This window comes from Sporosarcina sp. FSL K6-1508 (assembly GCF_038007465.1).
GTDB lineage: Bacteria > Bacillota > Bacilli > Bacillales_A > Planococcaceae > Sporosarcina > Sporosarcina psychrophila_B.
In genome coordinates this window covers 2,629,386-2,860,071 of record NZ_JBBOXF010000001.1, presented here as the reverse complement: position 1 = coordinate 2,860,071, position 230,686 = coordinate 2,629,386, and the positions used below count along the sequence as shown (strand labels likewise).

Sequence of the window (230,686 nt, the reverse complement as noted above, 5' to 3'; positions counted from 1 at the left end):
TCGAAGAATAGGAGCACACCAAGTGCAATCATAAAGTATCCCCCGACCTTCGTAATTGTCCGGTTGTGTTTTTGAATCCAAGAAACCCGTGTTATGAAAAGGGACAGAAGGAAAAATGGGATTGCGAATCCAAGAACGTATGCACCCATATACCATACGCCCGAACCTGGATTTTGGGAGGCAATCATAAATACAGCCCCGGTAATTGGTCCGGTGCATGGGGTCCAGCCTGCAGCGAAAGCGAGTCCTATGAGGAACGTGCCAAAATAGCCGGCTGGACGATTCTTAAATTGCAATTTTTTCTCTTCCATAAGAAACTTTGGCGCAAAGAAACCCAGAATCATCAAACCAAAAACTACAATGAAAATTGCACCGACTTGACGAAGGAGATCTTGGTACTGGAAAAAGAACGTTCCAACAAACGATGAACTGTATCCAAGAAAAATGAAGATAACTGAAAAACCCATCAGGAATAAAATTGTATGGACAATCCCACTTTTGTTGAACTTCCTTTTATCGGATTTCAGTTCATCAAGCGACATCCCCGTAATGTAAGAAATAAAAGCAGGATATAGCGGCAGTGTACAAGGCGATATGAAATTAAGAAAGCCGGCACCAAATGCAATAAATAAATTTAAATCTGTAAACATCTATGTAATCTCCTTTTTTGAACAATTCATCAGAACAAAATCGTCTTTAACACCACTTATTGGCGTAACAACCATGATGCTTCAAATCCCCCAAAAAGTGATTGTATCTAAAACGCCAATTACCACGAGTACAAAGCCGGCAAAACGTTGTATAACTCTTCCGACTTTCATGCTTCGCTTCATAATTAGACGCTTTGCATCGAAAACCCAAATTAAAAAGAACAGTAATAGGAGAGGAAGTGAAGTCGCGATACCAAAAACAGCTGGCAGAACTAAACCATACGATGTTGACACAACGACGGGCATAAGCCAAAAGAAAAAAATGACGAACATGGTCGGACAGAAGGCAAGGGAAAAACTGGCTCCCAACAAAAAAGAGCCAAGCTTTCCTTCCCGCAACTTCATAGGAATACGCATTGTTATGCGTTGAAGAAATCCTAGTTTGAGAACACCCAGCAAAACAAGTCCCGTTATTATTATGAGCGGACCAATCGCTTTACGGAACAGAGGAAAATACTCCGTCATTGTTGTTTCAAACGATTGGCCAAATAGCCATGCCAGAAAACCAAGGGAACTAAATACAGAAATTTTCCCGGCAATAAAAGAAAGAATTTCTACCCAGTCGGTCTTCACTTGAACCGTACGATTCCCATAAAAAGTGATTGCGCTCATATTTCCGGTCAATTGACAAGGAGCAACAGCACCTATTAAGCCCAATAAAAGCGCATAGATAAGCGGATCATCTGCAAATGAATGTACAAGAATCGTAAGCGGTTCACTAATTGTTTGACTGATTTTCGACATCATTCCATACATAGATGATGCACCTCCAAACTCCTTATTTTGCTAATTCACCACTTACTGCGAGCGTATTCCAATTGAGTCCTTCATCTTTTGTTAAATAAATATCATTATTGTGAGTAGCGATAACAATCTCTTTTTGGTTATCAGGATTCACCGCGATAAAGGCGATAGGTTCAATCTGTTGTTTTTTTGGTAACTGAATTTCTATTTCTTGATCACTACCAAATGCAAATGATGTAAGTTTTACTGTTTCATTTTCGAGGTTTGCATATAATCCACCGGCTTCAGTCAATGTCACGTATGTGACCATTTCCGCTTCATTGAACAAGCTGAACTTTTCACCATAATCTTCCGAGAGGAATAACCCATCTTTACTGCCAATAGCAATCATTTCCTTACGTGTGGGATGAGCGGCCAAGTTCGAAATAAATTCGGAATTGAATTCTTTCATGGATGATTCTTTCCAAGTGGTACCCTCATCCGCGGAATAATGAAGTCCCGTGGGCATCTCTTTAGTTGGTGTTTCATTCAATACATAAATCGCGTTTGAATCATAACCAGCAGCAAGGTAATGGAAATCGATTTCTCCGTAGAATGCTAATTGATCAAAACTGGCACCCCTGTCCGTGCTTTTGACAAGTCCGAGAGGATTTTTATAGTTAGAGCCAGGTTCCGGATGACCGCTTGAAAAGAATCCTTCACGTATTGCCTGGAAACCCATATAATCATGTTTTTCACTATTTGCTTCTTTCCATCCGTCTTTGCCATACTCATAGAGCCCGTCATGTGTGGAAATCACTATTCCGGGTCCGCCATTTATATATCCCATTCCATGTAAATGATTGATTTTACTATTTTTAACTTCTTCAAATGAATATGATTTATTACCAGTAGTGCTACAAGCTGATAATATAGCAATTAGTAGTAACAGCCCTGCATACATTTTGATTTTCTTCATCTTAATATCTCCTTTAGTTCCACTTATATCCGATTCCCCATACAGTCTGTAAAAATTCATCACTAGGGAATCCAGCGGTTTTTAATTTTTCTCTTAAATTACGTATGTGTGAGTCCACTGTTCGAATATCTGTGTATGTGTTATATTCCCATGCCGAAAACAATAACTGTTCCCGTGTGAAAGTCTTATTTGGTCGTGAAATCAATGCTTCAACAATATAAAATTCTTTCAATGTGAGTTGTACTTTTAAATCATTAAATTGTAGGGAATATGTTTCTTTATCTAGTTTGAAATCACCGTAAATAATCATTTCTGCATCTGATTCATCTGCTGGGATACGGCGCAATAGCGCTTTTACTCTTGCAACCAACTCTCCCTCGTCAAAAGGTTTCGTAATATAATCGTCCGCGCCTGTGTCTAGCCCTTTAACCAAATCAAGTTTGTCGGATCTCGCTGTCAACATAATGACGGGGACGTCCGAGAATTCGCGTATTTTCCTACATACTTCCCATCCATCGATTTCCGGCATCATGATATCCAATAGGACAAGGTTAATCTTCTCATGTTTAAGTGTCTCAATCGCTGCCTGTCCGTTTGTCTCTTTAATGCATCTAAATCCATGTGGAATTAGAAACAATTCAATTAAATCTAACATCCTCTTCTCATCATCAATTAGTAAGATCGTCCGCATGTCATCTTCAGGCCTCCCATTAAATTATAACGGTGAACATACTTCCTTTTCCAAGGCTACTTTCCACTTGAATACTGCCACCGTGGGCTTCGACAAGTTCCTTGACGATTGCCAGACCAATACCTGATCCCCCAGAAGTACGTGAGCGTGATTTTTCGACCCGGTATAGTTTCTCGAAGATAAATTCAATGTCTTCGGGTGGAATTCCGATTCCGACATCAGTAACTGAAATGACTGATTTCCCCTCATTTTTATACACTTCCAACGTAACAGTTGTATCTTCTTCTGAGTACTTATAGGCATTGTCCAGTAAATTCAGGACAATCTGTTCCAATCGCAAGGGGTCAGCGTGGATTTGGAAATCCTCGTTACATAGTAAGTCAAGCCTTAGTTTTTTAAGTTTATAAGAAGGTCCAACTAGCCTATGGAGATCCTCAATGAACGGACGTATCCAAAAAAATTCCTTTGAAACAGTGAAAGTTGTCTCATCCATTTTCGCTAAATCCAATAAGTTTTTAACGAGATCCTTCATTCGGTCCGACTCTTCCGCAATAATTGTAAGATAATGCTGACGTTCATCAGTATTCAGCCCTTGTCTCATTGCCACTTTCGAATAGCCAATCAAGTATGTTAATGGCGTACTTAGCTCGTGGGATATAGATGCCAGGAATTCATTACGTTCAGTTTTTAACCGTTCCAAATCACTCGCCAGTTTTCGGATTGCGCCCGATAACTCACCTAGCTCATCGTTACCGACAAAAGGAAGACTTACATCGAATTCTCCTTGGCTCAATTTCTCAGTCGCTTCCTTCATACGGATGAGAGGGCGTGTTAGGAATTTAGAGAGGATTGCATAGATGATGAACAGTGCGATTCCGCTTGCCCCTCCCGCTAATCCGAAGTGTAAGTTTAGCTTACTGATTAACTGCTCAATTGAACGAGTACTTTGAAACATAACAACGTATCCCGAATGACTTGAATCCACTTTATAAGGATGAGCGCTAATAATATACGCTGACTCTTTCCAGTCGGAAACCAAAATCCTGTCTTCATCCAAATCAAGATCCATTAATAGGGAAGAGTATTGTTGTATTATCGAATTGTTTTCATCAGAGCTACTGGCTATGATTCCTTGGTTGTCTGTGATAACAACTTCCCGCTCACCCTCAATCTCCATCAATGCTATATGTTTTAACGTCATATCAGAATAATTATCTTCCAACACATCTCGGTGATTTGAGCCGTTCGCCAATAATCGAGAGTATTCTTCATCAATCCTTGCGTGGATGATATTCTGATGGAGATAAAAGATTAATGATGTTTCCATTATAAGCACAGAAATAAAAAAGTAAGCGGTCAGCTTTATAGAGATTCTGTTCATCTGAACTCTCTCTCCTCTCAAAATTAGTATAGAGAATATATATGAAGAAATTATGCAGAGAAAACTAAACATGACGAAAGGTAACGATTTCATTGAACGAACATGACAGCTTTGTGTCTGCATAATTTTTTGATATATCTTTAGTATAGTACTTATCATAACAAAGACATTTCAAGCATACCGATAGTGGCTTGTAGAGACTCGAAAGGGGCAACCGAAAGATGAGTAACAAAAAGAGTAATCGTTTTATCACTCGCTTAATTATTTTAGCAGTGTTGGCTGGTGCCGTTGTCTTTTCAATATACAGCAGCTTCACAAAAGAAAAAATTGATATATTGAAGGTCGGGGACGTTGCACCGGATTTCGCATTAGTCGACTTAGACGGTGAGAGTCATCAACTGTCGGATTATAAAGGTCAAGGTGTGTTCTTAAACTTTTGGGGAACTTGGTGTGCACCATGTAAAAAGGAAATGCCCGCGATGGGTCGGCAATACCAAGTTTATAAAGATCAAGGAATTCAAGTATTAGCGGTTAACATCGCAGAATCGGACTTGAAGGTTCGAACATTTGCCGAGCAATATGGGATGACTTTCCCGACACTAATTGATAAAAATAAAAGTGTTATGCAAGCGTATAGCATTCGACCATTACCCACCACCTTACTTATCAATCCAGAAGGTAAAATCGTGAAAATTATAACGGGAGAAATGAGCGAAAAAAGTATTCAAGGATATATGGAACAAATTAAGCCCTAAACAATAGTCAATGAACACTAACGAACAACGATGTTTCCCCGAGTTGAATACCTTCTTCGAAAAACACAATACAGAATCCCCAAAATAATGAAGAGGCAGCACCCAAGGTTTTCACTTGGGGCTGCCTCTTCTGAAATTCATTATGCTTAACCTGAACCATCATCCGTTGAAGACTTCATGACAAAGCCGTTAATCTTTTATCAATGATTTATTTCCTTATGGTGGATTAACTTACATATGCGCTACTATCTAACCATGCTTCTTCATTCCTACCTCAACTGGTTGGAATTTCAGGAATGACCAGGCGCTTTATTTATTCTTTAAATTGATTCTCTTACTGGAGAACATTTGAAACAGCTTTTGCAAGAACAGCTGATGTTCTGTTCAGTTCTGCTTCATTATTACCGATCCCACCCATTTCAATAAGTATGAGACGCGGATCAAGATCTTGGTTGTACTTTCCGTCTACACCGTGTCCTGCTTTGAAAACAAGAGGCCTAGTTATACCCGGAACAATTTTTTCTAATTCAGCTGTCAATCTATCGACTAATTCCTTATTTAATTTGAAATTACTATGCTCACCGCCAATAACAAAAACGATTTTTGCATACTTTTCCCCTTCATACGTGAGTGTCGTTCTGTCTGCTTTAAGGTAATCGCGGTGTATGTCGACTATGATGTCATAATCGACTTCTTTTAACGCCTTTTGTACATACGGCCTAATCACATCGTACGATTTGTGATAAGGTATCCCCTTCTTAATCATTACCGAGGAAGTATCGACATCAAGAATTCCAGTTGATATTCCATTGAATTCCAACTGGGATTTTATCGTTTCATTAAGCTTCATAATATTCGCTTCCGGATGAGAAACCGCAATTTTTCCATCGTATTGTTGAGTGATTGGTTCAAATGCTTCATGTGAATGTGTAGCAAATAAAAGCGCGCGCATTCCTGTTTGGATTTGTGGTTCTGGTTCTGGTTCTGATTCTGGTTCGATGAGATTAGTCGCATAAACTAATTGCCGGTTATTCATTGGAGCGACGACTGCTACTTCTTCTGGGGTTTCACTCGGGATCTGTTCTAAGATAATTGGAAATATGAAAAGAAAGAAGATAAGTGCAACCCAAACTTTCAACGACTTCTTCATAGACATTCCTCCGTCAGCTACTATATGTAGCACAATGTCGGTTATAGAAGTCTTTTTAATAATTAAAATTTGTTCCATTACAAGGATTGTAATGAACGTATCCTTAAAGTCTTTGTTTTTATAAATCATTAAAAGCAAGAAAAACTCCTCTATTACTGTTAATCGCTTTTTGTAACGAAGACGCTCATAACGAATTTTACTTGGGCAATTTTATTGGATCAAGTTAAGGAGGTTTATATGACCAGGAATTCACATAATGGTAATGATCTATTTTTCTTTTACTTTAGTTTTAAATAAATGAATGTTTTCTAAAGCTGCTCCTATTCCGATAGCTACACAATCGAGTGGATCATTAGCTACTAGAGTATGTATTTGAGTTTCCTCACTAATAACTTTATCCAAATTACCCAACAATGCTCCGCCACCCGTTAATCTAATTCCATTGTCCATAATGTCAGCAGCCAGTTCTGGAGGTGTATTTTCTAATGTACTTTTCACTGAATCGATAATGGAATAAATCGTATCGCTTAATGCATTCCGAACATCCTCTGCCTGAATCTCAATGATTTTTGGTAGTCCGGTTAGTTGATCCCGACCGCTAATTTCCATATTCACAATTCCTTCTATATCTCCAACCATACCGATTTCCATTTTAATACTCTCCGCTGTACGTTCCCCAATAATCAAATTATACTTTTTTCTAATATAACTAATGATTGATTGATCCATCTCATTACCAGCGACACGTATGGATTGGCTAATCACAATTCCACCCAAAGAAATGACTGCGACTTCCGTTGTGCCGGCGCCTATATCAACAACCATGCTCCCAGTTGGTTCCCACACTGGTAAACCAGATCCAATTGCTGCGGCAAACACCTCTTCAATCAAAAAGGCATCCCGCGCTCCTGCTTGTTTAGCTGCATTGATGACAGCACGCCTTTCTATCGTTGTTACCCCAGATGGTACACAAAGCATTACATAGTGCTTATTACGAAGAATACTTTGTTTTTGTGATTTTTTCATAAAATGATTCAACATCATTGTTGTAGTTTCATAATCCGCAATAACACCATCTTTCATCGGACACACGGTAACAATGTTTCCCGGAGTACGTCCAATCATATTCTTCGCTTCATTTCCAATCGCAATAATTTGATTTGTCTTAGTTTCCATTGCAACAACGGAAGGCTCCCGAACGACGATGCCTTTCCCTTTAACAAAAACAAGAGTGTTTGCTGTTCCTAAATCAATTCCAAGATTTCCTGCACCCATACCAAACATAGTTTTTTCTCCTTATCCTTCATCTAATTGTTGAAAAACCGAAAATGTTTAGCTCGTTTTCTGCCTTATTTATAGTTTTTCAAAAATAAAGGTTCAGCATTTACTGTACTTTAAAAGTTTGCAGGAATTATGGAGATTGAGAATCAATATTATTTCTTCCTTCTTTTGTAATGCAATTAAATTTCATTGATAATCCGATTTAAGCAATTATTAAAAAAAAAATGTGAATCTGAATCAATACATGAAATTATAATGTTGCAAAGGTAGATTGTAAGTGGAATTCCACGACATAGTATTTCGTCAAAAACGAAGTGACGACAACAAAAAAGAGTCCACTTTATTTAGAGGCACTCTTTATTATTAATATACTAATAATGATTAAAGATGAAATTCCTAAGATCACTTTTCCCTGCCCACTCCAATTGAGCATTTGCTGTGTAGAGTATGCTTCTATAACAAGAGCAGGTATTTTCCCAAGTGTACTGGCTATAGAAAAATTCAGCATTCCAACGTTGCTACCCGCACTTGCCAAAGTAACTAAACCTGATGGTACAAACGGGAAAACCCTGAGTGCTAAAATTAGTAAAAAAGCTTCCATTCCTTTGCTTTGTTGTAACCTATTTAAATATTTATTGTTAATTATGAACTTAGTTTTTATTTTGTTTATACCTTTTCGATATAGGTAAAAGCTTATCATTGCTCCCAAAGCCTCTCCTAGAATAGAAAGAATTAAACCTTTCCCAAACCCAAAGAAACTAATATTTGCTGCCGTTATAAATACGCTTGGTATAAAGCCCAAGACACTAATACTAATATTTAAAATGATACTTATCCAAACAGCAAGTAAACCACTATTTTCGAACCATTGCAGAATCTCTTCTACCATACACACCACCGGGTTTCATAAATTGTGATAACCGTTTATTTTCTGCATTCAAGTTGTTTGTAGAAGGTGGATTTCATCCTTGTTAAGAGAATCCGCTCGGTGTCGTAAATATTATTAAACTCCCAAGGGCGACCAATTGGAAATGAAACAGAATCTATGGTGGACCGCCGGTAATAATACCCTCGTCATCAAAGCTATATTAATGTTATTGAGCATTGCAATTTTCGCCATTAATACAACCTATTGCGATTAGAAGGAACAGTGCCTATAAAAATAAAACTACACGATTAGTTACCATGTCTTTTCGCCACCACTATGAAATTCTTAACCAAAATACTTCTTATGCCAAATTAGGAACGAATAGATTGTCCATACTTTTCGTCCATTATTAGCTTTACCATTATAATGTTCATTTAACAAGTCCATAATTGACTGCTGATTAAAAAATTGAGCCGCCTCTACACTTTCAAAATAAGACTTGATTTTCAAATAGTATTTTTCCTCACGAATCCAATGGCGAATCGGAACTGGGAAGCCGATTTTTTTACGGTTCGCATATTCTTCTGGCAACGTCCGTTTTGCAGCGATTCGAAATGCATATTTCGTATCTATATTATTTACGCGGTATTTTGTAGGTACTTTTGAGGCGATTTTCATTACTTCACGGTCTAAAAATGGCATCCGTACATCAATAGAATGTGCCATACTCATCTTATCTGCTTTCAATAAAATATCATCCACTAACCAAAGGTTTAAGTCTAAATACTGCATTTTTGTAACATCGTCTTCGCCCTTCACTTGGTCATAATATGGTTTAACGATTTCTTTTACGGTAGGTGTGTTGTTATACGAGCTTGTTAAAATTTTACTCACTGCTTTTTCTTCAAATATTCTTGCTTGTCCAATAAACCACTCTTCTGGTGAAAGACCACCTTTTATCAAGAATTTCTTTCCTCTTACTTCTGGTAAATGTTTTGATAGTATGCCCAAAGGTTTGCGAACTGAATGTGGAAGTTTTTTATACTTCTTCATTAAGACTGTCGAATCGTACTCATCGTATCCGCCAAATAATTCATCAGCACCTTCTCCGGAAAATATGACCTTTACATCACGGCTTGCAAGCTCCGCCAAAAAATACAACGGCACGATTGATGGATCTGAATGTGGTTCATCCATCATATATTGAATGTCCTCCAACTTCTCAAAGCAGAGGTCGGGATCTAAAATTGCATTGCTATTTTCAATTCCTAATTCGTTAGATAGTTTCTTTGCATTATCGATTTCGGAGAAACTTTGGTTACCAAAACCCACCGTAAATGTCTTTTCTGGCTTCAACACAGATGCAACATAACTTGAATCAACGCCGCTTGATAAAAAGGAACCAACCTGTACATCACTAATTTGATGTACATGTATAGATTCTCTTACCACTTTATCAAGTTCATCTACAATCTCTTCCAAAGGTTGATCTGTTGGGTTGAATTTTGGAGCCCAGTAACGCTGGATATTAATTTGTCCGTCCTCATACGTCATATAATGCGCTGCTGGTAATTTAAAAACACCTTTAAAAAATGTTTCGTTTAATACCGAAAACTGAAACGTTAAATAAGGCTTCAAGGCATTTTCGTTTAATTCTTTATTGAAATGAATATGTGGCAGAAAGCTTTTAATCTCAGAGCCAAAAAATAATGTACCATTCATATGTGCATAATAAAATGGTTTAATGCCAAACATATCACGTGCGCCAAATAGTTTTTTTCTTTTCCGATCCCAAATAACAAATGCGAACATCCCCCGTAATTTACCAGTCAGACTTTCCCCGTACTCTTGGTATCCACGGATCAATACTTCGCTATCTGTATGGGTTTTGAATACATAACCATTAGAAATAAGTTCCTCCCTTAACTCTTGGGAGTTATAAATTTGCCCATTGAAAACCAAAACAAGTAATTCTTCCTCTTTGTAATACGGCTGGCTCCCATACTCTAAATCAATATTACTTAAACGACGAAATCCGAGTGCTGCTTCGTTTTCTATAAACATACCCGACGAGTCAGGACCGCGATGGATGATATTGTCCATCATGCGCTCTAAAACAACTGAAGCATTTTTTGTTTCTCCAATAAACCCAGTAAATCCACTCATGCGTTGTAACCCCATTCGTTTTGTTTAAACTAAGCACCATTTTTGGGGTGCTAAAAAAGTATACCTTTTTAATGTGCAAAAAATTTGCAGAAGAAGCACCCAATTTTGTGGTTATATCTTAAGATTTTCTTAAGACTTTCTTAAGATTTTTCAGTAACGAAAGTGTATGTAAACTTTTTTCGGGACCCAATGATCATAAACGATCGTGATTTAATACAAATTCGTGCCTTTTACGTATTGAAAAAACAAAAAACTGCAAAGACTGGACTTGTCATTGCAGTTTTACACAAATATAGTATTTTATTAAACACTAAATATAGATAACACTTTACATCCAATTCTATTTCTGAGTAAGTTCTTGGCTAAGTGATTCAATATTTTTTTTCATTAAACTTAGATAATCTTCGTTAGATTCAATACTTTCTTTAGAAATCGATTCAAGATTATTTAAAGTCAAAGTTTCTAATCCTGTTTCTTTTTTTACAGTATTAGCTATTTTATTCTTAACATTAGGCTCATAATAAATGTATTGTAAGTTGTTTTCTTTCACAGATTTTATTATTTCTACTATTTTAGATTGAGAAGGCTCATCAAATGGAGATAAACCACTGATAGCAATTTGATTTAAGCCATATGCATCTTCCCAATAACCATATGCAGAATGAGAGACAATAAAAGTTTTACCTTTTGAATTATTAATCATATCAGTGAATTCTTTATTTAATTGCTCTAAATCCTTCTTTAAAGAATTGAAATTTTCTTCAAATACCAGCTTGTTTTCCGGATTTAATTCAATTAATGCATTTTTGATATTTTCAGCAATTATTGTTGAACGAATAGGATCTAACCATGCATGTGGATCGACAGCTAACTCATCACCATGTTCGACATGAACATCTTCATTTTCTTCTTCACTATGCTCATCCGAATTTTCTTCTTCCTCATTATGAACATCAACTTGTCCATTAATTAATTTAACATTCTCTGTGGCATTGATAATTTTCACATTTTCATTTTCCATCGCATTAATTACAGCTTTAGCAAAGCTCTCTAACCCTGTTCCTGAATGTATGAATGCATCACTATCTGCTAATTTCTTCATTTCCTTCATCGTGATGTCTATTGAATGAGCATCGGCCCCAGGAGGTACAATACTTTTGGTTGAAACAGCTTTTCCCCCAATTCGCTCTGTAAAATATTGAAATGGATAGATGGTTGTATATATTTCCAGCTTACTTTCATCACTTTCTTCGGAAGTTGGTAATCCCCCATTACTACAAGCAGTTAAAATCAATATCCCAATAATAAATGATATCGCGCCAAAAAATTTATTATTCACTGTCTATTCTCCCCTTTATTCTAATTAAGTGCTTTTTCACCTTAAACGTAATCATTACTATTTGCAAGTGGATAAAAATAGGCTCTGAGTCAAATGTTGTGGAGAAGGTATGTTTAGATTAAACTTTATATCCACTTTCTAAACCTACAATGACATAAGTATATGAAAAAAAGTCCACACACGGACCATGTGTTATCCAGGTATGGACTTATAAAATTTATTGAAAATTTTCCATTCTTCGTAGGGGTTAAGTGTCGGACAGTCACTTTCTCTTGCTTCTTTAAAATAATTGTAAATCATGTGACATTTTATTATTTCTTTCTTAGCTCAATGATTACAGCCAATGAAATGTACCACCCGCGACATCCTTTTTACCATGTAATGACAATAAATGTTCCAGAAAACGACAGGCGTTTACCACTTCATACCTTTATATTAATAGATTCCTGCGTGCGAGAGACATGGATATACAACGACTGGGGAGAGGCTGCCGATTCTTCCGCTTACAACTTTACACTGAGAGGCGGGCATGATAGCCTTATGCAAAGTAAGTAATTATGCTAAGTAACAGTCAAAAAGCCTATTACTAAAGGATATCGTCCCTATTTACTTTGCATAATATATTTGATTTCTTACTCAAATAATCCCGAAAATGTACTCGAATTGCTTATATAAGTTCTGATTATTGTGCTTTTCTTGTTTTAAGAGGCTAGACTCCAGCTCTTTTCGGAAATCATTATGCAAAGTAAATCAAATTGAAATACCGTACTTACAAGGTTTTCTTAGGTTACTTTGCATAATCATCTACTTTGCATAAGGGGGATTATGCGAAGCTTTGCATAAACCTCCTTGGCGGGGCAAGCCAGCACGCGCTGCTGGTTTCCTGGCTTGGGACTCATGCCCGTAGAGGCTCGGTGTCAAGTTGTTATCCAGCGCATGCCGCTTTACGGTCGTACTGTTAAAAACCACTTTTTCCCCAGCTGGTATGCGTCTCCATGTGTTGGTACACACGGTGGCATTGCGTGGTAATTTTCTTGGCGTTCAATGGTAAAAAAGATGTCATGAGTGGTAAAATCGAGTGGCCGTAATCACTAATGTAACCGTCAAGTAGAAATGGTTACATATATCTTTTCACCAAGTTTGCGTAATAACCTATGTCGGAGACATAAGGGGAACTGTTGAATCTAGTTTAACGTTTACATCTAACTAAATAAAAATAACCCTACAATCACTCTCACGGAGATGGCAGGGTCATAATCTTAGAAGTAAAATATCTAGCATTTTAAATTATTGTAAGTAAGTGCTTAATCCCAAACTATAATTAATTTCTCCGATCTGAGAATATACTTGAGTATAACCCCCACCAGAGCCCTTATTAATACCTAAATATTGAAAGCTATTATACATAGTTCCCCCACTATCGCCACCAGTAGAAGTTAGGTTAGTACCTCTCAATCCCGAAAAGGCAGCCCCAGAGATTGTATAACCTACATTTTTACTTTTAAGTGTTCCGCATTGGGATTTTCCAGTTGCGTATCCAAGTTTACATACGGCTTGTCCGACGGTATCACCATCTCTAGCCTGTGAAGAGGTCATTTTTCTTACTGCTCCATTAATATTAATATTACTATTTGCATTACTTGAACTTACGGAAATAGTAAGTGCATCTATTTTTCCACCGAATCTAATTGAGTTTACATTTCCTAAAGAGGTGGTTTCATATTTATAGGTGTCAGAAGTGTGATTTGTTACTACACCGGTGCTAGCGTTATAACTTCTACTACAGTGACCTGCAGTGATTAAATAATGATTACTTCCACTTTTCGCATAATAACCAGAAGAACAAGCACCACCTCTACTATTTACAATTTTTTCACCACCATAAGAACCCCTATGATTATTTGGAGGATCTACTTGAATTACTTCTAAAGGGAAATCTTCAAATGCTAACCTTAGCTGTCTTTCTTTTTCTAATGTATAATCTATAATCCCTACTATTACCTTTTGATTAATCACATCTACGGAGGTCGAATCAAAGTCTAAGTTCTGCTGGTCTTTCTTTCCCCATATTTGTTCAGAAATTTTATCCAAATCCGATTCACTATAGTTTCCATCTTCAACTCTGTAGCTAAACATTGGGCCTACACTTTTTAATTCATTTACCATAGAATCTTTTTGTACAGTTGCTTTTTTATGTTCACTAGCCTGCTTTAATTTTATTACTATCTCGCCTTTGTTTTCCTGGTTAATATACAAAGTGAAATCTTCATTTTTGTATTTTTCATCCAGAAATTTTCTTATTTTAGGAATATATTCATTCTGTACTTTGAATCTTTCTTCCAATTCTTCCTCTTCAACTTTCGTCAAAGGAATTTCAAAATTACTTTCTTCATGTAACTTTATGTTTTGATTAAGTGATTTAATTTTGTCTATATTTGTTTCTAATCCGAACTCTTTTCTAAATTCAATTTGTTCCGAGAGATCAGGTGTTATTTCTGTAGCATTTGATGTTAAACTACCTAAAAATAAAGTAGTAACTATTATTGTCAAAGTAGATAAAACTTTAAAGGATTTAATCTTTTTCAATGTTTAACCCCCTCATATACTCAATTTAAAATTTCTACTTTACTACTAATTCCGTAAGCAGGATTCGAAGTGTCTAAGCTTTCAATCCAAACCTTGACCTTGTTACCAACTTTCAGATTCTTTACTTCCTGTTTTAATTCAAAATAAGCCGCACTTTGCGCTTTCTTTATCACTTCTTCTTCTGCTAACGCTTTAATTTCCTCATTTGTCACTCCCTTCACTACTAATATCTGATTATCCTTTACTTTTGCTATAATTCCTTCCATAGTTGTTTTGTCTTCATTGTTAGTTGTATCTTTTGAACAACCAACAATGAAGGATGCAAGACCTGTAATTAAAATCACAGAAATAACTAACTTTTTTTTTATTTGCAGTCGAGTTTTCAAAAATAAATCAAGCTCCTTTCAATTTTATTATAAGAATACATGACTAGCAGAAAGACTATTAAACTAATATTCTATATTATGTTCAGAAGTCCTTCTTTCTTCGATATAGAAGCAAGCATAAATAAATCTTCTCCAAAAGGTGGGCAGATTCTACGTGATGATTTGAAGGTTCTGAAATGTCACTTTAAGAGGTAATTTGCGCTTATTTTAAGCGTTATTTTGCATAACCAAATTTAAAATTCAGCTCACAGCTTGGATAAGTGCTTTTATTGTTTAGAAAAGGCTTACTTTGAAGTACAAATTACCGATTAAAGTGGCGTCCTTTTTTCTGGGAATATGTTTTCGGATATATCCGAAAAAGTGTCGATAAAAAACCTTCCTTAGTAACTAAAGGAAGTCTGATGTACTCTTTGCGGGTTTTTACTGCTACAGCTACTACAGGGCAGTTTTTCTTATTGAGTAATGGGTTAACTACTTCCGTGAATGCACTATAAGTAAATAAGTAAATAGAAAAAAGCCCAATTTCTCAGTATTAAAATTGAGAAATTGGGCTTTTTGCGTTACTTCGTAAAAGCGCCCGGTTGTGGAAGTTCAAGAAATTTCACCAGATTGCTGAAAAAGAAGGATTCTGTAAATTAACACATGGTTTCGATTAAAATTTTTTTAAAAACGACGCATCTTTATTTCACATCCACAACACTATTGAATATCTAATGCTACTACATAAATAGCTTTACCATTATCCCAAGTAGCTACTATTCCATAAACCGTTTTACCTTTTTCTTTTACATCCTTAAAATCATTATAAGTTGCAAACACACTATTATTTTCGTCATAAGCTACAATTTCATATTTAATTGGTTCGTTTTCAAAATTAAGTTTTATTGTCTCTTTTAGATTGATACTAACAGCATTTTCAACGTTAATAATTTCGGTAGGTGGTAAAGATTCTGCTTCGACGCCAACCGTTTGTCCTGTTTTTGCGTCAAAATAATTCCAATTATATCCTCCTTGTTGTGTTTTAATTATTTCTTCGCCAACCGTAATTGTTAATGAAGGTGGTTTTTTATTATGAGTTAAACTAACTTCATGATTTTTTTCATTACTACTTGAACCATCATTTTGTTCAGTCTTACTCTCGTTTGAATTACTACAACCGATTAACCCACATATCATAACAAATGACATACATATTAGAACAGTTTTTCTCACGAATTACACCCCCTTATATAATTCGACGTATTGTACACAGTATTCGTTACAAATATAGTATAGGAAAACGGAAACCACATTAAATGTAAATAGACTGTAGGCAATAAATAATACAAAAAGCGTTAATCCAGTGGATTAACGCTTTTTGTATTATTTCACTGCCTCTTTAGCACCTGTTATATCATAAGTTGTTGGTGAATAAACAGTTCTATCAGAGACTCCATACATTATTTTATTTTTATTAGTACTATTATATAGACGGTATTAAATGTCGAAAGTAAACATAATTGGAAAAGTTTTATTTATATGTCACCAATAAAGTAGTTTTATAGAATGGCGAGTTCATCAAAGTACGCAAAATTATCCATAATTCAACAAGAACATCAATATTTGTTCAGTATCCTTCTCAAGGCTCAGTCTTTTTTCAAAAAAACTTTTTCTGAGCTTTTTTTGTTATACATTTTTATAGATTTTGAGCGTTTTTTAATTTTCATGGGAGTTTAAGTGTCATCCTTCACAATCTCAATTACATTATCTAAATGCTTGTTTATTTCCCTCAATAATATAACCCCGTTGCGGAACAAAGTTAAAATGCACTCTTTATCAAAAAAGTAACCTTCGAATAATTTTAAAACCCAATATCTGTTCCAAAACTCGTCCTTTTCTGAACACACACAGATCCCCGTTGAAATGAATGCTTTTTATGGCTATAGACGTTACAAAACCCTGTTCATTATTCTACGTTCAATAACCTAATAAAATCCATCTTATGTTGCAATGAAGAAACCCAGATAATCTTCTCATGTGAAGTTAGTCAGTTTTTTAAAGTTATATGTGCAAAATAACACTTGAAATAAGCGCAAATTATCGGTCAAAGTGCGGGCTGCCCCCCTGTGTTACACTAGTTGTCGCATAAAACCTCTTCAATTATAGATTCATTTTTAAAGGAGATTCATTTTCTCCAGCATTTCTTTTTTGGTAGGGTTCGTATATAACATCGTCGTATGGATATTTGAATGTCCCGCTTGATTCGCCACTTCATGAATACTCATACCTTTCTCAATCGCATTTGAACAAAAGAAATGACGAAGATCATGCGGAGTTATATCTTTTCCAATCTTGGCCGAATACGTATTAAACAACCTATTTACGACAGTACGATCCAACCTTTTGTTTCGGTTGCTCGGGAAAAGAAATTCGCAATCTATTTCTTTTTCCTTCCTCTCCCGCAGCCAAGACTGCAAGGCAATCTTTACTTTCTCCCCCATAAAAACTGTTCTAGATTTATCCCCCTTCCCGTCTACAATAAGTATTTCACGGGAAACCAAGTTAATATCAGTCACTTTTAAATTGAGTGTTTCTGAGATGCGTAATCCCCCATAGGCTAGCACAGTCACGATTGCATAATTTCTCGCCTTTCCACTATCCAGTACTAACTGACGAAACATTTCTGCATCCTGAAATTCAACTTTTGCGAGAGACGCATACTGCTGCTGAACTTTAACGAAATCACTTCTTTCGATAACCAGATCCAATTGTTTTTTGTCATGAATTAAAAACTCGTTGAATTTTACTAAACCGCTCAATTTCGTATTAATCGTTTTAGGTCCTACCGCTTCAATTGTTTTAAGATAGGATAGATATTCGCGAATATTTTCCCGGTGCAGCTTTGTAAATGAAACACCTTTTGATTCATCAAACCATTTTAGATATCCATTAACGGATTGAGTGTACCCTTTGATGGTATTTTCACTTAGGTCGCTTGAATTTAAATATTCCCGGAAAGTTTCCATCATACTATCATCTCCTGTAAATTATGTTGCATTTACTTTTTATTATAATTAATAAACTATGTTGCATTATACCCTTTATTATATATCAATAAAACAGAAAAATACAACATAATTTATATTATGTTGTAAAACGAAAACGCTCACTAAGGTTACGCATAACCCTCTCACTGTTCAGCTATAAAGCATAGAGGGTGATTATTTGGGGCGCGTTGTTATTGGATTCACTAAGGAGATTAGGCAGATGTTAAAATCACTGACTCCCCCCTTTTCCTGTCAACTTCTGATTATTCAGCTGTCCATCACTAGACAGGTTACCAAGAGTACTTGGCGTATCAATCAGACCTCCCCAGGTAAGAATGTAGTCTTTCCCTCCATCTATCTGCTTCATTTACTCTGTACAACCTTCGGAAGAAAGGACTTTGTTTCGTTTGGATAACTTATCCAATTACACCTAGCCTTATATGAAGTTCGTGTTCCTCAGACCGGGGGTTTGCCGTTCGCTTCCTTCAAATTCCACGTTGCCACGGACACCCTTGCGTTAAGCTAACTGTTACTTCTGCCTTCAAGCTCGGGACTTGCACCCTATAGACTACGCCCATGCTGGGCGCACTAAAAAAAGCCATCATATTTTGCTTCCAAAAACTTCGACTTGCCCTCCCACTCTTGTGTCACATAGGGAAGCATATCCCACATATTTTGAATGCTTTTTTCGTACTTATTCCGCGTGTCTAGCTTCGCGACATTGACGACTGTATTTAGTTTAGGTTTACTCATGATAAAGTCCTCCCCGTAAAAAAGCACCTCAAATGAGATGCTCTAGAACAACAATTAATAACCTGGGATCCATTCCTTAATGGCTTTGGCGAATCGCAATGCCTTTGCAGATAATGTATTGTCCTTCAGGGTTTCAATGCCAAACATCGTTATACACGGATCAATCGCCTTATATGAATCGTAAGTTTGACCAGGAATTGGAACTGCCGTTAAGCCAGTAAGATACCCTTCTTCAATCATGATACTAAGAATCCTGTTGTATCTCGGTTCGCTAATTCCTAAAGCCTCAGCATTCACTTTACTGAAATCAATTCGTTCATCATCCATGGAGTCTTCTAAATACTTTAGTATTGCAAGTATGACATCAAAAGTATCATTAGTTATAAGTATTCGCCCCTTCCTCTGCAAATATTTTCACCGCATCCAGCGGATTCACTACCGCTTCAAAATCATGATTATACATGTGATTTTTAAGGTTCATAACAAACCATCTGCTTCACTGAATATGGGGTCAGCTTTATTGAATACTGAATCTATCAGCCAGCTTCTCAGCTCTATCTAGGATATATCCTAATTTTTCCAACTCTGATAGATTTTCATATTCATCAAGAAGTAATTTAAGTGATTCTTCCACTCCTGGCCTTTCCCTTAGTAACAGGAGAACTCTTTTGACACTTTCGGACAACGCGTCTGCAGCTATCTCAGCATCCAATTGCCTTGGGTGGTTATCCTCTAAGACTTGTACCGGGTTCAATCCTTGATAGTTCAAATACCGCTCGGCCAGCTCAAAGAACTTTTCTTGTTGTACTTCCGTCAGATTGCCTTCCGGCTTATATGCATTAAAATCAAAGCATTCTGCAATTAAATAAGTAAGATCTTGCAATCTGAATTTGTCTACTGCCTTTTTTGGAAACACTGGTATTTCGAACTCTTTTCTGACTCCGCTTTTGACGGTGGCAACACGGAACCCAGAAATTACACCTTCATGGGATATTAGAATTTGATCGCCCCCTCTTTTTATTAACCAATAGGAAGATGGATCTCCTTCAAAACTTATTCCCTTATCGCTAAACATTATCTTATTCACTTCGAAACTAGCATCTACTTCTTTTAATAGCTCCGCATGTTTTAACGCCATTTCATGAACCATTGCTATCACTCCCCCTTTTCAATCATACTTCGACATAAAGGGAGCCAATACCTTCTTAGTAGTCAGTTGTAATGACAATGCTATGCATTTACTAACTCTCTCTACTTGACAATGGTAACATCACCTGGAATGCGTCCGTGATATAACGACTTCGTATAGTCATCGAAAACCTTGGCAATATTTGAATTTCAAGTCTGTTACAGAGAATTTTCTATTTTCACTTTGTCGGTGTTTTTCAAAAAACTCAATTTCAATTCCTGTGACTCTTCAACGCACCTTCTTTTACATCATGCTTTTCAGCAAGTCCTTTAAACGTTATTTTCATTGTTTCCCATTCTCCCTGAATCTCTTCCCAATTAGGCACATCACATCACCACCACCTCCGTAATTTTTAGGCATGAAATAGAACCCAACTTAATGAATGCTTTAATTAATCGTTTATTCTTTATACTTACTCGGCAAATGACAGCGTATATAGTCATCGACATCATACAAAAAGCTGTAAACATTTCTTTGAGTCAACTGCCCAACTGTAGATACATAGGCATCAGCTACTCCTGGTTTATAATAACTAAAAAATAAATCATGATTTTTGTATACTTTTTGTATTCTCTGCAAATCATTGTTTTTGTATTCTTCTTTCAATTCGTTCCTGAGTTCTCGAGCTAAATCCACTATTGCTTTTTTGTCATGTTCGTATACTTTCATAAGTTCATTAGCTCTTTCAATAAAATACTTCATCTTCTGGATTACTACTTCGTTCGACACTTCTGTCCTTCCGTCAAATAAAGGCTCACTCATTAAACTCCCCCTCAATAGACTGTTTCCAGACAACATATCGTTCAATTATATCTACAAGTTTCCCTAGACGTTCCCTGTACTCCGTCCTAGAAAGCATAGGCTTTTCAGTGAGATAGTTTTCATCTTGCATTATCTCTTGGATTAACGACCAAGCTTTATCTACCGATTCGATTTCTGTCGATAATTCCAGGATTTCAGCTTTATAAAGGTTGAATAGGTCATTGAGCACTTCCGCATCATCAGAATTTACTCGGATAGAATCATTCATCATCCTCATGCTTAACCTTTTAATATCACTAAGTTTTGTGTTTTCGATAGTTTTTTGGATTTCTGTATTTTTAATACCATCATTGCTTACTGGCTGCTCGTTCCTTTTTGCCGCTTTCGCTTTTTCATTCAGATGACCGTGTTGATAGTGATTATACATCGATTTCGCCTCCCACTAACAATATTATCAGAATAGGATGAAATCTCCTAAACAATCACTCGTGTGTATGGGGCTGTGGGAGAGGTTAAGCTGCCCGAACACATCCCCTCTTTTATTTTCCCCTTCATATATGCAGACTTCGTATATCAAGCGTATATCATAGAATCTTTTTCGACCCTTTGTTTAATCTTCTTTTTGGCTCTGCGTATGGATTGCTGGACCATACTCTTACTAACCCCCAATTCGTTTGCGATATCGCTCATACTTCTCCTTGGTGCAACGTGCATTATATAATACTGTCGTTCTCTTAGTGAAAAAGAAACGAAGATATCCGCTAATATAATCTTCTCTTCCTTAGTCATATACAACTGCTTTTCTTCTTCGTTTTCCAATTGCTCTGCAATATCCGGAATCTAGTCGATATTCTCATACGACCTACGCTGATAAACAGCCTTTTCATCGACCCCTCGATAAGTACCTGGTTGCTTTCCCCCTCTATATATTCCGGTATTAATTTATCCATCCAACTTAGCAAAAAAATCCACTCCTATCGTTGTCTAAAACCCCGCTCCTTTTGAAATACAAAAAGAGGACAACAAATGACACAGCGCAATGCTGTAATCAATTGTTGTCCACTAGATGATGGCCGGAACTTACATGCTAGTAAATTCAGATAGTTCCGTGAATATACTTTGAATCTTAATGTTCTCGTACTCTTTTATTCTACGGTAATTCTTTTCCTTTATTTCGTACATCACGGGCAGTACAAATAATTTAAAGTCGCTCATCAATCCTAAATACTTGTCCAATTGATCTAAATTTAAATTATCTGTTTTGACTTCACGAAACTTTCTATACTCATCAACAAAGTTTTGTCCAGATATTCTTCTTGCTTCGAGAAGTGGTTTAGTTAATCTATTATACTCATCTAACTCGTCGTCCGGAGTATATTGAGGTCCGAATTCTCCTTCACTAACTTCAACCATCGGGACATCTTGCATAGGATCTCTAAGTTCATTATAACTATTATCTATAAATAGAATTGATTCTAACTCCTCAAAAAGATTTTTTGAATAATGATTTAAAATCCTCAACACTTTATTCGATTGTTCCACCTCTATGTCTCGTAGTCTTCGAGACTCTTTTTGGTTTATACGAAGGGCTAATAGACCTGTTAACCCCGCGCCAGATAGTGCGCCTAAAAAGGTTGAAGCGGGACCCCAAAACGTACTTTCAAAACCGATAAAAAAAGTAAAACCGAAAATCGAATTGATCATTCCTGAAATTAAAATGTATAGCACTAATATTAATGCCAAGATGATAGAATATAATACATTCCTTTCAATCTTGTTATCACTCAAAATATTTCCCCCTCATCCCAATTAACACGGGTCACTATCCCTTTATATGTTCACAGCACGAGACCTTCTATAATGTCTTTATGACCCTATCATACGACACCTTAAGAATCTTAATTCTATCAGCTTCGCTTTTTGGTGTCAGAACTTAAAAGTTCTGACACCAAAAATAGATAAAAAAGTCTCCCTTTTGAAATAAAAGAGAGACTTTTTACAATTCTAACATATTTCTATTGTGTTAGATTGGGAAGGGGGTTTTTTGGATATATTTTAATTCATCCCTACTATCCCGTTTGATTAAAGGGATACTGTTTATAGGATATAAAGTTAAGTGCGAGAAGTGATTTCAATGATCAATCAGGCTTAATTTGCTCCATATATCCTTGAATATCCTTTTCAGACATTTCTCCTGTGATGATTTTTACAATCTTACCTTCTGGGTTGATAAGAATAGTGGTTGGTAACGGTCGAATGTTATACGCTTCCATTACATCTTTTGTTTTATCAATTAAAGTAGGGAAAATCATTCCGTATTGGTCAGCGAATGTTTGAACTTTCAAGTTCGACTCTGCGATATTGACTGCCAAAACCTGAACCCCTTGATCTTTATAAACCTGGTATTGTCTACCCATAGCAGGCATTTCTTTTTTACATGGAGTACACCAAGTTCCCCAAAAGTTTAAAAAGACCCCTTGACCTTTATACGCTGATAATTGATGTTTTTCCCCATTTAAATCAACAAGTGTAAAGTCCGGTGCATAATCCCCGACTCTTAAAACATCATACTTCTCTTTTGCAAAGCTCGTGTATATTGCAAAGATAATGGCAGCTGCCAATACTGCCAATATTATTACTCTCAAAATTAAACGATTTTTCTTTTTTTTCTCCATTTTATGTATTCTCCTTACTAAGGTTTGTTGGATTTAACTGAATTAAAACCCCGTGAATCCTCCAAATATATTGGTCAAAAAAGCAATAATTATTGTCATCATATCGAAGTACAATAGAATACCCATTAAAATCATCAGTGCACCGCCAATAGACATGAACATCGAGCTTCTTTTCTTTAGAAAATTCATTTTATCTATAAACAAGGACATTAGAATAAATGGAATTGAAAATCCTATGACATAGAAAATCATATAAAGCATACCTTTTGAAGGATCTGACACTCCTAATGCAATAACTCCTGCGAGTATTGGACCGCTACAAGGTGTCCAACCTGCTGCAAAGCCAAGTCCAATTAAAACAGAACCTATGTAACCAGATGGTCTTTTCTTAAATCGGATTTTCTTTTCCGACATCATAAAATCAAACTTCAGAATACCAGTAATCATTAAACCGAAAAATACCATTACAATGGCGCCCATTTGTCTAAGTAAATCTTGATGTCTAATAAAAAGGGTGCCTATTAAAGTAGTGGAGAGTCCTAACGCTAAAAAAATAATTGAAAAACCAAGTAAGAATAGCAAGGTATGGATAAAAGCTTTCCTTCTGAATACACCCTTTTCCTGTTTTAGATCATTTAATGATACCCCGGTAAGGTAAGATAGAAAAGCAGGGTATAAAGGGAGGGCGCAAGGGGATAAAAAAGATAAAAATCCAGCGCCAAATGCTAAGAATAGGTTAAAGTGTTCCAAAGTATTACCACCTAACATACGAGTTGAATTTCAAGACCTAAGCAAAAACCATCATTAAGTAGACCTGAGGTTATAATGTGCTTACTATTGCATAAAAAAAGAGTCATATGACTCTCTCTTCCACTCTTTTACTTAGTGAAGAGAAACAGGGAAATCAATATGACTCTGTTTGATGGTGCTGCAAAGTGTAAATAATTCACAAACACGATTAGTTACCTTTAATACTTGAATCTTATTAGTCTAAGGGAATTCAATACAACAATCACAGTAGCGCCCATATCCGCGAAAATTGCCATCCATAACGTTAACCAACCCGGAATGACCAAGAGAAGGGCGATTAATTTAATGCCTAATGCGAATGAAACATTCTGCAAAATAATGTTTAGTGTTTTCCGGCTTAGACCGATTGTATATGGTAACTTTTCTAAGTCGTCAGCCATTAATGCAATGTCTGCGGTCTCTAGAGCTGTGTCAGTACCCGCTCCACCCATCGCAATCCCTACGGTCGCACTAGCCAAGGCAGGGGCATCATTGACACCATCACCAACCATTGCCACCTTTCCAAATTGTTCCCGGAGAGATTTGATTGTATCCAATTTGTCTTGGGGCATTAATTCTGCTTTCACTTCAGAGAGGCCAAGTTGGTTGCCTATGGCATTCGCTGTAGCTATATTATCTCCCGTAAGCATAATCGTTTTTTTAATTCCTAATTGATATAACTTTTTAATAATCGTCAAACTGCTTTCTCTAACCTGATCGGCAACTGCGATCAAGCCTTTCACCTCATTTTTGATACCTACCAACATCACTGTTTTTCCTTCTCTTTGAAGAGTTTCAATTTGTTCCTCGTATTCCTCAGGAAGTGTTTGTAATTCCTTGAATAAGTTGGGGCTCCCTATATGGACGAGTTCATTCTTAATAGTCGCTTTGGCACCTTTTCCTGTAATCGACTGAAAATCATCAACAGGCATTAATTCTAAATCTTGTTTATCAGCTTCTCTGATGATGGCAGAAGCTAATGGATGTTGTGAGAATTTCTCAACAGACGCTGAAATCCGTAGTATTTCTTCAGTGCTCATATCCCTAAAAGAAACAATATCAGTTACCTCAGGCGTACCTCTCGTAAGTGTTCCTGTTTTATCAAACGCCACAACTTTCAGACGTCCGGTTTCTTCCAAGTGGATTCCACCTTTTATGAGCACACCATTCCTCGCTGCATTTCCAATCGCCGTCACAATTGCAACAGGAGTTGAAATTACCAACGCGCATGGACATCCTACAACAAGTACGACGAGTCCTCTATAAAACCACTCACTCCATACTCCCCCTAAAAATAGAGGTGGGATAACAATAATAAGAAGGGAAATGATCATTATTGCCGGCGTATAGTATTTAGCGAATCTGTCTACAAACTGCTGGGAAGGAGCCTTTTCGGCTTGGGCCTCCTCTACTAAGTGGATAATCTTGGAGATTGTAGTATCTTCCACTCGTTTTGTCACACGTACTTCTAATGAACCTTCCTCGTTTATTGTTCCCGCAAACACCTCGTCACCGGAAATTTTATGGACAGGAACGGATTCTCCGGTTATGGCTGCCTGACTGATGTAAGAGTTTCCTTTTACAACTTCTCCGTCCATTGCTAGCTTCTGACCGGGTTTGATAATCATAATATCGTCAATTTGAATATCTTCAACATCAACTTCAAGCTCATTATTCCCACGTCTGATGATTGCTGTATTTGGTGCAATGTCCATTAGAGAACGGATTGAATTCCGAGCCTTATCCATCGAATAACTTTCAAGGGCTTCGCTTACTGCAAAAAGAAAGACGACAAGTGCTCCTTCTTTCCATTCCCCGATTATGGCCGCACCAATCACTGCAATTGTCATCAGGGTACTCATATCGAATTCCAATTTAGTCAGATTAACAAGCCCAACTTTAAACAGACTATATCCTCCGACAAGAATGGCTGTAGCAAAGAGAAGGATGGATGATATGCTACCTTCTCCCGTAAGTGAAGATGTAACAATGCCAAGAATCAACAGAAACAGTGATGCAATGGTTGTTTGATTTTCTCGTTTTTTCCAGAATGGCACTTTGACTTCAACAATTCGTTGCTTTTCAGGATAGACTTTGATTCCATCGAATGCTCCGGCTCTTTCTAATTGTTCTATAGATGCACCTCCCAATACAGTTATTTTTGATGCGCCGAAGTTCAATTGGACATCATCAACTGTCTCAATCTTACGAATATTTTTTTCGAATTTAGCCGCACAATTTGTACAAGATAGTCCTTGCAGTCTATACACGTTTTTGTCGGAACTCATTTAGACCACCTTCTTTCGAATGCTCTAGAGCAATATTCACTAATTGATGCACGTGTTCATCAACCAAAGAGTAAAAGACAAGTTTTCCTTCTTTTCTATATTTGGCCAGCCCCATATCACGTAAATAACGCAGGTGGTGTGAGGCGTTCGCACTGGATGTCTTTAAAACATTGGCTACATCGCATACACACATTTCCTCTTCAAGCGTAAGTGCATAGGCGACCTTCAAGCGATTGGCATCAGATAGTGCTTTAAACAACAATTCGACCCCACTAATTTCGTCGATTCGTTGACTGACACGGTTAACGACTGTTTCGTGATAACAATACGTTTCACATGTATCCGTTGTGGCAGATACAACTTGCTCCTTAATTTTCCCCGTCATCTTTCCACCTCATTCAAATTAGTACTTGATTGTATATATCATATTCATCCGTTGAAAAATTGTCAATAATAACACTCAAATGGTTGTTTTAATGTATGGCTGTTCTGTTACAATGAATTCAAATTAACGTTATTACTACTGTTATTGAAAGGAAGAGAAAAAATGAAAATGAAGAGGGTTATTAGTGCAACACTGATTTTGTTGTTCGCATTTACATCTGCTGTCTCTGCACATACCGGTTTAACTAGCTCTTCACCGGCTGATGGGGAAATCGTCGCTGAAGACGTTCATGAAATTGTATTAGAATTTAATTCGAAAATTGAATCGACGAGCACTGTAAAAGTCTTTAACGAAAATGAGGAGGAAATCATCGTAAGTAATACCCAAACGAGTGACAAGAAAATGACGGGAGCCTTCATGTCACCGTTGGAGAATGGTACATATACAGTGAACTGGAAAATAATTGGTTCGGATGGGCACCCGATAGAAGGAACCTATTCATTTGTAGTTAATCAGGAAGAATCGTCGACTCCTGTAGATTCCGAAGAGACTCCAAAGACTCCAAAGACTTCAGAGGTACCAGCTGTCCCTGTTGAAAATACTAATGAGCAGCCTATTGAGGAAGCGTCCAGGATTGCTTCGAATGATGTCCTTGTTGTAATTCTTATTGTTTTATTTACTATAGCTGGCGGATTTTTTGGCTGGATCATAGGAAGAAGGAAAAAGTAAATGGTCTGGATTTATATTTCTGAAAGTCTTTTATATCTCTGTTTTTCGCTATTAATGGGAGCATTTATCATTCAATTGATTCCTGAACGATTAAAACCGGAAATAAGCATCCCTAAACGCTTAATCCAACTTTCGGTGTTAGGTATTATTTTCTTTTCTGCTGCGCCTGTAATTCGCATCATCTTGTTTCTTTATGAAGATATTGGATTAGCGTTAACGATGCAAAACGTACTCGGTGGTTTTGAAGTAGGGAAGGCTTGGAATGTCACTGTAATACTTGCAATTTTCTTTTACCTGTTTGTTTCGTTGTTCCCGGTATCGAAAAGCAGAGTACTGTCCTGTATTGCACTTGCATTCACTTTCATCCTTTTATTAGCATTGGGATGGGCAAGTCATGCAGCGTCCTTGACTGATTGGAGCGGATTCTTTGTTCATTCGTTGCATTTTTTAGCCGTTACAGTTTGGGTTGGCATACTCCTCATCGTCGGCTGGTGTTCAAGAAATCAAGAGAATTGGCTTTCGTATTTAAGATGGTTTACACCTTTGGCGATTGGCTGTTTTCTCACGATTATGGGAACTGGATTCTTTCTTATGACATTGGTGATTGATATAAATGAGTATGGAGACGCATGGATGTTGCCTTACGGACAGGCTTTATTAGTGAAACATCTGTCTATCATCCCTGTTTTATTTTTTGCTTTTATAAATGGATTTTGGATTAGACGTAAATTGAAGCGACAAGAGAAAATTAACCCAATAACGTGGTTAAAATTTGAAAGCATTCTACTGTTCATTACTTTTGTTTCGACAGCAGTATTAGGACAGCAGGAACCTCTTCATAGTATCGAGACAACTCTTGGTGGTAGCGGTCCTTCGGCAATCTTCGATTATTTTTATTCAGGGACCATTGATCCTTCAATGCATGTGCAATTCGGGTTAAATACAATAAATGCATTGTTTTTCATGGTGGCGTTCATTTTCATGTGGCTTATCGTATACAGCTTTAGGAAAAATACGCCCGCAGTTATCTCTTTTTTCATGGGGATGTTCTGTATCCTTTCGCTATACTTCGGATTCATGGCAAGCATTCAATAATTGGAAAAAAATAATAGAGAAGAGGTATATGATGAAACGAAATAAGAATTCAAACATGAAGTTTGTAGTTGTGTTAACACTTTTGGTGGTAGGTATTTTGGCTGCAGTCGTTGTATTCAGCAATAAACAGGAGTCATTACCAATAGAAATAAAGCAAATCGATGTAACCGGGCAGCCCTCAATTGGGGAGAAAGATGCTCCTGTGACGGTTGTTGAATTTGGCGATTTTAAATGTCCGTCATGTAAAGCATGGGGTGAAATGATTTATCCGAAATTAGTAGATGATTATATCGAAACTGGACAAGTTAAATTTTCCTTCGTAAACGTATTGTTCCACGGAAAAGAATCGACTTTAGCATCAATTGCCGCTGAATCCGTATTTGAGCGGAGCCCGGGTTTGTATTGGAACTTCCATCAAGCAATGTTTGATGCACAGCCAGTTGAAAACCATGATGGGCCATGGATAACTCCGGAAAAAATTCTTGAAATTGCAAGCGCTTTTCCCGAGATTGATCAAACACTGTTAAAAGAAGACATGGAACAGGAAGCGACTATGGAAAACGTTAAAATCGATGATGATTTAGTTAAGAAGGCAGGTGTATCAATGACTCCTGCCATTGTAATAAACGGGGAAATGATGGAGGATCCCTTTGATTACGAAGCTATTAAGACGGCAATAGAACAAGGGTATAAGGATACAAACTGATGGGGAATAAAAAATCTAAATCCAAACTGCAGGGATCCTTATTATATGTTGCATGGGTTGTTTCATTAGTTGCAATGTTCGGGAGCTTGTACTTCAGTGAAATTAAAGGGTATATCCCGTGTGAGTTATGTTGGTATCAGCGCATCTTCATGTACCCCCTTACTTTGATATTAGGGATTGGAACTTTCCAGAATGACAGTTCCGTTAAAAAGTTCGTAATTCCGCTAGCACTTATTGGAGGAAGCATATCCTTCATGCATTATTTAGAGCAGAAGATACCCGGCTTTGGTGGAATCAAGCCGTGTGTGAGTGGTGTGCCTTGCAGTTCCCAATATATAAATTGGTTTGGGTTTATTACAATACCATTTTTAGCGTTAGTAGCATTTGTTATTATTACTTTCTGTATGTTTTTAATAAAATCAAAGAAATCAATTGAGTAAAGAACATTTCTAAAGAAGCCAAAGAAGCCACTGTTGTCGCGACTATGGCTTCTTTGCGTTTAAAAATCATTTCTTAAAGGGAGAGAACCTTATGCGGTATGAGACTATTGTTATTGGTGCAGGGCAAGCTGGACTTACGATGGGATATAATTTGAAACAAAGCAAAAAAGATTTTTTAATTATTGATAAAGGGCTGGCTTTGGGTGAAGAATGGAAAAATAGATACGATTCTTTAAAGTTGTTTACACCTAGAATGTATAGCTCGTTACCCGGGATGCCATTAGATGGAAAACAACAAGGGTTTCCAACAAAGGATGAAATTGCAGATTATTTAAAGGGATATTCAGAAACATTTGCAATACCAGTTCAACTGGATACCGAAGTTCTCAGTGTAACAAAAACTGAAGATGGTTTTTGTGTAGAAACAACTAAAGGTAAGGTTAATACGACAAACATCGTGGTTGCAACAGGACCATTTCAAAAGAAGCGAATACCTGCATTTTCGAGTTTTCTAAGCGAAAATATCCTACAGTTACATTCATCAGAGTATATAAACCCTAGTCAGCTTCAACCAGGGAATGTTCTTGTTGTCGGAGGTGGAAATAGCGGTGCTCAAATCGCAGTAGAATTGTCTGAAGGAAAAGATACATATTTGGCAATAAGTGAAAAACTACATTATTTCCCATTAACGATAGGTGGGAAGAGTGTGTTTTGGTGGTTTGATAAATTGGGGATATTAAAAGTAACGAGCAGGTCATTTATCGGGAATCAGTTACAAAAAAAGGGAGACCCTATCTTTGGGAGTGAATTAAAAAACGCCATAAAAGACCGGGCAATTACGTTAAAAGGGAGAGTTGTAAATGGTATGTACAATCAGATTACCTTTGAGGATTCAACTACCCTTGAAGTAAAAAATATTATTTGGGCAACTGGATTCCAACATGAGTATGAATGGTTAAAAGTTGACGGTGTAATTGATAACCAAAAGAAAATTATTCATCAAAGGGGTATAAGTCCAATAATAGGTTTATACTTTTTAGGTTTACCATGGCAATCACATAGAGGTTCCTCTCTGCTTCAAGGAGTAGGTTATGATGCCGAGTATATAATTGAACATATGAAGAAAACAACTACGTAAAGGGGACGCATGAATGGGAAATCATCAACACAATCACTTTGCGGAAAAACGAGCAGGGAATAAACACGGTCTCATCATTGCCTTGTCGATTACAACGTTCATTATGTTTTTGGAGTTTTTCGGTGGACTTTTCACAAATAGTTTAGCCCTACTTTCAGATAGTGGACATATGCTTTCGGATGCAAGCTCAATGGCTTTAAGCCTTGTGGCAATTTGGTTTGCAAGTAGGCCACCTTCCTCGAATAAAACGTACGGTTATTATCGATTTGAAATTCTTGCTGCCTTATTTAACGGAGTTACGTTATTTGTGATTGCTGGGTTTATTGTCAAAGAAGCAATTCAACGTTTTAACGACCCACCAACTGTCGCAAGCGGAACGATGATTATTCTTGCATTAATCGGTTTATTGGCTAATATTCTAAGTGCATTTTTTCTTCTAAAAAAAGCCGATGTCAAAGAGAATATTAACTTAAAAAGCGCTTACATACACATAATCGGCGATGCTTTAGGTTCTGTTGGTGCAATTTTAGCTGGACTGTTGATGCTCCTGTTCGACTGGTACATTGCAGATCCAATCATTTCAGTCATAGTCGCTTTATTAATCTTGAAAAGCGCTTGGGGAGTGCTCAAACAAAGTATTCATATCTTAATGGAAGGCTCTCCGGTGACGGTCGATAAAGAGGAAGTTTTAGCTATGTTGAAAAATATTGAAGGAGTAAAAAATGTACATGATCTTCATATTTGGACGATTACCTCTGGTCTAGATACTTTGAGCTGTCACATTCTAATTGAAGAAGGGAAAGATGAACAAGTTGTTCTTCAACAGGCAATTAATCTGATACGTGATAACTACAAAATTGAACATACTACGATTCAAATTGAAAAATCAAATCTGCAGCATCGGGAATTGAGTATATAATCATGAAATATTTTGTAGGGAAAAGGGAGTTTTGTGAATAAGAAACAAAGTTGGTCCTGTATAAATAAGCATTTAGCATAATATTAAATCAATATCCATATAAACATAGAGACACAAAACTGAAGGATGGTTTTTTGACTCATGTATGGTTTATTGGTTTTTTATCAACTTTTGCTGGAATTGGCGTAGGTGGAGTTATTGCATGCTTTATTACTGGTTTTAAAAGAAGTATTGGTACTATTTACGCGATATGCACAGGGCTAATTTTAGGTTTAATTAGTTTTGAAATCGTTCCGGAAGCTTTACAATTGGGTAATTGGATTGTTTTAGCGATAGGTTTCTTGGCTGGAGTTATTTTATTCGAGCTCATCCATATGGGATTTCATAAGAACTCTGTAATTACAACAGGATCACGTAAACTTCATAATATAAGGACAGGTTTATTCCTAGCTTTAATTATTTCTATTCATAATCTTCCTATGGGAGTAGTTCTTGGAACCAGTGAACATTCTCAATTCAGTATAGCCTTATTACAAGCACTAATATTGCACAATATTCCCGAAGGTATGATACTATTTACTCCATTATTTATGGCTGGAATTAGATTTTATTTGTTGTTCCTTCTCTCTATTATCGTCGCTGTTCCCGTTGCGCTCGGGGCTTTCATTGGCGAAATGATTGGTATGCATAATAATCTTTTGTGGGCATTTTTAATAAGTTTGACAGTTGGAACTATTTATATGGTTACGATTAAGGAAATCCTAACTGAATCAATTAGGCAATCATCCAATATTTATAGCTTACTGGTTGCATTAATTGCTTTTTGTCTGATGGGTGCATATCTGGTTTATTAATAAGGATGATGCAGTCAATGGTTCATCCCTTAAATCTAACATATTTCTATTGTGTTAGATTCGGATGTTTTTTTGAGTACACTTTAATCTTCAACCTTTTTCTTACTTTCCTTCGAAACTTAAAGCCGAAGCTATTGGTATGCACCTCGTTTTTTGTCTATAGTTTATATGCGTCAAGCAGAGTTAAAATTCTAAATACATAAAGTCGTTCCTATGGCTTTGAATTAATCAAAGGCGAAGCGAAATTCGTGGATGAGGTAGATTATTTAACAAGTCGGCATGGAATTGGGTCAACTCTTCCATAACCTATTTTCATAAAGTTCCTGAGCGGAAAATTGGCATGAATTCCTTAATATGCGCCCAATTTTCACTTGCTGGAGAAAGAATGCCTAATACAATCGACACACGGTAAAAACAGCAGGATGATAATGAGTACTGCACCGATCGTCCACCCGTTCACATTAGCTAAATGCTTGTTCATGACAATACCCATCCTTTACCTTTTCCGCAACAAACCCCCTACCAAATTTTCGGTAGGGGGCTCGACTTTTATTTCCAGCCGACTTCGTTAAAAATCATAATCGCTTTCGCGTTGTTTTCTCCGAGATCGATAATGGAATATCTTGTTCTTTAAAGTCCCCCCAAGATTTGAGGAGTTCTGAAGGTTCTACATTTTTATTCACCGGGAATTCATAATTTGCAGAGTCGAACTCGAATTTGAACCTTTCGAAAACCCATTTTTCCCTTTTGAATTCGAATTTGAACCTTTTGAAAACCGATTTTCTCCCGGTTTTGGAAACCAAATGTTTCCCCTTTTTTCTAGATAAATAGGAATAGGAGGATCCCGTGACGGTTCACGCCGTTCAAGGAATCCTTTTTTGAATTCACAAAAAAACCGAAGGCGACAACGCCATCGGTTTCATAAGGAGCTTTAACCTGCACAACACGAAAGTTTAGATACATCTTTATCAAACGTCAGGGCAGCCAGCTTCAATCCTTCTGCCATTGTCAAATATGGTGTAAGTGTTTCGCGAAGATCCTCTACGGTCAAACCGAATTTGACAGCCAGTGTTGCCGCATAAATTACTTCTCCTGCATTTTCGGCTACCACATGAGTTCCTAATATCTTCATTGTTTTAGCGTCTGCCACTAATTTAAAAACACCTGTTGTTTCTCGATTAACCAAGGCTCTCGGAACGGCATCTAAAGGCAAGACGGATGTTTTCACTTCATAGCCTTTTTCTTTTGCCTGTTGCTCCGTTAAACCAACGGTTGCAATCGCTGGGGCTGTAAACGTAACCCCTGGAACCACTTCTAAATTCAGCTTTTTATTTAGTCCTCCGATGGCATTTCCTGCTGCAATTCCACCTTGATAAGCTGCCACATATACAAATTGAGGACCAAGCGTCACGTCTCCTGCTGCATAGATGCGTGAATTCGTTGTTTTTGAATACTCATCGATCATAATTTCACCACGGGAGCCTACTTCAACACCTGCTACCTCTAAATTCAAAGTCGTCGTATTTGGTGTTCTTCCAGTGGCAACTAGTAATTGATCTGCTTCAATGATTCGCTTCTTGCCATTGACTTCAACATGAACCTTTTTAACGTCTCCGTCTTGTTCGATTCGTTCAAAGGATGCTCCTGTTACTAAATTAATCCCTTGTTCTGTTAATGCTTGTGTGATCGCTTCTGAAACTTCAGGATCGTATTCCTTTAACAGTCGTGGACTTCTTTGCATCAACGTTACTTCTGAACCCAAATGATGGAATAGTTGTCCCAATTCCATACCGATATATCCAGAACCGATGACTGTAAGACGCTTTGGAACCGGTTTTAATTCAAGTAATGTTGTACTTGTTAAATAATTTACCTCTTCTAATCCAGGAATCTTTGGTACAGCTGGTGAAGCACCTGTCGCGATTAAAAATCGTTTGGCTGATAACTGCATGCCATTCACTTCGACGGTTTTTTCATCCACGAATTTCGCTTCACCTTTTATTAATTCAAAGCCGTAGTCATCAATTAAATCAACATATTTCGAGTTTCGAAGATCCGTCACCAAATCGTTTTTCTGCTTAATCAATGGTGCCAAATCCACATTGCCTGCTGACGTGTGCAATCCCACAAATGGATTGTTTTTTGCTATACGATTGATTTCGCCAGCTCTTAACAGTGTCTTTGAAGGAACACAGCCGATGTTCACGCATGTTCCACCCACTGTGCCACGTTCGATGATTGCGACTTTCGCTCCGTATTTCGCGGCTTCAATGGCAGATGAAAAGGATGCCCCACCAGAACCAATGATGATGTAGTCATAATCGCCTTCATCGCCAAGTTGCACCGTTTCTTGCTGTTGTACTTCTTCTGTTTCTCCTGGCTGGTATTTGGCTTCAGAAATCGCCTTTTTCGCTCTTTCCACCTCCACGTCATTCGGAAGCTCAAATACAGCTTCTTCGCGACGAAAATCCACTTCAATCCCTTTTGCACCCATGTTTTCAAGAGCAACAGTTACATGCTCTTCACACCCCGTACAAGTCATTCCTTGAACGTTTAATCGATATTTTTTCATGGTAATTCCCTCCTTTTACTCGACTCCAAGCCCAAAATCCGTTTTTTTATCATCTTTATTTATTCATCAATGTTTCAATAATGGGGCATTCGTAAATGTCTTTGTTTTCGGGACATCTTTCTTTAAGGTCTGTCAACATTTTTTCAATTCTTTTGAGATCTTCAATTTTACGTTGGATGTCCTCTATCTTGAGAACAGTGAAATCATACATATCACGGCACTTTGTTTCATCGCGATCGACGACTCCTAGTAATTTGTCAATTTCATTTAATGTAAAGCCTAGTTCCTGCATCCTTTTTATGAAATTCAATCGATCGATAATTTGTTGTGAATACATGCGGTATCCTGATTCCGTACGATCAGGTTCTGGAATTAAGCCTATACGTTCATAATATCGAATAGTCTCTTTATTAACGCTGCACTTCTCAGCCAGTTCTCCAATACGAAATTGCATTTATCTCACCTCAGATAAAGTATAAACCCTGTACCATAGTACAGGGTCAAGGGAAGTATTAGTTACTATATATTGTCGATTTACTTTTTGTAACTAAACTGCCCATTCCCTCTCGGAACGTGATTGTATAGTCTATACACATCAGGTTAACATAACACCAATTTACGGAAGTATTTAATAATAAAAAGCTGCCATGTAAAGGCAGCTTTTTATTGAATATCTTGCGAACTTGTATTGTGTTAGATTCGGAAGTTTTTTAAGCACACTAAGCATGAGTAGTTCATAAAAGTACACTTCTCCTTTAACAGCTGCCGGTTGTGGCGTTGCAGCTAGACTCATCTTTTTTTTTCGATGCAAGGTTTACGCTGCACACCCCGGTTTCCGGCAAGTCCAGTTCCACGTTCTTCGCAGATTCGAAATCACCTGTCAAATAGGCCACAACTGAGCGCACTTGTTCATACCCCGTCGCCATTAGGAAGGTAGGAGCGCGTCCATAGCTCTTCATACCAACGATGTAAAAGTTTTTCTCCGGTTGTCTCAACTCCTCTTCGCCATGCGGACGGACAGTACCGCAGCTGTGAAGGTTCGGATCAATTAGTGGTGCAAGTGCAGCAACACTCTCTGTTGCTGCATCAATATTTAGTCTTACTTCACTTAAGTAAGAAAATTCTGGCCGGTTACCCGTGTTGACGATCAGCTCATCCAGTCCTTCAATCGAAAAGCTTTCCCCTTCTAATTCTCCATTCAGCTTTAATGACCCCTCATTTTTCTCTACATTGTATATTCTATAAGGCGTGTACACCTGAACCTGGCCTGAATTCACCAATTGATGAATCCTTGTTCCAAGTTCACCACGTGCCTGCAGTGCATCTTTCTCTTCGCCACCGTATGCTTCTTCCACATTTTTTTTACGAAGAATCCACGTGATTTTTAGATCTGAACGTTTTTCATTCAGCTCGGAAAGTTCCAGAATCGTATTGATTGCTGAATGACCACCACCGATGACGGCTACTCGTTTTCCGATGAATCTTTCACGCTCTTTGCCGTTCATGTTTGGAATACCATAAAATATCTGGTTTTCAAGGGCTTTTTCTTCTTCTGTCCAGACACCAGCAGAATTCATGGAATTCGGTTGCCCCCATGTTCCCGTTGCATCAATGACCGCTTTCGCTTCAATCTGCTCTGTTATCCCTTGATTATCAACATATAATACAAAAGGAACGTTCTCCCTATTGGCTGATTTCATCTTATCAAGCCCTTTTTTACCTACGGAAATCACCTTTGTATTTAGCTGGATTGAAGGTTTTATTTGTGGTAATTCAGCTACTTTTAGTAGGTAATTCTCCACCAACTCTTTGCCAGTTGGTAGCTCATCATTGAAGGGTGCATCCCACCCTTGCTTTTCAAGGAGCTCTCTGGCTGCCTTATCAATATTATATTGCCAAGGCGAAAACAAATGAACGTGGCCCCACTGTAGGACATGATGCCCTACGCTCGGCCCAGCTTCTAAAACTATGAATTTCTCTCCAGCCTTGGCTAGGCGCGCAGCGGCTGCTAATCCGATTGGTCCAGCTCCAATGACAGCAACCGGTAGTGAAGGGAACTCTTTTTTCTTACTTTTTATTTGAACAGGGAAGTTATCAGTTGAGCAACATGCAGTTTGATTTTTCATGTTAATTCCTCCTTTAGGTTAAAAACGAGTCGATAATATTTCGACTTTGCACTAAAATGAATTGCTATAGTCTTAAAAATGATTACAAATTCCGATCTATTTTCTATAGTAGCTACCCTGTGCACCGAGTATGATAAGATTTGATCAATCGACTTATACATCAATTTTTTTTGATGTGAAGCTCAAAAAAACTTATTCAGGATAGAATAGACAACAAAGATCCGGAGATACAATTTTCTTTATTTCATTGGGGTTAGCTGAATAATAATTCCACTTCCCTTCTTTCTCAACAGAAATAAAGTTAACATCTAATAGAATTTTTAAATGATAAGATAATTTAGATTGTGTCAATTCGAGTAGTTCACTCAAGTCGCAAACGCACGTTTTTCCTTCTTTTGATAAGATGCGCATTATATAGAGTCTGTTGTGATCAGACAGAGCTTTAAATTTCTTCTCATAGTCAAGTAAAGTTGTATCGCAAACATCCAGTGGTTTTATCATAATGACTCTCCTTCGCATCAACTTTTCTTGATATGACTTATATTAAATTGAAACAAGGGTAACGTCAACTAATTAGCTCTAACATTCTGACCAAACTGAGTTTTGCTTCCCTAGTACATCTTATGTTTGTTCAAAAATATTGTTGATCCATTTGAGTTGCTAGTAAGAGAATAGTGAAAGGTGCCAGGCTAGGACAGGACTCCGAATTGTTTCCAAACCTAGCACCTTTCACTTAATAGAAAAACTCTAGTTGGCCTTTTTTTGTTTTAACAATTATTCGGCGCACCAACCATGAAGAGTCCGGATTGCTCACCCTCAGTTTCATAGTCCAACGTCAAACTGTTTACGAATTCTTCAGCTTTTGTAGCCACTGCAACTTGGATATCATTAATGACAGAAATCGTATCTGACTCCTCTGGCATATCAAGAGATAAACCTATTTGCGGTCCACAACAACCACCTTCAATAGCATAGACCCGGAGTCCTTTAGCTTGCTGTTCTTTCAAAAGTGATTGAATATACTGCTTGGCTTCATTTGTAATGTTCATTATTTTCTCTCCTTAGTTTTTATGCGTTAGCTGTACATTTCGTTTCAGACCGCACATTAAATTTGTGGCATTTTTAAGCATTAATAAATTCCTTCAAGCTTTCGTAACCAATCTTCTCTTTATGCAACCATGGGATTACAGCACATTGCGGTGCTAATTCTTCTTTCACTTTTTTTATCCACTCTAATTCAGAGAGTGCACGCCCTTGTAAGATAGAATCAGTTGTATCCGTTGCGTACAGGCTTTGATTAATGACCCACCACTTCGGGTCAATCTGTGCACGTATGAGGTCTTCCTGCAATCGTGCGGCTTCTAAAACCGGTGTTGCTTCCGCCAATGTCACAATGACCACACCGGTTTCTTCCGAATTTCGCAATCGCGGAAGAAGCTTCTTCACACTTTCTGGTATATCACCAGTCGAACGGCTCATTTCCTTATGATATGCTTCCGTTGAATCAAGCAATAACAAAGTGTGTCCGGTCGGTGCTGTATCAATAACAACGATTTCATTTTCCGACCTCTCAACTATATCCGCAAATGCTCTGAACAAAGCAATTTCTTCTGTACATGGCGATTCTAGATCTTCTTTCAAATACGCAAGCCCTTCTTCGTCCAACCCTTCTCCTGCAATCGAAAGCACTTCCTGTTGGTACTTTTTGACTTCAATTTCCGGATTAATGCTACTAATTGTCAAATTATCTCTCAAAACACTACCTTCAAAAGTATACGCAATATGGGCTGCTGGGTCTGTTGTAGTCAAATGAACGCGATGACCTTTCTCAGAGAGGCCGACCGCAATTGCAGATGCAATCGATGTTTTGCCAACCCCACCTTTACCCATTGTGAAGATAACACGTATGTTTTTCGATGAAAAATCATCGATTACTTTGTTTAAGCCCGGAAGGTGAAGTGTTTCTTTGCTTAGATTGTCTTCTTCAAACACGGTAATAGTGTAAGAGCTAAATAAGTGCCGGAGGTTATCAACTCCGGTTAGTGAATAAGAAACGAATGGAAGGGAGAACGTCACAACCTGTTTTAATCCTTCGGGCGTTTCTTTCAGTGCACGGCGCTGTCGCTCATAAAACGCGGTTGACACATCGTCTTCGGGATGATGTGCCTGAAGAAGCCCATTAATGATTAGTATCTGATTTTTAATGCCGATATCTTTAAGCTCCGAAGAAGCCCGATTCGCTTCAAGTAAAGAAGATACATCCGGTCGCGAAACCAAAATCAGAGTCGTTTTTTCTGGATTAGAAAGAGACTCAACAGCCTTCGCATACAACTCTTTTTTCTCTCCAAGGCCTGATAGCGGACCCAGGCAGGAAGCACCGTGTGTACTTTCTTCTAAAAACCCGGTCCACGCAGTTGGTAATTGTAACAGACGCAGTGTGTGCCCGGTGGGAGCAGTGTCAAATAATATGTGATCATATTGATTTAACACATCTTCATCGGATAACAGATGAGAAAATTCATCAAATGCAGCAATTTCAACTGTGCAAGCACCAGACAGCTGTTCTTCCATCGTTGAGAGAACAGAATCTGGCAACTTACCTCGATAAGGACCGACAACTTTTTCTCGATATGTTTTCGCAGATGCTTCTGGGTCTATATTGCAAGCAAATAAATTGTTTACACTCGGAATAGCTACTGGGTCATTCGTCAATTCTACATCGAGGACATCCTGTAAATTTGAAGCAGGATCGGTACTTACTAAAAGTACTTTCTTCCCCTGGTCGGCGAGTGTCACTGCTGTCGCACACGCTGTAGATGTTTTACCGACACCACCTTTTCCGGTAAAAAACAAAAATGGAGTTAGGACGGTTTTGTCAGGATTGAATAATGGATACATGGTTATTCCTCCTTATTTATCAAACTTGACTGAAACACGTACACGTGGTTTATCCTGAAGTTCAGCTGTCTTTATATCAAGCCATTCTGCTAACTCTTCATTTGTCGGATAGGCACCCACTTTAACAATTTCATTATTAACAAGTATCAGAGGAAGAGCATCTGGTCCTTTTTCAAGAAGCACCTTATTTACTACTACATTGTCTACAAATGCACCCGGATCATTCCCAAGATTATAGCGTGTAATATCAAACTTCTTTTTTTCAAGTGAATATACAGCGGATGCGACACGCGTTAATTCTGGATCAACACCTGGTCCGCAGACCCCTGTTGAACAACACATTGCAGGATCGAAAATTTCAACCTTTGTCATTATCAAACATCCCCTTCATCACTATATAATGATATCCTTATTCATTTTATTAAAGGAAAGCCGGGATATGAACCCACGGCCTCTTTGATTTATTCACCTGTTTTAGAGAAATGTGCAATCCTTGCACCAATTTCATCGCGTACACGCTGGAAGAATATCCATTTTTCTTCATCTGTTCCTTCTGCTTTTGCAGGATCATCAAATCCCCAATGAGCTCGTTTGATATGGGGTGGTGTCATCGGACACTTGTCAGCAGCATCCCCACAAAGAGTGACGACAAAATCTGCATTATTTAAGATTTGTGGATCAATAATATCCGAAGTTTGATCCGAAATGTCGATGCCGGCCTCATTCATGGCTTTTACAGCATTTGGATTAACTCCATGAGCCTCAATTCCAGCACTGAGAACTTGCCATTCTTCACCAAGATACTTTTTGCCCCATCCTTCAGCCATTTGGCTACGGCATGAGTTACCTGTACATAAGAAATAAAGTGTTTTTTTCGACATAATGAAAATCCCCTTTTTTTTGATTTATTGTATGATTGACAGCCATAGATACAGTCCGATTAGTGTAATCAGGAGTGTAGGGACTGTTAAGATAATACCAATTTTAAAATAGCTACCCCAAGAGATTTTTACACCTTTTTGAGACAGTACATGCAACCACAATAAAGTGGCCAAAGAACCGATTGGCGTGATTTTAGGACCCAGATCCGACCCGATGATATTTGCATAAATCAAAGCCTCGCGAATAGAACCTGTCGTAGTCGTTTCTGATATAGCTAACGCATTAATCATGACCGTAGGCATATTATTCATAAGTGATGACAATATCGCAGCAATAAAGCCCATCGAAATCGTTGCTACAAAGAGTCCTTGATCGGCTGCCAATTGAATGACATCACCCAATACGCCTGTTAGACCGACATTACGCAATCCGTAGACGACAACGTACATCCCAACAGAGAAGAATACGATGGACCAAGGTGCACCTTTAAGTACTTGCTTCGTGTGAACAGCTGGACTTCTTTGTGCCATGGCCATAAAGAATATCGCCGTAAGTCCAGCAATAATAGATACAGGCAATCCTGTAAAACCACTAGAGAAATACCCTACAAGTAATACGCTTAATATCACCCAAGCTAGTCGAAACAACTTTATATCTTTGATAGCATCCTTCGGTTCTTTTAAATCTGAGACTTTATAGTCTTTAGGAATACTTTTACGGAAGAATAACAACAACACTAAAATACTCGCAACTAATGCAAATAAATTTGGGACAATCATTCTAGATGCATATTCAACAAATCCGATATCGAAAAAGTCTGCTGAAACAATATTAACTAAGTTACTCACGACCAGTGGTAATGAAGTGGTGTCTGCAATAAACCCACTGGCAATAATAAATGGGAAAATCATTTTTTCATTGAAATTCAAATTTCGTACCATTGCAAGCACAATTGGCGTTAGTATAAGGGCAGCCCCATCGTTTGCGAACAAGGCAGCAACTATCGCTCCAAGAATGCTGACATAAACAAACATGCGAATACCGCTACCTTTAGCTAATCTCGCCATATGTAACGCAGACCACTCGAAGAATCCGATTTCGTCTAAAATTAATGAGATAATAATGATGGCAACGAAAGCAAGCGTAGCATTCCAGACAATCCCTGTAACATCGATAACGTCCTGAAAATTAACTACCCCGACTAACAAAGCGACAACTGCACCAATACATGCAGACCAACCAATTGATAAATTTCTAGGCTGCCAAATAACAAAAATAAGTGTGATTATGAATATCAATGATGCTGTTATAACTGAAATCAACGTACTTTCTCCTCCTTATTCACAACAAACTCGAAGCCCTTGTGCTTCCAGTTCAGCGATTGATTCATTCTGATCCGGAAGATGTTCAAGAATGCTTTGAATAAACGGGTAATCTTCATGATTTTCATTAATCGAAAAGAAAATCCATTGGCCTCTGCGTTCTTCTTTAACCAACTCAATATCTCTAAGTTTACGCAAGTGCTGGCTAATCGCCGGCTGACTCATTTTAAAAATCGCAACAAATTCACACACACAGCATTCATGTGACTTGAGTAACTTCATCATCGTCAAACGTGTTGGGTCCCCTAGCAATTTTAATAGTCGCGACGCTCGTTGCAGATCAATCGTAACAGTTTTATTCATAGTCCATCCCTCCATTTCTCCACCATTGTATAACCATATGCTTATATACGCAAGTGTGATAATCGTTTTTTTTTTAATAACCAACAAAAAAACACTTATGGAATCAATAATGATTTCACAAATGTTTTTATAAGAGTGTTTTTAGGCGTTTAGCAGCATTTTTGTAAACTTCATTTTCTCCACGTTTCCCATCCCCCCTATTTTCGTTAGGTGGGTATTATTTGCTGTTTATATCGTAATTCGTGTTCATGCCGGGTATACCCAGGACGAACATAAATAAATGATTAAGATCATACTTAGATTTGTTCAAGCAGGGTTGTTCATGGATACTCATATAATTTTTGGCCATGCCAGTGTTTGTACTTAGGTTCTGCATTTATCTTCATTTATCTTCATTTACTATATCGAAACCATATTCAAAAAGCGCAAAAATTTATAGATAATATTTTACGCTTACATAGAGTTAATATTTATTCCGTTCATAAAAGTACACTTTCGCGAACGGGTTAAAAGGAATAACAAAAAACCAAAAGGAGCGTTCGTCAAGCTATATAAATAGTTTACGATCGTTCTTGTAAAAGCATACTTTTACGAACAAATAAGGTACGCAACAACAAATAAATACTTAACAAGAGTTTCCAGAAGTTGACTCTTTGTTAAGTGTTCGACTGTTTTCATTTTTTCTTATATACTCTTTTGTTCCTTCTATCGCAACACTTTCAATTTTCATTTACAGGGGGCTTCAGTCGCGTTTATGGGTTTATCTACGGATTTATTCTATCATCAATATATTGTAGAAATACTCTCGATAAATTAATTACTAACTTAGATTCTGCTTCATCAATAATTTCTTCATTTGGATGTGTGTAAGCTCCATCATTTCTAATTTCATTAATGTTCTCTATAACTTTGGCAATAGCATTTACAATTTGATTTACTGGAGATAGAAAGTTTGAAGGATTAGCTTTGAATTTACTATGTTCTGTCCTTAATTTACTCCAGTATTCTTGTAGCTTAGGTTTGCTTTGCTGAAAGGTCAGTCCTTCTTCTTCACATAATTCTTTTATAAATGCATGTAACGCCGTGTGTGCTCTATCTACTCCACTACTATATTTATGATTGGAAATTAAAGTCTCACATTGATTTAAAACCTCTTTAACAAATTTTGAATCATGTTTAATATTTTCTATAAGAATTAAACCATCCCCTTGTAATAAGGTTGTCCATATTGAAATCTTTTCAAAAAGATTTTGCTTAGATTTAAACTGTTTTTCGTTAATTATATCTTCATGAAATAGTTCTTCAACATTCGATAAAGGATACTTTTCCAAAACGCCTTCTAAAATCTTATATTGCTCAATTCTTGTAGCATTAGTCAAAATAGTAATGAATCTATTTCTAGTAGTACCTTCATATTTATAAGGATCAATATCTAATCCGCAATACTCAGGATAGAAACTTGCATGCGTCGCATACGAAAAATTGCCTAAATAACCACCTTCTCCGCCAATATAAGCCACCACACTAATTATCTCTTTATTACCCAGTTTCTCCATATCAGTACATCCCAACCTATCTATTTATTAAAATTAATTATCGATATTAAAGTAGATTCATCTTCTCCTTACAGTCATCTGGGTGACAGATGAGCCTTTGCAATAGTAATTACAGAGATCTCGCAAAAAGATCATATCTCACTCATCAATCTAATTCTTTCATTAACCTACCTAAAATATATTCCTGCCCCTTTTTAGTCGCCACCATAACAAACGTTGTATGCTCTCGACCATACACATCAGAGCCTTTTGACGACGGAACCATATCAAGGTATCCAGATCTCCGTGCTTCGGTTGTCGGGAGTTTTTTTCTATCTCCACTTACCCAAATTAAATCCCAGTTGTGCAACCTATCAAATAGCTCTTTTCCACTAATCTTGTGACCCTTTTCCGTTATTACATTTGCGAATTCTTTGATTGTCAACAGACTTTGATTATTCATATACAAATCTCTCCTTTTTTCGGGTGAGTATATTAGTTTTCAATACTTCAAGTAATGTTAAATGGAGGCTACTATTCACATTATTCCACCTTCGTAGCCTACTTCAAGGATACTATATATTCCGAAATTAATATCCGTGATTTTTCAAGTAATTAGTACTTGAGAATGAAATATTAATCAACTCTTAATTGCGTTCTTTCCCTTTGTGTATCGATGACATTATTTATGGTTTTAATCAAATCAGAATATATCCCACAACATTCCTCTAATACAGCCTGAACCTCATAATCATCATATATATAATACATTCTTGACTCTTCTATTTTCTTATCGAGTAAAGTTAATATTTCCGCAACCTTCTTGTCCAGCTTGGAGTATTCCTCAAAGAGGGCAAATCGAATTTCTTTACTGTAAAGGCTTATTTCGAATTCGAATAGCCCATTTTCTACTGGTTTAATAATAGTAATTTCACCATTTTTCCGTAATACATAATTGTAGACTTCTAGAAGTTTTTGCTTTTCTTGATATCGACGTTCTTCATCTATTCTTTGAAATTCAATTTTAAGTGCTCTATTTTGTGATTTTGTGTTATAGTGGCCAACCAAAAAAGAAGAACCTAAACTTCCAAATAATGTGGCTACTGCAACGATTATTAAGTTGAAATCCATCCATCATCAACTCCTTATCAGAACAATTAATTTAGATGCCTGGTTCTAATACAATTCAAAAATGTATTAGAACCAAGCAACCATTCCTCATCCAGAAGCACCTGTTATGCAACGACTGATTTAAATTCCTACCCCGAATACCTCAAATTTAATCTTTCGTATCCTTTTGTCTAGCCTCAAATATCAATGTTGAAGTTGACGGAATACCTTTTTCAATCATTGTTAATAGCTCTTCAAATTCCCGACTAATGTTACTTGCTATCTTAGCATACGAACCATCCATTTTGGCTCCTGTAATTTCATATATACGACCATTCTCCAAATCCCTTAGGTAGTTTTGAATACGATTAATTTCCATCGAATATTCTTGCTTAATTCCTTTTGACACATTATCATCTCCATATAATTTATTTAGATATATTTCAAATGAACATCTGTTGCATAAATCCAGTTTTCTGTTCTTGAAGACAGCGAAGTTTTTCTTCTTCATTTTCTACTTTTATATCCAAAGCAGAGAGGAAATTCGCTATTTTTTCCTGTTCTTCTTTTAATGGTAATGAGATTGTGATTTCCTTAATAATCTGTGCAGATAAATTACCTTGGCCTCCCTGGAGGTATGTCGAAAGTATCGACTCCTTCATTAGCGTAAGATAATGTAACATAAAGTGTTTAGACTCTTCTGTTCTAATGCATAATATTGCTTGATTAATTGCCCCATCCATTTTTGAAATAGCAACTTCCCCGCTGGTAGCCCCATATAGTGCATATAATAAATCACCTTTTCGAACTAACTTGGCTGACGAACTTTCTAGACCTTCACTGTTAATAAATAACTCAGTAGTAGATTGAGATATTTCTCCAGAACGAATAAAAGGAATATCGCCAGTATAGAAAGATCTTTGTTTTGAACTTGGTGTCCCACCGGAAAATGTTGATACAATCTTTTTAAGTTGAGTTACTTCCCACTCCGGAAACTCCTGCCCATCCCCATCCTTAAACCGCAATTCTCGGCTAAAAATCTTTTGCATCATCCCCTTTTTATATTCACGCCAAGCTTCAACCTTTTCTTGTTGCTGTTCGATGCGATGATCTAGCAGGGCGAAGAAATCGGCGATTTTTTGCTGTTCTGATATTGAAGGCATTGATAATCCAACTGAACTCAATATTGATTGGCTGATATTATACCGTGTACTTCCTCCCGCTCTAGATGAAATCTGGTTTCGTGCAGATGATGTATCTAATAATAGTTTAAGAAAAAAAGGATAGTAGTCACCATTTTTTTTTCCTCGGATTACAAATCCACCGAATAATGCATATTCGTCTTTATCCAAGTAAACCGTACATTTACCTACATCTTCGCGTGTCTCAGAGCTTCGTAGAAAAAGAATATCCCCATACTCTACTTTATTGGCTTCTTCTTGTTTATCATTAACACTTACGGAGCCTATGATGTCGTCGTATAGAACATAATTATTATTTAAAATATCAAGCACGTTAATAAATTTCCTACCATGCCCATAACTTTCTTTCGATGCATTTATTCCGTTATTAAATATCATCAATTCACTAAGGATGGTATTTTTCCACCTATCCTGAAAAGCATTAAAACGCAATTTAGGATGCATTATTTCACCCCCAAAGTTTCAAAATACTTTGCGAGTTCTCCGTCAATTTCCACAATCTTTTCATCAATTTCTTTCATCCGTTGTGAAACAACTTCTAAGTCAACGGATTCTTCTTCTTCAAACGTATCTACATACCTTGGAATATTGAGATTAAAATCATTCTCTTCAATTTCACTTAATAACGCTGCGTAAGAATATTTATCAATGGTTTCACGCGATTTATACGTTTCTACAATTTTCTCTACGTTTTCATCCGTTAAGATGTTTTGGTTCTTCCCTTTTTCAAATTCACTGGACGCATCAATAAATATCACTTTATCGTCTGCTTCACGACATTTTTTGAAGACCATGATACACGTCGGAATCGTTGTACCGAAAAAGATATTTGCTGGTAATCCGATGACTGCATCTAAGTAGTTTTTATCGTCAATTAAGTACTTACGGATAATGCCTTCCGCAGCCCCTCTAAATAACACGCCATGCGGTAATACGACAGCCATTGTTCCGCTGTCATCCAGCTGGTGAATCATATGTTGCACGAAGGCATAGTCGGCTTTTGACTTCGGTGCTAAGCGACTATAGGCACTGAAACGCTCGTCATCTAAGAATGCTGCGTCCGAACTCCATTTCGCACTATATGGAGGATTCGCAACAACTGCTTCAAATTTCATTTCGATATGTTGAGGTTCTTCTATTGTATCCGCATTTTGAATGTCAAAGTTTTGGTAAGAAACATCATGCAGTAACATATTCATTCGAGCTAAGTTATACGTTGTAGACGTGAGTTCTTGACCGTAGAACTTACGGACGTTGGCTTCTTTAGCAACACGTAGAAGAAGTGAACCTGATCCACAAGCTGGGTCATAAACGCTCTTTAAGTCGGTTTTACCGATTGTTACAATCTTCGCTAAAATCTTTGATACTTGCTGGGGGGTATAGAATTCTCCAGCTGACTTACCTGCACTAGCCGCGAATTTTGAAATCATATATTCATAAGCATCGCCTAGTACGTCAATATCCACATCATCATGCAAGAATGGAATGTCATTGACACTCGCAATAATTTTCGCGATTAATTTGGAACGAGATGTAACTTCACGCCCTAATTTAGATGAAGATAAGTCCATATCATCGAATAAATGCTCAAAGTCGGCTTGACTATCTGTACCGATCGTTGATTCCGTTACGGCATTGATTGCTTCTTGGAGTAATTCCGTATCAAATTTGCCATTGTCCCCTTTTCCAATTTCAATCATCATGTTTGAAAAAAGGTATTCTGGTTCAATGACATAGCCAATTTGTTGAAGAAGTTCCTCAGCCAGTGCCTCACGGTATTCCTCATCAGCCCATGCTTTTGCATAAGAAACCGCATCCTCTTCAAGCAATTTATCTACACGAACTTCCGTCTTTTCGGATAAGTAGCGATAGAAAATTAATCCTAGAATATAATTTTTGAATTCACTCGCTTCCATTTGTCCACGTAAATCATTTGCCATATCCCAAAGTCTTTTGTGTAGTTCTGCTTGTTGCAATCGTTGTTTTTCAGATGTTGTCATTTATATTCCTCCATTTTTACTGAAAGCAATTCATGAATATATTGATCTTCCAGTTCCATTCTTTCTTCCATAAGCCTTTTTTTCTGCTGGACTGCTTGTACAATTTTCCCTATCCTTGTTTGTAGCTGAATGGGTGGCAATGAGACTTCCATTTCACGCAGCATACTGATGGATAAGGACGAGACACTGGACCCCTGAGTCGCGAGTTTGAATTGCCTTCGTACTTCCGCATGTTCGTTGAAATACCATTCAACAAACTTGGCATCCACTGGTTCCTTAAAATTAATACTCACGAAGTTCGATGGAATCAGAAGCCCTTTATAGTTCGAAGGGATCGATGCCACACGTTGCGACAATAAATGAATGATAATCCCATTTTCTTCAGTAAAGCGAAGTCTTTCCAATTTTTTCTGTTCAATCCAAATACTAGCCTTCTTATCCTGTGCCAACCGGTACGGTAAGCCCATCGATTCATTGAACTCTTTCAATGTTAAGACCTTTACGCGTTGAGCCCCTATTGATTCTTCAGTTGTTTCCAAACGAGTAAAATTTACTCCCTGCACAATGGATGCAATTTTTTGTAATTGAATAGCCCCCACCTCCTTTAGCTCAATCTACAGCTTTATCATATACGTAATTTTATAAAATAACAACATTAATTAAAGTAATTATATAAAATAACATAAAAAAGAGGGTTTTATGCCCCCTCACGTGTACTTCTCTGTATGCTCCATAATAAATTCTGAAATCTGTTGGGCCAGTTTTCTTTTCTTAATGAGCCCCACTTTTAACGAATCACTGATTACGGATTGTTGGATGATGTTGCTGTATTCATATTCTTCAAGATGTTGTTTCAAGTTTTCTTTAGCTATACCGATTTTCTCAGAAAACGAATAAATCTCTTCTTCTCTCATTTCTTCCTCGTAACGGTTGTATGCGTCGTCTACCGAATCTGCATTCGTTAAATCAGGAACGACACGTTTCAAGAAGCCTTTAATGAGATCTACTTTCAAACGTAATTCAGGATTATCGGCTCGCTCCACCTCTTCCTCAATATAGCGAAGTTGCTTCTCAAGATCTTCTTTATTGCCAAAATCAAGGTCACGCATTAAATTCATGATGTAACTGACGTTAATACGGTCTGTGTGCATGAGTTCCAATTCAAAGTCAATATCCTCTAGAATGGATGACTTTTCAACATCCTTTTTCACTTGCTCGGCAATTTTCAAGTACTTGCTTTTATAATCCTCATACGTTTGACTATCAATTTCAAGCGCCTCTGGATCAAACTCAAATTCCGTAAATGTTTTTAGTCGTACTAAGAGCTTTGTCATATCTTTAAACGCATCGACAAAAGCCTTTTGGTCCTCTTCTCGTTCCAATCCATCAACTGCTTCGGGTGTTGCTGCGATTTCACGCACTTTTTTAAGAGAAGCCAAAAACATGGCCAAGTATTCGACATAACTTTTCATGAGGATATCATCGACAGAATCTGTCTTTGAAAACAGTTTAAGCGATTCATCTGTATTTTTTTTTAAGTTACGATAACACACGATATTTCCATATGGTTTTGTTGCTTTCTCTACCCGATTGGTACGACTAAACGCTTGCAGCAAGTCATGATATTTCAAATTTTTATCTACATATAATGTGTTCAGCGTTCGGCTATCAAAACCTGTTAAAAACATATTGACGACGAGCAGGATATCAATTTGTGCGGTTTTGACCCTTTTGGAAATATCCGAAAAGTAGCTAGGATACGTGTCCGTAGAGTAATTAGTATCAAAGATTCCGTTATAGTCCGTGATAATACGTTCCAAACTATCTCTGGAATGCTCGTCTTTCCCTTCACTCTCTTCATTTGCACCGTACGAAAAGATACCCGCTATTTTAAAGGGATGCTCCGTTTGTTTAAGCAACTCATAATATTTAATGAGCATAGGAATCGATTGCACTGTAAAAATGGCGGTGTAGCCCTTACTACGTGATTTCCGTTCATGATTTTCTAAGATGTTTTTTACTACCCAATGCATCCGATTATCGTCCATCCACACTTCATCTGTGTTAATTGCTTCTACCCGTGTTCTATCGTTTTCATTTACTTTTGCTTTGATTAGTTCATGGTGTTCAACTGAAAACCCAAGTACGTTGCCATCTCGAATGGCTTCTTTAATTAAATAGGTATGCAAGCACTTTTCAAAAAGATCGGCAGTAGTTCGACCGTCCTGACTTTTATTTTCTTTAAGACGGGGTGTGCCTGTAAATCCAAAGTACTGTGCATTTTTGAAGTGTCTTGAGATATTCGTATGCATCTCTCCGAATTGACTCCGATGACATTCATCAATAATGAAAATTACTCGGTCATCTCTGTAAAGATCCATAATCTTAGCGAAGCGAGGGGTTTTCACCGCATTCGCCATTTTTTGAATGGTCGTTACAATAAACGGCTTCATGACATCTTCAATTTGTTTGACAAGCAGGTCTGTCTTTTCTGTCCGATCAACCGACCCTTTTTCAAACTTATTAAATTCTGCGATGGTTTGACTATCTAAATCCTTGCGATCCACTAAGAAAAATACTTTCTTAATGCTGGGTTCATTCGCAAGGATTTGGCTTGCTTTGAACGAAGTAAGTGTTTTTCCTGAACCCGTCGTATGCCAGATAAAGCCACTATTTTTCGTTTCAAGAGCTCGTTGTACAAGGGCTTCCGTTGCATAAACCTGATAAGGACGCATGACCATCAGCAGTTTCTCCGTATCATTTAAAACCATATACCGAGCAATCATCTTGGCAATATGACACTTCTCAAGAAACGAGGATGTGAATTCATTCAAATTTGTAATGATGTTGTTTTCTGCGTCGGACCAGAAAAAAGTGTACCCAAATAAAATATCGCTATCCGAATTGGAAAAGTACTTCGTATCAACACCGTTTGTGACCACAAAAATTTGGAGAAAACGATATAGTCCTTTGTAAGAATGCTTGCGATAGCGCTGAATCTGGTTGAATGCTTCTTTAAAATCTAACCCTCTTCTTTTCAATTCAACCTGAACAACAGGAAGCCCATTGATTAAGATCGTTACATCATACCGATTCGTGTACGTTCCGGTCACAGTTGTTTGCGTTGTCACCTGGAATAAGTTTTTGCACCACTCACGGGTGTTAAATAATTCTATGTAAAGCTCCGATCCGTCTTCTCGTTCAATGATTTGTTTATCTCGTAAAATTTTAGCCGAATCAAAGATGCTCTTCCCATCAACTAAATTCAGTAACCTGTTAAATTCTGTGTCTGTCAGTGGCTTGCCTTCGAGTTTATTTTGATTAAACCGATTGACTTGTGACCGAAAATTAAGAAGAAGTGCTTCGTAGTCAGGAAGCTGCACTTGTTCATAGCCTTGACGAACAAGTTGGCTAATCATTTTTTTTTCAAGTTGTGCTTCAGATTGATAGCCCATTTATGTAATACCACCTTCTGCTTAAAGTATCTATATAAGTCTATTCTACCACCAAATGAAAGGTATTTCGTTTAGCGTATTCATTAGTTAAGACAAATCCCGTAATGTCACAACCTATTTGGTTTTCCAACCTTTCTATATAAAACAACGGTTGTATCAGCTACTTATTTGAATTTTAAAGATATGATATAGTTTAAGGAATGATTTAACCGAAATGGGAGGTATATCGTGGCTGAAACAATTAATAAAATAAGAATTGCTTTTATAGATGGTCAACAAATTTATCGTGAAGGATTAAAAGGGTTATTTGCTTCAGACGGATTGCTCGAAGTTGTTTACGAGGCAGAAACCACAGAAGAGATAATAGCTCATTATAGCAATAATTTTTCTGAAGAAGTAGATATATTGCTGATGGAATTAGGTGAAACACCATTAGAAAGTATTAGATGTATCGAACAACTTTCAAATGAGCATCCAAAAGTAAAAGTTGCAGTCTTAACCGACAATATCGATAAATCATATGTACTCCTAGCAGTCCAAGCTGGTGCCAGCGGATATATGCTAAAGGAAATGGATTTGCATCTAATTATAGAAGCCATCAGACACATTTCAGCTGGCACCTCTTATATCCATCCGAAAGTTACACACCACTTAATAAACGCATATCTAATGTTAAATGAACGAAAGCACAAAGGTGTTTTTAAGCAAGAAGAAATTCGCATGCCATTACACTTACTTACCAAGCGTGAATGCGAAGTTTTGCAACTACTGGCAGACGGAAGAGGTAATATTGAAATTTCACACTTACTATTTATTTCAGATAAGACAGTAAAAAATCACGTGTCAAGTATCTTAAGTAAAATGAATGTAGTACATCGAACAGCTGCGGCTGTCATAGCTATTAAAAATGGTTGGGTGAAAATCTAGTAGTTTTTTAAATAACTAAAATATCAAGACAACAAAAAAGAAGGAACTTCTTATGTGTCCCTTCTTTTGTGTATTTCCGGATAATTTTTATGTCTATAGTGCTTAATTGTTGAACCTATCTACTGTGAAAATTAGTTTGCTATTATCACAGTACAATATCCAGCCAATCACTTACTCGTAAAATATTCAATACTCTTCAGGTAACATTGCAACGCATACTAACTCATCGCTGTAGTCGTCAGTCACCAACCAAATATTTTCGGGTATGTTCAATTCCGTTAGATCCAATTCGCCAAAGATGTTTTCATTACCATCTGTTATGATCACTTTTTTGCCCTCTTTGTTGAACGCGATAAAATAACTTTGTTCGTAAAACTCTCTGGCAATCCGAAACATAACAGCAAGAGTATTAGTGTATTTTTCGTCTTCATCAATCAGTCCATTTATCCCTCTCGTTAGCAGAGTCCTGAATACTTTCCCCATATCTTTTCCTCCTATTTTTAACCACAGGTATTTTTCATCTGTTAAAACTGTTTGCTCACTTCATTAGGATCGTCCATGCCTTCATGTCATAGTCGTCCAGGTCTTCCGCTGTCAATTCGCGTTCGTACGCAACGATACCGTGTCTTCCTTCATCCTCCATCACTTCAACGAAACCCTTGGGCTGACATCCAATCGAAACAGGACGTAGCAGCATTTCATACCAATACTTCATATAAATCATCCCTTCAATCGTTTAATTAAAAAAATAAAGAGCGTAAATTAATACGCCCTTCATCGAAATTTTTATAAATAGCCTTTTTCTTTAAGCGATATGAATTGATGGTCTCCGATAATTACATGATCCAGTAACTCCACCCCCATCACACTGCCAGCTTCAGCCAGTCTTTTTGTAATTTCAATGTCCTCTTGAGAAGGCGTAGGGTTATATCAATAGTAAAGTGGGAGAAATATTATGAAAGCAATCTCTTGGCTTTGACTACATGTCTTCAGAGTTAGCATAACTAAATTATAAAATTACCTTTTTTATGAAAGAATTAGTCAAAAAAGATAAGAAAAACTGTTTAACTTTATGGGGGCACTTCAAATGAGTGGTCGCCTTTTTATTTCGTTTACCCCTGTAAATTTAGTTTTCGGTGGGGATCATGTCGTTTTGCCTTTATTAGAACAGGAACTTGTACCAACTGGATGGATAAACGAAGTCTGGTCGTTCGCTGTAAAGATACTTCGCACTAGGAATTGTTGATTAACTAATTAATTTAGGTATTAACGATAGAAAACTACATTTCTGTATTTTTAACTTAAAATGATTTGTAAATCAAAAGAACTGGAGGTATAATTCGATTATACATATTCAAACATTTGAATATGTATAATCGAATTTGTCAAAGGAGGAAAATTGATTGTGGACAGATATACAACAATTTAAAGCTGATTTTTTTAAAGCCTTGGCACATCCACTAAGAATACGGATTCTTGAATTACTGTCAGAAGGAGAAAAGAGCGTTACAGAAATTCAAAGCACTCTTAATAGTGAAGGTTCCGCAGTTTCCCAACAACTAAGTGTATTACGCTCTAAAAATATTGTAGTTGGTATCAAAAATGGTAAACGAGTTGTTTATTCACTTCGCGACCCATCCATTATAAAACTTTTAATAGTTACACGAGAAATCTTCAATAATCATTTAATTGATACCCTTTCTATGTTAGAAGAATTAGATGAAGAAGATACACTTTCTAAATCATAGAATCGGAGTAATCAATGGAAATTTAAATAGATATAACTCCCTAAACAATCAATAATATACAATCAATTTACTATTTTAATCATTCATAGAAAAAGAAGGGGTATAATGAAAAGCTTTTTTACAGGAAGATTTGATGACTATTCAATACGGCATTTCCAAAAAGATCTTCTTTCAGGCGTTATTGTAGGGGTAATTGCTATACCATTAGCTATGGCATTTGCTATTGCATCAGGTGTGAAACCAGAATACGGGATTTACACAGCATGTATTGCTGGTATCTTAATTTCTTTATTTGGTGGATCGAAATATCAAATTGGAGGACCTACTGGTGCTTTCGTACCTATTCTTTTTGGGATTGTCATAGCTTATGGATATACAGATTTATTACTTGCTGGTTTTTTAGCCGGTATTATCTTGTGTTTAATGGCGATTTTTAAAATAGGTTCTTTGATTAAATTCATCCCTCGTCCTGTCACAATTGGTTTTACTTCAGGGATTGCCATTATTATTTTCACAGGGCAAATTGAAAATTTCTTTGGACTGACAGGGCTTGAAAAACATGAGAAGTTCATTGACAACATGAAGGAAATTATCTTTCATATTGATACAATGAATTTTTATAGTATAGGAATTGCCATATTGTGTCTTTTCGTCATTTTACTCACACCGAAATTATTGCCGAAAGTTCCTGGATCACTAATTGGTTTAATCGTAACAACAATAATAGCAACAGTATTCTTTTCAGGCAATATTTCAACTATAGGCTCCACCTTTGGAGAAATTCCAAGCCAACTCCCTCATTTTCGCTTTCCCGATATAACATGGGAAAGAATACAGCGTTTAATAGTACCTGCATTTGTAATTGCTATATTGGGAGGAATTGAATCTCTCTTATCCGCTGTAGTAGCAGATGGGATGACGAATAGTAAACACAATAGTAATCGTGAATTAATGGGCCAAGGAATTGCAAATATCATTACTCCTTTATTTGGAGGAATTCCAGCTACAGGTGCAATTGCACGAACAGCGACAAATATTAAATCTGGTGCTACTTCTCCTATGTCAGGGATTATTCATGGGATTTTTGTTTTATTAACCCTCTTAATATTAGCACCCTATGCTTCACTTATTCCGTTAGCTAGTATGGCGCCTGTTTTAATGATAGTGGCTTGGAATATGAGTGAAAGAAAACAGTTTCTTCATGTGTTGAAAATGAAAAGTGGCGATTCTCTTATTTTATTGGTTACATTTCTTTTAACTGTCTTCACCAGTATTACGATAGCAGTTATGGTTGGTCTCATCTTAGCTGTCGTTTTATTCGCAAAACGCATGAGTAATATGTTGGTTGTTTCCAAAGTGTTACCAGACCACACTCATAAGAATGAAATTGTTCAATCCCATGTAGTTAACGAAGCTCATAACTGCCCACAAATTAGCATTTATACAATTGAAGGGCCACTTTTTTTTGGTGCTGCACAAGTGTTTGAACAACGCATAATGGATACAATTCATTATGAACCTACTGTCTTGATTTTACGTATGGGGAAAGTACCGTTCATCGATTCGACAGGTGAAGCGAATTTGAAGAATATTGTCAATTATTATAAAAAACAAGGTGGAATTCTTGTGCTTTCAGGTATAGTTGATGATTTGAAAAAGTCATTGAAAAAGTCTGGTCTTTATGATGAAATTGGTGAAAAGTATATATTTAGTCGTACAGGCGAAGCCATTGACTATTCCATCTCAGAAATTAACCATAATAAATGTTTAGGATGTAAGCATTTCGCTTTTCATGAATGCAATCAACTTTCACATACAGGAAATCTCGATAAAAAGGAGTCTAAATTACTAGAAATATAAAAAATAAAAGATAACTAAAAAGGATGGATATAAAATGGGACTAAACAACGCACTCAAATTACATTTTAATATAACACCTAGTCAACTAATAAAAATCGCTATCAAGCGTAAAGAGGTTCAACTTTCTTCTGGTGGCGCGATAGTAGCGAAAACAGGTAAATATACAGGCCGTTCACCTAAAGATAAATTTATTGTTAAAGAACTTGCCTCTGAACTTGCAATTGATTGGAAAACAAATCAACAAATGACGTCAGCAAATTTTGATCTTCTTTTAAAGGATGTTTCTAATTATCTAGAAGAAAAAGAACTATTTGTATTTGATGGGTTCGCTGGAGCCGATCAAGCATATCGTCTACCTATTCGAATCATTAACGAGTATGCTTGGCATAATTTATTTGCTCATCAATTATTTATTCGTCCAACAAAAGAAGAGTTAGCTGTACACAAAGAAGATTTCACTGTAATCTGCGTTCCTAATTTTGAAGCTACACCTTCCATTCATGGAACAAATTCCGAAACTTTTATTGTGATTAATTTCGATAAAAAAATCGTATTGATTGGAGGAACACAGTACGCAGGAGAGATTAAAAAATCGATTTTTACTATAATGAATTATCTTTTACCAATTAATGATGTTCTTTCTATGCATTGTTCTGCAAATAAAGGATTAAATGAAGATGTTGCTTTATTTTTTGGTTTATCAGGTACGGGAAAGACCACTCTCTCAGCAGATGCTAATCGTATGTTAATTGGTGATGATGAACATGGTTGGTCAGACAAAGGTGTATTTAATATTGAAGGTGGTTGTTACGCAAAATGCATCAACTTATCAGAGGAAAAAGAACCAGAAATATTTCGCGCGATTACTTATGGATCTGTTTTAGAAAATGTCATAATCGATCCTCATACACATTTGGCAGATTATAATGATTGTAGTTTAACAGAAAACACACGAGCAGCTTATCCGATCCATAACATTCCGCATGCTCTTAATCCGAGTACGGCAGGACATCCAAATGTTATTTTCTTTTTAACAGCAGATGCGTTCGGTGTTTTACCACCCATTTCTAAATTATCAAAAGAACATGCCATGTATTATTTTCTTTCAGGTTATACCAGTAAATTAGCTGGAACTGAAAGGGGCATAACAGAACCAGAAGCAACATTTTCAACCTGTTTTGGTGCACCATTCTTGCCATTATCACCTAGAGTTTATGCTGAAATGCTTCGAGAGAAAATTCGGAAACATGACGTGGATGTTTATTTAATTAATACAGGTTGGTCAGGAGGCCCTTATGGAATAGGCGAACGTATTTCCCTTTCCCATACTCGAGCGATGGTTACAGCAGCTATTGAAGGTCAATTAGCACATACAGAATTTGAAATGGAACGGAGTTTTGGTCTTAACATACCTAAAAGTTGTCCTAATGTACCATCTGAAATTCTTAACCCCCGCAATACATGGAAAGATAAAGAGGCTTATGATATCCAAGCAACAAAATTAACAAATCTATTTCGGGAAAATTTCGAGAAGTTTTTATAAAAATCATAAAATAAAGGGTAAGTGGAGAAAAACGAGTCGTTTTTCTCCACTTACTTTTGTATATTTTGATTTTTCCCCAAGGGAATGTTATCTATCCAGTAACATTAGCTGTAGTCTAACCATAGAAGATCTTCGGGAATGCCTTGCTCCATATTTAACAGAGTGCTTTTCTTGTTTTAATTTGCAATGTACTATTTTATCTTATTCAACAAGACCTCTAAAACAACTTGCCATGTAATTTTTGAACTTGATCCCTTAATTGTTTGTTTTCTTCTTCTAGTGCCTTTATTCGGATTTTTAATGTCTTAATTAAACTATCTTCTGAACGAAGGTTTTTACTCTGTTTACGGGGAACTAATTCACTTATTTGCATCCCTCTTAATGTCTCTATTCTAGTTCTAATGTCTTTTTGTTTGTACAGCCATGACTTTGAAACACTTGCTTTTTGTGCAACGGAATTAAAATTAATCTTCTCTTTTTTCAGTGCCATCTCTGAAATTGTCTTTTCAACCCTAATTCTTGTCTTCTCCGACTTTTCTTTGGATAGTTGAATTATGGCAGTTGTGTTACTCTTTCTAGTCATCTTAATTCGTCTCCTTTAACGAATGAATAATTTGCTCTAATCTATTTTTAACACGTTCGTTAGTTTCAACCTGACGCTGCCATTGGTTCTGTTTAGCCCTATTTAATATTTCTTTAGTTCGGTCTAAGTGCTCTTCATGTTCATTTAGAAATTGTTTACTTGTACAGAAGTTCGTACAATCTAAACAAGCATTTGCGTGAGGACACGGTCCCGCAATTACTGGTAAACGACAATAGCCATTAGGAAGTGCTTGTGCATTGATATTTTTTTTAAACCATTGAAGATCTGTATTGTCAGCTTCAGTATTTTCTTCGGTTAAATCCAGAATGCTACCGCTATTCGTCACCAAAGTTTCCTTAAACTTTATGAACTCTTTCTTTAGAGTTTCATCAAAAATATGGGCATATCTTGCAGTCATTTCTGGTGATTCATGCCCTAAGAATTTTTGAACAATATGCTGTGGCACTCCGTTGTTTATCATTCTAGTGCCAACTGTATGCCGAAAGGCATGAGCATGAAATCGGAAAATCTCTCCTTTATTATCCGTTATCTTTTCTTCATAAGCTAATTTATTTAATTTAACTCTAAAGGTATCTTGCTTCAATGGAGAACCATCTTTCCGTGGAAATACATATACACATCCATCGTCAAGTTCATAAGCCACTCTTTGCTCTTGAACCAATATCAATGCAGCAATTTCTTTAGAAATAGGAATGGTATGTTCTTTCTTCATTTTCCACTGATAATACTTTAAAAAGCAATCCCCTTCTTTATCTGTTATGACACTCCCTTTTTTCAATGTACAAAGTTCACCGATACGCATTCCGCATTCTTGAAGTACCATAACCATTGCAGCCATATAAGGTTCCAATTTATCCAATTTAACATTTAATTGTTCAAGGACATGTTCATCTATATAACGTGGTTGTGCCTTCGGCACTTTAGGATAATCTTCTCGAAAGATAAGGATTTGGGAAGGCGAATCCTTCCAATCAAACCTTTGAAGTGTAGAGAAAAAAACTTCTAAAGTAGATATTCGTCCAGTCGCAGTACTAGGTTTTAAACCTTTTAAATTAATTTCATTTAAATATTGCTCAACTTCATTCCTAGTTAATTGATGAATCCTTCGTATGCCTTCACAATTTGTATTTATAAAATTAAAAAACTCTCTTAATTTTGACGCCATATCAACTACATGGGAAAAGCTACGTGTATTTAACATTAACTTACAATATCGCTTGACGATTTCTTTAAAATAATCATTTTCAAAACCCTTGAAATTGATTGTATATTCGTAGGACGTTGGATTTATCTTATCTTCCGGCAATGAAAGTTTTCTTAGATCCCAAACATCTTTATCCCATTCTTCACCATCAAAATAGAAATCCTCATAGAACTCCATAAACTGTTTTAAATTAGTAACGTAGTAGGAGTTCGCTTGCACAGAAATTTTATTTTGATTTATATCAAGCTTGTAATTTTTAGTCGTAGATTTTATTCCTTGTTCTACTAAGTAAGTTCGGTATTCCGTCAAAGCTTTTACTATAGGTACTTCAGTTATAGAGGTAATATCGGGATATTTTAAATTTAAAAACCCCAACATTCGACTTATCACTGTTCCTTTTCTAATCCAAACAGTTTTTGCACTCCAAGTTCCATTATTTAAGAGAACATAATAAAAGTATTTTAATTCTGTTTTTAACCAGATGTTTTCTACTTTATCAAAATTTACCCAACGATTTCTTAACGAAGGATTCTTACTTAACTCTATCGCACTAGGATGTGGGCAAATTCTTATATCCCATCTATCTGCTGCCCAAAACCCTTGTAAGACACTAGTCATATCCGCTATTTTTTTATTAATCTCTGTGTTAGTGACGAGCTTTCGATTTGTTGCAACGCTTGGAAATTTCATTTTTTATGTTTCTCTCCCTTGGAGATACGCTTTATATTCATTTTTCATATCTTGATCAGAAAGATGAACGTATGTATCAAGTGTTGTTTGTACATGTGCATGACCTAACCTTTTTTGTACGTAAGCAGCATCCCATCCACTTCTAATGAGTTCTGTGGCATGCGTATGACGCAACATATGGGCAGTGAAGGTAATCCCTGTCCGTTTCACCAATCGCCTTATAAGATCTAATACACTTTGATATTTTAGAGGTTTCCCAAAATAAGATTCTTTGAGATTTATAAATATATAATCATGCTCCAAATCTTCCCCATATTCATGAACTAAATAATCGGTGTATAAAGCCATTAATTCCTTGCTAACATCGATTGTTCGTTCTTTTCTAAGCTTAATATAAGCCCCATTTTCGTTGTGATCTCTTGGCATGATATTAATCTGATTATCCCAAGTAGAAATATCTTCGATACGAAGGGATAATACCTCTCCTACCCGAAGTCCTCCTTCATACATAAGCATAATAAGTAACTTATCCCTTTTTGTATGACACGCATCGATTATTGCTTTAACTTGTTCGTGTTCTAATACTTGTACAAGTTTCTTTTTGACCCTAAGCTTTAAAATATTTTTTTGATAAGATTTACCTTTAGAAATATGGTGAAGAAACCCCTTGAAATTTCTTCCCCTCGCTTCTTTAGTCATATCTATAGCTTTAAAATCTCCTGTACGATTTAAATACTCTAAGAAACTAGTTACAGCATTAAGTATGGCATTAACAGATGTTTCTTCTCTTTTAGCCTTCTTTGGTTGTAAATCTATTACCTTTACCTCCCCCGTTGGATTTCTTAACCATCCCACAAAGTTTGACATTTCCTCGAATTTCAAATCTTCTAATCTAATTCCTCTTTGGCTCATAAATTCATAAAACAGCTTGAGATGATAACAATATGTTTTAATCGTATTTGGCGCTTTCCCCGTATTATCCAAGTACTTTATATATCTCTTAACCGGTTCTACCACTTCAAAATTTTTGTCTAATAGTATGTATAATGGATATGATTTTTCCTCAACAACTACTTTTTGAACTTTCATTTCTCCACCACCTTTAAATACCTTAACTCCTATAAATAATACCTATATTTATTCATTAGTTAAAGTATTGAATTAAAAAAATCCTAAACTTTAAGTACTTAGAGTACTCTAGTTTAGGATACTATGTTTATGGGCTGCCCGCTGGGATGATTATGGAAACAAATTATGGAGGCAGCACTCTGTTTAACTGCTTCCTTAAACACTTCTCTCGGATGCACTATCGAAGAGTTTAACGAGCCGATGAATAAGGTCTTCTTATGAAGTACTTCATTCTTCACATTCAAATAGATGACCACGAAATGCTCTTGCGTCAATACACTCATTTCAGACATCAAATATGCTGCTGCATCTTCTGGTGAACGGATAACATAACGTGTATCAGCCTTACCAGCAGAACGCATCTTCCGTGCTATCAGCATGCCCGAATGAATCTTCAAGGCCTCGTTATGTGTCATACCTTCCTCTTTCAGTTCGGTAATAGTCATATCGACTAAAGTTTTAATTCCGCGAGCTGCTAAACGACCAGTGCATTCTGGTTTTGCAGATGGTCCAATCAAAACAGCCAGAATATCCTGTAATTCGATTACACTTTCTGAGCCAACCTCATTATAAGAAGAAACTGCCTCACGGGCAGCTGTAATGTATTTTTTCGTTGTCATTTTGTTGTCCTTTCTCACACAAAGCTAGTACCAAGTGGCACTAGCGTTCATGTGCCACTCTTCCTTGCCCAGTGGAAGGCTTTTTATGGTATAATCAATCTACAAGGTTTTAAAGAATCACTTTTTACGAGATGCGAACCGTCGCGTCTCCTTTTTTTCGCCCATTTTTGCGATTACTGCATCGTCCCAGCCCATCTTTTTCAGATTGGAAGCTGTGATGTTCAACATTTTCCATGGATTCACACCTTCAAGCACCATGTTCTGCGCTACTTCCTTTATTCCCTTTTCATCAAATTGCCACGATGCAGATACAGTGTAATCCCAAATAACATCACCTGTATCAACTGGACCATTAACATCAACGAAGGATTTCAAATCAGCTTTCATTGCTTTCAGAGCCGATTCAACGCGCTCTATCTCTTTTCCTAACTTAATCGCCTGATCTAGCTTTTCAATGACTTCTGCCTTTGCAAGTACCATTTAAAATGCCCCCTTTAGATTCCAATATTTCCGCAACCAATTACCTTCACATCACCGTTTTCAATAGACAAGAAAATATCTTGAATATCGGTAAGCGAATCCATCTTTTTAGCTTCTCCTTTACCATCCAGTTGGTAGATACCGCCAAACTTAAAGACAAGGAATTTCCGCTCCCTCTTTTCATCCTCATAGCAGATGAATGATTTGTTCGCACTTCCCTTCTTGTTGTTAGAAACTAGACGTTCTAATTGTTTACCAACCATTTGAATCGCTCCTCTTCTTTTTATTTTTAAAAACAGAAAAAGCCGACCGCATCCCGAAGGATTCAATCGACTTTTAATATATATCACGCAAAAATGCGTAAATACCCTGTGTGATTATGCCCGAAAGCAATTTTGTGACGTCCAATTACATCTGCCTGTCTTTTCTTGAAAAGAGAATTCAAAGGCTACAACATTTGTGTCGAATCTCCTTTTAGAAAATGAAAAGGTATAACGACTTTCATCAGATTACGATGACAGGAAAACTAATAGAATATAGATTAAGTTTATCAAATCGTAGTAGCAGTCGCAACAATTTGGAATACGTGTATCTTCTAAACCCCATAGACAGTGGATTTTAGCATCAAAAAAGCACCCAATTTCTCGGATGCTTTAGTTTAAGTTAATATTGATTCTACAGTCTAACATAACTTATTATGTAACCACTTTCATTTTTTTGTATTTGCCTAAAGTCATTATTCTTATAAAATTCAATTAATTTGTCGTTTTCCTTATATTCAACGCACGCAATTTTTATTGCCGATAATTCGTTAACCATACTACATCTCTCTAGAGCAAATTCAAGTATTTCACTACCACTCACTTTGCCTTTGTATAAGTCAGAGCGTCCCAGTTGCGCTATAAGTATTGTTACAAATGTTGTTGCTCTTTTATCTCCTGTTAACTTTTTTCTGTTCGTTCCTGATACATCTGTAAAGTCAAAGTTCTTTACCGTTAGCGTGAAATATCCAGCAATATCATTATTTTGTTTTTCATCAATCACTAAAGTTGTTCTAGTAAATCCTCTTTTTTCACTATCAATAGCTTTTTCACGCAAAAAAATCTCTACATCATGGTTTATTTCGCAATTAAAAGAAGAGAGATAAGAATGAACTTCTCTCCCTTCAGATTCATCAGCTTCTAGTAGTGAGCTTAAACTAATAATCTCCATTTATTTACGTGAATCAAGGATACTAGAGGCGTGTTTTATTTTATTAGCGCTTGATTGCTTGATATCATTAAAGATATCAGACTCTTTAATCGTCCTTCTTGGAGCTCTGAGTATTTCCATAGCCTCTGACTGATTTAGAGTAAAATTAGTTTCTAATGCTTTGGTAGCCATATCCTTCTCCTCCTCTTTATTTTCACACATATACATCACATCCTTTAAGATACGTATATGTGCAAGTTTATCTATTAAGTACCCTAATTATACCATAGATACTCCGGTCAATTAAAATCAATTGATTATTTCCGGACAAAACAACTAATTTCTTGGATACCTTCTCATCGAATATCACTTAGTAGGAGTTCGACATTTTCATTGTTCTATCTGTCATAATATCGACCGAAATCCATCTTTCATGAGAACTATCATATCTATATCGGTATTAATAACTACTGAACTTTCTATAGCATTCAATAGCAAATGGGCAATGCCTACAATGACTAGAAGGCGTTGACAAAAATAAACTCTCCGCTTCTCCCGGTAGTATGTCTAAAATCTCCCGTTTGGAATTGATTTCATCCGCTACACCCAAAGCCCACTGTCTGGACCTTTCCATATCAGCCCGATTGAAAACGTGTTTGCTCGCTCTTCTAAATCGAAGAAAAAACAAGTTACCTTCAACCGTCGCTCTGTTCTTCAATTGACCAATGGCCCACGCATACAACCCTACCTGATGATTGTCTCGAACATCGTATCTAACCCTGTTCGTCTTCCAGTCGACTATTTTACTTCCATCTGGTGACACAAGATCAATATAGCCTTGTAACATCGGGGCTGAATCTGCATCAGAAAGTGAAAGTTGAAAATGAATCTCCGTTTCACCCATGTTCTCTTTAATCGATGCATGACTAACCAACTCTGACATTTCATCCATAGTCACTTCTGGATGAAACTCAGCTTCAATCATCCCGTTTAAAACGGCTTCTGAATGTGACACCCCATTAATTTTATCCTCGACCGCTTTATGAACCCCCTTACCCAAAGCTAGAGGGTATGTTACGGGTTCTTCGTATCCTTCTATATATTTCTTGAAGAAGCGATAAGGACAGGTTGTGTAGAGGCTTAATCTTGAAAAAGAAAAGATCATAGTGAATTCTCCTCTCCATTTGTGATATCAAAAAAAGCCGACTACCCCAATTATGGGCAAATCGACTTTTAAAAAAATACATCGCCTATTTTACTTTGACTAACCTAATTTTCTTTTGATTACTCATTTTCTGTTTTACGTGCACTTTAACTTCATCAGAAAGTGTCGCGTTCAGATGAAGACGATTAACAACTACTCGTAGCATTTTAGCTACATCTTCTTTTCGATGAAGATTGAGTTCAGGTAATAATTGAGTAACTAGTTCCCTGGCATCATCATTGTCATAAAACGGATTAACATTACCAACTTTACGAGCAACTTCTAGTGCCAATTCTGCTGTCCGTTGACGGTAACTAGTTCCACCTTCCAACAGATAATCATACTGTTGCTGTAGTTTTTCAACAAAGGCTGAAAAAAGAACAACATATTTCTTATCAGTCATCGATTTCACACTGAACGACTCCTTTCTTTCAATATATAGTGCACTCTTTCCTACATTATATGCCTTTTTCTTCGAAGGTACGAATTAAATAATGTACATTTTAATTAGGATCATGACCGGTTAGTAAACAGAAAGAGACTGGTCCATTCCCAATCTCTTTCTATCTAACTTTTCCTATTAGAACGGAAGGTCATCATCGCTTACCACAACAGGACCTCCACTCGTTTCGAATTGATTACCGTTTTGATTTTGAGTGTTACTGTTACTAGCGTAAGGATTAGGCTTTTTCTGGGAGTTCTCCTGTCCTTGCTGCTGTTGGTTGCCTTGGCCTTGAGGTTTCGGGTCGAGGAACTGTACAAAGTCAGCGACAACCTCTGTGACGTATACACGGTCCCCCTTGTCGTTTTCATAATGCCGTGTACTAATACGACCATTCACCGCAGCTTGACTGCCTTTTTTTAGGAAGTTAGCTGCATTTTCGGCAGGTTTCCTCCAAACTTGAACCATGATGAAGTCAGCTTCGTTTTCACCATTGGCATTTTTAAATGGACGATTCACTGCCAGCGTAAAGTTGCAAACTGCTACACCGTTTTGCGTATATTTTAGTTCTGGCTCTTTCGTCAGGCGACCTACCAAACTAACGTTATTCATAATTTCCTCCTTTTCTCGCAACTAATTTTCAGCTACGTCCCTATTTCTCCTCCGTGAAGGGTAACGGATATTTTAATTAGCCAAAGAAACTTTATTCTTTGTTTTTAAACTTTCTTTGTTTGTTTCGACCTTTCGCTTTTTAGCCATTTTCCACATGTGATATAAAAAGGCCACGTTTACCACAACTTCATTCATTTCAAAATCACAGGTAGACAGTGACGCCCTCCAGGCAGCTCTACCTATTTCAGCACCTTCTATCGCCCAGTCAGCACGATGCATGTCATATTTCACATATTCAGCCAGCACACGATTGAACATCAGATAAATTTGAGTTTCCTGACACGACTGCATGACGTAACGAAGAAGTTCATTTTGCCGTTCGGCTTGGTTTTCGATGTGAGCGATCACAATGAACATGGCGAAGTGCTTCACCAGTTCTTCGTGTTCATATCTGTTCCAATCCCGTAAGACAGCTTCTCTGTTCTTTTTGAATGCAGCCCGGTTCTTTCGCTTGTATTCAGCCCAGCCAATCGTTCGAAGTTGACGTGCGTTCAAGCGTTCTGCCGGGTGAAGAGGCTTCTCCCTAACACCGAAATATTTGATACGTATATCAGCGTAAGGAATTCCAGATAACTTGGTTTCAAAGTCCAGCACACCACCGGAAACACCGCAGAACCAACATTTAAAGAGTTGGTCATGCGTGTTTAGCGACAAATAAAATTTATGTCCTTTACCCGCCTTGGAGTCCTCAGCGCAAAAACAGCATTTGCAAAGAGTCTCTTTTTTTCCGTGAGAGCGAGGATTGAACGTGAGCCCATATTCCTCTGCAACTTTTAATATTTCAGGAAGCATAATTATGCTACCCCCTTATCTGCATCTCCCAATTTCTCGAAAAACGTAAATCCATTTTCTGTACGGGTCTGCATCGTAAACTTATCTCCTTCAATAAGGTGTTGTGTTTTTTGAACCGCAACTTCCCCTTGTGCAAACACCATTGTTTGAGCATTACTAGCCACACTCATTACATACATTTTTGCGAAAGACACGCCACCGGGAGTTATACCCTGTTCATACTTTTCCATGATGAACGCATCAAGTGGTTCAGAAGACGTTTGATTTCCCTGTTGAACAGGCTCTTGAACGGATTCTTTTTGATCTGATTGTGATTGAGTTTCAGATTGAACATTCGCTTGAACAATAGAGAATTCTTCAAGGAAATTAAAGCCACTTTCTTTTTTAATGACCATAGCCAACTCTTGGCCCTTTTGTATTTGACTTAGAGAATCAACTAGTTCTTGTTTCTCCTTCACCAGAACAAGACTTACTTCATTGCTCGACTTATCCATAACATTTAATTTTGCGAATGGAACTTTTTGTGGGCTTACCCCTTTTTCAAACCTTTGCAGGATGAATACCCCTTCAACAATGTTGTCGCTTGATTGCTGAACGGGTGTCTCAGCAGTTTGTTGATTTCCTGTAACCCCGTTTTGTTTTTTGGGGGCTGGATTAGACTGTTTCGCAGCATCCACATTTCCACTGTTGCTATTAAAGTCTTCATCAATCGACATTTCCTCACGGGTGTATAAGCCACCTAGAGGGAACTGACGACGAAGTACGAAGACTTCCGCTATTTTTTGAATCATGGCAGAAGGCATTTTATCCCAAGTGTTTTTATTGCCATACTTCGAGTTAAGTTCACCTGAATTTGCTTGAAAGTATTCTTGAAAATCCACGAAGACGGCAACCGGTCTAAAACGTTTATGATGCATGACTGCATAAGCACCAAGTATTGGACCACGCTTCTGACCGAACTCATGCCGAACACTTCCCTCTGATGGGATGAACTCGAATGTGTCTCCTTCTCTAACTACATTAGCGTTGGGAGGTCCTACATAGCCTTCTTGCGTAGTAGCAACACGGAGCAACCCATCGCGAGTAGTAATGAAAGATGTATTCGGGCCGTTCTTCGTTTCGTAACGTTGAAAAACGATATCACCAAGTAATGGATTCAATCCGAAGGTCTCACAGACTTCAATAAAATGGTCCGCCTCTTCTTGAGTCCCTTTTGCTGGCTGAACAAACCGATTCCAAATCAACGACTTCTGTTCGTTTGTAAACGTAAGTACTTTTTCCACTTAAACCATCTCCTTTTGTATTTTTAATAAATAAAAAAGCCGACTTCACCCATAAGGGATCAATCGACTTTTATGTAACCCACCGAAACAGAAAACGAAAGTTGTTTTGTTTTCATGTCATATCATTACAGCACACCTTTCAGATTTTTAAAGCAAAAAAAGCCGATGTCACCCAAAATGGGATCGATCGGCTTTTAAAATATATATCACTCAAATAATGCGTAAGTATCTAGTGTGCATACAGCAATTTTGTGACGTAATACATCTGCCTAACTTTTCTCAAAGAGAATGAAAATACAAAGGCTAAACATTTGTGTCGAATCTCCTTTAGTAATAAATAAAAGGTTTAACGACTTTCACCAGTGAAAAATGGTGACGTGAAAACTAATGAAATATGTATATATTATATCCAATTCAAAAATAGATAGCAAATCGAATGAAAATCAGTAATCACATTATTTGGCAGAAAAGTAGCATCCCAACTACATATGTTTTTCTTTCAACTTCCCATATGCGCTCCATAAATCAAACCTATTAACACCTTAATCTCTTTTATATTTTAAAAACCTTGTTATCTTTTGATAATATTAATATTTTATCCTTTTCATTGATAAAGGAGTAATCTTTGATCTTTTCATTTAATATTGCAAAAACAAATTGACTTCCATTTTCATTAATAAACTTAGTAACTTCACTTAGGTTATGTTCATCCATTGTTTCTAAAACATCATGCACAAAGAATCTCGGGTAATTTAATTTTAGCTCATTAATAAATGAAACATAAGCAATATCCAAAAGCAAAGTTATAGTTTTCCGATACCCCGTACCTAAGCCCTCATCAACATTTGACAACTTTAAAGGGAAAGTGTTCTCACGGGTTAGGTATAAACGTTGCCCGAAAATCTCATTACTAAATTTGGTGAGATATTCATTAAACTTTGATAAATTATCGAGTGACCCTGAATTTCCATTCATATTTTCATAGGTACCATTTCTCTCGTTTAATTTTTCGTTAAGATCATTGTAAATTTCTTGTACATTGTAAAGCGACCCAAGTTGCTCGCTTTGTTTTATTAACTCTTTATGAATAATTTCAAATTCCTTAAAATTATCTTCATTTATCAAACTAATTATATTCTTATTTTCGTTAATAATTCGTACTCGTGATTTTAGCATTTCACTCAAATCAAAATTAACTTTTTCCAATCTATTACGATAATAATTAATTTTGTTCTGTTTTACACGATTATTGAACACAACAAGTTCATTGAATTCCTTTTTAATATTACCCAATGATGCTTCTACATCTTTATAGAATTCCAATAAGATATTTTCATCAATACTTTCGTTTTTCACTTCTTCCTTCGACAAAATACTTTCTATTTTAGTTCTTTTAAATAACATTGTCTCAATTGAATCATTAATTGTATTAATGTAGTTTTTAATGGTTGAAACTTCTTCTTGTTTTTTTTCGTATTCCTTAACATTAATCATTGCATTTACTTTTTTCTCTAGTTCCAGCACTGTACTTTTAATTATTCTAATTCTTTCTTTAAGATCATCGATATTAGAAAACTTGTGTAATCTAATAATTTGGTCTATATCTTTCTTTATCTGTTCTATTTCTTTATAAAGATTTAACTTTTTTTCACTTTCTTCAAGCGAGGATAGTTTAAACAAGAAATCATATATATTTTTATACTCTGCATTTGTCGTATTTTGATGCAAGTATTTTAAAAAAGTATTTGTATCCTCTTTTTGATTTATCCTTACAAATTTCCCTATTAACTGTCTAAAGGAAGGGGGTTTTTCAATGTTAAAAATAATTTCATTCAATTTATCCACATATTTAGGCAGGGTGTAATGTTCGCTATTAATAAATCTTTTTCCTTTGTCAAAAAGTTCAACTTTTAATATATATATAATATTTACTGTTTCAATCTCTAACTCCACATAGACTTTCTTTTCATTTATGTAGTTTTTTAAAGAAGTTGTTTCACTTCCGGTATCATTATCAGTCCAAATATATTTTTTATCTTTAGCACCTAAACATAAATCAATTAATTTTAAGAAGGTTGTTTTACCAACATTATTACCTTGATTTTTATTATCTGCACCATTTAGAGTATCATCCACAATAATGTTTAATCCTAGTTTAAACTCAACGTTCCTAATTTCCTTGTACTCTCCGATTCCTTCAACTATCTTCATTCTTATTAGGTACATATACTAAGTCACCCCCTTCAATTTTTACTTTATCAATTAAATATAAAAAGTTTAAAGAAAGGTTATATTTAAAATAAGGTTGTTTTTCGTCGATGTCTCGGTATAAATCTTCAATGAAAGCCAATTTAATCCTACTACAGCTTTTAATTTTCAAAAGTAACTGGGCTGATAAATAGAGAATTGTGTCTTCAGGTTTGGAATCTTTATCAATTAGCATAATAGTCACCTAACTCTTTTTGGGTATTGGATCTAACAATTTACACTTAGTGAATGAGTAATACATAAGAGCTTGAATAGCTAATTCTGCATCTTCAAGAAATATATCGCCAGAACTTTGATCATTTTCTATTGTTTCATATAAATAATTGTAAACCCATTCACACAATTCATCTTTGTCATTCCATTTCTCAAACTTTTTAAACCGTTTGTATTTATTGTTTATTTTAGAAAGTATTCTTTGTCTTCTCGGTATTTCTTCCAGTATTGCTTCAACATCATCGATATAATGGTCACATTCAAAAAAAATTTCTTTATAAAGATCAATTTCATTGTAGTCCATCTTTTCTTCGATATCTGAAGCAATCTCTGTATCATAGCTTTCAGCAGTATCTTCTACCTCAGAAAACTTTACACAAAAGCCATATAAGTATGTTTTATTTAATATCTGTTGGGGGTTAGCATAATGATTGATTTCGAATTGGGCTCTCTCACCTGTATTGTTTATAGTATTATTACCAGTACTATCAATATTCCCTTTGTTAGCAAACATATTTACACTTCCTAGCGTTTAAAGTTACTATTATTGCCAGTGTTATTAATAACGTTATCCCCTAAAGATTGAATGTTTTTATTTCCTTCAATCTTTTGCTTATGTAAAGTTAATTCTTTTTTTAATTTGAAATTTAGTAAAAGTGATATTATTGTTCCAATTGACGCAACTATACTTAAAACTAACGTGACCTTCTCCATTTTTTCACCTTCTCTATAAGTATATTAGATTAAATATTCTTTGGTTTTCATGATAATTATTGGCGCGAATTCTCTATTCATATCATGTAACTGAAAAACATAAAAAGACTTCCAACGATTGCCAATCCAAGACCCTTAAAACATCATTTAGGACAATCCTGATATACTTAGCTGGGTCATTTAAGTAGACCCTTTCCACTTACAGCATTTCAAGTTTTATATTTAGCACAAAATCATTAATTTAGTTACCTTTACCATTGATTGTTTTGCGACCCTGTTAATTCATATCCAACAATAGATGAAAACTTCGGAATCACCCACTCTTTATCTAATTCACACTGCCCTGGATCGAATAGATGTAACCCCTATGGAAGTCTTTTCGAAAAGTGAATTTTACCTCCAGCGGGGGTTACTTATGACAAATCGCTTATTCTATTCTTATTTTGTTCTTGTTTTGTTTTTGTTTTGTTCTTGTTTTGTTCTTTGCTTCTTTTTTTTATCTGACGTGACCCAAAACTTTCCTATAACAAGTGTTTAGAATATTATATCACAAGGTTAACCCCTATTCCTTCGTCTTTTCTACTTCGCTAACAAACTCACCGGATTCATCCAAGAAATAAAAGAGCTTTTGAATATCATTAATGTCATCCCGTAAATCCACGTCCACTGCAACCCTTACTTTTATTGTTTCGGCAGTTACCTTTAGCGGATGCAAGTGTCTAATTGACTCCGTAATAATGATAAGACGCTCGTTGAAGTGTTTACCGATCCACTTTAAATGCATGAGTAAATCATTTACATCACCGCGTACCACATATACATAGATTGGCTTGCCTTGAAACTGGATTGCACCACTAAATGGTCCTTGCGTCGGAAAAACTTTTGATTCAGGAAAATATTGAAACAGTTGAAAGAACAGAAGACGTTTCAAAACATCCTCTATTTTGTATTCAACCCAATAATTACTTTCATAACAGTCATTCAGCCCCGCAACGGCAGCTCCATTTACTCCAAGTGTAAAAATCGGGATGACCTGTTTATTCATTTTGATTTCATGGCGTACTATTTTCTTTTCCACCGCCATTCGCTTGAGCCGCTTCTTATCCAAAGAAAATAATCGGGAGAGTTGTGCTCCCCCGATTAATCCTACTGCCGCAAGTGCCTCTAACGCTTTTCGTTCTTTCGGTGATTCCCCGTTGACATAGTCTGAGCGCTTTATGTTCGATGGGATACGTGTCCAGTGTAGCGACCAATCATGTGATAAAGAATACGGACTAAGTGTCATGACTATCTCCTCCTCTGATTAGGATTCAGAAGGGGCCGCGTCAATTTACGCAACCCCTCTGCATTTCTTATAGGACACGAGTAATACGTGTACGAATCTGTTCTTTCTTCGCATCTGTTTCCAATACACGGACAAGCACACGATCACCCCTTTTAACGTTTTGGAACTTCAAATGACGGGCCAATGAATCCACACCGGCTTCCAAATTGACGAATACACCGTATTCACGTACACCGGAAACTGTGCCGACATATTCATTACCAGACGAGTATCGACCAATCGAACGCAACCACGGGTTCTCTTGTGTGGCTTTTGCACTCACCGTTACTTTCTTCTCCTCTTTATCAATCTCCAAGACTTTAACTTTCAGGTGATCGCCTTGCTTAACTTCTTCCGTTAAATCGTCAATCCAACCATATTTGATTTCTTCGAGAGGAATCTTTACTTCAATTCCACCGATATCAGCACGAACAAGCGAAGGGCTGACACTACGAACAACGGCAATGATCTCATCATCCACGTCAATTTTCTTTAACGTAATGGATGCCATTTGTTCCAATGCAGCAATACGTGATCCAGTGAACACTTCTGCTTCACGGTCATAGTTCAAAACCTTGAATGCAACAGACTGTCCCGTCATTGCTCGGAGCTGGCGTAAGTTGTCAGCACCCGTAAATTCCAACGGGATAAACCCACGGACGTTACCTAGCGTTACAACAGCACAAGGCTTATCGAGCAGCGTTTCAATTCCAGTCATCGAAGCCTGCAATATCGTATTATTTTGGTAAGCACCATAAACCTTTTTCCAGTCGTTATTAAATTCGCTGTCCACTTGTACTTTCGATGGATCAAAACCTTCAATTAGAACCTGCATGTTGTTTTCTGTCATTTTATATTCTCTCCATTTCAATAGTTTATTTTTTTTTGAAATTAAAACCTGTTTCATTTTACTTTCTGATTGAATTATCCTTTGCGAATAAAATTGACAATAAAAATAACACCACTCGTTAATCGTCTGTTAACGACTAGCGAACTGTGTCACCAATTTATATGACTAAAAAACTAATCCCAAAATCCATCATTAGACTTGACTACATTGCTCGTTTCCTTCTTTTTAGGATTCGAAGTCGGTTGAACAATGCCCTTCTCTTCCTTGGGTGGCACAGTAACTACTGTTGGCACTTGGTGTACCTTAATTTGTTTAGAACCATGTTTTACTCCCCCTTTTTCATCAATGGGAATAGATGTAGGTGTTTGCTTTGTTTCTAAAGATTCCTTTTCTACTTTTAGAGAATCATCTGGACTTTCGGCAGTAGTTAACTCTAACGAATAAAGCGTTTCAAGTTCGGGCTGGATATTGGGTTCGATTGGGATATCTGATATTTGTTCTGTTTCTTCATCCCCCTTTTCATTCCTCTTTTTCATCCTCTCTTGAAAACGAACAAGCAGACTATTCTTCATGAATTTCTTAGGAATTTTACTCTTCGTCTTTTTAAAAGTTGTTTTTTCTTCCCACTCCCTAAGTTCCTTCCAGTTACGCGGAACAAATTGACCTTTTGCTAATGCAGGTTTCTGTGGTGTTCCGTCTTCTAAAAGTTTATGGACAAAGTTGAATTTGGGTATGCCGTCCATTAAATCTGTTGGATCAAAACGGTATTCCTCATCCTCTGTGTCCCGATAGGAATCTGGAAAGAGCCGTGGCAACAGTATTCTGTTCTTATATGTGCTTTGCCGCATGATGACTTTATCTTTACCGAATTCATCCGCAAAATCCTGTGCGTCTTGTGCGGATATGCCACCAAAACAGATTTTGTTTCGGCAAGACGTAAGAATGGCCTGTTTCATTGCCTTAGGACCAAGATTCCCAGACTCTATTTCAAGTTGGCCAAGTGATTGTGTCGCAAAAATACCAGCTACCCTATATTCAGCAGCGAGTGACAGGAAGATTTCTACATCTGGATTAATGTAACGACTATACTCATCGACGATCAAAAAATGGGGAATACGTGTATTCTCTGTGCCAGGTCTCCTGAACGTTCCGTTTTGTAAATGCATGATCATAAATTGTCCGAATGCATCCCCAGCTTTTCGTAACTTGCCAAGTGCTGTATTAACCGCAAGGACGCCGCCTGTTTCCAAATGCTCATCAATGTTCACATCACTCTTACCGGTCATGATTGTTCGTAACGCTTCGTTACTGACGATATTTTCCAGTTGAGCTCTTAATCCAATTACGAATTGCTGATATTTCTCACGCATGCTTCCGAGTAATTCTGATTCAAAAAAATGGACCAAGTCCGTCATGCCGTCCCGATGCTTCAGTTCCGATACCTTTTGCTGCAAGACATTTTGATCACGTAGCGTGTTCATTACATCAACGATATCCATGTTGTTGCCATGCAGTTCTTTAAGCAGTTTCGTAACGTTACGCGCAGATAGTTCCTGAACGGTTGCGAAGAAAGCATCCTGTTTTCCAAACAATCCTTTTAATACAACGACCGTTGCTTCCGCCACTGTATCCGTGTCACCTTCCATTGGATTAAAGCTTGCAGAATTGGGTTTGTCAGGGTCAACGTGAATACATGGGATATCCATTTCTAAACACATTTCATTTACCATTGCCGCCACATCCCCTTTAGGCTCGACAACGGATATACCTAACGGAACACCTCGTTTCTTCTGTAGCAACAATTGATAGATCATCGGTTTTAATATCGTTGCTGTCTTGCCACAACGAGTAGGACCAACTGCAAGCATATGAGTGAAGCAATCACTCCCCTGCCATACGATGGGCATACTCATCTGCGTCACCTCCTCTCAATGTCTTTTCTTTATCCAATCCCACTTGCTGAAATACTCATGTATCTGATCCAATTTGAAAGGAACACGACTATCTTCTTCAAAACTGAACAACGTTTGAATGGTTCTCGATATTTTATATCTGAGTAATTCCAGGTGCTCTTTGTTCTGTTTTCTTATCAACAATTGATTTGATTGTTCACCTTCCTCCCACAATAATTCGGGAAGCGAGTGGGCATTGTGCGATATACGTTTCATCCAAAACCGCATATCCTTTTTATAGTTTCGGGTATCCATCATCCTCAACAATAGGAGGGATGTTTCAAGGACGAGAAACCCCAACTCGATTAGTTCAGCTGGATTTTGTTTTGCTACATGGGCTTCCACTTCAGGATAGATGTACAGCTTATTACTACAGATTTTAGTTTTGAAAAACATTTCGTGAATACCTCCTTGGTAAAAAGGTAATAAAAATAACACGTTCAACATTCAATAACTGAATGGAACGTGTCTGGTGTAATTTGACAACAATATTATTTAATTAAGCATCTAAAAAGGCAATAAGATTATTTAAAAATCTTACCCTTGTTCAACTAACTGCCAGTTAGCTCAAGAAGAATTTACAATTTAATCCCCTGATGCTTGGACTGGATAATGTACCCGCCTTCAGATTCTGACTTATAATATGCCACATTATTTTCCTCTAGGTTTATTAAATCTTTGAACGAGGTCGGGATAGTGCAATTCCAGTTCAAATTTTCTACTTTAAGAGGGAAATTATCTTCATTTGGATTAGGAGTATGAATAAAAACTGCGTCTGTACCAGCATCTTCATCATCTAAGTGAATCCAGGTTTGGTATGGTTTTTCGAAAGGTTCGAGCTTTTTTAATAAATTTTTATATAAAGCTAAATGTGCCTTTATATGCTCTCTTCTTATCTTCAAACTATCATTCCCAATCCCAGAAAAATCAAGATGAGTGTGCCATAAGTCAAACCACCCCTCGTTATCAAATTGCAAATTATAGTTATCCAATGATACTTCTCTCGATAAATTTCGGAAATAACGTCTTTTCCCACGAAACTTTTTCATTCTATTCCTCCAAGCTTCTCAAAAAAAATACCCTTACCTTATTCCTTGTTCAACTAACCTGCTGCGTTACTTGAAGAAGAAAAGGGCATTACCATTGTTCCAGTAATGCATCCGTTTGTTCAAAACTAAATAATACTAAAACTCCTTTATCGAGTAAAAAGAAAAACCCCGAAAATAATTAAAGATATACCGAGTAAAATCAAAAACACTTTCATTAACCAGTATGGAATAAACTTCAATAAAAAGGATAGTAAAAATAATATAATTGATGCCATTATTCCTGAATTATTTACAGTAGTACTGTCTATATATTCCTCTTTTCTATGCTTATCTTTAGTGAGGTTAATCCCTGAAATGATTAATGAAGTACCCATCAAAATAATAATTATTATACCCACATACATCCAAATCACTTTTTCACCTAGTTCCACTAATTATATTGAATAATTATTACATCATCCTTATTGAACTAAACTTCTTCGTTAGTTGAAGTACAATCCTTCACAAAATTTATAATAAGAAAGAAAGCTCCCAAAACATCTCTCAACAGGCTAGTGAATCTTCTGCTCACTTACTATTTTTTATACCATTTATCTGTTTTAAATTCCTCTGGAATCGATTGCTCAACAGGGTCATCAAATCCTAATTGTTCAAGGTTTTCAAACCATAAATCTCTTTTAGATTCAGGTAATTTCGTGCCACACCAGGGACAGTAGGTTATCTCTATACTTGAGCTGCCTCCATCGTGAATTATTAACCCATATTCATCAAACTTTTTATTATAAGTAATCAAAATGTCTGGACAACCAAATGGATTAGCGTGAATTTTGCACTTAATATTAGCTTGGTCTTTCATAGTTACGCAGCAGTGATTATTCATAAAAATCTCCTTGGATTAAAACCTTTATTAGTTTCTACGTACATTGTTTATTGAAATTTTATAATGGTTTCTTATTGAACTAACCTGCCGGTTAGTGAAAAAACGTTCCCTCTTATCATAGAAACGCACCCGTTACTTAAACAAGGTTTGTGCCATATTTAGTCGTCAAAATTACTTTTATAAGGGTTGGTATACAAATCAATATCAAATTCGGCTTTTATGCTATTTGCAAATTCAATCTGTTCGTTATCCAGATGTAAACTAGGTGTATATCCGTTTTCCATTATTATAACAATTGAGAAATGGCATTCCAGTTCATACTCCGTTTTCAACTGATTTATTTTAGTTGATTTATTTTTAAACTGTCCAAAGATTTGGTCCATTTGCTCCTTCACATCAAAGGACTCTTGATAGCCCGTACTTAATTCCCAAGCTGTTTCTAATCGATAATGGGTTTTCGTTGAAGTAACTTTTCGATTAAAGGGTCTTACGATGGTATCACCCTTTTTATAGGTTTCTGTAGGTTCAATTTCCAACGTTTCGGTCACATAATCAATTGGAAACTCATCTCCATACAAACTGAAGTAAACCATTACTTGAGTTTTGTCCAAATTAAACTTTCTCCTCCGATAGTTCTCATTTTCCATCTTTATATAAAATTATTATATCATCCTTATTGAACTAAACTGCCAGGTAGTAAAAATGCACCTCTACTTGTTGTAGAAATGCCTCCTTTAGCTGAACAGCCGATTATTTTTAATTGGTATTTTCTAATATATTTCGTATTTTGTCCGTATAAATTTCATCTAAATGATCGGTACTGTATTTAAAATTTTCCATACTTGACACTTTAGGAATATCCATGTTTATAAATTGAATGTCAAGTTCTTCAATGATAAAATACTCATGCTCATCATTTTTCACTCCCCCCACTTCAGCTAAATCGATTTTTGAACCATCATCTAATTCTAAAATGTAAAAGAAATCACCCTTTGCGTGCGTAAACGGTAAATATAGGTTCTTGCCATACACTCCTGCGTCAATATTTACAACATCGTTGTAGCTATATTCCCTACCCTGTGGAGAAAGAAATGAATAATCTATTATCTTATTATTTGTTATTACAGTAACAGCAGAAATTATGATGTATATCAGAACTATATTGAACGTTATGAAAGTGGAGAGGATTAGTTTTCTATGCTTTTTAAAAAGGCTATTTTTTGAACTAGGAGCCCTTGTTCCCAACGCTTTCCTAAAACCCCTATTAAAAATGTAGAATAATCCCCAAAAAAGGAACGATTCATAAATAAACACTAACCTAGAATTGGGATATTTAAAAATCCACATTATATACTCTTGAGGTACAAATAACTTTTCTTGAATTGCTACTAACAATATAAATATCCCTATTGTTAATATAACTGTTAATATAACTATGGAAATTAATGAGAAAATATAAAAAATAATTGATTTTAACTTTTTCAAATTAACTACTCCTATACTGCTTAATTTACTCGAACAATGGAGTTAATCGCTCCCTCACTACTACTCGATTACCTTACTTTACGTTAAGTGCTTTAAACGCATTAAAAATATTCGACGATTTGAAGATGTCCTTGTGAGTGTATTGCCCTCTCTTCAAGTGTTGTTGGAAAGTATAAGATTCAATTAGAAAAGCATAAATCGCTTTTTCGATAGTGAACAAAAGAATCTGTTGTTCAATAATATTGTTTGGAGAAATATCAAAGTAAGTAATTTCATTTGTTCCACTTCTTAAAAGCTGTGACACTCGCGTATTCCCATCAATCAGTAAGTACATTTTGTTACCTGTAGGAAGTGTTGCAAGATAAACTGGATCATTTATTTCATGTGTTGATTCACTTTCTTCTTCAGTCCACATCACTTTATTTAAAAAGTCCGTTACGGACTTTTTTTTAGGTGCTGCTTTACTGTTCTTTATATAATTCTTTGCTCCTTCAACAATGAAATTGAAGTTAAAATTAGCCTTTCCGAAGCTAATCTCTTTTACGAATACTTCAAATAGCGGAATGCCATTTTTCTCTAAGTTTTGAATTTGAGTTAAGGTATCAATTTCAGCGTTTAAAAACACATTCATCCAGCCATTTACCCACTCGTCAAAGTACTTGAAATCAAATTGATTCTGTAAAACGTAATTTCGTAGTTCCTTTAAATTTAAGTCGTATTTGGTTAGTGTTGAAAAATCGTAAGCCATAATTTCTTTTTCCCCATTTTTATGAATTATTTTTTGTTAATCTCATTTTATCTACAAAGATTTTTTATAACAATACTTTGAGTGCCCAATCTTGTTTGACTCCCATAGATCCAGTTTGCTTAATAAGAACAAATTTAATTAAGTGATGTGTCTTTTATTATAACGCCCAACCCTCATACTTTGCCTTGTACTTTTTTGCAACCAATGCCATCAAACTTGTTTGTATAGACACTTGGTGTTGATATAACTGACATGGTTTTGTACAGGTGATGGAATAATCCTCCGAGTTTGATTTTGGGGCTTGAACTAGCGTTGCATATCCCATTCTTTGTAAATGGACTGCTATCAACTCAACAATCTCTTTTCCGTTTTTTATCGTAAATTTGTGTTCAGGCTTACGTGGTAATTCAAACGGAATATTCGAACTTTCAAGCTCTGATAGTTTTTCTTCATCTGCGCTTTCCCTTATTTTCCGCTCTTTGGCCGTTTCTTTTATACCGTATAATCCAGATTCAAAACTCTCATCAATAGCTTTTCGATCATAATCCAATACCCAGTTACTATAGCTATTATATATATCCTTTATGGACTCTTTAGATTCACCAAGTAGATCTAACCCCCTGTCATCATACATATGGTAAATTGTGTGTTTTGTAGTGTTGATAAAAAAACATTGATCTGAAATATAAGGATGAATTAAAAAATCAGTGTGAGCAATCGCCTTTAGTAATTGACGATAATTAAGTTCAGAAGACTTGCATTTTAGTAAATATGAATATGTCACTTGTTCTTCATCATAATCACTATCACACCAATTAGTTTTCAGAACATGCAGTTTGTTACGAAGTTTTTTTTCCTTTATATAACGGTCGAATACTTTTACCTTTTTATACCGATTCTTCTTATAGCTACTTCCATATTTCAATACTAATAAGAAAATGTCATCCTCAGGATCATGTGATTTTTCAAAGACAGTAATAGCCTTTTGGTAAACAGTGTTCAGATATTCAGCTTGACTAATTCTCCATTGACCAGGAATTCCTAATTCAAACCTTATCCATGGTATCTTACCTTCAAGGTGAAACGGAAACTTATTTATTTGTGGAAAATAAGAGTCCATATAATTTTCATATTGTTCTCGAACATTCAAGATATTTTTGCTCCTATCTAATCAACAATGGCTGAAGATGTTGTTATTACTTTATTGTAAATTAAATTCCTTTACTTGTAACCCACCATCTTATTGTCAATTCATTCTTCGCTCAATTATCATCGTTATCAGTGGACGCTCCTAGCACGATTCTGACGTCCCCTCGCTGTATCCTCTCCTTTTCCTCTTTCCGTTTTTCAAAATAGCTTTTGTTAGGTTGTTCCTCGATTCGTTGGTTGCCGCGCTTTTTCTTGTACGATATTTCTGCTCGGATGAAGACAACGTTCAAATAAACAGAAACTATCACGAGCAACACCAAAGTCATTTTCATCATCGTTAACCGAGAAAGGAACTTTTCCATATCCCACGCTGAATGAACAAGGCTTGAAAGAAACAGGGAAGCGAACAGGGACATTGTGAACGACATCAACCTGTCCAGCTTCTTATATTTCCGCTGTTGAAGTCGCTTGACTAGGAAATAGATGGCAATAGTCGTCAGCCCGGAAATCAGTATTAACTTTGCAGATGGGATATAGACAGCATTGTACATGGACGTGACACCCAATGCTGCCAATAGAAAGCTAATCACCACTATGAATACTTGCAATGGAATCACCCCTTTCTACTGCGGGCACTCGACACTTCCAAATTCAACACGAAGACGAGTTCGTCGGCCAGCAGCTCACGCATGGTCCGATACATTCTCATTTGCTCAGCTTCACCCAAATGTATGGCTATTTCGTTATTGAGACCCTTTTCATGTGCGGTTAGTTTTGTCATCTCCAGTAGTTCAGGAATGACTTGATTATTAGTTTGCATGTTAATTTCCCCTTTCATATTTTAGATAATGTGGTTTCAAAATGTCTTTTGAAGGGCAGTTCCTTCTATTAAATAGTTTTTCAGATTGTGGTTAGGTAATCGATAAGATCACCGGTATCAATTTCAAGATAATCGACATGATAAATTTCTTCTAATAGCTGTTCGTGCATTTTTCGAGTGTTTGAAGTTGTTACGATGAGCACTTTCCGTCCATCTAATTCGTACATTTCTTTGCGGTATTGCTTGATGTTATAAACTTTGACCAAATCCGTGTCGAGCAGATTTACAAGGTACTTTTCTTCGCCATTGTGCCGGACGACTCTCTCTAAACCATCGTACGTTTTCCTTCGGGTATCTTTAAAATCCGTTTTAAAGGACAAGTCATATATTTCGTAGTCTTCCAGAAACTTCATGACGTTATTTTCATCTTCGAACAAGCGTAAGTAGTATTTTGCAAAGACATACGGGAATATTTTCAAACTTTGACATTGGACAATTAGATTTTCATCTATAGAAAGGACATTGACGATTGTGCTGAAACTTTTTTGGCTTTTTGCAAATAACATATAGTTGCGATACTTGGATTCTTTTATCTCTTTAGCAGTCTTGTTTAGATTCATTTTGCTGATACCGTGCATGAACATGTAAAATAAGTAACCTACTCCTTTGGGACTCGTTAACATCCCCTGTACGTTGGCCCCGCGGTTTAATTCATATTCTACTTTGACCTGGCGACTGTCTTTCATTACCCATTTATATTTTTCTAAGTCAATCATTATATCGTTACTGGATAGTAGGAATGGGAGGTGCCTGATGTTTACACGTAATTGGTCTGCACTCCGTTCAACAGCCACCCCCTGCTTTCGTAAGCAGGTGATGCCCGTTTCACTAATTCTATGGTAATTCCCTTGTCGCTTCTGATTGGCGAGATATCCGCGTATCGGGAGTGTGCTGATTAACTTGCTGTTTCGTAGCAATGCTAATTTCTTATACGTGTACCACTTCGACATTTCGTAGCGTCGCATGATCTGCTCCGTACTCAACGCTCGATGTTCGTAGAGTCCTTTTAGTATCTCAATATCACGAGCTTGCAAAACCTTCACCACCTGTTTATTGCCCGTCCTCGACATGCTGTCTCCTCCTTGTTGACTGTTCGCCCCGGCTGTTTATTTTCGGTCACTTCTGCACTGCGCTACGAATTGATTCAACTAAACTACTTGGGTTTTCCGTCAATTTTCTTAATTCGCTAGTAATGAACGAGTACGCTGTACCTGCAAATGTTTGTCTAGCATAAACGGGGTACAATATCAGCTAATTTCTTGCATCCAATATTAGGGGGTTCAGAATTCTTTAATATTGGATATGAATCTCAGCATCTATATCAAGGTGCAATATAATACTTTCTAGAAAAGTATTACCCCCAAAATTCAGCTGCAGGAATTCCGTTCTTTTCTTTACTCTCTGTGTCTACATTTTCTGTCTTTTTGATTTCCTCTAGTTTATATTCTTCAATAATGGTCTCTTTTCTTGACGCTTCTACAACCTTTAACAACTCCCAATGTTCTTCCAGCAAGTAAGACATAAAATTTGAGAAGTTGTCCTGTGACACTACATAAACTTGAACATGATTTCCTTTTGGATCAAGAAATCCTACATCAACATTCCATACTCTTGACCAGCTATCATCCCCAATTAACCCCGTTTGACGAATAGCATCTTGAATGAGTTTCCTGTTTCTGTTGTCTAAATCGCGTATCTGCATATTGTTAAAGTAATGGGCTGTGATAATGACAGACTGACTAAACTTGAAATCTATCTTGGTAAAGTCATACGAATCAAATGTTGCACGGTAATAGTAATGACGAATCAACGCTAAATAATCCCTGTCATCTTCTTTATAAGCTGGTAATGCACCATCAAATGAAAACTGAAAAACTGGATAATCGTTGATAAGCATGGATTTTACCTTAGCCATTGGATAAACCGATGTTCTCTTAATCGCAGTATAATTTCCTCCTAACTTGTTTATTTGTGACATTATATAAACCTTCAATTCCTCAATACTTTTCAGTTGCTCAAACAGCATCTTTTTTTCAGATTCCATAAAGTTCATTCCTTTCTTGTTTGGGGTCGTAATCTTACTGTTAAAACCCTTGATACATCAACATTCTTAACACTCAACGTCGGACGTTAATATGCTTTTTAAATTGCAAATAACCCAACGTCCGACGTTAGGAAACATAAACCTTATAACACCAACGATTAATGGCTAGTTTTACGTCGGACGTTCATTTTATGCAACGTCCGACGTTAACAAATAGAAATGCTGTCATCCCAACGTTTTCACTGCACTTTAACGTCGGACAAATAGTTATTGACAATTATTTATCTACAACAGGCTTGTATTCCACTAGATAAGGCATGGGGTCCTCTTTCATTCCAGCACGAATAATTTCAAAATGAAGATGATTGCCGGTAGAAGTTCCCGTTGAACCACATGTACCGATTACATCTCCTTGGGCTATTTCACCATTTATACTTACTTTCACTGAATTCATATGAGCATAAAGCGTAGTAACTTCACCATGATTGATCATTACATGGAGCCCATATCCATTTGACCAACCGTTGCCTGATGCAAATATGACATTTCCGCTCTGAGCTGCAAGGATGGGGTCTCCATTTTTACATGAAAGGTCCACACCCGTATGCAGTCTTTCATCCCCATATACAGGGTGTATACGATAACCGAATGGACTAGTAATTTTTATTCCCGTCATCAGGGGAATCTTCCAGTCACCAACAACATGAACTTCACAATTCATCGTCAAACCACCGAATTGAGCAACAAAATTTGTTACTGCCGGCACCCAATGATTATTCAATCCAGTTGGATCATTGTCGGCTCCAATAGGGGCGTAGGCGCTCCCTAAATCAGAAATCGTAATCAGGCCATCTTTTATAATTCGATTGTGCAAGGTCTTCCCCATTGCCTCTATTCCTTCTTCAATTGTTGCAAAGGTATATAAGAAACGGCTGCCGGTTGCAGGGTCCATCAACCCGCCTGGATTATTTTTCAATATTACGGCAGCCGATGTCCCTGAACCCGTTTCATGAAAGGCGACAGCAGCCATCAATACGGGGTCTATCCCATAGTTCTCAGCAACATCAATAAACGTTTGCCCTTTGTCCGTAAATTCACCTGCATTGTTGAATTGAGAGAAAAAGATCTCTTCACTGATTTCACCATCAGGACGGCATACCGCCCCTCCGGCAAAGTTCAACTTTTCATCATCCTCTTCGGTGAACACCACGAATACGGCAAAGAAGAGGAATAGAGCAAGAATAGAAAACAGAAGAAGCAAACCCGGGCTAGCTATAATCGGCAGAATCCATAGCAACTTTTTCATAATAGCTCAACGAACGTTTCGCTCTTAAACGAGGTTTTGTTCGCCCTTCCCCCCTATCTTTTTTGATCATAGTTCAAGTAATAATCGGTGATTTGGAAATGGCTTTGACCATCCTTTTCAAACATCATGCTGTAAATATCCGAGTCTTTTCTAATCTCCCCTTTGCCATCTACTACCTCACTTATAACAACGGCATCCCATGAGATGGCTATCAACGTAGGAGCTACAGGATCTTTGATTTCTACTGATAGAACTTTTCGTGAAACGATGCCTTTAACGTCTTTTAACCCTTCAATTTTTTCCTCTTTGCTATCTTTCAGAAAGTTGATATGTCCTTGTACCAACAATCCCTCGACAGAATCCAAATGACTAGTTGGATTTTTCTTATCAAATGCATGTATCTTCTGGGCAAACTCTTTAGCGATAGCTTTTGTTTGTTCCAAATCTTTTTCCGGAAACATGTCGCTTTGAGTAGGGTTTTTCGAAACTTCATCAGGCACTTTCAAATAACTTTCTTCAGGGTTTTCATCGTAATCTGCATTGGTCTCTACTTTATATACCTTTTCACCTTTAGCTTTTTCCGTTTCTTTTTCTGATTCACCTTTAGGGGTATACTGCCAAATGCCATTATTTTCATTACCCATTGGCTTTTCAATCGTTTGGTCTAACGCCTTCTTCTTTTTCTCTTTATCAACAAAGCCAACAATAAAACCCAATAATAAAAGCGTGATAGAAAGCCCCATCACGCAGATCATCATTATTTTTTTTGATCGTTCATTCACCGCATTAGTCAGCTCCTCTTTATAACAATCCTAATTACGCTTTTTAACGAGAAAGTGTCAGTCGGGTGTCTCATCAAAAGATCTTAGATTTTCTCCTTCAATAGGGGCACTCCTTTCTTGTTCTAATTCAGTCGTTCTTCTCTCATTTTGAATGTTGCTGGTAAACGTATCAGCAAAACTATTCTTCCATTCTGCTTGACCTGCTCTATCAACGACCAAATCAATATGCCTGTGCATTTCACTTTGACTAATATTGTTGATACCTTGGGTTTTCAAAGTGTCCATTGTCTGATTTATCATTTCAGGAGGTAAGCCCCTATTCGCAAGTTCGTTTGTAATCATCGATTTATTCAGATGTAGTTCATATTCCACGTCACCATGGACGTCTTGCTTTTCCCTCTGCAAGTGATGGGACTTGCCTGCATCGGAAGTAGCTTTTGCGAATGTATCGCCGTTTCCTTCAGATAGATTGCTTTGATCCATCAATTTATGATACTGAGTTTGCAATTCCCTATTGCTCACATCATGCAGGCCCTGCTTATCCAAAGCGTGCATCGGTGAATCTACCATTTTCGTTGGCATTCCTGTGTCAGACAGAACAGCTTTTGTCTGTTCTTGTTTCTTTTCTCTACCAGGGAATAATACGTCTTTTTCCATTTCAATGGCATTATTTTTTCTTTTATCTGAAATACCATTTACAAATGCGTCTGAGAAATTACCGTCTAAGTCCCCTTGGCTACTAATTTTATTGAATTGCTCTGACAGTTCATCGTCCGATAGATTGTTGATTCCAGCCTTTTCAAACGCCTCCATGGTATCCTTTTTCATTTCAGGGGTCAGATTTTTCTTATCAAAGAAATTACCTAGTTTGCTCTTATCTGAACCAGTTAGTTTCGTTGCGTCTTGGGACTGTGTCATTTTATTCAAATGAGCTAAATGTTGGGCTTTCATTGCAGAGCCGGCAACATCGCTTACGCCACCTTCTCCAGTAACCACCTTACCGACAGAACCACCAATTGCAGCACCTGTCATTGCACCCGCCGGACCACCTGCGACTGCACCAGCAACAGCACCACCGACGGTAGCAACATTCTGTACACCTTTTTTGAATGGTGCGGCGAACGTACCTGAGCTTTCTCGAAGCTCTCGAATTGTATTCGAACCAGAAGAGAAAATATTCTTGATTCTGTTTCGTAAGATAAATATTGTTCCGAACAACAATAAATTGAAAGTTCCTGCTCCTACATAACTATAAAAAGGATTGGAAGCTCCGGTTATCGATTTAAAATCTCCAGCGTAAATAATATCTGATATCACAAATACTATTAACGCTATGAATGATAAAAATATCTTTAATGCCAACGGGATACCCAACTCAATGAAATATCGTTTTAAGACATTAAATTGTCCTGGGATTGCACCGATAAGCAATGCGAATGGCGCAAGTGCTGCAATAACCATAAACCAGAACTGAAAGAGTATTAAACAAAGCGATAATAGATAAATAGGAAGAGATACGAGCCCATTGATCATCATGTAGAAATACGAGAATGCTAAACGACTATTTACTGCTGAGTATTTCATCATGTTATTGCCATAACCATCTTTTGAAGCTTCTTGTTGCACCACTTTAGTTTGCCTTTCTTCACCAACTGGTTCTTTTAATATATTTTTCACCCGTGTAAGTCCAGCATCTCTATTTCCTTCACCAAGTACTTCAACATCATGTGTGCCGTATTGCATATACAGGTAGGGTCTATCAACAAACATTCCCCATATGCTGTCCTTCATTTTCGTTCTTGGATCAACCATATTCGATTCTAAATCCCCTGCATGACTAGGTAAGCTGACAACAAAGCCGCTTAAATCTGTCGTTATTTTATTCGCCCCAGTTAGTAATGTCGTATAGTTCGCAAACATCAGGACTGCGATCGTTAGAGCAATAATTGTTTGAAAGATTGAAGAAAATGATTCAAAAAAAGCGCGTTTAATAATGAACACATACAACGCATACATACCAGTCAATATTGCAATAAGCTTTACAAGATTTCCAAATAGACCATTCCCGATACTGAAAGTTCCACCGGAAATACCGGTCATATTCGACATTAATGATTCCAATTCCACAATGATTTTCTCGGTAAAATCAGCTGTATAGGCTAAGTCATACATGACTAACATCGTATAGGTCAAAAACATATTTATATCAAAGACAATATTGTTGACCAGGTTGACCATTTCACTTAACTTATTTCCTACGTTTTCTTTGACATCAGCCCAACCGAAAAGTTTATCATAAGTATCAGCCCAGAATTTACTCCCTTCCTCAAACGATTCCACATCTTTATCGGAGACTGCATCGAGATGATAATAAGACTTTCCATCATCTTTGAATTCACCATATTGATCTGTGATAATATCCATAATGTCAGTTTTTTCATTCGCTATTTCCCCATCATCTGCGAATCCTGAATGGGTTACACCCGTACCAAAGAACAGAAAAACCATCATTAATAAAAATAATATTCTATTATAGTTAGGTCGCATATAATTTAAGCCATAAAAAATAACCCTATGCATTTAGCAAGGGTTATCAATAGCCTGTTACCTCCTTTCGTATTCAGTTTAATCATTTTCTGGAAATTCATGAAGCACGGTGCCAGTTTCAGCGTTATTGTCATCTATCATCTCTGGTCTGGAATCAAAATACGACCGAACTTTCCACACTTTATCTTCATCCTTTATCAATACAATCCAGCTGTTAACTAATGAACCTTTATTATCAGGAGTGCGATATCTGTAATAAACCTCTCCACTTTCTTCTTCATAAAAATTATCGTACCTTCTTAACTCATACATTCCATCGAGTTTTTCGAATTCTTCTGGTAATCTATGTTTCTTTAATAAATACTCTCTGTCCTCCTTCAATTCGTCAATTCCGTTTAATGACAAATAGTTCAATATCTCAGGATAGTTCTGTTCTATCTTCACAACCATAAAATCATGAGCAATCGAATCTGTCTCTTCGAATACCTTAGCATATTTCTTCGCATTATCATCAGATTTCTCATTTGTTTCTTCATTGGATTCAGAGGTACATGCTGCCATTAAAACAGTCATGGCTAACAGCATAAAGAATCCCCAAATACTTTTTTCAAACAATTCACCACTCCCTTTCAATGGTTTTCATGTTATCACACTACTCTTACTTTTTCACGCTCTCGTTCCGCCTCAGATGAGGTAGAGGAGTCGAACGCATCCAATAATTCTACGAACACTGGATTGATTTTAACGACTGCAGAGCGACCATAGATATCTTGGAACAAGGCTTCTCCACGATCCAATGACTTCAGAATTTCAATATTTGCGCCCGTCTTAGGAAGGTTCAAATAATCTAACATTTCTTCGGCTTCACTTGTTTTGCGCAATCCGAAACTGAATTTCATTCCCATATTCGCAACATCATTTCCATGGTCTGAGGCATTTTGCGACCCCTTCATGAGTGTCGTGTTATAGAAACGCCCCATACGGACAATGAAATCCATCAGTTCAGAACCGATTGCACTTCGCTCAATGGCACTCGCTTCATCTTGCAGGATGAATTTGTGAGTTCCCCTATCTCCTTTGAACATGTATTGCTTTGTCCATGCGGTGATTGAAATCATAATCGCCTCAGAAATCTTATGGATCGTTCGAGCATTCTTCTTTTCGCTGGATGAAGGCAAATTCAAGTTTTGAATCATCAAGACCTGAATTGGTTTATCGTGCTCCAACACTTTGAAATTCTGACCGACCTCACCAAATAGCAACATGGATAACTGGTTACGTTTCAACGTTTCCAGCGTACCTCTTAACCGTTCCAATGATTCATAGCGGTTATTCGACATACTCCCGGGACGATTCTCGTACAAGTCATGGAGAAAGGTCAGGACGCGTCCAATGCAAGGGTCTTCCTTATTCGCTACTTCCTCCACCGCTTCACTCAAGATATTGTAGGCATCCTCATTCAGGCTAATGTTGGCCAGATACGATAGAATATCCATCGTAATGTCTTTGGCTTCCTCAATGCTCGTACTTGTTCTAAATGGATCCAGTGAACCCGCATCGTCAGGGTCAGAGCCAAGTGTCCATACTTCAATAAACTCCTTCGGAATGAACGGTAGCCCCTTATCCCACCCTGTTCGGTCACCTTTCGGATCGATGATCAATCCCTTTGAACCGGTAAGTGTCGCTAGATAAATGAACAAATTCATGAAGAAGGATTTTCCCCGTCCAGTCATTCCGGCTACAAGTACCGATATGGAATCCACGACGTTACCCAATCCATCAAATGCCTTAGCAGCTAGATCGGGCTGGATAAAGACCGGTTTTGAAAATTGAGAAGTATGACCGATATAAAACCCTCGATTATCTCCAATGTTCGTTGTAGCTCCGAACATCATACCCGCTAATACGCCCGGTGCAACTTCCATTTTATAATCATCATGATACTTTTTTGAACCAGGAATCGATTCCAATAAAAAATGGAGTTGTTCGCCATAAGGTGCAACAATCTTCAAACCAAACTTTGATAATTCATTCCGCAATAAGCCGACTCGGGTCTTTAATTGCTCTTCTGATTCAGCCGTCACCTTGAAAACAAACGAACAAGCAAATCCAGGGAATCCTGTTTGTTTGAAATAGTTTTCCATCTGGATTGTTCCGCTTTGTGAAGCATCGACACTCATATCGACATCTTGACCGCCCTTCTCGGCCTCTTTCCGTTGGTCCCTGAATTCCAATTTGGCGTTGGACAATTTCTTTTTTATGATTTCATTCGGCTGATTTTCTGCACGTATAGAAACAGTTAATGGGAACGGCATACGCAGTTGAATCCGATAGAGCCATTCACTTCCTGGATGATATTGAACGTCATCCATATATTCGATGGTCAAATATTGGCAGTACAGATTTTCTATTTCATTAGCATTGGTGATACGACTTAACAGTAATGTCTTCGGTCCTACTTCTTTGATGTTCGTATTCTGCAAATCGAAGAATTCTTTTTTACTATTACGTACCGCCTTATGTTTATTACCCTGCTTATCAATTCCTTCAACATTGGTCCCAATTTCATAGGAAGTGCGGGGCTGAACATCCGTATTGTTGTTTCGCGTACTGAAACTCTTTTCGATGATAAATACTAACTCTTCAGTTGTCACTTTATGAATACGCGAACCAAAAGAATTTGCTATTGTAGATTCGATGGAAACAGCTTGGCTTTGGAAAGCTTTAATCTGACTTTCCAGTATGTCGTCAGGGTACAATCCTACCGCTTGGTAAAGTGGCGAACTGAAACCTTCAAAGAACTTTTTTACAGATGTTAAAGCATTGATGCCAGCGTTACCCGATAGATACCTATTCTTCTCAGGGTCTAATTGAATGCCGATATAATGATGATATTCACTAGATTCATTCAATTCCCTTTCATTTTCCAATGCCTTTTTGACTTGCTCGATAAATTTAACCCCATTTTCTTTCAGGGGATATTCTTTCAAATTCATTTCTTCGATTGTTGAATTCAAAATACCTTTTATATTCGTGGGGTTAGGAATGACTAAATAATGCAGATCAAGACCCACGTTCGTTAAGAAAGACATCTGTTGTTGAAAGGGCATTATTTTTTCATCATCTTCTAAGAAATCATAATTGAATCCGTCTATTTTATAATAGGCCCATACCGTTCCATCATGTGAAAAAACTAAGTTGTTTTCAATATGCTTGACCGGAAATTCGATTTTCACGTTTACCACTACCTTTATCATTTTATAAGGAGAAAAGAAGCCGTTATTTTACACAGCTTCCTACTCTGGTTAAATTATTGATTTTCATCTTCAACGGTAATAGAATCCACTGGATTAGTAATCTCGTCAGGTTCTGTTTGTCCTAGCGGCATTTCGGGTTCTTCAGGTTCCTCCGGTGTCGTAGGTTCTGGTGGAACTACTAGTTCTGTCGGTTCCGTTGGGTTTGTCCAAACAGTTGGATTCTCTGGTTCGACGGGTTCGATTGGCTCTACGGGTTCTGTCGGAATTACCGGATCAGTAGGTTCAACCGGCTCAGATGGTTCTGTTGGATCATCCGGATTCTCAGGATCAATTGATTCTTCAGGATTTGCCGGGTCAATTGGGTTCTCGGGATCAGTTGGTTCATCTGGTGTTGTCGGATTTTCAGGGTCTGTAGGGTCTACAGGTTCCGATGGATCGGTCTGCTCCTCTGGTATGGTAGGTTCTTCAGGCTCGGAAGGCTTTTCAGGATTAATAGGTTCTTCGGGTTCCACCGGATTTTCTGGAATAGCCGGGTCGTCTGGTTCCGCTTGTTCTGGAGAGACAGGTTCAGCAGGAACAGTAGGCTCTTTAGGAATTACGGGCTCTACAGGTTCAACTGGTTCTGTCGGAATTGTTGGCTCCGGCTCAATCGGTTCTGGAATAACTGGTTTTGATGGTTGCTCTGGTTGAGATGGTTTACTTGGTAACACAGGTTCACTTGGCATTACATTTTCCACTGTTTTTTCAGGAAGTACGGGTTCAGTCGGTTCATCAAAATGTTCATGCTCATCTCCAGGCCCGTCTTTTTCGACATGTTCAACAAGGACTGGTTCTAATATTGCCACGTCATTCTCCGTTCCCTCTTTTCCTTCTTCAACAGCGACTGCAACAAGAGAGTCATTCAGGTCTTGAAACTCATCTTCATCATCTTCAAAAAATGCCAGGTCTTTCACATGATGTTTATCAGCATTTGCGATTGAGTTGTCTAAATCCGAATAGTCATCTTGGTCATCAAATAGGGACAAACCTGGTTCTTCATTCTTGATGGCCGTTGCGACAATATCATCAATGTCATCCTCTTCTTTCATCGTAATTACTTCAAGTTTATTGGAGATGACTTTGTCGTTTTCATCTTTTTGTTTTACAACTTCCTTACCGTTTTCTGCATCATTGTTTTTATCATTCAATAAATTGTAGCTAGTGTATCCCACACCACTTGCTAAAACGGCAGACAGGGCAATTGCTCCGACCACCGTAACTTTCTTTTTCATGTCTTTGTCTTTATTTTCGTTAGACAAGTGAATTCCTCCCCTTTTATGTTTTTAGAACTATCCGATGGATTTACCATTTACTTTCTCCTTCTTTTTATTTTCCAAATCTTTCACTTCCGCTTTCTTCTGGATATAGGAACGTAAAGCTGCATCATCAATTCGTTTGGCAAAATCATAGGCTTCATCAATTTGACCCAAAGCTAAATAAGCATCAGCAACTATATGTGTTCGCCTTTCATCCATCTCCATTCTTGGTGCACTTTGATATTCAATAATTTTTTCATGGTCTGCATCTAATGAGGCAACTTCAAAGGCAATTAGTTTGGAATCCGTTTGTAACTCTTTCAATTGGTTGATTTCCTTCTTCGCAATAAAAAAATTGACGATTGATTTATCGAATTCAGGAACATGGTCCAACGCTTTTTGTGCATTACTCGACATTAAATATGTGAATAACACGGCATTCCGGTCATCCTTTTCTAGTTTTTTAAAATCCAGTTTGTCGAAATGTTCAACAGCGACGGAATACTTTTGAATGGAGGCAGACCGCAACCCAGCAATAAGATTTTCTTCAAGGGAGACAACAGTAAGTTCGGTTTGACCTGTTTTTACTTCCTGGGAAGAACCAGCGTCATTTGTATTGGCATTTGCTTTGCCAAAATCAAAGTCCGTGACGATATGAAGAAATCCCAAAACCAGAATGATACTAAGAACACTGGTAAAGAGAACAATCAATCCAATTGCGGCGACCGGTTTTTGCTTCAATCGTTCTTCGGACTTTTTCATTGAACGTTTTTGCAAAGATGTTTCTTTATTCTCAGTTTCTGTCTCAGGAACATTTTCATCATCCATTTCTATGAGCACCTCACTTTCATTTCTTATATAGTCGTACAATCTTTCACTAGCCATCTTTTCTTCACCTGAAATCCTAGCCAGAAAATCCAAAACTTTGTCACGCTCTTCATTTAATTCTGCTGCCACAAGGGACTCATCATCTTCTTGTTGCAACGTTTTTTTGTAGGTGTAGTAATTATGAAACTGATAGTCTTTTTCTTTGTCCACCTCACGTCCTCTGTAAAACGTGCTAGCTTTCATCTTCTTTGCTTGATACAAGATAAAAGAACGGAAGAAGTGAACAGGCGACCTCCCTTCCGTCCCGACATCCGCAAGCAACCAAGCAAGCCCGATTGGGATAAGAATCAATATTCCAACGGGTATCCAATTGATTAGCCTTCCGATTCCAGGAGTGAAATATATGGTGGCCTCTACAATTGCAATCACAAAGAAATACATGACTGCTTTCAATCGCAAGGGTCTACCCAATTCCAAACCGAAAACCTGATATAGCTTCCGTTCAAAACGAATGAAACTATTAAGCACGTACAGCGGTATCCTATTTATAATTTTCACCTCCAAGCCCTATATTTCATAGGAATGGCAAGGAGAAGAATGTATCCCCCCTTGCTTGTAATAAAATCCGTATCATTAATTACCTAGATTCAATTTCTCAGCAAAGAACTCAGAAATGTTAATCAAGACCTCCGGATTTACGATGAAAATCCCAATGAAAGCAAGCCCGATTAAGACACCTATCAACGCAATCCATGCTCTTTTAAAAGCTGTTACAATCAAAGCTACAAACAGAACGATGAATAATGCCCATTTTATTTCCTCTGAAATCCATGTAAATAATCCTTCCAAACTCATTCGATTCACCCCCTTTCGCAATAAAAAAACACAGACATAATTGTCTGCATCTAACTCCTTGTCTTATTCATTTGTTTCATCAGTTTCAACGTTCTCTTCCATTTGGGGCTGGACTTCATTTGCTTCAAATTTCCCATGTGATTCATCATCTACTTTCTTTTTCTGTTTCAAGTCGTCAATGTACTTTTTGTCGTTGACTAATAAAACGGTATAACGCATCTCCTTCTCTTCCACTACCAAAAGATAAGTGGAATTGAATTCAATTCCCGTTTCTGGTTCAGCCAATACTACTTCCGTTCTGATGACTTTCTCGTTAGCTCTCTTCCCTTCAAAGATTTCTGTGTTTTTCAGTCTGACAAAGTCCATCGTCTGGTTCAGTCCATTCTGATGTTGTGGGTCCTCGACGATATAGGTCAGTTTGTCTTTTGAATCGTTCGCATACGCTTCAAAGAATGTTTCTAGAAAAGCCTTGATATTTTGGGTACTCCCATCTACCACGGACTTTAGCCCATCTGTTTCAGGATCAAGACTCTTATCTATATTCTTCTCATCCACGTATGAAAAACTAGGTAATTCATAAACGATGAAACGGTTTTCGTCTTCATCATAGAAAACTGGTACGGAGATATACTTCATCGTCCTGACCTTTTCAGGTCCAGCAGCTGGTTTTTCTGCCGACTTATCATCTTTCTTCTTTTCTTGAATGGACGGTTTTTCAAATACTACTTTCACTTGAAAAGTAATACTTGCTTTGGAATCCCCGATATCTTCTACTTCCTTCAGAACGATGTTTTCGCGGGCAATCGCTGAGTTCCATTTCTTATCACTAGCAATGGCTTGTTCACTTAACTTTTCAGGTAAATAATAGCCAAGTCGTTCTATCCGCTCACTTCGTTTCTCATTTACAACATCCCATGTGAAATAGGCCGAGACGAAACTTTTCGAGAACTCGATACCTTCTGCAGAAGTAGCTTTATTCAAAAATGCCTCGTCGGAATCATTCGCTGCATTCGATTTCTCACCCGTTGAAAACACATTCACGAATACAATAAGCAACATAAATAAAAAAAGCATCCAGAAAGTGATTGCGCCAAGCCTTTTAGCCCGGTACCCTTTCGGTTTGCTTTTCTTTTCATGTTTTCGTATTTCTTTTTTCCGTTTTTCATTTTCGGAGGTTTTCTTTAAAACATCCATTGACCTTTTGAACAGACTTTCTTTCGAATCTGTCGGCTTATTCAATCGTCTTTTCAAAATCCGATCCCTCCTTTTTCCGTATTCCACATCTAGTCACGTTTTTCAAAATTTCTTTGAACTACCCACCATAATGAAAATGGCGACAATCAAAACGAGTGTTGTAATCGTCCCATATTTAACGAGTGACGATTCATAAAGACTTACGACATGCATTTTTAGCTCCTCCCACAACGGGACCAATGTTGGAAACTGTTCTAGCAATAGACTCCCGATGACCACGATTAAGAAGACCATCAAAATTGTCCCGATTACGAGTTTAAACATCCTTTCACCTCCTCTCGCAGGTTGCTTTCCTTTACCATCTACGAGGACTTGGCCTGTTTAGGCTTTTGGCCACCATGGACGCAAAGAGTACCATGCTAATAAAACGACCAAAACCGCTCAACTTAGTTGAGATTGCTGATAACTTCGAAATGCTTTTTTTCCTACTAGCAGTACTGTGCTGACTGCATATACGGCTTTCCTTTTCATAGATGTGGATTGCTTCTTCATCGATTTTTGCTCTTCCCTGTTTTTTATACGCAATCATTTTTTCCAAAACCTCTTTTGATCGATACATTGGAAGCAATGAAGAATTATTGTTCAGTGCGCTATCAACCGATTCAATATTCTTTTGAAGTGCCTCTTTGTACTGTTCATAAAAAACTATTCCTTCACTAATTTCCTTCCTAGATTTATTGAATTTCTTCACGATTGCATTGTAAACGTAAATGAAAGAGACAATTACCGCAGTGTAAATCGCTGTATAGAACAAAAATACAGGTGTGTAGATGAAGATAAAAAGATCAATCCCATTGCGAACGTAATTCACAAGAATCATGAAAATGGGAAACGAGATGAATAATCTTTTCACCGTCTTACGAATTGCGTCTTTGCTGATTACTTTTCTGCTGAACATCCTTTCATGAATAGTTTCGAGTTCATTTAATTCGTCTTCTAGCATCCCCTTCAAAACCACGGCTTTATAGGTATCCTCCAGACTCATACGCATTACAATTCACTCCTTTCTTAGTATTTAATAACATCAAGGCAGCGCCCTGTATCGAGCCTTCAGCCCCTCTAGCTTTATATACGGCATTGCTACACAATAATAATCATCTCCTCGATGTTCAATTCGAGATTGGACATAATAGCCACCTTCCTTCATTTCCGGGTCATCTCTCCAAACATCCACGGAGGAGCCGCTGGTCAGTTCTCGGCCGCATAATTCATACCGATCCCATTCGTTCTTTTGTAAATATCCTTCCAGTTGGACCTCCTTGCTTAAATCGACAATAGAATTATGTGCCTCTTCGAGTCCTTGTATCGCTTGATATAGCGTGTGATATTGTTGGGCGTCTTCAGAATTCAATCTGTACACATTGACGTTATCCATCAATTCTTTCGATTCGGTTAAAAGACGTTGAATATTGTGTTCTGCAGAAAGATAAGAGTTTATTGCATCCGCAAGTAATTTCATCATTAATTCCCCTTTCATTGTTGGGCAATCATCGATATGAATTCCCTGAATTCGATGACTGAATGCATTCCTATGGCTTCTCTAATTTTCTTTTTTGAAACGCCTTTTTCAAGCAGCGTCACAATTTCATGCGTAGTGATTTCTTGTCTCCTTTCGAGTATTGCTTCAATATTCGTATCTATTTTCCATAACAGGTCACCGACATTTCGCATTGATTTGTAATTAGGACAGGCACCGCAGATTAATTCAACAGTTTCTTTGTCGTTCGATCGATCCCCCATCATTACCAATTCTTTAAATACACAGGAATCACATACCCTCAGCGTTTCACATACTTTCTTGAACTTCTGCTTCTTGCTATTACGTAGCTCTTCCTTCGTTCTAACCATTTCTTCACCTCCTAAGTTAATTAAAGTTCAACACCAAAAGACGAAAGCATCGCACTTGCGCTATCGTCTATCGCTTGTTCAGTTATCGTGTTATCAACATATTCTTTTACCTCTTCAACTCTAATCGCAACACCATTTCCGATTTTATTTAGCAGCTCCTGATGCTGCACTTCTTGACTGTCTTTTAAGGACTTTATTTCAGCCATCAAGCGTTGATTATCCTGATGAGTTTTTTGACCATCTAAAATTGTTCGATATGCAAACCTCAACATCTGCCGAATAGTTTCACTCCGCTTATTGTCCGGCACTTTCGCGAGCAGGTTATAGATTTCTTCATCTTCCTCTTGCAGTCGAAAACTAAATCGTTTTTCCCAATTCACATTCATATCACATCACAGTTTTCCGTCGCTCTAATTGATCAAATACAGATTTACCTAATCTCAAATAGCCGATGGTATTTGCAAACTGGCTTTCTATAATCTTCACTAAACGGTTATCAAAGTGGGGCTGGATAAATGGCTCAAATAGTTCACCCCCACCACCGGCTAAGAAAATCGCATCAAATAAATCGGATTCTTCAGCCCATACGTTTTTTAATCGATCAACAATATTTGTAGCAATGGACTTTTTACTTGATTGGATAATCTGGCTAAAATCAATCTTGTTGCCTTTATAGGTCAATTGTTCATCCTTTAAAATTCGTGAGATATAATGTTCACTTAAATCCGCTCCACCTGTTTGTGTTTTATAAGCTTGACGAATATCCCTGTAAAGATTGTTCACACCGTCATCCACAGTACCGGATAGCTTTGCCTTCGGAATGAACGAACCGTTCTCTTGGATTTCAACTACAACAAAATCGGTCGTCCTGAATCCGATATCAACTAGGCCAACTAGTGACCCCTGATGCATTAAGTCAGGATACGTATATTTCCCTTCGTGATTAATCAATGCAGAGAAGATGGCTGAAGCACCTTGTGGAAACACTAGAGCTCGTTCAATGTTCACCTGTTTTGTACCTTCAACTAAAGGTCCTGACATCCATTCAATATGTGATTGAATACCTGTAACAGATGTTTGGAAATCCTTTGCTTGCGCCTGATAAAAATCTAATGGAAGACCCGTCGAAAGATTGATAGAACCTCCTCTCCCGTCCGTGACAAGCTGAATGGCTGTATTGAGTAGAATGTGTGTGTACATATGATTGAACCGCTCACGTTCAAATATGCGGGATAATGAGCGGGATTCATTTGCCAGCTCTCCGACAAAATAATCTTCACCACTAATTGTTACATGCATATTCGCTAAATCGTTCGGTGTATCTCCGAGGATATTTGTGATTCCCCTGTTATACCCTTTCCCGACTAGCGATGGGAATATGACACGCTTTCCTGATGATGATATTGCTTTGACAAATCCATAGCCTAAATCGACTGCAACGTTTTCCAAAAGTATGACCTCCTATAAATCCAAATTTATTTTTGTAATTAGAACCCAACCGATAAAAATGATGAGTAACAGTCTTGTGATTCTATCTATCAATGTAAAACTGAATAACGATATTGCAATCCCAACAGATTTAGCTGACGGATAGAAGAACTTCACTTTTCCAGTCAGCATGTCCCCTGCTATATGCGCAAGTATTCCTGCACCTACTGATAAACCCACCCACCAATCTGTAAACGGGTATATAAAAACCCCTGCTAATAATGAAAATAACAAGGAATGCGTAAAAGTCCGATGACCAAATACAGAATTAAGTGGTATTGAGATAAAAAAGAACAACTTTCCGAACTTCGACTTTGGTTCATCGAGATCCGGTACGATACCAGCTATTCCTCCAATGACAGCTCCTCGCCAATCACCTCCTGTAACTGCGTATCCGGCAACCATTCCTGATAAAGCATGTGTGGACCATTCCACTAGTCAACAGTCGATTCTAAATCATCGTTTACTTCCTTGATTTCTTGATACCTCAATTTATATCTCCTTCTTTCCATTCCATTATTTTGTCCCTCTAAAAAACAACCAAAAGAATTTCGATTGCTTTTGACAAGTACAAAGAGTGGATACGGTTATTTGAACAAATGACTACGCTTAATTTTGCTCTTCGTGTTGAACAAGTTAAAACATGGGCTGAATAATTGAAGAGCTGAAAGAGCAGACATCGCCATACTCCCCTTTTTTCCAGCCCAGGTTTTAATTCGTTTCGTTTTCTATTTCAAAATCTATTACGAAAATAATTCGAATTTCACTCTCACGAAAACTTAACGAAGTATCATCCACTTTAGAATTCAACTACTTTTCATGGTGATTTCTCATTTAAGATACAGGTGAAAAATCCAGTATGGCAGTCGTATATAAGAGAGTGAGAGAGGGCGACATTCTGAAAACCCCTAAAAACCCTTTCACAACAACGTTTATACATGTTTTAGGGTGTAGAGATTTATCTACACATGTGTCGATATTTTTCGACACTCCCTTTTCATACTTACCCCTTCAATACACTAATTTAGGGTGTAGAAATATTTCGACACCCTCTAAAAGAAGTGCTGGAAACCTATATAAATCAACAATAAAGAGTGTGGTATTTTCTCCACACCCTGCTAATTCATTTCAGTTTTTTGAATTCCAAATAACTTTTTCTGCTGTACAATCTCCCGAACTCTTCGCCATTTTTTATCCATAACTTCCAAGAAAGCAACACCTTTTTTCTTTCCAGTTTGTCAAATTCGATAACTAACTTTGATAATGTAGCATTTATTCTGTTTCGATTTCCGGCATAAATGATTTCAGGATTCATAAATAATGGTCTACGAGTAACACTTCTTTTATGTTCTTTAATCTCTTGTGAATCCACCAGTTCAAATAATATCCCTTTTTCAAGCAAACTTTGGATTGTTGCACTGATTCCAGTACGATCACGATTTAGATACTTCGCAATTTCTGATACTGTCATAAATTGTCCGCTTCCTCTATCGGTAATTCCATTTGAATGCAGCTGAATCAACGGCATCAAAGAAAAAAGAAAACCTAACTCTGCATTCGTCAGGAACTCTTTCCTGATAAGCACATCGAGGTTTTCTTGAATTGCTTGAACAAACAATGCTTTGTTTTTATCCTTCAGCTTGTATAGGGCGTAACCTTGCTCATTTGCCTTCTGTTCTTCTATTGCAACAGCAGCTACATCCACTAGCTTTTCACCATCGCGAAGTCTGGCGTGCTTTTCTGCCGTCTCTAACGCGTCATGCATATCCATTTTTATATCACCCACTCCCACCGCTTGCATCGTCCCTACCGAATCGGTTGTTATATTCGGTATATGAGGTGATACGACTTGATAAGCCACTGTTTCTGTCAGTTAGTTTATTATTTCCAATAGCAATCTCCATCGCTTTTTGTGTACCGATTAACACGATCTTTTCTTTTGCCCTAGTCATGCCTGTGTACATTAAATTACGAGCCAACATAACATAATGGTTTGTGGTAGCAGGGATAATAACTATTGGTGCTTCACCACCTTGTGATTTGTGAATAGTGATTGCATAGCCTAGTTCCAATTCGTTGGTTTCACTTTTTTCGTATGATACTTTTATTCCCATAAAATCGCATGTCATTTTTTCAACGGTCTCATTATTTTCATTTACTTCTTTTGAAATTTTGGTAATCACACCGATATCGCCATTAAAAACTCCTTTAGATTGATTATTTTTAATCTGAATGACTTTATCACCAAGTCGGAATAGCCTTTTCCCTATCTCCCATTCCTTTTTGGTCGAATCAGATGGGTTTAAGGCATCTCTTAACTGGTCATTCAATGCAAGTGTTCCAGCAGGTCCTTTTTTCATCGGACTTAATATCAAAATGTCCGATAATGAATAACCTAACTCTTGAAAACGTAAAGCACTTCTAATAATCAAAGCTGCGATTCGTTTTGGGTCTTCTTGATTAATAAAATAAAAATCACCTTTATCGCTGTCGATAAGAAGTGATTTACCTTGATTAACTCTATGGGCATTACTAATGATTTGGCTTTCCAGTGCTTGTCTAAATACTTCTGTAAGTGCTACTGTTGGTAATCCTGACCGAATCATTTCACTTAGAACGTTCCCAGGACTTACCGATGGTAATTGATCCCTGTCACCCACAAAGAGAATTTTCGTATTCTTTTCGAGTGCATCCATCAGTAAACTAGCTAACTGAACATCCACCATCGACATTTCATCAACGACTAACAAATCGCAAGGAAGTTTATCTTGCCAATTGTAGACAGGAATTTCTCCTTGTTGGTACCCAATCAGCCTATGGATTGTAGATGCGTCATGTCCAGCCACCTCAGACAATTGTCTACTCGCCTTTCCAGTTGGGGCAGCTAAGCATATTATGTTTTCTGGATGTATTCCTTTGTACATGTTGAGCATCGCCCGTATAACGGTTGTCTTTCCTGTTCCTGGACCACCAGTGAGTATTAACATCTGTTCTTCAAATAACCGCCTAATCGCATCACGTTGCTTCTCGGCAAGGATAATTCCCTGCTTTTTTTGATACTTTATTATCTGTTTATCTAACGAAGGCAATGCTACGCCATCCCGGGAACCCTTCATTTCTGAAAGTTTCCGAGCTAACCTATCTTCATATGTGAATAAAAACTTTGGGTAAACGCAATTATCTTCAATAACGATATGTTTCTCTTCCAAACGGTAAATACTTTGCGCTAATTCATCCATCGATACTTTATCAGCCTCGACCGTGTTATGATTCAATGCTTGCTCTGCATCCCTTAGCAGTTCGTCCTCCAAGACATAGCAATGGCCGGAATTAAAACACGTTTTTTTCAAGAGATAGTTCACACAAGCGTCAATCCGAAATCCAGACAAAGGGGAAATCCCCATCTTCCGAGCGACTTCATCCGCTTTCAAAAATCCGATTAGATTTAACTCTGTTAGCTTGTATGGGTTTTCTAATAAAATGGCCACAGTATTAGACTGGTACTCTTTATACAGCCGCATGGCCATACTTGCGGTTATACCAAAAACAAGCAATTCCGCAATAATCCTCTGTACCTCGAACGTAGAGCGAACACTTTCCACGATGTTACTGGCCCGCTTCTGTCCTATTCCTTTAATGTTTCTCAAGCCTTGTTCACCCTGCTGTGAAATGATGCTTAGAGCATCCTCCCCCAACTGTTCAGCGATAATGACTGCTTGCTTTGCTCCGCAGCCTTTTACAAGTGAAGAGGCAAGGAAAGCGATAATCTGATCTTTTGTTTGCGGTATCGGTCTTTCCCAAAACGTTACCGCAAGTTGTTTACCGAATTTCGGATGCGTTTCCCAATCACCCTGCACTTGAATTTCTTCACCTTTATCGACGCCGAAAATGCTGCCCTTTATGACTAGCTCTTCTACTTCTGTCTGCATTTTAGCGATAAGGAAGTCCCCGTTCCGGTACAAAACTTTTGCGACCTTCCCAATATAAGAGTTCATTCGATCCTTCCCCCGCTTTGTTGGTACGCAAATTTTTTAAAACGATGAATGAAGTCAAAAGTGCTCGGGGTCAGGAAAAGGCTTTGCATCTCAATTTCATTGTAAAGATTCAAAAACAATGTACTTGGCATCACAATTTTTTGGCGTTTTCGGTGGATAAATGCTTTACATCGGTCTACCACTTTCTTCATGGGATTAGTAGGTACAATTGCTACTTTTATATCTTCAATGTAATCGAGTAGATTAGTATCCAGGGAATCAATTTCTTCAAGGAAATCAATTTCCTCAAGCGTACCCACAACCGTGTTCGCTTCATGCAGAAGTTCATTTCTAACAACAATGATTTCATCGTCGGATAGAAGTTCTTCAAACTCCATTTCCACTTCCGGTGTAACATCAATCTGATGAAAGAATGCATCTACTTCTTCTTGTGGAATATTGTATTTACTAGGAATTCCAGTTACATTCGGTATCGATTTCACTAAATGCCACAGGTTATCCGGAAAATAATAAAAATCTACATTCAGCTCAACTAAGATGTACCCAGTTAACACGCTACTGATTTTCTTTGTCCCTTTTCGAGCATCTCTCAATTCCTTCGAAAGTTCGCGGATGTTGTCCCTATAGCTATCGAGCAAGGCTAGAGATTTGGCGTCTTTGTATACTTTCAGATTGTCGCAAGCCGTGCGTAGGTTGTTCAAACCGGCCTGAATTCTTTTTACGTACAAGTGATCTGTAATGTCTTCCGTGTCCAAAGGAGACAAATCGACATAAGTATTATCCTCACGAATGATTTCCGCATAAGTTTCCATTGCATAGATTGCTTTGACCATAGAATCACCAGATCTAAGCAAAACGGTTTTCAAAATTTCTTTCACTTCAATTTCCGCACCTGTACGAACCTGAATCACAAAGTAAGCCATTCCCCTTCATCCCCTCTCTATTTATTCACTAAGCAAACGATTTTCTTCTAATCAGGCGATTATCGGATTCAGCATTCACGCAGTTTTCATGCATCCACTTGAATACTTCGTCTCGAGGATAACGAGCTGTAACAAATTTAGTTTTCGGAAACCCTTCCCTTGCGACAATCTTATTAACTGTCGATTCTTCAACCTGAAAGATACTGCACAAATCCTTCTTATTTAGCAAATGCGAAAAAGCGTATTGCTTTTGGCAGTCTTTCACACCTTGCTGGTACGCCTGGATAAATAAATCTTTTAGATTCTCTTCGAGTAGTTTCGCTTTAAGATCTTCAAGGACAATATTCATATTTACCTCTCCTTCCATTTTTAGTTTGCAACCATAATATCAACGGAAAGCTTATAAAAGTAATTAGCTAATTTAGATAACCGCGTTTTTTTAAGTTAATTCCCCCTGATTCAACATTACGTTGAATCAGTTCTCAAAAAAATTTGAAACCGGAACTTTTAATTGTGCTGCTATCACTTCTAACTCGCAGGAATAAAGTGGTCGCTTTCCTCTTTCTTTCATACTGTAAGCTTGTACACTAATGTTTAGCATGTTCGCAATTACCGATTGACTGATTTTCTTCTCTTTCCTTAAAATCCCAATCCTCTCATTTACAGTTGTCATTGATTCACCCCCACAAATTTAATTCAACGTATAGTTGATTTATAACCACAGTTTATTAAACATAAAGTCGAATGTCAAGTCATAATTCAACTTTTAGTTGAAAAGCATTAACTTTACGTTGAATTGGGGTATAATTGTCTATAAGCAATATATATGGAAATGGTGATCATATGAATTTAGGCGGTAGGTTGAAAAAGGAAAGAGAAAAAAGAAACTGGTCCCAGATTTATGTTGCTCAAAAAGTTAATATTACGAATGCAGTATTATCGAACTACGAGAGAGGCATTCGAGATCCCGATACTGAAACCCTAAAAAAGTTAGCAGATCTTTATGAGGTTTCTGTCGACTTGCTATTAGATCGCACGGATTACCTTTCAGTAACGGAAAAAAACGAGAAAGAATTTCAATCTGTTATTAAAGATCCTGGGTTGAAACGCTGGTATTCAGAACTACCTAAATCAGATGAGGAAGATTTACGTAAGTTACGTAAAATGTGGGACATTATTAAAAACGAGGACAAATGAAACATCTTTTGAAATATGAGTAAATAACCCTATCTATTCTATCTAGATAGGGTATTATTGTAAATATCAAACGAACATATATTCCCAATTCGTAGAAAAGGTGTCGAATTTATGTTAAAAACATCTAATTTGTCCTTACTAGAAGAGAAAGTTTATTCGATTTATCTTTCGGTCAATATTTCAGAACCTTCTCAAATTTCTCATGATGATTTGATCGAAAACATTGCCGACCTACTTGGTATAAAAACTTATTACTTTGACGAATCGAGTGAAGCTAATAATTTGGGAGGTGTCTACCGCATTTTTCTAAATGAAAATCAAACGAAACAAGAGGTTTGGCAAGACTTCGGACATGAATTGGCTCACATTTTAGGACATGAGGGTTATCAATTGTCCATGCATGAGCCATTCCGGGCGTATCAGGAATGGCAAGCAGAGCATTTCGCATATCATTTTTGTGTCCCAACATTTTTGTTGAATCAAATGAGCCTACCACAACTCCGCTGTGAAGCTGTAGGAGTGATTATAAACACGTTTAATGTAGAGCCTGATTTCGCTACCGAGAGGTTGGAGAAGTGGCTGCAGTCGAAGGTTGGCAACTTGTATTGGAATGTTTCTGCGAATTGAACTGGAAGGAGAGGTTAATTACAATGGCTAGATACGAAAAGTATGAAACAAAGAAAGGTATTCGGTGGAAGTACATTGTTGAAACTGGTGTTAATCCACAAACGGGTAAAAGGAAAAGAATCGTAAAACGAGGTTTTGCGAAAGAAAGGGACGCAAAAAAAGAGGCATTGGAGGTTGAATATCAATTCAATAGTGGAAATCTTATCACTAAAGAAGATGTATCCTTTATTCAATTCTCACAACAATGGTATTCAACATATTCGACTTCTATTGAACGACCTGTGAAAGAAAGTACGTTAAAAACGAGGAGATACGCCCTATTGGTTCTGAATGATTACTTTAATAACGTAGAAATTACAGACATAGATCATAATATGTATCAAAAGTTTTTGTTTACTCTAAAAAAGGCAGGCAACTTGGAGAATACAATGAAAATAATTAATTCCACAGCTAACATGATATTTAATAAAGCAAGGAAAGATAGGATTATTATTCAAAATCCTACCGAGTTTACTTCAATACCGAGAGAAATATTAACAGTCGATCAAATTGAAAACCAAACAATAGAAGAAAAGTATTTTGAAAAAGACGAATTACATAAGTTCTTGAATACCGCTAAGAAAATTAGTGATGAAGACTATGTAATATTTCTTGTCTTGGCTTGGACGGGTCTACGAATAGGAGAGCTTTGTGCCTTAAAATGGTCAGATGTTAATTTTGAAGAAAGATTAATACGTGTAACGAAAACATACTATAGCGAGTACTATAAAATTGAAGATTTTAAAATCACACCACCTAAAACCAAAAAGTCAATACGTGAAATTGAAGTCGAAGATGATGTAATTGAAGTTCTTTCAAAACATAAAGGTATGCAAGATGAGTTAAAGGCGAAGATGAAAGGACTATACCACGATCATGACTTTATATACGCACGAAGCAAACGATCTTTTTGCGGCTATCCCATTGGTACCCAATCAATGAGATATCGTATGAAGATTATTATAAATCAAAGTGGAATAAAAAAACGATTGTCACCACACAGCCTACGACACACGCATACTTCCCTACTTGCGGAGGCTGGTGTGGGTTTACCTGAAATCATGGCAAGACTCGGTCACAAGAGCGATAAGACAACGACAGATATATATTTGCACGTTACTAAAGAACGAAGACGTGAAGCATCCTCGAAATTTGGTTCTCTTATGAGGACGCAAAAAACCAATCAGGATACAGATAACTGATTGGTTACATATGCTTGTATTCACATCCAAATTATATCACGGCATCAAAATGGCACCAAAATAAAAAAAAATGCCTCAAAACCATTGATACCATAAGGTTTCATTTAAATTTCACTTCTATATGAATTATAGCAGTGAACAGCGCATACTTCAATATTCGACACGGTTAGAATTTTCTATGACTGTTGCAGCTGCCTTCGCTATAACGGCAATTGTGCGATTTAACTCATCTTCCGTGTTTCCGATTCCTCCAAGCTCCACGACTAAAAGTGACGGATCAAGGTCCTGATTGTACTTTCCATCAACGCCAGCTCCATGCTTCATAACCAAGTTTCGTGTGATTCCTGGGACAAGTAGTTCCATTTCATTTTTCAACAGCACTGCATTTGCGCGATTTTTCTCGAAATTAGGATGTTCCATTCCTATGACGAATGCCACTTTCGCATATTTTTCTTGATTGAAGGCAATTGTCGTTTTATCCGGACCGAGGGCATCCCTATGAAGATCGATTATTAAATCATACTTCTTTTTCTGCAGCTGCTTTTCAACATGGGGCCGAATCTTTTTATAGGCACCCGTATGAGGCACTTCAACAGATACAATATCCGTTTCAATTCCATTGAAGACAAGTTGCGTTTTTAGTTTTTCACCAAATTTTGTAATGTTTTCGGTTTGGTGAGAAACAGCAATTTTACCATCCTTCGATTGCGTTACCGGCTCGAATGCTTCAGTCCAATGAGTGAAATAGAGTAGCGCTTTTCCGTCTGTCGATTGTACTGGTACTGTTTCTGTTTCTGGTTCCTCTTCCTCTTCCATAATATTGGCGGCATATACCATGTAAGAAGACTCTTTCACAAGCTTGGAAGATTTCGCCGGCTGTCCCTCTGGAAGTGTTGTAATAACAACAGGAAACAGGAAGAGAAATAAGATAAGTGTGCCCCATATTTGCAGTGTCTTTTTCAAATGGCATCCCTCCGTGTTCCAACTATATGCGCTGGAACATGGGTCAATGACTATTTTTTCATGTTGGAAATCCAGGTCGTTAATGAATCTGCAAGTGATTCTGCATAAAGAGATACCCACGAATCAATCTCTTTTGGCGAAACGAACGTCCGAAGTTCATGATTCGTTAATACTTCTTCGAACAGTTGGATGCGATCCTCATGCGGCCATGTTGCCCAATCACCGAAAATTGGAAGTAGATTGGAACGGTCGGCATCTTCGCTCTCGCTATGCAACCACGGAGTGACGGAAAGACGTGAGGAAGGACTGTCTTTTTCATTTATTTTGGAAGCGATATAACCGAACATTGTATTGATAGCATCCGCAATTAAAACAGGGCCATCAACGACTGTAGGAATTCCAATTGCAATTACCGGCATACCAAGCATATCCTGCGAAATTTCTTTTCGGCTATTGCCAACCCCGGAGCCTGGATGGATGCCCGTATCCGTCAATTGAATCGTCCGGCAAAGTCTAGAGCTATCCCTTGCGGCAAGTGCGTCTACGACAATCAGCAAATCTGGTTTTATTTCATTGGCTAAAGCTTTAACATAATCGGCCGTTTCCAGACCTGTTTGAATTGTCACACCTGGTGCATAGACGAAAACTTCACTGCCTTCTTCGGAATAATAGTTGGGTACAATATCCCGCAGACGGTCCATCGTCAGCGGTCCGACTGCATCGGGTGTAATATCCCGATTGCCCAGGCCAATTAAAAGAATCTTTCCTGTTTTGAGAGTCGTGATATTTGCAAGCATCTCATCGAGTTTTTCGATTAACACCCTCGACATATCGGCAAGCCCCTCTAAATCGTCTGATGTAAGCGCAGGGACTGTCAGTGTAATATACGTCCCTTTTTTCTTTCCGATCTTTTGTTCACCTTGTTCATCGACCGTCACTGACGTTACTATGACACGTCCCAATCTCGATTCTCCAAATAAAACACCATTCGATTCTTTCAGCCTGTTTTTTTCAGTTGCTGACCGGTGGCGTACCATTTCTTCACTTTCGTCAACAAGATCTGTTCGATAAAAATCATGCTTCTCCATACAATCACCTCACATTTAAGTTTGTGCGATGTGTCAAGGAAATATTCTTTCTCTTTTTATTATTTGTCTTGACTCCAGTTACTAGTGTATTTTTAGTTGTTCAATATTCATAAAATACTTTGGCAGCGGATAACCAGCGTTACGAACTGTTCCACGTTCAGCTCCTGCCCCTAGAGACAATTGCGCTTTTGTTCTTGCAATCTGGCTCTTGGTTTGATAAAATAACTCTTGTTGTGAAAGAGATATCCGAAACTTCGTGGAAACACTCTTGCCTTACCTGAAACTGGAGGTGAATGAAATGCCAAACATTAAATCTGCAATCAAACGCGTAAAACAAAGCAATGCTGCAAACGAGCAAAACTCGACTACAAAACACGCAATGCGTACTGCTGTACGTAAAGCTGAAGTTGCTCTTGACGCTAAAGACGAAAACGCTACTGGCCTTCTAAAAGATGCAATCAAAAAAATGGATACAGCTGCACGTAAAGGCCTTATCCATAAAAATACTGCATCACGTCAAAAAGCACGTCTTACTAAAAAAGCACTTTAATTTTTCATATGAAAAAGACCATCCGATTTTCGGATGGCCTTTTTTTATTTTCTTAAAGGTTCCATAAAGAATAACTCCAAAATCCGTTCTCTTTTACCACTCGATGATTTCAATTTGTAGTCAATGGCTGCAAGATTATTTAAAACTAGCAGTAATCGCTCTGAACTTGGCAGATTTCTATTTTCCATCATTAACTTTACGCGGTACGGATGAACGCTTAATGTTTTTGCAATTTGATGTTGCTGGTATCCTTTTTTCTGCAGCAAGCCCACGTGTACCATGAGCCTTACATGACTCGCAATAAGTGATGTCAGCATGATTGGCTCTTCCCCATTACGTAAGAGATCATGATAGATCGCAACAGTGTCAGACACTTTTCCAGACACATACGCATCCGTTAGCCTAAAGACATCCATTTCCGGTGTCCGGGGTACAAGCGACTCAATTACTTCTGTTGTTATAGCCCCATCACCATTTAAATACGTAGCCATCTTACTAATTTCTGATGACAATGAAAGAAGGTCATCCCCTGCCATTTTCACTAACAATTCTGCGTTACTTGGACTAATCTGACTGCTGTTCGCACTCGCTTCCTGTTGAATCCATGTGAAAAGATCTTTCCCCTGCAAACGTTTTGATTCAATAACAGTCGTCTGTTCTTTCATTATTTTGGTGATCCGTTTTCGTGCATCCAGTTTTTCATAAGGCGCTATAAATACAACGGTTGCGGTCGGTGAAGGATTTGCCAGCCATGCTTCCAATAGCTCCAAATTATGTGTCACTTTTTCTCGGGTTTTATCTGACGCTTTTAAAAATGATGCGTTTCCAGCTATGATCAATTTACGGTCTTCGAGGAATGGTAATGTGTCTGCCTCTTCAATGACCACCTCTACAGGTGTCTCGTCCAAGTCAAACCGAATGACTGATCCAGCATCAATGTCAGGTAATGCTTTTTTTAGCCGAGTAATTGTGGAGTCGAATAGATGTTGTTCGAGACCAGTCAATAAGTAGACCGGATCGATTTCCCCTGCGGCTATTTTTTTCCATATTGCATTCGCCACATTGTTCACCTCTTCCAATTCGATTACGCCTCAGCGTACTTGCGTCCAAATTTTGAATTGCAAATGTGCAATTTAAAAACTGCGACATCCGACTGAGGATTAACTTGAATCAGCAGAAAGTTTGCACCCCACTGATGTATATGCATTTTAGCACTCATCCTATCACTTATAGAAGGGGAGCTTCTGCAGAATTCAAGGCACATACATACCAATTATACAGTAAAGCAAAAAGACTGTATGGACAAATTGTGTCAGTTATAGACAGACATGTTTAAAAAGTTGATTGCTATGGATTTTTCCTAAGGAATCATCTATACTATAATGGAATCAGGAGGTGTAGCAATGAATGAGTTTGAACATGATGTACAGTCCAAACGCAATGATCTTATCGATTCAGGAATCGGCTTTATAGTCGCTTTCGTAGCATTTTCAGCAATTTTTGTTGTTGCTACAATAATCGACGTCGTCGCTGGCTAATAGGTTTGCAGAAAACGGATATAGCGTTCCCATTGGGAATGTTATATCCGTTTTTTTATTGTCTCTATTCCAACCCACAGAGGCACGTAGGATGATCGTTAAGCAGTCATTGAAAGCATCCGAGCATTAGGGTGGCTTAAAGACACCCGTCGCCGGCTTAGAGAATATAGATGCCACGGGACGCGACAGCATTAGACAACCTCACTCTTAACAGGCAAATCACCCTTAGTTATTGTGCCATATCAGAAATATGATATAGATCTTTTTTGACAGTGACTGTAATCGATCCGAATTCGGCGGTTGACATTGTTTTCAAACCATATTTTCTAAACGTCTCAACAACTTCAGGATGCGGGTGACCGTACCGACTGTTCCTCCCGGCTGAAAAAATCGTCAACTCTGGGCGAAGTGCCTGTACAAATTCGTCAGTACTCGAAGTCCTGCTGCCGTGATGGCCCGCCTTCAAAATAATTGAACCAAAATCGGATTTTCCATACTTGCGAAGAAACTGAACTTCTCCCTCTTTCTCCATATCACCGGTAAATAAGAATGAAGGCCCCGCTGTTTTCATGAATAGGACAAGAGAACTTGCATTTCCATCATACTTCTCATCCGCTGGAGCTACATAATTAAAGCTTGATTCTCCTTTCTTCCATGAAATACCTTCTTTCATTGGTAAGACCGGAATAATTTTGCTCTCAGTAATCGTTAACACATCCTTCATGGCTGGTTCAAACTCACTGCCGGGTGAAATATGGATTTCGTCTACCTTAAGTTCGTCTAATAGTTCATCTGCTCCTTCCATATGATCAGCGTCAGCATGGGAGATAATCAGTTTATCGATTTTCGTGATACCGCTCCCCTTTAAATAAGGGACAACGATTTTCCTGCCGACTTCAAATTGCTTCGTTGGGGTTTTCCAGTTTGGCTCGCCGAATGTAATGGTTCCACCCGTATCAATCACATAAACCGCTTTTCGATAAGGCAATTCGATGACGATACTGTCTCCTTGTCCGACATCTAGATAGGTCACTTTCAGGGAGCTGTCCATATACGGGATGAAATGAATGACAAGGGCGGGCGCAATTACGATTGGCAGCGATCGGATAAGCTTGGTCCCCTCCTCACAGCGAACGAAAAACAGCATAACGCTCGCTGCCGCTATGAATGCCCAGAACGCATCGGGTTTTCCTGGTGTCCATAATTGGTACGGTAATGCGGAAATCCAGCTTGTTATTATACTAATGCTCGCCCGGAACGGTTCATACACCATGAATAAGACCTCTGCCACTTTCGGCAAGACAGATGTCATGATAAGTAAGAAAATGTTTGCAGGCAAGATGATTATAGAATATAGCGGGACGTACGCCAAATTGACTATAAATGACGAAATGGATAACTCATGAAAATGGAACAGCAAGACGGGATATAACGACAACTGACTGATCGAAGTAACTAGAAATGAAATCACAATAGGCGCTTTTGATTTTGATAAAATACCAGTTGAATAGACGAGTGAGCAGGCCGCCATGTAAGATAGCTGAAATCCGGGCTGAAATACTACAAATGATTGATAAAGGATAAAACAAATTGCACTTATCGCAAGTGCATCATCAAGCCTTACTCTTACTCTACCCGATGAAGCCAGAAGCACGAGAATAGTCACTGACACCGCTCGCCAGACAGAAGGTGCCCCGCCCGCCAAAACTGCATAAAAAGGCAACAGCGCCATGAGGAGGGTATCTACAGTCTCTTTCCTCAGTGTTATTCTTAGCAGGAATTCCCGTAGCATGAAGGTTAGCAATCCCACATGCAGTCCTGAAATCGCAAATAGATGCGTAATACCGAGAGTTCGGTAATTCGCTGCCAACTCCTCATCCATTCCGCTTCGATCGCCAATGAGCAAAGCTTCCGCTTCCACAATGAGTGACTCAGGGAAGGAAGTTTCGATATGGTTCTTCACCTTCCACCTTTGGTCAGATAAACGGCTCTGGATATCAGAATTCTTGACAGTCTGAATAATCGTCTCCGATTCAAATATCGCTGTTGCTCCGTACATTCTCATATATGTACTCATATTAAATGAATAGTCATGAGAGGGGATGTCAGGTTTGCGAAACGAGCCGGACATCGTAAATGTCACTGAAGGGATATTCGTCCGAAGTAACCTATTCTTTTCTTGTTCACTGCCAATCGTATAGATGGCGTAAATGGTATTTCCTGAGGAGGTCTTCGCAAAACCTTTCATCTTGCCGCCATCAATTTTCACATTATCAGTCCAAGTGAGAGTGAGTGTGGCATCACCGTTTTCAATAGTGGCTGGAATCGTTGCTGAAATATAAAAAAATGAGAAGGTAGCGGCCGCAACCGCGAGGATAGGTGTGAGGAAATCTTCTTTTCTGCTCAAGAAGATGGGGAGAAGAAGTAGATTACAGAGTAACAGATAAGCCGGACCGTATGCAGCAAAAGCTGATACGGCGACCGGAATTGCGAGATACATGAATCGTACACGGGATATCATTTCTCGAATAAGTCATTCACCCTTTGTTTGTAGGGGGCAAGGTCTTCATTTCCGACTCCGAGTGCCTGCATTTTCTGAAGTAATTCATTGAAAAGTTCCAATTTACTTTCGTTGGAAAAGTCGACTTTCTTTTCATCATACGGGATATGCTGAACGGAAACTCCTGATTGCGCAAACAACTTTAAGGCATATTCATCGTTTTTATAGTCTGTTGCGTAGATAACATGCCGAATCCCTGCTTGAATAATCGCCTTGGAACACTGCAAACATGGGAAATGCGTGACATAAAGCGTTGAGCCTGCCACGGGAATACCATACTTCGAACATTGCAACAACGCATTCATCTCCGCATGTATTGTCCTTACGCAGTGACTGCCGACGACGTAACAACCATGATCGATGCAATGATCCCCTCCCGAGATAGAACCATTGTAGCCGCCAGCAATAATTCGGTTATCCCTGACAATTGACGCCCCGACAGATAATCTCGTACATGTACTTCGTACTGCTAATAGATGGCACTGGGCCATGAAAAACTGGTCCCAAGTTATTCGCTCCATTTGAATGCCTCCAATATTTATTTCGGTATATATGTTGAAATAAAGAACTCCATTAAATTCGCTACGGAGCTCAGTTAATATAGGTTTTCATTTATTCAACATATTACAAGTACATTCTAAGTCTAAATTGTACTCCTATCAATTCACTGTAATCTGAGATTCTAGTTTCTCGAATGTTTTCTGACCAATTCCGGATACTTCCATTAACGATTCAGGCGATTTGAAAGAGCCTTTATCCATCCGGTATTGGATAATTGCTGCAGCCTTTGACGGACCTACCCCAGGGATAGTCATCAGTTCTTTTTCATCTGCAGTATTAATATTAACTTTTCCGTCATCTTTTGGCGCGCTCGTCCCACTTATCGTGGTGGACAAAATATCTAGCATTTCTTCACCTTCGACCGGTGCGTAGATAACAAATTCATCAGTAAGCTTCATAGCATGATTCAGCATCCGAGAATCAGCCTGCGGTAAATAGCCGCCTGCTGCATTGATAGCATCTATCAGGCGGTCTCCATCTTGCATTGAATAGACACCGGGATGCCTAACAGCCCCTTTCACATCGACAACGATGAGAGCCGGAGCAAGTTGAATACTATCTTCCACTTCTTCAACACTATCTTCTTCAATCAATTCAGGGAATGGGTTTTGTTCGCTCATGACAAACGTATTGTTGTCGGTCTGTCCTTTGGGGAAGAACAGAAAAGCGGAGAGCACAGCGATTGCTGCAATGGGGGTCAGAATCTTACGCCATTTAGCAGATACAAACGAACGAAACAGTACGTTCACCCTTTCTTCGGCGGCATCCACATGGAGTTCTCTCAACTATAAATGAATGCCAGCCAAAAATCAAATATACCTTGGCCAATTGGCGCTTAGATTTTATCGTACTTGCTTGATAAAATCATCTGAAAATCCATGGCAACCGCCGAAGGCTTAACTTCATTCATGGGTGGTTGAGCTCCCAATGAATGAAGTTAAAGGGTTATTTTCGTACTTGAAAAAAGATTCGTTCACTTTCTTCGTGAGGCGCCTCATCTTCCCAGTCTGCAAAAATCCGTTCTATCGAAAAACCTGCGTCCATCAGCATATCCGCATAGTCGCTTACTGGAAACGTTCGTTGCGTGTGAACCTCGTCAAAACGTCTGAACAATTCGCTCTCACCCTTTACAAAAAAGGCAAGTTCGGAATAGACGGAGTGATGTTCTTCCCCTTCTTCCGTTATCCATATGTACGCAATTCGTCCATTATCGAACGTAAAAGGACCTTCCATGAATATCACATCCGTTTTAAAGATCGAATGGACATCAAAAATAAGTTTTCCCCCTACCGCAAGAGCAGAATGGATTTGACGGAATGTCGCAAGCACATCTTCACGACTCGGTAAATAGTTTAATGAGTCAATTGCGATGACTGCTAGATCATAGTCCGTAAAACCCTCCAATTGTTGCATGGGTTGTTCATAAAATTGCACAGGCAAAGAAAGCGCCTGTGCTCGATCTTCTGCGACTGCTAGCATGTCTGAAGAAAGATCGATCCCGGCGACTTGAGCCCCTTGCTTTGCAAGTTTCATGGATAATAGGCCTGTTCCACATCCGATATCCAGCACACGTTTACCAGCGATTCCCCCTGCCGCCAAATTAATGATATCAATATAGGCGTCATAGGGAATGTCAGTCATTAGTTCATCGTAGACAGAAGCGAATTCGGAATAAGCCCGAGTCATTTTTCTTCGGCCATATCTAGCATTGGTGCATCTCCCCAAAGCTTTTCAAGGTTATAGTAGCCGCGTTCGTCTTTGTGGAATACATGGACGACAACATCGCCAAGATCTACAAGTACCCATTTTGCCATATCCATTCCTTCAATTCTTCTTGTAGTAAATCCAGCCTCTGCGGCTTTGTCAGCTACTTCTTTAGCGATTGCTTGAACTTGGCGTGCAGAATTGGCGTGGCAGATAATGAATTGGTCCGCGATGAGCGATACCCCTTCCATATTCAGTACTACGATATCTTCCCCTTTTTTATCGTCGATTGCTTTATAAGCTGTTTCTAATAATGTAGTAGTCATAATTTCACTGTTCCCTTCTTGTGTTTAGTCTCTGATTTAAAGTAGGCCGGCTTACGATAGTGCCTACAGGATGGAATTCATGTAATGGGGAGGGGTTGAACTTCTTCCCTCCTTACTGCGAAATGACGTCGCGTAATTAGATCATATTCTACTTTAAGTGTTCATTGTAACAGTCTATTGAGTCCGGATAAACCGGTACTCTTTTATTTACAAGAAACTGCACTGACTGATAAATGCAAGCCTCCATTACAGTATCCAGGTTTTCCGCAGCATCTTTTCTTAAACTTTCCACTCCTGGAAAGTTTCGTCCAGGTTCAATCATATCTGAAACGTAGATAAGTTTTTCGAGCGGCGACATATTTGCACGCCCAGTTGTATGATACCGAATTGCATTCAGGATATCCATGTCGGTGATCCCGAATTCATCATGTGCGATAATTGCACCAACCGGAGCGTGCCACAACTCATGATGAAATGAAAAAAGCCGGGAATCTTCATTGGCTTTCTCAAGGAAGAGATGTTGATCAGACTTTCCAATAAATTTGGCAATATCGTGGAACAACGCTGCCAGCTCGGCTTTTACTATCGGGATCTGATAGGTCGCAGCGAGATTCTTTGCTGTTTCGGTGACCCGTAAAACGTGTTCATATCGTTCTTTCGGCATACGTTGTGCAAGTTCTTTTTTTAACTGATCAACATCCATATAAACCCTCCTTGCGAATAAAATTTTCCACAGTAGGCGGGATAAGTAATTGAACAGTTCCATTCTCGGAAAAGCGTCTCCTTATTAACGTTGACGATAATTCAATTTGAGGAATATCCACCATAATTATCGGAAAGTCAGTCGTTCCTATAGTTCCCGGACGGCCAACCCCCACAAAATTGACAAGTGCGACCAGTTCTTCAATCCGATGCCAGCTTGGCAGCATATCAATCATATCGCCACCAATGATAAAGTAAAAATCAACATCTGATTCAATCTCAGTCACCTGTTTCATCGTATCATAAGTATAAGAAACACCGCCTTGTTTCACTTCGAACCCAGAAACGGTCAATCCCGTAAAGCCTGATACGACAAGCTCCGCCATAAACAGTCGTTGTTCAGCTGTTGCATCAAATGGTGCATTTTTATGAGGCGGAACAGCATTCGGCATGAACCGAATTTCATCAAGACCAAGTGCATGCTTTACTTCATTTGCAACAATCAGGTGGCCGATGTGAGGCGGGTTGAATGTGCCGCCAAGTATGCCGACTTTTTTCATCGGGTGTCTCACTCCTTATGGAAGTTCGATCCGTTTCTTCTCAACAGATTCTTTATACAAGACGATGATCTTACCGATAACTTGAACGACTTCAATACCCACTTGTTCTTCAAGCTTCGCTGCAATTTCATTTTTGTCTTGGTCACAGTTTTGTAGAATCGTTACTTTGATTAATTCTTTTGCTTCAAGTGCTTCTTCAATCTGCGTGATGACCGATTCTGTTAATCCACTTTTACCAATATGGACAAGTGGTTGTAGACGATTCGATTCGCCGCGAAGAAAGCTTTTTTGCTTATTAGTTAACATAGTTATTTATCCTCCAAGAGTTGTCGTTATTTTTTCATTCATAAATTCTGTATCGGGATGAACTTCTGTCCATGTCTCAAACGCAAGCGCTCCTTGATGGACAAACATACCGACCCCGTTCAGAGTGTGCGCTCCCCTTTTGCGGGCTTCTGCAAGAAATTCCGTTTCAAGGGGGTTGTAGATAATATCAGCAACAATAGTTCCTTCCAAGACGTTATCCAGGTTTAAAGGTAGTCCTTTTTGTGAAAAGTTCATGCCCACGGATGTTGTCTGGACAATCAAACCGAATTCGGAAAGGGATAGTTCCGCCTCCGCTACCGACAGGACAGTCGAATCCGAAAGATTTGCTGCTAATTGTTCAGCTTTTTCAAGCGTACGATTTGCGAAAAAGATTGGCCCGTACCCTGCGGAGTGTAGCGCAAAAGCGATACCTCGTGCAGCGCCGCCAGCTCCGATAACGAGAACCTTCTTATCCTTGCTTCGCTCACCATAAGCTTCTTCCAATGAACGAACGAATCCGTTACCATCCGTATTGTAGCCTATGAGTGTGCCATCCTCAAGCACACGGACTGTATTCACTGCGTTCATCTGCTCAGCTGATGGATCCAACTGATGCAAAAACGGAATAATAGCACTTTTATGTGGAACTGTTACATTCCAGCCTGAACACCCCAAATTTTTCAAGCCCTCTACTGCTTCCCGCAGTCTGTCAGCTGGAACATGGATTGGGATATACGCTGCATCTATGCTATTTTCTTTAAACCAAGATTCGTGCATAGACGGAGACATCGACTGTTTGATTGGATCTCCGATAACCGCATACCATTTTTTCAAAACTAATCCCTCCTTAAATTAATGAAGGGCGCAGTACGACGTCTACCCCACGTGGTGCATGAACTGCGACAACTACGTCAGGATGCTGAATTGTAATCCAACCTAACCCAGAGATAACAATATCCGTTTTTGCTTTTTTAATTGAAAATTCATGACGGACAAATGGCGGTAGTGTTTCTAGGGATTCTCCGGATGGCGGGGCCAGCATTCCACCAAGATGCTCTTTATATAAATTATCCGCGTTAGAGAGCTTCGTACGGTGAATCGATAATTCATTTGAAACATGAATTGTAAACGACGAGCGGGCACCAGAAATAAAGTCAAACCGTGCAAGACCACCGATGTACAGTGTCTGTTCGGCGTTCAGTTGGAATACCTTCGGCTTCAATTCTTTTTTAGGTGTGATTGCTTTCAAATCATTCGCATCCAAATGATGTGCAATTTGATGGTGATTAATAATACCTGGTGTGTCGTAGATGGCTTTCCCATCTTCAAATGGAATTTCTACGAGATCTAAAGTTGTTCCTGGGAAATGAGAAGTCGTAATTACTTCTCCAATGCCAGTCGCCCCTTTAATGATGCGATTGATAAACGTTGATTTTCCTACGTTCGTGCAACCGACAACATAAACGTCTTTGCCGCGGCGGTATTTATCAATTGCTGTGAGTGCTTCTTCCATTCCTTGTCCTTTATGTGCTGAAACAAGCAGAACGTCAACAGGTTTTAAACCGAGTTTAGACGCTTCAGCCTTCATCCAATTGATAAGACGGTTCGGGTTTACTGATTTCGGTAAAATATCCGCTTTATTACCAATCAATAAAATATCTTTATTTCCAACAAAGCGGTGCAATCCATTAATCCAGCTACCGTTGAAGTCGAAAATATCTACGATTTTAACAACCAATCCTTCTTTTTGGCCAATGCCATTTAAGATTGCAAGAAAATCATCGCCCGATAAGGATACGGGTTGTAATTCGTTATAATTTCGCAACCGGAAACACCGCTTGCAAATAACGTCCTCTTTTTCTAAAGAAGCTGGCGGCGTATAGCCTTCCAATTTCGGATCTTCAGTCTGGATTGTTATCCCACAACCGATACATTTAATTTCTTCCAAGCTTATTCCTCCCACTGAATCAAGCCACGGCGTTTCAATCCCGCCATGATTCTTCGTTCAATCTTTCTGTTGAATTTCGTGATAGCAGCGTCTGACGTCGCAACTGGCACTACGAGAATCGTATGCAGCCCTTTTCTGTTCCCGCCGAGTATATCGGTCAGTAACTGGTCACCGATGACAACCACTTCTTCTCTCTTGACGTTCATTGAAGAAAGAGCCTTTTGAAAGGATTTCCGCATCGGCTTGCGCGCATCATTTATAAACGGAATGCCAAGAGGATCACAAAAGGCTTTGACACGCATTTCATTGTTGTTTGAAACGATGGTCACTTGTATGCCTGCATCTTGCATGGATTTCATCCAGTCGATGATTTCAGGTGTTGCATCCGGCCGGTCCCACGCAACGAGCGTATTATCCAAATCCGTGATAACCCCTTTGATTCCTTTACTCTTTAGTGCTTCAGGTTGAATGTGAAAAATGTCTTTCACGTATTCATCCGGCAAAAAATACTTGTACACGATATCCACTCCGATTTAGTACTTAATCTGAAACGATTATAACATAACAACACGGCTTTCATGCATTGATACGAATGACGAAAGACCAGCCGCAGTCTAAGTAAGCCGTGTCTTGCAACAAATATTGCCTATCGGCTGCCCGCTGCCCTCAGCAACAAGAGGGATGAAGTTTAATCCCACCTCACTGCCTGACTCATATCAAGTTTGCCAGAATAGGACATCCTTTATCGCCTGTCCGACTAAAAAAACGGTGATATGGCAAGACCCGACCGCATATGCTGTCATACAACGACACAGGAGGTGGCCCGATGAGCGGGTTTGTCATGGCGATTGTCCAGCTATGGCTCGAAATTCCTGCAGTGCTTGGCTATATACGGGGGCAGGCTTTCCAGCGTCCCTTATCGAAAGAGGAAGAAGCAGCTTGCCTGCAACGTCTTGCAGAAGGTGACGAGGATGCAAGGGATGAATTGATTGAACGTAATATGCGGCTCGTCGCCCACATCGTAAAAAAGTTCCATCCAAAGCACGAGTTACTTGACGATTATATCTCCATTGGAACAATCGGGCTTATGAAAGCGGTGAACAGTTTTACGCCAGATCGAAAAACAAAACTGGCCACATACGCCGCCCGCTGTATTGAAAACGAAATACTCATGTATTTACGAACACAGAAAAAGGTGCAAAAAGACGTTTCTCTCTTTGATCCGATCGGAATGGATAAAGATGGCCAATCATTGCAAATTGCAGATTTACTGATGACGGATGAAGAATCTCCGGTCGATGCAGTCGAACAGAAAGAGAGAAAAGAAAGGCTGTATAGACATCTTGGAAAGCTTGATGGACGGGAACTCGAAATCATTCAAAGACGATACGGCCTGCTCGATGACCTGCCAATGACGCAAAAAGAAATTGCTGAGCAACTCGATATTTCAAGAAGTTATGTCTCACGTATTGAGAAACGTGCAATCGTCAAACTGTATCAGTTATTCAAACATGAATACAATGAATAGCAATATGAAAAGAGTATGGAGCCGTACATCCCCTACAGACATAAGTGATAAAAGAAGACAGTCTAGTCTACACAAGGAGGCAGGTGTTTTCTCCCCCTATAGCTTAACGGCAACAGACCGATGAACTCACCAGACTGAATATGCCCCTAGTGAAAGCATCCGGAGCCTAGACAGTATTCATGGTTGAAATCTATACTGATCTTTTAACAAAATGTAACTTAGACAAAGAAGAGGCGTTTCCATGCGGGAGTGATCCCAGCATTGGAAACGCCTCTTCTTTTACAGCTCAGTCCGCGCTAACCTCACGGGAGATGACAACTGCAATAATTGTTGTTACTAGAAACACGCCTGCCATTAAAAATAACATAGTTAAATCCCTCCTCGAAAAAGAATACCTGCAAGATCTATTCATATACCTATCTTACCACGAAACCCTTAAAGTTTCGAGATGACTTTTAAAACAATATCTGTTGAATGACGCGCTGCGACAGGAAGGAACTCATCAAAACTGATGGATGATTCTTTTCCTGCAATATCCGATAGCGCACGGATGACGACAAATGGTGTACCAAACTGATGGCACACTTGCGCAACAGCCGATGCTTCCATCTCCGCTGCAATCATCAGAGGGAATTTCTCTTTTACTCTTCGAACGTTTTCAGCATCACTCATAAATATATCACCCGAAGCGATAAGTCCTGTCGCATGCGCATGTGTCCCTATTTCTTCAACAGCAGCACGGGCTACATCCACAAGCCGTAAATCTGCACGATACGCTGCCGGTTGTCCTGGAACCTGACCATGCTCGTAGCCAAAAGCAGTAACATCGACATCATGATGGCGCACTTCGTTTGATATGACGACGGTGCCGACTTCAAGCGATTCGTGAAATCCACCCGCCGAACCGGTATTCAGAACAATATCCGGATTGAAATTATTTAACAGAAGTGTTGTCGCAACCGCAGCATTCACTTTACCAATACCACTTTTCACAAGCACAACATCATGATCACCGACTTTTCCTTCGATAAATTCACATCCGCCAATTGTTGTCGCGAGACCTGAACTGATTTCTTCGCGTAAAAGAATTACCTCTTCTTCCATGGCACCGATCACTGCTATTTTCATACTATTCCCTCCACAAAACTGCTTTTAATATTCAAAGTCCAATGTTGTTAATTTGTCCATTTTCACAGGTTTCCAGCCTTCACCATCAACCCATTCGAGGTAGACACGGTACTTTAGTGTACTATCCCTTGAAGATACAATTCCGATGGACTTCTGCGGTCCTCCGCCGTTTTTAATCTTCAAGAAAATCATTGATTCTTGCGGTAGTCCGGTTGCATATGCAAGCGCTTGTTTTTTCTCATTCCAATCATCTGACACACCATCATATAGCGATACATGCTCACCCGTTTGTGTCGTGCCTATAGGTTTCCATGCCGAATCGACAACCGTCTCGGCAATGATGTTATCCTCTGATGGAATGCGCGTGATTGAGTCGGACTCCTCAGTGCTATCTGTGTTTCTTTCATTTTCATGGTTGCTATTTGAATCAGATTTGTTTTCATCTGTTGCTGTGTTATCACCTTCTACTGAATCTTCCTCTTCGCTGTCTTGACCACCATCTTCAATGTCTTCTGACTCCTCGTCATTGACGATTGTATCGTTTGTTGTTTCTTCGGTATTGTCCGGCTTTTTATCATCCTTATTTCCAGAGAATATTGCCACGGTGGCAATAATGATAAGTAATACGACAACCGCAATCATAATGTTCAATAACTTATTTCGATTCCGACCTTTTTTTCTTTCAACTCTCGACAAATCAGGTTCTCGTTCGTTCATACGTAAATCAACTCCCGTTAAGATTTTGACGATTGCTGGTATGTATTAGACGAGTAACAGGAAAACTTGTTTCATAAAGCTTTTGTTACTAATAAAGTACGATAGCCACCCTCTTATAGAAGGCGGCTATCAGTAAATCATTTTATTTCAAGAATTGTAACTGACATTTCTCCGCCTGGCGTGACAATTTTCACTTGATCACCTTTAGAACGGCCGATAAGTCCTTTTGCGATTGGTGAATCATTTGAAATTAGACCTTCGATTGGATTTGCTTCCGCAGAACCAACAATCGTATACGTCTCTTCATCTCCGTCTGGCAGTTCTTTAAATGTGACGGTTTTTCCGAGGCGTACTTCGTCAGTATTCAGTTCGTCTTCCGTGATGATCACTGAATTGCGAATCATGGACTCGATAGACGAAATCTTACCTTCTAGGAAACCTTGGTCTTCTTTCGCTGAATCGTATTCCGAGTTTTCCGAGAGGTCGCCGTAACTTCTTGCGATTTTGATACGCTCGACAATTTCTTTTCGTTTAACCGATTTTAGAAATTCTAGTTCTTCTTCTAGCTTCTGTTTACCTGATGCTGTCATTGGAAATTTCTTTTCTGTAATCATTACACACACCACTCCCTATATTCCTGTTCATAAAAAATACTATGCCACTCCTATTAGAGATATGTGACATAGTGCCAACTTATATAGAATTCTGTCATCATCATATTACAATTCTGTTCCAGATTCAAGAATTGTTTTTATTTTCGTAACCATTAAGTCAATTGCAACCTCATTATGACCGCCTTCTGGAATAATAATATCGGCATATCGCTTCGTTGGTTCGATAAATTGATTATGCATCGGGCGTACCACAGACAGGTATTGCTCAATAACTGATTCAATCGTCCGGCCCCGCTCGTTGATATCCCGCATAATTCGACGGATAATGCGTAGATCCCCGTCTGTATCAACAAATAGTTTGATATCCATCAATTCACGTAACCTAGCGTCCTCAAGGACCAAAATCCCTTCTAGGATAATAACATCTTTAGGTTCAATGATAATTGTTTCTTCAGACCTTGTGTGTAATGAATAATCATACACGGGTTTTTCCACGAATTTTCGATCAAGAAGCGTTTCAACATGGTGAATCAATAGATCTGTATCGAATGCCAGCGGATGGTCATAATTCGTTTCCAGCCGTTCCTCAAAGTTTAGGTGAGACTGATCTTTATAATAATAATCCTGCTCTATGACGACAACAGAATGCTCTTTAAACACATCATAGATTGAATTGGTAACGCTCGTTTTGCCTGATCCTGAGCCACCTGCAATGCCGATGACGAGAGGTTTTCTGGATTTCATCTCAAACTCCCTTTACGCATCAGAATATCCTCTTATTTAAGGATATCCACAATTATTTTCTTTTATTTTTTTACAGCAATCAAAAGCCCATCTCCCACAGGAAGTAAGGAAGTTTCATACCCAGGATTAGTCATAACCCATTCAGTAAATTCTTTCAAATTGCGTATCATCGTACGATTGCGCCTTGGGATATCCTTATCTCCGTGCAGCACTATACCATGCATGAACATATTGTCGCAATAAATAACGCCTCCAGTATTAACAATCGGCGCATATTTTTCGAAGAATCGCTTGTATTGCCCTTTCGCAGCATCGATGAAAAGTGCATCATATGTCTTACTAAAAACCTTATCACTGTCTGTTAATAGGGCGTCCGCTTCAACAATAGAAAGGCGGTCTGTATAACCGCCCTTATTTATAAATTCAACCGCCTTCAAATACCTTCCAGTGTCTTTTTCAATTGTCACAATAGATGCTTTAGGCAGTGCTCCAGCTATCCGGATTGCCGAATAGCCAATTGCACTTCCGATTTCAAGGATACGTTCGGGATTTTGAATTCGTAAAAGACTAATAAATAAATCAATGCCGTCACTATCCATGATTGGGACATGATGTTCTTTGGCAAACTGTTCCATTTCCACAATCAACGGATCTTTGTCCTTCGCGAAACTTGCAACATATGTCTTATAGTTATCCATTGCGATCATCTCCAGTTCAAGACCGTCAGTCCTCTGATAAATAAAGTGTCCGGTTTTTCAAATGTTGATCATATGAATCCGTAAAATGATTAACACCCTTCTTATCAGCTAAGAAAAACAGATAATTCGTTTTAGAAGGGTCAATGACCGCTTCGATAGAAGACTTTCCTGCTCCAGCAATCGGACCGGGCGGTAATCCTTTGTTTACATAGGTATTATAAGGATCTTCTATTTCAAGATCTGAATAGAGCACTCTGTCCTTATGCTCGCCGAGTGCATAAAGAACTGTCGGGTCCGTTTGCAATGGCATGTCTATTTTTATTCGATTGTAAAATACGCTGGCGATCGTTTGCCTGTCTGATTGAGCAGTCGCCTCTTCTTCAAGAAGTGAAGCGAATGTTAACAACCAATGAACAGATTTTTCATTGGTTTCAAGATAGTCAAGATAAGGGGTCACATTTATCGCGGTCCCTTGGAGCATCGAATTGACAATCGCTTCAACTGATGGCTTTTCTTCAAAGAATGGATATGTTGCTGGGAATAAATAACCTTCCAACGGATATTTAATGTTTTCAGCTTTAATATCTTCGGTTAAGATTTGTGGATATTTCCCCATCAGCCTATCAATCGTCGCTTCGTCATTCACATATGCCAAGAATTTTTTTTCTGGAATACCCGAACTTTTTTCAACGATTTTAGCAATCTGCTTCAATGTCAATCCTTCTGGAATAGTCATTGTGAAGACAGGTTCTCTATATACTTTCCCTGTTTTTAAGCTCTCAATGATTTCGTCAAGTGTCATCGATTTCGTTAAGCCATACGTACCTGCTTGAAACTGGGAATTATTATTGAACTTCACATAATACTTGAACAAGCGTGCATCTTTAACAATCCCTTTTGCCTCCAATTTCGACGCAATAGAATCCACACCAGATCCAATTGGGATTTCTACTTCAATTACTTCCTCGGAATCTGGGTCGACAGGTTGAAGGGCACCTGTTATGTATTTATAGACGTAACGGCCGCCAATTAAACCGATAAGAACTAGAACCAGTACTATGACTAGCACAATTCGTCGTACGACTTTTACTTCTTTCTTCTTTTCACGCATTCGTTCGAACATGACTTCCTTTTTCGAACCATTATCCATGCGTAGTCCACCTCTTTCGTTCGGAGCATAATGCCATATCCCATTGAATTCGCTACGGCGCTTAAGGATGCCTCCCGTCCTAAGCGAGGGCGCTGAAAAAGTACGGTTTCCTTCAATCCCGTTGATTTCCGTTCCGAGAGGACACTTTCCGCGGGCACGGCTTCAGCTAAGGAAGAGTGATCTTTCACTTCCTATCTTTGCCTTCTGTTCCCACTGAAGTCGCCGCTCTCCACTCCAATCAACTAGTTCTTACTATAAAAAAGAACTTTTTCAGTGGCTTCCCCTAAGCCAGGTAGCTTCACCAACAGTCTTAGGACTTCGGCTACCCTGTGTCCAGTTACTGACACATTTCACGTCCTTCAAATTGTGACAGCAACTAGCATCGAATGGCGCCTTCGCCAACTGTATATAGGTATTTATTTGATTACGATATCTATGTCAAATAGTTCAAAATGAAAAAACGGAACGGCCTGTACCGCACCGTCCCGTCCGTGCACATATGATTTACTCTTCGTCTTCTTCGTCCTCTTCAGCAAGGAATGTATTCAACATTTCTTCAATCATTTCCCACTCTGCGTCATCTTCAATTGGCATCAATTCGCCGTCTTCATTGTCTTCAGAAGGTACAAAAGCAGATGCATGGATTTCAACTTCTTCGTCATCATCCGTATCATCTTCACCAAGTACATGATAGAGAACGTAAGATTTTCCAAATTCCTCTGAGTCAAATGTGAAAATTACTTCACATACGTGTTCTTCGCCGTTTTCATCTACAATCGTCATTGTTTCTTGTCCGTGTTCCATTACGATCACCTCATCTATTTTTTGAATCAAGATACCCTTGAAGTATCATGATTGCTGCCATCTTATCGATAACAGTCTTTCTTTTCTTGCGACTGACATCGGCATCGATCAGTACACGCTCCGCTGCCATTGTCGTCAATCGCTCGTCCCATAACGTAACAGGAAAGCCGAATGTTTCTTTCAGAAGTTCAGCATAATTTTGGGATGCTTCCCCTCTCGGTCCGACTGTATTATTCATGTTCTTAGGGAATCCTACCACAAATCCGCTCACTTCGTATTCTTTCACGAGTGCCTTGATTCTTTCCATACCAAACTGGCCGGCACCCTCATCGACCTTTACTGTTTCAATGCCTTGGGCTGTCCACCCAAGCGCATCACTGATCGCGATGCCAACCGTTTTGGATCCAACATCTAATCCCATAGTCCTCAATCCGTTTTCCCTCCGTTTTCACGAACGTAAAACTTCACAAGTTCTTCAAGGATCTCATCCCGTTCCAACTTTCGGATCAAATTACGTGCATCCTCATGACGTGGTATATAAGCTGGATCGCCCGAAAGAAGATAACCTACAATCTGATTGATTGGATTGTAGCCCTTTTCATCAAGTGCCTTGTGCACATGGAGCATGACCTGCTTCACTTCTTGCTCCATCGACTCTTCTGGAAAGTTGAATTTCATCGTCTTATCGTATGATTCCATTATCGACACCCCGCTTTCAGATCATCCGTTTTACGAATCGGATATCATTCCGTATCTAATTATACCCGATTTGTTTCACCAGTTAAACAGATTTGACATAATCATACACGGATTGAAGGGCATCATCAAGTTTAGACACATCTTTCGCTCCTGCCATTGCCATATCCGGGCGACCGCCGCCTTTTCCATCGCACTGTGTAGCTACATGATTGACGATTTTCCCAGCATGATAGTTCCCTGATTTCAAATCTTCTGTCACGCCTGAAACCAGCATCACCTTGCCATCCGCTGCAGCACCCAAAACAATAACTCCTTTTGATAGCTTTTGCTTCATTTCGTCCATCATCTGACGAAGTCCATTGTTATCTTTCACATCAACACGTGCGGAAATGACTGTAATGTCGTCGATTTGCTGCGCTGAGGCCATGATATCAGCCAATTGACTGTTTCCAAGTTTAGCAGATAGTGATTCATTTTCACGTTGAAGTTCTTTCATATCTGATAACACTGATCCAATTTTCGTAACCAGGTCTTTCGGATTCGATTTTAAAAGGCTTGCAGCGTTGACGAGTACTTCCTCTTCATCTTTGAATGAACGGTATGCCTGCTGACCAGTAAGTGCTTCAATGCGTCGTGTACCTGCGCCAATTCCACTTTCAGAAACAAGTTTAAATAAACCAATGACAGACGTTGAATCGACGTGACACCCTCCACAAAGCTCCAAAGAGTAATCTCCTACTGAAACGACACGAACTACTTTGCCATATTTTTCGCCAAAGAGCGCCATCGCACCAAGTTTTTTGGCTTCGTCGATGGGTCTTTCAGCAATAACGACAGGAATGTCTTCCCAGATCTTTTGATTGACAATCTGCTCGATTTTCTCAAGTTCTTCTTTCGTCACTTGGCCAAAATGCGAGAAGTCGAAACGCAGACGATCGGGACCAACGTATGAACCCGCCTGGTTGACGTGTACTCCGAGTACTTCTTTCAATGCTTTGTGAAGCAGATGCGTTGCTGTATGATTTCGAATGGTTAATTTCCTTGCCGCCTGATCCACTTCAGCCCGCACTGCTATGCCTTTGTTCATCTCACCCGAACGAATGATTGCCGTATGCAAGTTTTGACCATTTGGCGCTTTCTGTACGTCTTTGATATCTGCTACGAATGTTTCGCCGCTAATTGTCCCTTTGTCCGCTACTTGTCCGCCGCTTTCTGCATAGAACGGTGTGCAATCCAAGACGAACTGAATTTCGTCCCCTTCCGATGCAGTATCAACTAATGCGCCTTCTTGTAATAATGCCACTACTGTTGCATCACATTGCAACTGATCGTATCCGATAAATTTGCTAGGGTTATGAATTTCTCCAAGAATACCCGACTGAACGTGCATGGAGTCAACATCTTGACGAGCTGCGCGTGCACGCTTGCGCTGGCTGTCCATTTCCAAATCGAAGCCAGCCCGGTCAACCGTAACGCCTGCTTCTTCAGCAAATTCTTCTGTCAACTCAAATGGAAAGCCATAAGTATCATAGAGACGGAAGGCAATATTTCCTGGAACAACAGAAGTTCCAGTTGATTTTGCGTTGTCAATTACACCAGAAAGAATTGTCATTCCATCCGTTAATGTTTCATGGAAACGTTCTTCTTCATTTTTGATAACTTTCATAATGAACTCTTTCTTAGCAGTCACTTCAGGGTAGAAGTCTTGCATAATTTCTCCTACAACAGGCACGAGTTCGAACATGAACGGTTTGTTAATGCCGAGCTGTTTCGCAAAACGAACCGCTCTGCGCAACAATCTTCTAAGTACATAGCCACGTCCTTCATTGGATGGAAGTGCGCCATCACCGATTGCAAAAGCCACTGTACGGATATGGTCTGCAATCACTTTGAATGCAGTATCTTTTTGTTCGTCTGTACCGTATCTCTCTTCGGTAAAGTTTTCAATAGCATGCATGATAGGCATGAAGAGATCCGTATCAAAGTTTGTCGGAACGTTTTGGATAACGGATGCCATCCGTTCGAGTCCCATTCCTGTATCGATATTCTTTTTCGGAAGTGGGGTATATGTATTATCGGGATTATGGTTAAATTCCGAGAATACAAGGTTCCAAATTTCTAGGTAACGTTCATTTTCCCCACCTGGATATAATTCAGGATCAGAGAAATCATCGCCGTATGTTGGTCCTCGATCGTAGAAGATTTCCGAGTTCGGACCACTCGGACCTTCCCCGATGTCCCAGAAGTTCCCTTCAAGACGGATAATACGATCTTCTGCAATCCCTACTTTGTCACGCCAGATTGCATATGCTTCTTCATCTTCTGGATGGATTGTGATGGAGAGTAGCTCTGGATCAAAACCGATCCATTTTTCATCCGTTAAAAATTCCCATGCTTGAACAATTGCTCCTTCCTTGAAATAATCACCTATTGAGAAATTACCAAGCATTTCAAAAAATGTATGATGGCGAGCTGTTTTCCCGACATTTTCAATATCATTTGTACGGATTGACTTTTGTGCATTGACAATACGCGGATTAGTTGGAACAACACGACCATCGAAATACTTTTTCATTGTTGCAACGCCGCTGTTAATCCAAAGAAGTGATGCATCGTCGATTGGAACAAGTGGTGCAGATGGTTCAACACTGTGCCCCTGTTCCTTGAAGTAGTCCAAAAACATGTTACGTATTTGTGACGTTGTTAGTTTTTTCATTAATGAATCCTCCTTTTTAATTGAAAACGTGTAATTATGGGGGGGTGACTATATATGTTGAAATAAAGAATCCCGTTGAAGGTGCTGCGGCGCTCGGGGATGCCTCCCGCCATAAGCGAGGGTACTGAAAAAGTACCATTTCCTTCAATCCCGTTGATTTCCGTTCCGAGCGGACGCTTTCCGCGGGCACGGCTTCAGCTAATCGAACAGCGAAGGGTTCGATTTGCCGTATTTCTGTGTTCTTTGCAGAAATTAAGGCATTCTTGCCCTGTGCCCCAACGCTAGCGCTTTTGCTCGCAAAAGCCGTTCTTCGTAACGGCTCTTCCTGCGGGGTCTTCAGCTAAGGAAGAGTGAACTTTCTCTTCCTATCTTTGTTTTCTGTTCCCGCTGGAGTCGCCGCTCTCCACTACAATCAACTAGTTCTTACTAAAAAAAGAACTTTTTCAGTGGCCTCCCATAAGCCAGACAGCTTCGCCCGTCAGTCTTATGGCTTCGGCTACCCCTTTTAAGGCGCCTACGCTCAGTTTGTATGGGTATTCTTTTGTTCAATATATATAGTTGCAACTTCGTGGTTCTTATTGCAAACCACTGAAGGAAGGCAGCCTAAGGTCGCAACTTCCTGTCGCAATAAGGAGGGATGCAGTTCAATCCCTCTCCGGTGCACGCTCACATTCTGTGAGCGCAAAAAAATCCCCGCCCCTAATGCAAGGGACGAAGATGTTAGTCTCGCGGTACCACCCTAATTACCGGAAAAGTTGTATCCGGCATCTCTGGTTGCCTTAACGCGGCGGACGGCAGGGATGAGCTGCACTCTGGAGTAGCTTTTCAACATTTTACACGAGTGCCTTTTCAGCCAAGAAGCACCTTTCTGAACGAGTAAACATGCCTACTTTCTCCGTCAACGTATTTATATATGGTCACAATGATTTCTTAATTGGATTATAGAAAAGTTCCGCCTTCTTGTCAATCGGAAGCTTCAAGAAATTCATAGGGTGTTACCCCTTTCATTCCAATCAGTGGATCGATTGTCAGGAATGTTCCCATCGTCAGTTCAAAAACTACGGGTTCAGAATCACCCGAACTTTGGTTCGCCTCTTCAGTAACGCCTGTATTTTCACGCTCCGGTACCTCCGTCGCTACGGGTTCAACGACGTCACCATTTAGCCGCTCTTTTAGAGTCGTTTGTCGCTCTAATTCGTCGGTCCGCGCAATACCAGCCCTAAACTCTTCAGGCTCACCGCACAGGATGAGGAAGTTCTTCGCACGAGTGATGCCAGTGTACAACAAATTGCGTCGCAACATTTTACGGTGGCCGCGAACGATAGGCATAATTACAATTGGAAATTCGCTGCCCTGGGATTTATGAATCGAACAACAATACGCAAGAGTGAGCTGATTGAGGTCACTTCGTTCATAGGTAACTTCTATGCCATCATACGAAACAACAAGCAACTCTTTTTTATCTATTGTTTCTTTTGCCTTAATAATCGCAATGACTTCACCCATATCTCCGTTGAAAACATTACTTTCAGGTTGATTGACAAGCTGGAGCACCTTATCTCCAATCCGGTAAATCGCTTCACCAAAAACGACTTCTTTCCGTTTTGGTCCGGGCGGATTGACCATTTCTTGAATCATTTTGTTCAAACCATCAATACCGGCAGGCCCTCTATACATCGGCGCAAGTACTTGGATGTCCTTTATAAGATGACCTTTAGTGATTGCATTTTTGACGACTTGCTCAACGACTTCAAGGATTCGGTCACTGCCCGCTTTTATAAATGAACGATCTGAGGTCTTCTTCGTAATATCCTCTGTCCATTCAGACCGTTTGATCATATGTGCCATTTCGATAATGGATGAGCCTTCACTTTGCCGGAAAACTTCAGTCAGCTCAATGACTGGAACTTTGCCTGAATCCAGCATATCTCGCAACACTTGACCTGGTCCGACCGGCGGTAACTGATCTTGATCTCCGACGAATAGCAATTGAACATCATTAGACAGCGCCTTTAATAGCTGATGAGCAAGCCATGTGTCAACCATCGACATTTCATCAATGATGATAAGGCGCCCTTCCACTTCCCGTTCGGTCTCTTCTTCCTTTTCCTGCCCGTTAAACCCAAGCAGGCGATGGATTGTCATTGCTGGTAATCCGGTAGATTCCGACATACGCTTTGCAGCGCGCCCAGTCGGTGCCGCTAATACAATCGGGAACGGTTCTTTCTTTTTGGCATACTCTTTTGGATCAAGCGACAATCCATGCAATTCAGCATATACTTCAACGAATCCTCGTATAACAGTTGTTTTTCCTGTACCTGGACCGCCTGTTAAAATCATTAAAGGAGAATGAAGTGCAGTTTCAATCGCCGCCACTTGTGTTTCTGCATAATTGACATTAAGCCGCTCTTCAACTTCTCCAACCGCTTTTCTAATTTCAGACACCGGAAACTGATCGGCTGTATCATTTTCCATAATCCGTTCGAGCTTAGTTGCGATGCCGATTTCAGAAAAGTAAAGGGACGGTATGTATAATCGTCGTTCTTCAGCAGATAGTTTTCCTTCACCTACAAGCTCAATAATTGCCTGGGAAATATCTGAAAATTGAATATCTATTCGTTGGCTCATTTCAAGCAATCTTTTCACTTCCGGCAAAACCGCTTCTGCTTCAACAAATACATGTCCGGCTGATTGCACGGCCTGATTCATCGAGTGGAGGATGGCTGCTTTGATTCTTGAGGGATGATTTCCCGTAATACCAAGATTCTTTCCGAGTTCGTCGGCACGCTGGAAACCGATTCCTTCAATCTCTTCAATAAGCTGATATGGATTTTCAGTTAGCTGTGAAATCGCTTCTTCTCGATACTTTTGATAAATTCGCATGGCAATTTGCGGGCCGAATCCCCACTCATTCAACTGGATAATCGTCCGCTCTAGCCCCATATTCTGTTCAAGTACAGAAACCAATGTCTCTTTCTTGTCATCGGTTAGTTTAGGTATGGTACTGAGCACTGCGGGGTTGTCTAGTATCTTTTTAATAGCATCCTTGCCAAGTTTTTTGACGATTGTTTGAGCTGTCTTCATCCCGATGCCCGGAAACAAATCTCCCGATAAATAATGCACAAGGCCCGTTTCCGTTGCAGGCATCTCTTTTGCAAACGTATGCACATCGAACTGTGCTCCGTATGTTGGATGATTGACAAGCTTACCCGTAAATTTGTAGTCATCTTCTGGATTCAACTGTGGAAAACTGCCTTTAACGATGATTTCTTTATCTTCGTTCCCGCTATTGGTTTCACGAACTTTTAGTTTCGCAATTGTAAAAAGGCTGTCAGGGTTATGGAAGATCGTTACGACCGGTCGGCCAATTAAAAAGATTTCATCCGTATTCCCCACTCCGTTGTTCCCTTCCATCACCGCCACCCCTTCTTATTTTCCTTCTTCACCCAGTTGAATCATGTCATATATATAGCGTGCCTGGACGTGTTCCGGATCGATCGTAAACGCTTTTTCAAGATGATAAAGTGCATCTTGTTTCTGTTCTGTCGATACTGCATACAAAAAACCAAGATTGTATTGAGCGTCAGCATTTTCTTCGTCTTGTTCGATGATAAAACGGAATTCATTCCCTGCTTCTTTGAATAGTTCTAAATTTGCAAGGACAATTCCATAGGACAAACGGATTTCAAGATCGTCCGGAGCCAATTCAGCTGCACGCTGTAAATAGGGCAATGCTAACTTTTCATTATTAGATCGTTCAAGACTTTTGCCGAGCATGAAATAAACGTCAGCCTCTTCAACACCTTGACGGATTGCCTTTTCATATAGTTTTGCTGCTTCTTCAAAACGTTCTTTATTGTAATAAAGATTGGCAAGACCATAAAACGCTGTGCCCGCTTCAGGATCAAGTGTGATCGCCTTTTGGAAAAATGGTTCCGCTCTTTCAGCATCTCCAAGTGAAGCGAAAACATTCCCTAAGTTGATATAGCCGACTGCATTTTCGGGATCCTTTTCGACCCCTTGCATAAATGATTCGACTGCTTTTTCATATTCACCGTTTTGCAGCGCGGCGATTCCAATTTCATTGAATTCCATAGTCAACTTCCCCTTATCCAACATAATCAAGTTGTTTACCATTTTTTATAACTGTATCGATTGTTCCTCCGCCAAGGCACTCGTCCCCGTCATAGAAAACAACAGCCTGCCCAGGTGTGATTGCCCGGACAGGTTCTGCAAAGCGTACAATTGCATTCCCTAAGCCATCAAGCTCAACCGTTACATGTGTATCTGGTTGACGGTAGCGGAACTTTGCCGTGCAGCTAAATGTTTTCGGCAGTTCTCTAGCAGTAGAGAAACTGACATCAATTGCTGTTAGACTGTCAGAATAAAGCGCATCATTATCAAAGTTTTGGCCAACGAGAAGCACATTTTCTTTCAAGTCTTTCCCGATTACAAACCAAGGTTCTCCAGCTCCGCCAATACCAAGACCGTGACGTTGACCAATCGTATAGTACATGAGTCCGTCATGACGGCCTACAGTTTCGCCTTCCATCGTCGTCATATCTCCTGGTTGAGCAGGAAGATATTGACCAAGGAATTCCTTGAAATTCCGCTCTCCGATGAAACAAATACCCGTGGAATCCTTTTTCGCCGCTGTCGAAAGCCCTGCTTCAACCGCTTTTTCACGAACGGCACTTTTTTCCATATTGCCAATTGGGAACATCACTTTTTGCAACTGTTCCTGTGTTAGCTGATTCAAGAAATACGTCTGGTCTTTATTTGCATCTTTTCCGCGCAACATTGAAACGCCGCCATCTACTTCTACGACTTGTGCATAATGACCCGTTGCCAAATAATCCGCTCCAAGACTCATTGCATGTTCAAGGAAGGCCTTGAACTTGATTTCTTTATTACACATGACATCGGGATTCGGAGTACGTCCCGCTTTATATTCTTCTAGGAAATACGTAAATACTTTATCCCAATATTGTTTTTCGAAATTGACTGCATAATAAGGTATTCCGATATCATTGCAGACACTGATAACATCTTCATAATCTTCCGTAGCTGTACAGACACCGAATTCGTCAGTGTCGTCCCAATTTTTCATGAATATGCCAATGACTTCATAGCCTTGTTCTTTTAGCAACAGTGCTGCCACCGACGAATCTACGCCGCCCGACATACCCACAACAACACGTGTTTCTGCTGGTGATTTAATTGTTTGCATTCTATTTTTCATCCTTTATCGTTTCATTTGACAGACCGTTTAACGATTTCAGCAATTATTTCAGCTGCTTCCTTAATCGTTTCCTCAGTAAGCCCAAGGCCAAAACTGAAACGGACTGAATTTCGTAATTTTGGAGAACCTTCACCGAACATAGCAGTCAAGACATGCGACGGGTCGAGTGAACCTGCGGTACATGCAGACCCACTGGAGACAGCAATACCCGCCATATCAAGATTAACAAGCAGTGATTCAATATCTGTTCCTGGAAAGCTGATATTCACAATATGCGGCAGTTTTTCCGCACTTTTCACGGAAACGTCATAAGCGACAGCTTGTTCATCAAATACAGCAGTCATTAGTGACGCAAAGTTGTTATATTTAACTGTGTTTTGTTCCATCGCCTGTTGCGCAATCGTCACTGCTTCTGAAAAAGCAACAATTGCTGGAAGGTTTTCCGTGCCTGCACGCCGTTTTCGTTCTTGCTCCCCGCCGAAAAGAAGCGGTGTTGTATCAAATCCTTTGCGCTGGTATAGGAAGCCTATTCCTTTGGGACCGTTTAATTTATGAGCCGACACCGATAACAGATCGACACCGAGTTCATCCACATGAATCGGAACGAGTCCATAAGCTTGTACAGCATCCGTATGGAAAACGGTTTGGTGCCCTTTCAGCAATGCCCCAATTTCACGGATCGGTTGAATGGTACCCACTTCGTTATTCCCATACATGATCGTTACAAGAATCGTTTTGTCAGTCAGTGCATTTTTCACTTGTTCCTCAGTTATTTGTCCATATTCATTCACTTCCAAGTAGGTTACATCAAAGCCTAGCAGTTCTAGTTGTTTACATGGAATTAATACGGCATGGTGTTCAATATTTGTTGTGATAATATGGTTTCCTTTGGCTTTCATCGCCATAGCAGTTCCGAAAATTGCAGCATTGTCTGCTTCCGTGCCGCCCGAGGTGAAAATAATTTCCGCCGGTTCTGCATGAATTGATTGTGCAAATGTTTTTCTTGCTTCATCAAGCCATTTTCGGGAATCCCTGCCATAACTGTGAATACTGGAAGGGTTACCAAAAACTGATTCAAGAATTTTTATATAAGCCGCACTTACTGCCGGATGTACTGGCGTTGTTGCAGCATGATCTAAATAAATTTTCCTCATAATAAGACCCCTTTAAATGTAAAACATATAACTATCACGGTCATCTGCTTCAGCGGATTTCATTAAATCTTCAATCGTTGTAGTATCAAGTACACTACGGACTGCTTCGCCGATTCGCTTCCATAGCTCTTGCTGAGGAATATCGGATCCTTCCAGCCCCTCTACAAGTTGAATAGGACCTTCAAGAATGCGAATAACATCTCCAGCCGTAATTTCTACCGGAGGCTTGGCCAACATATATCCACCATAAGCGCCGCGGACACTTTTCACAATGCCACTATTACGAAGCGGCGGAATAAGCTGTTCAAGATATGCTTCAGACAACTTCTGTTCTTCAGCGATTTTGCGGAGCGGTACAGGACCTTCTCCGTATTTGGCACCGAGTTCGACCACGATTGTCAACCCATATCGGCCTTTTGTAGAAATCTTCATTTATATCCCGTCCTTTTTACGATTGCTTCAAAATATTATAGCATAACTGACCTCCAGGCTTCCTTAAAATGATTTACGTTTGTCTAATGTGTATAATAGAGGAACGGATGTACTGCGAGGAGTGATCATTTTGCATAACGAACCATTGGCGTTTCGCATGCGCCCAAGAAATATAGATGAAATTGCGGGACAGAAAGATATTATCGGTGAGAAGACCGCACTGTACCGGATGATAAAAAATGGGCACGTTCCTTCGATGCTGCTTTATGGGGAACCGGGTATCGGTAAAACCTCACTTGCCCACGCAATCGCGGGTACTAGCAATCTGCCATTCATCGCCATGAATGCGACAGTTTCAGGGAAGAAAGATGTCGAAGAAGTGGTAGCAGAAGCACGAATTACAGGAAAAGTATTATTGTTCCTCGATGAAATTCATCGTTTCAACAAATTACAGCAAGATACATTACTGCCCCATGTTGAAAGTGGCTCGATTGTCCTAATAGGAGCAACAACTGAAAATCCATACCATGATGTCAATCCCGCGATACGTTCCAGGTGCGGTGAAATTCGCCAATTATCCAGGTTAGAATCGGAAGATTTGTTGGAAGTACTTCACAGGGCTCTAGCAGATGAAGAACGCGGCCTTGGAAAAATGGCAATTGAGATAACAGTAGAACAGCTTACTTTGATTTCAGAAGGTGTGAATGGTGATGCCCGAAAAGCGTTAACTGTTCTGGAGTCAGCTGTATCGGCAAGTGATGAAGAAGATGGAAAAATAGTTATTGAAGACTGGCTACTTGAAAACTTGCTTGGAAGAATTGGTTTATTCGGAGATAAAAAAGGTTCACATTTTTACAACTTATTGTCTGCCCTTCAAAAGTCGGTCCGCGGCAGCGACGCCAATGCAGCAATTTATTATCTCGCAAACCTTCTTGAAACCGGCGATCTAATTGCTGTAAATAGACGCTTGCTCGTCATGGCTTATGAAGATATCGGATTAGCTTCACCAGAGGTGGGCCCGCACGTTCTTGCTGCAACAGAAGCTGCAGTGAGACTCGGCATGCCGGAAGCACGCATTCCCCTTGCGAATGCCGTCATCGAAATGTGTCTGGCATCCAAATCAAATTCGGCCTATAAGGCATTCGACGCTGCTGTAAAGGCGATCAACGAAGGTAAAACTGGAGACATTCCGTTGCATTTACGGGACGCTCACTATGCTGGTGCGGCGAAGCTCGGACATGTCGGTTACAAATACCCGCATGACACACCACTTGGTTCATTCGGCGGCTGGACTGATCAGCAATATCTACCCGATAAATTAAAGAATACAGAGTTTTATAAGCCAGTGATTGCAGGCGAAGAGAAAAAGATGGCTGCGATTTACGATCGATTAAAAGAGTTCCGCAAGAAGAAGTGAATAGAATATGCAAAACCCTCCTGAAAAGTTTAACTTTCGGGAGGGTTTTGCATATTGCTTTTTATTTAGCCGCCGCTTCCAATACTTCTGCGGGAACTATTGCTTCATCCACATTATCAAAGTGGCTATAAACTGCATTTAGTGTCTGTTTAACACGATGAGAATTACCATCAACTTGTGTCATTGAGTACGTTGTCGTATCGAGCATCATTTTGAAATCAGTTATATAGAATGTTTTGCTATCGATTCCAATAACAATGTCAAACTTATTGATGAACGGAAACTCGCTGTTTAACACATCCATGTCGGTTTCGCTTCCATCGTTCGAAAGAAATAGTATTTTTTTAAATTCTTTATATTGTTCTCTCGACAAAGACAGTTTTAAATTATAACCATAGTCAATTGGTTCCAAAACAAAATCATTTGCAAACTCGTTAAAAAAGTCCAAGTTTAATGTGGGGTGTACATTTGCAACCATCGAACCAAATAGCTCAGAAATCGAACCCGATTGTAATTCTTCCCAAACCTTTTTTTGGTTATCTTTGATGAACACACGATTACCCACTTTAATTACTTCTGCATCCCATGCGTTTCCATCTATCGGTCGCACTTTCACAGTCTGTTTAAATGTTTGCGTTTCTAACGTTGCATCCGAAGTCATTTCATACTTCACACTGTGCTTCTCTTCGGGCGCAGTCGTTTTCCAATAATCATCATAAGAGATATTTGTGCGCACACTCTCCAGCTTAGTAGATGCTTCTTTCGCTTTTGCGAAAACGTCTTGTGCCGACATGCCCTTTTTCGCTTCCACAGTACTGCACGCCGTCAATAATAGAGCAACTAACCCAAAGACAAGTATTTTAAAAACTTTATTCACACAGAAACATCCTTTCTTCACTTCCAAGTTCTTTTCCTAAGTAACGACCATATTATAACCCTAGTAATATTTTAGTTACAACTAAGAAAAGCACAAGCACCTTGGTAGACCCGTGGAAAAAAACTTATGCTTATCTTTAAAAAAGGAACCGCATGAAAAAGCTCATCCACACGCCCCTTTTAATTATGCTTTATCTTTTACCCGTTGTATAGGAATATCCGCAACGATATCATTCATAACCCAGCTTGCACAGACGAGTCCGGCAACCGAAGGAACAAATGCATTCGATGCTGGCGGCATTTTCGCTTTTCGGATATAAGCATCTGGCTTCCCTACTGTGTCAACTACGTCTTCCCTGACTACAATCGGACTTTCATCGGAAAAGACCACTTGAACACCTTTGGAAACACCTTGTTTACGGAGCCTTAGACGAATCACTTTCGCAATTGGATCTGTATGTGTTTTTGAAATATCCGCAATTTGGAACCGTGTAGGATCCGTCTTGTTCGCAGCACCCATACTAGAAATGATCTTCACTTTTCGAGCGATGCATTCTTTTATTAAATGAATCTTAAAACTGATTGTATCCGACGCATCAATGACATAATCAGGCTTGTAGCTGAAAAACTCTTCAGCCGTTTCCTCCGTATAAAACATATGAAGTGAAATAACTTCACAATCTTTGTTTATATCAGCAATGCGTTCTTTCATCACTTCGGCTTTTGAACGGCCGACTGTCGACAAATAAGCGACAAGTTGCCGATTAATATTCGTGATATCGATATCGTCCTTATCAACAAGAATAATACGACCGATCCCGCTTCTTGCACATGCTTCCGCTGCAAACGAACCGACTCCCCCGACACCAAGTATCGCGACTGTCATGTCACGCATGCGTTTTACACCCTCTGTACCTATAGCTAATTCATTCCGTGAAAATTGATGTAACAAGAAAAACTCCGCCTTTCATATACTATATATGTTGAAAGAAAAACATTGAATTCGCTCAGCTTAGGGGATTCCTCCGCTAAGTAAATATAGGTATTCATTTTTTTAACATATATAAAATCTTAATTTTCTCCAATAAAAAACCCCTCCGCACGTAAGTCAGAGGGGTGTATGATCATGTAAGAACAAATCCCGAATGTGCCGTCTTTGTAGTATCGCTTTGAACCCGCACTCAGCAGGTGGGTGCCCTATCCGCTTCTTTTGACGTCCCGATTAAAGGCATGTCATCCAAATCGAAATACGGACTCCCGACGAAAAAATGTTCGGTCAAAACTGATTGGCAAATAACGTACACTTCAGGATTCGTATTACTTGTATAATAACATACTTCTAAAATCGGTTCAATGATTTTACAGAAAAAGTTTTTGCTTTTTTCCGATATGACTGATTACTTCTTGCTCGCCGGTCTGATTTGTATACCTAGTTCAGCAAGCTGTCCATCGTCAACGCGGTCTGGCGCAGAAGTTAGCAGGCAACTAGCGCTCGCTGTTTTTGGAAACGCGATTGTATCACGCAAGTTCGTTGAACCTGAGAGTAGCATAACGATCCGATCAAGTCCGAAGGCGATACCGCCATGAGGAGGCGTTCCATAATCAAACGCATCCAGAAGAAATCCAAATTGTTCCTGTGCGCGCTCTTCAGTGAATCCAAGTGCTTCAAACATTTTTTCCTGAACATCACGTTGGTAGATGCGAAGTGATCCTCCTCCAAGTTCGTAACCATTCAATACAAGGTCATACGCTTGTGCTTTGACTGTTTCAGGACTCGTTACGAGCTCTTCCACATCAGCAGGCATCGTGAACGGATGGTGTGCTGCGTAATAACGGCCGTCTTCTTCGTTATATTCGAACAGCGGCCACTCAGTTACCCATAGGAAATTGAATTTCGATTCGTCTATTAAGCCGCGGTCTTTTGCAAGCTTAGATCGAAGAGCGCCTAATGCTTCTGCCACAACTTTCTTTTTGTCTGCTACGAACAATAATAGGTCTCCTGCTTCAGCGTCCGCTGCCAGTTTTAGACGATCAGCTGCTTCCCCTTCGAAAAACTTCGCGATCGGGCCTTTCAGACCTTCTTCATCGACTTTCAGCCATGCAAGACCTTTTGCACCATAGACTGCCGCAAACTCTCCCAACGCGTCAATGTCTTTTCTAGAGTAATCATCGGATGCCCCTTTTACATTGATGAGCTTCACTTGTCCACCCGATTCAATTGCGCCGGCAAACACTTTAAATGAGGAATCTTTCACAGTGTCTGACACATCTGTCAGTTCCATCGCAAATCGTGTATCCGGTTTATCGGAACCGAATCGCGCCATTGCTTCGTCGTATGGGATGCGCTTAAATGGAATTTGGACATCAATACCTTTTACGTTTTTCATTACCTTCTGCATCAAACGCTCATTCAACTCAATAATATCTTCAATTGACATGAAACTCATTTCCATATCAATTTGAGTGAACTCAGGCTGACGGTCGGCACGAAGGTCTTCATCACGGAAACAGCGGGCAATTTGGTAATAGCGGTCAAATCCGGATACCATAAGCATCTGTTTGAACAGTTGCGGCGATTGCGGCAATGCATAAAACTCTCCTTCATGCACACGGCTCGGTACAAGATAATCCCGTGCGCCTTCTGGTGTCGACTTCGTCAAAATCGGTGTTTCCACTTCAAGGAAGCCTTCATCGTCAAGGAAGTTACGAACCGTTTTAGTGATATCCGAACGCATTTTAAACGTCTTTGCGAGTTGTGGACGACGGAGATCGAGGTACCTGTATTTCAATCTGAGTTCCTCACTTACATCCGTTTCATCCTCAATCATGAAGGGAGGATTCTTCGCCTCGTTTACAATCTTCAATTCTTCAACTTGAACTTCAATCGATCCCGTTTTCATGTTAGGGTTTTTAGTTTTTTCTTGCCGTTCGATAACCTTTCCTGTAAGTTCTACTACGAACTCATTGCGCAGTTTGTCTGCAGTTTCGATTGCTTCTTTTGAAAAATCAGGATTGAATACTGCTTGCACAATTCCCGTACGATCCCGTACATCGACGAATATAAGCCCGCCCAGGTCCCTTCTCTTTTGAACCCATCCTTGTAACGTAACCGTTTGTCCGATTACCTCTTCTGTCAATTCACCGCTGTAATGTGTCCGTTGCATTGCCTTCATCCGCCTCTCTTTATCCGATCAATGTTTCTTTTAGTTTTTGAACCAGTTCAGCAACAGGTACTTTTTCTTGCGCCCCGTCAGCCATGTTTTTCAATATAGCAACGCCTTCCGTTACCTCATCTTCACCAAACAATACAACTGTTCGCGCATCCAACCGATCCGCCGATTTCATTTGCGCCTTCATTTTCCGGTCCATATAATCCATATCCGACCGAATGCCAGCTTCTCTCAGTGCACCTAGAAGCTTGAAGCCCGGGCGGCGTGCGGTTTCACCAAGTGTCACAATATAAACGTCAAGTCTCGGCTCAGCCTCAAACGATTTCCCTTCAGCAGCCATAGCAAGTAGCAATCGTTCAATACTCATCGCAAAACCGATACCTGGTGCAGAAGGTCCCCCGATTTCCTCAGCGAGACCGTTGTATCTTCCGCCACCGCACAGGGTCGTGATTGCTCCGAATCCTTCCGATGTGCTCATAATTTCAAAAGCAGTGTGATTATAATAATCAAGACCGCGCACAAGATTTGCATCGACTACATAAGCAATTCCTGCATCGTCAAGATAGCCTTTTACATCTGCAAAGTATTGAGATGATGTTTCATTCAAATAGTCAGCTAAAGAAGGCGCAGAAGTAATTAACGGATTGCCACTATCGACTTTACAATCCAAAATGCGCAATGGATTCTTCTCCAACCTAGACTGACAATCAGAACAGAAATCTCCGATATGCGGTTTGAAATGGGCAATGAGCGCTTCGCGGTGTGAAATTCTGCACTCTGTATCACCCAGCGAGTTAATGACCAGTTTCAATTTTGTCAGTCCAACGCGTTTATAAACATCGAGTGCCAACGCAATCAATTCTGCATCAATTGCTGGATCTGCACTACCGATGGCTTCTGCTCCAAATTGAACAAACTGACGATAACGTCCTGCTTGCTGACGCTCATAACGAAACATCGGGCCTGTATAGAAAAGTTTTACGGGCTGATCAGGATAACCGAACATTTTATTTTCCACGAAGGATCGGACAACCGATGCAGTCCCTTCCGGTCGTAGCGTCATTGAACGATCGCCTTTATCCGTAAACGTATACATCTCTTTTTGAACGACATCGGTCGTCTCACCTACGAGACGCTGGAATAATTCTGTTTGCTCGAAAATCGGCGTTCGAATCTCTTTATAACGGTAAACATCACATGCTTCGTTGATAATTTTTTCCGCTTGCTGCCATTTCCATGTTTCAGATGGCAAAATGTCCTGCGTTCCTCTTGGCACTTTAAATTTCATGTGAATTCCCCTTCCTTATAACTTAACAATGGTGCTCTAACCGCTAAATCCAGGGTACAAAAAAAGACCCCCATCCCTTGCATATGCAAGGGACGAGAGCCTTTATAGCTTCCGCGGTTCCACCCAAATTGACGCAACACTTCACGCCCACTCTTAAACCGGATAACGGCCGGTTCCGTCTGCACCTACTGAATTGAAATCGTTCAGCACAGAGCCTCGATGGTGTTATTCAATGTAAACGTCTGTAGGGTGGATTTCAGCCACGTCCGCCCCTCTCTTGTCAGTCCGCTATACAATTACTTTCCACGTCGTCAGCATTAATATACTACTACTTTTATTGTGATTTAAATTGTTAATTAAACATCATCTTAATGATTCTGCGTCATAGTGTCAACCTTTTTCGATTTAATTGTAGTTTTTTATAGTGAAAACTTCTACAATGGACTATAAGGGGGTATGTTAATTTGTCAAAAATATACAAATGGATAATTGCATTCATACTTTTATTCAGCGTTTTCAACAACATTCCGATGGCTTATGCTAATTCAGAATCAGTCGTTGTAGACGCGTCATCCGTGCATATCCGGTCCGGACCCGGGCTTACCTATGCTGTCACGGGTTCACTGAATAGAGGTGATCAGGTAGATGTAATTTCTACTTCCGGAGACTGGTACCAAATTCAAAACGGCAACAGTTCAGGGTGGATTGCCTCTTGGCTAACTGCTTCCGCAGATGAACCTGCTGAGACAAGTACTGCAGTCGTATCACGCGTTAATGAGTTAAATGTAAGGTCAAGCCCTTCCATTAATTCGGCAGTTCTCGGTCGAATGGCTGCCGGGGATGAAGCAGCTATGACAGGCCGTGATGGTGAATGGATCTCCATTACTTTCAATGGCACAAGCGGTTGGGTACATACAGACTACATTACACAATTATCCGAGCAAACGGCACCCATAATAACAGATCAAACCGCATCACCCGAAACGTTTACTGTTTCCGTAGATGCACTCAATGTAAGAAAAAACGCAGATTTGTCCTCCAAACGAGTAGGGCTCATCCGCCAAGGTGAAGAATATGCCGTTAAAGAAATCAACGGCAATTGGATTAAAATTTCATTAGACGATCACAAATCAGGTTGGGTCTACTCCTTTCACGGCGCTCTGTCATCGAATGTGAAACCGAGCACTGATAACTCGGAAATCGGTACAGTTACCATTCTGTCAAATGGGACAAACATACGTGAAGCGGCGACAACTTCTTCCCAGATCGCCACACGGGCGGATGCAGGAGAAAAGTTTTCAATCATCAAAGAAGATGGAGATTGGTATGAAATTTCTTTGCCTTCGGGAGAATCTGCATTTATTGCCAAATGGGTTGTGTCAACAGGCGACGAGTCATTCACAACAGAACCGGTGATGAAAGAATCAGTGCCACGCGTTGCCGGCACCTTGAAGGGACTCACTATCGTTATCGACCCTGGGCATGGCGGAAATGACCGCGGCACTACGGGCACTCGCGGAACAGACGAGAAAGATATCACAATTCTAACTTCCGAACTGCTGGCAGCTAAATTGAAAGCAGCCGGAGCGAATGTAATTACCACACGTGATTCCGATACCTATGTATCGTTAAGAAAACGGGTTGCTATCAGTACTCAGCATGCTGCGGATGCGTTCATCAGTCTTCATTATGATGCCAATCCCGATTCTAGTGTAGCGGGTTTTACGACGTATTATACTCATGCACATCAACAAGCGCTTGCCTCTTCAGTCAATGATGGACTTGCATCATCCGTAAACCTGCGTAACCGGGGATCACAGCCGGGAGATTTCCTAGTACTTCGTGAAAATAGGCAAAATGCTATTTTAATCGAACTTGGTTTTCTATCAAATTCTGCGGAGGAACGTACAGTCACTAGCGCTATGTTCCGTGAACGCGCGACACATGGTATATACAAAGGGCTTCTTGATTATTTCAATGCAAATTAAACATTATATAGAGGGAGTACTCCAATAAACCGCTATTTTCATCGGACTATTTCTGGCCCGCTTTTGGTGAACTAATATATGCCTTTAGTGAGGGGCAAGTGTTTTTGGAGTACGACGGATGAACAAACACCATCCGAATTACCGAAAAAATATGTATGGATGCGACGAAGTCGTATCCATACATATCAAGACATCTCGCTAATGGTATAGAAGTCGTTAAATCCAAAGCGGTCCAAAAACAACTATCCACGTAACATGCAGTTTCTGAACGAGTAATTTACTGGTTATCTTTGATTAATTAATAGGCGTGAAAAAGGACCTTCCCGGTATTGTGGAAGGTCCTTTTCCTAAAGAAAAGAAAATAAGTTTTTTTCTACCTGAATCTGCGTCTAGCTTCAGGCGCATTGTGTTTTCTCTATGTTATTTCGACTCTAGAATAATTGTCACAGGCCCATCATTAATAAGTTCAACATCCATCATTGCACCAAAGATACCTGTCTGAACTTTTAGACCTTCTTCTTCTAATCTACGGTTGAAGTATTCCCACAGCGGTTCTGCCTGTTCAGGCCTCGCCGCTCCGATGAAACTTGGCCGGCGCCCTTTTTTTACGTCCCCGAATAAAGTGAATTGGGACACTGAAAGTATATCTCCGCCGGTCTCAAGAATAGAATGATTCATTTTTCCTTCAGCATCTTCCCATAAACGGAGACCTGCAATTTTCTTCGCAAGATAATAAGCATCTTCTTCGGTATCCGAGTGGGTTAGGCCAACAAGCAGGACATAGCCTTTTTCAATTGAACCTGTCGTCTCCCCGCCAACTCGAACTGCAGCCGGTCCCGATCGTTGCAATACAACTCTCATCATTTCCACCATCCGATCAATTGATGACACGTTCCACAGAATAGATATCACGAATTTGTTTAATCCGATCCACAATTCTTTGCAAATGTGCAATATCCGTAATTTTAATAGTCATATGAATACGTGCAATTTTATCACGGTCCGCTTTGCCGCTTACCGCCACCATTGGTGTTTTCGTATCGGCGACAACCATCATTACTTCATTCAACAAACCTTCACGGTCAAATGCGGATACTTCGATGTCGACCAGGAACTCTTTTCTGGCACTGGAAGGGCCAATCGCCCATTCTACATCTATAATACGATCATTCTCATCATCCCCAACAAGAATATTCGGACAGTCGGTTCGATGGACGGAAACGCCACGACCTTTTGTGATAAACCCTACAATTTCATCGCCTGGAACAGGATTACAACACTTCGATAACCTAATCAACAGGTTATCGATACCTTTAACAATTACACCTGATTCAGTCATTTTTTCTGGTTGCGGAGATTTCATATCGGAAACAATTTTATCGATTGTATCTTGCTGCTCACGTACTTTCCTCAATTTTTCCGCTAAGCGATTTACAACCTGCTGCGCAGTTATTCCATTGAATCCTACTGCTCCATACATGTCATCTTCAGAAGTGAAGCTGAATTTTTCAATAGTACGTTTAATATTCTCCTGTGTAAGCACTTCTTTTAAATCGTACTCTTGTGATTTTATTTCTTTTTCAATCATTTCCCGGCCTTTTAGGATATTTTCTTCCCGAAGCTGTTTTTTGAAAAACTGCCTAATTTTATTTTTCGCTTGAGAAGTATTCGCGATTTTTAACCAATCCCGGCTCGGTCCCAATGATTGTTTCGACGTTAAAATTTCAATAATATCGCCCGTAAATAATTCGGCATCTAATGGAACCATCTTGCCGTTTACTTTTGCACCAATCGTACGATTTCCGATTTCCGAATGGACACGATAGGCAAAATCAATTGGAACCGAACTTGCAGGAAGCTCAATGACATCGCCATCCGGAGTAAAGACATATACCATGTCCGAGAACAAGTCGAATTTCAACGACTCCATGAATTCTTCAGCGTTGGAAGATTCGTTCTGAAATTCAAGTATCTCTCTGAACCAAGTCAATTTCGAATCAATAGTGCTTGGGTTTTCGGCTACCGTTTTCCCTTCTTTATACGCCCAGTGCGCCGCAACTCCAAATTCAGCGATTTTGTGCATCTCTTCAGTCCGGATCTGTACTTCAAGCGGATCGCCGGCCGGGCCTACAACGGTCGTATGCAACGACTGGTAAAGATTTTGCTTTGGCATAGCGATATAGTCCTTGAATCTGCCAGGCATCGGCTTCCAAAGTGTGTGGATGATACCAAGGACTGCATAACAATCTTTAATACTTGAAACAAGAATCCTCACAGCAAGTAGGTCATAGATTTCATTAAATTCTTTCTTCTGAATAACCATCTTCCGATAAATCGAGTAGAGATGTTTAGGTCTGCCTGAAAGATCAGCGTCAATTTCCATCTCCCCAATTTCCGTCTTAATCTGTTCCATGACATTAGTCAGGTAATTTTCCCGCTCGACACGTTTCCGCTTCATCATATTGACAATTCGGTAGTATTGTTGCGGATTTAAATAACGTAATGCCGTATCTTCAAGTTCCCACTTAATGGCCGATATGCCAAGCCGATGGGCAAGAGGGGCAAAAATTTCCAGTGTTTCAGCTGCAACCCTGCGCTGTTTTTCTTCAGGAACATGCTTCAACGTTCGCATATTATGAAGCCGGTCTGCCAGTTTAATAAGAATGACACGAATATCCTGTGCCATTGCTACGAACATTTTACGATGGTTCTCTGCTTGTTTTTCTTCTTTTGATTTATATTGTAATTTTTCGAGTTTCGTCACGCCGTCGACTAGCATCGCAACCTCTTCGCCGAAATCACGGATGATGTCTTCCCTGCTTATATCCGTATCCTCCACAACATCGTGTAGGAATCCAGCTGCAACTGTCGAGGGGTCCATTTCTAATTCGGCAAGAATACCCGCAACTTGAACAGGATGAATGATATACACCTCACCTGAACTCCTGTGCTGTCCATCATGTGCAGCCTTTGCTGCTTCATATGCTTTTTTGACGAACGCAACGTGTTCTTCGTTCATATAGGAGGCGACGAGGGTGAATATTTCTTCCGCCGTCATGTCACGATTTTTCGCCATACTCTTACCCCTTTCGACTTTATCCGCAAAAATGATTGTATTACCTATTGTATGTATAAATGCATGCTCATGTAAAGGGTTAGTATATGGAAAAGTGGTTGTCCCCTTCATTACGCATATATAGAAAGATCCTCCGCTGATGATGGCGAAGGATCTTTTTCATTGTCTAGTCTAATGCACCTATAGCGCATTGGTTCACTATAGCGACCTTAGTCTGCATACATTTCTTAATAAGTGATTAGTGAACGCATGTCGTAACCTTGAAGCTTTTCGCGTCCGTTTAAATATGACAATTCTATGATAAATGCACAGCCTGCAACAACTCCGCCCAGCTTTTCAACAAGCTCGACTGTTGCTCCCACAGTGCCGCCAGTCGCAAGAAGATCATCGACAATCAAAACACGCTGGCCAGGTTTGATGGCATCTTTGTGAATCGTTAGCGTATCTTTTCCATATTCAAGATCATATTCAACTTCAATTGTTTCTCTTGGCAGCTTTCCGGGTTTACGGACAGGAGCAAATCCTACTTCAAGTGCATAAGCAACCGGACAGCCGATGATGAATCCACGTGCTTCTGGACCCACGATAATATCAGTACCTACTTCCTTCGCAAACTTTACGATTTCATCTGTTGCGAATTTATATGCTTGGCCATTATCCATAATTGTTGAAATATCCTTGAAACTGATTCCTTCTTTCGGATAGTTCGGTACAATCGTCACATATTCTTTCAAATCCATTAGTGTTCCTCCCTGTCGACAATTCCATTTCGCACAGTATCGAACCATTGTTTCAATTCCATATAAGGCGCATATAGCAGTCTTTTCTCAAGTTCAATCTGACGTTCGCGCTCTTTGTATGCTGGCGCTTCTGTCAAATCACGTTTACCGGCTGTTTCCATGACGGAAACAAAACCATCTTCAATCTTAACAAATCCAAGCTCAGAAAACACCTTTGACATGAAATAAACCGTATCTTTTTTCCAAGCTTTATGTTTTGTAAGTTGTTCTCCGTTTGTAACAAAGTCGAATTTCTCACGTTTTTTCAAGAAACTGTAATACCAGCCAAACTGCTCACGATCCGGAATACCATCAAAATATCTAGATTCAGGCGCATGAAAATGTGCATAGATGCGGTCCGGCTTGATAGTAGCCACAAGTTCTTCGAGTTGGACAACTTCATCGGGTATATCCAATAAAACGAGATTTTCAGCCTCCGCTGTCATTACTTGTCCGAAAAGAGTGATAGAAATCCCTTTCATAGATGTTTGAAAATGTGTCACAGTTTGTTCATGAAATGCAACGAACAATGTGTCGGCTTGCGGAATGGTTGGAAGCCATCTTGTCGGTTCGCGAACACCGCGCAAGTCGAAAAGCTGCCAATCATCAGACCTGATATCCCCTATTAATAACTGTGGCTTCTTATTACCGTTCCATTCATTCACCTGCAAATCGCCAGTAACCGATAATCTCACGCCTGGCGTCAATTGATCGGCGATAAGGCCTAGCCCAAATCCAATGGCATCGAGTGAAGTACTATCATCCGTTAATTCCAGTTTTAGATGATTCTTTGCGGCACCAATTTTCCGTACACTTGCGGCTGTAATGTCTTCAATCATGTAAACAGGCTTTTCAAATGCCATTCCAAATGGTCGAAGCAGTTCCAGCGATTCTAAAACACTGACATCAATTTCACTGATTGACAGCGGAACATCGATTCGAACTTCTGGAATAAGCATTTCTTCCGTCAGCACCTGCTCTGCTTGTTTAATAAGGTTTTCACGCAGGTTTACAACATCATTCACCGCAAGGGACATTCCAGCCGCCATCTGATGACCTCCAAAGTGAGGGAGAAGTTGTGCATTTTTGGATAACTCGGCGAACATATCAAAACCAGCAATACTTCTTGCAGATCCTTTCGCTATTCCTGTTTCCCTGTCAATAGACAAGACGATCGACGGACGATAATATTTTTCTGTCAGTCGTGAAGCAACAATTCCAACAACACCGGCATTCCAACCTTCACCACCGATGACGAATACGAGGGGAACTGTATCACCGTACATATTCGAAATCATTTCCTCTGCTTCCTTGGTAATATCAGTTACAATCGCTTGTCGTTCTTTATTAAGCGAATCAAGTTCTTTTGCCAATGTTGTCGCTTGCGATGTATCTTCTGTCTTTAATAGTTGGACTGCCGGAGCAGCATCACCTAGACGTCCAGCTGCATTCAGACGGGGTCCAATCATGAAGCCTATTGACTCTTCTGAGAGTGTGGCTTGTTCAGTGCCAGCGATGCGTGCAAGCGCCTGGATTGCAGGACGCTTTGAAACACGCATCTGCCTAATGCCCTCTTTGACGAAATACCTGTTTTCATCACGAAGCGGCACTAAGTCTGCGACTGTTCCGATAGCAACCAGTTCAAGTAAATCTTCCGGAACATCTTCAAGTAATGCACATGCAAGTTTGAAAGCCACACCTACTCCAGCGAGCTCTCCAAACGGATACGCCCCTTCTGGATGGCGGGGATGGATAATTGCATCAGCTGATGGCAGTATTTCACCGATTTCATGGTGATCGGTAATGATGATGTCCATACCGAGTGATTTCGCATAAGCAATTTCATCGACGCCAGAAATACCGTTGTCGACTGTAATAATAAGCGAGGTCCCTTTTTCATACAGCTCTAAGAAAAGGTCTTTATTCGGCCCATAGCCGTGCTTGAATCGGTTAGGTATGGCATATAACACATCTGCGCCCATTCGTTCCAATGCCGTTGTCAGGACCGTCACACTTGTCACACCATCACCGTCATAATCGCCATAAACGGCAATTTTCTTGTCTGAAGCGATAGCCGTTTTTATGAGCGAAACTGCTTTGTCCATATCATATAATAAAAAAGGGTCGTGCATGCTAGATGCATCCATATGTAAAAAATCTTTTGCCACTTCGGAATCTATTATTCCCCTTGAAGCAAGTATTTTTGCCTGGACAGATGAAATACCGAGGTCCTTTGTCACCATCGCTACCAGTTGTTCATCCGGCCTTTCCACTTTCCATCTTTTCATTGATTCGATCAAATTCCTTCACATCCTTACGTTCATTATAGCGGATGGGCTACGACTCTAAAAGCAAAGTCTTTCTAAATTACCCGCGGTAGAAACTCAAACCAAATTTCCCAACAAAAAAAGAGCGTCTTACCCAGCGTAAGTAGGTGGAAGACGCTCTTTGATTATACAGTTTTATTATCAATAATTACTTCCTCATTAGATGGAAGGGAAGTATATTTTTGCAGTTCCGCGATTTCATTCTGCTGCGCCGCAATTGTCAGCTCTTTGAGGGTCATTTCTTTTTGAAGCTCTTTGATTCGACGGTTTGATTGAAATGACAAGAACGTTGCGACAAACCCGCTGACCACAGCACCAAGAAGAGCTGCACCTAAAATAATAAGAACAAGCGGCCACTGCGCTTTACCAAACACATAATTGACTTGAACCGCGTCAACATTAAAGACAGCAAAAACAGCGATAATAATGGCGAATAAAAGACCTATTAGTAAATTCCATTGAAACTTCATAAAATCTCTCCTTTCGTACTCTAAAAAAACAGGATATACATTTAAATGTATACCCTGTTTCATGATTACTTGAAACTTTTCATTATGTTGTTTATACGATAGGTTCGTCGGAACCCCATTTTTTCTTCGTATCTTCAACTTTAATGGCACCTTTTTCTTTGATTTCACGTTTTTTCAGATCAAACCAGATTTGAGCTGAGATGAATATCGAAGAATAAGTTCCCGCAAACAGTCCAATCAGAAGCGCGATTGAGAACGTCCGGATTGACTCTGCACCGAATAGCATAAGCGCTACTACAACGAGGATGACTGTAAGCACCGTGTTAACAGAACGTCCAAGCGTCTGACGCAATGATTTGTTTACGATATCAGCTAGTTCCGTTACGCTATCAATTCGACCGCGATGGTTTATATTTTCCCGTATCCGGTCAAATGTAACAATCGTGTCATTGATGGAGTAACCAACAATCGTCAACACTGCGGCGATGAAGGTGATGTCAACTTCTAGGCGCAAAAGACTGATCACTGCGACCATAAAGAACACATCATGGAAAAGTCCGACGATAGTTGCAACTCCCATACGCCATTCAAATCGAAGTGCAACGTAGATGACGATACCAAGCATAGCAATGAGCAATGCTTTAATTGCATTTTTCGCTAGTTCTTCACCAACTGTTGGTGAAACAGTTGATATATTCGGATCTGCACCATACTCTTTTGCAAGATCCGCTTTAAATTTGTTGACTTCTTCTTGCTTGAAGTCTTCTTTGTAACGCATAACACCCATATTTCCCGTATCACCAGAAATGACAATATCATCTGTCGGGTGCCCGATTTCATCCAGATAAGTAGATAGTTCATCCTTCGTCACTGGATGATCGGCAAGCACTTCAACACGCGTACCACTCGAGAAATCAATACCGAGGTTCAGCTTGAAGATACCAAGCGCAATGACACCACTGATCAGCAGTACTGCTGAAATAATATAGAATTTTTTGCGCGAAGCCACGAAATCAAATCGATCAAATTTCGTTGTAAGTTCCAATGTTTCAACTTTTTCTTCAGGTGCATGAACCCTACTTTTAGAAATACCAAACCATGCTGTTTTCCCGTCAAACGCACCACTATCAACGAGAAGACCCAAGAGTATACGAGACCCCCATACAGCTGTCAAGAAGCTGGCTAGAATACTGATGATAAGAATTGTCGCGAATCCTTTCACAGAGCTTGTCCCGAAAATGAACAGGACTACCGCTGCGAGTAGAGTCGTGATATTAGCATCTAGAATGGCAGTGAAAGAATTTTTCGCTCCAGCCATGAACGATGTCTTGACGGATTTACCGACACGCAATTCTTCACGTATCCGTTCATACATTAAGATATTCGCATCGACCGCCATCCCGACCCCGAGCATAAGCGCTGCAATACCTGGTAGTGTAAGTACGCCATTAATGAGCGTGAAGACGAGCAAAATGATGAAAATATATACCGTCAAAGTAATGACTGCCACAAAACCTGGCAGGCGGTAATATACTAGCATGAATAGGAAGATAAGCGAGATACCGATAATTCCCGCAAAAATTGTCTTGTTAAGTGCTTGTTCACCGAACTGAGCGCCGACTGACGTCGAATAAACTTCTTCAAGGTGAACAGGCAATGCACCTGCATTCAAAATTCCCGCAAGGCTCTTCGTCTCTTCCAAAGTGAATGATCCTGAAATTTCAACGTCTGATGAGTTAATCGGATTTTTAACATAAGGCGCAGAAACGAATTTAGGTTTCTCTTTCGTTACTTCCTCTTTAAATGAATCTTCACCTTCTACGAAGTCTAACCAGATGACCATTACATTCTCTGGTGCTTTTTGTGAAATCAATGTTGTCACTTCGCCAAATTTAGTTGGAGATTTCATTTCAAGCGTAACGACAGGGTTACCAGTTTCACCGAAGTTTGCTTTTGCTTTTCCTTCTTTCAAATCGTTTCCGTCCAGAAGTAGATTGTCGTCAGCATCCCTGAATGTCAGGTTCGCCTGCGTAGAAAGGAGTTCCCGTGCTGATTCCTGGTCCTCTACACCCGCAAGTTGCACGCGAATTCGGTTACCCGACTCGATTTGGATACTTGGTTCACTTACTCCAAGTACGTCAACTCGGCTTGTCAGCGCATTCGCTGTATCTTTAACCATTGCTTCTGTTATATCTGGGCCGCCTTTTTTCAAAGGTAAAACTTGATAAAGGACTTCAAAACCGCCCTGTAAATCTAGACCCAGTTTTACATCTTTCACTATCGGCTTTGCAGTTGACCCGATCGTCAAGCCAAACACGACGATTAGTAATAGGAATGCTACAATCCGTCCTCTTCTTTTCATATTCCAATTTCCCCCTCTAAATATGGAGTGCAGCTGTACGGCATTTATCTATGTACATACTCCGAGAATAGCGGCAGCGCCTTGCATCATCTAGGCGCTGAATACTAAACAATTATAAAAACACAATATGTCTATTATGAAACACGGTCATTCATGTGTCAAATGGACATGTTTCAATCTATCATAACTTATTTTTTGATTTATGTGGTGTCAATAAGATTTGAAGTTCTTCACTGTTCAAATCTGAGAACCAGTTAGAGCCGCGCTGCTCTTCAATCTGTGTAAAGGTCATATATTCTGCAGGAGAGATTTTGAGAATTCCATTGGCAATTTCATGCATCCCCATCTCTTCGACATTTTTTTTACGCCATTTCTTCTGGACACAGAATGTCCAAATATCCTCTTCGGTTACTGTTGTATAGCCGTACAGATGAAATTCAGTCTTTTTACTTTCAAGTGCAGGCAGCATATGGGTGAACAGTTGTCCGAATCGTATTGGCATCTTTTCCATCCCTTTCCTGGACAGTCGTAAGTACGGATATTTCTGCATAGGTTTAGTGTATATGAAATGATCGGAATTGAGAAGGAGTTGTTGAAATTGTCTTCATTCATCCGCGGAACTGTCGTCCTGATGGTTGCCGTCTTCCTAACCAAGCTTTTGGGATTCGTCTTCCGAATTCAATTCATGCGGATTGCAGGTGAAGAAGCAGTCGGCATCTACATGACTGCATATCCTGCTTTCATTTTTTTCCTATCCCTTGTGCAGCTTGGTGTGCCGATTGCCATTGCTAAAGTAATTGCTGAACTCGAAGCAAAAGGGCAATCCATAAGAATTCCTTCTCTTATGAAGACCGCTTCCTTCATCACCATCTTAACATCGGTTGTATTCATCCCGGCTTCTATCTTATTCGTTCCCTACTTAGCAGAAACACTGCTCGGTAATTCAGCCTCATCCACCACACTGTACGTCGGAATCGCAATTGTACCTATCGCCGCTATCGGGGGCCTAATCCGTGGGTATTTCCAAGGTATTGCACGAATCGAAGAAACAGCCTGGTCACAAATTATCGAACAGATATGCCGAATTACACTAATCACCTGGCTTTTACCGTATCTCCTTGTATCTGACAATACAGCAATGAATGCTGCCTATGCAATGGGGATTACGCTTATTGCCGAGATGCTATCCGTCCTTTATTTGCTATTCAAATACAAACAGCAAAAGAAACGTAGACCAAAACCGCAAGAGAAATTCAAACGCTATCCAATGGAACCTTTGCTGGCCATCGCATTGCCGTCGTCCGGCAGCCGCCTGTTTGGCACGTTTACTTGGTTTTTGGAGCCGATTATCTTTCTCCGTGCACTCGCATTTTCAGGGGTGTCAGCTATAGCGGCCACATCATTGTACGGCATTATATCCGGCGTACTTGTACCATTGCTCCTTTTTCCTGCTTTCATCCCGTATGCTTTGTCTGTTGTCTTGGTACCTGCCGTGAGCGGGGCGGTCGCCTCAAAAAATACGGGCAAGCTGAAAGAACGGATTCATCTGTCCCTTCGCTTATCTGCTTTAACTGGGACATTTGCCGCTGCGGTTTTTTTCATCCACGGACAGGAGTTGGCGGAAAAGCTATTTCACGTTACCCAAGGAGCATCGTATATGGCGTTGCTTGCTCCTGTCTTTTTCTTTTATTATATCCAAGGTCCGCTCTATTCGATTTTACAAGCAACTGGGGATGCCAAGGCAGGAATGATGAATTCCGTCTATGGCGGCATTGCTAAATTGGCTGTCATGTTCATCCTCGCTTCTCAGCCAGGTCTGCAGGTCACAGGTGCAGTTCTTGCGATTGGTTTTGGTGTGCTCATTACTTCATTCCTTCATATAGCAACACTTCGAAAAAACAAATCGACCGCTACCGGTTTTACGATGTTTGCTTTACCCTATGCCTCTTTTATCATGACTTGCATTATGAGACCTATTTTCATCCCGATCGGTGATTTTGGAATCTTTACGGAATGTGCCATCACAAGTCTTTTTCTGCTTGTAATTCTTATTTTAACGGGTCAAGTGAAAAAAAGTGATCTATTCCTGTTCAAGAAACTGCTGAAAAATCATTGATAGAGTTTTTTTAGCTGAAACTTCAATTCATTGCTTTCAAAAGAACAATAGAAAATCTTATCGGCATCATTTATTCCAAGGTTCATCAATTCTTTTTTTAGCCACTCATCCGTTTTGCCGATAAGTGCGAGATGTTTACTTTGGATGACACCATCGGAAATAAGTGAAAGGACCGGTTGGACGTCATCATGTTTGAATACGGACAGATTTCCCGATGGTTCCAAATAGGCAAAAGAGACTTCGTGGACAGAGCCAATCTGCTGTTCTCGAAGTTGTTGGAACAGATCATCAAGATTGTAACGTTGTTTTCGCATTTCCTGCTCTAGTATTTGACCGTGCCTAATAATTAGTGTCGGTTCTCCGTCAACAACGTCTCTGAATTTCTTACTTTTCAGTGAAAAGTAAGATGAAATGACTTGAATAATAAGCAAAACGAGCATCGGTAAAATGGAAGTGATTAGTTTTTTATCGGGGGAATCGAGTGCAAATGCAGCTACTTCCGCCATTATGATGAAAACAACAACGTCGATTACACCAAGCTCTCCTACTTCCCGTTTCCCCATAATACGCAAGATAATCAAAATGAGTATATATAGAAATACAGTCCGAAAAATAATAATCAGTAAATCAGTCATACAAGATCATCCCCTTTTATATCACAGGATGCCCTTTAAGCTTCTGCTTATATACACATTTAATACGGAAAAAAGAGGCGATTGCCTGAACGGGAATTTTCCCGACCAGCCAATCGCCTCTTCTATTTCTAACTAAACTTAAATTGATTCTGTTACACGTCCTACTGCTTGTCTATCGAATTGCAGTGTTGTGCTTTCAGAAACTTTAAGGAAAACCGATGAATCATCTACAGCGTCTATCGTGCCATGAATACCACCGATTGTGATGACCTTATCTCCACGTTTCAAATCTGATTGCATCTGCCTCGTCGCTTTCTGTTTCTTTTGCGCCGGCCTGATAAGCAAGAACCACATCACTGCAAACATCGCAACGAATGGTAATAATTGTACTACTCCTCCACCCATATATATATCCCCCCTTCAATCAAGATTCATTATACAAGATTTAAAAGTTTTTTGCATTCGGTTTGTTAAATCCGTAGCTCTCAAAAAATTCTTCACGGAAATCTCCCAGACGATCGTGACGAATTGCATCCCTTACTTGCTCCATTAAGTTAAGAAGGAAGTGAAGATTGTGATATGACGTCAACCTGATTCCGAACGTTTCATCTGCTCTTATTAGATGACGAATATAAGCCCTGCTATATGTTTTACATACATGACAGCTGCAATTTTCATCAAGCGGTCTGAAATCCCGTTCGAATTTCGCATTACGGATGTTCAAGCGGCCTTCACTCGTCATTAGTGTACCGTTTCGCGCAATACGGGTTGGCAGTACACAGTCGAACATATCTACACCGCGGATAGCGCCGTCAATGAGTGAATCAGGCGAACCGACTCCCATCAAGTAACGCGGCTTGTCCTGCGGCAAGAGAGGTGTTGTATGTTCAAGAATACGATTCATGATATCCTTCGGCTCGCCGACAGACAGACCGCCGATTGCATAGCCTGGGAAATCAAGTGACACGAGATCTTTTGCACTTTGAGCGCGCAATTCCTCAAATTCCCCGCCTTGCACTATGCCGAACAAGGCTTGATCCGCCGGACGTGCATGGGCTCCAAGACATCTTTCGGCCCATCTGGATGTCCGTTCGACGCTCGCTTTCATATACTCGCGCGTTGCAGGAAACGGCGGACACTCATCGAATGCCATCATGATATCCGCACCTAGTGAATTCTGGATTTCCATCGCTTTCTCTGGACTGAGGAACAATTTACTGCCGTTCAGGTGATGCCTGAAATGGACACCTTCCTCTTTAATCTTGCGGAATTCACTCAAAGAAAACACTTGGAAACCGCCTGAATCGGTCAAAATAGGTCTGTCCCAATTCATGAATTTATGCAGGCCGCCTGCTTCCTCTACTATGTCTTGACCCGGACGAAGCCATAGATGGTACGTATTGCTTAAAATAATGCCTGCTCCGACTTCCTTCAATTCTTCGGGTGACATCGTTTTAACTGTCGCCTGCGTACCGACTGGCATGAAGGCCGGTGTTTCAAATGAGCCGTGTGGTGTATGGACAATTCCAAGACGCGCTCCCGTTTGTTTACATGTTTTTATATGTTCGTATGTGACTGCTGGCATTTTATAATTCCTTCCTTTGTGACGGTTTGATGAACATTGCATCTCCAAAACTGAAGAAGCGATAATTTTCCTCAACCGCTTTGTTATATGCTGCAAGAATATACTCTCTTGTTGTTAGCGCTGAAATAAGCATTATCAATGTCGATTTCGGTAAATGGAAATTGGTTAAAAGTCCGTCCAAAATACTGAATTTATAGCCTGGGTATATGAAAATCGATGTCCATCCGCTTGAAGGGACGATTTTACCACTATTTGCAGAAGCTATTGTTTCAAGTGTTCTTGCAGAAGTCGTGCCGACCCCAATGACGCGCCCGCCCTGTGCTTTGGCTTCATTTATCGCATCCGCTGTTTGTTCAGTGACATGATAGTATTCAGAATGCATCGTATGGTTTTCGATGCTATCTACACTCACCGGACGGAATGTACCAAGACCAACATGTAATGTGATGAATGCAATATTGACGCCCTTATTCCGAATACTTTCCAAGATTTCATCAGTAAAATGAAGACCGGCAGTCGGCGCGGCTGCAGAACCACGTTCTTTTGCGAATACAGTCTGATAACGTGCCTGATCATCAAGCGTCTCAGTGATATAAGGCGGTAATGGCATTTGTCCCAATTCATCCAAGATTTCATAAAAAATCCCGTCATAAATAAATTTGAACGTGCGCCCCCCTTGCTCGAGAACACCCGTGCACTCTGCTTTCAGAAGCCCGTCACCGAACGTGACAATCGTGCCAATCTTTATTCGCTTTGCAGGTTTTACTAGTGTTTCCCACTCATCATCCCCCGTTTGCTTCAGCAATAACACTTCAATCATTGCCCCGGTATCTGCTTTCACGCCCATCAATCGTGCAGGAAGCACCCGTGTATCATTAAGAACGAGCATATCTCCCGGCTCAAGCTCGCCAAGAAGATCACGGAAATGGCGGTGCTCCACTTTCCCTGTTTCCGGGTCAAGAATCATAAGACGGCTTGCAGTGCGGTCCAACAGAGGTGTTTGTGCTATAAGATTCTCTGGTAACTCAAAATCAAAATCATTTACATCCATCGTCTATAAATTCTCCCTTTATAATTGAATTAAATATCATTGTGCTTTGGAACAGGATACCCAAAATGTTCGTACGCGAGGCCTGTCGCAATCCGACCGCGCGGTGTCCGTTGGATGAAACCGATTTGAAGAAGGTATGGTTCATAGACATCCTCGATTGTTACCGATTCTTCGCCGATGCTAGCAGATATTGTATCGACACCGACAGGTCCTCCACGAAAGCGTTCAATCATCCCGGTGATTAACTTATGATCGATGTGATCTAAGCCATGTGAATCGACCTGCAGCATTTCCAGTGCTTCCATCGCCATGTCCATCGTGATGCTCCCATTCCCTCTAACTTGGGCGTAATCACGTACGCGGCGTAATAGCCGGTTCGCGATACGCGGCGTACCACGGGAACGGCGAGCGATTTCTCCTGCCGCCTGCTCATCGATTGCCACCTCAAAGAGACCAGCACTGCGAACAACGATTTCCTTAAGCGGATTGACATCGTAATATTCGAGTCGAAGCGGAACCCCGAATCTGTCACGCAACGGCGCCGATAATGCGCCTGCGCGGGTTGTTGCTCCAATTAGGGTAAATGGCGGCAAATCGAGTCGGATGGAGCGCGCGGAAGGTCCCTTGCCAACAACAATATCAAGACAGAAATCTTCCATCGCAGGATATAGCACTTCTTCAATTGCACGGTTCAATCTGTGGATTTCATCAATGAATAATACGTCTCCCGGTTCGAGAGAAGAAACGACTGCGGCAAGATCTCCCGGGCGTTCAATTGCAGGTCCGCTTGTCATACGAATGTTGACATTCATCTCATTGGCGATGACAGTTGCAAGTGTCGTCTTCCCTAGCCCCGGCGGACCGTACAATAAGACATGATCCAAACTTTCACTGCGGCCTTTTGCAGCTTCGATGAAAATACCGAGGTTTTCCTTTACTTTTTCCTGACCGATATACTGACTCAGAAATTGCGGTCTGAGCGATTGTTCGAAACGCTCATCAAAGTTTGATACTTCACCGGAAATTACACGTTCCTCCATCGTCTGCCCCCCTTCCTGCCGTTGCTATATATATTGAAATAAAGATTCCTTTCAAATCCGCTTCAGCGCCTACGATCAGTTTATGTACAAGATTCAGTACTTCAATTTATATATACAATTAACCCTGTTTCAATAATAACCGAAGTGCCATTTTCATGTACCCTTCTGTATCATGTTCTTCTTTTTCTAATTTTGGTTTTACTTTTGTCAGCTCGCGCTGTGAGTACCCAAGTGCTTCGAGTGCCAGAATTGCTTCATCCAGTGCACCATTTTCCGCCATTGTCAGCAGCGTGACATCCTCATCCGGCATGTCCATTGCATTAAATAAATCATACAATTTCCCTTTCAAATCGAGAATCATCTGACGTGCTGTCTTCTTCCCAACACCAGGAAATTGAACAAGAAACGTTTCATCCTCTCGTTCGATTGCTCCAATCACTTGGGAAGGGACACCGCTGGCGAGTATAGCCAAAGCACCTTTCGGACCGATTCCAGAAACTGTAATCAGCTTTTTGAATAGTTCTCGCTGTTCAAGCGAGGTGAATCCGAGAAGCAGCTGAATATCTTCGCGAACATGCAGATATGTGAACACTTGTTGAATGTCTTCTGTCTTATGAAATGCATATGGATTTGGCGTCATAATGAGCCAGCCAATCCCACCTTGTTCAAGCGTGATGTGTTCAGGCGTCACGCGAGTGACTTGTCCTTTTATGTAGTCGTACACGATACTCTCTCCCCCTATATATAGAACCGATTATACCATACGAACGCACTTTCTACCTCCAACGACAGTTACCTGCAAAAGAAAAAATGGCCGCTTTAAGAGCGGCCACTGTTCATTCAATCACTTTATGGACAATGGTTTGCCGTTCGATTGCTATTTATCGGCCTAGCAGACAACTCCGTCAGGAAAGTCCCGGGTTTTATGCTTTGGCTATTACTGCATATATCATAGCAACTACGCTATCAGATTTCAATGACGTTAGACAGGTATGGAAATCAGAAAAGTTGTTCCTTTTCCTACTGTACTTTCCACATTAACCTCTCCTTTAACATTCCTGATTGTACTATAAACCATAAGCATACCAAGGCCTGTCCCCCCTTTTTTGGTGGAGTAATAAGGCTTTCCCAGTTGCGTCATTTCTTCACTTGTCATCCCAATGCCATTGTCTTTGATTTTTATTGAGATCGCATTCTTTTGTTCCGAAACATCTACATAAAGGGTGCCCCCTTTTTCCTTCATCGCTTCAATTCCATTCTTAAACAGATTGATAAGACATTGCTGCACCTGATTTTCATCATATCTTTTCTTCAAAGAATTTGTAAAACTGACTTGTATGTCAACCTGATTCATCTTCGCATAAGGTCTCATAATGTTTTCTACATATTCAACTTCTTTTTTAAAATTGGAGTAAACCATAGTTTCACTTTGGGGTTTGGAGAAAGCCAGAAAATCACTGACAATCTTTTCTGCCCGTTTTAATTCTTTCAACGAGAATTCAATATATATTTTCTCACTAGAGCTAATCGTTTTCGAATCGTTTAAAAGCTGTAGAAATCCACTGGTGACGGTTAGCGGATTTCTAATTTCATGTGCAATACTTGCAGATAAATCACTGATATCTTTCAGTCTTTCCGATCGCAAATACATTTCACGCGTTTTCATATTGGCAATAATCTTCTCGATTAAAGACATAATAATAAAAAATACGATTATATTTATGGCTAAAGTAAGGAATGTCAATGTCCAGAACTCACTAGTTAATGTTTGATAATTAAAGCTCAAAAGGAAAAAGTAAAGTGTCATTGTGAAAATACTGGCACCGATTGCATATAAAATTCTCGTATTCGCTTTTTGTTGGATAAACTTACTGCTCAATAAAGGAATTAAAATAAAAATAACAGTTGAGAAAATGAGCGAATGATAAATCCCTTCCCCACCAATAAAAAACCGGTAACTATTTAGAACAATGTAAAGGGGAAATACCATTTTGTATCCACCAAAAAGAGCCACGATTATAAAAGGAATAAATCTTAAATCAATTATAAATCCCAATTCCAATTTAATCGGGAAAGCCATGCAGAGAACAAGCGACACAGCCGAAAGTAACATAATGAGATATTTGTTGAAATTGGTTACCTTATTTTCAAAGAAAATCACAGTTGTCAACACTGGAAAAAGTAAAAATATGAAATTTAAAAGTATGGTTTCAATCAATCTAAACTTCCTTCCCATGACGTTCATAATGCTCTTTAGATATGCGTAAACACCTTTTTGAAGTGAACACGTTTTCGCGAAGCTATATGTATATAGTTTTCCTTAACAAAATAAATATCCATCCACCATTCTTAACTAGTGGATGGATAATCATTATGAATCTAACTTTACCCCAAATTAACGGGCAGACAAACGTCTTATGCAACGAAAAACCTACTGATTAAAGTTTTCCTTTACAATAATTCCACAAAATTCAATCCCGCTCTTCTGCATTGTGGTAGATGTCTTGCACGTCTTCATCATCTTCGAGTACTTCAAGCATCTTTTCAAACTGCTCTTCATCCTCTTTACTTAGAGCACTGTACATTGAAGGAATCATCTCAATCTCCGCGGAAATAAAATCGATTCCTTCATTCTCAAGCGCTTCTTTTACCATTAAAAAGTCCGATGGCTGCGTGACAATTTCAAAGCCTTCTTCTGTCGACTCGATATCATCAGCGCCCGCTTCAAGTGCCGCCATCATTACTGCATCTTCATCTGTCCTATCCGTCCGTTCGATGAATAGACGTCCCTTCCGGTCAAACATATAGCCCACCGAACCACTTTCTCCGAGGTTGCCGCCATTTTTACTAAATGCGACACGCACATTCGGAGCTGTCCGGTTACGATTTTCTGTTAAGCAGTAAACAAGAACAGCTACTCCGCCAGGACCATATCCTTCATAGATTACTTCCTCATAGTTTTCATCTGCCCCCGCGCCTGTCGCTTTATCGACTGCACGCTTAATGACATCATTTGGCACATTAACGCCTTTTGCTTTTTCAATTGCTAGACGTAGTGATGCGTTCGAGTCCGCATCAGGTCCGCCCGATTTTGCGGCTACAAAAATTTCTTTCGACATCTTCTGGAATACCTTCCCGCGTTTTGCATCTTGTGCACCTTTGCGATTTTGTATATTCTTCCACTTCGAATGCCCTGCCATGACCTTACCCCCTATGTGTTGATCCGTTCTACATCATACCATAATTTCGGCCAATGTGAGAGTGCGGACTCGGTAAAGGGGACCAGTTGCTTCGCATGTCTCTCCCTTGCTGATGGTGACAGAGTGAAGAGATGAAGCCATTCACGTAGCATTTCATTCGGAAATAGAAGGAGTGTCTTGGAAGCATAATCCAAACTCCGCAATGATGGCTGTTCATCAAACAGAAAATCGATGTCATACTCGATTTGCGGTAGCACCCGATGAATCCAGAGCGCAATTTCAGTACCCGCGGGTCCTGTACTCGCCAAATCAAAATCAATAAAGCGGATGATGCCATCTACATCACGCAAGATATTATGATGGACGACATCCCCGTGGAGCAATGTACCATTCAGATTGTCTTTATACGTTTTCTTCACTGCGCTAATCGCGTTCAAAGCATAAAACAAGATTTCATCGACAAGGCCTTTTTCGATATACGCCTCACATGCACCGCTAATTTCGCGAAAACGGCTAATCCGGTCTTCCCATTTCGCGATAAGAGGATATGAATGCAAATAGGGTGAAGCGTGCCAGTCGAGTTGTGCTTTTGTTTCATGAAGTGCATGAAGGGCAGCAAGTGAATCCGTCCGATCTGCCCTTTTTTTGAAGTTGATCGCTTTCGCACCATCCAACCATGGCTGGACAAATGTCAGATGATTTTCTTGAGAAACTACCTCTACAATATGTGGAAAAGAAACAGAATGAAGTGCATCATGTACACGTTGTACTTTCATTGCGGTGGAATTCGAATGGTATCGCTTTACTGAAAAGCGCTTGCCATCTTTCTCTAACTTCCATACGTTATCTTTTATTTTTTCTAATTTCCCGTCCAGCGCCATATGCCGGTCAATACGCCCCGAACCAGTTGGAGCCTTGGTAAGGAGGCATTCCTGAATACGGAGTTGCCTGTTGCATACATGAAGGACAATTACATGGATGGCCATAAAAAATCGGAACCATCATCTGTTGCTGGTGGTAGGGATGGTGTTGTTGCCCGTCGCAACCACATCCGCAGCCTGAGTGCGGCATTGCAGGACTACCGAATTGTGCAGGATTCCATTGACCTTGCATGGCTGGTGATATAGCCTGCGGTACGTAGCCCTGCCCGGGTGGACAAGGTGCAGATGGTTGCAGGTCAAATTCAGGCGACTCTTCAAACATTAAATCGGGTGTATACTCGGCAGGCGGCTGCCTAACAATTTCAGTAGTATCTTCAAACATAAAATCAGGTGACTCTAGCAATTGCCAACCTTCCACCATAGGTATTTCTAATGGAACTGTTGCAGGACCCTGGCTAGAGAAGATGGGAGATTCTGGTTCACATTGTGTTGATGGTAAAGGAGCATGGTGCATTGGCGTTTCCGGCCTTGGCATTGCTTGAATTTGCCCCGAATGCATGAACGGAAAACAATCTGCGTCAAAAATCGGCATCCATCCGCATGGGATACCTATCATCGGATGAGTAAATGTTTGTGTCGGCGGATGCATCGGCAATGGCATTGGCATTGGAGCAGGCATCTGCGGTGGCACTGGCATTGGTGCCGGTGCTGGCGGTGGTGCTGGTGCAGGCACTGTTGGAGGTGCTGGTCTTGGCGGTGCTGGCGTTGGTTTTGGTGGCGTTGGTTTTGTCGTTGGCGGTATTGGTTTCGGCATTGGCGGCAATGGTATTGGCGGCGTTGGCTTAGGTGTTGGTGTCGGTTTAGGCGTTGGTACTGGCGGTGACGGTTTTGTACCTTTTTGTGGAGGCGGAGTCACCGGTCCCTTCCCTTTTTCAGGATGCTTAACAGGTTCTTTCGTTCTAGGATGCTCGGCATTGTGCTGTTTTTTCGGCAAGAAAATTTTCATTCCAGGCACGATGTAATCTGGATTGGCAAGATGCGCATTCACCCGCTTTAAATCATCAAACGGGATACCGTATTGACGCGCAATCTTCCATAGCGTATCCCCTTTTACAACAATATGGACTTCCACTTAAAAATTTCCCCCTTCCGTCAATCCATCGTATGAACGGACGCCCGTCTGTGTGACGCTCATTTTGAACGTGATGTCCTCTCTTGCCATGTATATGCGAAAGTGGGTAATTTATTCTAAAGAAAAGGGAATGCGGATTTTCCTCATTAAAAAACCATCACTGTCATTTTGAATGACGTGATGGTAGTTCATTATATGTAAAATAAGAACCGAATGAACGAGCAGTACAATTAAGCGCGGTGAGTTCTTCTAGCGCACCTTTCATCATGGGATGTTCATCCGATTCCATGACATCGATAATGAAGAAATAATTTCCTAGACCTGTTTTCAAGGGTCTTGATTCAATTTTACTCAAATTGAGTCGACGCCATGCAAAAACGGATAAAACCTGATGCAATACACCTGAACGATCATCTTCTGGTAGCTTTACCATTAATGTCGTTTTCAGTTTTGCGGAATGACCAGTTATTTTTAAACTTTCTTTTCGCAGAGACAAAACGACGAACCGTGTATGGTTAAAATGAAAATCGTGAATATTCTCTTCTGCGATATGTAAACCATATTTTTCAGCCGCCAACTTGTTTCCGATCGCCGCAATCTTCACATCTGGGTTTTCAGAAATGTATTTAGCAGCAGCCGCCGTGGAAGTTGTCTGGATAAGCGGGACACGGCGGTAATGGTACTGCAAATATTTATGGCACTGGGCAAGCGCATGGGGATGAGAATTGATGGATTCAATTTCAGCCATAAAAGGTTCTTGTTTTTTATTGACCATAAGATGCTGTTCGATCGGGATTGAGATTTCAGCATTGATGAACAAATCCGTTCCGTGAAACAGGTAATCGATGGTCATCGGTACGGAACCTTCTAATGCATTTTCGAGGGGGACAATTGCATAGGCAACACGCCCTTCAACAACAGCTTCAATACAATCGGGTATCGTAGGTTGGGGTATCAATCCCGAAGTTCCAAAAAGAGTACTTGCTGCAACATGCGTAAATGATGCCTCTGGTCCCAAATAAGCGATAGTAGGCGTATACTTTCCGTTTCCCATACTAAAATCCTCCCGTCAGAGTGCACCTGAACTGATTAAGACAACTGAATCGACAAAGTCAGGTGCTTTCAACCGTTGCAGGAACTCTTCCATTTTTATGATCATTTCTGTCACGTCAAGTGAGAGTGTAATATTCGCTCGTGCCTGAACAGGAATCGTCTGGTGAATTGTCAAGACATTACATTTCGACTCTGAGATAATCTGCAACAACGTCGCAAGTGATCCTTTACGATCTTCAAGCTGAATGAAAATCGTAAGGATACGCTCGCGCGCAATTGATTCGAACGGATAAACAGTATCACGGTACTTATAAAATGCACTACGGGATAGTCCTACCCTTTTCGTGGCATCTTGTATCGTTGATTCCTCTCCGCTGGCCAAAAGCCTTTTCGCTTCTAACATTTTCAGCATCGATTCTGTCAGTACGTCTTCCCTTACAAGATAAAACTGACCTTCCCCCAACTGTTTCATAGGATATCCCCCTTTCGTGCGTCCCTTTTGTAATCGTTTTTAGTAATTCATCCCGACTAATTAATCTACAAATTCAAATTCGAAATCAAGAAGGCGTACTGTGTCGCCGTCTTTCGCGCCACGTTTACGGAGCTCATCATCTACACCCATGCCACGTAATTGTCTTGAGAACTTACGTACTGATTGGTCAAAGTTGAAATCGGTCATTTTGAACAGACGCTCAATTGTATAGCCCGATAACACGAATGCCCCGTCATCTTCACGTGTAACCTCAAACTCTGCTGCTTGTCCTTCATATTTGTACATAACTGAGTTCTCTTTATCTTCGTCCTCTATTTCATGCATTGGGAATTCCGGTGTCGTTTCCAGTAAATCCGCAACCGCATGAAGCAGTTCGTCCAGCCCTGTTCTTGTAAGTGCTGAAATCGGGAAGATGAGTGCATTACTGTCATTCAGTTTTTCCTTGAATGCTTTGAGATTCTCTTCTGATTCAGGCATGTCCATTTTATTCGCAACAATGATTTGCGGACGTTCTGTCAAACGCAAGTTGTATTGTTCTAATTCTTCATTGATTGTAAGGTAGTCTTCAAATGGTTCGCGTCCTTCAAGTCCTGACATATCAATTACATGGATGATTACGCGCGTCCGTTCGATATGGCGCAAGAACTGATGCCCAAGACCAATGCCTTCGTGCGCACCTTCAATCAATCCCGGAAGGTCTGCTAAGACAAAGCCGCGATGATCTTCAGTTTCAACCATTCCTAGATTCGGAACAAGTGTCGTAAAATGATAATCCGCAATTTTCGGTTTTGCTGCAGAAACAACAGATAACAGTGTCGATTTACCAACACTCGGGAAACCGACAAGACCTGCATCCGCAAGCACTTTCAATTCCAAGTTGATTTCTTTATCAACACCTGGTTCACCTTTTTCCGATAGTTCAGGTGCGGGGTTTGACGGTGTCGCAAATCTGCTATTACCACGCCCTCCACGGCCGCCTTTAGCGATGATAGCCGTCTGACCATGCTCAACAAGGTCGGCGATGATTGTACCGTCTTCCGCATCTGTCACAATCGTACCTGGTGGCACTTTGACAACTATATCAGTTGCATTTTTGCCGTGCATATTTTTACTGCCGCCATGCTCACCGCGCGGGGCCTTAAAGTGACGCTGATAACGAAAGTCCATCAATGTCCGCAGGCCTTCATCTACGATAAAAACAACGTTCGCACCTTTTCCACCGTCACCGCCAGCAGGACCACCGTACGCGATATACTTTTCACGTCGGAACGCAACCATACCGTCCCCGCCGTCTCCACCTTTTACAAAAATCTTTACCTGATCGACAAACATCTATTTTCCTCCTATCGTCCACTGATTGTGAACGTCCATTGATTTTGTGAAATTTTCTCTTTGATCGTATAGTTTCCAGTTGCTTCTGGTGCCGGAAGTCTATTTTCCATCTGACCATGCACAGTAATTGTAATCGACCAGCTTGTGGCTGATGCCTGTACGTCGATTTGTGTCTCATATTCGGAGGTCGGATCAAGTGTTTTTTCCGCTTCACTGAACAAACGCTCTAAATAAGTTACCACTTCCGTATCATCGGCTTCTCTGATTCCAGACGTAATCGTGCATGTCATCGTTTTCGAAAATGCGCTATAAAGCCAGTCAAACGTAGTAAGCCATGTCTCGACAGCCAGAAGTCCCAGCCTTTCTAACATTGCTATTTCGCGCATACGATTAGTCGTATCCAAAATCTTTTGTTTAGCTTCCGGTAGTTTATCGAGATCGATGTAAAGCAAGACTAATTGAAGCTCATTTAAAAAATCATGTCTTGCAAATTTCAGCGCTTCTGCTGTAGTAAGTTTATTGTTCCCCATTCCCATTCACCGCCAACAATTTTCATGTATACAGTATAGCATCTATATGCCTTTCTTCGCTATTAGAGGAAAATAAAGAAAGCGCAGGTCGCCTATCTGAAGGAACGCAACTTAAGATTGCCGCGTCCTGTAGCAAGTAGAAAAGTTGAGATCTAATCTTTCACCACTAAAGCGGCTCGAGGGGGCAGGCGCTTGGGGTCTATACGTGAGTTCTCTTAGTGATAACTTATCCACAATGTGAGATTTTTTGAAAGGCGAAGAAAGACATGACCTCTTTAGATGTTTAAAAAAGAAAAAAGGACTGCACATTCGTATGCAGTCCTTTCTGTCTTACGTATATTATGCTTCCTGAACTTCAGGGTATACGCTAACTTTCTTTTTGTCACGACCAAAACGTTCGAAACGAACGACGCCGTCAACTTTTGCAAAAAGAGTATCGTCACCACCGAGACCGACGTTTTCACCTGGGTGAATTTTCGTTCCGCGCTGACGATAAAGGATTGAGCCGCCAGTAACAAACTGTCCGTCCGCGCGTTTTGCGCCAAGACGTTTCGAGTGAGAGTCACGACCGTTCCTTGTAGAACCTACCCCTTTTTTCGATGCGAAAAACTGGAGATCTAAACGTAGCATGTATGCCACCTCCTACTATTTAAGGATAATTTTTATATGTTGCCCATAATCATTTTCAATCGTCTGCAATGAAACAATCATCGCCTTCACAATCAACTGTGTATCGTGATCGTTTTCTTCGGTTTCCGGAAAACTAACTTTCAAGTAACCACCGTCAGATCCTTGTTGAATCTCAGGTGTCTTGCCCGTTAATGCGATGATGGCATTGACAGCACCAAATGATACTGCAGATGCACCTGCACAGACTAAGTCTTTTCCATGTTCCGCGAAATCGGCGTGGCCCGTCATCTCAAAAGAGTTGATCCGACCGGAAGATTGCTTCTTGATGATGATTTTGATCATGCCGGCTTACAGGTTGATACCGTCAATGACGATTTTCGTGTATGGCTGACGATGACCTTGTTTTTTGTGGTAGTTCTTTTTCGGCTTGTATTTGAAAACTGTGATTTTTTTAGCACGGCCCTGTTTAACAACAGTTCCTGTTACTGTAGCACCTTCCACGAATGGAACGCCTACTTTCACGTCTTCTCCACCTACGAATAGAACTTTGTCGAAAGTGACGACTTCGTCAGCTTCACCAGCTACTTTTTCAATGTAGATTTCCTGGCCTTTTTCAACTTTGATCTGTTTTCCACCAGTTTGAATAATTGCGTACATACTTGCACCTCCTCTTATAAATACAGACTCGCCTTCCAAGGTGATCCGTACGGATACTTGTACCTTATCAGTGCGGTTGTAGCACGGGTGCTACAAACATTAACAGTTGAATATTACCACGTATATTTAGTTACGTCAATCTATTTAATTTTCTTTCTGCAAATGCTTTTTCATATTTTTGAAATCGAAAGGCGGAGATATTTTGAAGCAGAAGGAAAATCGCTAGAAGAATGTAGGGCAATGTGTTGGGTAAACCAGATGATAACAGGATAATTCCCGCGGATAAAAACAAGATGGAATGGAGTAAAAAAAGCGATCGTGTACGATAAATCGAACCCTCCGTCTCGAGTAGCGCACAAATGGCCTGTCCACCATCGAGCGGAAGAATGGGCAGTAGGTTAAGGACTAACAATGCGACTTGAATCCGGATGACTTGATCGTCACCCGGGAAGGATACCAGCGTCGCAACCAAAAGTACAAGAAGTGTCGCCACTGGCCCTCCCAGCGCAACTAGAAAACGATCTTTTTTCGGTGCTTGATGACGATTCCATATAACAATTTCTCCCCCATACGGCATAATCGTACAAGATCGTATGCGCATTCCGGTAAGATATGCCGTAATAAGATGACCTGCCTCATGGATAAGAAGCGAAATAAAAATAAGTGCATACATCGAAATACTCCCCGTAACAATTAGAAACAAAAAAAGTGGCAAGAGAACAGGATGAAGCCTAAATTTCATTGTTCCCCGCCCGATAGATAAGTCGGCAACAGCGAGGCATCCATCTTCACCCCGTCTTGCTTCACCTTTAGATAGATTGCCCCCTCATCCATGAGTGCCAGCGTGTCCCCTTTTTTCACGGCAGTATACGGCAGTTTGTAAACTGTTCCAACGTACCCATACGTCACTTCATCCCCGCTATCATATAATACCGTGATGGTCTTCCCTGATTCGCGGGTGAAACCTGTAAAAATGACGAGCCCATTCTCTTGCGCATCAATTGGCAATGGTTGCGTATAAGATACAATCACGCCTTCTTTATATGGCTGCATTGATTCATACGCTGAAAAGGGATCTTCCTGATGTGGATCTGCCATAACAGCAACTTTGTCGGCTCCGGGATCTTTAATCATCGTTGCCACCCATTTTTTCATCACCATAAAGTCCTTCCCGGAAGTGACATACTGCGTAACAGGCTCTCGAATTACACCTGCATCCTCTAGCTTCGCTACGCCAATCACTCCGAGTGTCAACACAATTGCTACTATCCACTTTGTTTTCCACTTCAACCGGTCACACCACCCGTTTTTTTTAGTATATGACGGATGCAGCGGGAATATTATGGGCGTTGGTCTAGATTTTATAAAATTAGATTAAAAAGGTTCGGTTACTGCGTGAACTTCGAAAAAGTATAGAGATCTTGACGCACATATTGCAACTTCCTAATTCTAATTTTAACTCCTCAGCTCCACGATATACCAGTTATACACGTATACTTCAATAAAACCCTCGGCACAAAAAACTTGTGTCGAGGGTCGTAGGGTTATTTCACAAATATTGATTTAAGTTTACCGAAGAATCCTGGTTTGCCCGTGTCGAGTGACATGAGCGGAACTGATTCGCCGAGGATACGGCGTGCAATGTTTCGGTAACCGATCGCCGCAGGGTTCGATGGATCCATGACGACGGGTTCCCCTTTGTTCGATGAGGTAATAACATTCTCGTCGTCGAGGATGATGCCGAGCAAGTCAATTGACAAGTGTGTCGTAATATCGTTGACGTCAAGTGCATCTCCGTTATTCATGAGGTGCCGCTTAATACGGTTGATAATTAGTTTCGGCGGATCAATTTCTTCCTGTTCGAGCAGTCCGATAATCCGGTCCGCGTCACGAACTGCCGAAATTTCAGGTGTTGTGACAACAATAGCACGATCCGCACCAGCAATGGCATTTTTGAAACCTTGTTCAATACCAGCAGGACAATCTATCAATATATAGTCATAATCCCTTTTCAATTCGGTAATCAATGTTTTCATCTGTTCAGGATTAATTGCGTTTTTGTCAGTAGTTTGAGCAGCCGGCAGTAAAAAGAGTCCATTCTCAAATCGTTTATCTTTAACAAGCGCTTGTTGAACTTTACAGCGACCTTCAATGACATCCACCAAATCGTAGATGATACGGTTTTCAAGGCCGAGAATGACGTCGAGGTTGCGGAGACCGATATCGGTATCAATAAGACACACTTTTTTACCCTGGAGAGCCAATGCGGTCCCAAGATTTGCGGATGTCGTCGTTTTGCCGACTCCACCTTTACCAGATGTTATTACAATTGCTTCTCCCACACTAGCTTCCTCCTTTAAATGATGACAGGCCAGGCCGAAGAATCCGGAGTTCCTGCAGACGATTGATGGCGATGAAACCATTGGGGTGCAAATAAGCACATTCCATTTCAGGCTGTTCCGACAAAATCGTCAACTCATCCGTCATCGTTTCCATTTTGTCCGCGATTATGAGATGTGTTGCTTCAAGCCATGACGCAGCGATGACAGCCTTCGTATTGCCATTCGAGCCTGCGTGAGCAATCCCTTTCAGCCTACCAAGTATATAAATGCTGCCGGCAGCGACAACCCGGCCATTGGGATTCACATCACCAACGACTACAAGATCCCCTTCCGCCTTTACTACCTGACCTGATCGAACGATGCCGACATAGGTTTCGGATTGATTTTCAAGCACTTTTCTATTACATTCTTCCATTGTGATAACATCACTTTGGATTTTTGATACACGCAAATTCGGTGAATCATGAATCGTATTCATAATTTCCCGCAATTCTTCTTCATTACAATAGCGGCTGCCCGTATGAACCTGCACTTCGGCAAGCCCTTCCAAGCCGTCTTCCTCCACTTTTCTGCGGAGTTCGGCAACCATGTCCGAATAGGCGCATTTGTCGTCAAGACGAAGAACAAGACCATCCTTCGTCCCTTTTATCGTTACATATTGCTGTTTCGTCATTTGCGTCACCCCGCATTTTCTTTTACAAAGTTTCGCTTTGTCGCTCTACTACTCTTTTATAAATAAGAGTTTTGAAAAACCAACCGAACATACCAACAAAAATAGAATTGGCAATTATCGTTGGTATCAGCCTGCCTGTGATAAATTCATCGAGTCCAATTGATGTCAATGAAACAAGGCTGGCGAAAAAGTATGATAATACTTCTAGCACACTAATCAGGATCAGCGCTAGGAACATCACCGTGACAATATGGCGATGAACTTGGCGAATAATTAAGGTTGCAATAAAGCAGATCAAGGGATAGAGAAATGCATATAATCCAATAATATCAATATGAAACATATCATACAAGAGTCCAAGGCCGATTCCGTAAATGATTGCACGTTGGCGACTGTAATAGACTGCTATAAAGATAAGGTACACGATGACAAACCTCGGAACAAGCGTATAACTACTACCCTCAATATCAATTGGTGAAAAAAGACTGAACACAGGCTCTAGGAAAAACAATAACACGGCAATAAGAGGGATGATGAACCGGATCATGATCCATCCTCCCCCTCAGTTTCTGAAGTATTGTCTCCGTCTGTCCCTTTATCATAAATAGTCGATGAGCGCTTTGCAATGATGACATGATCCAGTAACGAAAAATCTGCCGCTGGACGGATATAGGCCAACTTTGTCAGTCCATAGTCGTCTGTCGATACTTCTGTTACTTCTCCAATCAGAATTCCTTTTGGAAAAATACCGCCAAGTCCTGAGGAAATAACTTTTTGACCCACTTTAACTTCAAAGCTTGAATCGATTCGCTTCATGATAAGTTCGCTGCGTTTCCGGTCGTATCCTTCGATGAGTCCGAAGGCTTCTCCACCTGAAATGACTGCAGCGACACGAAAATTACGGTTTTCGGTCGACAATAGTTCCACCGTTGAAGTGAATTTATTGACAAGTACAATTTTCCCAATCAGACCATTCGCTGTAATGACCGCCATATTTTCCTTGATACCGTGCACTTTACCTTTATCAATGATGATTTTTTCTTCCCACTGATCAGGGTTACGAGAGATGACCGTGGCTTGTAACGGTTCGTACACACGTAAATCATCCTCTTTGCCGATGATTTCAAGTAGACGTTTGTTTTCTGCTTTAACATCCGCCAGTTCGGCTTGTCCAGAGGCGTATTCACTTAATCTAACTTTTAAATGTTTATTTTCTTCGTATGTATTCAAAATCCCATCAATATTCCCAATGACGTTCGTTATGTAGTGCGCCGGCTTCGAGAAAAGGGATTGCCCGAAGCCGACGACGTCTTTCACAACTTGTTCTGGAAGGGAGGCATTCTGCCGGTCTTTGAGGGAGAATGAAATTAAAGCCACAAGGACGATAACGCCCACAAGCAGTAATATCAAACGTTTATTTGAAAAAAATCGCGGCATTGCCCTTATCCTCCCTCACTTATCTACCTTGCATTTTTTTAATCAGTTCAAAATTATCTAATGCTTTACCAGTACCGATAGCAACACAATCTAGTGGATCTTCTGCTATGAAAACAGGCATTTGTGTTTCATCGGAAATGACTTTATCAAGATTCTGAAGCAACGCACCACCACCTGTTAGAACAATTCCTCGTTCCATGACATCCGATGATAATTCCGGAGGTGTTGTTTCAAGCGTCTTTTTCACGCCATCAATGATTTGTGAAATCGATTCCCGCAATGCTTCTGCTATTTCATCTGAAGAGATTTCAATTGTTTTCGGCAGGCCAGTTAGAAGATCGCGCCCACGGATTTCCATCTTCTCCGTCTTGCCAATTACTTTGGCAGAACCGATTTCAATTTTAATAGCTTCCGCCGTTCGTTCACCGATGGTCAAGTTGTACATTTTACGGATATAGCTAATAATCGCGCCATCCATCGTGTCACCGCCGACACGGATTGATTCACTCGTTACGATTCCGCCAAGTGAAATGACTGCGACTTCTGTCGTTCCGCCACCAATATCGACGACCATACTACCAGTAGGTTCCCAAACAGGTAGATTTGCTCCGATTGCAGCCGCAAAAGGTTCTTCGATTGTAAATGCTTCTTTTGCTCCAGCTTGGCGTGAAGCATCAATAACCGCGCGCTGTTCAACTGAAGTAATTCCATAAGGCACACAAATCAAGACGTTCGGCTTTTTCCATGCCCCGCCTGATGCTTTCGTTGCTTCTTTCATGTAATGTTCAATCATAGCTGTTGTAATTTCAAAGTCAGCAATGACGCCATCTTTCATTGGGCGTGTTGCCACAATAGATCCAGGTGTACGACCAATCATATTTCTCGCAGCGCTACCGACTGCAACAATTTCACCCGTATGTGTATTTTTCGCTACTACTGAAGGCTCTCTGAGGACAATGCCTTTTCCTTTAATGAAAACTAATGTATTTGCTGTGCCGAGGTCAATCCCGACATCTCTTGATCCAAATCCAAACAAATGTGTTCTTCCTTTCTCCTTAACCGTTAATTACGGCATTCATGAAATCATACACCATAGTATAACGGAAAGGAGAACAAATTCACAGTGTCACATATACCCTGATTGATTTTTCATGCCATTCGAAGGATTATTTCAGAATAAAGTCACATATATCCCTTCTCTTTTAAACTTAAAAATTGATGGTCGCCGATGATAACATGATCGAGAACTTCGATCCCCATAATTGAACCAGCTTCTATAAGTCTCTTGGTTACTTCAACATCTTCAGGAGACGGTGAGGGCTGATATCAATAGTAAAGTGGGAGAAATATTATGAAAGCAATCTCTTGGCTTTGACTACATGTCTTCAGAGTTAGCATAACTAAATTATAAAATTACCTTTTTTATGAAAGAATTAGTCAAAAAAGATAAGAAAAACTGTTTAACTTTATGGGGGCACTTCAAATGAGTGGTCGCCTTTTTATTTCGTTTACCCCTGTAAATTTAGTTTTCGGTGGGGATCATGTCGTTTTGCCTTTATTAGAACAGGAACTTGTACCAACTGGATGGATAAACGAAGTCTGGTCGTTCGCTGTAAAGATACTTCGCACTAGGAATTGTTGATTAACTAATTAATTTAGGTATTAACGATAGAAAACTACATTTCTGTATTTTTAACTTAAAATGATTTGTAAATCAAAAGAACTGGAGGTATAATTCGATTATACATATTCAAACATTTGAATATGTATAATCGAATTTGTCAAAGGAGGAAAATTGATTGTGGACAGATATACAACAATTTAAAGCTGATTTTTTTAAAGCCTTGGCACATCCACTAAGAATACGGATTCTTGAATTACTGTCAGAAGGAGAAAAGAGCGTTACAGAAATTCAAAGCACTCTTAATAGTGAAGGTTCCGCAGTTTCCCAACAACTAAGTGTATTACGCTCTAAAAATATTGTAGTTGGTATCAAAAATGGTAAACGAGTTGTTTATTCACTTCGCGACCCATCCATTATAAAACTTTTAATAGTTACACGAGAAATCTTCAATAATCATTTAATTGATACCCTTTCTATGTTAGAAGAATTAGATGAAGAAGATACACTTTCTAAATCATAGAATCGGAGTAATCAATGGAAATTTAAATAGATATAACTCCCTAAACAATCAATAATATACAATCAATTTACTATTTTAATCATTCATAGAAAAAGAAGGGGTATAATGAAAAGCTTTTTTACAGGAAGATTTGATGACTATTCAATACGGCATTTCCAAAAAGATCTTCTTTCAGGCGTTATTGTAGGGGTAATTGCTATACCATTAGCTATGGCATTTGCTATTGCATCAGGTGTGAAACCAGAATACGGGATTTACACAGCATGTATTGCTGGTATCTTAATTTCTTTATTTGGTGGATCGAAATATCAAATTGGAGGACCTACTGGTGCTTTCGTACCTATTCTTTTTGGGATTGTCATAGCTTATGGATATACAGATTTATTACTTGCTGGTTTTTTAGCCGGTATTATCTTGTGTTTAATGGCGATTTTTAAAATAGGTTCTTTGATTAAATTCATCCCTCGTCCTGTCACAATTGGTTTTACTTCAGGGATTGCCATTATTATTTTCACAGGGCAAATTGAAAATTTCTTTGGACTGACAGGGCTTGAAAAACATGAGAAGTTCATTGACAACATGAAGGAAATTATCTTTCATATTGATACAATGAATTTTTATAGTATAGGAATTGCCATATTGTGTCTTTTCGTCATTTTACTCACACCGAAATTATTGCCGAAAGTTCCTGGATCACTAATTGGTTTAATCGTAACAACAATAATAGCAACAGTATTCTTTTCAGGCAATATTTCAACTATAGGCTCCACCTTTGGAGAAATTCCAAGCCAACTCCCTCATTTTCGCTTTCCCGATATAACATGGGAAAGAATACAGCGTTTAATAGTACCTGCATTTGTAATTGCTATATTGGGAGGAATTGAATCTCTCTTATCCGCTGTAGTAGCAGATGGGATGACGAATAGTAAACACAATAGTAATCGTGAATTAATGGGCCAAGGAATTGCAAATATCATTACTCCTTTATTTGGAGGAATTCCAGCTACAGGTGCAATTGCACGAACAGCGACAAATATTAAATCTGGTGCTACTTCTCCTATGTCAGGGATTATTCATGGGATTTTTGTTTTATTAACCCTCTTAATATTAGCACCCTATGCTTCACTTATTCCGTTAGCTAGTATGGCGCCTGTTTTAATGATAGTGGCTTGGAATATGAGTGAAAGAAAACAGTTTCTTCATGTGTTGAAAATGAAAAGTGGCGATTCTCTTATTTTATTGGTTACATTTCTTTTAACTGTCTTCACCAGTATTACGATAGCAGTTATGGTTGGTCTCATCTTAGCTGTCGTTTTATTCGCAAAACGCATGAGTAATATGTTGGTTGTTTCCAAAGTGTTACCAGACCACACTCATAAGAATGAAATTGTTCAATCCCATGTAGTTAACGAAGCTCATAACTGCCCACAAATTAGCATTTATACAATTGAAGGGCCACTTTTTTTTGGTGCTGCACAAGTGTTTGAACAACGCATAATGGATACAATTCATTATGAACCTACTGTCTTGATTTTACGTATGGGGAAAGTACCGTTCATCGATTCGACAGGTGAAGCGAATTTGAAGAATATTGTCAATTATTATAAAAAACAAGGTGGAATTCTTGTGCTTTCAGGTATAGTTGATGATTTGAAAAAGTCATTGAAAAAGTCTGGTCTTTATGATGAAATTGGTGAAAAGTATATATTTAGTCGTACAGGCGAAGCCATTGACTATTCCATCTCAGAAATTAACCATAATAAATGTTTAGGATGTAAGCATTTCGCTTTTCATGAATGCAATCAACTTTCACATACAGGAAATCTCGATAAAAAGGAGTCTAAATTACTAGAAATATAAAAAATAAAAGATAACTAAAAAGGATGGATATAAAATGGGACTAAACAACGCACTCAAATTACATTTTAATATAACACCTAGTCAACTAATAAAAATCGCTATCAAGCGTAAAGAGGTTCAACTTTCTTCTGGTGGCGCGATAGTAGCGAAAACAGGTAAATATACAGGCCGTTCACCTAAAGATAAATTTATTGTTAAAGAACTTGCCTCTGAACTTGCAATTGATTGGAAAACAAATCAACAAATGACGTCAGCAAATTTTGATCTTCTTTTAAAGGATGTTTCTAATTATCTAGAAGAAAAAGAACTATTTGTATTTGATGGGTTCGCTGGAGCCGATCAAGCATATCGTCTACCTATTCGAATCATTAACGAGTATGCTTGGCATAATTTATTTGCTCATCAATTATTTATTCGTCCAACAAAAGAAGAGTTAGCTGTACACAAAGAAGATTTCACTGTAATCTGCGTTCCTAATTTTGAAGCTACACCTTCCATTCATGGAACAAATTCCGAAACTTTTATTGTGATTAATTTCGATAAAAAAATCGTATTGATTGGAGGAACACAGTACGCAGGAGAGATTAAAAAATCGATTTTTACTATAATGAATTATCTTTTACCAATTAATGATGTTCTTTCTATGCATTGTTCTGCAAATAAAGGATTAAATGAAGATGTTGCTTTATTTTTTGGTTTATCAGGTACGGGAAAGACCACTCTCTCAGCAGATGCTAATCGTATGTTAATTGGTGATGATGAACATGGTTGGTCAGACAAAGGTGTATTTAATATTGAAGGTGGTTGTTACGCAAAATGCATCAACTTATCAGAGGAAAAAGAACCAGAAATATTTCGCGCGATTACTTATGGATCTGTTTTAGAAAATGTCATAATCGATCCTCATACACATTTGGCAGATTATAATGATTGTAGTTTAACAGAAAACACACGAGCAGCTTATCCGATCCATAACATTCCGCATGCTCTTAATCCGAGTACGGCAGGACATCCAAATGTTATTTTCTTTTTAACAGCAGATGCGTTCGGTGTTTTACCACCCATTTCTAAATTATCAAAAGAACATGCCATGTATTATTTTCTTTCAGGTTATACCAGTAAATTAGCTGGAACTGAAAGGGGCATAACAGAACCAGAAGCAACATTTTCAACCTGTTTTGGTGCACCATTCTTGCCATTATCACCTAGAGTTTATGCTGAAATGCTTCGAGAGAAAATTCGGAAACATGACGTGGATGTTTATTTAATTAATACAGGTTGGTCAGGAGGCCCTTATGGAATAGGCGAACGTATTTCCCTTTCCCATACTCGAGCGATGGTTACAGCAGCTATTGAAGGTCAATTAGCACATACAGAATTTGAAATGGAACGGAGTTTTGGTCTTAACATACCTAAAAGTTGTCCTAATGTACCATCTGAAATTCTTAACCCCCGCAATACATGGAAAGATAAAGAGGCTTATGATATCCAAGCAACAAAATTAACAAATCTATTTCGGGAAAATTTCGAGAAGTTTTTATAAAAATCATAAAATAAAGGGTAAGTGGAGAAAAACGAGTCGTTTTTCTCCACTTACTTTTGTATATTTTGATTTTTCCCCAAGGGAATGTTATCTATCCAGTAACATTAGCTGTAGTCTAACCATAGAAGATCTTCGGGAATGCCTTGCTCCATATTTAACAGAGTGCTTTTCTTGTTTTAATTTGCAATGTACTATTTTATCTTATTCAACAAGACCTCTAAAACAACTTGCCATGTAATTTTTGAACTTGATCCCTTAATTGTTTGTTTTCTTCTTCTAGTGCCTTTATTCGGATTTTTAATGTCTTAATTAAACTATCTTCTGAACGAAGGTTTTTACTCTGTTTACGGGGAACTAATTCACTTATTTGCATCCCTCTTAATGTCTCTATTCTAGTTCTAATGTCTTTTTGTTTGTACAGCCATGACTTTGAAACACTTGCTTTTTGTGCAACGGAATTAAAATTAATCTTCTCTTTTTTCAGTGCCATCTCTGAAATTGTCTTTTCAACCCTAATTCTTGTCTTCTCCGACTTTTCTTTGGATAGTTGAATTATGGCAGTTGTGTTACTCTTTCTAGTCATCTTAATTCGTCTCCTTTAACGAATGAATAATTTGCTCTAATCTATTTTTAACACGTTCGTTAGTTTCAACCTGACGCTGCCATTGGTTCTGTTTAGCCCTATTTAATATTTCTTTAGTTCGGTCTAAGTGCTCTTCATGTTCATTTAGAAATTGTTTACTTGTACAGAAGTTCGTACAATCTAAACAAGCATTTGCGTGAGGACACGGTCCCGCAATTACTGGTAAACGACAATAGCCATTAGGAAGTGCTTGTGCATTGATATTTTTTTTAAACCATTGAAGATCTGTATTGTCAGCTTCAGTATTTTCTTCGGTTAAATCCAGAATGCTACCGCTATTCGTCACCAAAGTTTCCTTAAACTTTATGAACTCTTTCTTTAGAGTTTCATCAAAAATATGGGCATATCTTGCAGTCATTTCTGGTGATTCATGCCCTAAGAATTTTTGAACAATATGCTGTGGCACTCCGTTGTTTATCATTCTAGTGCCAACTGTATGCCGAAAGGCATGAGCATGAAATCGGAAAATCTCTCCTTTATTATCCGTTATCTTTTCTTCATAAGCTAATTTATTTAATTTAACTCTAAAGGTATCTTGCTTCAATGGAGAACCATCTTTCCGTGGAAATACATATACACATCCATCGTCAAGTTCATAAGCCACTCTTTGCTCTTGAACCAATATCAATGCAGCAATTTCTTTAGAAATAGGAATGGTATGTTCTTTCTTCATTTTCCACTGATAATACTTTAAAAAGCAATCCCCTTCTTTATCTGTTATGACACTCCCTTTTTTCAATGTACAAAGTTCACCGATACGCATTCCGCATTCTTGAAGTACCATAACCATTGCAGCCATATAAGGTTCCAATTTATCCAATTTAACATTTAATTGTTCAAGGACATGTTCATCTATATAACGTGGTTGTGCCTTCGGCACTTTAGGATAATCTTCTCGAAAGATAAGGATTTGGGAAGGCGAATCCTTCCAATCAAACCTTTGAAGTGTAGAGAAAAAAACTTCTAAAGTAGATATTCGTCCAGTCGCAGTACTAGGTTTTAAACCTTTTAAATTAATTTCATTTAAATATTGCTCAACTTCATTCCTAGTTAATTGATGAATCCTTCGTATGCCTTCACAATTTGTATTTATAAAATTAAAAAACTCTCTTAATTTTGACGCCATATCAACTACATGGGAAAAGCTACGTGTATTTAACATTAACTTACAATATCGCTTGACGATTTCTTTAAAATAATCATTTTCAAAACCCTTGAAATTGATTGTATATTCGTAGGACGTTGGATTTATCTTATCTTCCGGCAATGAAAGTTTTCTTAGATCCCAAACATCTTTATCCCATTCTTCACCATCAAAATAGAAATCCTCATAGAACTCCATAAACTGTTTTAAATTAGTAACGTAGTAGGAGTTCGCTTGCACAGAAATTTTATTTTGATTTATATCAAGCTTGTAATTTTTAGTCGTAGATTTTATTCCTTGTTCTACTAAGTAAGTTCGGTATTCCGTCAAAGCTTTTACTATAGGTACTTCAGTTATAGAGGTAATATCGGGATATTTTAAATTTAAAAACCCCAACATTCGACTTATCACTGTTCCTTTTCTAATCCAAACAGTTTTTGCACTCCAAGTTCCATTATTTAAGAGAACATAATAAAAGTATTTTAATTCTGTTTTTAACCAGATGTTTTCTACTTTATCAAAATTTACCCAACGATTTCTTAACGAAGGATTCTTACTTAACTCTATCGCACTAGGATGTGGGCAAATTCTTATATCCCATCTATCTGCTGCCCAAAACCCTTGTAAGACACTAGTCATATCCGCTATTTTTTTATTAATCTCTGTGTTAGTGACGAGCTTTCGATTTGTTGCAACGCTTGGAAATTTCATTTTTTATGTTTCTCTCCCTTGGAGATACGCTTTATATTCATTTTTCATATCTTGATCAGAAAGATGAACGTATGTATCAAGTGTTGTTTGTACATGTGCATGACCTAACCTTTTTTGTACGTAAGCAGCATCCCATCCACTTCTAATGAGTTCTGTGGCATGCGTATGACGCAACATATGGGCAGTGAAGGTAATCCCTGTCCGTTTCACCAATCGCCTTATAAGATCTAATACACTTTGATATTTTAGAGGTTTCCCAAAATAAGATTCTTTGAGATTTATAAATATATAATCATGCTCCAAATCTTCCCCATATTCATGAACTAAATAATCGGTGTATAAAGCCATTAATTCCTTGCTAACATCGATTGTTCGTTCTTTTCTAAGCTTAATATAAGCCCCATTTTCGTTGTGATCTCTTGGCATGATATTAATCTGATTATCCCAAGTAGAAATATCTTCGATACGAAGGGATAATACCTCTCCTACCCGAAGTCCTCCTTCATACATAAGCATAATAAGTAACTTATCCCTTTTTGTATGACACGCATCGATTATTGCTTTAACTTGTTCGTGTTCTAATACTTGTACAAGTTTCTTTTTGACCCTAAGCTTTAAAATATTTTTTTGATAAGATTTACCTTTAGAAATATGGTGAAGAAACCCCTTGAAATTTCTTCCCCTCGCTTCTTTAGTCATATCTATAGCTTTAAAATCTCCTGTACGATTTAAATACTCTAAGAAACTAGTTACAGCATTAAGTATGGCATTAACAGATGTTTCTTCTCTTTTAGCCTTCTTTGGTTGTAAATCTATTACCTTTACCTCCCCCGTTGGATTTCTTAACCATCCCACAAAGTTTGACATTTCCTCGAATTTCAAATCTTCTAATCTAATTCCTCTTTGGCTCATAAATTCATAAAACAGCTTGAGATGATAACAATATGTTTTAATCGTATTTGGCGCTTTCCCCGTATTATCCAAGTACTTTATATATCTCTTAACCGGTTCTACCACTTCAAAATTTTTGTCTAATAGTATGTATAATGGATATGATTTTTCCTCAACAACTACTTTTTGAACTTTCATTTCTCCACCACCTTTAAATACCTTAACTCCTATAAATAATACCTATATTTATTCATTAGTTAAAGTATTGAATTAAAAAAATCCTAAACTTTAAGTACTTAGAGTACTCTAGTTTAGGATACTATGTTTATAGGGTTACCGCTCGGATGGTTATGCGCGACAATAATGGACGCTGCAGATCGCTTTACTGCTTCACGAAAAATTTCGCGGGGATGGACTATACTTGAGTTCAAACTGCCGATAAAAATAGTTTGCTTGTGAAGAACTTCATTTTTAACATTTAAAAAAAGTGTTACGAAATGCTCTTGGTTAAGTGAAGCCATGTCCGTCATTAAATAGGCTGCCGCATCTTCCGGCGACCTTATCGTGTAACGCCCCTCCGAATGTTTTCGGTACATGCGTTTGCCGATTTCAGCAGCCGCAAGAAGTTGGACAGCCTTCGCTTTGCCAACCCCTTTAACCAACATCAGCTCTTCAATTGTAGCATCTTTTAAATCTTGAATTTTATCAAAAGAGGACAGAATCCGATTGGCAAGAACGAGAACTGATTCCTGTTTTGTCCCCGTGCGCAGTAATATCGCAATCAATTCTTGGTTGGATAAACTTTCTGCACCTTGCCTAATGAGACGCTCGCGCGGCCTGTCCGCTACATGTACATCCCGGATCATCATTTTAGGCTGAAGATCAATAGTCAATGAATGATACACCGTCTTTCAATCCTATAAAGGACAGCATCCGCATATGCTCCGTCAACTTTGCAATGGGCAAGCCCATGACATTGTAATAATCACCATCAATCTTTTCAACTAGCAATGCGCCAGCCGTTTGTATACCGTACCCACCGGCCTTGTCCATCGGATCGCCTGATTCTACATAGGCGTTAATCAAAGTAGAGTCAAGTTCTCTGAAAGTGACTTTAGTCTCCGCAGCGAATGTACTTAACATTCCATCCTTAAATACTCCGACGCCCGTAATAACAGTATGTGTTTCCCCAGAAAGTTCTCTCAAAAAACTTTTTGCTTGTTCTTTACTTTCAGGTTTTGAATAGAGCTTTCCCTTATGCACAACAATCGTATCTGCGCCGATCACGATAGAATCAAGCTCATCATTCGCTACAGCCTGCGTTTTCCTTGCAGCAAGTTTCCGGGCATAGCCTTGGTAGTCATTATTTTCCAGTTCCAGTTCTTCAGATACATTGCTCGGTACAACTGTAAATGGAAAGCCGAGCAGACTTAGAATTTCTTTCCTACGTGGAGATGCCGAAGCTAGAATAACTGGATTAGCAACTTTAAATTTCAATGTAAATTCCCCCTTTAGCCAATCATACTGGATAAAAGGTCATGTGAAAATTGTATTAAAACCACCAAAATTCTGATTTGATCCCTTTTCCACCCTCAAAACGTAATTTTGACACAATTCTCAGTATGTGAATAATGGGATAGAAGGTGCAATCTGACGATACGTAAATCCTTCGTAAATGCTGTAATGGCAGTTATATTCTTGTTAAATTCTTTTGTTTTCTCATCTTCTTTTCCTTCTTTTTTATCTTCATCCAAATAATTAATTTTAGCGATCTCTGTCTGAGTTAGAGCGTGGCGCAATTTCCCCGCGCCGATTGCCCCGCAAGCTGAAGTATCCACTATGATTGCTTTCCGATACGTACCTTCAGATTCACTAGAATCAATCTCCCCTTCCGTCAATCCGACAGCCGTCCAGACGAAATACGTATCGTTCGCCTGGATAACTGCTGCTTTCGCAAGAGCGGGATCTTCTGCAATGAATAAGGCCGCTGACTCCGATGAAGAGAATGCGCCATGCTGTTTAGCAAATAATTGTAATGGCTTTTCGGCAGGTTGCGCTGAATTTTCAACTGGCGCCGGACCTGCTGCAGGTAACTCTTTGCCACTAATAGTGGCACTCTCATCTTTCCCTTTTGTACCAACAAGTATTAGACCAATTACTGCGACAGCTGCGACGCCTATGAGAACACCGTGAAGCATCGCCATGAAGACTGTCACTTTCGAATAGCGTTTTCCGAATTTCACTGCTGACCACCCCGTTTTTTTATCCAGCTTTAGCGCCTGACCATAGCGCTTGCGCTTTTATAGTTAACGGTATCAGAATGAACATGAAAAAGAACAAGACGTATGTCGCCTTGCCCTAATAAACTTATCGACTTAACTAAACAGATTCCCATACCAACTGACAAAATCGGCACCCCAGAAATAAGCGATGACAGCTGCGCCCGCAATTGAAGGGCCGAACGGGATTGGTGTTTTCCGTCCTTGTCCAGTTTTTTTCAATATGATTAGCCCGGCGATAGAGCCGATAACGGCTGCTAAAAAAAGTGTCACGAGCGTATTCATCGTACCGAGCACGAGCCCGATAACGAAAAACAATTTAATGTCTCCACCGCCCATGCCCCCTTTCGACACAACAGCGATGAGAAAGAGTACTCCAAAGCCCACTGCCGCTCCGAGGAAGCTATCCCACCAAGGCTCAAGGGGAATGAACAACCGTAGACCAGCAAGCAATACAGCGAACGGGAGAAGCACTTTATCAGGAATGAGCATATAGGCGATATCTGAAACTGTAATGATGACAAGAAGCGACATAAACAAAATGGCAATGACCAGTTCTGAGCCGAAATCGAGTACATAAAAGGATAGTGCGAACAGAACACCAGTCACGAATTCTACGAGTGGATAAATGGGGCTAATTTTTGATCCGCATTTCCTGCACTTTCCTTTTAGAAAGAGGTAAGAAAAGACTGGAACAAGATCAAGGAACTCCAGTTTCCGATCACACGTCGTGCAATGGGAAGGCGGTGACACGATGGATTCCTTTTTTGGTATGCGTAAGCCAACGACGTTAAAGAATGAGCCAAAGACGATTCCGTAGATGAAGAATAGGATTGTTATTACAATCGTCATTTGCTATCCCCCTCTTCCCTCACATCATTATAAGGCGTCGGATCGATTTTTTCGCCGGGAGGCGGCGCATCAATTTTAGGCGCTTCATGCTGTAGTCCCACTAAATCTGGTCGATAAAATGCAGAAAATGCCACCGTCATTTCAAGCAACCCTTCAGTTAGTTCCTGATCGCGGACTTCCCCGGGTGCGTTGAAGTTGATTGAATCGATTATAAAAATTCGTTCCATCTTCTCAATTTCCTCAACAAATTTCTCAATTCCTATGTATGAATTAGATTGCAGAACAACTTCAGTCAATAGTTGGTTAACGTTTTCAATCATTTCAGGAGGGTTTTCTATGACGAATTCACCTTGAGAAAATGATACACCCCGAACGGTAGTACCTGATTTAATTTCCGCCTTACCGATTTGAAGCAGAACTGCATCTTCCAACGGATTCGTCGGCAATTTAAGCTGCAATGGCTGTGAACTGGCTGTGTCTGTTTGTCCTTTAGCAGCTAACTGTTTTCGGAGCGCAAACAACACGTCCCGTTCATTTGATGTTGACAGCTTTATTTGTTCATTCGCTTCTTTGGCAGGGGTATACACCAGGAAATATGAATAGGCGGCAAGTGTAAAGAATAACAAGATGGATAGAACGACAAGGGCAGTTTCTTTTTGGCGTTTTGTTAAATTAGTCACCCGACCCCACTCCTTCATCCGTGCTTGGTATTTCCGCATTTTCATCCATTTTTTCTGCGGTTCCCTCAGCCGAGATACGATTATCGACAAACTGAATTGAATAAACAGCTATGAACCGCGGCAAAACGGTTGTCGATTCCGCAGTTTCTTCGTCTGTTGAATCATCGATTGTCACAGAATCTAGATGGATTTCTGAAATGGAAGGTGACGCTTTTAGTCGAGTGGAATAATAGGCACTATCCGGCTTTGTATCAAATTGAACAGTAACCGTCGCTAAATTGGGACCTGTAAAATTAAAATTTTGAAAGAATCCGCGTTCCGGTAATAAAGTTATAAGTTCGTTCAATAAAGGGACTGTATCAAACTGATACTCTTCCGCCCACCCCACAGTTGCAGCGAGCACTTTTTTCTCGTCGCCCGATTCTGATTGCTGAAGTTCAGAACGGATTTCTTCTTGGGTTGCCTGCAGCGAAACAAGTTGATTTTCCAGCGTTTTCGTTTCATTTGCAAGATTGTTCGAAAGCGTCAATGAAATAAGCCATACAAGAACAGCGGCACCAATAATAGCCAGCGCACCGACAAGAAGCTGGGATCGCTCCCTCTCTCTTTCAGGCAATAGATTTATATCAACTAACATAGTTACACCTCTTTCAACGCCAATCCGATTGTCCGGTTAAAACGCGCTGGTATTTCTTCTCCGGTTGACAGCTCTAAAGGTTGCTTAACCAATAGCTCCGCGTTTAAGGCGAGACGTTCTCGAATTACAGATAGCAATTCTTCCATCCGGCTGTACTCGCCGTTCACAACAAGATGTGTAATGGATGCGGCACCGTTCCACATATTATAGCGGTAAAAATTGATGAGCTTTTCAATTTCCATCACGATAGTCGAAGGTGTGACAATGCCCGCATCATTATTCAACTCCCGTACGACAGATAAATCCGTAGAATTTTCAAGGTCAACCGGTCGCATGAAGAGTGGGTAATGTTCATGAAAAATAGAAACAGTCAGCTTACCATGTTTTAGGTCGGCTAACAGGATATGCTCTTTACCTGTAAATGAGTGCTGTCTAAATGCAAGCCGATACAGGGCAAGAGGTGTAATGTCGGCTTTCACTGGATCAAGTTTCACTTCTTTCAAGACTTCCTCATAGCTATCAAGAACGTCTTCTTTTGATGCGATCAGTATCGCCTCGTTTGTTTCGGTGTTCGGACTGTATGGAACAACATCAAAGACAGGATCATCGAAAGGAAGATAAAGCGTTGAGCCTATTTCTATGAAGAAATGACCTTTCAGTTCATCTGTCATGACATCATCGGGGTATGGGACTTTGCGGATAATAACATATTGATCCGGGGCGAGGAATTGGACGGATCTTTTGGAGATTCCCCACTGTTCAATAGCCCCGTCCAATATCGTCGCAAGCGTTCCGGAATCGACAATCTTCCCCTCGACAACGACGTTCGGAGGAAGGATAACTTCCTCCGCAACATCGATAACGAATGGTTCTACCGATTTCAGCCGGACAAACCGGACTGCATCTTCTTCAATTGTCATGGACTCTGTGCGCTTGCGGCGGGTGAATATGGACATGGGCATCGGAACAGCTCCTAACTTTAATTAATTACTAACTTTCCAGACAGTAGTTATTTAACCTCATTTTCCGTGAGTGCTTTTCTTCCTAACTCACTTAACTGCTTATTAGTTTTGGTCGCGATATTAACAGGTTTGATCCCTGCTACCCCTGCAGCCGTAATGGTATTTTCACCACCCGCAACAAAAGTAATTATTGCGGAAGTCAATGAACCTTTATCATTAAAGAAACCTTCATCAGAGAGCTTAGTAAGATCAACAGTGTTTCCAGTATCGGCTTTAGGTGGATTTTCGACAAAATATAAATTCGCAGCGGATAGTGCATTTTGTACATCAGCAACCACCGCTTTTTCACGTGTGTTTTGAATAATATTGCCTATTGAAGGTATCGCAATAGCCGCAATAATCCCCAAAATAACAATAACCGCCAATAACTCGACAAGCGTTAATCCTTTTTCATTATTCAGTCGTTTCTGCAAAAACTTCTTCATTTGTATTTCCTCCCTTTCATCGTCATATTCTACTTACCTCTTAATTATACCTATTTAAACTAAATATGAAACTAGTAAATCATAAAAAACTACGCCGTTTTTACTAATTATTGAAATTAACCCTTACATTCCATCTATGTTATTAAACATTTCGAACATAGGCATCATAATAGCAAGGACTATAGTCCCGACTAATCCAGCCAACAGCACAATCATCAAAGGTTCAATCAACGCTTTCAATCGATCTGTTGCAGCTTCCACTTCTTTCTCGTAAAAATCGGCAACTTTCGCCAACATCGCGTCTAAAGATCCTGTTTGCTCCCCAATTGCAATCATATGGGGAATCAGCGGTGGAAAGGCCCAGTGCCCATTCATCGGTTCTGTCAATGATCCGCCGCGTTCCAACGACTCTCTTGACTTTGCAATCACTCGCGAAATAACTTCATTTTCTACTATCTTTTCCGTCATGGTCATCGCCTGCAAAATCGGCACTGAACTGGCAAACAACGAACTCAATGTGCGTGTCATCGTTGCCAAGACAGATTTCTTCATAATGTCACCGAATATCGGTAACCTTAAAAGAAAAGTATCCAGCAAAAGCTTACCTTCTTTGTTGTGCCTCATCATCCAAATCCCACCCACAACAATCACTGCGAATAAAACTAGAAAGTACCAATAGCAGGTTACAAAAGTACTCGCGTTCATAACGAAGCGCGTAATCCAAGGCAACTCTCCTCCAAAACTGGCAAACATTTCGACAAACATAGGAACAATGGTTGTCAATAAAAAAATAACAACTCCAATTGCCAAAACTGCCACGATAAGTGGGTAAGACATAGCCGAAACCACTTTTTGCCTCAGCTGATGTGATTTTTCAAAATGATCAGCAAGACGATCAAGTGAATCATCAATCGTACCGGACATTTCACCCGCCCGAATCATATTGACGACGATGGGTTCGAATGCTTTCGGGTGTTTTGTGAATGCTCCCGATAATGAACCGCCTCCACGTAAATCATCATTTACCGTTATAAGTATCTTTTGAAACGATTTCGATTCGACTTGTAGCGACAGTATCCGTATTGCATCAATGATTGTAACACCCGCTCTGAGAAGCGTTGAAAATTGACGAAGGAACATGATTAAATGTTCTCGCTTCACCGGTTTTCCGATGACGATTTCTTTTGTCAGCGCAGTTTCTGCTTGTATAGTTAAGTTCGTCACACGGATTCCCTGGCTTTTCAGTTTTACAGCAGCTTCCCGCTTGTCCACCGCCACGATTACACCTGAACGGATTGATTTAGCGTCGCGTCCTTCGTACTTGAAACGAGCCATCGTTACTCATCACCTTCTAAATACGGCAGAGCAGTACCATATGAAATGATTCCTTTATCAAGGAAGTTCCTCACAGACGATGCCATCATATGCATACCCGCCGCTCGATTTGTCTGAATGATAGACGGGATTTGATGGACTTTCTCCGTCCGTATCAAGTTAGCGATTGCAGGATTATTAATCATTACTTCCGTTGCTGCCCTTCTCCCTTTACGGTCAGCTGTCTGAAATAGCCGCTGTGAAACAACAGATTTTAAGACTCCAGCAAGTTGTACACGAATTTGAGACTGCTGACCATGGGGGAAGACGTCAATAATCCGATCAATAGTCGATGCCGCACTCCATGTATGGAGCGTAGCTAGAACTAAGTGACCCGTTTCCGCCGCAGTTATTGCGGTCGAAATCGTTTCCAGGTCACGCATTTCCCCAACAAGGATGACATCGGGATCTTGGCGCAATGCAGCCCGTAGTCCTGATGTGAATGAAGCAGTGTCAAACCCGACTTCTCGCTGATCAATGATGGATGTGCCATGCGCATGCATATACTCAATGGGATCTTCCAACGTAATGATGTGCTTCTGCATTGTTTCATTCATATATTTAATCATCGCTGCAAGTGTCGTCGATTTACCCGACCCCGTTGGCCCTGTCACAAGGATGAGTCCTTGCTGCGTCTCCGCCAACTTCTTTAACGTATCGGGCAATTGCAAATCATCGATTGTCGGTATTAGCGTTGGTATCGTCCGAAAAGCAAGTGATATAGAACCGCGTTGCTGAAATGCATTGACACGAAAACGAGCCGCTTTCGGTACTTCATAGGAATAATCGATTTGACCATACTCTACAAACGCTGGATACATCTTGTCCGGAATCGTCAATTGTGCGACTGATTCAGTAAATTGTTTCTCAACCGGTACATCACCATAGCGCTTTAAATCCCCGTGCACCCTGAATATCGGAGGCGCGCCTATCGTTAAATGGATGTCTGAGGCACCCAATTCATATGCTCTCTCAAGCAGTTCATCAATCTTCTTGTTCATGTACAAAACCCCTATTCAATCAATGCGACGCGTAACACTTCTTCTGTCGTCGTAATCCCTTGTTTCACTTTCAACAAACCATCGTCCATTAAAAACACTGTTTTGTTCTTCGTTGCAATTTCTCTTAATTCCGCTGAAGAACCGCCTCTATTAATAACTTCTCGCATTTCGTCGTCCAAAACGAGCACCTCGTGAATTGCAATTCGTCCGCGATAGCCAGTCATATTACATACCGCACAACCTGGGCCTCTCATCACTTTTTCAATCGTAATACCACGCTTCGCAAAAATCTCCACCTCGCGACTTGACGCATCCATTTCCCGTCCGCAATCTCGACAAACACGGCGAATCAGACGTTGAGCGACAACCGCATTCAGCGATGATGTTACTAGAAAAGGTTCTACCCCCATATCGAGCATTCTTGTAATCGTAGCAATTGAATCATTTGTATGGATAGTACTCAGAACCAAATGCCCGGTTAATGATGCCCTGATGGCAATTTCAACTGTTTCACGGTCACGTATTTCCCCGACCATAACTATATCCGGGTCTTGTCTCAAAATCGACCTTAGACCTGCCGCGAATGTCAATCCTACATTGGGGTTTACTTGTATTTGGTTTACCCCTTCTAGCTGGTACTCAACCGGATCTTCAACTGTAATAATATTCACTTCTTCTTTATTCAATTTATTAAGCGCAGCATAAAGCGTTGATGATTTACCCGATCCAGTGGGTCCAGAAATAAGGACAATTCCATTTGGTTTTTCGATTTGTTCAAGGAAACGGTTCAGATTCAACTTATTGAAACCAAGTTTTGTCAAATCATTTAAAGAACTGCTAAGATCCAAAATACGCATAACGATTTTCTCGCCAAAAACTGTCGGTAGTGTAGAAACACGAAGATCAATCGGTCGAAAATCCACATTGGTCTTGATGCGACCATCTTGAGGAATCCGATGTTCAGTAATATCGAGATTTGCCATGATTTTTATACGCGCACTAATCATTGCTTGCATATGCTTAGGCAAAAAACGCTCCGATTTTAACAACCCATCAATCCGGAAACGTATGGCGACCTGATGTTCCTGAGGGTCGAAATGAATGTCACTGGCCTTTTGCGTGATCGCTGAAGACATGAGTTGATTGACAAGCCGAACGATTGGAGAATCCAAATCGGTCAACTCGTCTTTCTGCTCCCTCTGTTCTGGTGTCTGTTCGATGAAAAGCTCATCGAATGACTCTTCATCATAATACTTTGATATCGTACGCATAATATCATCTTTTGAAGCAATCGCAGTTTCGATATGGAAACCAGTCGACAACCGTAAATCATCAACTGTAATATAATCCATTGGATCTGACATCGCTACAAATAATCTATCCCCGTCCGCCTTCAAGGGAACAATCAGATTACGTTTTGCAAAGGGTTTTGGCACAACATTGAACAGTTTTGGATCAAATGGGTATCTAAAAAGGTTGACGTGTGGAATTCCCAGTTGAAATTCCAATACTTCAATCAGCTGCTGCTCTGTAATAAATCCGTGTTGTAGTAAAGCATCGCCGAGTTTCTGATCATGAGGCTTATCACTCAATGTCGTTTGCAATTGCTCAGTTGTAATGAGGCCGGACTCGACTAGCAAGTCACCAAGTCGTTTACGTATAGTCGTCATGCTGTTCTCCCCCATTCGTCACTTATTCAATGATATTTCCACCTTTATCATACTGAACGTCTGTTGTACTTTCTTCATTTTCAACATCTGGACGGTGACCTTGCACTTGTGATGGACTCTTATCCGTTTGAAGAGTTGAACCGTCGCTGTAAACTTGAGAGTCGGATTTTTCAGGCGGAATTGGATTGCCTTGTGGATCAACTGTGTCAGTAGCACCGTTAATTGTCCCTTCACTCAAATTTCCAGAAGTTTGTGTCATGTCTTTTTTTAGTGGTAGGTTTAAAATTTTTGGTTGGGGAGCATAAAAGTCGGAGGAAATATTTTCATCCACTACGACTGCCCCCTCATAAGAAATTGTTCGATGGACATCCACTTCTAGCCCTTTCCGTCCCTCATCAGCAACAAGGACTTGGCCATAGGGCACGAACGCGCTGAAATGTTGAACTGTCTTCGGTTCAAATGATTCTAGCTGACTGACGTAAGGCTGGTAAGAATAGAGTAATGCCATACCTGAAATGGAGGAATGAATCGTTTCAGCTGAAGGTTCAATATATAATGTGAAAGCAGTTTTATTGGGATTAGTGAAAATGAAATTCAAACCGAGTTCCCTATTGATGGCTGATTCGAAACCAGGATCTGCAAACGCAGCTAATGTATTGCCAATATTGCGTTCATCGACAATAAAATTAGTCTGCAATACAGTCGAATATAGAACTGATGCCAGCAAAGTCAGTTCCTCATCTGAAACGACTCCAACTTCCTGATCTTGAATGAAATCAAGTAATGAAAACGTTGTAAAAGCTTCAATTTCAGTACCGTTTAACGTTGCCATTAAATTCTGTAAAGATGGAGAAAGTTCCTGTGCAATAATGGACGAGGTTGCGATTTCTGTTTCCGTAAAGTCGGAGTAATCTGTTATATGAACAGTTAGCGGCATAATTCCTGTTCCCAATTCCTGTTCAATTCCTGAAGTGATTGATTGAATACTTTCATCGGTAAACTGGATAGAAGGAAATTGCTGTGTAAGAACAGTCCGCAGTCCATCGATTGACACTGTTGCAACAATCGGATTTTCCCGGCCGGAATTTAATTGTTGAACTGTTTTTTCAACGTCAAAGAGTACCGTTTCGGGCGGCAATGAGACAGTAACGTCCTGATAAGTTAAGTCGACTGCAAAGCCCTCCTGAAGGTCAGCGAAATCAGCTATAAGATTTTCTTTAGCTGTCTGTTCTTTCTGTCTAGAAATATCGAAAGGCCCTACATAGGTTTGGTCTCCGAAGTTTTTTGATGATGCAGTGTTAAATGCGAGGGCTCCAACAGTCGAAAATCCATAAAAAACAAAAGTCGCAGCTAAGACTACTATAAACATATTTAAAAACCCTTTATTCCCCATCTGGACGCTCCTTCCTATTATAATTCACTTCATCTTCATTTGGCTTGTCGGTAAATAAATTTGCCTCCACAGACGACGCCGTTTCCTCAATCACGGTATCTTGATAAGTTTCGAGAGTAACGGGTACATTATCTGCTCCATTCTGAATTGAGCGCTTGTTCAACAAAATCGATACTGCAAATGCAAGCCCGAACATTACGAGCAATACATATAGCGGATTGAATGATCCTTGCATAACGAGTCCTATAATAGCAATAAATAACCCTGCAAGGGCTCCCAAGATGAGCCGCTTCCCTATATTTCTTTGGCGAACTATATAACTTAGTATTGGAAAAACTATAATTACAACAGCGATTAGTATGTAATATTTCAACATGACGTTTCTCCTAACTTATTAATAATCAAATAATCCTTTAATGTAGAGAGACATAATATTACTAAGATTATCATGTTTAGCTATTGTTTTCTCTACTACTATTATCATAGACTCTTTGCTATTTGTCACGGTAAATAATACTAAACGAGAAGGACGATATACAAAAAAAGACCAGTTTCCCGGCCTTTATCTAAATAAATATTTTTATGTAATTGAGGTAATCAGCGACTTAATATCATACTGATTGAAGGTCTTCCCTTCCATACACCCCTACTTTATTCCTTCCCGCCTGCTTCCCTCCGATATAAAGGGCTCGATCCGCATTACGCAATAGCTCTTTCGCATCCCCTGCATCTTCTGGTACACTAGCAACCCCAATGCTTACGGTCAAATGGACATCAACGGGCTTGCGTTCTTTAGATAGATCGGGAATGATCCGGAACGTAGATGACTCCACTTCTCTTCGAATTTTTTCCGCAAGCTGCAAGGTTTCACTTTTTCCATAGTTCGGCAAGGCGATAACAAATTCTTCTCCACCGTATCGGGCAAGTGTCGCTTCCACGGGGACAAATGACTCAAGCAGTCTAGCGAGTGCGTTAAGGAGATCATTCCCACTTTGGTGTCCATGTGTATCATTAATTGATTTAAAATGATCGATATCCAGCATTAAGATTGAAAGCGAACGGGTTCTACCAATATGGAATTGTATCATTTCCTCGTCCAATTTAGCGTCAAGATAGCGGAAGTTATGCAATTTGGTCAAACCACATCGTTGACTTTGCTCAACAGTCTTTTCATAATAGCGCGCCTTCACCAATGAGGTTGCAAAGTATCCAGTCAAAACGTCTACAATTTTCAAGTCAAGCGCCTGAAACATTTGTTTCCGCTTGGATGTGAGTATGAGAAATCCTTCCGTTTTCTGATTTCTTCGGATCGGAGCAGTCATTACACTTCCTACCGATTGCAAAAATTCGAAGCTTTTCAACGCTCTTGCCTCTTTTTCTGTCGAAAATATTTTGGGTACATTACTATCCAGTCCATCATCTAAAGCTTTTTTAGGATTGTATGAAATATCATGCAATTCTTTTGAAAGCATATTACCTTCAGATCCCATTAATGTAATCAGATGTTCTCCAGCCCGAAGGTCAAGAACATAAGCATTATCATAAGGTACTACATCTCTCAGTTTTTCGATGAACGTCCGGATCACATCCTCAAACCCGAGTCGATCGGCAAGTTGGTGCCCAATAATGCCGGCAGAAGAAAGTTTGTCATTCAAATTATCGGAACGGTTGTACATTCTTGCAATTAATAATACGAGAAGGAATGGGATGCCAATTAAAAGTATTGCATTATTCCCAAAATGTTCATTCAAAAAATAAAGAGATATGCTAAACGGCAGTAACATCATTGTGGAGACAAAATCCCATACAATATATTTTTCTTTCAAAGTAAAGGTACCAAGTTCAAAATATAAATAGAGTTGCATTAGACCACTATTGATAATCGTATAACTTGTCGCATAAAGTAAGCCAAATAGGCAGATGTTAAAGAAATCCGTTGATCCTATTACTCCTCCTGCATAATGAAATAGAGCACCGCTCGCCAGTGAAATGGGTGTAAAAATCATTGAATTAACGAAAAAACGTTGCAAAAAAGGCATATCTGATTTTTTACTGAATAGTAAAATGAACATCGCGATTTGCGTAAAAGCCAGCTCCGCAAAAACTCCATATTGAAAAAAAACGGTGAACGTAATCCATCGTTCCAATGATACGGTTATATTTTTTATTTGCAAAGGCATTGTCATTGTCACGAATAAAACCGCAAATAGAATACTCAAATTCAACCAATCTATTTCTTTGGAAGGAAATAAAGTGAAGGCAAGAAAGACCCCGGGAGGCACAATAACAATCCATGTGATAAAAGTGATAATCTGAAACTTTCTAGATATCTCCATTCTCCCGACGCCTCCTTGGATTATTTCACTTCACATACTCAGCAACCCTGTTTCGTCCAGCCTGTTTTGCCCCTAAATAAAGTGCACGATCTGCGTTACGCAAAAGTGTCATCGCTTCATCTGTATCTGCTGGTGCAGACGAGACTCCAATACTGGACGTTATATTGACAATAAGCGGATGCTTCTCCTCAACTAAATCGGGAACGATACTAAACTCATACCCACCGATCGCAATTCGAAGAGTTTCTGCAAATTCAAGCGCTTCTGCTTTAGACATCTCCGGCAAAATGTACACAAACTCCTCTCCTCCATAGCGGCCTACAGTCCCACCCTTAGGTAGCGCAGCCTCGAGTATTTTCCCAAACATTTGGAGGATGTCATTCCCGCTTTGATGACCATATGTGTCGTTTACTTGTTTAAAATGATCAATATCAAGCATAACGACTGAAAGATTGGTTATCGCTTCATTTTCCAGCCTGTCCATTTCATACATTAACTGCTCCTCAAGATACCTATAATTATAAAGACCCGTCAACGCGCAGCGATCATTCTTCGTAACCGCTTCCTCCATATATCGCGCTTTTTCCACCGACACAGTGAAATAGGAACACAGTAAATCTAAGATTTTCAATTGGTATTCATCAAAGGACGATTTCCTGTCTGAAGCCAAGAACAGAATCGCTTCAATCTTCTGGTTACGTGAAATAGGGACACAAAGTACACTTTGCATTTTTTCGGGCGAATAATTTTTTGATATTGATTCCCACTCTTTCTTTTCCGTATAGATAAGAGGCTTATTCTGTTCAAGAACCACACCCGCAATCCCTTGTCCAACTGATAAAAGAGAAAAATCGATATTAATGAATTGTTCATGTTCATAAGAACGAAGAAGTTCAAGCCAGCCATCCTGATGGTCGAATAGATACGTATATTCTGCATCGAACATGTCCGACACTTCCTTAACAAATTGGTCAATCACTGCATTTTCCGTCATTAAGTCTGAAAGCCTGTGTCCGATATCACCCGCTTGCTGTAAATTAGCATTTATATTTTCCGAGGTATTATAAAGGCGGATAACTAATGAAATAAAGAAAAAAGGAATCCCAAGTAACAAAAATGCACCTGCTCCGATAAATTGCAACAAATAATAAAACGTCAGGGACAAAGGAAGAACAACAAAAATCAGCGCATAATCAACTAACTGATCTTTTGAAAAGAATGGCAACTTAAGCTTTTCGTACATCGTATACAAATATAACAGCACATCATTGAATACTGTATGGATGAATTGATAGCATAATACTGCAATAATAACAGGCCAAAAATCGATTGAACCAATTTCTCCGCCTGCAATATAAAAACCTCCAGCAGCAATAATTGATAAAACGAAAAATAGCATAGAATTAATGAAAAAACGTTGTATCATTGACCGCTTACTCGGAAACGACAATATGACGGCGAAAATTGAAACCTGCATGACAATCATTTCAATGAAGACCCCATATATTAAAAAGGCAGGCACTGTCACCCATAGAACCAAGAATACTGGCTTGCCATTCCTCAATATCGGATAATAGAACGTAAGGAAACCGAATAGCATAAAAGTTGCTACGTACATCCAATTCACTTGTCCTGGTGAATAGTTCAAGAAAACATACACTAATCCCGGTGGAACAGTAAATAACCATAAAATAAAATATCGTATAGTGGACCTATTTGCAACCTGCATTACATCATCCACTCCCAATTAAATAAGTCAGAAAAAATAGAAGTCATCAAAAGTTTATCAAACCACAATGCATCTGTCACTATTATCCAAAAATACTTTAAACAATTAACTTACTTATAGTCTATTAGGTTACTTAATAAATACAGTGAACCCGTGACTATTTTCTTCCTCCTTCGTCCTTCAACTAGTATTATAGTATCATTTCCAATCATTGTCACTCTTTTTTCTTTATGGTTACAATATTCCATCAATTGCTCCCCTGTTGCCGCTTGGGGGTGAGGAAATGTCAGAAAAGTAAAAGAAGCCGCCACTGGTATAAGTTCATCCAGTGTTCTCTCAATATCTTTTCCCTTTAGCATTCCTATGACAAAGTCCACTTTCTCACCAGGAAATTCAGTTCGTATTGTCTCTGCAAGTACTTTTGCAGCAGCCGGGTTATGAGCACCGTCTATGAAAACGTCAGGTGAAATCTCTTGAAAACGATGCGCGAGTTGTGTAGATGCCACTGCATCAGATACTCCTTTTTCGGTAAGCTGAATGCCCGTCGTAAGAAGTGATTGAATCGCAACCGCCGCATTCATACCTTGGTGGGGTCCTCTCATCCTTCGCCCAGCCAACTGGAATGTTTCAATCCCATTAAACACGTCATCCTGCATGCTAAACTGCTCGCCGTAAATGTAAAGCGGACTCATTTGCCGATTTGAAATCTTTCGGACAACTTGCAGTGCTTCTTCAGGTAATGTTCCAATTACGGTCGGAATCCCTTTTTTAATAATGCCTGCTTTATGTTTAGCCACTTGCGCGGTTGTCGTTCCGAGAAACGCAGTATGATCAAGTGCAATCGAGGTAATCACCGAAACAAGCGGGATCACGACATTCGTGCTGTCCAACAAACCGCCCATACCTGTTTCCAGTAATACATAATCTGGAGCAAGCCTTTCAAACGTTACGAAAGCGGCAACAGTCAGCAATTCAAAATCCGTCAGTAACCCGCTCAATCCCGCTTCTTTCATCGTCTCAAATGATTTATCTAATTCGGCTTCCGTGATTGCTTCGCCATTAATGCGTATCTGGTCATGTATGTCGATAATTGCAGGTGACGAAAAAACACCTGTCGACAACCTATGCTCTTTTAAAATGGATTCCATAAACGCTATGGTAGATCCTTTTCCGTTAGTGCCCGCAACATGGATAATCTGTAACTTTTTTTCCGGGTTTCCAACCTTAATTAACGCTTCTTGCATCGCATCTAAACCGGGTTTAATCGTATCGTCACTGACAATTCCCCATCGTTCTTTATATACATTCATTTTTGGAATCAAAACTATCCCTCCGTATGTTAGAATCTAGTTAGAAAAAGTATATCATTTCCGGAGGGTTCCTAATGCAAAGTTGTTGGGTTATATATAATGGAAGTTTAACAAGCGATAAATTCAAAGATCAGGCTGAACTGATGAAAGAGGCGGCAGAACGCGCTGGTGTACGTGCTCAACTTAAGAAAAATTATGAAGTGATGATGAATTTAGATACAAATTTGGGTAAACGTCCGGATTTTGTTGTCTTTCTTGATAAAGATATTCTTCTTGCAACTTTCTTGAAGAATGCTGGTATCCCTGTTTTCAATGACCCAGATGTTATCGAAACATGCGATAACAAAGCGAAACAATATCTCGAACTTTCAAAACAGGGAATTCCGATGCCTGAAACAATTATTGCACCAAAAGTGTACCCGAATTTTACAATCAAAGATTCAGGCTACTATGAACAAGTGCTGGAACAACTTGAATTGCCTATGATTATTAAAGAAGGACACGGATCATTCGGCATGAAAGTATATTTGATTGAAACAGAAGAGCAGTTCTATGAAAAGACGGACGAATTACGCGGCATCGATTATGTGTTCCAGAAATTCATTGCGACAAGCAGAGGTCGTGATATTCGGGTCAACATCGTGGGGGATGAGATTGTAGCAGCAATGTACCGTCACTCTGAAACTGATTTCCGGGCGAATATTACGAATGGCGGGGTTGCAACAGTAATCGACCTAACAGACCAACAGAAATCGTTAGCAATACAAGCTGCCCACGCAGTCGGAGCGGAGTTTGCCGGTGTCGACCTACTATTTGGTGACAATGAGGAACCGCTCGTTTGTGAAGTCAATGCAGCCGCCCACATCCGTAATATTTACAATGTCACGGGGATAAATGTTGCGGATGCGATGATCGCTTATATTTTGAGGAAGCTAGGTTGAAGGGTTATGTTTATTATTCAAAAGCTGAATCAGTTAGGAATCGGGCGTTTATTGATGATTTGATAATCGAATCCGAAAAACTTGGCATTGAACTGCATTTGCTGGTTGAAGATGAAAAACCAAACTCAGATGCAGATTTCATTCTTTTCCGAGGCCGTGATACTACTCGAGCTGCCAAGTTTGAGTCGGAAGGTTTCCGGTTATTCAATCGGGCTGAAGTGAACCGAATTGCAAATGACAAATTGCGGACATTTGAATTGGCTACCCTGCTCGGAGTTCCAGCAGTGCTTACAAGTAGGATTCGTTCTATCGAAGAAATTGCTTCATATCCTTGTGTGTTGAAAACGGTCGACGGCCATGGCGGGAACGAAGTTTTTCTTTGTAATTCAGCTGCGGATGCAGAGCTATTTTTCACCAAATTCCCTGACCGAAAACTAATTGTCCAACCCTTCATCGAGTCCAGCGCCCGAGATATACGTGTATTTATGGTTGGTAATGAAGTTGTCGGAGCCGTGAAACGCACTGGAAATGGGTCATTCAAATCAAACTACACGCTTGGTGGCTCCGTCGAAAAATACATACTTTCTAGCTGGCAAAAAAAAGATGCAAAAACTATTTCCAAAGCAATAAAAAGCGATTATGTTGGGATTGATTTTTTGTTGTTGCCAGATGGGAGATGGCTGTTGAATGAGATCGAGGATCCTGTAGGGGCTAGGTCGCTGTATACGACGCATGAGTTTTCAGTGGCTGAGAAATTGATGGGGTATATCGAGGAGAAGATTTCCGTAGAATAGTTAGTGACTAGTATTTTTGGGAAACTCGAGACTAATAACTTAAGTAAACATGTAAAAGATCAGACATCTGTGTAGATGTCTGATCTTCTTTTTATTATTTAAATTGAATGAGTGATCTTAAGAACGGCATCCGAGTGCCCGTCACCAAAGATGAAGTTGAAATACTGATTCCCTTCAAATTCGCTACGGCGCTTAGGGGATGCCTCCCGCCATAAACCTGACCGCTTGCGCGGCTATCAGTCTTATAGCTTCGGCTACCCCTGTAAGGCGCCTTCGCTCAATTTCCACTTGTAATCATATGTTCAATATATAGTTGTTATCCTAAAAATAGATAGATTTCCAAAGCTATTTTTAGCCAAAGAACTCATTATAATTGAATTGCGAGAGTGACTGCACCGGCAATTTCACATTTATCTATATTCCACATTCATATCATAATCCTCCTTCCAGTCAATCTCCACAGATGACGAATCCAAACTGTCTCCTCCGCATTTTTCCCAAAGTTCAGATTCAGATGAAACTAGCGTTACCCCATTTGAAGGGGTAATTGAGCCCCATACGTATACTTTGCTCGTTGAATCAACTGTCAGACCTTTAATATTAGCTGAGCCAGCAACGCAAACCTTGGAGTTTTTCCCTACTTCAAAATTATTCCCAATTCTCAATGCTCCCCTAATCATAAAAGTAGAGTTTTCTATTTTCATGTTGTTGTTTACGGTCATGCTCCCATTCACAATAAGTTTGGTTTTCGATAACCCATTAATATTACCATTCACAAGCAATGGTCCATCAATATATAAATTAACATTTTCCGTATTATTCATATTGTTATTTATAGTCAGGCCATTTTTAAAATAAATGCTTGAACCTTTATAATCATGTTTATTCGGATTATCTGCGGTATGTTTATTCGGAAAATAAACATCAGTTTTTTCATTTATTTCTTGTAAAGTTATTTTATTCTTAACATCTTTACAAGCTCTACCTTTCACAGGAGTATCTTCACAAATAGGTAAACTTGAGTCGTCCGGGTAAAGTTTATGCATATTTAATGCCCCTCCATCCCCGACTCCACCACTCCCTATCACACCAATCCTCAATACAGGCACCTTAAACGTAATATCAAAATCCAAATTCTTTGTATATGTTCCGCTACGGCCAGTAACTATCCCCTTCACTATTACCCCATCCGTTATTTTATCTGCTTTAATTGCACCCTTATTATTGAATTTCACCGTTATATCGATAGTTTTTTCTACCAAGAAAGAGCCCATGACTCCATCAAAATGCTTCTCGAGTTCTATTATTAACTTCTGGCGAATATTTTCTAATTCTGATGTAACCCAAATACCGTTCTTACTATTTTTTTTATATTCTGGTGAATTTATCAATCTATTAATCTCATCTTGAGCTTGCACCATCAAATCATTCTTCTTATTATCAAATTCATTGATTGACGCAGTTTTATAATAATCCACACCCATCTCTGCCGCAACCACTGCTAAATTGTTGGTATCCACATTCTTCTCCTGTTTTGCATTGCTAACCGAGGCACTTAAAAAAGCCGTAGAGACAATCATAATTATGGCGACAAGGAATAGCACAATAAGAAGAGCGTACCCTTCTTCATTTTTAATTTTCAATATTAAACTCCCCCTTCCTTAATTGGTTTTATACCTTTGGAATATTGTATTTACTGAAACGGATAGATTTTCATTTTCAGGATCGCTCACTGTCAATGTCGTCGATAAGTCTCCATCCTTTGGCCGTACTCTATTCTCTAACTCAGACAATTTATATTTGAAGTTTTCCGCAATAATAACCTCTGTTCCAGGTTCATCACAAATAGAAAAAATAATTTTTTCACCTGTGTCACTCACATTAAGGTTATAACATTCGTCCACTGTGCGATGTTTCTGCAATACTGCTGTGATAATATAATTCGCTTCCTGTTGCATTTTCATTTTTTTCGTTTCTGTCACATTAAAGCGGTTCGCGATGAAAAATGTTGTCATAATAAGAGTACCGACCATTGTTACAAGGACAAGCACTGCAAGGAGTTCTATTAACGTAACGCCTTTTTCATTTTTCACTTTCATTCTGCGGCTCTCCTTTCCATAGTAGTAATTTCTAATCCATTGCTTCTATATATCCGTATGTTTCACTGTTCACTTTTCCATCGATCATAACTTTTAGGTGAACTTTGTATAGAGCGGTATTTCCTGAAAGATCCTCACTTTTATCAAAATCAGCTTCATAGTCATGATTATTTTTTGTATAACTAACTCTTAATTTATTATTATGTAAATTCACTAATGTTATTACGGTGTTCTCGTCCGGAGAGATGTTTGATTTGATATCATCTTCGTTTAATGGTTTTTTATAAGTAGGAATTTGAATATCCACAATTTCCTGTCTCGCCACATTCATCGTTTCTAATTTCGTACCCGTCTTTTTATTAAAAGTCGTCATCTGAGGGAAAATCAACATAAAGCCAACAAACACTATGCTTAAAATAACAAGTGCCGCCAACACCTCAACAAGTGTTAGTCCACCCTCTCCCATACCCATTTTCGGTTTAAACTTCCCCATGTCTATCATCCTTTTCATTCGTGCTATTTATGTTGAAAATATGAATGTTAAGCGAAGGTATCCCCTAAGAACCGAAGCGGATTTGAAGGGAATATTTACTTCGCCTTATATAGTTGTTTATTCCTATATTTTCACTATATTATACAACCTTCATAGACTGATATAAATCTATATTACCATATTCTACAATTCTTAATCAAAAACGAATTATCTATTAATCAAGCTCCTTGCCTTTTAGTAACTTGATGAATAAGTTATCAAACGAAAAGACCTCATCGCATAATCACGACAAGGTCTCTTCGTTTTAAAATCAGATTTCCTTCAATTCCTGCATACGACGCTCTACTGCCGCGTATTTTTCTAGATAGTCACTTTCTTTAGCTCGCTCTTCTGCCACTACTGCTTCAGGTGCTTTGGACATAAAGCGTTCATTCGATAATTTGCCTTGAACGCGTTTTACTTCACTTTGCCATTTCGCAAGCTCTTTTGTCAGACGTGCGAGTTCTTCATCGATATTCAGCAGACCTTCAAGTGGTAAGAACAATTCTGCCCCTGTAACGACGGCTGACATCGATTTGCCTGGCGCTGTGATGTTGTTGCCTAGCGTTAACGTCTCAGGGTTACAGAATCGTTCAATGTAGCTACGATTCGCTTCCAGCACTGCTACAGTTGCATCGTCTTTAGCTGAAATATAAAGTGGAACTTTTTTGCTTAATGGTGTATTTACTTCTGCACGAATATTACGTACTGCGCGGATAATATCCATCAGCAGTTTCATATCTGTTGCACGCTTTTTATCAGTAAGTGCAGGATCTGCAACCGGCCATGCAGCGACTGTAATTGATTCGCCTTCATGCGGTAAGTTCTGCCAGATCTCTTCTGTGATAAACGGCATGAACGGGTGTAGCAGACGCATCGTATTATCGAGTACGTACGCTAGTACAGAACGCGTCATTTTCTTCGCTGTTTCATCTTCACCGTATAGTGGCAGTTTCGCCATTTCGATGTACCAGTCACAGAAATCATCCCAGATGAAGTTATAGAGTGCACGGCCAACTTCACCGAACTCATAACGATCTGCAAGCTTCGTCACTTGGTCGATTGTTTCGTTCAACCGCGTCAGAATCCATGCATCTGCTACGGACTTTTCACCTGTTAAATCGATTTCTTCGTAGGTCATGCCATCCATGTTCATAAGCGCGAAACGGGAAGCATTCCAGATTTTATTGGCAAAGTTCCAGATGGCTTCAACTTTCTCAGTAGAGTAGCGAAGGTCCTGCCCTGGCGATGACCCTGTTGATAAGAAGTAGCGCAGTGCATCTGCACCGTATTTTTCGATAACATCCATCGGGTCGACGCCGTTACCAAGCGATTTAGACATTTTACGGCCATCTTCTGCACGTACGAGACCGTGAATTAAGACGTCTTTAAATGGACGCTGTTCCGTAAATTCAATTCCTTGGAAAATCATCCGGGATACCCAGAAGAAGATAATGTCATAGCCCGTTACAAGTGCATCTGTTGGGTAATAACGTTTGAATTCTTCATTGTCGAGATCCGGCCAGCCCATTGTTGAAAACGGCCAAAGCGCAGATGAGAACCATGTATCGAGAACGTCATTATCCTGGCTCCAGTTTTCGATATCTGCAGGTGCTTCATGACCAACATATACTTCTCCCGTTTCGTTGTGATACCAAGCCGGGATGCGGTGGCCCCACCAAAGTTGACGTGAGATACACCAGTCATGGACATTTTCCATCCATGTTAAGTACGTTTTTTCGAAACGGTCCGGGACAAAGTTTACTTTGCCTTCTGCTTCTTGTAATTTAATCGCTTCATTAGCAAGCGGCTGCATTTTTACGAACCATTGTGTTGATAAATACGGTTCTACGACAGCACCACTACGTTCTGAGTGACCGACAGAATGATTATGTTCTTCAATGTTGAATAGTACAGCCATCTCCTGCAAATCTTTAACGATTTCTTTACGGCATTCGAAGCGATCCATTCCTTCGTATTTACCTGCAAGCTTGTTCATTGAACCGTCTTCATTCATCACAAGAACACGCGGAAGATTATGACGGTTGCCGATTTCAAAGTCATTTGGATCATGTGCAGGTGTAATTTTCACTGCACCGCTTCCAAATTCCATGTCGACGTAATCATCTGCAATAATCGGAATTTCACGGCCAACGATCGGTAATTTAACCATTTTGCCAATTAAATGCTTGTAGCGCTCATCTTCAGGATGAACTGCAACCGCAGTATCCCCAAGCATTGTTTCAGGTCGAGTTGTTGCAATTTCGATACTATCCGTTCCGTCTACCAGTGGGTAGCGCATATGATAGAATGCACCCTGCACGTCTTTATGGATAACTTCGATATCAGATATAGCCGTTTTCGTTGCAGGATCCCAGTTGATGATGTATTCGCCGCGGTAGATAAGCTTTTTATTGTAAAGCTTAACGAAAACTTCCTGTACAGCTTTCGAAAGTCCTTCATCCAAAGTAAATCGTTCACGTGTATAATCAAGGCCCAAACCAAGTTTCGCCCATTGTTCACGGATATGGCCTGCGTATTCGTCTTTCCATTTCCATGTTTCTTCAACGAACTTTTCACGGCCTAAATCATAGCGTGAAATTCCATCTTCACGAAGTTTCGCTTCAACACGTGCTTGTGTCGCGATTCCCGCATGGTCCATTCCCGGAAGCCATAATGCATCATAGCCTTGCATCCGTTTCATACGTGTCATGATGTCTTGCAATGTTGTATCCCAAGCGTGGCCAAGATGGAGTTTACCTGTTACATTTGGCGGCGGGATGACAATTGTATAGGGTGTTTTATCGCTTTCAGGCTGTGCTTCAAAGTATTTCCCTTTCAGCCACCATTCATAGCGACCTGATTCAATCGCCTGCGGATCGTATTTCGTCGGCATTGATGTGTTGTTTTCAGTTGACATGTTGTTTCCTCCTTTATTTTTGGGTACAAAAAAACTCCTTTCGCCTTAAAGGACGAAGGAGCTATTCGCGGTACCACCTTTATTCGTGCACATAAAAGAACAGTGCACCTCAAACTTCGATAACGGCTTCAAACCGGTTTCCGCTACTAAAGATGTTTTCCAAGTACTGAAAACAGCTTGCTGATTTTCATTTTGAAAACAGCTTCTTCACGGAAACTGCTCATGGGTGACATTCAGCGAATTGTCGACAGGCCCTTTCACCACCGGAACCCTCTCTTCAGTCCAAACAATTCACATACTTATCCCAATCATCGCATCCATATGCAGTTACCATGATTGTAACGGAACAGCTTAGCAACCGTCAAGTAAATTACGAAAGGATTGTGTCATGCGAAGAGCATATAACCCTTATTTGTTGCCACCATGGCTTCGAAAATGTAGATTTTATTGCAAGGGAATCATTATTCCAATTTGTGTCTTTCAATTGATTCGGTTATTAATCGTTCCAACGACAGGTGATTTTCTACTATTGTGTTTGCTCTGTGGATTAGCTTTCGCTCTTTACAAAAACATCATTTGAACGAAATTCCGTCGTCGATACACCATCTGTAAGCTCTGTAATGAAAGACAGCACTTCATCCATCTCGGTCTCCGAAGTGCTGTCAATTGCTACAAATGGTGTCACTGTAGCTACTACTTGTGCTTCCTCAGGTTCTTCCGCTAGCACAACCGCTTCTGTGTACGCACATTCTACATTCCAAACAACTCCGTAAGTACCTTGTCCGTCCGTTTTGCCTGTCGCTTGTGTTGTTAAAAGTTCCGGGCTCTCAGCTATCGGAGGTAGATCGATGTTAAGCGGAACTGCGTATTCGAAATAACCAACTTCGCCATCTAGTTCGACATCATCAATGAGGATAAATGAATCCTCAAGTTCTGCTGACCGCAGAGTCTCTTTATCAAATTCGACATTTGCCGCAATATGATAAATGCCTGTCAAACGGAGCCCATCTTCTGTTCTTTCTTCAGTATACCCCGGTGTTACTGTAACCGATTGAACCCCGGTTGGTACGCCAGCATTCTCCGGGAAATAAAAGTTTTCTTGCATTGCCCATTGTTTTTTCTCCAACTACTTCCCCTCCTTCTATTCCTTCACAAACAATTGTATGCTCAGCACTGTTACGATAGAAGAATAAAACAAATGAACACAAATATCCCCCGACCAATAAAGCAATCGGTCGGGGGATATTGTGTTCATTTTCACAACAAACTTGAATGTTGTGTTTGTTTCAGAATTGACTTGGTGACTGTCACCCACTCACCTACTCAACTCCGCAGTTTAGCAAACACTGTATGGAATGCTTCGACCGTTTTTGCAATATGCTCTTCGGTGTGGGCAGTCGATAGGAACATGCCTTCGAACTGGGACGGTGGAAGGAAGATGCCTTCTTCCGCCATCAAGCGGTAGTAATCAGCGAATAATGTGAGATCGGATGTTTTTGCTTTGTCATAATTCAACACTTTTTCATTTGTGAAGAAAAAGCCGATCATTGAACCTGCACGGTTGACAGTGTGCGGGATATCGTACTTTTGTGCAGCTGCACGGAAACCGGCTTCGAGCTGATCACCGAGTTTCATGAAATGCTTGTACGATTCAGGCGTCAACTTTTTCAATGTTTCAATCCCTGCAGTCATCGCAAGCGGGTTACCTGATAAAGTGCCTGCTTGGTAAATTGTTCCTGCAGGAGCCATGTTTTCCAAGATTTCACGTTTCCCACCGTAAGCACCGACTGGCAATCCGCCCCCGATTACTTTTCCAAGACATGTAATATCAGGCGTTACGCCATAATGGCCCTGCGCACAATTGTAGCCGACACGGAAGCCCGTCATTACTTCATCAAAAATGAGAAGTGAACCATTTTTCTCAGTCAGCTCACGCAATCCTTCAAGGAATCCAGGTTCAGGAGGGACAACTCCCATATTTCCTGCGACTGGCTCAACGATGATTGCAGCCAAATCCTCACCGAATTCATCGAGCGCAACTTTGACACTCTCCAAGTCATTATAAGCCACTGTAATCGTGTTTATCGCCACTGATTCGGGTACACCCGGGCTATCCGGAAGACCGAGTGTTGCTACGCCAGAACCCGCTTTAATAAGGAGTGAGTCCGCATGACCATGGTAGCAGCCTTCGAATTTCAATATTTTGTTGCGGCCTGTATAACCGCGTGCTAACCGCAGTGCGCTCATCGTGGCCTCTGTACCAGATGACACCATACGAATCATTTCAATCGAAGGAACGCGTTCAAGAACAAGTTTTGCGAGTTCATTTTCTGCAAGTGTCGGTGCACCAAAGCTTGCACCAGTTTCTGCAACACGCTTGATTCCCTCAACGACATCTGGATCGGAATGACCGTGAATAAGCGGTCCCCATGATAGAACGTAATCAATGTATTCATTGCCATCGATATCTGTAATCATAGCCCCCTTTCCACTTTGCATGAAAATCGGGTCCATATTGACAGATTTAAATGCACGAACAGGGGAGTTTACGCCGCCCGGCATCAGATTTACTGCTTCTGCAAATGCTTGTTTCGACTTATCATAGTTTCTTTCCAATTATTTCTCCTCCAGCCAGCGTGCCGCATCTTTCGCATGATACGTCATAACGAGATCCGCACCTGCACGCTTCATACTTGTCAACGTTTCAAGAACAATTTCCTTTTCATTAACCCAGCCATTTTGTGCCGCCGCTTTGACCATTGCGTATTCACCGCTCACATTATATGCGACAACCGGCAATGTGAAATTATCTTTGACATCACGCATGATATCGAGATACGAAAGTGCCGGTTTAACAATTAGAAAGTCAGCGCCTTCAGCTACATCAGATTCCGCTTCACGCATTGCTTCCAGTCTATTTGCAGGATCCATTTGATACGTTTTACGATCGCCTGATTGAGGTGTAGATTCCGCTGCGTCACGGAAGGGCCCGTAATAGGCGGATGCATATTTGACTGCATACGACATAATCGGGATATCTTCAAAACCAGCCGCATCTAACCCCTGGCGAATAGCTGCTACAAAACCGTCCATCATATTCGATGGCGCAATAATATCCGCCCCCGCTTTCGCTTGGCTTACCGCAGTACGCGCTAGCAGTTCCAACGACGGATCGTTTAATACGTTACCGCCTTCCAGAACACCGCAATGACCGTGGTCCGTATATTGGCACAGGCAGGTGTCCGCAATAACGATTAGATCTGGATAACGTTCTTTCGCTAAACGAGTTGCTTTTTGGACTATCCCTTGATCAGAATAGGCTTCTGATCCCAAATGATCTTTCGTTGCCGGAAGACCGAATAGAATGATTGATGGAATTCCAAGTGAAACCACTTCATCAAGTTCAGTTGTAAAATGGTCGAGTGACTTTTGGAAGACGCCTGGCATGGAAGCGATTGGATTATTGATGTCTTCCCCATCTATGACAAAAATCGGATAAATGAAATCCTCTTTCCTCAAAACAGTTTCCCGTACCATAGAACGTAATGTAGTCGATGTGCGCAAGCGTCTGTTGCGTCTAAATTGTAATGTCTCCAAAATTACCCTTCCTTTCGTCTCGCCAACTCTTCGACGAGATCCATTAATGTGTATGTATCGGGTCTAACATGCACGGTCGCACCAACTTCAAGAAGCGCTTTTTCCGTGACATGCCCGATGGCCCCGATTGTATAACCATTCCAACCAACTTGTGGAACAACTTCTTCGGAAAATACTTCAACTGCCGAAGGACTTGCGAATAGAACGTTCAATTGCTGTTTTTGTTGCAATAAATCTACGAGTGAACCGATAGATTCATTCGCACGCTCCGTTATATAAACTGTCCATTCATCCACTTCAAAAGGAATTTCCTCTTTAATGGTAACCCCTGCAATTGAACCGCGCAGAAACAAGATACGCCGGACATCTGTTTCAGAGGGATTGAATTCTTTAACGAATGTATCTGCACTAAACACAGTCGGGATGAAATCGACTGAAAAACCGATCCTTTCGAGCGCTTCTGCCGTTCGCGTACCGACAGCCGCTATGTTCGCGGGTATTGATTCCGCAGACACATTATAGCGTACAAGTTTAGCCCCAAACGCGGCGACCGCACTTTGACTTGTAAATATTAGCCAATCATATGTTGGACAGGCGTTCAAACGGAGCTCATCTGTCAGTTCCACTAACTCTGCTACTTGGATCAAGGGTAATGAAACTGGCATACCCCCATAACGCTTCACAAGTTCGAATACTTCTTCGGACTTCGGCGTGCCTGTAAAGATGACCGTTTGACCAAGCAGCGGTTGTCCGTCACGCATCCATTTCCGCCTTCACTTTCTCAATCACTTCTGAAGCCCCTTCAGCACGTAATGTTTTCGCAACTTCCATACCGGCTTCAACGGGGTCCGCGCTGGTGAACGTCTTTTTAAATATTTGCTTCGCATCTGGGGAAGCGATATAGCCTGTCAGTTCAACTTCGCTGCCGTTATATTTCGCAAAACCGGCAATCGGCACTTGGCATGAGCCATCCATTTCAGTAAGGAAAGTACGCTCTGCTTCAACTTCTTTCCAGGTTTTTTCATCTGTTAATTTCGCAAGTTCAGCTAATAGTTCTTTATCGTCTGAGCGGCATTCAATCGCGAGCGCCCCTTGACCTACTGCTGGAATGCAATCTTCGACAGACATATATTCCGTCGTAACCTCTTCGCTCCAGCCCATCCGTTTCATACCTGCGGCAGCAAGAAGAATCGCATCATATTCACCATCAACCATCTTTTTCAATCGCGTATCGATATTGCCACGGATCCATTGGATATCAAGGTCGGGACGCAGTAGCAACAATTGTGAACTTCGACGCAAACTAGACGTCCCGACAATAGCCCCTACTGGCAGGTCCATGAATTTCACATGACCTTTCGAAATAAATGCATCACGCGCATCTTCACGTGGAGGGATGCAGCCAATGACAAGTCCTTCCGGCAGGACTGCTGGCATATCTTTCATGCTATGTACCGCGAAATCGATTTCTTTATCAAACAACGCTTGCTCGATTTCTTTCACGAAAAGCCCTTTACCGCCGACTTTCGACAGCATAACGTCGAGGATCTGATCGCCTTTCGTAACGATTTCCTTCACTTCGAATTCAAACGGAACACCGGCAGCCTTCATTTGATCTATGAACCAGTTCGTTTGCGTCAATGCAAGTTTACTTCTTCTTGAACCTACTATTATTTTTCTCATATTAATTAATCCAACCTTTCTTAATCAAATACACCTTGGTCTATTTGTACACAGATTTTTATCAAGCTTGCTCGATAAACTTCTCTAAAAAACCTGTGATATCCTCGGAGGCTTTAACTTAATACAGCTGGAGTTTGAAACCTGGCTGTATTAAGTTATATCCAAAAGTGAAAATCGGATAATTTGCTTCCCAAGAAAAAATTGATGATAACAAAAAGGAATGCGAATACGTTCGCCCATGCAAAGTCATTTCCTGTTAGCTTACCACTCCGCTTCAAGAATAATACAGAACCATAGATGGCAAGCAGGAAAAATGAGCCTAAAATTTTTATATCAAAAAATGACCATATTTCAAGTGCAACAGCCGCCCATTGCATGCCAAGAATCAAACTGACAAGCAGAAACGGGATACCCGTATAAAGAGACGCTTTCATACCTACTTCTGTTTGTTGGAGAGAAGGAAGCCTATTAAATTGCTTTGACCATTTCTTCTTCTTCAAAATTTTATAGACGAGAAGATAAAGTACCGAAAAAACGAATGACATTGCAAATGCCGCATAGGACAAAATAGCGAATGTGATATGGATGAAAAGCAGTTCTGAAATAAGGGCTTCCCCTATTGGAGATTGTTCAATTTGCATAGGAGCAAACGTATGAATCGTCATGAAAATAAATCCTATTACATTTAAGAAGAAGACAGCATGCCCGACTTTGTAAAACAAGTGCAGGATAATCGATAAAGTAATGAGAAGCCATGCGTAAAAATAGATTCCTTCAAACAAGGAGAGTACCGGGAATCTCCCCTTCTCAAACATATACATAACTAGGAAAAATGTTTGCAGAAAGTAGACGATAGATAAAATCCAAAAAGCGCTGCGATGTGCAATTGTGTCCTTATTCAAATAATCTATAAAATAAAAAACGAGACTAACCGCGTATAAAATAACCATAACTTCATGCAGTCTCGCCATCATCATTTCAACCATGATAATTTCTCTGCCTTTCTAATACCAAAGGGGCATTTCCTTCATCTATAGTGTAGCATACAGATGCGGAAACGCCCCTTTGACAAACGTTCAAAATGTCAAATCCGGTTGTGCCGTAGCATTTCTTTCCGCTCTGACTTTTAACCGTTCTTTCGCTTGTTTTGCAAGCATTTCTTTCTCCTTCACAACGTCATCATCAATACCAAATATTTGCTGGAAGAACTCCAGTTTTTCGACAGATTTTGAATCCATCGCTAGTTCTTTCGCTTGTAAAATGGGATCTTTCAATAATTGATTGACAATCGATTTGGTATGTTTACTTAATACTTTCTTTTCTCGCTCCGTCAAATCAGGCATTTTATTCTCAATACTCGCCATCGTTTCCGATTGAATACGGTGTGCTTTTTGACGAAGTGCCGAAATGACAGGCACTACTCCAAGTTGAGCGACCCATTCTTTAAATACTACAATTTCCTGCTCAATCATTAGACCGATTTCCTCGGCAGCCCGCTTTCTTTCCGCTAGATTTGCTTCGACAATACCCTGCAAATCATCGATATCATACAGGAACACATTCGGTAAATCACCAATACGGGGATCCAAATCACGCGGTACTGCAATATCAACCATAAATAGCGGCCGTCCTTTACGCAACCGTTCAACTAGCTGCATAAGTTCAAAATCAATAACAAAATCAGTAGCCCCTGTTGAACTGATAAGTACATCTGCTTCAAGAAGCGTGCATTGCAGCTCTGCCATCGATTTCGCTACACCGTCGAATTTATCAGCGAGTACTTCCGCCTTCGAGAGTGTTCTGTTAACGACTGTCACTTTGCTAGCACCGCTACCATGCAAGTTCTTAACGGCGAGTTCACCCATTTCCCCAGCTCCAAGAATTGCGACATGCTTTTGATCCAAAGTGCCAAAGATCTTTTTGCCGAGTTCTACAGCAGCATAGGACACTGAAACCGCGTTATCGCCAATTGCAGTTTCAGTATGTGCTTTCTTCGCAAGTGTTACGGCTTGTTTAAATAGTTCATTAAAAACAGTACCTGTTGTTCCAATCGTTTGGCCCTCAAGGAAACTGTCACGCACTTGCCCTAATATTTGTGTTTCACCAAGAACCATGGAATCGATACCTGCCGCAACACGCATCAGATGCTCAATCGCTCCATCATTTTCCATGATAACTAAATGAGACGAGAAAGAATCAAGCGGCATATCGAACCATTCCGCCAAGAAATTTTTCACATAGTAGCGACCTGTATGCAGCTGATCGACAACTGCATAAATCTCTGTCCGGTTACATGTCGATATAATAATGTTTTCTAATATACTTTTTTGCTGTTGCAATGTCTGCATCGCTTGTGGCAGTTCTGTTTCAATAAAAGATAATTTCTCCCTTATTTCGACAGGTGCTGTCCGGTGATTGACACCGATTACGATTGTATGCATCAGGTGTTCACACCTCTCACGTTCTATTTCACGCTTTCCATTATATCATATGGTCGTCACTTATCCGGATGGTAATTGTGAACAACATATGACTACGAACGGTTAAGCGCCACTATTTATAATGATTATAATCTAATTCTAACAGCCTTCAGATTCACAAGCAATCAATGTGCAATCACAAATTGAAAGTACTCGGGACTAAAAGACTGATTCACTATACTATATGACAATAACAACAAAACTATACGACTCAAAGTCATAAAAAAATCCAGAAAACGACGTATCGTTTTCCGAATCCTTTAGTTGCAACTTTACATTCTGCTTTCAATCTCTTTCCAAGCTGCTTCCATGCCAATTCCTTTTTCAGAAGAAAAGACGATCAGCGAATCATATGGCCGCATATCGAGTGTTTCACGTACAACTTTTTTATGCTTTTCCCATTTCCCTTTTGGAATTTTATCTGCTTTTGTCGCAATGACAATTACAGGCATATTATTATCCACAAGGAAATCGTACATCAAACAATCATCAGCACTAGGAGCATGACGCAAATCAACAATTTGAATGACAGCACGGAGATGTTCCCGTTCAGTCATATATTGTTGAATAAATTTCCCCCAGGTTTCACGAGATGACTTTGAAACTTTTGCGTAGCCGTATCCTGGTACATCCACGAAAAACAGCTGTTCTTCGATTTTGTAGAAGTTTAGTGTTTGTGTCTTACCTGGTTTAGAAGAAGTTCGGGCAAGACTCTTTCTACCAATCATTTTGTTTATAAAAGATGATTTTCCAACGTTGGAACGGCCTGCTAAAGCAAATTCCGGATATCCTTCTGTTGGATATTGTTCGGGTCGTACTGCACTCATTATCATTTCTACGTTATGGACTTTCATTTGGAAGTCTCCTCCAATGCAATTTCGAGGACCTCTTCTGCGTCGGAAACGAGTTTAAATGTCAGTTCTTCCCGAACGCTTTCTGGAATATCTTCGATGTCGCGCTCATTTTCTTTTGGCAAGATAATCGTCGTCAAGCCAGCTCGATGAGCACTTAAAGTTTTTTCTTTCACGCCACCAATCGGCAAAACTCTGCCGCGCAGTGTAATTTCACCAGTCATCCCGACTTCACGGCGTACTGGCCGCTTTGTCAATGCGGAGACTAGTGCTGTAGCAATCGTAACACCAGCCGATGGACCATCTTTCGGTATTGCACCTTCCGGTACGTGTATGTGGATATCACACTTTTCATGGAAGTCTGGATCAATGCCAAATTCTACAGTTTTTGAACGTACATAAGATAATGCGGTTTGTGCAGACTCTTTCATGACATCTCCAAGTTTTCCTGTCAGAATAAGTTTACCTTTTCCTGGCGATAAAGAAACCTCAATCTGCAATGTATCTCCACCGACTTGCGTATAAGCAAGCCCTGTTGCCACACCTATTTGATTTACCGTCTCGGCTTGACCGTATCTGTACTTCTTTTTGCCTATCAACGATTCAAGTGTCCGTGGGCTGACTGTGATACTTTTCTTCTCACCTGTAACTATCTGCTTCGCCGCTTTTCGGCAAATTCCCGCAATCTGACGTTCCAAGCCGCGTACCCCTGCCTCGCGCGTGTAATATCTTACGATGTCTTGAATTGCAGGATCGTTAATACGCACTTGGGACTTTGTCAGCCCATGCTCTTTCAACTGTTTCGGTATCAAGTGATTTTTTACGATAGAGCGCTTCTCAATTTCTGTGTAGCCAGCAATTGAGATGATTTCCATCCGGTCACGAAGCGGCCCTGGAACTGCACTTAAATTATTGGCAGTCGCAATGAACAAGACATTTGATAAGTTATAAGGCTCTTCGATGTAATGATCACTGAATTTATTGTTCTGTTCCGGATCTAGTACTTCAAGCATGGCAGACGATGGGTCTCCCCGAAAGTCATTCGACATCTTATCGATTTCATCCAGTAGAAACACGGGGTTAATCTTTCCGGCTTTTTTCATCCCTTGGATAATCCGCCCAGGCATCGCACCCACATATGTCCGTCTATGACCGCGGATTTCTGACTCATCACGTACCCCACCAAGTGAAATCCGAACAAACTTCCTGCCAAGTGATTCTGCGATAGACCTTGCTAAAGATGTTTTCCCGACACCTGGAGGACCTTCAAGACAAAGAATTGGCCCCCGTAACGAATTCGTTAACTGACGAACTGCTAGATATTCAAGAATACGTTCTTTAACAGCTTCCAGTCCATCATGGTCGCGGTTTAAAATGTCCTCTGAACGTTTAATGTCAAGCTGATCCTTTGATGCATCAGACCACGGCAACGTAACAAGCCACTCAATATAGTTACGGATGACTCCACTTTCTGCAGCCGCAGCCGGTATTTTTTCATATCTATCAAGTTCACGCAAAGCGGCTTCCTTCACACCTTCAGGCATGCCGGCATTCTCAATCTGCGCAGTCAAATCTACAATTTCCAGACCCTTACCATCTTTATCACCCAGTTCAGTCTGGATGGCCTTCATTTGTTCTCGAAGGTAGAACTCTTTTTGGGTTCGCTCCATCGCTTCTCTGACACGTTCATTAATTTTCTTCTCAAGATTAAGCACTTCTTGTTCATTATAAAGTCTGCTCATAAGCCATTCAAGACGTGTATTGACATTTTTGGTTTCAAGTACTTCCTGCTTTGCAGCCAATTTGAGCGGTAAATGAGAAGCGATTGTGTCAGCAAGTCTACCTGGTTCTGTAATTGAAGCGACGGAGTCATATGTTTCTTCTGTTACTTTTTTAGAAATTTTTGAGTACTTTTTAAAATATGTAAGCAGCGTTCTCATTAACGCTTCTGACTCAGCGTCTATTTCCTCATCATCTGGAAAACCGATTACTTCGACGACCGGATAAAGATCTGCTTCCTCGTAATTTGACCATTCCGCACGTTCGATTCCCTCAATAAGTATGCGATAGGTTCCGTTTGGCAACTGTGTCATCGATTTAACGAACGCCAGTGTCCCTATTTTAAATAAATCTTCGGGCTCCGGGTTTTCAATACTGATATCCTTTTGCGTTGCAAGAAAAATAAGGTTATTTTGTGCAATTGCATGCTCTATAGCAAATACGGAACGCTCTCTTCCAACATCAATATGTAAAATCATCGTAGGGTAGACAAGCAACCCTCGAAGTGGCAACAGTGGTATATTATTCAATTTATCAGTCGACATGCGGATGCCCCCCCATTAATTATGTATATCCAACTTTAGATTCATTAAAACGTTAAAAAAACTGACATCCGATGAGCGCATATGCACGCGCGTCGTCGGAGTCAGCTTCATCCTTCAGGCGTTACGCCGAGTTTTTCTCATTATCCAGATAAACCCGGGTTCCGTCTTCCGTTGAAAGAATTGGATTTGATTGTCCCAAGACGGATTCTTTTGTAATGAGACACTCTGTCACTTCTTCAAGTGATGGCAGTTCATACATTACGTCGAGCATGATATTTTCGATAATTGAACGAAGACCGCGCGCACCTGTTTTTCTTGTGATAGCCTCTTTTGCAATTTCAAGCAAGGCATCATCTTCAAACCGCAGTGCAACGTCATCAAGTTCAAACATTTTTTGGTATTGTTTAACGATTGCATTTTTCGGAAGCGTCAAAATCTGATAAAGCGTATCTTCACTCAACTGCTCAAGGCTTGCAAGAACAGGTAAACGACCTACAAATTCCGGAATCAGACCAAAACGCTGAAGATCTTCTGGAATCAGTTTAGCAAGGTATGATTCCTCTTCAACAACCGTATTTGGTTCAGCACCGAAACCGATTACTTTTTGCCCAATCCGACGTTTAATGATCTCTTCGATACCGTCGAAAGCTCCTCCTACAATAAATAGGATATTCGTCGTATCGATTTGGATAAATTCTTGATGTGGATGTTTACGACCACCTTGTGGCGGCACACTCGCAACTGTACCTTCGAGAATTTTAAGAAGTGCCTGTTGTACACCTTCTCCTGAAACATCGCGTGTTATGGACGCATTTTCGGATTTACGTGCAACTTTATCGATTTCATCAATATAGATGATTCCTTTTTCTGCACGATCCACATCATAATCTGCTGCCTGAATCAGTTTAAGCAGAATGTTTTCCACGTCTTCCCCGACATATCCTGCTTCAGTCAGTGATGTAGCATCCGCAATTGCGAACGGTACGTCAAGAATTCTTGCAAGTGTTTGAGCAAGCAATGTTTTACCGCTCCCAGTCGGTCCGATAAGTACGATATTAGATTTCGATAACTCGACATCGTCTATCTTACTGTTCGAATTGACGCGTTTATAATGGTTATAGACAGCAACTGAAAGTGATTTCTTTGCACGGTCCTGCCCAATTAGGTAATCATCAAGAATACTTTGTATTTCTTTCGGCTTCGGAACGTCTTTTAACTCGAATCCTTCTTCAAGCCCGACTTCCTCTTCAACGATTTCAGCACAAAGTTCAACACATTCATCACAAATATAGACGCCTTGACCAGCGACTAGCTTACGAACCTGCTCCTGGGATTTCCCGCAAAAAGAACAGTTCAAGTTATCTTTTTCATCGTTAAATTTGAACATTATGCTCACCCCTATTCAAGTGACAATCTTACAAGATTCCCCGATTTTTATCAACTAATTAGAATTCTTCTCTTTACAAGAAGTAAAATCCATGTCTTCCTATGAAAAACAAGGTACGGTCTTCCGTACCTTGTCCTTATTGCATTATATTATTCAGTAATCTTTGCGTTTTCAACAAGGAACTCGACTGTTTTATTGAAACGAAGGTCGTTTTCAAGAATCGTAGTCCCTCCAAGTGTTGTTTTGATCTGCTCGATATCCATGCCGAATTGTGCAGACATTTTTTCAAGTTCTGCATTAATGTCAGCTTCATCAACCTCGATATTTTCAGCTTTACCAATCGCTTCAAGTACCAGTGAAACACGAACACGGTTTTGTGCGTCGTCTTTCATTTGTGAACGAAGTGCTGCTTCGTCTTGTCCAGAGAACTGGAAGTAAAGCTCAAGGTTCATTCCTTGTGATTGAAGTCTTTGGCCAAATTCTTCCATCATACGTTCAACTTCAGATTCAATCATCACTTCTGGAATATCAACTTCCATATTACGTGCTGCCGCTTCAACTAGGTCATCGCGAAGAGCTGTTTCAGACGCGGATTTTTTCTCTTCTAAAGTTGTTTCTTTCAACTTCGCACGCAATGCGTCGAGGCTTTCAACTTCTTCATCAATTTCTTTAGCAAGTTCGTCATCTAGTGCAGGAATTTCTTTTGTTTTGATTTCATGGATTTTCACTTTGAAAATCGCTGGTTTACCTGCAAGTTCTGCTGCATGGTATTCTTCAGGGAAATTCACTTCGACATCTTTTTCTTCGTCTTGTTTCATGCCGATCAATTGCTCTTCAAATCCAGGGATAAATGAACCTGAACCAATTTCAAGATCGTACTGCTCTGCTTTACCGCCATCGAAAACTTCGCCATCAACAGAACCTTCGAAGTCGATTTTCACTGTATCGCCGTTTTCAACTGCGCCGTCTTCTTTCACAGCCAATTCTGCGAATGCTAGTTGACGTTCTTTCAATTGCTCTTCGATTTCCTCATCAGTAACTGCTGTTTCCTGACGTGTTACTTCAAGACCTTTATAATCGCCAAGCTTCACTTCTGGCTTCAGTGTGATAAGCGCTTTAAAAATAAGCTCTTTTCCTTTTTCCATTTGCTCGATGTCGATTTCTGGACGGTCGATTGGTTCAACGCCCGCTTCGTCAAGTGCGTTTGAGTATGCTTCTGGAAGAATGAAATCAAGTGCTTCATTGTAAAGCGACTCTACGCCATACATTTTTTCAAACATTGGACGCGGCATTTTCCCTTTACGGAAACCTGGTGCTTGTACTGTTTTAACAACTTTCTTGAATGCTTTATCAAGACCCGCTGTTACTACTTCTGCGGGTACTTCTACTGTAAGAGTCCCTGTGTTTCCTTCTTGCTTTTCCCATTTGACTGACATAATAAAATACCTCCGAATCGTTTTGGCCAATATCTTTTCGTACTTATATACTCCATTGACAACCATTTCAGTATATCATAGTCTCTTCATCTTTCAACAGATTTCGCACTTTACGAAAGGTCCGAAACGTTGTCAATCTGTTGAATGAGTTTGTTGAGTGCTGTCTCAGGTAATGGTTCCCCTGAAAACAGACTTTCTATGTAGTTTACATAGGCTGTTGCGATTTCTTCTACTGGTTGATTCCCCCAGCCGAAAGGGAATGCAGTAATTGCAAATTTCTCGATGAGGCCTTGCGCCATCTCCAACCTGGAAGGGTCTTGGAACAGCAGCCGGTCAATCGCTTCAAGGACCTCTTTTGTCAACTTATCTTGCCCTGGCAAAGTCATACTCGCTGGCACAACAACTTTCTCCCACCCGAACTTACGGACAGTGATTTCATCTGAATGCCCTGCCTGATGAAGCAGCGTCAATGCAAATGTAATAGCTAATGGAGCCACGTCGTCCCGGACAGCGATGAGTTCAAGAAGAGGAAGGATGTCTGATAAGTTGCTTCCTTCAAGGGAAGCGAGTGCATATTGCTGTGTCAATGCATCCATCTCCATAAACTCGTCGATGGTGAATGATTGCAATAGAGCGGCAGGTTTGTCGTCTGCATAGCGGTCTGACAAACGGCCATTCAATTCCCGAAGATAATTGAATTTATTCAACATATCAGGGGGAACAATTCCTTCATCAATCAGCGCATCGATCGTCATTTCAACTTCATCGTACTCCTGCAGTTGAATGCTGATTGTCAGATACAGTTCCATGGCATCGACATAGTCAGCGGTTCCGCTATGCAAAAGCTTTGCAGCAATTTCCTTCGCTCGTTGAAAATCTTTGACTTCATAAAGGGCAACGGCGTATGGACCTAGAAATTCCGGAAAGTCAGGTTCATAACCAATTGCTTGGTCAAATGCTTTTACTGCCTGTTCATAGTCTTCTTGTTCAACAAAAACATGGCCCTGTTCAACGAGTTTTTCAAATGTTCCTGGGAAAACAATAATATTCTCTTTCTTCCTGAGTCTTCCGTATTTCTTTCGCAATACGCTCACCTTCTTTCATCATTTCCCACTATATCATAGCGATTTCTAATTTAACATTGATTGCCGGTGATTGAGCAAAAAACATATACAAATCCCTCCAATCGGGAAATGCGCCGCTCGGCTTAATCGAGGGCGCCTGCTATGATAAACTTCTGTTAAAATGCAGTAATCTGGATTGCTGTTTTTCATCGAGAGCCATTTATAATCCGTTTTACTGACCAATTCTTTCTGATTTAATCACCTCATCCACTTTAGCCATCAATGCCTCTTCATCTGCACCATCTGCACTAATTTTAATGTCAGCCCCCATTGAAATACCAAGTGCCATGACACCCATAATCGATTTCAGATTCACTGTCTTTTCCTTATATTCCAGTTTCACTTCCGCCGCAAATGGCGTTACAGCTGTCACTAATACCGATGACGGACGAGCATGAAGCCCCTCATTAGTTGTAATTTTATAGTTTTTCTCAATCATCCTATACGGTCCCCTTTTAATTAATCTATAATAATTAAAACGTAATGCGCTCTCCATATGCAGCAATCATTAACTCATTATGTGCTGTACTTCCATCCAAATTCCCACTTTTAAAAATGGGAGGTTTTACTCCATTTTCAATCATCATCTCGATCACTCGACTGAACGTGGCGTGGATAAGTGTATTTCCAATGACACTAGATGCCGGGGCGTAAGGCAGGCCATCCAATGTCAGAAGCCCATCACCAACCGGGACATGCGTATTTAAAATGGCTTCCACAACAGTTTCAAGCCTGTTGCCTGACTTGTGTTTGGACGGGTGCTCAGAAGCATTATATTGAAGCGACTGAAGTGAAACAACGTAAGCCCCGCATTCTTTCGCTATATATGCAACATCAATTGGCACCGTATTTCGTCCGGAAGTCGAAATAACAATGACCGTGTCTTCAGGACGGATATCAAGCTGGTTCGCAAATGTTTGAGTAAGTTCGGGATCTTTTTCATTTAAAGATGCCTGAGCAGCCCCATTATGAAGCATCAGTGATTCGACAATAATAGGTTGGACCGGAACTAAACCACCAGCTCGAAAAAATGACTCTTCTGCCATCAAATAAGAATGGCCAGAACCGAATAACTGAACGATGCCACCAAGCGAAAGACGCCTCGTAATCTCTATCGCTACTTTTTCAACAGATTGTTGTTCTTCTCGGATCACTTTCTTCATCAATAATTCAATTGCTGTGAAGTAAGCATTCATTCGCTCATCTCCTAATCTCACTAATAAATTTATAACGATCCGCCCGATATGCGCTTCGAACGATTTCAAATGGAATACCTTTTGTTAAATAACTGATTCTCTCTATCATTAGAACCGCAGAAGGCATATAAACTTGGAGTAATTCCGCGTCTTCTTTCTTTACCAAAACTGCCTCCATGCATTGTGTAGCATGACTAATTACAAGTCGTTTGTCCTTTTCGATATATGAATAAAGCGACCCTTCTATCGTAGCCAAATCAAGTTCCGGAACGAGCTTCACAGGTAGATACGATCTTTCAATTGCCATGGGCTTGTCATCTGCATACCGAATTCGCTTTACAACGAAAACTTCTTCATCTTTATCTAACTGTAATTCCCTCGCAATATCTTTTTCTGGTATTATTTTTTTAAAGCTAATCAGCTTGTTACTAGGTTTCATGCCACGTGAAAGCATGTCTTCTGTAAAACTTGTAAGCCCATTTAGAGGTTGTTCAATCTTGGGTGTCGCTACATATGTACCGCGTCCCTTTTCACGGTAGAGGAGCCCTTCATTCACGAGATTCGTAATGGATTGACGTACTGTCATTCGACTTACGCCAAACGACTCCGTCAACTCACGTTCGGAAGGGATTGCCACACCAATTACAAAATCCCCCTGCAAGATTTGGTTTTTCAAGTATTCTTCAATTTGGATATATATAGGGACTGGGGACTGTTTATCCAGCAAAGCACTCACTGCCTTTCCAATTCAACCAACTGATATGCATCCCGGTCTACAATAAGCGTTACATTATCATGATTCCACAAAAATGAGGCAGGAAAACGTTCAGTTACCTGTTTACTCAATAATGTTTTTACAGCTTCTGCTTTACTTTCTCCAGATGCCAATAAAATGATTTTTTCACTTTTTAATATTGATTTAATGCCCATCGTAATTGCATGAGTCGGAATTTCTTCAAACGATTGAAAGAAGTGCGCATTACTTTTGCGCGTAGATGGGGTTAATTCAACAATATGTGTCGTACTGTTTGAATTTGTTCCCGGTTCATTAAATCCGATATGTCCATTCGTACCAATCCCTAGTATTTGCAGATTAATAGGACCTATACAATCGAGAATCTTATCGTAACGCACACATTCTTCTCCCACAGAACTGGGTTTTCCATCTGGAATATATGCATTTTCGATTGCAAGATCAATATGTTTGAAAAGTTTCTCATTCATGAATGTATAATAACTTTCCGGATGTGTTCGTTCGAGACCAAGATATTCGTCTAAATTAATAGTCCGGACATCTTTATAGGAAACGCCTCGCTCTTCAAAACTATTACAAATATTTTCGTAAAGCCCCAACGGTGTTGCCCCAGTCGCAAGACCAAGTACCGACTGTGCATTTCCCCGGACCTGTTCCTCCACAAGCGTCGCCGCATATTCGCTTACCGCTGCATAATTATCGAGTAAAAGTCCCTTCATCAGATGTCCTCCTTTTTATAAACAATAGTGCCTCTACAAATTGTCATTTGTACATTCCAATCTTTATCAATGATTGTAATATCTGCATCTCTCCCAAGCTCAATCTTTCCTTTATTGGAAAGTTCAAGCTGTGCCGCAGCATTTGCAGAGGTCATCGCTACAAGTTCAGATAGTGTACAATTCGTAACAGCCTTCATATTTTTCACTGCAGTTTCCATCGTTAATATGCTTCCCGCAAGCGTTCCGTCGTGAAGTCGTGCATCTATATGTGACACCTCTACATCTTGGCCACCTAAATCATAAGAGCCGGGCGCAAGTCCTTTCGCACGTATCGCATCCGTAATTAATATAATTCGGCTAGCATTCTTTTGGCGAAATGCTAATTCAATCGATTTAGGGTGGCTATGAATCAAATCGACAATCAATTCAACTGTCAAAAAATCTTCCGAAAAAGCAGCCCCGATTGCTCCAGGTTCCCGATGATGAAATGGGCTCATTTGATTGTATAGATGAGTCACATGACTAGCTCCCGCTTTAACAGCCTTGCGAACAACTTCTGATGTTGCATCCGTATGACCGAGGGATGCAATTACACCGTCTTCGGACACCTCTTCAATAAATGCAAGAGCATTATCCATTTCTGGCGCAACAGTTACGATTTTAATGCGATTACCACTCAATTCCTGCCATTTCTTAAAGAGCGAAGTAGAGGGTAATTGAATATGCTCAATCGGTTGTGCGCCGGCCCTCTTTGGTGAAATGAAAGGCCCTTCCAGATGAACACCAAGCATTTCAGCCTGTTTCTTACCTGCATTAAAAAGGCTTGCATTGTGTAACGTTGCAGAAATCGCTTCATCTGATTGCGTCATTGTCGTTGCTAAAAAACTTGTAGTCCCTTCCCTCGGAAGCGCACTGGCCAAACCATCTAGAGCTTGCGGCGTTGCATCCATTGCATCAAAACCTGACGAACCATGAATATGAATGTCAATAAACCCAGGGACAATAATCCAATCCTTACCGGTCGCATCAAGTTGATTGTCTGCCTCTCTTTTAATAGAAGCAGACACTTCTTTGATTTTGCCGTCTTCTATATAAATGTCACCAAAAATACTGGCATTTTCCGAGTCAGCAATCGTAACATTCGAAATCAGTAGTGTTTCTCCCACACGTCATTCCTCCTTATGAAAAAAACATAATGGTCTTTCGTGGTTCAATTTCAGCTATTACCATGAGACCGAGATTCATTTTTTCAAAGAACCGAACCGCCGAAGACTAATCGTGAATTTTTTACTTTATAACCTTTCTACAATTTAATACTTCATAGTTTCCTAAGTCTGAATAATTAAACTTAATATTCAATATATACTTAATTGGTATAGTTGTCTATACCAATATAAAAGAATAGTGAGCAAGTTATAGTCAAGATGTTTTACCAGCCGCCTCTAGTAGAGTGTTTCGTTTCAAGACTCTCTTATCTAGCGTACGCTTCACCTATAAGAAAGCTTTTGGATACACAAACATGTCAGGTTGAATTACGGGTTTCTATTACAATAAATACTCCTCCATTTAATACATTTGAGATAGCAAAAAACCGATTTTTTTCTGAAAAGAAAAATCGGTTTTAAACTATATATATTGAACAAATGAATACGGCATAGGCGCTTTACAATGGATAGAATTAGAATTCCTGCTAATATCGCTTCGACGCTCCTCCCATGATAAGCCAGAAAGGAGAGCACTTTCAGTCTTATCGCGCCTGCGCTGAATGGTCTATTTGAGACGCATTTCGTTTTCGGAGATGGAACCTACAACCTGGAGTGCCATAAATCGATCGAATATGATCAACAAATGTCCCAATACATGTGGAATGAATTAGTCATCCTGCTATTACCGCTTCGACGCTTTGTGGATGCCTCCCGCGATAAGCCGGAAAGGAGAGCACTTTCAGTCTTATCGCTCCGGCTACCACGAAGTCGCGTCTTCGCTGGAAGGTCTATGTGAGAAAAAGCATTTCATTATCTGTGATGAAATCTACAACCTAGAGTGCGTCTTTCTTGACTATAATTGCTATCAACTAGTAATCACCTTATAATCTGGGCATCTACAACTCAAAATTACATTTCTCTCGATAAATGAACACCCTAGCGCAGGCGCGGCAAAGGGGTCGCCGAGTAAGACTGGATGCGAAGCGCTAATCTAGGCTTACGGCGAAAGGCATCCCCACAGCGCCAAGCGATCTACAATCCACACTCCGAATTACAACTCTCTCATTATTGACCGCCACAGCAGATTCAAGAGGAGTCATTAGATCAACATATATAGTTCATAAAAATGCGTACATATCTCACCTGATCCGTCATACGTTTGCCTAACTTCCCTTTTAAGAAGGAGTAAAACCGCATAATTTTCAATTAGGGGAAAGTTCACTTTCCGTTACCCATTTATGGTTTGTTACTTTTTCTCCACCAGTAGTAGGCGTATAATCAATCATATATACTGTAGTTTGTTCAGCAGAATCGATTTCAGCTTTTGCCCCTTCCATCCCTTCCATATGGTCTGCCTCAATGGTGACTTTTGTTCCTTTTTCTAACGTTTCGTCACCCGCATTTTTAAGTTCTTCTTTTATAACCCATTTATGATTTATCACTTTTTCTCCACCAGTTGTCGGGACATAAGATACAGCAAAAGCTGTAGTATCATAAGCGCCCACGATTGTCGCCTCGGCACCATCCATACCTTCCATATGATCCGTATTAATAATTGCTTGACTTCCAACTCTATAGGTCGGATTTTCTGCCACTTTTAAGTTTTCAGGAACTTCACCTGAGCCCGAATGGTTCATGTTCATATCCATCACTTCTTGTTTAGATTCATTAGTACTGTCTATTCTTTTCTCGTTGCCAATACTATTTCCACACCCGCTTAAAACTGCAATCATAGCAACGCTTAAAAAAAGTAATTGTTTCTTCATCTGACTTACACACCTCTGATTTCTTAAATTTCGTTTTCCTAATTAGTTTATTCGACAAAGAAACTATCCCTAGAAATACTTTTTCATTTCTAGAAATAGCTCCTTAAATGATGGTGTTTTCTGCATATTTCTTACACTGCCATTTGCCGGCATGCCTCCGCACATTTTCGGCAAGATTCAGCGCAGCGCTTGCAATGATCGTGGTCGTGTTGAGCACACTCTTCTGCACAACGTTCGCAAACTTCTGCACAAAGGGCTAAAACCTGTTTAGTAAAGGGACTATTGCGTGTCATCGCTTGTGCTGCAAAGCTACATATATCTGCACATTCACGATCCAAGCGAATGCACTCGGCCATCATCTTAACATTCTCTTCTTTCAGACACGCATCGAAACAGGTATTGCATGCCTCAAGGCATTCCAAACATGCTTTTAAGCATTCTTCATATTTCGTATTCATGGGATCATCTCCTGCTGTTTTTACAGTCAGTGGTATTTTCCCCTTAAAAATTGGTTTGAAACTAAAAAGAACAAAACACTTAAAAATCTCTAAGTTCTCTTCATACCGGAATGCAACTTTCAGCTATTGAGTAATTTCAGGAAATGTCTTTTACTCCTGGTTCCCATTTGAATCAATACATTCTTTAAG

General features: G+C 39.7%; 232 protein-coding genes, 1 other RNA gene, 4 pseudogenes and 4 other annotated features (1 of these 241 running past the window's edge). Of the genes and pseudogenes, 28 read left to right on the top strand and 209 right to left on the bottom strand.

Translation table 11 applies throughout. The features are described from left to right. From MKZ11_RS14235 to MKZ11_RS14215, 5 genes are all read right to left on the bottom strand, one after another. A protein-coding gene (locus MKZ11_RS14235; RefSeq protein ID WP_340795059.1) for a cytochrome c biogenesis CcdA family protein crosses the window boundary here: on the bottom strand, positions 1-650 show its 5' portion. 61 nt of this gene lie to the left of the window's left edge; only the first 650 of its 711 coding nucleotides appear in the window; its start codon is at positions 648-650; its stop codon lies beyond the left edge, outside the window. Between the two features lie 81 nt (positions 651-731). Next, complete coding sequence (locus MKZ11_RS14230) at positions 732-1,466, bottom strand: cytochrome c biogenesis CcdA family protein (RefSeq protein ID WP_340795058.1); 735 nt, start codon at positions 1,464-1,466, stop codon at positions 732-734. Positions 1,467-1,488: 22 nt separating this feature from the next. Further along, complete coding sequence (locus MKZ11_RS14225; RefSeq protein ID WP_340795057.1) at positions 1,489-2,412, bottom strand: F510_1955 family glycosylhydrolase; 924 nt, start codon at positions 2,410-2,412, stop codon at positions 1,489-1,491. A gap of 13 nt (positions 2,413-2,425) precedes the next feature. Continuing rightward, complete coding sequence (locus tag MKZ11_RS14220; RefSeq protein ID WP_340795056.1) at positions 2,426-3,103, bottom strand: response regulator transcription factor; 678 nt, start codon at positions 3,101-3,103, stop codon at positions 2,426-2,428. 19 nt (positions 3,104-3,122) lie between these two features. After that, a complete protein-coding gene (locus MKZ11_RS14215; RefSeq protein ID WP_340795055.1) occupies positions 3,123-4,430 on the bottom strand; it encodes a sensor histidine kinase in 1,308 nt (435 codons plus the stop codon). A gap of 275 nt (positions 4,431-4,705) precedes the next feature. Here MKZ11_RS14215 and resA (MKZ11_RS14210) point away from each other — a divergent pair, with 275 nt between their 5' ends. Continuing rightward, complete coding sequence (resA, locus tag MKZ11_RS14210) at positions 4,706-5,239, top strand: thiol-disulfide oxidoreductase ResA (RefSeq protein WP_340795054.1); 534 nt, start codon at positions 4,706-4,708, stop codon at positions 5,237-5,239. A 334-nt stretch (positions 5,240-5,573) separates the two neighbouring features. Here the strand turns inward: resA (MKZ11_RS14210) and spoIIP (MKZ11_RS14205) are convergent, their stop codons facing one another. The 21 genes from spoIIP (MKZ11_RS14205) to MKZ11_RS14110 all read right to left on the bottom strand — a co-directional run bounded on the left by spoIIP (MKZ11_RS14205) (position 5,574) and on the right by MKZ11_RS14110 (position 26,882). Further along, positions 5,574-6,518 (bottom strand): stage II sporulation protein P, encoded by a 945-nt coding sequence (gene spoIIP / locus MKZ11_RS14205; protein WP_340797013.1) that lies wholly within the window; start codon positions 6,516-6,518, stop codon positions 5,574-5,576. A 138-nt stretch (positions 6,519-6,656) separates the two neighbouring features. Further along, entirely contained in the window at positions 6,657-7,673 is a 1,017-nt protein-coding gene (locus tag MKZ11_RS14200; protein ID WP_340795053.1) for a rod shape-determining protein, read from the bottom strand. Positions 7,674-8,010: 337 nt separating this feature from the next. Beyond that, positions 8,011-8,559, bottom strand: a complete 549-nt coding sequence (locus tag MKZ11_RS14195) for a TVP38/TMEM64 family protein (RefSeq protein WP_340795052.1) — start codon at positions 8,557-8,559, stop codon at positions 8,011-8,013. Positions 8,560-8,883: 324 nt separating this feature from the next. After that, a complete protein-coding gene (gene asnB / locus MKZ11_RS14190; RefSeq protein ID WP_340795051.1) occupies positions 8,884-10,704 on the bottom strand; it encodes an asparagine synthase (glutamine-hydrolyzing) in 1,821 nt (606 codons plus the stop codon). A 340-nt stretch (positions 10,705-11,044) separates the two neighbouring features. Continuing rightward, complete coding sequence (locus MKZ11_RS14185) at positions 11,045-12,043, bottom strand: metal ABC transporter solute-binding protein, Zn/Mn family (RefSeq protein WP_340795050.1); 999 nt, start codon at positions 12,041-12,043, stop codon at positions 11,045-11,047. A gap of 1,287 nt (positions 12,044-13,330) precedes the next feature. Beyond that, positions 13,331-14,629 (bottom strand): S1 family peptidase, encoded by a 1,299-nt coding sequence (locus tag MKZ11_RS14180; RefSeq protein WP_340795049.1) that lies wholly within the window; start codon positions 14,627-14,629, stop codon positions 13,331-13,333. Positions 14,630-14,649: 20 nt separating this feature from the next. Continuing rightward, the gene (locus MKZ11_RS14175; RefSeq protein ID WP_340795048.1) at positions 14,650-15,015 is read right to left on the bottom strand and encodes a DUF3221 domain-containing protein; all 366 of its coding nucleotides are present in this window, start codon (positions 15,013-15,015) and stop codon (positions 14,650-14,652) included. A gap of 699 nt (positions 15,016-15,714) precedes the next feature. Next, positions 15,715-16,227, bottom strand: a complete 513-nt coding sequence (locus MKZ11_RS14170; protein WP_340795047.1) for a hypothetical protein — start codon at positions 16,225-16,227, stop codon at positions 15,715-15,717. Between the two features lie 941 nt (positions 16,228-17,168). Further along, a complete protein-coding gene (locus MKZ11_RS14165; protein ID WP_340795046.1) occupies positions 17,169-18,023 on the bottom strand; it encodes a tyrosine-type recombinase/integrase in 855 nt (284 codons plus the stop codon). A gap of 247 nt (positions 18,024-18,270) precedes the next feature. Next, a complete protein-coding gene (locus MKZ11_RS14160; protein ID WP_340795045.1) occupies positions 18,271-18,408 on the bottom strand; it encodes a hypothetical protein in 138 nt (45 codons plus the stop codon). Between the two features lie 221 nt (positions 18,409-18,629). Beyond that, on the bottom strand, positions 18,630-18,794 hold the full coding sequence (locus tag MKZ11_RS14155; RefSeq protein ID WP_340795044.1) for a hypothetical protein: 165 nt from the start codon (positions 18,792-18,794) through the stop codon (positions 18,630-18,632). A gap of 54 nt (positions 18,795-18,848) precedes the next feature. Continuing rightward, positions 18,849-19,202, bottom strand: a complete 354-nt coding sequence (locus MKZ11_RS14150; protein ID WP_340795043.1) for a YjcQ family protein — start codon at positions 19,200-19,202, stop codon at positions 18,849-18,851. Positions 19,203-19,311: 109 nt separating this feature from the next. Then, positions 19,312-19,944, bottom strand: coding sequence for a hypothetical protein (locus MKZ11_RS14145; protein ID WP_340795042.1), 633 nt, complete (start codon positions 19,942-19,944; stop codon positions 19,312-19,314). Between the two features lie 438 nt (positions 19,945-20,382). Beyond that, the gene (locus MKZ11_RS14140) at positions 20,383-20,745 is read right to left on the bottom strand and encodes a hypothetical protein (protein ID WP_340795041.1); all 363 of its coding nucleotides are present in this window, start codon (positions 20,743-20,745) and stop codon (positions 20,383-20,385) included. After that, positions 20,738-21,172: a hypothetical protein gene (locus MKZ11_RS14135; RefSeq protein WP_340795040.1), complete on the bottom strand. Its 435-nt coding sequence runs from the start codon at positions 21,170-21,172 to the stop codon at positions 20,738-20,740. Before MKZ11_RS14135 ends, MKZ11_RS14140 begins: the two co-directional genes overlap by 8 nt. A 146-nt stretch (positions 21,173-21,318) precedes the next feature. After that, complete coding sequence (locus MKZ11_RS25075) at positions 21,319-21,534, bottom strand: helix-turn-helix domain-containing protein (RefSeq protein WP_445327049.1); 216 nt, start codon at positions 21,532-21,534, stop codon at positions 21,319-21,321. Between the two features lie 291 nt (positions 21,535-21,825). Continuing rightward, complete coding sequence (locus tag MKZ11_RS14130; protein ID WP_340795039.1) at positions 21,826-22,533, bottom strand: hypothetical protein; 708 nt, start codon at positions 22,531-22,533, stop codon at positions 21,826-21,828. 350 nt (positions 22,534-22,883) lie between these two features. Beyond that, positions 22,884-23,420, bottom strand: a complete 537-nt coding sequence (gene resA, locus MKZ11_RS14125; RefSeq protein ID WP_340795038.1) for a thiol-disulfide oxidoreductase ResA — start codon at positions 23,418-23,420, stop codon at positions 22,884-22,886. 42 nt (positions 23,421-23,462) lie between these two features. Next, entirely contained in the window at positions 23,463-24,170 is a 708-nt protein-coding gene (locus MKZ11_RS14120) for a cytochrome c biogenesis CcdA family protein (RefSeq protein ID WP_340795037.1), read from the bottom strand. A gap of 218 nt (positions 24,171-24,388) precedes the next feature. Then, positions 24,389-26,497, bottom strand: coding sequence for a heavy metal translocating P-type ATPase (locus tag MKZ11_RS14115; protein WP_340795036.1), 2,109 nt, complete (start codon positions 26,495-26,497; stop codon positions 24,389-24,391). Further along, positions 26,472-26,882, bottom strand: a complete 411-nt coding sequence (locus tag MKZ11_RS14110) for an ArsR/SmtB family transcription factor (RefSeq protein WP_340795035.1) — start codon at positions 26,880-26,882, stop codon at positions 26,472-26,474. Before MKZ11_RS14110 ends, MKZ11_RS14115 begins: the two co-directional genes overlap by 26 nt. 162 nt (positions 26,883-27,044) lie before the next feature. Here MKZ11_RS14110 and MKZ11_RS14105 point away from each other — a divergent pair, with 162 nt between their 5' ends. The 7 genes from MKZ11_RS14105 to MKZ11_RS14075 all read left to right on the top strand — a co-directional run bounded on the left by MKZ11_RS14105 (position 27,045) and on the right by MKZ11_RS14075 (position 32,763). Then, positions 27,045-27,611: a copper resistance CopC family protein gene (locus tag MKZ11_RS14105; RefSeq protein WP_340795034.1), complete on the top strand. Its 567-nt coding sequence runs from the start codon at positions 27,045-27,047 to the stop codon at positions 27,609-27,611. Continuing rightward, positions 27,612-28,706: a copper resistance D family protein gene (locus MKZ11_RS14100; protein WP_340795033.1), complete on the top strand. Its 1,095-nt coding sequence runs from the start codon at positions 27,612-27,614 to the stop codon at positions 28,704-28,706. It begins immediately after the preceding gene. A 31-nt stretch (positions 28,707-28,737) separates the two neighbouring features. Then, positions 28,738-29,412, top strand: a complete 675-nt coding sequence (locus MKZ11_RS14095; RefSeq protein ID WP_340795032.1) for a DsbA family protein — start codon at positions 28,738-28,740, stop codon at positions 29,410-29,412. Next, complete coding sequence (locus MKZ11_RS14090) at positions 29,412-29,852, top strand: disulfide oxidoreductase (RefSeq protein WP_340795031.1); 441 nt, start codon at positions 29,412-29,414, stop codon at positions 29,850-29,852. Before MKZ11_RS14095 ends, MKZ11_RS14090 begins: the two co-directional genes overlap by 1 nt. Before the next feature lie 91 nt (positions 29,853-29,943). Continuing rightward, entirely contained in the window at positions 29,944-30,990 is a 1,047-nt protein-coding gene (locus tag MKZ11_RS14085; protein ID WP_340795030.1) for a flavin-containing monooxygenase, read from the top strand. A gap of 13 nt (positions 30,991-31,003) precedes the next feature. Continuing rightward, positions 31,004-31,909, top strand: coding sequence for a cation diffusion facilitator family transporter (locus tag MKZ11_RS14080; protein ID WP_340795029.1), 906 nt, complete (start codon positions 31,004-31,006; stop codon positions 31,907-31,909). Between the two features lie 134 nt (positions 31,910-32,043). After that, positions 32,044-32,763 (top strand): ZIP family metal transporter, encoded by a 720-nt coding sequence (locus tag MKZ11_RS14075; protein WP_340795028.1) that lies wholly within the window; start codon positions 32,044-32,046, stop codon positions 32,761-32,763. A gap of 549 nt (positions 32,764-33,312) precedes the next feature. Here MKZ11_RS14075 and MKZ11_RS14070 read toward each other — a convergent pair. From MKZ11_RS14070 to MKZ11_RS13980, 19 genes and pseudogenes are all read right to left on the bottom strand, one after another. Next, a pseudogene (locus tag MKZ11_RS14070) lies at positions 33,313-33,473 on the bottom strand (Fe(3+) ABC transporter substrate-binding protein); the annotation flags it as partial. 221 nt (positions 33,474-33,694) lie between these two features. Next, on the bottom strand, positions 33,695-35,335 hold the full coding sequence (gene merA / locus MKZ11_RS14065; protein WP_340795027.1) for a mercury(II) reductase: 1,641 nt from the start codon (positions 35,333-35,335) through the stop codon (positions 33,695-33,697). Between the two features lie 55 nt (positions 35,336-35,390). Beyond that, on the bottom strand, positions 35,391-35,789 hold the full coding sequence (gene merR1 / locus MKZ11_RS14060; RefSeq protein ID WP_340795026.1) for a mercury resistance transcriptional regulator MerR1: 399 nt from the start codon (positions 35,787-35,789) through the stop codon (positions 35,391-35,393). Positions 35,790-36,090: 301 nt separating this feature from the next. Next, positions 36,091-37,461, bottom strand: a complete 1,371-nt coding sequence (locus tag MKZ11_RS14055; protein ID WP_340795025.1) for an NAD(P)-binding domain-containing protein — start codon at positions 37,459-37,461, stop codon at positions 36,091-36,093. A 192-nt stretch (positions 37,462-37,653) separates the two neighbouring features. Next, positions 37,654-37,962 (bottom strand): ArsR/SmtB family transcription factor, encoded by a 309-nt coding sequence (locus tag MKZ11_RS14050; protein WP_340795024.1) that lies wholly within the window; start codon positions 37,960-37,962, stop codon positions 37,654-37,656. Positions 37,963-38,228: 266 nt separating this feature from the next. Next, positions 38,229-38,510, bottom strand: coding sequence for a HesB/IscA family protein (locus MKZ11_RS14045; protein ID WP_340795023.1), 282 nt, complete (start codon positions 38,508-38,510; stop codon positions 38,229-38,231). A 73-nt stretch (positions 38,511-38,583) separates the two neighbouring features. Then, positions 38,584-40,359, bottom strand: coding sequence for an arsenical pump-driving ATPase (arsA, locus tag MKZ11_RS14040; protein ID WP_340795022.1), 1,776 nt, complete (start codon positions 40,357-40,359; stop codon positions 38,584-38,586). Positions 40,360-40,371: 12 nt separating this feature from the next. After that, complete coding sequence (gene arsD, locus MKZ11_RS14035) at positions 40,372-40,731, bottom strand: arsenite efflux transporter metallochaperone ArsD (protein ID WP_340795021.1); 360 nt, start codon at positions 40,729-40,731, stop codon at positions 40,372-40,374. 89 nt (positions 40,732-40,820) lie between these two features. Further along, positions 40,821-41,240, bottom strand: a complete 420-nt coding sequence (gene arsC, locus MKZ11_RS14030; protein ID WP_340795020.1) for an arsenate reductase (thioredoxin) — start codon at positions 41,238-41,240, stop codon at positions 40,821-40,823. A gap of 24 nt (positions 41,241-41,264) precedes the next feature. Continuing rightward, positions 41,265-42,563, bottom strand: coding sequence for an arsenic transporter (locus MKZ11_RS14025; RefSeq protein WP_340795019.1), 1,299 nt, complete (start codon positions 42,561-42,563; stop codon positions 41,265-41,267). Between the two features lie 15 nt (positions 42,564-42,578). Continuing rightward, a complete protein-coding gene (locus MKZ11_RS14020; protein WP_340795018.1) occupies positions 42,579-42,926 on the bottom strand; it encodes an ArsR/SmtB family transcription factor in 348 nt (115 codons plus the stop codon). 764 nt (positions 42,927-43,690) lie between these two features. After that, entirely contained in the window at positions 43,691-44,482 is a 792-nt protein-coding gene (locus tag MKZ11_RS14015; RefSeq protein WP_340795017.1) for an abortive infection family protein, read from the bottom strand. A gap of 145 nt (positions 44,483-44,627) precedes the next feature. Next, positions 44,628-44,924 (bottom strand): phage antirepressor KilAC domain-containing protein, encoded by a 297-nt coding sequence (locus tag MKZ11_RS14010; RefSeq protein WP_340795016.1) that lies wholly within the window; start codon positions 44,922-44,924, stop codon positions 44,628-44,630. Between the two features lie 173 nt (positions 44,925-45,097). Further along, complete coding sequence (locus MKZ11_RS14005; protein WP_340795015.1) at positions 45,098-45,592, bottom strand: hypothetical protein; 495 nt, start codon at positions 45,590-45,592, stop codon at positions 45,098-45,100. A 148-nt stretch (positions 45,593-45,740) separates the two neighbouring features. Then, positions 45,741-45,980 carry a hypothetical protein gene (locus MKZ11_RS14000; protein WP_340795014.1) on the bottom strand — a complete coding sequence of 80 codons (240 nt, stop codon included), beginning with the start codon at positions 45,978-45,980 and terminating at the stop codon, positions 45,741-45,743. A gap of 34 nt (positions 45,981-46,014) precedes the next feature. Further along, a complete protein-coding gene (locus tag MKZ11_RS13995) occupies positions 46,015-47,217 on the bottom strand; it encodes a restriction endonuclease subunit S (protein WP_340795013.1) in 1,203 nt (400 codons plus the stop codon). Continuing rightward, positions 47,217-48,773, bottom strand: coding sequence for a type I restriction-modification system subunit M (locus MKZ11_RS13990; RefSeq protein ID WP_340795012.1), 1,557 nt, complete (start codon positions 48,771-48,773; stop codon positions 47,217-47,219). The genes MKZ11_RS13995 and MKZ11_RS13990 overlap by 1 nt, the downstream gene beginning before the upstream one ends. Then, a complete protein-coding gene (locus MKZ11_RS13985; RefSeq protein WP_340795011.1) occupies positions 48,770-49,312 on the bottom strand; it encodes a restriction endonuclease subunit S in 543 nt (180 codons plus the stop codon). Before MKZ11_RS13985 ends, MKZ11_RS13990 begins: the two co-directional genes overlap by 4 nt. A 168-nt stretch (positions 49,313-49,480) precedes the next feature. Then, positions 49,481-52,228 (bottom strand): type I restriction endonuclease subunit R, encoded by a 2,748-nt coding sequence (locus MKZ11_RS13980; protein ID WP_340795010.1) that lies wholly within the window; start codon positions 52,226-52,228, stop codon positions 49,481-49,483. A 228-nt stretch (positions 52,229-52,456) separates the two neighbouring features. Here MKZ11_RS13980 and MKZ11_RS13975 point away from each other — a divergent pair, with 228 nt between their 5' ends. Continuing rightward, positions 52,457-53,155, top strand: coding sequence for a response regulator transcription factor (locus tag MKZ11_RS13975; RefSeq protein ID WP_340795009.1), 699 nt, complete (start codon positions 52,457-52,459; stop codon positions 53,153-53,155). 186 nt (positions 53,156-53,341) lie between these two features. On the opposite strand, the gene MKZ11_RS13970 is transcribed toward MKZ11_RS13975, so the two are convergent. The 3 genes and pseudogenes from MKZ11_RS13970 to MKZ11_RS13960 all read right to left on the bottom strand — a co-directional run. Beyond that, a complete protein-coding gene (locus MKZ11_RS13970) occupies positions 53,342-53,638 on the bottom strand; it encodes a hypothetical protein (RefSeq protein ID WP_340795008.1) in 297 nt (98 codons plus the stop codon). A 55-nt stretch (positions 53,639-53,693) separates the two neighbouring features. Continuing rightward, on the bottom strand, positions 53,694-53,870 hold the full coding sequence (locus MKZ11_RS13965; RefSeq protein ID WP_340795007.1) for a defense against restriction DarA-related protein: 177 nt from the start codon (positions 53,868-53,870) through the stop codon (positions 53,694-53,696). Positions 53,871-53,941: 71 nt separating this feature from the next. Next, positions 53,942-54,082 (bottom strand): annotated as a pseudogene (locus MKZ11_RS13960) (JAB domain-containing protein); the annotation flags it as partial. Between the two features lie 160 nt (positions 54,083-54,242). On the opposite strand from MKZ11_RS13960, the gene MKZ11_RS13955 reads away from it, so the two are divergent. The 4 genes from MKZ11_RS13955 (at position 54,243) to pckA (MKZ11_RS13940) (ending at position 58,306) form a co-directional block, all read left to right on the top strand. Next, entirely contained in the window at positions 54,243-54,401 is a 159-nt protein-coding gene (locus MKZ11_RS13955; protein WP_340764609.1) for a hypothetical protein, read from the top strand. A 157-nt stretch (positions 54,402-54,558) separates the two neighbouring features. Continuing rightward, a complete protein-coding gene (locus tag MKZ11_RS13950) occupies positions 54,559-54,903 on the top strand; it encodes an ArsR/SmtB family transcription factor (RefSeq protein ID WP_340758911.1) in 345 nt (114 codons plus the stop codon). Between the two features lie 105 nt (positions 54,904-55,008). Beyond that, entirely contained in the window at positions 55,009-56,763 is a 1,755-nt protein-coding gene (locus MKZ11_RS13945; protein WP_340758912.1) for a SulP family inorganic anion transporter, read from the top strand. A 34-nt stretch (positions 56,764-56,797) separates the two neighbouring features. Further along, entirely contained in the window at positions 56,798-58,306 is a 1,509-nt protein-coding gene (gene pckA / locus MKZ11_RS13940) for a phosphoenolpyruvate carboxykinase (ATP) (protein ID WP_340758913.1), read from the top strand. Between the two features lie 217 nt (positions 58,307-58,523). Here pckA (MKZ11_RS13940) and MKZ11_RS13935 read toward each other — a convergent pair whose 3' ends face one another. The 53 genes from MKZ11_RS13935 to MKZ11_RS13675 all read right to left on the bottom strand — a co-directional run bounded on the left by MKZ11_RS13935 (position 58,524) and on the right by MKZ11_RS13675 (position 105,223). Continuing rightward, complete coding sequence (locus MKZ11_RS13935; protein WP_340758914.1) at positions 58,524-58,889, bottom strand: DUF6262 family protein; 366 nt, start codon at positions 58,887-58,889, stop codon at positions 58,524-58,526. 1 nt (position 58,890) lies between these two features. Next, positions 58,891-60,804, bottom strand: a complete 1,914-nt coding sequence (locus MKZ11_RS13930; protein ID WP_340758915.1) for a tyrosine-type recombinase/integrase — start codon at positions 60,802-60,804, stop codon at positions 58,891-58,893. A gap of 3 nt (positions 60,805-60,807) precedes the next feature. Then, entirely contained in the window at positions 60,808-61,893 is a 1,086-nt protein-coding gene (locus MKZ11_RS13925; protein WP_340758916.1) for a tyrosine-type recombinase/integrase, read from the bottom strand. A gap of 113 nt (positions 61,894-62,006) precedes the next feature. After that, the gene (locus MKZ11_RS13920; protein ID WP_340795006.1) at positions 62,007-62,552 is read right to left on the bottom strand and encodes a JAB domain-containing protein; all 546 of its coding nucleotides are present in this window, start codon (positions 62,550-62,552) and stop codon (positions 62,007-62,009) included. 117 nt (positions 62,553-62,669) lie between these two features. Continuing rightward, positions 62,670-63,032 carry a hypothetical protein gene (locus MKZ11_RS13915; protein WP_340795005.1) on the bottom strand — a complete coding sequence of 121 codons (363 nt, stop codon included), beginning with the start codon at positions 63,030-63,032 and terminating at the stop codon, positions 62,670-62,672. A 14-nt stretch (positions 63,033-63,046) separates the two neighbouring features. Then, complete coding sequence (locus MKZ11_RS13910; RefSeq protein ID WP_340795004.1) at positions 63,047-63,295, bottom strand: hypothetical protein; 249 nt, start codon at positions 63,293-63,295, stop codon at positions 63,047-63,049. 412 nt (positions 63,296-63,707) lie between these two features. Beyond that, positions 63,708-64,244, bottom strand: coding sequence for a hypothetical protein (locus tag MKZ11_RS13905; protein ID WP_340795003.1), 537 nt, complete (start codon positions 64,242-64,244; stop codon positions 63,708-63,710). Continuing rightward, positions 64,245-64,415, bottom strand: a complete 171-nt coding sequence (locus MKZ11_RS13900; RefSeq protein WP_340795002.1) for a hypothetical protein — start codon at positions 64,413-64,415, stop codon at positions 64,245-64,247. A gap of 268 nt (positions 64,416-64,683) precedes the next feature. Then, complete coding sequence (locus MKZ11_RS13895; protein WP_340795001.1) at positions 64,684-65,388, bottom strand: PD-(D/E)XK nuclease family protein; 705 nt, start codon at positions 65,386-65,388, stop codon at positions 64,684-64,686. 85 nt (positions 65,389-65,473) lie between these two features. Next, positions 65,474-65,839 carry a hypothetical protein gene (locus MKZ11_RS13890; RefSeq protein ID WP_340795000.1) on the bottom strand — a complete coding sequence of 122 codons (366 nt, stop codon included), beginning with the start codon at positions 65,837-65,839 and terminating at the stop codon, positions 65,474-65,476. A 168-nt stretch (positions 65,840-66,007) separates the two neighbouring features. Continuing rightward, the gene (gene ssb / locus MKZ11_RS13885) at positions 66,008-66,484 is read right to left on the bottom strand and encodes a single-stranded DNA-binding protein (protein WP_340797012.1); all 477 of its coding nucleotides are present in this window, start codon (positions 66,482-66,484) and stop codon (positions 66,008-66,010) included. A 69-nt stretch (positions 66,485-66,553) separates the two neighbouring features. Continuing rightward, complete coding sequence (locus tag MKZ11_RS13880; protein WP_340794999.1) at positions 66,554-67,333, bottom strand: hypothetical protein; 780 nt, start codon at positions 67,331-67,333, stop codon at positions 66,554-66,556. Positions 67,334-67,335: 2 nt separating this feature from the next. Beyond that, on the bottom strand, positions 67,336-68,616 hold the full coding sequence (locus tag MKZ11_RS13875; RefSeq protein ID WP_340794998.1) for a RecT family recombinase: 1,281 nt from the start codon (positions 68,614-68,616) through the stop codon (positions 67,336-67,338). 552 nt (positions 68,617-69,168) lie between these two features. Continuing rightward, positions 69,169-70,827: a hypothetical protein gene (locus MKZ11_RS13870; protein ID WP_340794997.1), complete on the bottom strand. Its 1,659-nt coding sequence runs from the start codon at positions 70,825-70,827 to the stop codon at positions 69,169-69,171. Then, positions 70,814-71,059: an ABC-three component system middle component 6 gene (locus tag MKZ11_RS13865; RefSeq protein ID WP_340794996.1), complete on the bottom strand. Its 246-nt coding sequence runs from the start codon at positions 71,057-71,059 to the stop codon at positions 70,814-70,816. The genes MKZ11_RS13870 and MKZ11_RS13865 overlap by 14 nt, the downstream gene beginning before the upstream one ends. Positions 71,060-71,068: 9 nt before the next feature. Further along, positions 71,069-71,611, bottom strand: coding sequence for a hypothetical protein (locus MKZ11_RS13860; protein WP_340794995.1), 543 nt, complete (start codon positions 71,609-71,611; stop codon positions 71,069-71,071). 11 nt (positions 71,612-71,622) lie between these two features. Beyond that, positions 71,623-71,811 (bottom strand): hypothetical protein, encoded by a 189-nt coding sequence (locus MKZ11_RS13855; RefSeq protein ID WP_340794994.1) that lies wholly within the window; start codon positions 71,809-71,811, stop codon positions 71,623-71,625. A gap of 562 nt (positions 71,812-72,373) precedes the next feature. Then, positions 72,374-73,096, bottom strand: a complete 723-nt coding sequence (locus MKZ11_RS13850) for a hypothetical protein (RefSeq protein WP_340794993.1) — start codon at positions 73,094-73,096, stop codon at positions 72,374-72,376. A gap of 67 nt (positions 73,097-73,163) precedes the next feature. Beyond that, complete coding sequence (locus MKZ11_RS13845) at positions 73,164-73,985, bottom strand: S1 RNA-binding domain-containing protein (protein WP_340794992.1); 822 nt, start codon at positions 73,983-73,985, stop codon at positions 73,164-73,166. Positions 73,986-74,158: 173 nt separating this feature from the next. After that, on the bottom strand, positions 74,159-75,898 hold the full coding sequence (locus MKZ11_RS13840; protein WP_340794991.1) for a type IV secretory system conjugative DNA transfer family protein: 1,740 nt from the start codon (positions 75,896-75,898) through the stop codon (positions 74,159-74,161). Between the two features lie 15 nt (positions 75,899-75,913). Continuing rightward, positions 75,914-76,333, bottom strand: a complete 420-nt coding sequence (locus MKZ11_RS13835; RefSeq protein ID WP_340794990.1) for a hypothetical protein — start codon at positions 76,331-76,333, stop codon at positions 75,914-75,916. 182 nt (positions 76,334-76,515) lie between these two features. Beyond that, entirely contained in the window at positions 76,516-76,986 is a 471-nt protein-coding gene (locus MKZ11_RS13830) for a hypothetical protein (protein ID WP_340794989.1), read from the bottom strand. 146 nt (positions 76,987-77,132) lie between these two features. Next, entirely contained in the window at positions 77,133-77,417 is a 285-nt protein-coding gene (locus tag MKZ11_RS13825) for a hypothetical protein (protein WP_340794988.1), read from the bottom strand. Positions 77,418-77,560: 143 nt separating this feature from the next. Next, on the bottom strand, positions 77,561-77,866 hold the full coding sequence (locus MKZ11_RS13820; RefSeq protein WP_445326999.1) for a DUF6980 family protein: 306 nt from the start codon (positions 77,864-77,866) through the stop codon (positions 77,561-77,563). A 158-nt stretch (positions 77,867-78,024) separates the two neighbouring features. Next, complete coding sequence (locus MKZ11_RS13815) at positions 78,025-78,477, bottom strand: DUF4279 domain-containing protein (protein WP_340794986.1); 453 nt, start codon at positions 78,475-78,477, stop codon at positions 78,025-78,027. A 145-nt stretch (positions 78,478-78,622) separates the two neighbouring features. Beyond that, positions 78,623-79,351, bottom strand: coding sequence for a hypothetical protein (locus MKZ11_RS13810; RefSeq protein ID WP_340794985.1), 729 nt, complete (start codon positions 79,349-79,351; stop codon positions 78,623-78,625). 73 nt (positions 79,352-79,424) lie between these two features. Then, entirely contained in the window at positions 79,425-80,099 is a 675-nt protein-coding gene (locus tag MKZ11_RS13805; protein WP_340794984.1) for a hypothetical protein, read from the bottom strand. A gap of 157 nt (positions 80,100-80,256) precedes the next feature. Further along, entirely contained in the window at positions 80,257-81,249 is a 993-nt protein-coding gene (locus MKZ11_RS13800; protein ID WP_340794983.1) for a DUF3885 domain-containing protein, read from the bottom strand. A gap of 112 nt (positions 81,250-81,361) precedes the next feature. After that, entirely contained in the window at positions 81,362-81,856 is a 495-nt protein-coding gene (locus tag MKZ11_RS13795) for a hypothetical protein (protein WP_340794982.1), read from the bottom strand. 5 nt (positions 81,857-81,861) lie between these two features. Beyond that, positions 81,862-82,068, bottom strand: coding sequence for a hypothetical protein (locus MKZ11_RS13790; protein ID WP_340794981.1), 207 nt, complete (start codon positions 82,066-82,068; stop codon positions 81,862-81,864). 80 nt (positions 82,069-82,148) lie between these two features. Continuing rightward, entirely contained in the window at positions 82,149-83,198 is a 1,050-nt protein-coding gene (locus MKZ11_RS13785; protein ID WP_340794980.1) for a replication-relaxation family protein, read from the bottom strand. Positions 83,199-83,482: 284 nt separating this feature from the next. Further along, entirely contained in the window at positions 83,483-84,172 is a 690-nt protein-coding gene (locus tag MKZ11_RS13780; protein ID WP_340794979.1) for a hypothetical protein, read from the bottom strand. 277 nt (positions 84,173-84,449) lie between these two features. After that, positions 84,450-85,478, bottom strand: coding sequence for a peptidoglycan DD-metalloendopeptidase family protein (locus MKZ11_RS13775; RefSeq protein ID WP_340794978.1), 1,029 nt, complete (start codon positions 85,476-85,478; stop codon positions 84,450-84,452). Positions 85,479-85,531: 53 nt separating this feature from the next. Continuing rightward, positions 85,532-86,260 carry a hypothetical protein gene (locus tag MKZ11_RS13770; protein WP_340794977.1) on the bottom strand — a complete coding sequence of 243 codons (729 nt, stop codon included), beginning with the start codon at positions 86,258-86,260 and terminating at the stop codon, positions 85,532-85,534. A gap of 57 nt (positions 86,261-86,317) precedes the next feature. Further along, positions 86,318-88,771 (bottom strand): CD3337/EF1877 family mobilome membrane protein, encoded by a 2,454-nt coding sequence (locus MKZ11_RS13765; protein ID WP_340794976.1) that lies wholly within the window; start codon positions 88,769-88,771, stop codon positions 86,318-86,320. A gap of 114 nt (positions 88,772-88,885) precedes the next feature. Then, positions 88,886-89,422: a hypothetical protein gene (locus MKZ11_RS13760; protein ID WP_340794975.1), complete on the bottom strand. Its 537-nt coding sequence runs from the start codon at positions 89,420-89,422 to the stop codon at positions 88,886-88,888. 32 nt (positions 89,423-89,454) lie between these two features. Beyond that, the gene (locus MKZ11_RS13755; protein WP_340794974.1) at positions 89,455-92,064 is read right to left on the bottom strand and encodes an ATP-binding protein; all 2,610 of its coding nucleotides are present in this window, start codon (positions 92,062-92,064) and stop codon (positions 89,455-89,457) included. A 53-nt stretch (positions 92,065-92,117) separates the two neighbouring features. After that, a complete protein-coding gene (locus MKZ11_RS13750; protein ID WP_340794973.1) occupies positions 92,118-93,362 on the bottom strand; it encodes a hypothetical protein in 1,245 nt (414 codons plus the stop codon). A 30-nt stretch (positions 93,363-93,392) separates the two neighbouring features. Continuing rightward, a complete protein-coding gene (locus tag MKZ11_RS13745) occupies positions 93,393-94,715 on the bottom strand; it encodes a TcpE family conjugal transfer membrane protein (RefSeq protein WP_340794972.1) in 1,323 nt (440 codons plus the stop codon). A gap of 105 nt (positions 94,716-94,820) precedes the next feature. Further along, a complete protein-coding gene (locus tag MKZ11_RS13740; RefSeq protein ID WP_340794971.1) occupies positions 94,821-95,042 on the bottom strand; it encodes a hypothetical protein in 222 nt (73 codons plus the stop codon). Positions 95,043-95,105: 63 nt separating this feature from the next. Next, a complete protein-coding gene (locus MKZ11_RS13735) occupies positions 95,106-96,293 on the bottom strand; it encodes a conjugal transfer protein (RefSeq protein WP_340794970.1) in 1,188 nt (395 codons plus the stop codon). A gap of 45 nt (positions 96,294-96,338) precedes the next feature. Further along, positions 96,339-96,560, bottom strand: a complete 222-nt coding sequence (locus MKZ11_RS13730) for a hypothetical protein (protein WP_340794969.1) — start codon at positions 96,558-96,560, stop codon at positions 96,339-96,341. 31 nt (positions 96,561-96,591) lie between these two features. Continuing rightward, complete coding sequence (locus tag MKZ11_RS13725; RefSeq protein ID WP_340794968.1) at positions 96,592-97,287, bottom strand: hypothetical protein; 696 nt, start codon at positions 97,285-97,287, stop codon at positions 96,592-96,594. Between the two features lie 33 nt (positions 97,288-97,320). Continuing rightward, positions 97,321-97,773, bottom strand: coding sequence for a DUF5348 domain-containing protein (locus tag MKZ11_RS13720; RefSeq protein ID WP_340794967.1), 453 nt, complete (start codon positions 97,771-97,773; stop codon positions 97,321-97,323). Further along, positions 97,770-98,144 (bottom strand): hypothetical protein, encoded by a 375-nt coding sequence (locus MKZ11_RS13715; protein ID WP_340794966.1) that lies wholly within the window; start codon positions 98,142-98,144, stop codon positions 97,770-97,772. Before MKZ11_RS13715 ends, MKZ11_RS13720 begins: the two co-directional genes overlap by 4 nt. A 20-nt stretch (positions 98,145-98,164) precedes the next feature. Next, positions 98,165-98,530, bottom strand: a complete 366-nt coding sequence (locus MKZ11_RS13710) for a hypothetical protein (protein WP_340794965.1) — start codon at positions 98,528-98,530, stop codon at positions 98,165-98,167. 1 nt (position 98,531) lies between these two features. Next, the gene (locus MKZ11_RS13705) at positions 98,532-99,593 is read right to left on the bottom strand and encodes a ParM/StbA family protein (protein ID WP_340794964.1); all 1,062 of its coding nucleotides are present in this window, start codon (positions 99,591-99,593) and stop codon (positions 98,532-98,534) included. A gap of 12 nt (positions 99,594-99,605) precedes the next feature. After that, positions 99,606-100,067 carry a metal-dependent hydrolase gene (locus tag MKZ11_RS13700; protein WP_340794963.1) on the bottom strand — a complete coding sequence of 154 codons (462 nt, stop codon included), beginning with the start codon at positions 100,065-100,067 and terminating at the stop codon, positions 99,606-99,608. A 688-nt stretch (positions 100,068-100,755) separates the two neighbouring features. After that, the gene (locus MKZ11_RS13695; RefSeq protein ID WP_340794962.1) at positions 100,756-101,403 is read right to left on the bottom strand and encodes a MarR family transcriptional regulator; all 648 of its coding nucleotides are present in this window, start codon (positions 101,401-101,403) and stop codon (positions 100,756-100,758) included. 7 nt (positions 101,404-101,410) lie between these two features. Further along, complete coding sequence (gene recD2, locus MKZ11_RS13690; protein ID WP_340794961.1) at positions 101,411-103,627, bottom strand: SF1B family DNA helicase RecD2; 2,217 nt, start codon at positions 103,625-103,627, stop codon at positions 101,411-101,413. After that, positions 103,624-104,550, bottom strand: coding sequence for a transcription termination/antitermination NusG family protein (locus tag MKZ11_RS13685; protein ID WP_340794960.1), 927 nt, complete (start codon positions 104,548-104,550; stop codon positions 103,624-103,626). The genes recD2 (MKZ11_RS13690) and MKZ11_RS13685 overlap by 4 nt, the downstream gene beginning before the upstream one ends. Positions 104,551-104,578: 28 nt before the next feature. After that, entirely contained in the window at positions 104,579-104,899 is a 321-nt protein-coding gene (locus MKZ11_RS13680) for a hypothetical protein (RefSeq protein WP_340794959.1), read from the bottom strand. A 126-nt stretch (positions 104,900-105,025) separates the two neighbouring features. Continuing rightward, positions 105,026-105,223, bottom strand: coding sequence for a helix-turn-helix domain-containing protein (locus MKZ11_RS13675; RefSeq protein ID WP_340794958.1), 198 nt, complete (start codon positions 105,221-105,223; stop codon positions 105,026-105,028). A gap of 134 nt (positions 105,224-105,357) precedes the next feature. On the opposite strand from MKZ11_RS13675, the gene MKZ11_RS13670 reads away from it, so the two are divergent. The 3 genes from MKZ11_RS13670 (at position 105,358) to MKZ11_RS13660 (ending at position 107,615) form a co-directional block, all read left to right on the top strand. Further along, positions 105,358-105,747 (top strand): helix-turn-helix domain-containing protein, encoded by a 390-nt coding sequence (locus tag MKZ11_RS13670; protein WP_445326998.1) that lies wholly within the window; start codon positions 105,358-105,360, stop codon positions 105,745-105,747. 111 nt (positions 105,748-105,858) lie between these two features. Beyond that, the gene (locus MKZ11_RS13665) at positions 105,859-106,374 is read left to right on the top strand and encodes an ImmA/IrrE family metallo-endopeptidase (RefSeq protein ID WP_340794957.1); all 516 of its coding nucleotides are present in this window, start codon (positions 105,859-105,861) and stop codon (positions 106,372-106,374) included. A 23-nt stretch (positions 106,375-106,397) separates the two neighbouring features. Beyond that, positions 106,398-107,615, top strand: coding sequence for a site-specific integrase (locus MKZ11_RS13660; RefSeq protein WP_340794956.1), 1,218 nt, complete (start codon positions 106,398-106,400; stop codon positions 107,613-107,615). Positions 107,616-107,765: 150 nt separating this feature from the next. Here the strand turns inward: MKZ11_RS13660 and spoIIP (MKZ11_RS13655) are convergent, their stop codons facing one another. Then, positions 107,766-108,578 (bottom strand): stage II sporulation protein P, encoded by an 813-nt coding sequence (spoIIP, locus tag MKZ11_RS13655; RefSeq protein WP_340794955.1) that lies wholly within the window; start codon positions 108,576-108,578, stop codon positions 107,766-107,768. A 50-nt stretch (positions 108,579-108,628) separates the two neighbouring features. Then, entirely contained in the window at positions 108,629-109,666 is a 1,038-nt protein-coding gene (gpr, locus tag MKZ11_RS13650; protein ID WP_340794954.1) for a GPR endopeptidase, read from the bottom strand. A gap of 298 nt (positions 109,667-109,964) precedes the next feature. On the opposite strand from gpr, the gene rpsT reads away from it, so the two are divergent. After that, on the top strand, positions 109,965-110,216 hold the full coding sequence (rpsT, locus tag MKZ11_RS13645) for a 30S ribosomal protein S20 (protein WP_340794953.1): 252 nt from the start codon (positions 109,965-109,967) through the stop codon (positions 110,214-110,216). Positions 110,217-110,260: 44 nt separating this feature from the next. Here rpsT and holA read toward each other — a convergent pair whose 3' ends face one another. Then, positions 110,261-111,277 carry a DNA polymerase III subunit delta gene (gene holA / locus MKZ11_RS13640; protein ID WP_340794952.1) on the bottom strand — a complete coding sequence of 339 codons (1,017 nt, stop codon included), beginning with the start codon at positions 111,275-111,277 and terminating at the stop codon, positions 110,261-110,263. A gap of 342 nt (positions 111,278-111,619) precedes the next feature. Between holA and MKZ11_RS13635 the strand changes: the two genes are divergently transcribed. Beyond that, positions 111,620-111,754: a YqzM family protein gene (locus MKZ11_RS13635; RefSeq protein WP_207277465.1), complete on the top strand. Its 135-nt coding sequence runs from the start codon at positions 111,620-111,622 to the stop codon at positions 111,752-111,754. Positions 111,755-111,983: 229 nt separating this feature from the next. Here the strand turns inward: MKZ11_RS13635 and MKZ11_RS13630 are convergent, their stop codons facing one another. From MKZ11_RS13630 to MKZ11_RS13580, 11 genes are all read right to left on the bottom strand, one after another. Then, on the bottom strand, positions 111,984-114,275 hold the full coding sequence (locus tag MKZ11_RS13630) for a DNA internalization-related competence protein ComEC/Rec2 (protein WP_340794951.1): 2,292 nt from the start codon (positions 114,273-114,275) through the stop codon (positions 111,984-111,986). Next, on the bottom strand, positions 114,272-114,835 hold the full coding sequence (locus MKZ11_RS13625) for a ComE operon protein 2 (RefSeq protein ID WP_340794950.1): 564 nt from the start codon (positions 114,833-114,835) through the stop codon (positions 114,272-114,274). The genes MKZ11_RS13630 and MKZ11_RS13625 overlap by 4 nt, the downstream gene beginning before the upstream one ends. Positions 114,836-114,973: 138 nt before the next feature. After that, positions 114,974-115,624 (bottom strand): helix-hairpin-helix domain-containing protein, encoded by a 651-nt coding sequence (locus tag MKZ11_RS13620; RefSeq protein ID WP_340794949.1) that lies wholly within the window; start codon positions 115,622-115,624, stop codon positions 114,974-114,976. 196 nt (positions 115,625-115,820) lie between these two features. After that, positions 115,821-116,561 carry a class I SAM-dependent DNA methyltransferase gene (locus MKZ11_RS13615; protein ID WP_340794948.1) on the bottom strand — a complete coding sequence of 247 codons (741 nt, stop codon included), beginning with the start codon at positions 116,559-116,561 and terminating at the stop codon, positions 115,821-115,823. Then, on the bottom strand, positions 116,558-116,905 hold the full coding sequence (gene rsfS / locus MKZ11_RS13610) for a ribosome silencing factor (protein WP_340794947.1): 348 nt from the start codon (positions 116,903-116,905) through the stop codon (positions 116,558-116,560). The genes MKZ11_RS13615 and rsfS overlap by 4 nt, the downstream gene beginning before the upstream one ends. 148 nt (positions 116,906-117,053) lie before the next feature. Then, positions 117,054-117,608 carry a bis(5'-nucleosyl)-tetraphosphatase (symmetrical) YqeK gene (gene yqeK, locus MKZ11_RS13605; RefSeq protein WP_340794946.1) on the bottom strand — a complete coding sequence of 185 codons (555 nt, stop codon included), beginning with the start codon at positions 117,606-117,608 and terminating at the stop codon, positions 117,054-117,056. Then, positions 117,598-118,167: a nicotinate-nucleotide adenylyltransferase gene (locus MKZ11_RS13600; protein WP_340794945.1), complete on the bottom strand. Its 570-nt coding sequence runs from the start codon at positions 118,165-118,167 to the stop codon at positions 117,598-117,600. Before MKZ11_RS13600 ends, yqeK begins: the two co-directional genes overlap by 11 nt. Before the next feature lie 15 nt (positions 118,168-118,182). Then, positions 118,183-118,473, bottom strand: a complete 291-nt coding sequence (yhbY, locus tag MKZ11_RS13595) for a ribosome assembly RNA-binding protein YhbY (RefSeq protein ID WP_067208293.1) — start codon at positions 118,471-118,473, stop codon at positions 118,183-118,185. Between the two features lie 6 nt (positions 118,474-118,479). Beyond that, positions 118,480-119,307 carry a shikimate dehydrogenase gene (aroE, locus tag MKZ11_RS13590; protein ID WP_340794944.1) on the bottom strand — a complete coding sequence of 276 codons (828 nt, stop codon included), beginning with the start codon at positions 119,305-119,307 and terminating at the stop codon, positions 118,480-118,482. 13 nt (positions 119,308-119,320) lie between these two features. Beyond that, entirely contained in the window at positions 119,321-120,421 is a 1,101-nt protein-coding gene (gene yqeH, locus MKZ11_RS13585; RefSeq protein WP_340794943.1) for a ribosome biogenesis GTPase YqeH, read from the bottom strand. A 2-nt stretch (positions 120,422-120,423) separates the two neighbouring features. Continuing rightward, on the bottom strand, positions 120,424-120,942 hold the full coding sequence (locus MKZ11_RS13580) for a YqeG family HAD IIIA-type phosphatase (protein WP_340797010.1): 519 nt from the start codon (positions 120,940-120,942) through the stop codon (positions 120,424-120,426). A 305-nt stretch (positions 120,943-121,247) separates the two neighbouring features. Here MKZ11_RS13580 and sigK point away from each other — a divergent pair, with 305 nt between their 5' ends. Then, a complete protein-coding gene (gene sigK, locus MKZ11_RS13575; RefSeq protein ID WP_340794942.1) occupies positions 121,248-121,949 on the top strand; it encodes an RNA polymerase sporulation sigma factor SigK in 702 nt (233 codons plus the stop codon). Positions 121,950-122,384: 435 nt separating this feature from the next. Here sigK and mtnN read toward each other — a convergent pair whose 3' ends face one another. From mtnN to cymR, 15 genes are all read right to left on the bottom strand, one after another. After that, positions 122,385-123,077 carry a 5'-methylthioadenosine/S-adenosylhomocysteine nucleosidase gene (gene mtnN, locus MKZ11_RS13570; RefSeq protein ID WP_340794941.1) on the bottom strand — a complete coding sequence of 231 codons (693 nt, stop codon included), beginning with the start codon at positions 123,075-123,077 and terminating at the stop codon, positions 122,385-122,387. Positions 123,078-123,101: 24 nt separating this feature from the next. Beyond that, a complete protein-coding gene (locus MKZ11_RS13565; RefSeq protein WP_340794940.1) occupies positions 123,102-123,794 on the bottom strand; it encodes a DUF1510 family protein in 693 nt (230 codons plus the stop codon). A 137-nt stretch (positions 123,795-123,931) separates the two neighbouring features. After that, positions 123,932-124,408, bottom strand: a complete 477-nt coding sequence (greA, locus tag MKZ11_RS13560; RefSeq protein WP_340794939.1) for a transcription elongation factor GreA — start codon at positions 124,406-124,408, stop codon at positions 123,932-123,934. 105 nt (positions 124,409-124,513) lie between these two features. After that, entirely contained in the window at positions 124,514-125,152 is a 639-nt protein-coding gene (gene udk, locus MKZ11_RS13555; RefSeq protein ID WP_340794938.1) for a uridine kinase, read from the bottom strand. Between the two features lie 62 nt (positions 125,153-125,214). Beyond that, positions 125,215-125,850 (bottom strand): O-methyltransferase, encoded by a 636-nt coding sequence (locus MKZ11_RS13550; RefSeq protein WP_340794937.1) that lies wholly within the window; start codon positions 125,848-125,850, stop codon positions 125,215-125,217. A 25-nt stretch (positions 125,851-125,875) separates the two neighbouring features. Next, a complete protein-coding gene (mltG, locus tag MKZ11_RS13545; protein WP_340794936.1) occupies positions 125,876-127,000 on the bottom strand; it encodes an endolytic transglycosylase MltG in 1,125 nt (374 codons plus the stop codon). 504 nt (positions 127,001-127,504) lie between these two features. Beyond that, positions 127,505-127,804, bottom strand: coding sequence for a DUF1292 domain-containing protein (locus tag MKZ11_RS13540; RefSeq protein ID WP_340794935.1), 300 nt, complete (start codon positions 127,802-127,804; stop codon positions 127,505-127,507). Positions 127,805-127,814: 10 nt separating this feature from the next. Beyond that, complete coding sequence (gene ruvX / locus MKZ11_RS13535) at positions 127,815-128,234, bottom strand: Holliday junction resolvase RuvX (protein ID WP_340794934.1); 420 nt, start codon at positions 128,232-128,234, stop codon at positions 127,815-127,817. Next, positions 128,231-128,503, bottom strand: coding sequence for an IreB family regulatory phosphoprotein (locus MKZ11_RS13530; protein WP_340794933.1), 273 nt, complete (start codon positions 128,501-128,503; stop codon positions 128,231-128,233). The genes ruvX and MKZ11_RS13530 overlap by 4 nt, the downstream gene beginning before the upstream one ends. An 82-nt stretch (positions 128,504-128,585) precedes the next feature. Further along, on the bottom strand, positions 128,586-131,219 hold the full coding sequence (gene alaS, locus MKZ11_RS13525) for an alanine--tRNA ligase (protein ID WP_340794932.1): 2,634 nt from the start codon (positions 131,217-131,219) through the stop codon (positions 128,586-128,588). 704 nt (positions 131,220-131,923) lie between these two features. Beyond that, positions 131,924-132,130, bottom strand: a binding site (T-box leader). Between the two features lie 52 nt (positions 132,131-132,182). Beyond that, positions 132,183-134,633 (bottom strand): SF1B family DNA helicase RecD2, encoded by a 2,451-nt coding sequence (gene recD2 / locus MKZ11_RS13520; protein WP_340794931.1) that lies wholly within the window; start codon positions 134,631-134,633, stop codon positions 132,183-132,185. Positions 134,634-134,648: 15 nt separating this feature from the next. Continuing rightward, entirely contained in the window at positions 134,649-135,314 is a 666-nt protein-coding gene (locus MKZ11_RS13515) for a tetratricopeptide repeat protein (RefSeq protein ID WP_340794930.1), read from the bottom strand. Between the two features lie 13 nt (positions 135,315-135,327). Further along, complete coding sequence (mnmA, locus tag MKZ11_RS13510; RefSeq protein ID WP_340794929.1) at positions 135,328-136,449, bottom strand: tRNA 2-thiouridine(34) synthase MnmA; 1,122 nt, start codon at positions 136,447-136,449, stop codon at positions 135,328-135,330. Positions 136,450-136,472: 23 nt separating this feature from the next. Beyond that, entirely contained in the window at positions 136,473-137,615 is a 1,143-nt protein-coding gene (locus MKZ11_RS13505) for a cysteine desulfurase family protein (RefSeq protein WP_340794928.1), read from the bottom strand. A 12-nt stretch (positions 137,616-137,627) separates the two neighbouring features. Continuing rightward, entirely contained in the window at positions 137,628-138,047 is a 420-nt protein-coding gene (cymR, locus tag MKZ11_RS13500; RefSeq protein WP_340794927.1) for a cysteine metabolism transcriptional regulator CymR, read from the bottom strand. A 130-nt stretch (positions 138,048-138,177) separates the two neighbouring features. Between cymR and MKZ11_RS13495 the strand changes: the two genes are divergently transcribed. Beyond that, positions 138,178-139,464, top strand: a complete 1,287-nt coding sequence (locus tag MKZ11_RS13495; RefSeq protein WP_340794926.1) for a replication-associated recombination protein A — start codon at positions 138,178-138,180, stop codon at positions 139,462-139,464. Positions 139,465-139,525: 61 nt separating this feature from the next. On the opposite strand, the gene MKZ11_RS13490 is transcribed toward MKZ11_RS13495, so the two are convergent. The 5 genes from MKZ11_RS13490 to hisS form a co-directional block, all read right to left on the bottom strand. Next, positions 139,526-140,341, bottom strand: coding sequence for a DUF6612 family protein (locus MKZ11_RS13490; RefSeq protein WP_340794925.1), 816 nt, complete (start codon positions 140,339-140,341; stop codon positions 139,526-139,528). Between the two features lie 183 nt (positions 140,342-140,524). Next, positions 140,525-141,292 carry a tRNA threonylcarbamoyladenosine dehydratase gene (locus MKZ11_RS13485; RefSeq protein WP_340794924.1) on the bottom strand — a complete coding sequence of 256 codons (768 nt, stop codon included), beginning with the start codon at positions 141,290-141,292 and terminating at the stop codon, positions 140,525-140,527. A gap of 182 nt (positions 141,293-141,474) precedes the next feature. Further along, positions 141,475-141,655: non-coding RNA, 6S RNA (gene ssrS / locus MKZ11_RS13480), on the bottom strand. An 82-nt stretch (positions 141,656-141,737) separates the two neighbouring features. Further along, complete coding sequence (gene aspS / locus MKZ11_RS13475; RefSeq protein WP_340794923.1) at positions 141,738-143,504, bottom strand: aspartate--tRNA ligase; 1,767 nt, start codon at positions 143,502-143,504, stop codon at positions 141,738-141,740. Positions 143,505-143,523: 19 nt separating this feature from the next. Next, entirely contained in the window at positions 143,524-144,798 is a 1,275-nt protein-coding gene (gene hisS / locus MKZ11_RS13470; protein ID WP_340794922.1) for a histidine--tRNA ligase, read from the bottom strand. Between the two features lie 85 nt (positions 144,799-144,883). Then, positions 144,884-145,119, bottom strand: a binding site (T-box leader). A 143-nt stretch (positions 145,120-145,262) separates the two neighbouring features. On the opposite strand from hisS, the gene MKZ11_RS13465 reads away from it, so the two are divergent. Continuing rightward, the gene (locus MKZ11_RS13465) at positions 145,263-146,786 is read left to right on the top strand and encodes an SH3 domain-containing protein (RefSeq protein ID WP_340794921.1); all 1,524 of its coding nucleotides are present in this window, start codon (positions 145,263-145,265) and stop codon (positions 146,784-146,786) included. Between the two features lie 420 nt (positions 146,787-147,206). Here MKZ11_RS13465 and dtd read toward each other — a convergent pair whose 3' ends face one another. The 7 genes from dtd to MKZ11_RS13430 form a co-directional block, all read right to left on the bottom strand. Beyond that, positions 147,207-147,647, bottom strand: coding sequence for a D-aminoacyl-tRNA deacylase (gene dtd, locus MKZ11_RS13460; protein WP_340797009.1), 441 nt, complete (start codon positions 147,645-147,647; stop codon positions 147,207-147,209). Between the two features lie 16 nt (positions 147,648-147,663). Then, positions 147,664-149,862: a RelA/SpoT family protein gene (locus MKZ11_RS13455; protein WP_340794920.1), complete on the bottom strand. Its 2,199-nt coding sequence runs from the start codon at positions 149,860-149,862 to the stop codon at positions 147,664-147,666. 227 nt (positions 149,863-150,089) lie between these two features. Then, positions 150,090-150,602, bottom strand: a complete 513-nt coding sequence (locus MKZ11_RS13450) for an adenine phosphoribosyltransferase (protein ID WP_340794919.1) — start codon at positions 150,600-150,602, stop codon at positions 150,090-150,092. Next, the gene (gene recJ, locus MKZ11_RS13445; protein WP_340794918.1) at positions 150,602-152,929 is read right to left on the bottom strand and encodes a single-stranded-DNA-specific exonuclease RecJ; all 2,328 of its coding nucleotides are present in this window, start codon (positions 152,927-152,929) and stop codon (positions 150,602-150,604) included. Before recJ ends, MKZ11_RS13450 begins: the two co-directional genes overlap by 1 nt. 164 nt (positions 152,930-153,093) lie before the next feature. Beyond that, positions 153,094-153,438: a LapA family protein gene (locus MKZ11_RS13440; RefSeq protein ID WP_340794917.1), complete on the bottom strand. Its 345-nt coding sequence runs from the start codon at positions 153,436-153,438 to the stop codon at positions 153,094-153,096. A gap of 91 nt (positions 153,439-153,529) precedes the next feature. Continuing rightward, the gene (gene secDF / locus MKZ11_RS13435) at positions 153,530-155,800 is read right to left on the bottom strand and encodes a protein translocase subunit SecDF (protein WP_340794916.1); all 2,271 of its coding nucleotides are present in this window, start codon (positions 155,798-155,800) and stop codon (positions 153,530-153,532) included. A 181-nt stretch (positions 155,801-155,981) separates the two neighbouring features. Beyond that, positions 155,982-156,302, bottom strand: a complete 321-nt coding sequence (locus MKZ11_RS13430; protein ID WP_340794915.1) for a post-transcriptional regulator — start codon at positions 156,300-156,302, stop codon at positions 155,982-155,984. 66 nt (positions 156,303-156,368) lie between these two features. On the opposite strand from MKZ11_RS13430, the gene MKZ11_RS13425 reads away from it, so the two are divergent. Next, positions 156,369-157,916 carry a putative polysaccharide biosynthesis protein gene (locus MKZ11_RS13425; RefSeq protein WP_340794914.1) on the top strand — a complete coding sequence of 516 codons (1,548 nt, stop codon included), beginning with the start codon at positions 156,369-156,371 and terminating at the stop codon, positions 157,914-157,916. Here the strand turns inward: MKZ11_RS13425 and MKZ11_RS13420 are convergent. The 25 genes and pseudogenes from MKZ11_RS13420 to MKZ11_RS13300 all read right to left on the bottom strand — a co-directional run. Then, entirely contained in the window at positions 157,910-158,551 is a 642-nt protein-coding gene (locus MKZ11_RS13420) for a DUF421 domain-containing protein (RefSeq protein WP_340794913.1), read from the bottom strand. The two genes, MKZ11_RS13425 and MKZ11_RS13420, sit on opposite strands and share 7 nt — an antisense overlap. Positions 158,552-158,689: 138 nt before the next feature. Next, positions 158,690-158,956: a preprotein translocase subunit YajC gene (yajC, locus tag MKZ11_RS13415; RefSeq protein WP_340794912.1), complete on the bottom strand. Its 267-nt coding sequence runs from the start codon at positions 158,954-158,956 to the stop codon at positions 158,690-158,692. A gap of 40 nt (positions 158,957-158,996) precedes the next feature. Next, positions 158,997-160,136 (bottom strand): tRNA guanosine(34) transglycosylase Tgt, encoded by a 1,140-nt coding sequence (gene tgt / locus MKZ11_RS13410; RefSeq protein WP_340794911.1) that lies wholly within the window; start codon positions 160,134-160,136, stop codon positions 158,997-158,999. Between the two features lies 1 nt (position 160,137). Continuing rightward, positions 160,138-161,187 (bottom strand): tRNA preQ1(34) S-adenosylmethionine ribosyltransferase-isomerase QueA, encoded by a 1,050-nt coding sequence (gene queA / locus MKZ11_RS13405; RefSeq protein ID WP_340794910.1) that lies wholly within the window; start codon positions 161,185-161,187, stop codon positions 160,138-160,140. 29 nt (positions 161,188-161,216) lie between these two features. Beyond that, positions 161,217-162,227 carry a Holliday junction branch migration DNA helicase RuvB gene (gene ruvB, locus MKZ11_RS13400; RefSeq protein ID WP_340794909.1) on the bottom strand — a complete coding sequence of 337 codons (1,011 nt, stop codon included), beginning with the start codon at positions 162,225-162,227 and terminating at the stop codon, positions 161,217-161,219. A 118-nt stretch (positions 162,228-162,345) separates the two neighbouring features. After that, positions 162,346-162,951, bottom strand: coding sequence for a Holliday junction branch migration protein RuvA (gene ruvA, locus MKZ11_RS13395; RefSeq protein WP_340794908.1), 606 nt, complete (start codon positions 162,949-162,951; stop codon positions 162,346-162,348). Between the two features lie 258 nt (positions 162,952-163,209). Next, positions 163,210-164,472 carry an ATP-binding protein gene (locus MKZ11_RS13390; protein WP_340794907.1) on the bottom strand — a complete coding sequence of 421 codons (1,263 nt, stop codon included), beginning with the start codon at positions 164,470-164,472 and terminating at the stop codon, positions 163,210-163,212. Between the two features lie 226 nt (positions 164,473-164,698). Continuing rightward, positions 164,699-165,427, bottom strand: a complete 729-nt coding sequence (locus MKZ11_RS13385) for a YebC/PmpR family DNA-binding transcriptional regulator (RefSeq protein ID WP_340794906.1) — start codon at positions 165,425-165,427, stop codon at positions 164,699-164,701. An 11-nt stretch (positions 165,428-165,438) separates the two neighbouring features. Then, complete coding sequence (locus MKZ11_RS13380) at positions 165,439-166,308, bottom strand: aminoglycoside phosphotransferase family protein (protein ID WP_340794905.1); 870 nt, start codon at positions 166,306-166,308, stop codon at positions 165,439-165,441. 7 nt (positions 166,309-166,315) lie between these two features. After that, positions 166,316-167,440: a LysM peptidoglycan-binding domain-containing protein gene (locus MKZ11_RS13375; RefSeq protein ID WP_340794904.1), complete on the bottom strand. Its 1,125-nt coding sequence runs from the start codon at positions 167,438-167,440 to the stop codon at positions 166,316-166,318. 163 nt (positions 167,441-167,603) lie between these two features. After that, the gene (gene pheA, locus MKZ11_RS13370) at positions 167,604-168,494 is read right to left on the bottom strand and encodes a prephenate dehydratase (RefSeq protein WP_340794903.1); all 891 of its coding nucleotides are present in this window, start codon (positions 168,492-168,494) and stop codon (positions 167,604-167,606) included. A 15-nt stretch (positions 168,495-168,509) separates the two neighbouring features. Next, positions 168,510-168,965 carry an ACT domain-containing protein gene (locus tag MKZ11_RS13365; protein ID WP_340794902.1) on the bottom strand — a complete coding sequence of 152 codons (456 nt, stop codon included), beginning with the start codon at positions 168,963-168,965 and terminating at the stop codon, positions 168,510-168,512. Positions 168,966-169,025: 60 nt separating this feature from the next. After that, on the bottom strand, positions 169,026-170,318 hold the full coding sequence (obgE, locus tag MKZ11_RS13360) for a GTPase ObgE (RefSeq protein WP_340794901.1): 1,293 nt from the start codon (positions 170,316-170,318) through the stop codon (positions 169,026-169,028). An 11-nt stretch (positions 170,319-170,329) separates the two neighbouring features. Then, positions 170,330-170,848, bottom strand: coding sequence for a Spo0B domain-containing protein (locus tag MKZ11_RS13355; protein ID WP_340794900.1), 519 nt, complete (start codon positions 170,846-170,848; stop codon positions 170,330-170,332). 339 nt (positions 170,849-171,187) lie between these two features. Continuing rightward, a complete protein-coding gene (gene rpmA / locus MKZ11_RS13350) occupies positions 171,188-171,478 on the bottom strand; it encodes a 50S ribosomal protein L27 (protein WP_067208159.1) in 291 nt (96 codons plus the stop codon). A 15-nt stretch (positions 171,479-171,493) separates the two neighbouring features. Next, positions 171,494-171,820: a ribosomal-processing cysteine protease Prp gene (locus tag MKZ11_RS13345; RefSeq protein ID WP_340794899.1), complete on the bottom strand. Its 327-nt coding sequence runs from the start codon at positions 171,818-171,820 to the stop codon at positions 171,494-171,496. Between the two features lie 6 nt (positions 171,821-171,826). Continuing rightward, positions 171,827-172,135 (bottom strand): 50S ribosomal protein L21, encoded by a 309-nt coding sequence (rplU, locus tag MKZ11_RS13340; RefSeq protein ID WP_179392077.1) that lies wholly within the window; start codon positions 172,133-172,135, stop codon positions 171,827-171,829. 14 nt (positions 172,136-172,149) lie between these two features. Next, positions 172,150-172,223 (bottom strand) — a sequence feature (ribosomal protein L21 leader region). Between the two features lie 42 nt (positions 172,224-172,265). Next, positions 172,266-172,877, bottom strand: a complete 612-nt coding sequence (locus MKZ11_RS13335) for a site-2 protease family protein (RefSeq protein WP_340794898.1) — start codon at positions 172,875-172,877, stop codon at positions 172,266-172,268. Next, the gene (locus tag MKZ11_RS13330) at positions 172,874-173,425 is read right to left on the bottom strand and encodes a hypothetical protein (protein WP_340794897.1); all 552 of its coding nucleotides are present in this window, start codon (positions 173,423-173,425) and stop codon (positions 172,874-172,876) included. The genes MKZ11_RS13335 and MKZ11_RS13330 overlap by 4 nt, the downstream gene beginning before the upstream one ends. A gap of 254 nt (positions 173,426-173,679) precedes the next feature. Continuing rightward, a complete protein-coding gene (gene minD, locus MKZ11_RS13325) occupies positions 173,680-174,477 on the bottom strand; it encodes a septum site-determining protein MinD (protein WP_340794896.1) in 798 nt (265 codons plus the stop codon). A gap of 1 nt (position 174,478) precedes the next feature. Continuing rightward, positions 174,479-175,150, bottom strand: coding sequence for a septum site-determining protein MinC (minC, locus tag MKZ11_RS13320; RefSeq protein ID WP_340794895.1), 672 nt, complete (start codon positions 175,148-175,150; stop codon positions 174,479-174,481). 22 nt (positions 175,151-175,172) lie between these two features. Next, a complete protein-coding gene (gene mreD, locus MKZ11_RS13315) occupies positions 175,173-175,697 on the bottom strand; it encodes a rod shape-determining protein MreD (protein WP_340794894.1) in 525 nt (174 codons plus the stop codon). Beyond that, on the bottom strand, positions 175,694-176,587 hold the full coding sequence (gene mreC / locus MKZ11_RS13310; RefSeq protein WP_340794893.1) for a rod shape-determining protein MreC: 894 nt from the start codon (positions 176,585-176,587) through the stop codon (positions 175,694-175,696). The genes mreD and mreC overlap by 4 nt, the downstream gene beginning before the upstream one ends. Positions 176,588-176,606: 19 nt before the next feature. After that, a complete protein-coding gene (locus MKZ11_RS13305) occupies positions 176,607-177,623 on the bottom strand; it encodes a rod shape-determining protein (protein WP_340794892.1) in 1,017 nt (338 codons plus the stop codon). 146 nt (positions 177,624-177,769) lie between these two features. Then, positions 177,770-177,907 (bottom strand): annotated as a pseudogene (locus MKZ11_RS13300) (JAB domain-containing protein); the annotation flags it as partial. Positions 177,908-178,070: 163 nt separating this feature from the next. Here MKZ11_RS13300 and MKZ11_RS13295 point away from each other — a divergent pair. The 4 genes from MKZ11_RS13295 (at position 178,071) to pckA (MKZ11_RS13280) (ending at position 182,134) form a co-directional block, all read left to right on the top strand. After that, on the top strand, positions 178,071-178,229 hold the full coding sequence (locus MKZ11_RS13295) for a hypothetical protein (protein WP_340764609.1): 159 nt from the start codon (positions 178,071-178,073) through the stop codon (positions 178,227-178,229). Positions 178,230-178,386: 157 nt separating this feature from the next. Further along, positions 178,387-178,731 carry an ArsR/SmtB family transcription factor gene (locus MKZ11_RS13290; protein WP_340758911.1) on the top strand — a complete coding sequence of 115 codons (345 nt, stop codon included), beginning with the start codon at positions 178,387-178,389 and terminating at the stop codon, positions 178,729-178,731. A gap of 105 nt (positions 178,732-178,836) precedes the next feature. Next, positions 178,837-180,591, top strand: coding sequence for a SulP family inorganic anion transporter (locus MKZ11_RS13285; RefSeq protein ID WP_340758912.1), 1,755 nt, complete (start codon positions 178,837-178,839; stop codon positions 180,589-180,591). 34 nt (positions 180,592-180,625) lie between these two features. Beyond that, positions 180,626-182,134 carry a phosphoenolpyruvate carboxykinase (ATP) gene (gene pckA, locus MKZ11_RS13280; protein ID WP_340758913.1) on the top strand — a complete coding sequence of 503 codons (1,509 nt, stop codon included), beginning with the start codon at positions 180,626-180,628 and terminating at the stop codon, positions 182,132-182,134. 217 nt (positions 182,135-182,351) lie between these two features. Here pckA (MKZ11_RS13280) and MKZ11_RS13275 read toward each other — a convergent pair whose 3' ends face one another. The 19 genes and pseudogenes from MKZ11_RS13275 to MKZ11_RS13185 form a co-directional block, all read right to left on the bottom strand. Continuing rightward, positions 182,352-182,717, bottom strand: a complete 366-nt coding sequence (locus tag MKZ11_RS13275) for a DUF6262 family protein (RefSeq protein ID WP_340758914.1) — start codon at positions 182,715-182,717, stop codon at positions 182,352-182,354. Position 182,718: 1 nt separating this feature from the next. Next, on the bottom strand, positions 182,719-184,632 hold the full coding sequence (locus tag MKZ11_RS13270; RefSeq protein WP_340758915.1) for a tyrosine-type recombinase/integrase: 1,914 nt from the start codon (positions 184,630-184,632) through the stop codon (positions 182,719-182,721). Positions 184,633-184,635: 3 nt separating this feature from the next. Next, positions 184,636-185,721 carry a tyrosine-type recombinase/integrase gene (locus tag MKZ11_RS13265; RefSeq protein WP_340758916.1) on the bottom strand — a complete coding sequence of 362 codons (1,086 nt, stop codon included), beginning with the start codon at positions 185,719-185,721 and terminating at the stop codon, positions 184,636-184,638. A gap of 131 nt (positions 185,722-185,852) precedes the next feature. Further along, positions 185,853-186,389 (bottom strand): annotated as a pseudogene (gene radC, locus MKZ11_RS13260) (RadC family protein); the annotation flags it as partial. 16 nt (positions 186,390-186,405) lie between these two features. Further along, positions 186,406-187,020 carry a Maf family protein gene (locus tag MKZ11_RS13255; RefSeq protein ID WP_340794891.1) on the bottom strand — a complete coding sequence of 205 codons (615 nt, stop codon included), beginning with the start codon at positions 187,018-187,020 and terminating at the stop codon, positions 186,406-186,408. 95 nt (positions 187,021-187,115) lie between these two features. After that, positions 187,116-187,766 carry a hypothetical protein gene (locus MKZ11_RS13250; RefSeq protein ID WP_340794890.1) on the bottom strand — a complete coding sequence of 217 codons (651 nt, stop codon included), beginning with the start codon at positions 187,764-187,766 and terminating at the stop codon, positions 187,116-187,118. A 132-nt stretch (positions 187,767-187,898) separates the two neighbouring features. After that, positions 187,899-188,654, bottom strand: coding sequence for a prepilin peptidase (locus tag MKZ11_RS13245; protein ID WP_340794889.1), 756 nt, complete (start codon positions 188,652-188,654; stop codon positions 187,899-187,901). After that, positions 188,651-189,334, bottom strand: coding sequence for a hypothetical protein (locus tag MKZ11_RS13240; protein WP_340794888.1), 684 nt, complete (start codon positions 189,332-189,334; stop codon positions 188,651-188,653). The genes MKZ11_RS13245 and MKZ11_RS13240 overlap by 4 nt, the downstream gene beginning before the upstream one ends. Further along, the gene (locus tag MKZ11_RS13235) at positions 189,327-189,971 is read right to left on the bottom strand and encodes a PilN domain-containing protein (protein ID WP_340794887.1); all 645 of its coding nucleotides are present in this window, start codon (positions 189,969-189,971) and stop codon (positions 189,327-189,329) included. Before MKZ11_RS13235 ends, MKZ11_RS13240 begins: the two co-directional genes overlap by 8 nt. A 2-nt stretch (positions 189,972-189,973) precedes the next feature. Further along, positions 189,974-190,933: a type IV pilus biogenesis protein PilM gene (gene pilM, locus MKZ11_RS13230; RefSeq protein WP_340794886.1), complete on the bottom strand. Its 960-nt coding sequence runs from the start codon at positions 190,931-190,933 to the stop codon at positions 189,974-189,976. A 47-nt stretch (positions 190,934-190,980) separates the two neighbouring features. Beyond that, positions 190,981-191,418: a prepilin-type N-terminal cleavage/methylation domain-containing protein gene (locus MKZ11_RS13225; protein WP_340794885.1), complete on the bottom strand. Its 438-nt coding sequence runs from the start codon at positions 191,416-191,418 to the stop codon at positions 190,981-190,983. Between the two features lie 123 nt (positions 191,419-191,541). Continuing rightward, on the bottom strand, positions 191,542-192,753 hold the full coding sequence (locus MKZ11_RS13220; protein WP_340794884.1) for a type II secretion system F family protein: 1,212 nt from the start codon (positions 192,751-192,753) through the stop codon (positions 191,542-191,544). Positions 192,754-192,755: 2 nt separating this feature from the next. After that, a complete protein-coding gene (locus MKZ11_RS13215) occupies positions 192,756-193,793 on the bottom strand; it encodes a type IV pilus twitching motility protein PilT (protein WP_340794883.1) in 1,038 nt (345 codons plus the stop codon). A gap of 11 nt (positions 193,794-193,804) precedes the next feature. Next, positions 193,805-195,463: a GspE/PulE family protein gene (locus MKZ11_RS13210; RefSeq protein ID WP_340794882.1), complete on the bottom strand. Its 1,659-nt coding sequence runs from the start codon at positions 195,461-195,463 to the stop codon at positions 193,805-193,807. A gap of 22 nt (positions 195,464-195,485) precedes the next feature. Next, a complete protein-coding gene (locus MKZ11_RS13205; RefSeq protein ID WP_340794881.1) occupies positions 195,486-196,856 on the bottom strand; it encodes a hypothetical protein in 1,371 nt (456 codons plus the stop codon). Next, a complete protein-coding gene (locus tag MKZ11_RS13200; protein WP_340794880.1) occupies positions 196,846-197,232 on the bottom strand; it encodes a hypothetical protein in 387 nt (128 codons plus the stop codon). The genes MKZ11_RS13205 and MKZ11_RS13200 overlap by 11 nt, the downstream gene beginning before the upstream one ends. A gap of 235 nt (positions 197,233-197,467) precedes the next feature. Further along, a complete protein-coding gene (locus MKZ11_RS13195; protein WP_340794879.1) occupies positions 197,468-199,192 on the bottom strand; it encodes a sensor domain-containing diguanylate cyclase in 1,725 nt (574 codons plus the stop codon). A 25-nt stretch (positions 199,193-199,217) separates the two neighbouring features. Continuing rightward, entirely contained in the window at positions 199,218-200,921 is a 1,704-nt protein-coding gene (locus tag MKZ11_RS13190) for a sensor domain-containing diguanylate cyclase (RefSeq protein ID WP_340794878.1), read from the bottom strand. A gap of 110 nt (positions 200,922-201,031) precedes the next feature. Beyond that, entirely contained in the window at positions 201,032-202,243 is a 1,212-nt protein-coding gene (locus MKZ11_RS13185) for a bifunctional folylpolyglutamate synthase/dihydrofolate synthase (protein ID WP_340794877.1), read from the bottom strand. A gap of 62 nt (positions 202,244-202,305) precedes the next feature. Between MKZ11_RS13185 and MKZ11_RS13180 the strand changes: the two genes are divergently transcribed. Continuing rightward, the gene (locus tag MKZ11_RS13180) at positions 202,306-203,172 is read left to right on the top strand and encodes an ATP-grasp domain-containing protein (RefSeq protein ID WP_340794876.1); all 867 of its coding nucleotides are present in this window, start codon (positions 202,306-202,308) and stop codon (positions 203,170-203,172) included. Then, positions 203,169-203,966: an ATP-grasp domain-containing protein gene (locus tag MKZ11_RS13175; RefSeq protein ID WP_340794875.1), complete on the top strand. Its 798-nt coding sequence runs from the start codon at positions 203,169-203,171 to the stop codon at positions 203,964-203,966. The genes MKZ11_RS13180 and MKZ11_RS13175 overlap by 4 nt, the downstream gene beginning before the upstream one ends. A 410-nt stretch (positions 203,967-204,376) precedes the next feature. Here MKZ11_RS13175 and MKZ11_RS13170 read toward each other — a convergent pair whose 3' ends face one another. The 23 genes from MKZ11_RS13170 to MKZ11_RS13060 form a co-directional block, all read right to left on the bottom strand. Beyond that, positions 204,377-205,609, bottom strand: a complete 1,233-nt coding sequence (locus MKZ11_RS13170; protein WP_340794874.1) for a hypothetical protein — start codon at positions 205,607-205,609, stop codon at positions 204,377-204,379. Between the two features lie 18 nt (positions 205,610-205,627). Then, on the bottom strand, positions 205,628-206,065 hold the full coding sequence (locus MKZ11_RS13165; RefSeq protein WP_340794873.1) for a PilW family protein: 438 nt from the start codon (positions 206,063-206,065) through the stop codon (positions 205,628-205,630). A 31-nt stretch (positions 206,066-206,096) separates the two neighbouring features. Beyond that, positions 206,097-206,558, bottom strand: a complete 462-nt coding sequence (locus MKZ11_RS13160; protein ID WP_340794872.1) for a type IV pilus modification PilV family protein — start codon at positions 206,556-206,558, stop codon at positions 206,097-206,099. 310 nt (positions 206,559-206,868) lie between these two features. Next, complete coding sequence (locus MKZ11_RS13155) at positions 206,869-209,517, bottom strand: valine--tRNA ligase (RefSeq protein WP_340794871.1); 2,649 nt, start codon at positions 209,515-209,517, stop codon at positions 206,869-206,871. Between the two features lie 45 nt (positions 209,518-209,562). After that, positions 209,563-209,838 (bottom strand) — a binding site (T-box leader). Between the two features lie 226 nt (positions 209,839-210,064). After that, a complete protein-coding gene (locus MKZ11_RS13150; RefSeq protein WP_340794870.1) occupies positions 210,065-210,643 on the bottom strand; it encodes a hypothetical protein in 579 nt (192 codons plus the stop codon). A 197-nt stretch (positions 210,644-210,840) separates the two neighbouring features. Further along, on the bottom strand, positions 210,841-212,133 hold the full coding sequence (gene hemL, locus MKZ11_RS13145) for a glutamate-1-semialdehyde 2,1-aminomutase (RefSeq protein WP_340794869.1): 1,293 nt from the start codon (positions 212,131-212,133) through the stop codon (positions 210,841-210,843). Further along, positions 212,134-213,114, bottom strand: coding sequence for a porphobilinogen synthase (gene hemB, locus MKZ11_RS13140; RefSeq protein WP_340794868.1), 981 nt, complete (start codon positions 213,112-213,114; stop codon positions 212,134-212,136). A 2-nt stretch (positions 213,115-213,116) separates the two neighbouring features. After that, a complete protein-coding gene (locus tag MKZ11_RS13135; protein ID WP_340794867.1) occupies positions 213,117-213,875 on the bottom strand; it encodes a uroporphyrinogen-III synthase in 759 nt (252 codons plus the stop codon). After that, positions 213,868-214,797: a hydroxymethylbilane synthase gene (hemC, locus tag MKZ11_RS13130; protein ID WP_340794866.1), complete on the bottom strand. Its 930-nt coding sequence runs from the start codon at positions 214,795-214,797 to the stop codon at positions 213,868-213,870. The genes MKZ11_RS13135 and hemC overlap by 8 nt, the downstream gene beginning before the upstream one ends. 155 nt (positions 214,798-214,952) lie before the next feature. Then, the gene (locus MKZ11_RS13125) at positions 214,953-215,783 is read right to left on the bottom strand and encodes a cytochrome c biogenesis protein (protein ID WP_340794865.1); all 831 of its coding nucleotides are present in this window, start codon (positions 215,781-215,783) and stop codon (positions 214,953-214,955) included. Positions 215,784-215,873: 90 nt separating this feature from the next. Beyond that, positions 215,874-217,238, bottom strand: a complete 1,365-nt coding sequence (gene hemA, locus MKZ11_RS13120; RefSeq protein ID WP_340794864.1) for a glutamyl-tRNA reductase — start codon at positions 217,236-217,238, stop codon at positions 215,874-215,876. A gap of 311 nt (positions 217,239-217,549) precedes the next feature. Then, positions 217,550-218,131: a ribosome biogenesis GTP-binding protein YihA/YsxC gene (gene yihA / locus MKZ11_RS13115; protein WP_340794863.1), complete on the bottom strand. Its 582-nt coding sequence runs from the start codon at positions 218,129-218,131 to the stop codon at positions 217,550-217,552. Further along, positions 218,128-220,452 (bottom strand): endopeptidase La, encoded by a 2,325-nt coding sequence (gene lon, locus MKZ11_RS13110; RefSeq protein ID WP_340794862.1) that lies wholly within the window; start codon positions 220,450-220,452, stop codon positions 218,128-218,130. Before lon ends, yihA begins: the two co-directional genes overlap by 4 nt. 121 nt (positions 220,453-220,573) lie before the next feature. After that, positions 220,574-221,839, bottom strand: a complete 1,266-nt coding sequence (gene clpX / locus MKZ11_RS13105; protein WP_340794861.1) for an ATP-dependent protease ATP-binding subunit ClpX — start codon at positions 221,837-221,839, stop codon at positions 220,574-220,576. A 149-nt stretch (positions 221,840-221,988) separates the two neighbouring features. After that, positions 221,989-223,275, bottom strand: coding sequence for a trigger factor (tig, locus tag MKZ11_RS13100; RefSeq protein WP_340794860.1), 1,287 nt, complete (start codon positions 223,273-223,275; stop codon positions 221,989-221,991). 110 nt (positions 223,276-223,385) lie between these two features. Beyond that, positions 223,386-224,369: a tetratricopeptide repeat protein gene (locus tag MKZ11_RS13095; protein WP_340794859.1), complete on the bottom strand. Its 984-nt coding sequence runs from the start codon at positions 224,367-224,369 to the stop codon at positions 223,386-223,388. Between the two features lie 202 nt (positions 224,370-224,571). Next, the gene (locus MKZ11_RS13090; RefSeq protein ID WP_340794858.1) at positions 224,572-224,838 is read right to left on the bottom strand and encodes a phosphocarrier protein HPr; all 267 of its coding nucleotides are present in this window, start codon (positions 224,836-224,838) and stop codon (positions 224,572-224,574) included. A gap of 34 nt (positions 224,839-224,872) precedes the next feature. After that, positions 224,873-225,595 (bottom strand): SIS domain-containing protein, encoded by a 723-nt coding sequence (locus tag MKZ11_RS13085; RefSeq protein WP_340794857.1) that lies wholly within the window; start codon positions 225,593-225,595, stop codon positions 224,873-224,875. A 4-nt stretch (positions 225,596-225,599) separates the two neighbouring features. Next, on the bottom strand, positions 225,600-226,322 hold the full coding sequence (locus MKZ11_RS13080; RefSeq protein WP_340794856.1) for a GntR family transcriptional regulator: 723 nt from the start codon (positions 226,320-226,322) through the stop codon (positions 225,600-225,602). A 5-nt stretch (positions 226,323-226,327) separates the two neighbouring features. Continuing rightward, complete coding sequence (gene nagB, locus MKZ11_RS13075; RefSeq protein ID WP_340794855.1) at positions 226,328-227,068, bottom strand: glucosamine-6-phosphate deaminase; 741 nt, start codon at positions 227,066-227,068, stop codon at positions 226,328-226,330. Beyond that, complete coding sequence (gene nagA, locus MKZ11_RS13070; protein WP_340794854.1) at positions 227,068-228,234, bottom strand: N-acetylglucosamine-6-phosphate deacetylase; 1,167 nt, start codon at positions 228,232-228,234, stop codon at positions 227,068-227,070. The genes nagB and nagA overlap by 1 nt, the downstream gene beginning before the upstream one ends. Before the next feature lie 1,241 nt (positions 228,235-229,475). After that, positions 229,476-230,039: a YdhK family protein gene (locus tag MKZ11_RS13065; RefSeq protein WP_340794853.1), complete on the bottom strand. Its 564-nt coding sequence runs from the start codon at positions 230,037-230,039 to the stop codon at positions 229,476-229,478. A gap of 131 nt (positions 230,040-230,170) precedes the next feature. After that, a complete protein-coding gene (locus MKZ11_RS13060) occupies positions 230,171-230,497 on the bottom strand; it encodes a four-helix bundle copper-binding protein (RefSeq protein WP_340794852.1) in 327 nt (108 codons plus the stop codon). Positions 230,498-230,686: the final 189 nt, after the last annotated feature.

Coding starts and splice junctions, on each gene's coding strand:
- MKZ11_RS14225 (WP_340795057.1), bottom strand. CDS start 2,412: ATGAAGAAAATCAAAATGTATGCAGGGCTGTTACTACTAATTGCTATA.
- MKZ11_RS13855 (WP_340794994.1), bottom strand. CDS start 71,811: ATGGAGAAGGTCACGTTAGTTTTAAGTATAGTTGCGTCAATTGGAACA.
- arsC (WP_340795020.1), bottom strand. CDS start 41,240: ATGTCGAAAAAAACACTTTATTTCTTATGTACAGGTAACTCATGCCGT.
- yqeK (WP_340794946.1), bottom strand. CDS start 117,608: ATGGATGTTGATCAGTTAAAAAAAGAACTTGCACAACGTATGCCGAAA.
- MKZ11_RS13775 (WP_340794978.1), bottom strand. CDS start 85,478: ATGAAAAAGTTGCTATGGATTCTGCCGATTATAGCTAGCCCGGGTTTG.
- MKZ11_RS13380 (WP_340794905.1), bottom strand. CDS start 166,308: ATGGCGCTGGACGGGAAATTAGAAAAAATAAAAGATAACGTATGGAAG.
- MKZ11_RS13905 (WP_340795003.1), bottom strand. CDS start 64,244: ATGGAGATTATTAGTTTAAGCTCACTACTAGAAGCTGATGAATCTGAA.
- MKZ11_RS13900 (WP_340795002.1), bottom strand. CDS start 64,415: ATGGCTACCAAAGCATTAGAAACTAATTTTACTCTAAATCAGTCAGAG.
- mnmA (WP_340794929.1), bottom strand. CDS start 136,449: ATGCAAACAATTAAATCACCAGCAGAAACACGTGTTGTTGTGGGTATG.
- MKZ11_RS14015 (WP_340795017.1), bottom strand. CDS start 44,482: ATGGAGAAACTGGGTAATAAAGAGATAATTAGTGTGGTGGCTTATATT.
- MKZ11_RS14045 (WP_340795023.1), bottom strand. CDS start 38,510: ATGAACATTACAAATGAAGCCAAGCAGTATATTCAATCACTTTTGAAA.
- MKZ11_RS13830 (WP_340794989.1), bottom strand. CDS start 76,986: ATGAAAAAGTTTCGTGGGAAAAGACGTTATTTCCGAAATTTATCGAGA.
- clpX (WP_340794861.1), bottom strand. CDS start 221,839: ATGTTCAAATTTAACGATGAAAAAGATAACTTGAACTGTTCTTTTTGC.
- MKZ11_RS13990 (WP_340795012.1), bottom strand. CDS start 48,773: ATGACAACATCTGAAAAACAACGATTGCAACAAGCAGAACTACACAAA.
- MKZ11_RS13285 (WP_340758912.1), top strand. CDS start 178,837: ATGAAAAGCTTTTTTACAGGAAGATTTGATGACTATTCAATACGGCAT.
- MKZ11_RS14110 (WP_340795035.1), bottom strand. CDS start 26,882: ATGACGGGGAAAATTAAGGAGCAAGTTGTATCTGCCACAACGGATACA.
- MKZ11_RS13440 (WP_340794917.1), bottom strand. CDS start 153,438: ATGAAGTTTCAATGGAATTTACTAATAGGTCTTTTATTCGCCATTATT.
- MKZ11_RS13730 (WP_340794969.1), bottom strand. CDS start 96,560: ATGTTTAAACTCGTAATCGGGACAATTTTGATGGTCTTCTTAATCGTG.
- MKZ11_RS13540 (WP_340794935.1), bottom strand. CDS start 127,804: ATGGAACACGGACAAGAAACAATGACGATTGTAGATGAAAACGGCGAA.
- MKZ11_RS13635 (WP_207277465.1), top strand. CDS start 111,620: ATGAATGAGTTTGAACATGATGTACAGTCCAAACGCAATGATCTTATC.
- MKZ11_RS13725 (WP_340794968.1), bottom strand. CDS start 97,287: ATGCGTATGAGTCTGGAGGATACCTATAAAGCCGTGGTTTTGAAGGGG.
- merA (WP_340795027.1), bottom strand. CDS start 35,335: ATGAAAAAATATCGATTAAACGTTCAAGGAATGACTTGTACGGGGTGT.
- MKZ11_RS13180 (WP_340794876.1), top strand. CDS start 202,306: ATGCAAAGTTGTTGGGTTATATATAATGGAAGTTTAACAAGCGATAAA.
- pheA (WP_340794903.1), bottom strand. CDS start 168,494: ATGGGAAACGGAAAGTATACGCCTACTATCGCTTATTTGGGACCAGAG.
- rpsT (WP_340794953.1), top strand. CDS start 109,965: ATGCCAAACATTAAATCTGCAATCAAACGCGTAAAACAAAGCAATGCT.
- MKZ11_RS13860 (WP_340794995.1), bottom strand. CDS start 71,611: ATGTTTGCTAACAAAGGGAATATTGATAGTACTGGTAATAATACTATA.
- gpr (WP_340794954.1), bottom strand. CDS start 109,666: ATGGAGAAGCATGATTTTTATCGAACAGATCTTGTTGACGAAAGTGAA.
- MKZ11_RS14215 (WP_340795055.1), bottom strand. CDS start 4,430: ATGGAAACATCATTAATCTTTTATCTCCATCAGAATATCATCCACGCA.
- MKZ11_RS13935 (WP_340758914.1), bottom strand. CDS start 58,889: ATGACTAGAAAGAGTAACACAACTGCCATAATTCAACTATCCAAAGAA.
- MKZ11_RS14140 (WP_340795041.1), bottom strand. CDS start 20,745: ATGAGTGAGCCTTTATTTGACGGAAGGACAGAAGTGTCGAACGAAGTA.
- arsA (WP_340795022.1), bottom strand. CDS start 40,359: ATGTATCCATTATTCAATCCTGACAAAACCGTCCTAACTCCATTTTTG.
- MKZ11_RS13915 (WP_340795005.1), bottom strand. CDS start 63,032: ATGGTACTTGCAAAGGCAGAAGTCATTGAAAAGCTAGATCAGGCGATT.
- MKZ11_RS13615 (WP_340794948.1), bottom strand. CDS start 116,561: ATGACTCGGGCTTATTCCGAATTCGCTTCTGTCTACGATGAACTAATG.
- sigK (WP_340794942.1), top strand. CDS start 121,248: ATGAGCGGGTTTGTCATGGCGATTGTCCAGCTATGGCTCGAAATTCCT.
- hisS (WP_340794922.1), bottom strand. CDS start 144,798: ATGAAATTTAAAGTGCCAAGAGGAACGCAGGACATTTTGCCATCTGAA.
- MKZ11_RS13390 (WP_340794907.1), bottom strand. CDS start 164,472: ATGAACGTCATGGGAAGGAAGTTTAGATTGATTGAAACCATACTTTTA.
- pilM (WP_340794886.1), bottom strand. CDS start 190,933: ATGCCCATGTCCATATTCACCCGCCGCAAGCGCACAGAGTCCATGACA.
- MKZ11_RS13200 (WP_340794880.1), bottom strand. CDS start 197,232: ATGTTGAAATATTACATACTAATCGCTGTTGTAATTATAGTTTTTCCA.
- mtnN (WP_340794941.1), bottom strand. CDS start 123,077: ATGAAAATAGCAGTGATCGGTGCCATGGAAGAAGAGGTAATTCTTTTA.
- MKZ11_RS13225 (WP_340794885.1), bottom strand. CDS start 191,418: ATGAAGAAGTTTTTGCAGAAACGACTGAATAATGAAAAAGGATTAACG.
- MKZ11_RS13515 (WP_340794930.1), bottom strand. CDS start 135,314: ATGGAATTCAATGAAATTGGAATCGCCGCGCTGCAAAACGGTGAATAT.
- MKZ11_RS13805 (WP_340794984.1), bottom strand. CDS start 80,099: ATGGCTTACGATTTTTCAACACTAACCAAATACGACTTAAATTTAAAG.
- MKZ11_RS13765 (WP_340794976.1), bottom strand. CDS start 88,771: ATGATGGTTTTTCTGTTCTTTGGTACGGGTGTAACCCATTCAGGATTC.
- MKZ11_RS14160 (WP_340795045.1), bottom strand. CDS start 18,408: ATGAAGCAGATAGATGGAGGGAAAGACTACATTCTTACCTGGGGAGGT.
- MKZ11_RS14165 (WP_340795046.1), bottom strand. CDS start 18,023: ATGATGGAAACTTTCCGGGAATATTTAAATTCAAGCGACCTAAGTGAA.
- recJ (WP_340794918.1), bottom strand. CDS start 152,929: ATGAAAAGATGGAAAGTGGAAAGGCCGGATGAACAACTGGTAGCGATG.
- rsfS (WP_340794947.1), bottom strand. CDS start 116,905: ATGACTACTACATTATTAGAAACAGCTTATAAAGCAATCGACGATAAA.
- MKZ11_RS13675 (WP_340794958.1), bottom strand. CDS start 105,223: ATGACAACTGTAAATGAGAGGATTGGGATTTTAAGGAAAGAGAAGAAA.
- MKZ11_RS13335 (WP_340794898.1), bottom strand. CDS start 172,877: ATGAAATTTAGGCTTCATCCTGTTCTCTTGCCACTTTTTTTGTTTCTA.
- queA (WP_340794910.1), bottom strand. CDS start 161,187: ATGGATGTAAATGATTTTGATTTTGAGTTACCAGAGAATCTTATAGCA.
- MKZ11_RS13685 (WP_340794960.1), bottom strand. CDS start 104,550: ATGGCTTACTTTGTGATTCAGGTTCGTACAGGTGCGGAAATTGAAGTG.
- MKZ11_RS13345 (WP_340794899.1), bottom strand. CDS start 171,820: ATGATCAAAATCATCATCAAGAAGCAATCTTCCGGTCGGATCAACTCT.
- asnB (WP_340795051.1), bottom strand. CDS start 10,704: ATGAGTGGATTTACTGGGTTTATTGGAGAAACAAAAAATGCTTCAGTT.
- MKZ11_RS13710 (WP_340794965.1), bottom strand. CDS start 98,530: ATGAATGTGAATTGGGAAAAACGATTTAGTTTTCGACTGCAAGAGGAA.
- minC (WP_340794895.1), bottom strand. CDS start 175,150: ATGACGAAACAGCAATATGTAACGATAAAAGGGACGAAGGATGGTCTT.
- MKZ11_RS13845 (WP_340794992.1), bottom strand. CDS start 73,985: ATGACAGAAAACAACATGCAGGTTCTAATTGAAGGTTTTGATCCATCG.
- MKZ11_RS13505 (WP_340794928.1), bottom strand. CDS start 137,615: ATGAGGAAAATTTATTTAGATCATGCTGCAACAACGCCAGTACATCCG.
- MKZ11_RS13660 (WP_340794956.1), top strand. CDS start 106,398: ATGGCTAGATACGAAAAGTATGAAACAAAGAAAGGTATTCGGTGGAAG.
- MKZ11_RS13530 (WP_340794933.1), bottom strand. CDS start 128,503: ATGGAATCATACGATAAGACGATGAAATTCAACTTTCCAGAAGAGTCG.
- mltG (WP_340794936.1), bottom strand. CDS start 127,000: ATGGATAATGGTTCGAAAAAGGAAGTCATGTTCGAACGAATGCGTGAA.
- MKZ11_RS13850 (WP_340794993.1), bottom strand. CDS start 73,096: ATGACACTTAGTCCGTATTCTTTATCACATGATTGGTCGCTACACTGG.
- MKZ11_RS13265 (WP_340758916.1), bottom strand. CDS start 185,721: ATGAAAGTTCAAAAAGTAGTTGTTGAGGAAAAATCATATCCATTATAC.
- MKZ11_RS13920 (WP_340795006.1), bottom strand. CDS start 62,552: ATGACAACGAAAAAATACATTACAGCTGCCCGTGAGGCAGTTTCTTCT.
- MKZ11_RS13450 (WP_340794919.1), bottom strand. CDS start 150,602: ATGGATTTGAAAGAATATGTGACGATTGTACCGAACTATCCGAAAGAA.
- MKZ11_RS13840 (WP_340794991.1), bottom strand. CDS start 75,898: ATGAGTATGCCCATCGTATGGCAGGGGAGTGATTGCTTCACTCATATG.
- secDF (WP_340794916.1), bottom strand. CDS start 155,800: ATGAAAAGAAGAGGACGGATTGTAGCATTCCTATTACTAATCGTCGTG.
- MKZ11_RS13820 (WP_445326999.1), bottom strand. CDS start 77,866: ATGAATAATCACTGCTGCGTAACTATGAAAGACCAAGCTAATATTAAG.
- MKZ11_RS13425 (WP_340794914.1), top strand. CDS start 156,369: ATGATCGGAATTGAGAAGGAGTTGTTGAAATTGTCTTCATTCATCCGC.
- MKZ11_RS13135 (WP_340794867.1), bottom strand. CDS start 213,875: ATGCGTGACGGACAACCGCTGCTTGGTCAAACGGTCATCTTTACAGGC.
- hemA (WP_340794864.1), bottom strand. CDS start 217,238: ATGCATACAATCGTAATCGGTGTCAATCACCGGACAGCACCTGTCGAA.
- MKZ11_RS13720 (WP_340794967.1), bottom strand. CDS start 97,773: ATGAAAGGGGAATTAATGATGAAATTACTTGCGGATGCAATAAACTCT.
- MKZ11_RS13155 (WP_340794871.1), bottom strand. CDS start 209,517: ATGTCAACTGAAAACAACACATCAATGCCGACGAAATACGATCCGCAG.
- MKZ11_RS13630 (WP_340794951.1), bottom strand. CDS start 114,275: ATGATATCCCGTGTACGATTCATGTATCTCGCAATTCCGGTCGCCGTA.
- greA (WP_340794939.1), bottom strand. CDS start 124,408: ATGATTACAGAAAAGAAATTTCCAATGACAGCATCAGGTAAACAGAAG.
- MKZ11_RS13365 (WP_340794902.1), bottom strand. CDS start 168,965: ATGAAACAGTTGGGGGAAGGTCAGTTTTATCTTGTAAGGGAAGACGTA.
- MKZ11_RS13090 (WP_340794858.1), bottom strand. CDS start 224,838: ATGATTGAGAAAAACTATAAAATTACAACTAATGAGGGGCTTCATGCT.
- alaS (WP_340794932.1), bottom strand. CDS start 131,219: ATGAAAAAACTAACAACGTCACAAATACGTAACATGTTTTTGGACTAC.
- MKZ11_RS13270 (WP_340758915.1), bottom strand. CDS start 184,632: ATGAAATTTCCAAGCGTTGCAACAAATCGAAAGCTCGTCACTAACACA.
- MKZ11_RS13160 (WP_340794872.1), bottom strand. CDS start 206,558: ATGGGGAAGTTTAAACCGAAAATGGGTATGGGAGAGGGTGGACTAACA.
- ruvB (WP_340794909.1), bottom strand. CDS start 162,227: ATGGAGGAACGTGTAATTTCCGGTGAAGTATCAAACTTTGATGAGCGT.
- mreD (WP_340794894.1), bottom strand. CDS start 175,697: ATGATCCGGTTCATCATCCCTCTTATTGCCGTGTTATTGTTTTTCCTA.
- MKZ11_RS14020 (WP_340795018.1), bottom strand. CDS start 42,926: ATGAATAAAACTGTTACGATTGATCTGCAACGAGCGTCGCGACTATTA.
- MKZ11_RS13880 (WP_340794999.1), bottom strand. CDS start 67,333: ATGCTTCCTGAAATATTAAAAGTTGCAGAGGAATATGGGCTCACGTTC.
- yihA (WP_340794863.1), bottom strand. CDS start 218,131: ATGAAAGTCCATAACGTAGAAATGATAATGAGTGCAGTACGACCCGAA.
- MKZ11_RS14010 (WP_340795016.1), bottom strand. CDS start 44,924: ATGAATAATCAAAGTCTGTTGACAATCAAAGAATTCGCAAATGTAATA.
- tgt (WP_340794911.1), bottom strand. CDS start 160,136: ATGCCAGCAGTCACATACGAACATATAAAAACATGTAAACAAACGGGA.
- nagB (WP_340794855.1), bottom strand. CDS start 227,068: ATGAAGGGACTTTTACTCGATAATTATGCAGCGGTAAGCGAATATGCG.
- MKZ11_RS14200 (WP_340795053.1), bottom strand. CDS start 7,673: ATGTTTGGTATGGGTGCAGGAAATCTTGGAATTGATTTAGGAACAGCA.
- MKZ11_RS13210 (WP_340794882.1), bottom strand. CDS start 195,463: ATGACGACTATACGTAAACGACTTGGTGACTTGCTAGTCGAGTCCGGC.
- MKZ11_RS13455 (WP_340794920.1), bottom strand. CDS start 149,862: ATGGCGAAAAATCGTGACATGACGGCGGAAGAAATATTCACCCTCGTC.
- MKZ11_RS13565 (WP_340794940.1), bottom strand. CDS start 123,794: ATGAACGAACGAGAACCTGATTTGTCGAGAGTTGAAAGAAAAAAAGGT.
- MKZ11_RS13740 (WP_340794971.1), bottom strand. CDS start 95,042: ATGAGTTTGGAAGGATTATTTACATGGATTTCAGAGGAAATAAAATGG.
- cymR (WP_340794927.1), bottom strand. CDS start 138,047: ATGAAGATTTCTACAAAAGGCCGATATGGGTTGACAATCGTGGTCGAA.
- MKZ11_RS14145 (WP_340795042.1), bottom strand. CDS start 19,944: ATGGTTCATGAAATGGCGTTAAAACATGCGGAGCTATTAAAAGAAGTA.
- MKZ11_RS13930 (WP_340758915.1), bottom strand. CDS start 60,804: ATGAAATTTCCAAGCGTTGCAACAAATCGAAAGCTCGTCACTAACACA.
- tig (WP_340794860.1), bottom strand. CDS start 223,275: ATGTCAGTCAAATGGGAAAAGCAAGAAGGAAACACAGGGACTCTTACA.
- resA (WP_340795038.1), bottom strand. CDS start 23,420: ATGGAGAAAAAAAAGAAAAATCGTTTAATTTTGAGAGTAATAATATTG.
- MKZ11_RS13965 (WP_340795007.1), bottom strand. CDS start 53,870: ATGAAGTATTGGTATGAAATGCTGCTACGTCCTGTTTCGATTGGATGT.
- MKZ11_RS13125 (WP_340794865.1), bottom strand. CDS start 215,783: ATGGTTGAAATGATGATGGCGAGACTGCATGAAGTTATGGTTATTTTA.
- pckA (WP_340758913.1), top strand. CDS start 56,798: ATGGGACTAAACAACGCACTCAAATTACATTTTAATATAACACCTAGT.
- MKZ11_RS25075 (WP_445327049.1), bottom strand. CDS start 21,534: ATGACTAAGGAAGAGAAGATTATATTAGCGGATATCTTCGTTTCTTTT.
- MKZ11_RS13195 (WP_340794879.1), bottom strand. CDS start 199,192: ATGGAGATATCTAGAAAGTTTCAGATTATCACTTTTATCACATGGATT.
- aspS (WP_340794923.1), bottom strand. CDS start 143,504: ATGCAACGGACACATTACAGCGGTGAATTGACAGAAGAGGTAATCGGA.
- MKZ11_RS14230 (WP_340795058.1), bottom strand. CDS start 1,466: ATGTATGGAATGATGTCGAAAATCAGTCAAACAATTAGTGAACCGCTT.
- hemC (WP_340794866.1), bottom strand. CDS start 214,797: ATGAGAAAAATAATAGTAGGTTCAAGAAGAAGTAAACTTGCATTGACG.
- rpmA (WP_067208159.1), bottom strand. CDS start 171,478: ATGCTACGTTTAGATCTCCAGTTTTTCGCATCGAAAAAAGGGGTAGGT.
- MKZ11_RS14220 (WP_340795056.1), bottom strand. CDS start 3,103: ATGCGGACGATCTTACTAATTGATGATGAGAAGAGGATGTTAGATTTA.
- MKZ11_RS14100 (WP_340795033.1), top strand. CDS start 27,612: ATGGTCTGGATTTATATTTCTGAAAGTCTTTTATATCTCTGTTTTTCG.
- MKZ11_RS13625 (WP_340794950.1), bottom strand. CDS start 114,835: ATGGAGCGAATAACTTGGGACCAGTTTTTCATGGCCCAGTGCCATCTA.
- MKZ11_RS13665 (WP_340794957.1), top strand. CDS start 105,859: ATGTTAAAAACATCTAATTTGTCCTTACTAGAAGAGAAAGTTTATTCG.
- MKZ11_RS14005 (WP_340795015.1), bottom strand. CDS start 45,592: ATGGATTTCAACTTAATAATCGTTGCAGTAGCCACATTATTTGGAAGT.
- MKZ11_RS14095 (WP_340795032.1), top strand. CDS start 28,738: ATGAAACGAAATAAGAATTCAAACATGAAGTTTGTAGTTGTGTTAACA.
- recD2 (WP_340794931.1), bottom strand. CDS start 134,633: ATGGAAGGGAACAACGGAGTGGGGAATACGGATGAAATCTTTTTAATT.
- MKZ11_RS13870 (WP_340794997.1), bottom strand. CDS start 70,827: ATGAAGATAGTTGAAGGAATCGGAGAGTACAAGGAAATTAGGAACGTT.
- MKZ11_RS13790 (WP_340794981.1), bottom strand. CDS start 82,068: ATGCAAACTAATAATCAAGTCATTCCTGAACTACTGGAGATGACAAAA.
- MKZ11_RS13945 (WP_340758912.1), top strand. CDS start 55,009: ATGAAAAGCTTTTTTACAGGAAGATTTGATGACTATTCAATACGGCAT.
- MKZ11_RS14090 (WP_340795031.1), top strand. CDS start 29,412: ATGGGGAATAAAAAATCTAAATCCAAACTGCAGGGATCCTTATTATAT.
- pckA (WP_340758913.1), top strand. CDS start 180,626: ATGGGACTAAACAACGCACTCAAATTACATTTTAATATAACACCTAGT.
- obgE (WP_340794901.1), bottom strand. CDS start 170,318: ATGTTTGTCGATCAGGTAAAGATTTTTGTAAAAGGTGGAGACGGCGGG.
- MKZ11_RS14055 (WP_340795025.1), bottom strand. CDS start 37,461: ATGAAAAATCAAACTGCATGTTGCTCAACTGATAACTTCCCTGTTCAA.
- MKZ11_RS13165 (WP_340794873.1), bottom strand. CDS start 206,065: ATGAAAGTGAAAAATGAAAAAGGCGTTACGTTAATAGAACTCCTTGCA.
- MKZ11_RS13910 (WP_340795004.1), bottom strand. CDS start 63,295: ATGGTTGGTAAACAATTAGAACGTCTAGTTTCTAACAACAAGAAGGGA.
- arsD (WP_340795021.1), bottom strand. CDS start 40,731: ATGACAAAGGTTGAAATTTTCGATCCTGCAATGTGTTGTTCAACAGGG.
- MKZ11_RS13600 (WP_340794945.1), bottom strand. CDS start 118,167: ATGAAAAAAGTCGGCATACTTGGCGGCACATTCAACCCGCCTCACATC.
- MKZ11_RS13925 (WP_340758916.1), bottom strand. CDS start 61,893: ATGAAAGTTCAAAAAGTAGTTGTTGAGGAAAAATCATATCCATTATAC.
- MKZ11_RS13955 (WP_340764609.1), top strand. CDS start 54,243: ATGAGTGGTCGCCTTTTTATTTCGTTTACCCCTGTAAATTTAGTTTTC.
- MKZ11_RS13060 (WP_340794852.1), bottom strand. CDS start 230,497: ATGAATACGAAATATGAAGAATGCTTAAAAGCATGTTTGGAATGCCTT.
- MKZ11_RS14050 (WP_340795024.1), bottom strand. CDS start 37,962: ATGATAAAACCACTGGATGTTTGCGATACAACTTTACTTGACTATGAG.
- MKZ11_RS13865 (WP_340794996.1), bottom strand. CDS start 71,059: ATGCTAATTGATAAAGATTCCAAACCTGAAGACACAATTCTCTATTTA.
- MKZ11_RS13355 (WP_340794900.1), bottom strand. CDS start 170,848: ATGGGGAACAATAAACTTACTACAGCAGAAGCGCTGAAATTTGCAAGA.
- MKZ11_RS13190 (WP_340794878.1), bottom strand. CDS start 200,921: ATGCAGGTTGCAAATAGGTCCACTATACGATATTTTATTTTATGGTTA.
- MKZ11_RS13215 (WP_340794883.1), bottom strand. CDS start 193,793: ATGAACAAGAAGATTGATGAACTGCTTGAGAGAGCATATGAATTGGGT.
- MKZ11_RS13275 (WP_340758914.1), bottom strand. CDS start 182,717: ATGACTAGAAAGAGTAACACAACTGCCATAATTCAACTATCCAAAGAA.
- MKZ11_RS14115 (WP_340795036.1), bottom strand. CDS start 26,497: ATGAGTTCCGACAAAAACGTGTATAGACTGCAAGGACTATCTTGTACA.
- MKZ11_RS14135 (WP_340795040.1), bottom strand. CDS start 21,172: ATGTATAATCACTATCAACACGGTCATCTGAATGAAAAAGCGAAAGCG.
- MKZ11_RS13420 (WP_340794913.1), bottom strand. CDS start 158,551: ATGACTGATTTACTGATTATTATTTTTCGGACTGTATTTCTATATATA.
- MKZ11_RS13065 (WP_340794853.1), bottom strand. CDS start 230,039: ATGAAGAAACAATTACTTTTTTTAAGCGTTGCTATGATTGCAGTTTTA.
- recD2 (WP_340794961.1), bottom strand. CDS start 103,627: ATGAACTCTTATATTGGGAAGGTCGCAAAAGTTTTGTACCGGAACGGG.
- MKZ11_RS13235 (WP_340794887.1), bottom strand. CDS start 189,971: ATGTTAGTTGATATAAATCTATTGCCTGAAAGAGAGAGGGAGCGATCC.
- MKZ11_RS14080 (WP_340795029.1), top strand. CDS start 31,004: ATGGGAAATCATCAACACAATCACTTTGCGGAAAAACGAGCAGGGAAT.
- MKZ11_RS13995 (WP_340795013.1), bottom strand. CDS start 47,217: ATGCATCCTAAATTGCGTTTTAATGCTTTTCAGGATAGGTGGAAAAAT.
- lon (WP_340794862.1), bottom strand. CDS start 220,452: ATGTCGACTGATAAATTGAATAATATACCACTGTTGCCACTTCGAGGG.
- MKZ11_RS13085 (WP_340794857.1), bottom strand. CDS start 225,595: ATGAATGCTTACTTCACAGCAATTGAATTATTGATGAAGAAAGTGATC.
- MKZ11_RS13970 (WP_340795008.1), bottom strand. CDS start 53,638: ATGGGGAAAGTATTCAGGACTCTGCTAACGAGAGGGATAAATGGACTG.
- MKZ11_RS14195 (WP_340795052.1), bottom strand. CDS start 8,559: ATGGTAGAAGAGATTCTGCAATGGTTCGAAAATAGTGGTTTACTTGCT.
- MKZ11_RS14105 (WP_340795034.1), top strand. CDS start 27,045: ATGAAAATGAAGAGGGTTATTAGTGCAACACTGATTTTGTTGTTCGCA.
- MKZ11_RS13895 (WP_340795001.1), bottom strand. CDS start 65,388: ATGATCTTTTCTTTTTCAAGATTAAGCCTCTACACAACCTGTCCTTAT.
- MKZ11_RS13835 (WP_340794990.1), bottom strand. CDS start 76,333: ATGTTTTTCAAAACTAAAATCTGTAGTAATAAGCTGTACATCTATCCT.
- udk (WP_340794938.1), bottom strand. CDS start 125,152: ATGAAATCCAGAAAACCTCTCGTCATCGGCATTGCAGGTGGCTCAGGA.
- MKZ11_RS13755 (WP_340794974.1), bottom strand. CDS start 92,064: ATGATAAAGGTAGTGGTAAACGTGAAAATCGAATTTCCGGTCAAGCAT.
- mreC (WP_340794893.1), bottom strand. CDS start 176,587: ATGCCGCGATTTTTTTCAAATAAACGTTTGATATTACTGCTTGTGGGC.
- MKZ11_RS13680 (WP_340794959.1), bottom strand. CDS start 104,899: ATGAATATTGTCCTTGAAGATCTTAAAGCGAAACTACTCGAAGAGAAT.
- MKZ11_RS13430 (WP_340794915.1), bottom strand. CDS start 156,302: ATGCCAATACGATTCGGACAACTGTTCACCCATATGCTGCCTGCACTT.
- MKZ11_RS13780 (WP_340794979.1), bottom strand. CDS start 84,172: ATGGAATCTGAAAAAAAGATGCTGTTTGAGCAACTGAAAAGTATTGAG.
- MKZ11_RS13220 (WP_340794884.1), bottom strand. CDS start 192,753: ATGGCTCGTTTCAAGTACGAAGGACGCGACGCTAAATCAATCCGTTCA.
- MKZ11_RS13980 (WP_340795010.1), bottom strand. CDS start 52,228: ATGGGCTATCAATCTGAAGCACAACTTGAAAAAAAAATGATTAGCCAA.
- MKZ11_RS13245 (WP_340794889.1), bottom strand. CDS start 188,654: ATGACGATTGTAATAACAATCCTATTCTTCATCTACGGAATCGTCTTT.
- MKZ11_RS13715 (WP_340794966.1), bottom strand. CDS start 98,144: ATGGTTAGAACGAAGGAAGAGCTACGTAATAGCAAGAAGCAGAAGTTC.
- MKZ11_RS13205 (WP_340794881.1), bottom strand. CDS start 196,856: ATGGGGAATAAAGGGTTTTTAAATATGTTTATAGTAGTCTTAGCTGCG.
- MKZ11_RS13550 (WP_340794937.1), bottom strand. CDS start 125,850: ATGGATAACTATAAGACATATGTTGCAAGTTTCGCGAAGGACAAAGAT.
- MKZ11_RS13385 (WP_340794906.1), bottom strand. CDS start 165,427: ATGGCAGGGCATTCGAAGTGGAAGAATATACAAAATCGCAAAGGTGCA.
- spoIIP (WP_340797013.1), bottom strand. CDS start 6,518: ATGATTTATAAAAACAAAGACTTTAAGGATACGTTCATTACAATCCTT.
- MKZ11_RS13785 (WP_340794980.1), bottom strand. CDS start 83,198: ATGTCGAGGACGGGCAATAAACAGGTGGTGAAGGTTTTGCAAGCTCGT.
- MKZ11_RS13295 (WP_340764609.1), top strand. CDS start 178,071: ATGAGTGGTCGCCTTTTTATTTCGTTTACCCCTGTAAATTTAGTTTTC.
- rplU (WP_179392077.1), bottom strand. CDS start 172,135: ATGTACGCAATTATTCAAACTGGTGGAAAACAGATCAAAGTTGAAAAA.
- yajC (WP_340794912.1), bottom strand. CDS start 158,956: ATGGGTGGAGGAGTAGTACAATTATTACCATTCGTTGCGATGTTTGCA.
- yhbY (WP_067208293.1), bottom strand. CDS start 118,473: ATGTTAACTAATAAGCAAAAAAGCTTTCTTCGCGGCGAATCGAATCGT.
- MKZ11_RS13695 (WP_340794962.1), bottom strand. CDS start 101,403: ATGGATATGCATGACGCGTTAGAGACGGCAGAAAAGCACGCCAGACTT.
- resA (WP_340795054.1), top strand. CDS start 4,706: ATGAGTAACAAAAAGAGTAATCGTTTTATCACTCGCTTAATTATTTTA.
- MKZ11_RS14085 (WP_340795030.1), top strand. CDS start 29,944: ATGCGGTATGAGACTATTGTTATTGGTGCAGGGCAAGCTGGACTTACG.
- dtd (WP_340797009.1), bottom strand. CDS start 147,647: ATGAGAGTTGTATTGCAACGATCGGGACCGGCTGCAGTTCGAGTTGGC.
- MKZ11_RS14155 (WP_340795044.1), bottom strand. CDS start 18,794: ATGAGTAAACCTAAACTAAATACAGTCGTCAATGTCGCGAAGCTAGAC.
- merR1 (WP_340795026.1), bottom strand. CDS start 35,789: ATGCAATTTCGTATTGGAGAACTGGCTGAGAAGTGCAGCGTTAATAAA.